Annotated in this window: 145 protein-coding genes; 84 read left to right on the forward strand and 61 right to left on the reverse strand. The window is 42.2% G+C overall.

Annotated features, from left to right (window positions below):
- A partial coding sequence (locus G561_RS0100810; RefSeq protein WP_028857845.1) for an IS5 family transposase occupies positions 1-265 on the forward strand: 265 nt, incomplete at its 5' end.
- Positions 266-420: 155 nt separating this feature from the next.
- On the opposite strand, the gene queG is transcribed toward G561_RS0100810, so the two are convergent.
- On the reverse strand, positions 421-1,581 hold the full coding sequence (gene queG / locus G561_RS0100815; RefSeq protein ID WP_028857846.1) for a tRNA epoxyqueuosine(34) reductase QueG: 1,161 nt from the start codon (positions 1,579-1,581) through the stop codon (positions 421-423).
- A 117-nt stretch (positions 1,582-1,698) separates the two neighbouring features.
- Here queG and G561_RS0100820 point away from each other — a divergent pair, with 117 nt between their 5' ends.
- Positions 1,699-3,360, forward strand: a complete 1,662-nt coding sequence (locus tag G561_RS0100820; RefSeq protein WP_028857847.1) for a bifunctional ADP-dependent NAD(P)H-hydrate dehydratase/NAD(P)H-hydrate epimerase — start codon at positions 1,699-1,701, stop codon at positions 3,358-3,360.
- 126 nt (positions 3,361-3,486) lie between these two features.
- On the opposite strand, the gene G561_RS0100825 is transcribed toward G561_RS0100820, so the two are convergent.
- Complete coding sequence (locus tag G561_RS0100825) at positions 3,487-4,056, reverse strand: hypothetical protein (RefSeq protein ID WP_147286704.1); 570 nt, start codon at positions 4,054-4,056, stop codon at positions 3,487-3,489.
- 59 nt (positions 4,057-4,115) lie between these two features.
- Positions 4,116-4,679, reverse strand: a complete 564-nt coding sequence (locus G561_RS0100830) for an NUDIX hydrolase (protein ID WP_028857849.1) — start codon at positions 4,677-4,679, stop codon at positions 4,116-4,118.
- Between the two features lie 195 nt (positions 4,680-4,874).
- On the opposite strand from G561_RS0100830, the gene G561_RS0100835 reads away from it, so the two are divergent.
- Complete coding sequence (locus G561_RS0100835; protein WP_081794331.1) at positions 4,875-5,687, forward strand: NUDIX hydrolase; 813 nt, start codon at positions 4,875-4,877, stop codon at positions 5,685-5,687.
- 76 nt (positions 5,688-5,763) lie between these two features.
- On the opposite strand, the gene G561_RS0100840 is transcribed toward G561_RS0100835, so the two are convergent.
- Positions 5,764-6,816, reverse strand: coding sequence for a biotin--[acetyl-CoA-carboxylase] ligase (locus G561_RS0100840; RefSeq protein ID WP_028857851.1), 1,053 nt, complete (start codon positions 6,814-6,816; stop codon positions 5,764-5,766).
- Positions 6,817-7,077: 261 nt separating this feature from the next.
- On the opposite strand from G561_RS0100840, the gene G561_RS0100845 reads away from it, so the two are divergent.
- Positions 7,078-7,890, forward strand: a complete 813-nt coding sequence (locus G561_RS0100845) for a sulfite exporter TauE/SafE family protein (RefSeq protein ID WP_028857852.1) — start codon at positions 7,078-7,080, stop codon at positions 7,888-7,890.
- Between the two features lie 116 nt (positions 7,891-8,006).
- On the opposite strand, the gene G561_RS0100850 is transcribed toward G561_RS0100845, so the two are convergent.
- Positions 8,007-8,306: a DUF4298 domain-containing protein gene (locus G561_RS0100850; RefSeq protein WP_028857853.1), complete on the reverse strand. Its 300-nt coding sequence runs from the start codon at positions 8,304-8,306 to the stop codon at positions 8,007-8,009.
- Between the two features lie 309 nt (positions 8,307-8,615).
- Here G561_RS0100850 and G561_RS0100855 point away from each other — a divergent pair, with 309 nt between their 5' ends.
- On the forward strand, positions 8,616-12,428 hold the full coding sequence (locus G561_RS0100855; RefSeq protein WP_028857854.1) for an AAA family ATPase: 3,813 nt from the start codon (positions 8,616-8,618) through the stop codon (positions 12,426-12,428).
- Positions 12,429-12,722: 294 nt separating this feature from the next.
- Positions 12,723-13,799, forward strand: coding sequence for a cell division protein ZipA C-terminal FtsZ-binding domain-containing protein (locus G561_RS0100860; RefSeq protein ID WP_028857855.1), 1,077 nt, complete (start codon positions 12,723-12,725; stop codon positions 13,797-13,799).
- 115 nt (positions 13,800-13,914) lie between these two features.
- Here the strand turns inward: G561_RS0100860 and G561_RS0100865 are convergent, their stop codons facing one another.
- The 4 genes from G561_RS0100865 to G561_RS0100880 form a co-directional block, all read right to left on the reverse strand.
- The gene (locus G561_RS0100865; RefSeq protein ID WP_028857856.1) at positions 13,915-14,793 is read right to left on the reverse strand and encodes an SDR family oxidoreductase; all 879 of its coding nucleotides are present in this window, start codon (positions 14,791-14,793) and stop codon (positions 13,915-13,917) included.
- 48 nt (positions 14,794-14,841) lie between these two features.
- On the reverse strand, positions 14,842-15,573 hold the full coding sequence (locus G561_RS0100870; protein WP_028857857.1) for a histidine phosphatase family protein: 732 nt from the start codon (positions 15,571-15,573) through the stop codon (positions 14,842-14,844).
- An 80-nt stretch (positions 15,574-15,653) separates the two neighbouring features.
- Entirely contained in the window at positions 15,654-16,853 is a 1,200-nt protein-coding gene (locus G561_RS0100875) for a phosphotransferase family protein (protein WP_028857858.1), read from the reverse strand.
- 57 nt (positions 16,854-16,910) lie between these two features.
- On the reverse strand, positions 16,911-18,155 hold the full coding sequence (locus G561_RS0100880; RefSeq protein ID WP_028857859.1) for an acyl-CoA dehydrogenase family protein: 1,245 nt from the start codon (positions 18,153-18,155) through the stop codon (positions 16,911-16,913).
- A 269-nt stretch (positions 18,156-18,424) separates the two neighbouring features.
- On the opposite strand from G561_RS0100880, the gene ligA reads away from it, so the two are divergent.
- The 3 genes from ligA (at position 18,425) to G561_RS0100895 (ending at position 22,519) form a co-directional block, all read left to right on the forward strand.
- A complete protein-coding gene (gene ligA, locus G561_RS0100885; RefSeq protein ID WP_115343032.1) occupies positions 18,425-20,473 on the forward strand; it encodes an NAD-dependent DNA ligase LigA in 2,049 nt (682 codons plus the stop codon).
- A gap of 362 nt (positions 20,474-20,835) precedes the next feature.
- On the forward strand, positions 20,836-22,101 hold the full coding sequence (locus G561_RS0100890; RefSeq protein ID WP_028857861.1) for an NAD(P)/FAD-dependent oxidoreductase: 1,266 nt from the start codon (positions 20,836-20,838) through the stop codon (positions 22,099-22,101).
- A 79-nt stretch (positions 22,102-22,180) separates the two neighbouring features.
- The gene (locus G561_RS0100895; protein WP_028857862.1) at positions 22,181-22,519 is read left to right on the forward strand and encodes a RidA family protein; all 339 of its coding nucleotides are present in this window, start codon (positions 22,181-22,183) and stop codon (positions 22,517-22,519) included.
- A 157-nt stretch (positions 22,520-22,676) separates the two neighbouring features.
- Here G561_RS0100895 and G561_RS13695 read toward each other — a convergent pair whose 3' ends face one another.
- Both G561_RS13695 and G561_RS0100905 read right to left on the reverse strand, forming a co-directional pair.
- Complete coding sequence (locus G561_RS13695) at positions 22,677-23,312, reverse strand: hypothetical protein (protein WP_115342977.1); 636 nt, start codon at positions 23,310-23,312, stop codon at positions 22,677-22,679.
- Between the two features lie 45 nt (positions 23,313-23,357).
- Complete coding sequence (locus G561_RS0100905; RefSeq protein WP_028857863.1) at positions 23,358-25,019, reverse strand: vWA domain-containing protein; 1,662 nt, start codon at positions 25,017-25,019, stop codon at positions 23,358-23,360.
- Between the two features lie 362 nt (positions 25,020-25,381).
- Between G561_RS0100905 and G561_RS0100910 the strand changes: the two genes are divergently transcribed.
- Complete coding sequence (locus tag G561_RS0100910) at positions 25,382-26,299, forward strand: DUF808 domain-containing protein (RefSeq protein WP_028857864.1); 918 nt, start codon at positions 25,382-25,384, stop codon at positions 26,297-26,299.
- A 246-nt stretch (positions 26,300-26,545) separates the two neighbouring features.
- On the opposite strand, the gene G561_RS0100915 is transcribed toward G561_RS0100910, so the two are convergent.
- Complete coding sequence (locus tag G561_RS0100915; RefSeq protein ID WP_028857865.1) at positions 26,546-30,553, reverse strand: Rne/Rng family ribonuclease; 4,008 nt, start codon at positions 30,551-30,553, stop codon at positions 26,546-26,548.
- Positions 30,554-31,748: 1,195 nt separating this feature from the next.
- Here G561_RS0100915 and G561_RS0100920 point away from each other — a divergent pair.
- The 4 genes from G561_RS0100920 to G561_RS0100935 all read left to right on the forward strand — a co-directional run bounded on the left by G561_RS0100920 (position 31,749) and on the right by G561_RS0100935 (position 35,377).
- Positions 31,749-32,843, forward strand: coding sequence for an RluA family pseudouridine synthase (locus tag G561_RS0100920; RefSeq protein WP_028857866.1), 1,095 nt, complete (start codon positions 31,749-31,751; stop codon positions 32,841-32,843).
- Between the two features lie 27 nt (positions 32,844-32,870).
- Positions 32,871-33,566: an HAD-IA family hydrolase gene (locus G561_RS0100925; RefSeq protein ID WP_028857867.1), complete on the forward strand. Its 696-nt coding sequence runs from the start codon at positions 32,871-32,873 to the stop codon at positions 33,564-33,566.
- A 173-nt stretch (positions 33,567-33,739) separates the two neighbouring features.
- Complete coding sequence (gene ubiA / locus G561_RS0100930) at positions 33,740-34,690, forward strand: 4-hydroxybenzoate octaprenyltransferase (protein WP_028857868.1); 951 nt, start codon at positions 33,740-33,742, stop codon at positions 34,688-34,690.
- Between the two features lie 150 nt (positions 34,691-34,840).
- Positions 34,841-35,377 (forward strand): DUF4112 domain-containing protein, encoded by a 537-nt coding sequence (locus G561_RS0100935; protein WP_227674082.1) that lies wholly within the window; start codon positions 34,841-34,843, stop codon positions 35,375-35,377.
- A gap of 70 nt (positions 35,378-35,447) precedes the next feature.
- Here G561_RS0100935 and G561_RS14895 read toward each other — a convergent pair whose 3' ends face one another.
- The 4 genes from G561_RS14895 to efp all read right to left on the reverse strand — a co-directional run bounded on the left by G561_RS14895 (position 35,448) and on the right by efp (position 38,847).
- Positions 35,448-36,095, reverse strand: coding sequence for a hypothetical protein (locus tag G561_RS14895; protein WP_051584286.1), 648 nt, complete (start codon positions 36,093-36,095; stop codon positions 35,448-35,450).
- A gap of 317 nt (positions 36,096-36,412) precedes the next feature.
- On the reverse strand, positions 36,413-36,838 hold the full coding sequence (locus G561_RS0100945) for a secondary thiamine-phosphate synthase enzyme YjbQ (protein WP_028857870.1): 426 nt from the start codon (positions 36,836-36,838) through the stop codon (positions 36,413-36,415).
- Positions 36,839-36,921: 83 nt separating this feature from the next.
- Positions 36,922-38,073, reverse strand: a complete 1,152-nt coding sequence (locus G561_RS0100950; protein WP_028857871.1) for a hypothetical protein — start codon at positions 38,071-38,073, stop codon at positions 36,922-36,924.
- 198 nt (positions 38,074-38,271) lie between these two features.
- Positions 38,272-38,847 (reverse strand): elongation factor P, encoded by a 576-nt coding sequence (efp, locus tag G561_RS0100955; protein WP_028857872.1) that lies wholly within the window; start codon positions 38,845-38,847, stop codon positions 38,272-38,274.
- Positions 38,848-38,904: 57 nt separating this feature from the next.
- Between efp and epmB the strand changes: the two genes are divergently transcribed.
- Both epmB and G561_RS0100965 read left to right on the forward strand, forming a co-directional pair.
- Positions 38,905-40,002, forward strand: coding sequence for an EF-P beta-lysylation protein EpmB (gene epmB / locus G561_RS0100960; protein ID WP_081794338.1), 1,098 nt, complete (start codon positions 38,905-38,907; stop codon positions 40,000-40,002).
- A gap of 125 nt (positions 40,003-40,127) precedes the next feature.
- Positions 40,128-40,640, forward strand: coding sequence for a c-type cytochrome (locus G561_RS0100965; RefSeq protein ID WP_081794333.1), 513 nt, complete (start codon positions 40,128-40,130; stop codon positions 40,638-40,640).
- Positions 40,641-40,662: 22 nt separating this feature from the next.
- Here G561_RS0100965 and G561_RS0100970 read toward each other — a convergent pair whose 3' ends face one another.
- The 3 genes from G561_RS0100970 to radC all read right to left on the reverse strand — a co-directional run bounded on the left by G561_RS0100970 (position 40,663) and on the right by radC (position 45,308).
- Positions 40,663-41,256 (reverse strand): M23 family metallopeptidase, encoded by a 594-nt coding sequence (locus tag G561_RS0100970; RefSeq protein WP_028857875.1) that lies wholly within the window; start codon positions 41,254-41,256, stop codon positions 40,663-40,665.
- A 163-nt stretch (positions 41,257-41,419) separates the two neighbouring features.
- Positions 41,420-44,197, reverse strand: coding sequence for an acyl-CoA dehydrogenase (locus tag G561_RS0100975; protein ID WP_028857876.1), 2,778 nt, complete (start codon positions 44,195-44,197; stop codon positions 41,420-41,422).
- A 430-nt stretch (positions 44,198-44,627) separates the two neighbouring features.
- Positions 44,628-45,308 (reverse strand): RadC family protein, encoded by a 681-nt coding sequence (radC, locus tag G561_RS0100980; RefSeq protein WP_028857877.1) that lies wholly within the window; start codon positions 45,306-45,308, stop codon positions 44,628-44,630.
- Positions 45,309-45,666: 358 nt separating this feature from the next.
- Between radC and coaBC the strand changes: the two genes are divergently transcribed.
- The 5 genes from coaBC to G561_RS0101005 all read left to right on the forward strand — a co-directional run bounded on the left by coaBC (position 45,667) and on the right by G561_RS0101005 (position 50,074).
- Complete coding sequence (gene coaBC / locus G561_RS0100985) at positions 45,667-46,914, forward strand: bifunctional phosphopantothenoylcysteine decarboxylase/phosphopantothenate--cysteine ligase CoaBC (protein ID WP_028857878.1); 1,248 nt, start codon at positions 45,667-45,669, stop codon at positions 46,912-46,914.
- Between the two features lie 63 nt (positions 46,915-46,977).
- Positions 46,978-47,805 carry an oxygen-insensitive NADPH nitroreductase gene (gene nfsA / locus G561_RS0100990; RefSeq protein ID WP_051584287.1) on the forward strand — a complete coding sequence of 276 codons (828 nt, stop codon included), beginning with the start codon at positions 46,978-46,980 and terminating at the stop codon, positions 47,803-47,805.
- Between the two features lie 48 nt (positions 47,806-47,853).
- Positions 47,854-48,621 carry a sulfite exporter TauE/SafE family protein gene (locus G561_RS0100995; protein ID WP_028857880.1) on the forward strand — a complete coding sequence of 256 codons (768 nt, stop codon included), beginning with the start codon at positions 47,854-47,856 and terminating at the stop codon, positions 48,619-48,621.
- A gap of 73 nt (positions 48,622-48,694) precedes the next feature.
- A complete protein-coding gene (locus tag G561_RS0101000) occupies positions 48,695-49,378 on the forward strand; it encodes a hypothetical protein (protein ID WP_051584288.1) in 684 nt (227 codons plus the stop codon).
- A 54-nt stretch (positions 49,379-49,432) separates the two neighbouring features.
- The gene (locus tag G561_RS0101005) at positions 49,433-50,074 is read left to right on the forward strand and encodes a DNA-3-methyladenine glycosylase family protein (protein ID WP_037031440.1); all 642 of its coding nucleotides are present in this window, start codon (positions 49,433-49,435) and stop codon (positions 50,072-50,074) included.
- Positions 50,075-50,158: 84 nt separating this feature from the next.
- Here G561_RS0101005 and rsmI read toward each other — a convergent pair whose 3' ends face one another.
- Positions 50,159-51,073 (reverse strand): 16S rRNA (cytidine(1402)-2'-O)-methyltransferase, encoded by a 915-nt coding sequence (gene rsmI, locus G561_RS0101010; RefSeq protein WP_081794334.1) that lies wholly within the window; start codon positions 51,071-51,073, stop codon positions 50,159-50,161.
- A 224-nt stretch (positions 51,074-51,297) separates the two neighbouring features.
- Here rsmI and G561_RS15755 point away from each other — a divergent pair, with 224 nt between their 5' ends.
- The 9 genes from G561_RS15755 (at position 51,298) to hisC (ending at position 59,394) form a co-directional block, all read left to right on the forward strand.
- Positions 51,298-51,531: a YraN family protein gene (locus tag G561_RS15755; protein WP_255210295.1), complete on the forward strand. Its 234-nt coding sequence runs from the start codon at positions 51,298-51,300 to the stop codon at positions 51,529-51,531.
- Positions 51,531-51,725 (forward strand): YraN family protein, encoded by a 195-nt coding sequence (locus G561_RS15760; protein WP_255210294.1) that lies wholly within the window; start codon positions 51,531-51,533, stop codon positions 51,723-51,725. The genes G561_RS15755 and G561_RS15760 overlap by 1 nt, the downstream gene beginning before the upstream one ends.
- A gap of 245 nt (positions 51,726-51,970) precedes the next feature.
- Complete coding sequence (locus G561_RS13710; RefSeq protein WP_028857884.1) at positions 51,971-52,846, forward strand: BON domain-containing protein; 876 nt, start codon at positions 51,971-51,973, stop codon at positions 52,844-52,846.
- Between the two features lie 19 nt (positions 52,847-52,865).
- Positions 52,866-53,789, forward strand: a complete 924-nt coding sequence (locus G561_RS13715; RefSeq protein WP_051584289.1) for an alpha/beta hydrolase — start codon at positions 52,866-52,868, stop codon at positions 53,787-53,789.
- A gap of 307 nt (positions 53,790-54,096) precedes the next feature.
- Positions 54,097-54,351, forward strand: coding sequence for a BolA family protein (locus G561_RS0101030; protein ID WP_037031441.1), 255 nt, complete (start codon positions 54,097-54,099; stop codon positions 54,349-54,351).
- Between the two features lie 121 nt (positions 54,352-54,472).
- Complete coding sequence (murA, locus tag G561_RS0101035) at positions 54,473-55,771, forward strand: UDP-N-acetylglucosamine 1-carboxyvinyltransferase (RefSeq protein ID WP_028857886.1); 1,299 nt, start codon at positions 54,473-54,475, stop codon at positions 55,769-55,771.
- A 125-nt stretch (positions 55,772-55,896) separates the two neighbouring features.
- On the forward strand, positions 55,897-56,568 hold the full coding sequence (gene hisG / locus G561_RS0101040; RefSeq protein ID WP_028857887.1) for an ATP phosphoribosyltransferase: 672 nt from the start codon (positions 55,897-55,899) through the stop codon (positions 56,566-56,568).
- Positions 56,569-56,827: 259 nt separating this feature from the next.
- Positions 56,828-58,126, forward strand: a complete 1,299-nt coding sequence (gene hisD / locus G561_RS0101045; RefSeq protein WP_028857888.1) for a histidinol dehydrogenase — start codon at positions 56,828-56,830, stop codon at positions 58,124-58,126.
- A 173-nt stretch (positions 58,127-58,299) separates the two neighbouring features.
- Positions 58,300-59,394 (forward strand): histidinol-phosphate transaminase, encoded by a 1,095-nt coding sequence (gene hisC, locus G561_RS0101050; RefSeq protein ID WP_037031442.1) that lies wholly within the window; start codon positions 58,300-58,302, stop codon positions 59,392-59,394.
- A gap of 67 nt (positions 59,395-59,461) precedes the next feature.
- Here the strand turns inward: hisC and G561_RS0101055 are convergent, their stop codons facing one another.
- Complete coding sequence (locus G561_RS0101055; protein WP_028857890.1) at positions 59,462-61,165, reverse strand: anthranilate synthase component I family protein; 1,704 nt, start codon at positions 61,163-61,165, stop codon at positions 59,462-59,464.
- A gap of 300 nt (positions 61,166-61,465) precedes the next feature.
- Here G561_RS0101055 and G561_RS0101060 point away from each other — a divergent pair, with 300 nt between their 5' ends.
- Together G561_RS0101060 and G561_RS0101065 are read left to right on the forward strand one after the other, a co-directional pair.
- Positions 61,466-62,731, forward strand: coding sequence for an EcsC family protein (locus G561_RS0101060; protein WP_028857891.1), 1,266 nt, complete (start codon positions 61,466-61,468; stop codon positions 62,729-62,731).
- 286 nt (positions 62,732-63,017) lie between these two features.
- Positions 63,018-63,296, forward strand: coding sequence for a type B 50S ribosomal protein L31 (locus G561_RS0101065; RefSeq protein ID WP_028857892.1), 279 nt, complete (start codon positions 63,018-63,020; stop codon positions 63,294-63,296).
- A 163-nt stretch (positions 63,297-63,459) separates the two neighbouring features.
- On the opposite strand, the gene murJ is transcribed toward G561_RS0101065, so the two are convergent.
- Positions 63,460-65,010, reverse strand: coding sequence for a murein biosynthesis integral membrane protein MurJ (murJ, locus tag G561_RS0101070; RefSeq protein ID WP_028857893.1), 1,551 nt, complete (start codon positions 65,008-65,010; stop codon positions 63,460-63,462).
- A 214-nt stretch (positions 65,011-65,224) separates the two neighbouring features.
- On the opposite strand from murJ, the gene G561_RS0101075 reads away from it, so the two are divergent.
- Entirely contained in the window at positions 65,225-66,160 is a 936-nt protein-coding gene (locus G561_RS0101075; RefSeq protein ID WP_081794335.1) for an HpcH/HpaI aldolase/citrate lyase family protein, read from the forward strand.
- A gap of 36 nt (positions 66,161-66,196) precedes the next feature.
- Here G561_RS0101075 and ampD read toward each other — a convergent pair whose 3' ends face one another.
- Positions 66,197-66,820: a 1,6-anhydro-N-acetylmuramyl-L-alanine amidase AmpD gene (gene ampD, locus G561_RS0101080; RefSeq protein WP_028857895.1), complete on the reverse strand. Its 624-nt coding sequence runs from the start codon at positions 66,818-66,820 to the stop codon at positions 66,197-66,199.
- Positions 66,821-67,013: 193 nt separating this feature from the next.
- Here ampD and G561_RS0101085 point away from each other — a divergent pair, with 193 nt between their 5' ends.
- On the forward strand, positions 67,014-69,038 hold the full coding sequence (locus tag G561_RS0101085) for an Lnb N-terminal periplasmic domain-containing protein (protein WP_028857896.1): 2,025 nt from the start codon (positions 67,014-67,016) through the stop codon (positions 69,036-69,038).
- An 87-nt stretch (positions 69,039-69,125) separates the two neighbouring features.
- The gene (locus tag G561_RS13720) at positions 69,126-70,427 is read left to right on the forward strand and encodes an alpha/beta hydrolase (RefSeq protein WP_051584290.1); all 1,302 of its coding nucleotides are present in this window, start codon (positions 69,126-69,128) and stop codon (positions 70,425-70,427) included.
- A gap of 37 nt (positions 70,428-70,464) precedes the next feature.
- Here the strand turns inward: G561_RS13720 and G561_RS0101095 are convergent, their stop codons facing one another.
- From G561_RS0101095 to G561_RS0101115, 5 genes are all read right to left on the reverse strand, one after another.
- Positions 70,465-71,013 carry a hypothetical protein gene (locus tag G561_RS0101095; protein ID WP_155954107.1) on the reverse strand — a complete coding sequence of 183 codons (549 nt, stop codon included), beginning with the start codon at positions 71,011-71,013 and terminating at the stop codon, positions 70,465-70,467.
- A 323-nt stretch (positions 71,014-71,336) separates the two neighbouring features.
- On the reverse strand, positions 71,337-72,134 hold the full coding sequence (locus tag G561_RS0101100) for a hypothetical protein (RefSeq protein ID WP_028857898.1): 798 nt from the start codon (positions 72,132-72,134) through the stop codon (positions 71,337-71,339).
- A 52-nt stretch (positions 72,135-72,186) separates the two neighbouring features.
- Positions 72,187-75,105: a hypothetical protein gene (locus tag G561_RS0101105; RefSeq protein WP_028857899.1), complete on the reverse strand. Its 2,919-nt coding sequence runs from the start codon at positions 75,103-75,105 to the stop codon at positions 72,187-72,189.
- A gap of 104 nt (positions 75,106-75,209) precedes the next feature.
- Entirely contained in the window at positions 75,210-75,803 is a 594-nt protein-coding gene (locus G561_RS0101110; RefSeq protein ID WP_028857900.1) for a fimbrial biogenesis chaperone, read from the reverse strand.
- 184 nt (positions 75,804-75,987) lie between these two features.
- Positions 75,988-76,623, reverse strand: coding sequence for a hypothetical protein (locus tag G561_RS0101115; protein WP_028857901.1), 636 nt, complete (start codon positions 76,621-76,623; stop codon positions 75,988-75,990).
- Positions 76,624-77,065: 442 nt separating this feature from the next.
- Between G561_RS0101115 and G561_RS0101120 the strand changes: the two genes are divergently transcribed.
- The 12 genes from G561_RS0101120 to lpxC all read left to right on the forward strand — a co-directional run bounded on the left by G561_RS0101120 (position 77,066) and on the right by lpxC (position 91,083).
- Positions 77,066-77,947, forward strand: a complete 882-nt coding sequence (locus G561_RS0101120) for an NAD-dependent epimerase/dehydratase family protein (RefSeq protein ID WP_028857902.1) — start codon at positions 77,066-77,068, stop codon at positions 77,945-77,947.
- A 122-nt stretch (positions 77,948-78,069) separates the two neighbouring features.
- Entirely contained in the window at positions 78,070-79,074 is a 1,005-nt protein-coding gene (locus G561_RS0101125; protein ID WP_028857903.1) for a hypothetical protein, read from the forward strand.
- A gap of 147 nt (positions 79,075-79,221) precedes the next feature.
- The gene (pyrE, locus tag G561_RS0101130) at positions 79,222-79,896 is read left to right on the forward strand and encodes an orotate phosphoribosyltransferase (RefSeq protein WP_028857904.1); all 675 of its coding nucleotides are present in this window, start codon (positions 79,222-79,224) and stop codon (positions 79,894-79,896) included.
- A 165-nt stretch (positions 79,897-80,061) separates the two neighbouring features.
- A complete protein-coding gene (gene gshB, locus G561_RS0101135) occupies positions 80,062-81,033 on the forward strand; it encodes a glutathione synthase (protein ID WP_028857905.1) in 972 nt (323 codons plus the stop codon).
- Positions 81,034-81,396: 363 nt separating this feature from the next.
- Positions 81,397-81,840 carry a DUF2147 domain-containing protein gene (locus G561_RS0101140; protein WP_028857906.1) on the forward strand — a complete coding sequence of 148 codons (444 nt, stop codon included), beginning with the start codon at positions 81,397-81,399 and terminating at the stop codon, positions 81,838-81,840.
- Between the two features lie 496 nt (positions 81,841-82,336).
- The gene (gene murG, locus G561_RS0101145; RefSeq protein WP_051584299.1) at positions 82,337-83,413 is read left to right on the forward strand and encodes an undecaprenyldiphospho-muramoylpentapeptide beta-N-acetylglucosaminyltransferase; all 1,077 of its coding nucleotides are present in this window, start codon (positions 82,337-82,339) and stop codon (positions 83,411-83,413) included.
- 101 nt (positions 83,414-83,514) lie between these two features.
- Positions 83,515-84,945: a UDP-N-acetylmuramate--L-alanine ligase gene (gene murC / locus G561_RS0101150; protein WP_028857908.1), complete on the forward strand. Its 1,431-nt coding sequence runs from the start codon at positions 83,515-83,517 to the stop codon at positions 84,943-84,945.
- A gap of 143 nt (positions 84,946-85,088) precedes the next feature.
- Positions 85,089-86,075 (forward strand): D-alanine--D-alanine ligase, encoded by a 987-nt coding sequence (locus tag G561_RS0101155; protein WP_028857909.1) that lies wholly within the window; start codon positions 85,089-85,091, stop codon positions 86,073-86,075.
- A gap of 237 nt (positions 86,076-86,312) precedes the next feature.
- On the forward strand, positions 86,313-87,122 hold the full coding sequence (locus G561_RS0101160) for a cell division protein FtsQ/DivIB (RefSeq protein WP_028857910.1): 810 nt from the start codon (positions 86,313-86,315) through the stop codon (positions 87,120-87,122).
- 252 nt (positions 87,123-87,374) lie between these two features.
- Entirely contained in the window at positions 87,375-88,667 is a 1,293-nt protein-coding gene (ftsA, locus tag G561_RS0101165) for a cell division protein FtsA (protein WP_028857911.1), read from the forward strand.
- Positions 88,668-88,762: 95 nt separating this feature from the next.
- Positions 88,763-89,950, forward strand: coding sequence for a cell division protein FtsZ (ftsZ, locus tag G561_RS0101170; protein ID WP_028857912.1), 1,188 nt, complete (start codon positions 88,763-88,765; stop codon positions 89,948-89,950).
- 239 nt (positions 89,951-90,189) lie between these two features.
- Positions 90,190-91,083: a UDP-3-O-acyl-N-acetylglucosamine deacetylase gene (lpxC, locus tag G561_RS0101175; RefSeq protein WP_028857913.1), complete on the forward strand. Its 894-nt coding sequence runs from the start codon at positions 90,190-90,192 to the stop codon at positions 91,081-91,083.
- 295 nt (positions 91,084-91,378) lie between these two features.
- On the opposite strand, the gene G561_RS0101180 is transcribed toward lpxC, so the two are convergent.
- On the reverse strand, positions 91,379-91,918 hold the full coding sequence (locus G561_RS0101180; RefSeq protein WP_028857914.1) for a DciA family protein: 540 nt from the start codon (positions 91,916-91,918) through the stop codon (positions 91,379-91,381).
- A 177-nt stretch (positions 91,919-92,095) separates the two neighbouring features.
- On the opposite strand from G561_RS0101180, the gene G561_RS0101185 reads away from it, so the two are divergent.
- A complete protein-coding gene (locus G561_RS0101185; protein WP_028857915.1) occupies positions 92,096-92,818 on the forward strand; it encodes a CHAP domain-containing protein in 723 nt (240 codons plus the stop codon).
- A 211-nt stretch (positions 92,819-93,029) separates the two neighbouring features.
- Here the strand turns inward: G561_RS0101185 and G561_RS0101190 are convergent, their stop codons facing one another.
- Positions 93,030-93,365 (reverse strand): YhbY family RNA-binding protein, encoded by a 336-nt coding sequence (locus G561_RS0101190; protein WP_037031443.1) that lies wholly within the window; start codon positions 93,363-93,365, stop codon positions 93,030-93,032.
- A 466-nt stretch (positions 93,366-93,831) separates the two neighbouring features.
- Between G561_RS0101190 and rlmE the strand changes: the two genes are divergently transcribed.
- The 10 genes from rlmE to pgsA all read left to right on the forward strand — a co-directional run bounded on the left by rlmE (position 93,832) and on the right by pgsA (position 103,610).
- The gene (gene rlmE, locus G561_RS0101195; protein WP_028857917.1) at positions 93,832-94,464 is read left to right on the forward strand and encodes a 23S rRNA (uridine(2552)-2'-O)-methyltransferase RlmE; all 633 of its coding nucleotides are present in this window, start codon (positions 93,832-93,834) and stop codon (positions 94,462-94,464) included.
- Between the two features lie 539 nt (positions 94,465-95,003).
- Positions 95,004-96,905 (forward strand): ATP-dependent zinc metalloprotease FtsH, encoded by a 1,902-nt coding sequence (ftsH, locus tag G561_RS0101200; protein WP_028857918.1) that lies wholly within the window; start codon positions 95,004-95,006, stop codon positions 96,903-96,905.
- A gap of 262 nt (positions 96,906-97,167) precedes the next feature.
- The gene (gene folP, locus G561_RS0101205; RefSeq protein ID WP_028857919.1) at positions 97,168-98,064 is read left to right on the forward strand and encodes a dihydropteroate synthase; all 897 of its coding nucleotides are present in this window, start codon (positions 97,168-97,170) and stop codon (positions 98,062-98,064) included.
- Between the two features lie 166 nt (positions 98,065-98,230).
- Complete coding sequence (locus G561_RS0101210) at positions 98,231-98,500, forward strand: FAD assembly factor SdhE (RefSeq protein WP_028857920.1); 270 nt, start codon at positions 98,231-98,233, stop codon at positions 98,498-98,500.
- Between the two features lie 73 nt (positions 98,501-98,573).
- Complete coding sequence (locus G561_RS14900) at positions 98,574-99,005, forward strand: protein YgfX (protein WP_051584291.1); 432 nt, start codon at positions 98,574-98,576, stop codon at positions 99,003-99,005.
- A 194-nt stretch (positions 99,006-99,199) separates the two neighbouring features.
- A complete protein-coding gene (locus G561_RS0101220) occupies positions 99,200-99,895 on the forward strand; it encodes a YidB family protein (RefSeq protein ID WP_028857921.1) in 696 nt (231 codons plus the stop codon).
- 286 nt (positions 99,896-100,181) lie between these two features.
- A complete protein-coding gene (tsaB, locus tag G561_RS0101225; RefSeq protein ID WP_028857922.1) occupies positions 100,182-100,859 on the forward strand; it encodes a tRNA (adenosine(37)-N6)-threonylcarbamoyltransferase complex dimerization subunit type 1 TsaB in 678 nt (225 codons plus the stop codon).
- A 93-nt stretch (positions 100,860-100,952) separates the two neighbouring features.
- A complete protein-coding gene (locus G561_RS0101230; protein ID WP_028857923.1) occupies positions 100,953-101,804 on the forward strand; it encodes an undecaprenyl-diphosphate phosphatase in 852 nt (283 codons plus the stop codon).
- Positions 101,805-101,856: 52 nt separating this feature from the next.
- The gene (locus G561_RS0101235) at positions 101,857-102,753 is read left to right on the forward strand and encodes a class I SAM-dependent methyltransferase (protein WP_028857924.1); all 897 of its coding nucleotides are present in this window, start codon (positions 101,857-101,859) and stop codon (positions 102,751-102,753) included.
- 194 nt (positions 102,754-102,947) lie between these two features.
- Positions 102,948-103,610 carry a CDP-diacylglycerol--glycerol-3-phosphate 3-phosphatidyltransferase gene (gene pgsA, locus G561_RS0101240; protein ID WP_028857925.1) on the forward strand — a complete coding sequence of 221 codons (663 nt, stop codon included), beginning with the start codon at positions 102,948-102,950 and terminating at the stop codon, positions 103,608-103,610.
- A 90-nt stretch (positions 103,611-103,700) separates the two neighbouring features.
- Here pgsA and G561_RS0101245 read toward each other — a convergent pair whose 3' ends face one another.
- On the reverse strand, positions 103,701-104,198 hold the full coding sequence (locus G561_RS0101245; protein ID WP_028857926.1) for a pyridoxamine 5'-phosphate oxidase family protein: 498 nt from the start codon (positions 104,196-104,198) through the stop codon (positions 103,701-103,703).
- Positions 104,199-104,700: 502 nt separating this feature from the next.
- Between G561_RS0101245 and purL the strand changes: the two genes are divergently transcribed.
- On the forward strand, positions 104,701-108,702 hold the full coding sequence (gene purL, locus G561_RS0101250) for a phosphoribosylformylglycinamidine synthase (protein WP_028857927.1): 4,002 nt from the start codon (positions 104,701-104,703) through the stop codon (positions 108,700-108,702).
- Positions 108,703-109,691: 989 nt separating this feature from the next.
- Here purL and G561_RS13730 read toward each other — a convergent pair.
- The 3 genes from G561_RS13730 to G561_RS0101265 all read right to left on the reverse strand — a co-directional run bounded on the left by G561_RS13730 (position 109,692) and on the right by G561_RS0101265 (position 114,377).
- Complete coding sequence (locus tag G561_RS13730; RefSeq protein WP_051584292.1) at positions 109,692-112,736, reverse strand: HD domain-containing protein; 3,045 nt, start codon at positions 112,734-112,736, stop codon at positions 109,692-109,694.
- 533 nt (positions 112,737-113,269) lie between these two features.
- Complete coding sequence (locus G561_RS15290; protein WP_155954108.1) at positions 113,270-113,440, reverse strand: hypothetical protein; 171 nt, start codon at positions 113,438-113,440, stop codon at positions 113,270-113,272.
- Between the two features lie 61 nt (positions 113,441-113,501).
- Positions 113,502-114,377, reverse strand: coding sequence for an N-acetylmuramoyl-L-alanine amidase (locus G561_RS0101265; RefSeq protein ID WP_028857928.1), 876 nt, complete (start codon positions 114,375-114,377; stop codon positions 113,502-113,504).
- 408 nt (positions 114,378-114,785) lie between these two features.
- Between G561_RS0101265 and G561_RS0101270 the strand changes: the two genes are divergently transcribed.
- A complete protein-coding gene (locus tag G561_RS0101270) occupies positions 114,786-115,235 on the forward strand; it encodes a DUF2147 domain-containing protein (RefSeq protein WP_028857929.1) in 450 nt (149 codons plus the stop codon).
- Between the two features lie 160 nt (positions 115,236-115,395).
- Here the strand turns inward: G561_RS0101270 and G561_RS0101275 are convergent, their stop codons facing one another.
- From G561_RS0101275 to map, 7 genes are all read right to left on the reverse strand, one after another.
- Positions 115,396-115,938 (reverse strand): DUF421 domain-containing protein, encoded by a 543-nt coding sequence (locus tag G561_RS0101275; RefSeq protein WP_028857930.1) that lies wholly within the window; start codon positions 115,936-115,938, stop codon positions 115,396-115,398.
- Positions 115,939-115,983: 45 nt separating this feature from the next.
- Positions 115,984-117,990 (reverse strand): D-alanyl-D-alanine carboxypeptidase/D-alanyl-D-alanine-endopeptidase, encoded by a 2,007-nt coding sequence (locus G561_RS0101280; protein WP_028857931.1) that lies wholly within the window; start codon positions 117,988-117,990, stop codon positions 115,984-115,986.
- Positions 117,991-118,169: 179 nt separating this feature from the next.
- Positions 118,170-118,775, reverse strand: a complete 606-nt coding sequence (locus tag G561_RS0101285; RefSeq protein ID WP_028857932.1) for a 3'-5' exonuclease — start codon at positions 118,773-118,775, stop codon at positions 118,170-118,172.
- A 16-nt stretch (positions 118,776-118,791) separates the two neighbouring features.
- Positions 118,792-120,792 (reverse strand): DUF294 nucleotidyltransferase-like domain-containing protein, encoded by a 2,001-nt coding sequence (locus G561_RS0101290; protein WP_028857933.1) that lies wholly within the window; start codon positions 120,790-120,792, stop codon positions 118,792-118,794.
- Positions 120,793-120,889: 97 nt separating this feature from the next.
- On the reverse strand, positions 120,890-122,113 hold the full coding sequence (dapC, locus tag G561_RS0101295) for a succinyldiaminopimelate transaminase (RefSeq protein ID WP_028857934.1): 1,224 nt from the start codon (positions 122,111-122,113) through the stop codon (positions 120,890-120,892).
- Positions 122,114-122,319: 206 nt separating this feature from the next.
- Positions 122,320-125,019 carry a [protein-PII] uridylyltransferase gene (gene glnD, locus G561_RS0101300; RefSeq protein WP_028857935.1) on the reverse strand — a complete coding sequence of 900 codons (2,700 nt, stop codon included), beginning with the start codon at positions 125,017-125,019 and terminating at the stop codon, positions 122,320-122,322.
- 271 nt (positions 125,020-125,290) lie between these two features.
- Positions 125,291-126,091: a type I methionyl aminopeptidase gene (map, locus tag G561_RS0101305; RefSeq protein ID WP_028857936.1), complete on the reverse strand. Its 801-nt coding sequence runs from the start codon at positions 126,089-126,091 to the stop codon at positions 125,291-125,293.
- 650 nt (positions 126,092-126,741) lie between these two features.
- On the opposite strand from map, the gene rpsB reads away from it, so the two are divergent.
- Positions 126,742-127,530, forward strand: coding sequence for a 30S ribosomal protein S2 (rpsB, locus tag G561_RS0101310; protein WP_037031444.1), 789 nt, complete (start codon positions 126,742-126,744; stop codon positions 127,528-127,530).
- A gap of 246 nt (positions 127,531-127,776) precedes the next feature.
- Positions 127,777-128,655, forward strand: coding sequence for a translation elongation factor Ts (gene tsf / locus G561_RS0101315; protein ID WP_028857938.1), 879 nt, complete (start codon positions 127,777-127,779; stop codon positions 128,653-128,655).
- A gap of 147 nt (positions 128,656-128,802) precedes the next feature.
- Here the strand turns inward: tsf and ppc are convergent, their stop codons facing one another.
- Together ppc and G561_RS0101325 are read right to left on the reverse strand one after the other, a co-directional pair.
- Positions 128,803-131,583 carry a phosphoenolpyruvate carboxylase gene (gene ppc, locus G561_RS0101320; RefSeq protein ID WP_028857939.1) on the reverse strand — a complete coding sequence of 927 codons (2,781 nt, stop codon included), beginning with the start codon at positions 131,581-131,583 and terminating at the stop codon, positions 128,803-128,805.
- Positions 131,584-131,809: 226 nt separating this feature from the next.
- The gene (locus G561_RS0101325) at positions 131,810-132,112 is read right to left on the reverse strand and encodes a monooxygenase (RefSeq protein ID WP_028857940.1); all 303 of its coding nucleotides are present in this window, start codon (positions 132,110-132,112) and stop codon (positions 131,810-131,812) included.
- Between the two features lie 108 nt (positions 132,113-132,220).
- On the opposite strand from G561_RS0101325, the gene G561_RS0101330 reads away from it, so the two are divergent.
- Entirely contained in the window at positions 132,221-133,231 is a 1,011-nt protein-coding gene (locus tag G561_RS0101330) for a DMT family transporter (RefSeq protein ID WP_037031446.1), read from the forward strand.
- A 79-nt stretch (positions 133,232-133,310) separates the two neighbouring features.
- Here G561_RS0101330 and G561_RS0101335 read toward each other — a convergent pair whose 3' ends face one another.
- On the reverse strand, positions 133,311-134,696 hold the full coding sequence (locus G561_RS0101335; RefSeq protein WP_028857942.1) for a solute carrier family 23 protein: 1,386 nt from the start codon (positions 134,694-134,696) through the stop codon (positions 133,311-133,313).
- A 317-nt stretch (positions 134,697-135,013) separates the two neighbouring features.
- Here G561_RS0101335 and G561_RS0101340 point away from each other — a divergent pair, with 317 nt between their 5' ends.
- Positions 135,014-136,297 (forward strand): oxygenase MpaB family protein, encoded by a 1,284-nt coding sequence (locus tag G561_RS0101340; protein ID WP_028857943.1) that lies wholly within the window; start codon positions 135,014-135,016, stop codon positions 136,295-136,297.
- A 39-nt stretch (positions 136,298-136,336) separates the two neighbouring features.
- Here the strand turns inward: G561_RS0101340 and G561_RS0101345 are convergent, their stop codons facing one another.
- Both G561_RS0101345 and G561_RS0101350 read right to left on the reverse strand, forming a co-directional pair.
- Complete coding sequence (locus G561_RS0101345) at positions 136,337-136,921, reverse strand: protein disulfide oxidoreductase (RefSeq protein WP_081794336.1); 585 nt, start codon at positions 136,919-136,921, stop codon at positions 136,337-136,339.
- 69 nt (positions 136,922-136,990) lie between these two features.
- Entirely contained in the window at positions 136,991-138,628 is a 1,638-nt protein-coding gene (locus tag G561_RS0101350) for a bifunctional GNAT family N-acetyltransferase/carbon-nitrogen hydrolase family protein (protein WP_028857945.1), read from the reverse strand.
- Positions 138,629-139,220: 592 nt separating this feature from the next.
- Here G561_RS0101350 and G561_RS0101355 point away from each other — a divergent pair.
- Entirely contained in the window at positions 139,221-139,865 is a 645-nt protein-coding gene (locus G561_RS0101355) for a BLUF domain-containing protein (protein WP_028857946.1), read from the forward strand.
- Between the two features lie 80 nt (positions 139,866-139,945).
- Here G561_RS0101355 and G561_RS0101360 read toward each other — a convergent pair whose 3' ends face one another.
- Complete coding sequence (locus G561_RS0101360) at positions 139,946-141,358, reverse strand: FAD-binding oxidoreductase (protein WP_051584301.1); 1,413 nt, start codon at positions 141,356-141,358, stop codon at positions 139,946-139,948.
- A 463-nt stretch (positions 141,359-141,821) separates the two neighbouring features.
- Between G561_RS0101360 and serA the strand changes: the two genes are divergently transcribed.
- The 3 genes from serA to G561_RS0101375 all read left to right on the forward strand — a co-directional run bounded on the left by serA (position 141,822) and on the right by G561_RS0101375 (position 144,859).
- The gene (gene serA, locus G561_RS0101365) at positions 141,822-143,048 is read left to right on the forward strand and encodes a phosphoglycerate dehydrogenase (RefSeq protein WP_028857948.1); all 1,227 of its coding nucleotides are present in this window, start codon (positions 141,822-141,824) and stop codon (positions 143,046-143,048) included.
- Between the two features lie 277 nt (positions 143,049-143,325).
- Positions 143,326-144,204 (forward strand): MBL fold metallo-hydrolase, encoded by an 879-nt coding sequence (locus G561_RS0101370; RefSeq protein WP_028857949.1) that lies wholly within the window; start codon positions 143,326-143,328, stop codon positions 144,202-144,204.
- Positions 144,205-144,496: 292 nt separating this feature from the next.
- A complete protein-coding gene (locus G561_RS0101375; RefSeq protein ID WP_028857950.1) occupies positions 144,497-144,859 on the forward strand; it encodes a hypothetical protein in 363 nt (120 codons plus the stop codon).
- Positions 144,860-144,983: 124 nt separating this feature from the next.
- On the opposite strand, the gene G561_RS0101380 is transcribed toward G561_RS0101375, so the two are convergent.
- The 6 genes from G561_RS0101380 to gmk form a co-directional block, all read right to left on the reverse strand.
- On the reverse strand, positions 144,984-146,042 hold the full coding sequence (locus tag G561_RS0101380; RefSeq protein ID WP_051584293.1) for a cation diffusion facilitator family transporter: 1,059 nt from the start codon (positions 146,040-146,042) through the stop codon (positions 144,984-144,986).
- A 64-nt stretch (positions 146,043-146,106) separates the two neighbouring features.
- Positions 146,107-148,437, reverse strand: a complete 2,331-nt coding sequence (locus tag G561_RS0101385; protein ID WP_028857952.1) for a primosomal protein N' — start codon at positions 148,435-148,437, stop codon at positions 146,107-146,109.
- Positions 148,438-148,548: 111 nt separating this feature from the next.
- Entirely contained in the window at positions 148,549-148,944 is a 396-nt protein-coding gene (locus G561_RS0101390) for a Rid family detoxifying hydrolase (RefSeq protein WP_028857953.1), read from the reverse strand.
- 73 nt (positions 148,945-149,017) lie between these two features.
- Positions 149,018-151,207: a RelA/SpoT family protein gene (locus tag G561_RS0101395; protein WP_028857954.1), complete on the reverse strand. Its 2,190-nt coding sequence runs from the start codon at positions 151,205-151,207 to the stop codon at positions 149,018-149,020.
- 706 nt (positions 151,208-151,913) lie between these two features.
- A complete protein-coding gene (gene rpoZ, locus G561_RS0101400) occupies positions 151,914-152,174 on the reverse strand; it encodes a DNA-directed RNA polymerase subunit omega (RefSeq protein WP_028857955.1) in 261 nt (86 codons plus the stop codon).
- A 157-nt stretch (positions 152,175-152,331) separates the two neighbouring features.
- Positions 152,332-152,946: a guanylate kinase gene (gmk, locus tag G561_RS0101405; RefSeq protein ID WP_028857956.1), complete on the reverse strand. Its 615-nt coding sequence runs from the start codon at positions 152,944-152,946 to the stop codon at positions 152,332-152,334.
- A gap of 269 nt (positions 152,947-153,215) precedes the next feature.
- Here gmk and ispH point away from each other — a divergent pair, with 269 nt between their 5' ends.
- The 3 genes from ispH (at position 153,216) to htpG (ending at position 157,434) form a co-directional block, all read left to right on the forward strand.
- Entirely contained in the window at positions 153,216-154,172 is a 957-nt protein-coding gene (gene ispH / locus G561_RS0101410) for a 4-hydroxy-3-methylbut-2-enyl diphosphate reductase (protein ID WP_028857957.1), read from the forward strand.
- Positions 154,173-154,329: 157 nt separating this feature from the next.
- Positions 154,330-155,142, forward strand: a complete 813-nt coding sequence (locus G561_RS0101415) for a thioesterase family protein (RefSeq protein ID WP_028857958.1) — start codon at positions 154,330-154,332, stop codon at positions 155,140-155,142.
- Positions 155,143-155,472: 330 nt separating this feature from the next.
- On the forward strand, positions 155,473-157,434 hold the full coding sequence (gene htpG, locus G561_RS0101420) for a molecular chaperone HtpG (RefSeq protein ID WP_028857959.1): 1,962 nt from the start codon (positions 155,473-155,475) through the stop codon (positions 157,432-157,434).
- Between the two features lie 558 nt (positions 157,435-157,992).
- On the opposite strand, the gene G561_RS0101425 is transcribed toward htpG, so the two are convergent.
- On the reverse strand, positions 157,993-158,328 hold the full coding sequence (locus G561_RS0101425) for a hypothetical protein (RefSeq protein WP_028857960.1): 336 nt from the start codon (positions 158,326-158,328) through the stop codon (positions 157,993-157,995).
- Positions 158,329-158,565: 237 nt separating this feature from the next.
- The gene (locus G561_RS0101430) at positions 158,566-158,928 is read right to left on the reverse strand and encodes a hypothetical protein (protein ID WP_028857961.1); all 363 of its coding nucleotides are present in this window, start codon (positions 158,926-158,928) and stop codon (positions 158,566-158,568) included.
- Between the two features lie 331 nt (positions 158,929-159,259).
- Here G561_RS0101430 and G561_RS0101435 point away from each other — a divergent pair, with 331 nt between their 5' ends.
- The 4 genes from G561_RS0101435 to G561_RS0101450 all read left to right on the forward strand — a co-directional run bounded on the left by G561_RS0101435 (position 159,260) and on the right by G561_RS0101450 (position 165,080).
- Positions 159,260-160,321, forward strand: a complete 1,062-nt coding sequence (locus tag G561_RS0101435; RefSeq protein ID WP_227674009.1) for a porin — start codon at positions 159,260-159,262, stop codon at positions 160,319-160,321.
- 267 nt (positions 160,322-160,588) lie between these two features.
- Complete coding sequence (gene pncB, locus G561_RS0101440) at positions 160,589-161,812, forward strand: nicotinate phosphoribosyltransferase (protein ID WP_028857963.1); 1,224 nt, start codon at positions 160,589-160,591, stop codon at positions 161,810-161,812.
- 449 nt (positions 161,813-162,261) lie between these two features.
- Positions 162,262-162,999: an aquaporin Z gene (aqpZ, locus tag G561_RS0101445; protein WP_028857964.1), complete on the forward strand. Its 738-nt coding sequence runs from the start codon at positions 162,262-162,264 to the stop codon at positions 162,997-162,999.
- A 341-nt stretch (positions 163,000-163,340) separates the two neighbouring features.
- Positions 163,341-165,080 carry an AMP-binding protein gene (locus tag G561_RS0101450; protein WP_028857965.1) on the forward strand — a complete coding sequence of 580 codons (1,740 nt, stop codon included), beginning with the start codon at positions 163,341-163,343 and terminating at the stop codon, positions 165,078-165,080.
- Positions 165,081-165,248: 168 nt separating this feature from the next.
- Here G561_RS0101450 and G561_RS0101455 read toward each other — a convergent pair whose 3' ends face one another.
- Positions 165,249-166,886: a purine-cytosine permease family protein gene (locus tag G561_RS0101455; RefSeq protein ID WP_037031447.1), complete on the reverse strand. Its 1,638-nt coding sequence runs from the start codon at positions 166,884-166,886 to the stop codon at positions 165,249-165,251.
- Positions 166,887-167,318: 432 nt separating this feature from the next.
- On the opposite strand from G561_RS0101455, the gene fghA reads away from it, so the two are divergent.
- From fghA to G561_RS0101480, 5 genes are all read left to right on the forward strand, one after another.
- Positions 167,319-168,179 carry an S-formylglutathione hydrolase gene (gene fghA, locus G561_RS0101460; RefSeq protein WP_028857967.1) on the forward strand — a complete coding sequence of 287 codons (861 nt, stop codon included), beginning with the start codon at positions 167,319-167,321 and terminating at the stop codon, positions 168,177-168,179.
- 98 nt (positions 168,180-168,277) lie between these two features.
- Positions 168,278-168,997: a ribulose-phosphate 3-epimerase gene (gene rpe, locus G561_RS0101465; protein ID WP_051584295.1), complete on the forward strand. Its 720-nt coding sequence runs from the start codon at positions 168,278-168,280 to the stop codon at positions 168,995-168,997.
- 82 nt (positions 168,998-169,079) lie between these two features.
- Positions 169,080-169,454: a hypothetical protein gene (locus G561_RS0101470; protein ID WP_028857969.1), complete on the forward strand. Its 375-nt coding sequence runs from the start codon at positions 169,080-169,082 to the stop codon at positions 169,452-169,454.
- Between the two features lie 67 nt (positions 169,455-169,521).
- Positions 169,522-169,833, forward strand: a complete 312-nt coding sequence (locus G561_RS0101475; RefSeq protein ID WP_037031448.1) for a hypothetical protein — start codon at positions 169,522-169,524, stop codon at positions 169,831-169,833.
- A 153-nt stretch (positions 169,834-169,986) separates the two neighbouring features.
- Positions 169,987-170,319, forward strand: coding sequence for a hypothetical protein (locus G561_RS0101480; RefSeq protein WP_037031449.1), 333 nt, complete (start codon positions 169,987-169,989; stop codon positions 170,317-170,319).
- A 169-nt stretch (positions 170,320-170,488) separates the two neighbouring features.
- Here the strand turns inward: G561_RS0101480 and rpmG are convergent, their stop codons facing one another.
- Both rpmG and rpmB read right to left on the reverse strand, forming a co-directional pair.
- Positions 170,489-170,644, reverse strand: a complete 156-nt coding sequence (gene rpmG, locus G561_RS0101485; RefSeq protein WP_007394061.1) for a 50S ribosomal protein L33 — start codon at positions 170,642-170,644, stop codon at positions 170,489-170,491.
- A gap of 67 nt (positions 170,645-170,711) precedes the next feature.
- Positions 170,712-170,948: a 50S ribosomal protein L28 gene (gene rpmB, locus G561_RS0101490; protein ID WP_007394060.1), complete on the reverse strand. Its 237-nt coding sequence runs from the start codon at positions 170,946-170,948 to the stop codon at positions 170,712-170,714.
- A 587-nt stretch (positions 170,949-171,535) separates the two neighbouring features.
- Here rpmB and G561_RS0101495 point away from each other — a divergent pair.
- Positions 171,536-173,002, forward strand: coding sequence for an MFS transporter (locus tag G561_RS0101495; RefSeq protein ID WP_028857972.1), 1,467 nt, complete (start codon positions 171,536-171,538; stop codon positions 173,000-173,002).
- Between the two features lie 116 nt (positions 173,003-173,118).
- On the opposite strand, the gene G561_RS0101500 is transcribed toward G561_RS0101495, so the two are convergent.
- Entirely contained in the window at positions 173,119-173,910 is a 792-nt protein-coding gene (locus G561_RS0101500) for a cytochrome C assembly family protein (RefSeq protein ID WP_028857973.1), read from the reverse strand.
- 443 nt (positions 173,911-174,353) lie between these two features.
- On the opposite strand from G561_RS0101500, the gene ffh reads away from it, so the two are divergent.
- Entirely contained in the window at positions 174,354-175,895 is a 1,542-nt protein-coding gene (ffh, locus tag G561_RS0101505) for a signal recognition particle protein (protein WP_028857974.1), read from the forward strand.
- 96 nt (positions 175,896-175,991) lie between these two features.
- Positions 175,992-176,156, forward strand: coding sequence for a DUF2256 domain-containing protein (locus tag G561_RS15100; RefSeq protein ID WP_081794337.1), 165 nt, complete (start codon positions 175,992-175,994; stop codon positions 176,154-176,156).
- A 35-nt stretch (positions 176,157-176,191) separates the two neighbouring features.
- On the opposite strand, the gene G561_RS0101510 is transcribed toward G561_RS15100, so the two are convergent.
- Complete coding sequence (locus G561_RS0101510; protein ID WP_227674010.1) at positions 176,192-177,451, reverse strand: MFS transporter; 1,260 nt, start codon at positions 177,449-177,451, stop codon at positions 176,192-176,194.
- Between the two features lie 306 nt (positions 177,452-177,757).
- On the reverse strand, positions 177,758-178,687 hold the full coding sequence (locus G561_RS0101515; protein ID WP_028857976.1) for a bile acid:sodium symporter family protein: 930 nt from the start codon (positions 178,685-178,687) through the stop codon (positions 177,758-177,760).
- 533 nt (positions 178,688-179,220) lie between these two features.
- On the opposite strand from G561_RS0101515, the gene G561_RS0101520 reads away from it, so the two are divergent.
- A partial coding sequence (locus G561_RS0101520; protein ID WP_028857977.1) for a transposase occupies positions 179,221-179,378 on the forward strand: 158 nt, incomplete at its 3' end.

The following is a 179,378-nucleotide window of genomic DNA, read 5'->3' on the forward strand; positions in this document are numbered from 1 at the left end:
AGCTGATAAAGGATACGATTCGCAGAAAATCAGAGATAAAGCGATAGAACATGGCATGAGAGCGGTTATTCCTAGAAGAAAAAATACGAAACAACCTAACCCAGAGTTTGACAGTTACCTTTATAAATTACGCCATCTAGTTGAAAATATGTTCGCTCGATTAAAGCATTTTCGCAGTATAGCAACACGCTATGAAAAGCTAGCACGCAATTTTAAATCTATGCTTTACCTAGCTTGTACTATTATTCACTGTAGGTTAAATTGAGGACACGCCCTAGTAAGTAACAGTTGTTAAATAAAATTTTAATATAAAAAGGCTTAATAACTGTTAGAAATTACTAGAATAAAAAGCACCTATCCAATCAGATAGGTGCTTTTTTTTAAGCTAATTTTATTGTGGTTTTAATTTTTATTGTAGTTTTAACTAGCTTTGGCCCGTTGTTCGGCGATCGCCCAATGAATGTGTTCATCTAAGACGTCACCAAGCGTGCCCAATCTTGATTCAAGGGCAATTATATTATCAGCAGTATAAGGGGCATTGCCAATACCTATGGCTAAGTTACGTAGGAAATTGACGTAGCCCGTTCGGCGTATAGGACTGCCTTGAGTTTTATCCAAGAAAGTTTGTTCTGACCACTGCCATAGCTCAATAAGCAAGCTATCATCTAACTTATGGCGCGCCAAAAAGTCATCGATGGGGCTAAGTTTGGCATAGCGATTCCAAGGGCAAATCAATTGACAGTCATCACAGCCAAAAACTCGATTGCCAATAGCCCTTCTATATTTTTTGTCAATAACGCCGTCATGCTCAATGGTCAAATAGGAGATACAAGCGTCTGCTTTGAGCTTATAGGGGCCAATAATGGCCTGAGTAGGGCAGATATCAATACAAGCACTGCAGCTGCCACAGTGAGCGCTTACTGGGCTATCATCTGGCAATGCCAAACTTAAAAACAGCTCTCCTAGCACAAAAAATGAGCCGGATTGTCTGTTAATCAATAGGGTGTGTTTGCCCGTCCAACCCAATCCTGCGGCATCAGCTAATGGACGTTCAAAAATAGGCGCTGAATCGCTAAAAGGTCGAAACACAAAGGGCTGGTCTGCATTGACATCTAGGTGCTGCCACTGCGGCAACATGGTCTCGATTTGTTGAGCCAGCTTCTTGAGCCGGGAGCGCATGGTTTTATGATAATCACGACCCCGAGCATAGCGGGCAATAATGGCATGATTGGGACGATGGTTGTCTTCTATACGCCGCGGTTTGGGAGCGGCCTCCAGATAGTCCATGCGTACCGAGACAATGGTGCGCGAGCCTTCTACCAATAGACCGGGATTGGCTCGTTTGTCATGGTTTAATTCCATAAAAGTGAGCTGACCATGATACCCTGCTGCCAGCCAGTCACGTAACCCCTGCATTTGCTGCTCGAAAACAGGGTGATTCACACCGATAAAACCGCAGTCAGCAAAGCCTAACGCCAATGCCTGCTCACGTATCCAGTTTTTGACATCTTGGGCATCATTAAAAGGGTTAGTGGCAAAGGACTGAGAGGGGGTTGAATCTGGAGGGGTAGAATCTGGCATAGACAGAGGACTCGAAGCTTATATAAAGGAGTATGATAAGCTATTATTAGACAAATATAAAACCTATGCTAAGGCACATCTTAGCTTGGTTGTACTCATAACAGGAGTAATCGAGAAATGCCACTACGTCATAATATCTTAAATCAACAAGATAGCCAGCAAGATAGAAAGCCCGTTGCTTTATATACCCCAAAACAAGTCTATGCCATAGAGAAAATGTGGTTTGATAAAGGCAATATGAGTTACTCATTAATGCAGCAAGCCGCTTGGCAGATTGCGTATTGGGTGAATCAGAATATTGTGGCCAAAGCGTATCCTCAGCTCGATGAGCAGGGTAGACCTGCTGTAGACACGACAGCATTATCTGCTTGTGTCTGGGTAGGTAGTGGTAATAATGGCGGTGATGGGTGGTTGGTGGCGTACTACTTAAATCAATTGGGAGCTAAAGTATCTGTTATTGAAGTAGGGCAAGCGTCAACGGTCGATGCCACCTCAGCAAAAAATCAAGCCATACAAAGCGGAGTGGCTGTTTACCCGTTTGCTGAAGGGCAGTATAAAGCCGATACAACTGACGCAGATTTATATATCGATGCTTTATTTGGTATTGGTTTAGACCGAGCGCCGGCCCATGATTATGCGGAGGCCATAGCCGTAATTAATGAGCATAAACGCCATCGTTCAGATAGATTAACGGTCATTAGTGTCGATATTCCAAGTGGAGTACTGGCTGGCACCGGGCAGGTGTTTGCAGGCTGTGCGGTTAAAGCCGATGTCACTCTGTGCTTAGTGGCCCGAAAACTGGGGTTACATATCAAAGATGCGGTGGATTATAGCGGTCAAGTAGTGGATATAGCGCTGATACCAAGTGTGCTAAATAAGAGCCCTGTGGCCTGGCTGCACTATCAAGCAATGCCTTTGGTGCAACGTGAAAACAACACTCATAAAGGCAGCTTCGGCCATGCTTTAATCATAGGCGGTAATCAAGTTGATGGCTCTCAAGGAATGGGGGGCGCTACTATCTTGTCAGCGATGACCGCTTTTGCTACAGGTGTGGGTAAGCTGACCGTAGCGTGTCATAGCGCCTTTCATAGTAGTCTGATTGCTGGCGTGCCTAATGCCATGAGTGTGGATTTACACCATACTCAAGCGGTAAAAGCGCTAATCGCACAAAGTGATGTTATCGCTATAGGCATGGGATTAGGACGAGATGATTTAAGTCTTCGCTTGTTTAAAGAGTATCTGCAGCACGCAGTAGAACAAGATAAAGACTTAATCATTGATGCTGATGGTTTGTATCATTTGGCGACACTGGCTGATGAAGCGCCACAGCTGATTGAACAATTGATAGCTCACGCTAAGCAGAATGAAGTTTGGTACACGCCGCACAGTGGTGAAGCTGCAAGACTGTTAAATACTGAGGCAAGCGAAGTTGAAGCAGATAGATTGACTGCCCTGTCTAGTTTGCAGCAGCAATATCAAGGCAGCTGGCTACTAAAAGGAGCAGGCTCTTTGGTGATGAGTGATCAGATAATCTATGTCTGCGCTGCAGGTAATCCCGGTATGGCGACCGCTGGCATGGGGGATGTGTTATCAGGTCTAGCGGCAGGCTTACTGGCACAGACTACTTTAGCCAAAAGCACTCGCAGCTTACAGCAAGCGGTGATGCTACACGCCATGGCAGGGGATAATTTACAGCGTACAAAAGGGACATGGGCAGTCCAAGCCAGCGATATGCCACAAAAGGTGGGTGAGGTATTTAAACAGCTGACCCTAGCCTAGCTGGCTTAGACGAACACTTGTCTTGATGGTTTCTTGGTGCGATTTATTAGAGTATTAGTTTTTATGAGGAGTTCTTTATTTTTTGATGGGGAGTGCTTTAGTCTTTTATGAGCAATGACGGCCCTATTAATTACAATATTGGGCCAATAGCTGTTGAGTCCTCTCTATCTTGACAGCTACTTGTGCTGGATCTAAATAACGGCGTACTCCCTCAGCTTTAGCCTCATAGATTTCACCGCCAGCTTGTAAGTTTGAAAGGTTGTTTTTGAGTTTTTGGCATTGAGAAGGAGTTGTTGTATTTGGGTCAGAGGGCTTCGATATGGTGGTGGTATGGTTGGTTGCAATGTTACTATTTGGATAGTTATTGGTTGCAATGTTATTGGCTAGATTTAAATTAACGCCATTTGGATCGGTAGTAGCCGGAGCAAAAAGTCCCGGCTGGCTTGGTCTGCCATCGCTGCGCATCTGAATGATTTCTGCTTTAGTATTGGTCTCAGGGGCAAATTGCGAGTATTTAACCTCGCCAAATTTACCAATACTTTTATAAATGGTTCTATGGTCAGTATTTTGTTGAGCCTGAGACAAACTGCTACTGGTTACAAAGAGGCCCGCAACCGCTACTACCTTCAACACGCTCAGTGCCCTATTGATTTTAGTAAGGTGGTGTACTAAGCAGTAACGTAGGGAGTTCGGCATGGGCCTTAGGTCCAGATAAGGTGACAAGAAGCTGCAATGAGCAATAAGAAGCGCTTAATTTAATAGCGCTTAATGCCCTTATCTTTAGGAATGGTCTCTTCATGAATTGGGAACTTTGCCGGATCATCAGTGGTTTTACGATCATTAAAATAATGCTTTAAGGTGCGTTTAACCGCTTCGAATGCAATGTCATCCCATGGGATATCTGCTTCTTCAAATAAAGCACACTCCAGACTTTCGGGACCGACATCATACTTGCCTTGTTGTAGCTCAGCCAGATACAGCACATAAATTTGGCCAATGTGAGGGATGTCATATAAGCAATAAAGATGGGTGTTGATGGCCACAGCATCGGCTTCTTCCACCGTTTCGCGTGCGGCACCTTGTGCCATGGTTTCACCAATTTCCATAAAGCCTGCAGGTAAGGTCCAATAGCCATATCTAGGCTCGATGGCACGGCGACAAAGCAGTACCTTGTCTTCGTGAATGACGATGGCACCACAGATTACTTTGGGGTTTTCATAGTGAATATAATGACAATTAGGGCAAACCAAGCGTGGTTTATTGTCTCCTTCAGGAATCTTATGCTCCGCTTGGTGGCCGCATTGTAAACAGTACGCCATAGGGCTGTCCTTATTATTGTATCTTGTGATTTTTTAATTTTAGTAAGAGAGCTATAGCCATATTATGATACGCTCGATATCATTAGTAATACAAAACAACTGAAACGTGCAAGTCATCAAGATAGCATACTTAAAGGCGATGCGTTAGTCTAACCTTAGTCTGTTAACTGTTTGAAAATTATTTAAAAAGGTCTTATGAAATCCTCCACGCAAATGACATCGGCAATAACAATAAAATACCAAAATAGCCATTCTCCTCGGTTTGAAGAGTTGGCTGTGGTGTTGCCGGAGTACATTACCCATCCTGAGCTAAGGCAAATGGCACAGCGAGTACAGCAGGCCATGTTTCAAGATGGCGTAGTGGATTGTCATACCCCTAACCAAGAGTTTAAAAATCAAGGGGAAATTGGTCGAGTCAAAGCCATACTAGATCATCTTATAACTACCCCAAATGCTGATGCGGCAGTGTTGGTACTTATTACCAATGAGCCACAGCCAAAGATACTGTTGACGCGGCGAGCAGCACACCTAAGCAGTCATGCCGGTGAAGTCTCTTTTGCAGGAGGAAAGCATGATGCAGAGGATGGTAATAATGTGGTTACCGCTTTGCGTGAAGCCTGTGAAGAAACCGCATTGCCCCCCAGTAAAGCACAAATTATTGGCCAGCTGCCCACTCAGATTTCCAAAAAGGGACTAGAGGTCAGACCGATTGTGGCCTTGGTAGAGCCGCCGGTGACTTATGTTCCGGAACTTGGTGAGATTGCCCGAATATTTTGGGGAGATTTTGAGAAGATAATTACTGAGCCGACTTGTGATTATGTGCTGCCTTACGCTATGGGAGGTCAAATCGTCCACATCAAGACGCCCTGCTGGAGGGTAGACGGGGAAGTGGTTTGGGGGCTTACGGGGAGGATATTAGCCAGCTTGCTAGAAGTTGGTTTTGATAGACAGATTGAGTGGTATTATCAACCAGTAGAGGAGCAGTCTCAATCAGCCAATAGCCAATAGAGCCTGCTATTACTTCACTACTTTAATGTAGGGTCTATGTTAATTGTTAGTTTATACTGATAACCTTTAACCTGTCTCAGATTATGCGAATGGTACCGGTATATATTTTTATTATCTGCTCATCAAAGCCAGTTTTGAGCTGTAAACTCCCATCTTCGTTTAGACCCATAACCTCTCCTTGTATAACCACCGGTTTTGCAGCCTCTAAAGCCGACTGATTGGCCTCTTTTAAGGGTTGCTGAGTGATTTGTACCTGACGACCTGCTAACACATTGACCGATTGATAGTCGCTAATGAAGCTAGGTAAGCTATAAGCTTGTTGTTTGAAGCTGATAAATTGATGAATAGCGCGTAAAATTGTAGCACTAACAGCTAGGTATAAATCTTCTGCTTTAGGGCGGGGAAGGGCTACGATAGATTGCCCAGCTTGGTAGTATGCAGTCTTATTTTGAGCCTGAGTATCTAGGGCACTATTGGCTTCTTGAGCGGCTTCTTGAGCGATGTGGGTTTGAAAGATATGAGACTGAGAAATGAGGGCTTGCTCAGTTTCATTAATGATTTGGGTTAAGCTGACGGCTTGATACTCCATGCCTTCTTTGGTGACTTCACATAATACCGGAGCGGTTTCAATGTTTATTCCCACGCCGACAACAACCCCAGTAATCTGATTATCCACCCATACCGGCTCAATCAAAATACCAGCCAACTTCCTAAAGTTATTATACTCAAGATCACTTTTGTCAGATGTCTCATCTGCAGCATAGTAACCAATATCATTGGCCCACTTAACCCCAATAGGGGGAAGGTTTACAGCACGACGCTGACGGTTTATCTGCTGGATAATGGGCAGGCGAGTGAGATGAAATCCGACAACCAAAGACAATAAGCCGGAGATTGGCACTGATAAGGGGTGGTATAACGACAGGTAGATATTGCCAATGGGGGATTGCCAAGTACGGGCTCTTTGACCTCGTCCTGCTGTTTGTTGGCTAGCAGTTAGTAAGTAAGGTTGGTTACTATCTATCTTCTGCTGCGCCAAGCTCTGAATCAGCTCATTGTTGGTCGAGCCACACACAGCTAAGTGGTGGTGGGTAATAGGCTGGGAGCTCTGAGGAGTATGGGTGTACATAGTGAAGCCTAGATTTAGCTTATAAAAAGGATAATTGCTAAACAAAATAAACTGGGATTTGAATAGCAGGGGAGCCCCGAGAGTATCTTCTATGGGCGCGTTGTCTGCTGCTTAATAAGCTGATTATACGCCTAATACAGCCAATAGCTAAAGACAGGGTAGATACGGTATGCCTATAGATTATTTAAATTTAGATAAATGCTTTTGCTATACTGTGAGTATTATTTTTTTAAACAGTTTAAATAGCAGAGAAGTGGCATTATGATGATAGTTTGGTTCTTGGCTGCAGGGGCTTTTGCAGGAATATGTGCCGGCTTATTTGGTGTCGGTGGTGGCATGATTATCGTTCCTGCTTTGGTCTGGATTTTCACCGCTTATGGTTACTCCCCAGAGATTGTTGCTCATTTAGCGGTTGGGACTTCTTTAGCGACTATCATTGTGACTTCAATTAGCTCCTTAACGGCCCATAATAAACGCGGTGGGGTGCGATGGGATATCTGGAGAAATATGGCAATCGGCCTAGTCGTTGGCAGTATATTAGGAGCTGCAGTTGCTGAGCAAATTCATGGCTTAATGCTACAGGCCTTAATTGGGGCTGGTGCATTACTGGTTGCTTTTAAAATGTTATTTTTACCCAATAAAGAAAACCTAGGTAAGCCGCTGCCCTCAGCACCGGTACAGGTGGGCGCTGGGTCTGGCATTGGTATGGCTTCGGCTATCTTCGGTATTGGTGGTGGCAGCTTAACGGTGCCATTCTTGACTTGGGCCGGCTTGCCTATGCGTCAAGCGGTAGGAACTTCGGCTGCTTGTGGGCTGCCTATTGCTTTAGCAGGGGCGGCTGGGTTTGCTTGGTTCGGTCAAAACGTGGCTCAATTACCGCCAGGTGCGGTTGGATTCGTTCACGTTATAGGCTTCGTCTGTATCTCGTTTGCCAGCTTTATTACCGCCAAACTTGGCGCTAAGTGGGCGCATCAGTTACCGGCAGCTACCTTAAAAAAAGGCTTTGGGGTGTTGTTATTAGTAGCGGGAAGTCAGTTGTTATGGTCTGGTTTATCGGGAATGAATATTCTGTAGTAGAACTATAAATCTTTAAACCCAACCGCTAAGCTTAATAGCTAAGCTTAACTGAAATGCTATTGTTAATAAGGTTTTACGCCTATTACGGCTATTTATTATCTAGTTATTAACGGCTATTTATTATCTAGGGCATCTAGACCTAGGCGCATCCATTGTATCGCTAACTCATTGCGATCGGATATCATATTCCACAGCGCGTCTTCACTAAAGATAGAGTGGGCAGCCCCAGAATATTGAAGCTGTAGATCAGCTTCACGGTCAGCCATCCACTGCGGGCTTTGGTAGTACTCTTGTAGTTCTGAATATAAAGCTTCTGCTTCTTTGAGGCGCTCCTGGGCTTGTAATTGTTCTTGGTATAACTCACTCCAACGCTCAAATTTTTGTTGTAATTGCTGCGGGTCGTATTGAGACATAAGGCCTTCTTGCGTTATTTGATTTAAATTAATTTAGTAGAACTGGATTTGGTTTAATTGGATTTGGGTTAGCTAGGTTTGGTTATAAAAGCTAAATAGGTTTTATTGGGTCCAATCTAGTTTGATAATCTAGTCTAACAATATAGGCACTTTGGGCAGTCAATTCAAACAAAGCTTATTTACGATTTGTATATCTAGGTTAACAACAGCTATGACTGTAAAATCGTTCAATTTCAGGTAAAATACGCCACTTTATTGCTTGCAATTATTTCTGCTAATCCCTGTAACCTTTAACTTCATGCGGCCTTCATGCGTCTAAAATCTCTTAAGATGGCAGGATTTAAGTCTTTTGCCAATCCTACTACTTTTACTTTTCGACATGGCATTACCGCCATTGTCGGTCCAAATGGCTGTGGGAAGTCCAATGTGATTGATGCCATCCGCTGGGTGCTTGGAGAGTCTTCTGCCAAGCAGCTCAGGGGCGGGGCAATGAGTGATGTGATTTTTGCAGGTACTCAAGATAAGGCCGCAAAAAGTGTTGCCAGTGTCGAGCTAACCTTTGAACACACCCAAGATGAGCAAACGGGTATCCGCCACGAATTAAACTTATACCATGAGTTGTCAGTGCGCCGTCAGATTAATGTTGAGGGCAAATCTGACTACTTCATCAACGGAACGCGTTGTCGTCGCCGTGATGTGGTGGATGTGTTCTTAGGAACTGGACTGGGCCCACGCAGTTACTCTGTGATTCAGCAAGGGATGATTGGGCGTATTGTTGACTCAAGCCCGCAGCAGCTGCGAGAGTTTATTGAAGAGGCCGCAGGCGTATCGCGTTATCAGGCACGCCGTGAAGAAACCCAAAAGAAGCTACAAAAAACTCAGGAAAACTTAGAGCGCCTCAATGATATTGAAGCTGAGCTAAGTCGTCAGAAAAAAAAGCTGGTGAAGCAAGCCGAAAGTGCCAATCAGTATCAGCAAATTCAAGAACAATTAGCGACAGTCAAAGAGCAGTTGGCAATCCATCAATTGTGCCAAGCTAAGTCTTTACAAATGCAGCATAAGTCTAGCGAAGCATCACTGACTAAGTCGGTGACCACTTTGCAGCAGCAATATAGCCAACTAAAAGCCAAGTTTAGCAAGTTAAGTGACCGCTTGGCCGAAGAGCAGTGGCTAAAAGATGAGGCCCGCGACAAACTGCACATACAAGATATGCAGCGTCAGCAAGTTGAGCATCAGTTACATACGCTGCAAGCCAATATCAACCAGCTTGATGGGCGTCAACAAGCCAATATAGAGCGTCAAAAAAGAACCGAAAACTCGCTGAGAGAGACAAAAAAAGAACAGCGGCAGCAGGCTGAGGTTATTCAGTCAATAACGCCTAAAATTACTGCTCTAGAACAGCGACAACAGCAAACCCAACAAGCATATGCACCGCTACAAGCCACTTGGAATGAGGTGAATGCTAAGGTCATAGAACTAGAAAAACAAAAACGCCACTTTGAGCAGCAGATGGCTCTCGATGAGCAGGCTGACGGCCGAGTGCAGCAAGACTTATCGAAGTGGCAATCACAGCAGCAGTTATGGCAGCAAGAAGCAGTCAAATGGGGATTGACCCCTTCAGACTCCAACTCTGATAAAGACAGTAATAGTTTGCAAGACAGTCCAGTACAAGCTTTGGCTGAGCTTAAAACCAAGCTATCAGGGCTGATGAAGCAGCAAGAAACGGTGACTGAAAGCTTAGAAACTGAGCAGCCAGCCCTAAATGAGTTGTCGCAGCAGCTGACTACGCAGCAAACTCAGTTGGCACAATTAGAAAAGCAACATGCCAGTTTAATAGCTGAGTATGAAACGCTACACAGCATAGTTCATCCAAAAAAGAGCAACACAAAAGATGATAAGTCTCAGCAGGGCAAAGCCAATACACAAGATACAAATGCCGCAGTGGCTGCCTTGGATAAACTACCAGCACTGCATCAGCAGATTCGATTGACCGCCGCTGGAGAGCAACATGCCTCTGTATTAGATCGTTGGTTAGCCTTCTGGCTAGACAGCCGAGTTATCGATATCACCTCGAATGAGGATAAGGCAAAAGTGGGTGAGTGGTACCAGCTTCTGTCTGGGTTGACCGCTGTAGATGCTGACTTAGTCGCTAACAAGGCTGACAATAAAGCTGCCAATAGTACTAATCGTCATAAAACCAAAACTTCTGTAGAGCAGCAAAACAGTGTGCTATTCGCTGGTGCGACAGTGGCAAGTCAACCTAAGAGTATTGGCTCCCAGCTAATTGCGTTATCAGAGTTGATTATCGCCCCTAAGCTAAGCTTATGGCAGCAGTGTTATCTTTATTCGCCCGATCTTTCACCGGACAGCTCTGAGCAAGAAGAATTACAAACGGCTGCGACCTTGATTGTCCAGCTGCCTCAGTCTGCGTTAATTATCACCGCATCAGGGTGGGTCATGGGGCATTTTGGTGCCATTCATTTATCTAAGCTTAGTAATGAGTCACAAAATACTCAGTTTTTGAGCGTGCGTTTGCAGCAGCAACAGCGCCTAGCTACCTTGGAAGATAAGTTAAATGAGCTCGAAGAGCAGATAGAGGTGGTTAGTAAAGCAGTCAAAGCCAGCCAACTAAAAAAAGAACAAAGCTCGGTTCTTGTAGAGGAGCTGACCGCGCAGCTATCGGCCTTAACTCATAACTTACATAATCTAAAGCAGCAGCAAGTTGAGCTACAGGCTAAGCATGACCGACAGCAAGGTGAACAGCTGCGACTCACTAAGCAGCGTGAGCAGTTAGATGAAGACTATCAACAGCTGCAACAACTGCAATCACAGCTCGCAGTCAGCATTAAGCAGGGCGATGAGGGATTACAAGCCATAGAGCCTAAGCTGGTTGCCGTAAAGGATAAACTGCAGCAGATAGAACAGCAACGTCAATCCATCAGCGAGCAAGAGCGGGAGGAGGCAAATACTTTACGTCAGCTGCAGTTGGAGCTAAATAAAGCAGAGCTTGCAGACAAACACAGTCAGCAGCAGTTGCAGCAGCTTTCAATAGAGCTAAAGCAGTTGCAACAGGCCCAGCAGAGACTACAACAAGAGCAGCAAAAGACGGAAAGTCAGCTGCCTAAACTGGAGTCTAGTCTAAAGCAGGCCAATGATAGTCATCATCAATTACAGACTGCATTGGAGGAGCGTAACGCCATTATTAATACGCTGCAAACTGAAGCCGACAGCTTAAAAGAGCAGCAGGATAAGGCGGAGCAGCAACTGCAACAACAGCAGCAGCAGTTAGCAGAGACAGTGACTCAAGTAGCCATTGCCAATGAGCGTATTAATGAGGCCGGAGAGCGACTGAAGCAGGTCAATAATGAGCTTAGTGCGGAGCGGGTGCTGACTGAGTATCTGACCCACGGTCGTACTTTGTCAGAAGCTAAAGTGCACAAACTGCAGACTGATGAGACTGAGCTGAGCTGCAAGCTGGATAATATGGGACCTGTAAACTTAGCAGCAGCAGCAGAGTTGGCCGCCGTTGATGAGCGTCTATTACCGCTTGAAAAGCAGATAGTAGATATTACATCAAGTATGGCGACCTTAACCGATGCCATTGCCTCTATCGATGCTAAGACCAAGACCTTATTCTTGCAAACTTTAGAAGCGGTCAATGAATCGCTAACCAATTTGTTCACTAAAGTATTCGGTGGTGGCCAAGCAAGTTTGACCTTGATTAAAGACGAAGGTTTGGCCCAAAATGAGCAGTGGCGGGCAGGTTTAGAGTTAATGGCTCAGCCTAAAGGTAAGAAAAACAGCCGATTGGCTGTATTGTCTGGGGGCGAGAAAACACTAACCGCACTAAGCTTGATATTTGCCATTTTTAAGCAACATCCTGCGCCGTTTTGTGTGCTAGATGAAGTGGATGCTCCACTCGATGATGCCAACGTCATGAGATTTACCAACCTAATTTCAGACTTAGCGGACGAGGTGCAGTTTATATTTATTAGTCACAACAAGCTAGCGATGCAAATTGCAGATGAATTAAAAGGAGTGACTATGCCGCAGCCAGGTATCTCTTCACTGGTGAGCGTCAGTTTGGAAGAAGCTGAGCATTACTTAGAGCCTTCCGCCTAATTAAATTGACTTATTACCGTACTAATTACTCTTTATGTGATATATGTTATAAGGCTTATGTAGTCTCTAGTTACATTGGCAAAATAGATTTATAAGCCCTTATCGCGTTACAATAAAAGACAGAGCTATGCTAAATAAATTGCTCAATATTTTTCAGACTTTGCTGTTTTTGTTACTAACGCTTATAGCATTAACTTAAATAGTTAACTATTGTCCATCGCTATTGATGACGAGCGACGGTAAGCGTGCTAGACTAATCTCGTTTTTCTATCTTACTTTTAGGACACGTACATCATGACCACCGTAGACTATATTTTAATAATCATTGCTGTTGTAATTATGGTGGTAGGTCTTTATATAATTATTCGCGGAATTTTGGCCCGCAAGGACAATAGTAACTCTCAAGCCATTATCCGAGACAAAAATGGTATTCCTATTATTCCTCGTCATGAACGTAACTTGGTCGAACAGTCAGATCCAGTACAGATAGAAGAAAGCGAAACCATCATTACGCCAGATCGCGAACAGCTTCAGCCAGTCATTCATGAAGACAATAGTGTGCCGGTAGCTAATGCAGCACAAACTTCTCAAGCAGCAACGATAGAAGATTACGAGCAACAAGCTCGGTATGAGCCGGATAATGGTTGTGATTCAGCTAGCACGGCCTCAAAAACAACGCCATTTAGCAACCCATTAAATACAGCTCCCACCCAAGATCCAGCTGCTGAAAAACAAATAACAGATATGGAATTGGCTGGATTGCAGATTGATGATAGCGAGGATGATGTATTCTCAACCTTAGCTTCTGCAACTGAGAAGCTGATGCCAGTGATTGAGACGGCTGAGGAAACGGAGTTTGCAGATAATAGCCCTATGCTAGATCATCATTTATTAGCAGAAGCTGATCAAGATCAAAACAGTCCGTTAAACCATGCTCAAGAAAACATTAATATTACTTTAATACCTAAGAATGAATATGAATTTATTGATGGTAAAACCATCCTATCTTTAGTATCGCAGTATGGACTAAAGTATGGGGCGATGAACATGTTTCATCGTTATGAAAACAAAGATGGTTCAGGTATTTTATGGTTTAGTATGATGGGCGTTGATCAAAATGGTGTGATTACCCCTTTTGACTTAAACCTATTGCCTACCTCTAGATATAGTGGTTTGGTGCTGTTTTTATCATTGCCACATCCAAAAGCCACTCAAGGTTTTGATACCATGATGAGTGTGGTAAATCTGATTTCTAATGATTTAAATGCCTTGATATTGGATGAAAATAACGAAATATTAACTCGTGAGCGTAGACAGCAGCTGCGTACGGAAGTACAAGAATATCAAGCAGCTATGCGTAATGAGCGTTAGAGACAAGCCTTACCATATATTTAGAATATACAGTATTTAGATTTACAGTAAATTTAGAATACAAAAAAAGCCGTAGCTTAATTATTAAGCTACGGCTTTTGTTATCAATCCAGTATTACCCCAGTTTATTAACTAAGTGTAGGGGCAAATGTTTCATAGCCTTACCCAGCAGCAACCAAGGTAGGGTAGGCACACAGGCTTCATCGACGCCTGATTCTATGGCAGCAACCAAAGCATTACTGCCGGTTGCTTCATCTACTTCAAAGGGTAATTTTGGTGCCCCTTCGTTGATCTCTGTGCGGATATAGCCCGGATAAATAGTAGTAATCTTAATGGGTAGATTGTCTGCAATCATCTCGGCACGAATGCCTTCGGCTAAATGGGCCAGACCAGCTTTACTTGCAGCATACACCGTAAGATGCTTCGGCATACCCCGCATGGCTGACATGCTTGAAATGACTACCAAATGGCCAGAGTTTTGTTCCCGAAAGATTTCCATAGCCGCTTCACATTGGGCCAATGCCGAAATGAAATTAATTTCAGCGGTACGTTGGTTGATATGAAAGCGACCGGTCCCGACGCGGCGACCTTCACCAACACCGGCATTGACAATAATGCGATCAATACAGTCGAATTGCTGCTGGAATGCCTTAAAAGTTGTGAATACGGCCTCATAGTCGCTGACATCAAGTTCGGCTAGCTCAATACGAATATCAGGATTCTCAGCCAGTATTTCAGTCTTTAAAGCTTGCAGGCGGTCAGTGCGCCGAGCACAAATGGCTAGGTTGTAGCCAAGCTTGGCAAAGGTGCGAGCCATACCGGCACCGATACCCGAGCTGGCTCCGGTTATCACAACGGTCTTATCTTTGCCTGTTTTGCCTTGTATTAGCTTGGTTAAGTCCTGGTTTTGTAGCACCGATTTGGTCTCGGCAAGTTTGGTTTGCACCCCATCAAGCAGTTCTTTTTGTAGGGTGTGAAATCGCGAGTTTTTCATAAATATCCTTATTAGCTGAAACAACACTTTGAGTAATCCTTATAGTAGTTAATGCCATGACACCAAGCTTTGGCCTTGATGATACAGATGAGTGTGCTCATTTAATGATAATAATCTGGGGCGGTCACCTCTTAGCACTATTGAGGTAACTCCAGTATTAATTAAGCTACGATTTATCTGGTAAGCAGTCATACTGGGGCTGTCACTGCCTTGATTGAGTAAGCTGGCAGTAATGGCGGCAATGACGCCCCCAGAAGTGAAGATCAGTACGTTCTTAGCTTGCTGCTGCTCAGCATAAGTCATCAATTTTTGTAAAGCTTGCTGTACTCGCAGATTAAACTGTGGCCAACTTTCTAAATAATCCTCATCATGCTGCCCTGAGTGCCAGCGAATCATGGCTTCATTGAATAGCTCAGCCAGACGTACTTTGGGCACAGGAGCTTGAGCCACAGCGTTCATTATGCCAGCCTCTGTGGCAAAGCTAGGATCCAGCTTTATAAACACATCTTTGTGATTGAACTCATTTAACTCTTCGATAATCTTAGGAGTAGAGGAGGTTAAAGTTGAAGCATCCTGAGTGTTATAAGCGTTTAAAAAATGAGTGGCAGAGTCCTGTTGGCGGACTAAGCTGCCAGTGACGATGGCATCAATCTTACGTTGGGTATGGGCATAGTGTTGTCCCAATAAAGTGGCTTGCTGAGCCCCAAGTGAAGACAACTTGTCATAGTTTTTTTGACCAAAAGAGGCTTGTCCATGCCTAGCAAATAGCAAAGTAGTCATAATGTCCTTTTATTATAAAAGAGGGCTAGTTGGGTTGATTGTTTAAGCTGGTTATCAACTTTGCTCAAAAGCAAAGCCGGCTAGTTTTTCACAAGACGCTTAGCAATAGAATGCACTGGCTTGGGCAGTTTACCGCTATCAACAACGCGTCCTGCCTCTTGCTGGGCAATAAGCTTTAAAGCACGAGCATGGAGCGCATGGGTGATAACCCAAAAGTTCTTAAACGCAGGATTATCGGTTTGCTTCTTATAATAGCGGTAGTAGATTTGTTGGGCGATACCGGCCAAACGGAATAAGCCGAATACTTCATAAAATGCCCAGTTGTCAGTGGTCATTCCCATTTTAGTGAGATAATAGTCCACCACTTGCTCACGAGTCATCATACCATCTAAATGAGTGGGTTGCCGGCGGGATTGACGCATGATGAAGTTGTCATCTTTTTGGACCCAGTAAGCAAGAGCGCTACCTAAATCCATCAAAGGATCGCCTAAGGTGGCCATTTCCCAATCCAGCACCCCAATAACCGAAGTTGGGTTTTGTGGGTCTAACACCACGTTATCAAAACGCCAGTCATTGTGTATGACACAAGTACGACTGTCTTTAGGCAAGTTGCGTTTTAGCCATTGACGCACCAGATAAAAGCTAGGGACGTTTGGTGTTTTGGCTTTTTTATAACGCTTCTCCCAGCCCATGACTTGGCGTTGGCAGTAACCTTCGCCTTTACCAATAGCGTTTAGGGCTGGGTTTCGTTGATAGTCCACTTGATGCAGCTCAATGAGAGCGTCTAATACATTGGTACATAATCGATGAACTTGTGAGCTATCGAGAGCTAACTGCTTGGGTAAATTGGCCCGAGGAATAATACCCACCAAACGCTGCATAACATAGAAGTCACAGCCGATGACAGAGTCATCCGTACACAGCGCTATCATATTAGGAACGTAAGGGTAGTCGTCTTTTAACGCTTGTTGAATATTAAATTCACGAACCATATCATGGGCTGATTTGGCCTTAGTGCCGGCGGGAGGGCGACGTAAGATTAAATCGATATTGTCATAGTGTAGGCAGTAGGTCCAGTTTGATGCCCCTCCAGAAAACTGAGTGACCTCGGGAGTGCCTTCAACGTCAATGTTTTGCGACAGCAGCCACTGGGTGACCGCTTGCGCATCTAAAGCTTCGCTCTCTCTGACCTGGGTAGGTTGGTCTATAATCGCACTGGTTTGGAGGCTGCTAGCGGAGCGGCCGCTAGCAGATTGTTTAGATTGGTGATGCTTGCTCATAAAAATCCCTTTTATAAAGCCAATATGAATGGGAGTAAAAAACGATTGCTGCGACCGTTATTTTTTTGATTTAGGACGGGTATAACCGTTTCTTTTTAGCTCAAGCTTAGCAATCATGCCTTTATGCACCTCATCTGGTCCATCTGCTAAGCGCAAGCTACGCGCTTGAGCATAAAATGCCGGCAGCACAGTATCTTGACTCACGCCCATGCCTCCATGTATTTGCATCGCCATATCTACTACTTCTTGCAGCACATTTGGGGCCACCACTTTAATCGCTGATATCTCTGTTAGGGCTTCCATCACACCTTGACTGTCCATTTTGTGAGCGGCATTTAAGGTAAGCAGGCGAGCCTGATCAATTTTTATACGAGCTTCAGCTATGCGCTCCAAATTGCCGCCCAGCATTAACAGTGATTTACCAAAGGCTCTGCGGCTCATACCGCGATGAATGGCTAACTCCAGTGCTTTTTCAGCGGCGCCAATACAACGCATACAGTGGTGAATTCGCCCTGGACCTAGGCGGCCTTGGGCAATCATAAAGCCCATACCAGGACCCCCGATAATATGACCCACAGGCACACGTACATTATCAAATATAACCTCACCATGACCATGAGGCGCATCGTAATCGCCGAATACCCGTAACATACGTTCGATTTTAATGCCTGGCGTATCGATAGGTACCAGAACCATCGAGTGCTGTTGATGACGGCCTAAGTTTTCATTTGGGGTGTGAGCCATGAAGATAATAAAGTCAACGTCTGGGTCGCCTAAGCCAGAAGACCACCATTTGCGGCCATTAAGCACAATCTCATTGCCATCAACAATGGCTGTTGCTTCCATATTGGTGGCATCACTTGAGGCAACACCTGGCTCCGTCATGCAAAATACTGAGCGGGTTTTACCGTCTAGTAAGGGCTGTAAAAAACGTTCTTTTTGTTCGGCATTACCAAAGCGCCATAACAGCTCCATATTACCGCTGTCGGGGGCGTTACAGTTGAAGATATTGGGAGCAATAAGGCTGCGACCGGTCAGCTCAGCAATGGGGGCGTAATCAGTAACCGATAAGCCTGCACCCAAAGTATCGTCAGGCAGGAACATATTCCATAGACCTGCGTCTTTCGCTTTTTGACGTAAGGTATAGTATTGTTCAGGCCACCGCCACTGAGTCCAGTCGCCATGATTGTTTGCTTGATGGCTTTGCTGGATAAGTTCAGATTCGATAGGTTCGATTTCGGTTTCGATGAAGTCTTTGGTGCGCTGATAAAATTCTTGGCCACGTTCACTGATATTGAACATAATAAAATCCTTTTTATTGAAGGGGTTAACTGAAATCCTTGGAATTAACTTTACCATTATTTTATGGCTTGCTTGTTATTTGCTTCTGACTCAACAGTATGTATTAGATTATCATTTCCTGCGTTGAATGCCAGTTAAATTACGTTTACTTAGGCATCTATATCTGAAAATTGTTATCATAATAACCCCAAATTTTTAAATCAGTATGTGCCTTGAATAAGACACTTTCTATGACAAAAATCACTTCTAATAAAAGTCAGGCTACTCAAATGAATGCCAATAAAAAACTTGATATAGAGCAACAAGAAATTGTCGCTAAGATGCGTGCTTTAATTACCGAAGTACGCAAACATAATAATGCTTATTATGTTATGGATGCGCCTACTATAAGCGATAATGAGTATGACCAATTGCGCTTGAGCCTTATTGAGCTTGAGGAGCGCTATCCGGATTTAACTCAATCGGACAGCCCTACCGCCAGCGTGGGCGATGATCCTTTACCGTCTTTTTCCCAAGTAAAGCACGATATACCTATGCTATCACTAGGCAACGTCTTTAATAAAGATGACTTGGCGGAATTTATGCGCCGGGTGAATGATAGGCTTAGTGATAAGGATAAGAATCCTAGCTATGAGGTGGAATTGAAGCTAGATGGTCTAGCGGTCTCACTGAAATATCATAACGGGCATTTTGTGAGAGGCGTTACTCGAGGGGATGGTCAGACTGGAGAAGACATTACCCAAAACGTGAGAACCATCAACAATATTCCTTTGGTATTAGAAGCGGCTTTTGATATTGATGTGCTGGAGGTTCGCGGTGAAGTGCTGATGCCTAAGGCTGGCTTTGAGCGTTTGAACCGAGAAGCAAAGCAATCCGAGGGTAAGGTTTTTGCTAATCCGCGTAACGCTGCTGCCGGCAGTTTACGTCAGCTTGATCCTGCGGTGGCGGCCAACCGTCCCTTAGCTTTTTATGCCTACTCAGTGAATCAAGGATTGCCTGAACACATTACTCAGCAATCTGCAGCTTTGGCTTGGTTAAAAGAGATTGGCTTTACCGTTAGTGCGGTAAAAGTAGTCAACAGTGTGGATCAAGTCCAATCGTATTATGAATCAGTGATTGAAACCCGCAGTAGCTTGCCGTTTGAGATTGATGGCATGGTCATCAAAGTGGATGATTTACAGTTACAAAGCCAGCTTGGTCATCTGTCTCGCGAGCCTCGCTGGGCTACAGCTTATAAATTCCCAGCAGAAACAGCCATTACCAAACTCAATGCTATTGAGTGGCAAGTGGGGCGTACCGGACAGATTACCCCTGTTGGCAAGCTTGAGCCGGTACAAGTGGGCGGGGTAACCGTCAGTAATGTCACCCTACATAATATCGGTGAGATTCAGCGTCTCGACGTGCGAGTTGGAGACACTGTCAGTGTGCATCGAGCTGGTGATGTGATTCCCAAAGTTACTCGGGTTTGGCATGAACTGCGCCCTGACGATACGGAAACCGTTACTTTGCCCGAGCATTGCCCAGTCTGTGACTCGCCAGTGGTATTACCTGAAGGGGAGGCTTTGGCACGTTGTACAGGTGAGCTATTCTGTCCGGCTCAGCAGCAAGAAGCCCTTATTCACTTTGTCTCGCGTAAAGCGATGGACATTGAAGGACTCGGAGAGCGCTGGTTGATTAGCTTCTTTGAGCAGGGCATTGTCAAAACTGTGGCTGATATTTACCATTTGCAGGAGCATAAAGCAGAGCTGGTTAACTTTGAAAAGTTGGGTGAAAAATCAGTTAATAATATGCTAACTGCCATTGAACAGAGTAAAAGCACCACTTTATCGCGTTTTATATACGCCATAGGCATTAAAGGGGTGGGAGAGACTACAGCGCAAAACTTGGCTCAACATTTTGGCGATTTAGCTCCGTTAATGGAAGCCAGTATTGAAGAGTTAGAGGCTGTACCAGACATTGGCACCATCACCGCGGAGCTGATTTATAACTTCTTCCGTGCTGAGCACAACGTGGAAGTTATTGAGGCCTTGCAGCAGGCAGGCGTGCATTGGGACAAGGTTGAGCAGGTGGCGTCTGATAATTTGCCGTTAGAGGGTCAAACTTGGGTGATTACCGGAACTTTGGTTGAAAGCGGTATGTCACGTGATGATGCCAAAGCTCAACTGCAAGCCTTAGGTGCTAAAGTTTCAGGCAGTGTTTCGGCCAAAACTTCAGCCCTATTGGCCGGAGAAAAAGCAGGGTCAAAGCTTGCCAAAGCCGAAAGCTTAGGGGTACGCGTGGTGTTAGAAGAGGAGTTCTTAGCTCTTATTAATGCTTAGTCCTTAGCATTGATTGATGCTTAGTTTTTAGCAGCTGTTTGTACTAGGTACACTAACTGTTTGTACTGAATGAACTTATTTTAGGACTGGACATTGGTTAGTAAAAAGCCATCACTTACTAGTGATGGCTTTTTTTATGATAATCGCTGATATGACTTTTTCTAATTAATATTTTGCAAAACAAAAAACTAAAATTGATTTAAAAACTCAATCAAATTAGTGCCACGTGGCATTAATAAAAGCGGTATCATAATACAGTGCACGACTCATAAATCAATTCTCATGGGGCGTGCTTTTTTATTGAATAATTTAACTTATTAGTCTCGCATTTTGTTTTATGGGTCTAACTTTAAGGAACTTTTATGCAATACGACGTTATTGTGATTGGCTCGGGCATGGTAGGAACCTCAATTGCATGGCACCTACAAAAGAACAACTCCAAAGTTTTAGTAATTGATAAAAAAGCCCCAGGTGAAGAAACCTCATATGGTAACGCAGGTTTAATTCAAAGAGAGGCGGTCTATCCAAAAGCTTTCCCACGTGAGATGGGTGAGATTTTTAGAGTGTTGCCTAACACCAGTACTGACATTCGTTATCGTTGGTCTGCTTTGTTTAACTATCAAAGTGCGCTATATCAATATTGGACCAACTCAGTGCCCAAAAAACTAACCAAAATTGAAGATGAATGGGCCACTTTAATTGAGCATTGCACCAGCGAGCATGACGTAATGATTCAAGCGTCAGGGGCCGATGACTTAGTACGCAAAGGCGGTTGGTTTGAGATTTACCGTACACAGAAAAAATACGATGAAGCCATTAAATTGGCTGAACGAGCCGCTACTAAAGGTGTTCAATACAAGCTGCTAACCCCTGAAGAGTTAAAAGAATTTGAGCCAAATGTGAATTTTGACCAATTCATCGGTGGTATTCACTGGCAGAACTCTTGGCAGGTAAAAAACCCAAGTCGCTTGGTAAAAACCTATGCCAAAAGCTTCGAAGCTATGCAGGGTGAAATCAAGCAAGCTGCTGTCAAAAACATTGAGCAAATGGAAGACAAAAGCTGGCAAGTAACCGTTGAAACTAGCGAGGGTGAGTTGGCTACTTATAACAGTACCCATGTGGTGATAGCCGCTGGTCCTTGGTCAACAGAGCTAACCGCTCCATTAGGCTATAACTTCCCACTATTCCCAATGCGTGGCTACCATCAGCATTTCAAAGTTGGCGAAGGCAACCGTATCGGCCACAGCTTGTTTGATGCTGAAAAAGGCTATCTGATGGGTCCGATGGAACAAGGCATTCGTATTACCACCGGTGCTGAAATGACCACTCTAAAAGCTCCAAAAAACTTCGGTCAGCTTGAAGCGGTATTGAAGATTGCCAAAAACGTGCTGCCATTAGAAGAAGCGGTAGAGTCAGAAGCTTGGTGTGGCTCTAGACCTTGTATGGCAGATATGAAGCCGGTTATTGGTCCTGCACCAAGACATGAAAAGCTGTGGTTTGCTTTTGGTCATGCGCATCAAGGCTTTACCTTAGGCCCAGCCACAGGACGCTTGGTAGAAGAGATGATCAATGATAAGCCGTTATACATTGATGCAACTCCATTTAGCGCTGAGCGTTTTGAGCGTTAATTACTCGATGACGTTGTACCAAAGCCAGTGGGGTTGATAAACCTCACTGGTCTTAAAATTCATAAAAAAGAGACGGAATATGCAAAAATTACACAGTGACCAGCGTATGAGTCAAATTGTCATCCACAATGAGACCATCTACCTAAGTGGTCAAGTGGGAAATGCTGATGAGGATATTTCGGCACAAACCTTAACCACTCTAGAAAAAATTAAAGCTTTACTAGAGGAGGTAGGTAGTGACAAATCAAAAATATTATCCGCCACAGTTTGGCTAAAAGATATGTCTGACTTTGCCGCTATGAATGCGGTATGGGATGAGTGGTTTAGCGACGTTGCTCCACCAGCTCGTGCTTGTGGTGAATCTGCCTTGGCCAGCCCTGATTTACTGGTTGAAATAACAGTTATTGCAGCGGCTTAATACTGAGTCTCGACTTTTATTTGAAGTGTAGTTTAAGCAAGAAAATAACCAAAAAAGACAGCCTATTATTAGCGCTGTCTTTTTTTGGTTCAATATTGTAGAGAGTGGGTAAGAGCTGTATGGGTTAATTAGTTAAGACAAACCCATTAGACCGCGCTTATTTAGTAGCGGGCTGAGTTGATTTTACCTCTTCAGCTTTAGGCTGTGGAATAATCTCGATAGGTAAGGTCAAGCCACGCGCAAACTCATGGGCAATGACATAGTCATGTTGGCTAGGTTTGACATTTGGGGTGGTATAAATGATTAACTTCGCCTCACTTTCAGAGAATTTATGGGACAAATAACTGTCACCCAATTGATCCAGTATTTTCTCCAGAGGCTCATTACTGGCCATGCCCACTGTCAAAGTGTGCTGCGCTTGCTCTGGGGTAATGGCTGAGAATTTGGCTTGTGACTTTACCGACTCACCCTCTAACTCAAAGGGATAGTTGAAGTCTTCGGGAGCAATTGGTTTTTGACCTGAATCGATACGGCTCCAATCAATAGATAAGGGCTGGTTGCGAGTAGAGACTTGCCCACTAGCTTCTGCTGCTTCAGTAGCATCAGTCAAATCAGTCAAATCAGTCTCAGCTTCAGATAGGGCTACTGACTCTGTGGATTGTATGGCTTCAGGCTCAGAATTAGAGTTACTACTCGTCTGCTCATTACAGCCAGAAAGCAATACTGTAGAAGCGATTGCCAGAGGTAATGCTAGGGTAGGTAATGGCTTTTTTAGCAGCTGCAGAGGGGACATTGTTTGGGTTTGCCTTTTTTGGATTTGCATAGGAGTCTCAATTATCTATTGTAAATCATTGGCCAATTCGACTAGCTTGATAAATTCAGCTCGGCTATTGGTTTTATCTAACGGGCTATTTAGCCCAGGTTTGGCCAATTGTGCCACTTGTTCATAGGTTAAGTCATTGACGTACTTACTGCCAGTTAGCAGTTGTCCATAGCCTGCGACAGCCATGGCAAATTTAGTCTCTACTGAGGCAGTAGTAACTTTGTTGTCAATAGGAAAGGTTAGTAGCTTTGAAGTCTCTGACTTAGGTGCTTTGTAGCGAATCTTTAAATAGCCAAGTTCGCTGTTATTTTTATTGGTCAATGCTGTCTTTTGATAGCGGCTGGCATCGAGTAGTCCTTTTTGACCTACTGGGGTCACTTCAAATAGAGCCACCACAGATTTACCAGCTCCCAATTCTCCAGCATCAACCTTATCGTTATTAAAGTCCTCTTTGGCCAGTAGTCTATTTTCATAGCCAATCAAGCGCCATTCAGAGACAGCGGCTGGATTAAATTCAAGTTGAATTTTAACGTCTTTTGCCACAGTATTAAAGGTAGAAGACATCTCATCAATCAATACTTTTTTTGCCTCTGATAGTGAGTCGATATAACTGTAGTTTCCATTGCCGTTATCTGCGACTTGCTCCATCATATGGTCGTTGTAATTACCTTGACCAAAACCTAAAGTGGATAAAGAAATACCTTTATCACGATTGCTACGGATAATCTGTAACATATCTTTGACGTTAGAGACCCCAACATTAAAGTCGCCATCGGTGAGCATTAAGATGCGGTTAATGCCGTTTTTCTTGAAGTTTGCTTCGGCTTGTTGATAAGCCAGCTTAATCGCCGCTTCACCATTGGTTGAGCCATGGGCACTTAAGTTATCTATGGCGTTGAGAATTTTTTGAGTTTGATTGCCGGGGGTTGCGGGTAATACCACTTCAGTATTCCCAGCGTAGGTAATCAGTGTGATGGTATCTTGCGCTCGCAGCTGTTTAGTCAGTATTTTAAGGCTAGATTTTGCTAGTGGCAGTTTATCACTGCTATTCATTGAACCAGATACATCCACCAAAAATACTAAATTGGCTGCTGGTTGATTTTGTTTGGCAGTGAGTACGTCTTCTGCCTTGATGCCTACTTTTACAATCCGATTGGTGGCATGCCAAGGTGATTTGACCACCTCTGTGCTGACTAAGAAGGGGGCATTACCCTGCTTTTTTGCATTTTTAAAATCATAATTGAAGTAGTTAATCAGCTCTTCGACTCTAACAGCATCAGTAGGAGGCAGGCGTCCATTATTTAAAAAACGGCGTACGTTGGCGTAGCTGCCAGTATCGGTATCAATGCTCAAAGTAGCAAAAGCTTGTTCGTGAGTGGCATTCACCGCATTGTGTTTAATTTCTGCATATTTCTCAGAGTTCTGCGTAGAAGATATGGTATAAGCAGAGCGAATATGAGTCGGCGCTGCCATTCGCTCATACGTTGCATCAGAGGCAACAACTACAATTGGTGCCGCTTCTACAACTTCTACAACTGGAGAATGAACCGTTGTCTTGCTAGGCTCATCGCTGTTGGTAATATCTTGCTGTGCGCTACATCCACCGAGTACAGATAAAGTTATGGCGGTCAACGAGGTTAGCAATAAAGGTCGCTTACATAATGATAATGATGTCATAGTCAATCCTTGTCTATTTTAATGCAATAGGTTTTGTTGTTATTAATCTAGAGATTATATAAAGCTTAAGATGAACTTCTATAACGCTTAAAGCCAACAGTCATATACTCTCATCATCTTTAGGTAAGGTAGAGGCAATTGCAATAAACTCATAAAAAACTTGTTCTGCTTACAATCGTAATATGATTTTAGTTAAATTACGAGATAAACTAATGGCATTGATTAAATAAATACTAAATTTTATATCATAGTTGGTTTACTGTGACTGTTTTTAGCTGTAGTTTTAACTATTGTTTTATTAGCGACTATTATTCACATTTTGTGAGACAGTAATCTAAGTTACGAATAACTAAGGAGATTTTATGGCAGGTGGTAGTCTATTAATGTTACTCGATGATATTAGTTTGATTATGGACGATGTAGCAACTATGACCAAAGTCGCCGCCAAAAAAACGGTTGGGGTATTGGGTGATGATCTAGCGCTAAATGCTGAACAGGTAAGTGGGGTTAAGCCCAGTCGTGAGCTGCCTGTGGTTTGGGCAGTGGCTAAAGGCTCTTTTGTAAATAAATTAATCCTCGTACCTGCCGCACTTGTAATTAGTTTTTTCGTGCCCTGGCTTATTACGCCATTACTTATGGTCGGAGGCTTATTTTTATCTTTTGAAGGGGCTGAAAAAGTGGTTCATAAGTTTTGGCCAAGACTTTTGCCCGATGATGAAGAGCAGCAAGCACGGGTAGCGGCAAATGCTGATGAAAGCGTTGACCTAGTTGCAATGGAAAAAGAAAAGGTAAAAGGAGCGATCCGTACCGATTTTATCTTATCTGCTGAAATTGTGGTTATTAGTTTAGGTACCATGACTGCCGCAAGTTTGGTAGATAAAAGTTTAGCACTTTCAGTTATTGCAATTGCAGTTACTATTGGTATTTATGGCCTAGTTGGTTTTATTGTTAAAATTGATGACATAGGCCTGCATATGATGCGCAAGCCAGGAGCCAGTAATACTACTCAAAAAATAGGCCAGTTTTTGCTATCTGCCGCGCCTAAGTTAATGAAAGTATTAACTATCGTAGGTACGCTAGCGATGTTCTTAGTAGGCGGTGGTATTATTGTTCATGGTGTGAATAGCTTAGAACATGCAGTAGAAGACCTTGCTGACTTAACTGGAGTATTTGAAGGCTTGTCTGCGAACCTATTAAATGGGGTTATCGGTTTTGCTATTGGTTTGGTTGTTTTATTTATTGTCACGATGATCAAAAAGATGCGTTCAAACGCTCATTAACACAGAAGGGTTCAGTCAGACTAGTTAAGACTGAGCCTAATATTTAGCACTATGTAATCAGAATGCTTATTAAATGTCATGAGCTCAACCTAACCAACATAACTGAGCAATAGCACTTCAATAAAAGACAATATAAAAAAAGGCCACTTATATATAAGTGGCCTTTTTATTGTTATTAACATTTACTATTTGCCATAGAAAAATCATTTATAGCAAATAGTACTTTAAGCAACGGTTCTAAAACAATTAACTCTCATTATTACTATCAGAGGTATTATCTGCCTGAACCTGCTTCTTTTGCTCTTCTTTAGTCTTACGACTACGTGCTTTTGGCACTTTAGGTGAAGTCAGGTTTAGTAGACCAGTTTGGGGTAGAAGCTGCTCAGAGATGTTTTCAATCATGCTCTTATAAGTCTCAATGCTGGTCTTATTTGAAGCAGTAGCTGAACTATCTTGAGCTTCAGACTTTGCATCTTGCAATACCTCAGAGCTCTCGTCACCAACTTCATCTGCCTGTGGTTCATCGACTAGAGCTGTGGCAGGCTGCTCTAAGCCTTGAGCGACTTGCTGCTTAGGAGTGCCAGAAGTCAGTCTTTGAGCTGCAGAGATTAGCAGATCTGAAGGCTGACTCATGGCTTTTAAGAAAGCGGCCTCTGTCTGACCAGACTGAATAATATCTAGACCCTCTTGTCCTAGCACTTGGTTAACAAAACCACCAACATTTAACGTCAGTAGGCTTGCCATTGATGCCTTAGAGGTTGAGCTGTCAGTCTTCTGTACTGCTTCTACTGCAGTTTTAGCTTCTGGAGCGGGCTCCTGATCTGCTTTTGTAGTAGCAGCCTTAGCCTCAGCTATGACGGCAGACTCTACTTCTACTTCAGTAGTGCTATCGGCTGCTGGTGCAGTATAGTCCGGGTGTTGACCACGAGGGTCATTCGACGCACGGGCACCAATAGGAGTTGGCTCTACTTCTGTCTTGCCTTGCTCGACATTATGAGCAGCTACAGCAGAGGTCATCTGGGCGAAGCGCTCTAAATAGCTAGGAGACAATGACTGATAGCCATAGTTTACAAAGCTAAAGGCTTGAGCCACATTAGCGCTATTTTTCTTAGCCGTCTTACGTTTAGCAGCAGGCTTAGAGTGACCTCCTGAGGTTTCTTTGTGCGCATTTAGGGCAGCTAAGAAACAGGTGATAACCCCGTCTTTGGCCAAACGCATACTGGGCTGTGCCAGATGAGTATGAATAAACTGACCAACGGTACCAGTAATAGCAGCTGCTGGTGTCGCTTGAGCTTGCTCAGTGTCAGCTACTTCTTCGCTCTGCTTCATTAAAGAGGCTTTGATTAAGCGAGGATCATTGCTGGCTTGACCAAACTTCTGTGCTGCCACATAACGATCCGCAAACAATTCACTTGTGTCGAAGCTTAAGCTACTGTTATCGCTTTCAGTCTCATTTTCTTGAGCGGGTTTCGTTGCGACTGGTTTGGTTTTTTGCTTAGCCGTTTCGACTTTCTCTTTTGCCGGTTCTTCAGCCACTTTTTCAGCTTTAGCAGCCGCGGTATCATCGGCCTGTTTCGTTTCAGTTTTAGCTGCTTTTTCAGTGACTTCTGACTTAGCCGGCTTTTGCTCTTCAGCTTTAGTTTGCTGTGCTTCAGCTTTGCTTTGCTGCATTTCAGCTTGATCAGCTTTTCCAGGATCTGATTCAGCTTTGGCTGCTACTTCTACATTTTTCTCTGCAGCAGTTTTTGGCTGTGCTTTGGCGGCAGCTTTCTCATCTGACTTAGCAGAAGCTGTAGCATCAGTTTTATCTGATTTGTCAGATTTAGCCTCACTAGCTTGGTCGGCTTTTGTATCGTCCAATGAGATGTGAACCACTTCTGGTTTCTTCAGCGTTATTTCAGCTTCGGTTACTCTTAAGTTCACTTCATTAGGATCTACCTGACGCTCATTTTGTGAACGGGCGCCGTTTTTATCAGAGCCTTTGTTTTTGTCCTCTTGCTTTGCGCGCTGGTCTTGATTGCTGCTAGAAGACTTGCTGTGTGGTTGCTTGGTCTCACCACGCTCAATTGGACCACGTGATTCACGTTTGCTGTTAGGCTCACGTTTTGGCAGTTCTTTAGCGCTAGTATCACTCTGTTGACTCGGGACAGAAGGTTGAGCATCAGATTTGTCTGTCTGCTGAGTCGACTTTTTGTCGTCTTTTTCAGGTTGGCGACGACGGCTTTCTGACTTAGCTCGTTTGTCGTATTTGTTACGACTTCTACTACTGCGTGAGCGACGACGATCTTTGTCATTATCACTTTCTGTACTGCTATCATCTTTACTTTCGGTCTCAGTCTGTGTAGCCGGCTCAGTTGCCACAGTAGCAGACTCAGGAGTAGGAGCAACAGGAGTTGTACTTACTTGACCAAAAGCACCGCGGCTTTGAGCGCCGGTATTGACGATGGCTTCAATGGCTTGAGCCGCATCGGCACTGCTGACAGTGGCTGACATTTGCGCTTGTGGGGTTGGCGCAAATAGGTTGGATAACCAAGCCACAGCGGCAGGTTTGGCCTGTTCTACTTGGGCTTGTTTTTGAGTTGCTGGCGCTTGTGCAGGGGTGGCTACTGGCTCAGTTGCAGCAGGCTTGCTAGCTGCTCTTTTGGTTTGATCCGAGCTGGGCTGGCGTGGCTGACGAGTAGGCTGCTGCTCAGGACGTTCTGCTTCAGCAGTTTGCCAGTCTACTTCATAGCCTAGGTTACTAGACTCTTGTTGCTGAGTATCGGTCACACGCTCGTAGCTTGCTGGAGCAAAGCCATGATGGTTAAAGTGTAGATTGAAGTTAGGCGACTCTAGATGCGCGTGCGGCAAAATAGTGATGCGGGTACCACTGTCTTGCTCTAGGTACACTAAGCTTTCGCGCTTTTCGTTCAACAAGAATGCAGCGATATCGGTTGGTACTTCAGCTTGTACTTCACCATGACGTTCTTTTAGCGCCGTTTGCTCAATTTGACGCATAATTGACAGAGACAGTGAGCGTAGGTCACGAATCATGCCATTACCATGACAGCGAGGGCAGATGTAACCCGTTGACTCTTCTAGTGAAGGACGCAGACGTTGACGGCTCATTTCCATCAAGCCAAAGCGCGAAATCTCACCAAATTGAACACGCGCACGGTCGTATTTGGTGGCTTCAACCAAGCGTTTTTCTACGTCCTTTTGATGCTTGCTATCGTTCATATCAATGAAATCGATAACAATCAGGCCACCCATGTCACGCAGGCGTAATTGACGCGCAATCTCATCGGCCGCCTCTAAGTTAGTATGGTAGGCGGTCTCGGCAACGTCAGCACCTTTGGTAGATTTGGCGGAGTTAATATCGATAGAAACCAAGGCTTCTGTTTGGTCAATAACAATTGAACCACCAGAGGGTAGGCGCACTTCACGTTGATAAGCGGTCTCAATTTGGCGCTCAACGTTGAAGCTTGAGAACATAGGCTCAAAGTCGGTATATTTGCGTAGCTTGTCGATTTGAGTCGGCATAACCGCTTTTATAAAGGTTTCAGCTTCAATAAAAGCTTCTTCATTATCAATCCAGATTTCGCTAATATCATCACGCAGATAGTCGCGCACAGCACGAGTCACCACCCCAGCTTCTTGATGCACTAGGCGAGGTGAGGCGTATTTTTTGTTTTGATCTTGAATGGCATTCCAGATGTTCAGCAGATGGTTTAAATCGTGTTGCAAGTCTTCTTGAGTCTTGCCAATACCAGCAGTACGTACAATAACGCTCATGCCTTTTGGTAGATCTAAATTGCCCAGCATACGCTTCATGTCTTCGCGTAATTTGCCAGAGATCTGACGTGAGATACCGCCGCCTTTAGGGTTGTTTGGCATTAATACCAAATAGCGGCCAGCCAAAGATACATAAGTGGATAGGGCTGCGCCTTTATTACCGCGCTCTTCTTTTTCGACTTGAACGATAAGCTCATCGCCTTCTTTGATTAGCTTACGGATATTCTCTTCACGAGGGTTGCCTGATAGGTATTCGCTGGCGATTTCGCGTACAGGCAAGAAGCCTTGACGCTTTGAGCCATACTCGACAAAGACTGCTTCTAAAGAGGGCTCGACGCGGGTAACGTGACCTTTATAGATATTGGCTTTTTTTTGTTCGCGGGTACGGTTCTCAAGATCGAAGTCATAAAGATGGTTGCCTTTACATAAGGCAACACGAACTTCTTCGTTGTGAGTGGCGTTAATAAGTATGCGTTTCATTGCTGTGTCCTAGTTAGGTCATGACACACAATGGCTGATACTTAGAAGGTAAGCTTGAGCATGAAGAGAGCTGAAATGTAAGCTTTCTATTTTAATAACGCATTTTTCTGATAAAACAGTAAAGCTGACGCTATGTTATGAGTAAGCAGACCAAGGATAAGAGCTTGTAAGCAAACTTTGTTTAGGTATTATTTATTTAAGCGTTACGCAGGTAGCAGTTAGTTTTAGCCTCCCGCTGTATTTAAGTTTGCAGCTTGTGATGGCTCCCAAGATATATAAAGCTAAAGGGCTCTTGAAAGGCACAATTCTTACTTGATGTCTGTCATCAGTATTCGCTGCTTTTTTCAGCTTCAGTTAATTAGAAACTGTCCTACGTTAATGCTTAAGGTTGAAAGTAGTCATAATTAAGGCGTTTCGAGCTGAACTATTTAATGCTGATAAGGAGAGGTGTAAGGTCATCCTTATGTCATGCTGGTGTGACTCACTAACTTATATTGTCATTAGTAAAGGGTCAGTGACCAGAAAGATCGTCTGTCTTAATTATATAAACTTAATCAATTAAATTTAAAAATCCTAAAGTTTTATCTCATTATCAATTTAGAGCTCAATTCGACGGGGCGTACTTGGCAAATAACGGCTTTTTCATTATGACAAAAAGCAAAATCTATTGAGTGTTCCATTACAGTTATTTGACCGTCAATTGGCAGAATTTGGTCTTAAATATTCATGCTTATTACCAGTAATTCTAAGGGGTAGCTTAGATTTATTCTGGGTAAGTTGTAAATTTACACAGTTTGACTAGCGGCTACGTTAGGCACTGGGCTTTCAATAATTAGCAGTGGCTTTGGGCCAAAGCTATTATATTTCTAAGATATTAGAACATTGTGTACATGTTAAATTTACATGGGGTGTGGTGCCAAGTCGGCAAAAGGAAGTTGTAAGCTCCTAAACCACCTACCCAAAATCATTGTTTATAAAAATAACGTTGTGGGCTGACTTTATATTCTCTACAGAATACTTAACAAGATACTCATTGCTATACAGTTATGCTGTTGCAAATACAGATCAAATAATGGTGTCATCGAGTGAAATTACAAAAGGGCCATAAAAATAGGCGTTTATTCATAACAATACACGAGACACAAAGTCAACGTGTTAGACTATACCAAATCTTTTGCCAAACACCTAACAAAATATGTCAAAATCAAATCGAAATTACGAGAAAACTGCAGAAAAAATGAACCATAAAAACCCAAAAATAGAGCAAGACCTAGACGGTCTAATGGCCAGTGTTGGCGTTGAACCTACCCAAGTTAGACGTCATTCCACCAAGGCTCGACCCCAAAGTGCTGATGAAGATATCAAGGATTTTGGCCAAGTGAATCACCTTGAAGTGACCCGTAATCAACATGGACAAAGAATAGATAACTTTTTATTAGCGCGTCTAAAAGGCATGCCACGTGCGCATATTTACAAAATGATTCGCTCCGATGAAGTGCGTATCAATAACAAGCGCTGCAAACCTTATGACAATCTTGAGCGGGGTGATGTGGTGCGCATTGCTCCTGTGAGATTGGCCACTCGAAAGAAACCTGTCATTAGTGCCGACTTCGCTAACAGCTTACTTGAGCGTGTGGTGTTTGAAGATGAAGGGCTGATGGTGCTTAATAAGCCGTCAGGCATGGCGGTACATGGTGGTAGCGGATTAGATTTCGGTGTGATTGAGGCCATGCGTGAGGCGACCAATAAAAAGTACTTAGAGCTGGTACATCGCATTGATAAAGATACTTCAGGCTTGCTGATGATTGCCAAGAAGCGCTCAACACTGAAAGCTTTGCAAGAGCGTCTGCGCGAAAAGACCATCCAGAAGCATTATCTATGTATAGTCAAAGGGCAACCGGCATTAAATGATATCAGTATTGATGCGCCTTTATTACGCTACACCCTTGCTAGTGGTGAGCGCCGAGTGAAAGTAGATAAAGGCAATCCGGATGCCAAATCTAGTCAAACAAGCTGTAAAGTCCTAGCCCGCTTTGAGATTAATGGCGAGCCAGTTAGCTTAATAGAGGCCATGCCGCATACGGGACGTACCCATCAAATTCGCGTTCATTTGGCTTATTTAGGTCACCCCATTTTAGGAGACGATAAATACCATATTGATGACAAATCTGCTGTGCGCCGCTTGTGTTTGCATGCCTGGAAATTAGATGTGCCTGACTATGAGGAGATCAAGGCACCGCTACCTGAAGACATGCAGTCGCTGTTGCCTGCAGATTTTAAGTTAGATTAAGTCTGGCTATTGAAGGGTTGGAGTACTATGAGTGAAGTTGCCACTAATGCTGAGCATGACTTAAAGCAAAAGTCGCTGATTATCTTTGATTGGGACGGCACCTTGATGGATTCGATTGGCTTGATTGTAAAATCTATGCATGTTGCTGGCGAGGCCAATGGGTTTTATACCACTGATGAAGAGGTTAAATCTATCATTGGCTTAAGCCTTATCCGCGGGATACAGATTTTGTATCCACAAGCTACTACAGAGCAGCACTTGGCGATTCAGCAAAGTTATGCCGATTATTATATTTATAACAGCACCTTACCTAATCAGCCACATTCGCAGCTTTTCGATGGTATAGAAGCCATGCTGCAGCAGCTCAAAGCACAGAACAAACAGCTGGCAGTAGCGACCGGTAAAAAGCGGGCAGGACTTGATAGGGTCATGGATTACTCACAAAGCCGTCACTATTTTGTCAGTAGCCGCTGTGCGGATGAGTCTGGCTCTAAGCCAAACCCACAGATGCTACAAGATATCCTGCAAGAGACGGGTTATCAGGTGAGTGATGCAGTCTTTATTGGCGATAGTATCCATGATATACAAATGGCAAACCAATTAAACATGACCTCTATTGCCGTAAATTATGGGGCGGCTAATCCGCAAGTGCTTGCCGCAGAGAATCCGACCTATCAGGTGGACAGCCCCTCGCAGTTAATCGAGTTGTTAACAGCGGATTAAGCTTTATTAAATTTACTGTTTTGTAGGGAGCTGATCCTGGTTACGGCTCCCGATTTATTTTTTCACGAACTTTTATGTGGTTTTTTACGAACCTTTATAACTCACCCTTATAACACACCTTTATAATAGGCCGAACTGCTTCGGTATAACTGATTTAGCTTTGCTGACTTGCTATGACTCACTCTAATTTTAAAAATAAACTTCAAGCCTATATTCATTTGACCCGCTTTGATAAGCCTGTGGGCATTGAGCTATTGTTATGGCCCACGCTTTGGGCAGTGTTCTTAGCTGCTTTTGGCGACGCTTTAATTAAGGCGCCTGCTAAGGTAACCGCATTGCCTAGTGTGTTACCTTCTTGGTCGGTACTGCTAATTTTTGGGTTGGGGGCTATATTGATGCGGGCAGCGGGCTGTGCCATCAATGATTTTGCAGATAGAAAAGTGGATGGTTCGGTCAGCCGCACTAAAGGACGGCCATTAGCTGAGGGCAGACTGTCAGCAAAAGAGGCGATGGCTGCCTTTTTGGTTCTGTGTCTTATCAGTGCTAGCCTGTTATTTTGGCTACCAATTGAGGTCTTTTACTGGTCTATAGGGGCGGTAATACTGGCTTTTATTTATCCCTTTATGAAGCGATTTACCCATTTGCCTCAGGTTTTCTTGGCTGCCGCATTTGGTTGGGCTATCCCTATGGCTTATGTCGCTGTGCAAGGCTATCCAGATATCTGGTGCTGGCTGCTGTTTATTGCTTATATGTGCTGGACGGTGGCTTACGACACTCAGTATGCTATGGCTGATCGTGAGGATGATCTAAAAATTGGGGTTAAGTCCACAGCGATATTATTTGGGCGCTATGATGTACTGATTATCTCTTTATTACAGACGGCATTCTTGGCTCTCATGGGTGTGGTTTTTTATCATTATTTTTCAGACACAAGCCTAGGCTTAGTTCCTGTTTATGCCTTGGGATTAGTCGCTATTCTGTTTGCTCAGCAAAATAGAGCTTGTGCTACGCGTGTGCCTATGGCTTGTTTTAAAGCCTTTTTGGCCAATGTCTGGGTAGGACGCTATGTATTTTTAGTGGTGGCTTTAAGTAGTTTTTGGATAGAGTTTAACGGCCTAACTTAACTTTTTTATTTATGAGATACGCTCATGGCGAAACCTTTTAAAACCACGCCTTTTAAGACCGCTTTAGACGACAAAACTTCACTAGAAGCAAAGCAGAGGTTTGAACAGAATCTGCTAAAAGAAGGGCTTACTCGGCAACAAGTAATCGAAATGGAACGCAGCTTAGCCAAATTCGCCAATGCTATGGATTCTCTGGTGCGTATTCCTTTTACTAAGCAAGGGGTGGGAGCAGATGCTGCCTTATCCACAGTGCCTATTGCCGGTGATGTGGCAGGACTGCTCTTGACCAGCTACGCCTTTATGTTAGGAAGAAAGCTGGGGGTGCCGGCCAAAAAACTAACGCCTGCGGTTAGACTGGCCTTAATTGACTTAGTGGTAGGCGTGGTTCCGGTTGCAGGCCCGGTTATGGATATCTTTTTGCGGCCCAGTCGCAAAACCTTGGAGATTGTACGAGAGCATATGCAACTAGAATATGGGATACAAGAAACTGCCCATATTGACCGTCCTTTTATGCACCAATCTCTACAAAAAAAGCAGCAACAGTCAAAGTTTTGGCGAAACCCAGTAGTATCTTGGTTTTACTTACATGTGCCCGATATTCTAGGCCTAATTGTATTGGTTTTATTGGCGGTAGCAATCTGGACTTTAGGGGTTTGGTTTATCGGCTTATTCACCACTAACCCCTAGCTAGGACCTGTCAGTTTTAACCCCCAATTTTTTGATAAATAGGCTTTGACTACTGTACTTAAGCTTTAAGCTACTGCGGTTTAAGGATTTCAGATTCTGTATTGACCGCATCAAATTTAGATCTTTGATTTTCATAAAACAAATCAATGCTAGAGCCGCCACCATGAGTAACCAACTCAATAGAGCCATCTGTGGAACGGTAAGTGGGATTGTTACCTTGTCCGGTGGGGGCGGTTAGTAGTACACGCTTACCAGAGGGTAATCTTAAGTCTGCTTGTAAGGTAGCGGTAGCAGAAGTTTGGAAAGTCACATGGATACTTCGTCCCTTGCTGTCTTGGTACTCAACATCTGTGACCTGAATTTCTGAAGCAGGGGGCACCTCTTTTGAGCTGCTTGTCTCTAAACTGCTTGACGAGGGTTCTGTCTGCGCCGACTCTTGCAGCTCAGACGCTTGGATAGGGTCGACCTCACTAAGCTCTGTTGTATTTTCTGCAGTTTGTCCTTCTATCACTGTTACTGACTGAGCGTTATTAGGGTCATTATCTAAGCCCGTAATGCTGGATGTTTCAACAGCGTTTGAGGCTTCAGCGGCCTGTTTGTTGACCTCATCCTGAGAGTCACTTGAGGGTTGGCAGGCCGTTAAACCCACTAGTCCTCCAAGCAAAAGAGCAGGTAGTAGCATTTTTGGATTAGTGTTAACAAACAAGGAGTGAGCCATATTTTACCTCTTTTTATAAAACCAGACTATGAAACCAGACAAATTCATAAAATAAAATAAGTCTGCCAAACCAACTAAAACCCGATATCAGTAATTTTATTAATAGTCTTTCAAATTGATGTTGTTAGTATTGACAGTACTTTGTTTATTAGGGATAACGGATTATGGATAACTTTATAAGTGTTCCTAAAGTTAACCACAGCCTAGCGCTAGACACAATTAACCTGGTTTAAGATGTGTATGAGTTATTTAGCTGTTTCTGTCTGAGTGTAGGCAAGAAGCTTGTTTTGTTAGGTTGTTTGGTTGTAGATATAGGTTTATATATTGACAGTTAACACCAAGCGGCGACCACCCGCATGATTGCGGTGCTCACACAAATAGATACCTTGCCAAGTGCCCAATCCGAGCTGACCGTCGATCAAAGGGATATTAAGGCTAACACCGAGCATCATGCTCTTAAAGTGTGCCGGTAGATCATCTGGTCCCTCTAATGTATGACGATATTGCGGCTGGTCCGCGGGGGCAATTTGATTTAACCAATCCTCTGTGTCTAGGCGAACATCGGGATCTGCATTTTCATTCAGGGTTAAACTGGCGGAAGTGTGCTGTAAAAATAAATTTACCATTCCTGCCTTTGCGCCCTGTGGCAGAAGTTCATTGAGCGCTTGCCGTATATGAGGGGTAATAATATGGATGCCACGAGCATAGGCAGGGAGGATTAAGGTAGTTTGATAAAAGGCCATAAGTAACCCCTGTAATAAATAATATGTGGTCTAAAAAAATTAGCCTAAAAATATTTTACAAAAAATATCAAGCTACTAAGACCTTATAATTTAAAAAAACCACTGTCTAATAAGTACTGTGCTTGAGAAAGTTTACTTTTTACGGTGCTGTTTACAGACTGGAGAGTATCTGCCGAAGTCGTTCCGCTTTGATACTGCTGGTTTGCTGCTTTCTCCAGTCGATCTAGACAGTCGTCTATTAGCTGCTGAACTCGAGCAATTTTTTGTTGTAATAAGGCTTGCTGGTGTGAAGAGATAACAGTTGTGGGCTCGTTTTTTTCCGTAGCACTACCGGTATTGGTCTGTACAGTACTACGCAATAGACTGGGTAGGGCCTTAGTCAATATCTGATCAAAGGCAGAGAGGTTTACCGCACTGGATAACAAAGCTTCACTATAGGCTATGGTACTCTCTGCAGCGAGGGTTAGCTGTCCCAATTGCATTATCAATTCTGTGCCAAAGTAATCGGCATGGTCTGCCAAAGATATTTCACTAGGGGCTATTAAGTCACAGTCGGCAAGGTAGTTGTGACCAAGCTCAGCCAATAATTCTGAGGTGGGTAGCTGCTTGAGCTCACTAAGCTCCATCTCAGGGGCTTTTAGATTGTGTAAGCTATCATTGCTCTGTGCTTCAGGGTGAAACTCACCATATACTGATTGCAAATAGCTACGGTTGGCTAAGATATTGCTAGCTACCTGCTGTTGCCCATCAGTTTGGACCCGCTGCATAAACTCAAGCATTGAAGTAAGTTGGCCATAGGTAATGTCTTGGCTGGTCAAATTATTCTGACTGTCTATAATGGTATTTTCAGCATAGTCTGAGTCTAAAGCTAGATAATCATCGATAATCTCACCGAGTCGAGAGCCGGCCAGCTTATCCACCGTAAAACGCTGGTCTGGGGCTAGTTTTACTGTTATGAGTGCCAGATACTGGCTGTGAATCTTACCCAGTAGCTGACGAAAGCTAATGGGCAGAGCAGGGTGGTTTCGGTATTGGTCGATATTATTAGCGATTTGTAGCTGCTCTACCGAAGCTTGGGCTGTCTGCTGATTTTTAGTCGTGCTATTATTGCCCAGATACTTAGGAGTGGGCTGACTATTACCTAGAAGCTTTTGTTTTGAGCGGCCACTGATGACAAATACCGTAGGCACAATAACAATTAGGCTTAAGATTAGGAGTAGTAGCGGATAGGACATAACAAGGATAACTTCTTTAAGTGGCTGTTTATGTGGCTGGGATAATAGCATTGAATTCAATGGCTAAAAAAATAGCCAGACTCGCAAGCTTTATTCTACCGCTACTGAATGTATAATAGTGATCCAGAGTAAGGCAGATAAAGCTTTTGAGACTGGCTAACGGTACTAAAGCCCTTACAGGGAATTAGTGGCCTATAATTACTGGCTTACGCGAGTTTGGTAATCACCAGTGCGTGTATCAACACGTACAATTTCGTTTTGCTGAACGAATAAAGGTACACGAACCACAGCCCCAGTTTCTAGACGAGCAGGTTTACCACCACCGCCTGAAGTATCACCACGTACGCCTGGATCTGTTTCAACAATCTCTAGCTCTACGAAGTTTGGTGCGGTTACTGATAAGGGCACACCGTTGAATAAAGTGATGGTACATAAATCGTTACCATTTTCTTTTAACCATTGCTTAGCATCGACCATTGCATTAGCATCAGCTTGTAATTGCTCAAAGGTCTCAGGGTGCATGAAATGCCAAAACTCACCATCGTTATATAGGTAGTTCATTTCGGTATCAACAACATCCGCAGCTTCCAAGCTTTCCCCTGATTTGAAGGTTTGCTCTAGTACTTTACCAGTACGCAAATTACGTAGTTTGACACGGTTAAAAGCCTGGCCTTTACCTGGCTTAACAAATTCGTTTTCGATAATGGCACAAGGATGGCCATCAAACATAACTTTTAGACCGGCTTTAAATTCGTTAGTTGAAAAACTTGCCACAATATTGCTCCTGATACATTTCAAATTAATGACAAAAAATCAAATATGTTGAGTCCCATGATAAACCATTTACCCAAACAAAAAAACAGGCAAATCCCTATTACACCAATAGTTACTGGCTCATCTGAGATTAACTCGAAGGAGAATTCTAAAGGTGGGGACAGTAATGAGGTTATAACTTGGCAAACACAAGTAGCAGATGTTATTACAGATATCGATCAGTTGCTAGTTATTTTGGAATTAACTCACATAAAGTCTGAGCTTTATATTCCTGAAGGCTTTGGTTTAAGGGTGCCTAGAGGCTTTGTTGCCAAGATGAAAAAGGGCGATGCTAATGACCCTTTATTACTTCAAGTATTACCCAATAAGCTGGAACAAGTCAAGGTTAGTGGCTATGTTGCTGACCCTTTAGCAGAAAATGAGCAAAATCCTACTCAAGGCTTATTACATAAATATCACTCTCGCGTCTTAGTGACAGTCACCGGTGCTTGCGCCATTCATTGCCGATATTGCTTTAGACAACACTTTGATTATCAAGCTAATTTACCAAAATCAGAACAACTTGATGTTATTAAGGCGTATATTAGTCAGCATCCTGAAGTTCGTGAAGTGCTGCTTAGTGGGGGGGACCCCTTAAGCGTTTCAAATCGACGGTTGTTTTTGTGGTTGGAGGCTTTAGAAGCTTTGCCTCAAATTAGCACCATTCGAATTCATACCCGTTTGCCTATTGTCATTCCTGAGAGATTAGACCCAGAGCTTCTATCGCGTTTGGAAGCCAGTCGCTGTCGTATTGTCATGGTGGTGCATACCAATCATGCCAATGAGATAGATGAAAATACCGCTCAGTACTTACTGCAAGCCAAACAAAAAGGCATAACTTTACTGAATCAAACGGTATTGCTGGCAGGTATAAATGATAGCGTGGCTGTCCAAGTTGCGCTTAATGAACGGCTGTTTGCAGCAGGGGTATTGCCTTATTATTTGCATCTATTGGATAAAGTAGAAGGGGCAGCCCATTTCGATATGGCCAAGCAGCAGGCGGTTGAGTTGTATTGGCAAATGCTAGAGCAGCTTCCAGGCTATTTAGTGCCAAAACTGGTGCAGGAGTTACCCAATAGACCCTTTAAGACCCCAGTTGATTTGTATCAGCACTAGATGGGAGATTAACAATTAATAGCTGGCTCTTAGCGCTTGATATGAAGACTGGGAGCCTAATATTTAATACTTACAATAATAATTTACCTGCAATTATAACCTCTATCTGAAAAAGTGAGTTGATAATGTTGAATTTTAATGGTGCAAAGATAAATGCTCCAAGCACGATTATTGCTACTTGTTTTGGCAAAAAACTAACTGGGCTGCTGTTGATATCGTTTTTAGCCGCGTTAAGTAGTGGCTGCACGCCGACCCCACCTGATCACCGAGCGCAGGTTACGGCTCCAATATATGAAGCGGGTGATGCCAGAAATGGGGAAAAGTTATATGAAGAGCTGTGTAGTCAATGCCATACTTTAAGGCCAGGCAGTAATAAAAAAGGCCCGCAGCTGGTTGGGGTATATATGGCGCCCTCAGCACAGCTGAAGGATTATAAATATAGTGAAGCTATGGAGCAGGCAAATTGGGTATGGGACGCCGATACCTTAGATTCTTATATTAAGGATCCAGAAGCGGTGCTAGCAGAAACAAAAATGTTGTCAGATCCAATTCCGAGTGCTGAAGACAGACAAGATATTATTGCGTATTTATCCACTCTAGGTCGTGATGCCCCACCTGTAGCTGAAGAAGAAAAATAAATAACAGTTGAGTTCTAAATAATTATTTCGCTAACAAAGGGTAGGGGTTGACTGCACCTGATTGGGTGTAAATGCCATAGTGTACATGAGGCGGGGTACCTTGGGCATTACCGCTGTCACCCACATAACCAATGATATCGCCAGCTTCGATCCAGTCCCCAGGCCTAATATCCGCAAAGTCTTGCAGATGAGCATAATAGTGGCTGACCCCGCCCGGGCCCAATACAGTCACTACATTGCCCCCTAACGAATTGTTACCGACTTTGCGGACTATACCTGGGGTGGTGCTATAAATAGGCGTATGGCGTGCAGCAAAAATATCTATCCCTTCATGACTGCGACCGCCACTTCTAGCCGCTCCCCAAGTATCCGTTAAATGTGCCCCTTTAATAGGGTTAGGCAAGCTATTGGGCGCAGGCGGCGCTTGCTGTATAAGCTTACTATATTTGATAGAGCTGGTGACATATCGTGTCAACTCTTGGCGAATATCGGCAGAATATAGATAGGCCAGATAGCCTACGCTCAGCAGTAGAGTTACTTTTATTAAGCGGGTAAAAAATCTGACAAAGCTATTGGGCTGTGACGGTTTTTTTGGATTGAAAGAAGGGGTGGGCATAAGCAGCAATCACCGTTAATGTCTAATATCATAAGGTTTCATATAAGGGTTAGGTTGGCCGATAACTTTGAGTAATAACAGAACTGACTATACAGCTGACTATAAATGAAAAAAAGACCGTGCCCTGAGCGACGGTCTTTTTTTTGACTTGATAATATAACAGCTATTTATTGTGACGGTGGCTATCAGCATGGTTTTGAGCCATACGTTGCTCTAAGGTTAGCTCAGCATCGCGAACACGAGGGTCGTCCTCATGAGCTTCGTCGAAATCAGTTTGGTCAACCTGCTCATCTACAGTCTGCTGTTCAGAAGCAGTCTTTACCTCACCTTCTGGTTGATAACCATGGGCGCTGTTGCTATCCCCTGTGTCTTCTGCTAACTCGGACTGCTCATTAGTTGAAGCACTAGAAGGGTTTTCAATCTCTTCAATCACATAAGGAGTTAAGTTACCGACTGCATTTTCTAGGGTATGTGGATTCTCGCGAGGTAGCGCATGAATCAAGTTTTCATCAAACACGTCGGTTAGTAGCGAATCAAAGCGAACCGCATTGTACTCAATAAGCTGCTCTGACTCAGCCTCAGTAATTACCCCATCTTTTAAAGCGGTTAATACATGATCTTCAAAGGTTAATCCTACGAACTTACCTTTATGTTCAGCTTTCTTGAACTTCTGCCATAAAGGTTCAACCTGTAGTAGCATTTGATAAGCGTTTTCCATGCGGCCAGTATTGTCTTCAGGATCAGTGGTGTAGTACACCATTGACTTCAACTGTTCACGGAATGGGTTATCCTCACCGTCAGCCATGATTAGATCACCCACTTGACGTTTTAGCTCATCACTAGGCTTCTCAGTAAAGTCACCGCCTGGGAAACAAACCAGTTTTACTAGACTTGCAGCCATGCGGTTAGGGAAGTTGTCATAGATTTCAAAGAAGGCTTCTTGAATTAAATACAAAGACTTCTCTAATGCCAAACGAGCATGTAAACGCTCAGACTCAGACTGGTTGCCTTGGGCATAAAATCTTAAAATAGCGGTCATGATAAATAAATGAGCGTGGATATCCGCTAAGCGCCCTGACAGCATTTCTCTACGTTTTAGGTCCCCAGCCAAGATACCCAATGCCATATCTGCGGTTAACGCAAAATTGGCACTTAAACGGTTGATCTTTTTGTAGTAAGGACGGGTAAAGCTATCAGCAAAACTAGGCAATTTGCCACTACCACCAAAATAGCCTGCTACAAAAGATTTTGCAGCTCTATTAAAGGTATAACCTAGATGCTTGAAGAACATATCATCAAACTTACGTTTGGCTTCTTTTTTATCTTCACTTTGAAGCAGTTGTAACTCTTCAAATAAGTAAGGGTGACAACGCATCGCTCCTTGGCCAAATATCATCAGTGAACGGGTCAGTATGTTCGCCCCTTCTACTGTGATAGAGACAGGAATGGCCTGATAAGGTAGGGCTAAGAAGTTACGGGGACCTAGCTGAATAGCACGACCACCCACAATATCCATGCCGTCATTCACTAAGTCGCGCATGGTTTCCGTGGCGTAGTACTTGGCCATTGCAGTCATTACAGAAGGGGTGCCGCCTTCATTTAGGCCACAAGTCACTAAATGACGGAAAGCTTCCAACATATAGGTGCTACTAGCTATGTTACTGCTGGCTTCTTGTACCCCTTCAAATTTACCAACCGGTATCTTGAACTGTTCACGTACTTTGGCAAAAGCACCCACAGTTAGATAAGTCATATCACCAGCTGAAGTAGATAGGGCAGGCAAGGAGATACCACGACCTACAGCCAGACATTCCATAAGCATCCGCCAACCTTTACCAGCGTTTTCGATACCACCGATGATAAAGTCTAGGGGAATAAAGACATCTTTACCCACTACGGTCCCGTTCATAAAGGGTGAACCAGGGTTGTGGCGCTCACCGGTATGAACCCCTTCATAGTCAGCAGGGATTAGCGCACAAGTGATGCCATAGTCAGTCTTATCTTTATCGCCCAATAAGCCTTCTGGATCATGTAGTTTAAACGCAAGACCAACGACTGTGGCAATGGGTGCCAAAGTAATCCAGCGCTTAGAGAAGTTCATGTTTAGGCCTAGTACCTTGCGGCCTTCATACATGCCGTAGCAGACCACCCCTGTGTCAGGAATAGCGCCAGCATCTGAACCAGCTTCTGGACCCGTTAAGCCAAAGCAAGGAATTTCGGTACCTTTGGCCAGGCCTGGTAGCCAACGCTGTTTTTGTTCTTCGGTACCATAGTGCATTAATAACTCACCTGGACCTAGGGAGTTTGGTACCATACAGCTGACAGCAGCGGTTAAACTTCTCGACGCAATCTTACTCATGATACGGCTTTGAGCATAGGGAGTAAACTCACGTCCTCCGTAGCTTTCAGGAATGATTAATCCCAAAAATCCGTTGTCTTTTATGTATTGCCAAGCTTCAGGAGATAAGTCTTTGTCATGATGATGAATTTGCCATTCATCTAACATCGCACAAAGCGTTTCCACTTCATTATCAATAAATGATTGCTCTTTCTCTGACAAAGTCGGATAGGTGTAGCTGGAAAACTTATCCCAGTCTGGGGCTCCCATAAACAGCTCTTTTTCCCACCAACTGGTACCGGCGTCTAGGGCTTCACGCTCAGTATCACTCATGCTAGGCATAGCGCCCGCTAGCATTTTATAGGCGGAATCACTAATCATAGACTTGCGTAGTGGGGTAATTAATACCAGTAGACTGCCTATAATTAAGGGGACACCAAGCAGCAGCGACCAGGGTGCGATAAATCCGGCGACAACCGCAATAATGATTAGTAATGCAGCACCGACAGTACGGCTTAAGCCATATAAAAAAACCAATAATAAAGCAAACAGCTGCAATAGTATGGCGAGGATAAAAAAGCCAACTAAGGTTAAAGTAGTCATAGTTTGCACCCTAAAAAATTAAAATAAATTAAAAGTTAAAATTAGAAGCTTGTATTTTATTATTTGCACTTCTTTATAAATACAATTGCTTTAGTTTAGGGTTAGAGCTCTCTGATTAGCAACAAATAAAAATCTTATTTAGCCTGCCATATAATCCACAGGATAACAGCCACTAATATAAAGGACACTAATTAAAGTAATTAAAGACAGTTATATCTATATTAGGTTACAGATTAAGCATGTAAAAGCAGATAATCAAGACTAGAATCTTTACAATTGGTTAATTTCGTAGGTATTTATTTTAAAGCCTTTAATGAATTCAGGGCTGATTTAGTTTTTATACCTATAACTGGACATGTTAATGGTAATGAATAGAGCTCTATGGTGTTAAAGAGGGGGTGGATGAGTCAGGCTATATGACAGACATTAATTAAAAAGGAGCAGTACCAGATTCTGCAAAAGAAAGTGTGTCATTGCGTCCGACTATTATATGATCGATTAGGCTTAAGTCGATGGTTTGGCAGGCTTGCTTTAAGGTTTCGGTTAAATGAATGTCTGCGGTAGAGGGGGTGGCGTTTTGGTTGGGGTGATTGTGTGCCACTATGAGCTGGCTGGCTCCTTGTTGCAGACCATGGCGTAGGACCTGCTTAATACAGACCGAGCAAGAGGTAATACCGCCGACAAAAAGTACTTTGAAATCTAACAAATTTAAACCATTATCAAGGCAAAGCACCGCAAACACTTCTTTGGTCTCACGGCGTAGCTGGGTGGTTATATAGTCTTTGACTACCTGTGATCGATTGAGATTATTCCCAGTCTTTAGCTCACTGCTCAAATAACGCTTACCCATCTCTAAGCTGGCCAACAGTTGAGCGTATTTTGCTGGGCCAATGCCGTGGCAGGCTAATACGGATGCCTTTGGTGCGGCTAATAGCTCTGCGATGCTGCCAAAGTGAATAATCAGACTGCGGGCAAGCTCTAATGCCGACTGCTTTTTGGTTCCGGTCCGTAAGAATATAGCCAGTATCTCAGCATCGGTTAAATGCTCAGGCCCGTGATTAAGGAGCTTTTCTCTTGGTCGATCGTCTTCGTGCCAGTCTTTTATTGCCATTGTTTTTTGTTGCTATTGTGAGGCCAAGGATAACAGGGTAAATAGAAGCATAAAGGCGGTGCTATGATAACTATGATAAATACGATCATGGCACTGCTTATTTTTATTATACCTATAAAATACAAAATTAGTTAAGTTTTTCTTAATGTATTAAAATCTAAATTTATTAAAATTTAGGTTTTTATTTTAGCTTTTACTCTTACTGTCGGCTTAGCCTATATCCAAAACCCACTGAAACTTGTTACCATAAGCACATTTTTTATTCAGCGCTTTTAATGCAGGCTTCAAGACTACGGATTACTTTATAGCCCATAGTCTTCATTTTTTTGCATATTATCCACTAAGGTAGTTCTCAAATATGAGTCAAATCTTTACGCCCGTTGTTCCTGTTGCCCCAAATATCTCCAAGGTTATCCTTGCCATAACCGGTGGCATTGCTGCTTACAAATCTGCTTTATTGGCCCGTTTATTGGTTAAAGAAGGCTTTGAGGTTCGAGTGATTATGACTCAAGGCGCACAGCAATTTATTACGCCCTTAACGCTTCAAGCCTTGACCGGTAATGAGGTGCATACTGAGCTGCTTGATACCGAAGCTGAAGCGGGTATGGGACATATTGAATTGGCAAAATGGGCTGATTTAATATTGATAGCTCCTGCTTCTGCCAATACCTTAGCTCGACTGGCAATGGGCATGGCAGATGATCTTTTGGCCACTGTTTGTCTGGCGACTAGCGCTCCAGTGATGGTCGCGCCGGCGATGAATCAACAAATGTGGGCGCATCCTGCGGTGCAGCTTAATGTGCAAACCCTAAGTGATATGGGTTATGAGATGATTGAGCCAGACAGTGGGGTTCAAGCTTGTGGTGATGTGGGTGCAGGGCGTTTGCCAGAACCAGAAATTCTGTTAAGACGAGTGCTTAACTTCAAGGCGAAGTTAATGGTTCCACAAAGCTTAACTGGTAAGAAAGTGACCATTACCGCAGGACCGACAGTAGAAGCCATTGACCCTGTCAGATTCTTATCCAATCACTCAACCGGCAAAATGGGCTTTGCTTTGGCCCGCGCTTGCCGTGATGCAGGAGCGGAGGTTACGTTGATTGCTGGAGGCAAGGTAGATTTAACCACACCGCTTGATGTACAGCGCGTTAATGTGTTATCCGCCAATGATATGTTGCAAGCCGCAAGTCAGTCGGCAGCAGCAGGCTGTGATATCTTTATTGCTACCGCAGCCGTCGCTGACTACCGTACCCGAGATGCCGCCCCACAAAAGATTAAAAAGACCCAAGAAGAGATGACTTTGGATTTGGTAAAAAACCCCGATATCTTGGCCACCATTTCGCACACTTATCCAGATATGTTCGTCGTGGGTTTTGCGGCTGAAACTCAAGATGTTGAAAAATACGCTCGAGGTAAGTTGGCTTCGAAGGACTTAGATATGATTGCTTGCAATGATGTGTCACGCAAAGACATTGGTTTTGCCAGTGATGAGAACGCGATGACGGTATTTTTCGCCGATAAGTATCAAAAGGAGCCTGAGGCTTTAGACAAGGCCAGTAAGGATGAGATTGCGCGTCAATTGGTGGCTCTTATTGGCAAGACTATTTAATTTACAGCTATTTAACTAAAAGCTATTTAAGGAATGTAAAACGGGTAAACCAAAGGGCAGTATATGACTAACTTAACCAAAGAGACCCAAGCTGAAATCAGTCAGGTCACTAATGCCACCATTAAAACCATGCTAGAGCACCGCTCTGTGCGTGACTTCACAGATGAGCCTATTAGTATAGAAATGCTTGAAGCTGTATTGGAAGCGGGACGGGCAGTGTCAACTTCTAACTACATGCAATCTGTCAGCGTGATACGAATTACTGATCGTCAGCAGCGGATTAAGTTTCATCAAATCTCAAATGGTATGAGCGAAGAGCAGTACAATAAAGCGATTGCAGAGGGCAAAAAGCTGGCTCATCCATATGTTTTAGAAGCCCCTGAGTATCTGGTGTTCTGCATGGATAATCATCGCCACAGTCAAATCGAGCCAACAGCACAACTTGATTGGATTGAGGTATTGATCATTGCTGCAGTGGATGTGGCTTTATATGCTCAGAACGTATTGGCTGCAGCAGAATCACTGGGCTTAGGCGGGGTCTATATCGGTAGTATGCGTAATGATATTGAGCGAGCAGGCGAGATTATCAAGGCACCAAAAAATGTAGTGCCACTATTTGGGATGTGCTTAGGACACCCTAGCGATTCGCCCAAGAATGCCACTACCAAACCGCGTTTACCGCTGTCGGTCTTGGTGTCTGAAAACCAATATCAGCCAGCGACTGAAGCACAGATTGAAGATTTTAACCAAGCTGTTATCAACTATTATGTAGAGCAGCGTGGAGAAGGTGAGCATCCGGATTGGAAGGATCAAGTGAAAAAGGTGTTTGGAGGCCCAGTGCGTCCGCATGTGATGAATTATCTAAATAAGCAAGGGTTTGCCAAACGTTAACCACTAACCAAGTGAGTTGACCTTTAGTTTATAGCCAGTGGATATCAAATGTTCAACTCCGAAAACCTATTATTAACCTTCATTTTTACCGTTGCCTCTTTGCTACATGGAATCAGTGGCATTGGGGTGACGCTGGTTTCTACCACAGCTTTGGCGAGCATGTATTCGTTACAGCACGCTATTATCCTAATTATCTTTCCTTCGTTATCGCTCAACTTGATGACTTGGCTTATCGGAGGCGGGCGCAGTATTGCTGAGAATTTCCGATATTACCTTAAGCATTATTGGTTGCTGGCTTTAATGAGTCTATTGGGCAGCTTACTTGGGGTGAAGTTGCTATTATGGGTGGACAGTAGCTATATTTTAGTATTACTCGCGGCAGTGATTGCCTTTTATGTCATTAGTAATGCTTTGGGTAAAAGAATAATTCTACCTGCCACAACCCCAGTATTGATTGTTACCGGCCTTATTGCAGGCATAATAGGCGGGTCTACCAATGCTATGTCGACCATATTACTGATGTACTTGCTAGGCAGTAGTGATGATAAAAATACCATCGCTAAGGTAGGTAATATGTGTTATTTATTGGGTAAGGTCGCCCAAATTATCGTATTACGTGAGTCTCTAATGGCCTTACCTAAAGCGGACTGGTTACTTATTGCTTTACTGACCACGGTTTCGCTAGCAAGCTTAATGATTGGTATTCGCTTGCGTCAATATCTATCTCAGGCCAGATTTCGGCAGTTGGTACTCATCATTTTGACCGTTCTAGGCTTAAGAGTTGGTTGGCAGGGCATAATTGGATTGGTAGGGTAAATTAATAGAGTAAACAGTTACGGGGCTATTTATCTTGAGTTAAGGAATTAAAGGAGAGAGCAAGGAGAGAGTTATGAGTATAGTTCATGGCGTTAATAAAAATCACTATGTTAATCAAGCTCTGGCTAAAACTGCTGTATTGATAAGCGTCATGGCGTTATCCGTCTCTGCCTTAGCCACAGTGGGCGGGGGGCAACGTATTGAGATATTGGGCTATGATAAAGCGGAGCAAAAAGTGTTTGTCTTGCGTCATTATGATGATGGACGTGGCCGCTTACCTCAGCTTTATTATTATGATTTGTCTAACAAAAACCCTGAAAAATTGGTCGAAGTGCGCTCGTTGTATATAAACCCTAAGACCAAAAAATATGATGAGTTTGAGGATAGTGGTGGTCGTTTTAGCAAGGAGCTGAAGCAGATTAAAAATAGAGTAGTTGCGCTCAAGCCTACCTATACCCAGGTTAGGGTCCAAGTCGAGTCATTACGACAACAAAAAAAGAGCAATCTACAGTCTTGGCTAGGGGAGATAGGTCAGGGTACCGAATATCAGTTTAATTATAAGTTGCATGCCGACGAGGCCAAGTATTCTAGCCCAGTGCATAGTGCCACTGCTTATTCAGTGTGTCTTACTAGCGATAATGTGATCTATAAAGTGCCCAATCAGCCTTATGCTTTAAGTACGGTCAAATATAAAGGTACCTTAATGGAAGGGGGCTATGATTATCAAGATGCGGTCCTCTTACAACAAACAAAATAATTGGTCCTGGTGAAATGCATCATTGAACGGGACCAATAATACAGCAGTGATATTATGAAAAATCATCCGATTCGGACCCTAGAGACTCCCGCTCAGTTACAGTCTGATATTGAAGAGCTAATAACAATAGAGCCTCGCTTTGAGAAGGTCTATCAGCAAGTGGGTGTGCCAGATTTAAGGCGTAATCCAGGGGGATTTGAGCAGCTGATGCGCGCCATGGTTGGTCAACAGTTGTCGGTTGCGGCCGCCACTAGTATCTGGAATAAGCTTGAGGTAGCAAGTTTAACCAGTCCTGATGCCATCATGCATGCTGAAGATGAAGCACTACGTCAACAAGGGTTATCACGCCAAAAGATTCGTTATCTACGCTCCTTGGTTGAGCACAATATTGATTTTGAGGCATTACAACATCTGCCGGATACAGAAGTAATCAAAAGCTTAACTGCGGTGACTGGTATTGGCAACTGGACCGCAGAGATGTATTTATTGTTTAGCTTAGGACGAGCCGATGTATTGGCTGTGGATGATTTGGCCATTAAGGTAGGCGCTATGGAGTTGTTACAGTTGGAAGCAAGGCCAACGCCAAAACAGCTTAAACTATTATCCGAGCCATGGTCGCCCTACCGGAGCGCGGCAAGTTTATTATTATGGTCACATTATGGTTGGCTCAAAGATCGTGATGCGATGCCGGTGTGACACCGCGGATGACTTATGAATTATTTAGCTTTGCAGGCTATTTTTACGGCCGGCTTTTGAGGGCTATTTTTTTACAGCTGGTCTTTAGGACTGTTGTTGTAAGTCAAGTAATCTTTGATATAAAGCATTCTTTTTAACCCCAGTAATATCAGAGGCCAAAGCGGCTGCTTTTTTTACCGACAAGTCCTCAAGTAAGCGCAGCAGTAAAGGGTCGTGCGCACTCAGGTCATCATTGACGTCATTAATGTTGCCGCCCACCACTAACACAATCTCCCCTTTTTGTTGATTACTGTCTGCTTCAACAAAGTTAAGAAGTTCACCGAGCGTTGATTTTTTAACGGTCTCAAAGGTCTTGGTAAGCTCACGACACAGCGTAGCTGGACGGCTCTCTCCAAATACTTCGACCATATCTTTTAAGCTGGCAATGATGCGATGCGGGGCTTCATAAAAAATTAAGGTTTCACTGCGCTCAGCATATTCTTGTAATTGCTTAACTCGGCCATGCGTTTTGGCAGGCAAGAAGCCAACAAAGCTGAACTTATCAGAGGGCAGTCCAGCCACACTCAAGGCGGCAATGGCGGCACTGGCCCCAACAATGGGGACAACAGCAACATTAGCGGCATGGGCGGCTTGAACCAACTGATAGCCTGGATCACTTATTAATGGGGTGCCTGCATCACTGATTAACGCCACGGAATGACCGCGCTGAATCATTTCAATGATTTTTGGGGTTTGAACTTCGCTGTTATGTTCATGGTAGGCCCAAGTTTGGGTGTCAATACCAAAGTTTGACAGCAGTTTGCCAGAAGTTCGGGTGTCTTCACAGGCAATAATATCTACCTTTTTTAGGGTATCGATGGCACGAGCGGTGATATCGCCCATATTACCAATAGGAGTGGCCACAATATACAGATAAGCTTTGGCTACTGAAGCCCCAGGTTGAGGTTGAAATTGAGGCTGAGGCTGCAAGGGTTGCTGAGTGGCATGTTGCACTGACATATAACACCTTAATTAAAATTTTAAAGAGACACATAGGTTACGTATTACCAGTTTACCATGATGTGCTAATATATCTTTGTTCGCTTATCTTTATCTTCAACAATATTGTCTTTAATACGCTTTAATACGCCGAGCGAATAGAGGGGCCTGACATACAGAAGTAGCACGGAATTCTAAATTCGATACCTTACTTAAACAGCTGTAAACTTAAACAGGTCAAATCTATGCCACCTAACCCCTCATTACTCAGCTCGCCAAAGCAGCGGCAAGGGGGGCGTTATGAAAAAATAGCCGCCGATTTCTTGCAGCAGCAAGGGCTATCAATAATAGCCACAAATTGGCAACAGCCCAAGGTTGGTGAAATAGACTTAATATTGTTGCAGCCGGGCCGAGCGTGGGACACCTTAGTCTTCGCTGAAGTGCGTAAGCGTAAAGTCTCCACTACGGAGATGCGGTAATGAGTATAACCTATGCCAAACAGCGTAAGCTCATTAAAACGGCTCGATTCTTTTTGCGACAAAATCCTAGCTATGCTCATCTTGACTGTCGATTTGATGTCGTCGCCTTTAATCAGGTGGGTAATACTAAGATTGCTCAAGACTTTTTGGAGCCTGAGTGGGTGCAAGGTGCTTTTATGGCCAATGCGTGGTAAAAGCTATTGTTAAGTCATCCCTTGCAAATTGTGTTAGGGTTTTGTTACCAAATAGGTAAGGTAGAACAGGCTGATATAGGTAAACTAGGCAGCATATTTTTTGAGATTATTTTTGAAGTTTTAAACACACATAAGTTTTAATTACAAATCATATAGTTATAAACCATCTTTTTAGCTTTTTGGATAAATATAACGTCGATAAAGCTAAAATAAGTTGGTAAGGCTATAAATAAGGACATTATAAAATGGCAGGTTCTTGGTTATCCGGTAATAAATCTATGAAACGTATCACCCTGAGTGTGGCATTAAGCGTTGGCTTATTGAGTGGCTGTGTTTCGCTGCAAGCCATCAAATCTCCTGAAGAGTCTTTTGGCGTAGCAGCAACAGATCGAACTTTGGCCCAACGCATCTTGGATAAAAGTATTGAAAATACTGCGAAGATTAATATTAGCCGTATTAGTCCTACCTTCTCTGAAACCAGCAGTGTCAGTGTTTATAGCTTTTATAGCACAGTATTGATTACCGGTGAAGTGCCCGATGAAGAGGCCAAAAAACAAGTAGAGGCGGTTGTGTCTTCTATGCCAGATATCAAGAAGCTGTATAATAAATTGACAGTGGCTAACATCAAAGGCGCCAGTTATACCGTTCACGATACTTATATTAGCTCAAAGATTAACGCCAAGATTTTAGCCAATAACGCCATTAAAGGTAGCCAAGTAAAAGTGGTGACTGATGACGGCATCGTTTATGTTATGGGTAAACTAACTCCATCCCAGCGCGAGCATTTAATCAATATCATTAATAGCACTGTGGGTATCAAAGAGTTGGTGTTGTTGACAGATCTTATCGATAATAATGGGGCGATAATTAATGAAGATGACATCATTCAAGAAACCAATCTTGAGCCTCCAGCGCCGCGTTATATTGAACAGCCGGTTGAAGGTGTGACTGTAGTAGATCAGTCTTATGTTGATCAGCAGGGGGCTATAAGTGATTATCAACCTCAACCTGCTACTGCAGTGGCCCCTAATGAGGGTGGTAACGATTTAAATAATCAGAGTGCTCCTGTGACACCGGCACAAAACTCAGGAAATATTTATCCTAGTCCTTACGTTGACTAACCCCTATATTGAATAAACTATGCAAAAATATAAAAGATGGACAGCTTCACTGGCAGTTACTGGCGTGGCGTTATGGTCACTACAAACAGTCGCTGCCAATGCTTCACCGGGATTAATGCTATTAAATATGGTTAGCCCTAAGGGTGAAATTAGTGTCACTAAAGACGTAAGTTATGGTAGTGAGCCGGATCAAGACTTAGATATTTATTATCCCCAGCCACTAACCAAAGCCATCCACAATAAGCAAAGTCCAAAAGCAGATTATCCGCTGGTTATCTTTGTCCATGGTGGATCGTGGGAGAGTGGCAATAAAGAGCAGTATGCTTTTGTTGGTCGCAGTTTGGCCAAAGCGGGCTATGTGACCGCTGTCATTAATTATCGTAAAGCCCCATCGTTTATTTATCCTGCCTTCGTAAAGGATACCGCCCAGGCGATTGCTTGGTCGTATCATAATGCCGATAAATTTTATGCCGATGCCAACAAGATAGCGGTAATAGGTCACTCAGCGGGGGCGTTTAATGCGGTTGCTGCTGTCTCTAATGCTGACTTTCTACAGCCTTATGGCTTACAGCCCAGTGATATCAAAGCAGTAGTGGGTATTGCTGGCCCTTACAGTTATGACTTTAGAAAGTTTTCTACAAGAAGTGTGTTTCCTGAAGCAGCAAGTCCAGAGCAGGTTATGCCTGATGGATTACTCAAGGCGGGAAGTAGTGGCAAGCAGCCTGACTATTTATTGATGACCGCAGAAAATGATAAGGTGGTTCACCTCAGTAATACCACAAAAATGACACAAGCTTTGAGTGAGGCGGGTGCTACTGTAGATACTGAAGAAATCAAAAAAGCCAATCATGCCACCAGTATTGCTGCTATGTCGACCTCATTAACTTGGATGAATTCAGTCCGGCCTCAACTTATTAATTATCTACAGCAAAAACTGCAGTAGATTGTGAACTTTGCGTGAACTAAAAGATATTAATAAACATCTATTAGGCAAATATCCATTACACTTGCTATAATCAAAAGCTTAATATGGGCTGTGTGGGCTTATTGTCCAAATAACACTTGCGTAGTTAACAACTGTAGCTTAGAAAATAATAGCTTAGACTATATAGAGTAAGTAGTTGCTTATAACTGTCCCTAAAAGCGCGGTTACTTTTTGCCAGTTTGTCCCTTTATTTATATTTATTTATTTTTCTCGTTTTTATTTTCTTGTTTTTATTTTATTTCAATACTAATTATAGGTAGTTTCCATGAGCATGAACGCTGATGATTTAATCGCATTTTTACAGCCACATTACCCAGACGCTTTTATTCAGGCTGCCAACCAAGGTAATAAGTTTGATGTGCGTGTGGTAGATGCCAGCTTTGAAGGCAAACGTTTGGTTCAGCGCCAGCAAGCGGTATATGCATTGGTGGGAGATATCATTGCCAGTGGTGATATTCATGCCCTGAATATTCAGGCTTTGACCCCGCAAGAGTGGGAACAGATGCAAGCCAATCAGTAATTTTGACTGAGTCAATCAACTAAAGTCAGCTAACTAAGACTAGCCATAATATAGTTATGTTAACAGTGAAGTCTTAGCCCTCATAAAATTTTAATCGTATTTCAGTTTAGGACACTATTCAATGGATCAATTTCTAATAACCGGCCGTAGTCGCATTGCAGGCGAAGTCACTATTTCAGGGGCAAAAAATGCAGCTCTGCCCCTTCTAGCAGCTATGATTTTGGCAGAAACACCAACCACATTGAATAACGTTCCTTCTTTGCAAGATGTACGTACTCTTATCAAGCTTATTGAAGGTTTAGGTATCACTATCGAGAAGGACGGCAATGTCGTAACTTGTGATACCAGCACCATCGAAAACTACTTTGCACCCTATGAGTTAGTGAAGACCATGCGGGCTTCTATTTTGGTATTGGGTCCATTGTTAGCACGCTTTGGTGAAGCTGAAGTGTCTTTACCAGGCGGCTGTGCTATTGGTTCTCGACCTGTAGATCAGCACTTAAAAGCTTTTGAAGCTATGGGCGCAGATATCAAAGTGGAAAATGGTTATGTCATCGCTAAAGCACCAGAAGGCGGTCGCCTAATTGGTTGTGAGTTTAGCTTTGATATGGTGACTGTGGGTGGCACTGAAAACGTTCTTATCGCCGCCACTTTAGCCAAAGGCACCACAGTATTAGAAAACTGTGCTCGTGAGCCAGAGGTTGTTGACTTAGCCAATATGCTAGTAGCTATGGGCGCTAAAATTGAGGGTATTGGCACTTCAACGCTGACCATTGAAGGGGTAGAAAGCCTAAAAGGCTGTGAGTATTCAGTGGTTGCTGACCGCATTGAGACCGGGTCTTACTTAGCGGGTGCCCTGATGACTGAAGGCGATGTAACTGCCAAAAATACCGATCCTTCACTGTTAATCCCTGTGTTACAGAAGTTTGAAGAAATGGGCGCTGTGGTTACTACAGGTGACGACTGGATTCGAGTTCAAATGACCGGTCGTCCTAAGCCTGTAGATATTCGCACGCAGCCTCACCCAGGCTTCCCAACAGATATGCAAGCGCAATTAATGGCGGTTTGTTGCTTGGCAGAGGGGACTAGTACCATTAGTGAAAACATCTTTGAAAACCGCTATATGCATGTGCCTGAGTTAAAGCGCATGGGGGCAGATATTCAGGTAGATGGTCATACCGCTATTATCCGCGGGGTGGATGCTTTTAATGCCGCCCCTGTGATGGCCACTGACCTACGTGCGTCTATGTCACTAGTTATGGCAGCTGCGGCGGCGGAAGGGGAGACCTTGATTGATCGCATTTATCACATTGATCGTGGTTATGAAAATGTGGAAGAAAAGCTGCGTGGTCTTGGGGTAAAAATCGAGCGAGTGAATCCTGTTACAGATAAGGCTGAGTCAGAAGCTAGTAATGACTAATGAAAGCCAGCTCTCTGTAGTAATGCTTGACCATATGGATAAATAGATATTGATAAATAGGCATCAGTCGATGCTACAATAATCGATACCATACATACTCTAATCAAATTAAGATAATCTTTACTATGACAGACACCAATGAATTACTGAACAAAGTTGATAGTGATTATAGCGGGTTAACTTTGGCACTATCTAAAGGGCGCATTCTAAAAGAAACACTGCCTTTGTTAAAAGCGGCTGGTATCGAGCTTCTAGAGGATCCAGATAAATCACGCAAACTGATTTTTCCGACTTCTAATGAGCAAGTACGCGTGTTGATTTTACGTGCCAGTGATGTACCCACTTATGTTGAACATGGGGCAGCGGATTTCGGTGTAGCAGGTAAAGATGTATTGTTAGAATATGGGGCGAAGCACGTTTATGAGCTTCTTGATCTGAAGATTGCCCAATGTAAGCTGATGACAGCAGGTATCAAAGGGGCAGAGCTGCCCAATCGCCGTTTACGTATTGCCACTAAATATGTCAACGTCGCCCGTGCCTATTTTGCCAGCCAAGGTCAGCAAGTCGACATTATTAAGCTTTATGGCTCAATGGAATTGGCACCACTAGTAGGTTTGGGCGACTTAATTGTTGACGTGGTAGATACTGGTAATACGTTACGTGCTAATGGCTTAGAGCCGCGAGAGCATATTTGTGATGTCTCATCACGATTGATTGTCAATCAGGTCAGTTATAAGCGTAAATACAGTTTACTACAGCCTATTTTAGACAGCTTTAAGCAAAGTGTCGGCGAATAACTGCTTCATCAAAGAACACCACGGTATGTGGTGTTTTTTTATGCAAGGCGCTAAAAAAAGTAAAAATCAAAATAACTTATATTTAACTTGTTGATTGATAAAATCGGTCGGTTTGCATGTTAAACTGGTAATATATCCTTTGACTTTAGGGTTAACTAACCTTCAATTTCTATCCAAGCTTTGCAGTCAATTACTTAATTTATATAAGACATAACACTCAATATTATATTTTATTACCGTTATTATCTCGAGGACATCCATGCGTATTTTGACCAGTGCCGACGCTAATTTTGATCAGCAACTAACAGATTTACTTGCTTTTGAAACTGTGAACGATAAAGGTTTGCTAGAGACTGTGGATGACATTATCCATCAGGTACGCCAAACCGGAGATAAAGCAGTGTTAGAGTTGACGCAAAAGTTTGATTCGCACCCTGCAGCCTCTATGCAAGACTTGATGCTGACTCAAAATGAGCTTAAGGCGGCTTATGATGCGCTACAAGACTCAATCAAATCTGCCTTAGATAAGGCAGCAGAGCGCATTAAAAGCTTTCACCAACGTCAAGTGCAACAAACTTGGGAATATACCGATGATTTAGGCAACCGTTTGGGTCAGAAGGTTACGCCATTAGATCGAGTTGGTATTTACGTCCCTGGCGGATTGGCTTCTTATCCTTCGTCAGTATTGATGAACGCCATTCCAGCCAAAGTTGCTGGAGTTACTGAAGTTATTATGGTGGTACCAGCGCCAAAAGGGGAGCTTAACTCATTGGTATTGGCAGCGGCTTACCTGTCAGGCGTGGATAAAGTATTCACTATTGGCGGCGCCCAAGCAGTGGCTGCTTTGGCTTATGGGACCGATACCATTCCGCAAGTAGATAAAATTACGGGCCCCGGCAACAAGTATGTGGCGGCGGCAAAAAGAGCGGTGTTTGGCCAAGTCGGTATTGATATGATTGCTGGGCCTTCTGAAGTCTTGGTCTATGCCGAGGGAGAAAAAGAAGATAATGCTGAGTGGTTGGCAATGGATTTATTGTCTCAAGCTGAGCATGACACGGTAGCACAGTCCATTTTTGTGACCACCAGCGAAGAGCAGCTACAAGCGGTTGAGCAGGCCATTGAAAAGGCGTTAGCACAATTGCCAAAAGCAGACATCGCCCGTCAATCGTTGCAAAATCGAGGCGCTTTAATCTTAGTAAAAGATCGTGCTGAGGGATTACAAGTGATTAATCGCGTGGCCCCTGAGCATTTAGAGTTGTCGTTGGATAATCCAGATGAGCTTATTGCCGATATTCGCCATGCGGGTGCTATCTTTATGGGTCGTCACACACCGGAGGCCATTGGTGACTACTGTGCTGGGCCTAACCATGTGTTACCCACGTCAGGTACAGCTCGATTCTCTTCACCATTAGGGGTCTATGATTTCCAGAAGAAATCTTCTTTAATTTATTGTACAAAAGAAGGTTCTAAACCCTTGGCACAAGTGGCCGATACGCTAGCGATGCAGGAAGACTTAGAAGCACACGCGCGTTCAGCCCGTTATCGCAGTGGAGACTGAAGTCAGTAGGCTCTTTGCTATGGATTACTATTGAATCTAAGCGACATCAGTTGACGTGTAAATATGACAACCTCGCTGTTTTGCAGTGAATGTTATCGTTTACTACACAGCAGCGTGATAAGATAAGTTGTTATATTACCCTACATTTATACCAATAATAAGTGATAAAGACTATGGAATTTAAATTAGATACCCGCTTGTGGTCTAACAAAGCCCGTAACTTAAACCCTTATGTACCAGGCGAGCAGCCCAAACACGATAATTTATGTAAGCTAAATACCAATGAAAACCCTTTTCCGCCTTCACCCAAAGTGGCGGAAGCGATTTCAGAGGCTTTGAGCAACCAAGCTGATCAATTGCGCTTATATCCAACTCCTGAATCTGATGACTTAAAGCAGGCCTTAGCTGAAGCTTATAAGTTAGATGTAAATCAAGTGTTTGTGGGTAATGGTTCTGATGAAGTATTGGCTTTGGTGTTTGCTAGTTTCTTTTTAAAAGAACGTCCTTTATTATCACCTGATATTAGCTATAGCTTTTATCCTGTCTATGCAGATACCTTTGGTGTGGAATTGGTGAGCATACCTTTGACAGAAGATTTTAGTATTGAGACTAATGATTACCGTCAGCCATGCTCAGGTATTATTATTGCCAACCCCAATGCGCCTACAGGTATCTTATTATCATTAGAAGCCATTGATAAATTGGCTACTGAGCATCCAAATGCTGTGGTGGTAATTGATGAAGCTTATATTGACTTTGCTGATCAAGCTCAGGTGTCAGCCATTAGCCTGATCGATAAGCATGATAACTTATTGGTCACTCAGACTTTCTCTAAATCTCGCTCTTTAGCAGGTCTGCGCGTGGGTATGGCGTTTGGTAATCCGTCGTTGATTGAAGCGCTAACCCGAATGAAAAACAGCTTTAATAGCTATCCTCTAGATCGTCTGGCTCAAGCTGGGGCGTTGGCTAGTGTGAAAGATGCGGCCTATTTTGAAGAGACTTGCCGTAAGGTCATTGAGCTTCGTCAGCAGCTGATTACTGATCTGTCTGACCTAGGATTTAGCGTGCTGCCGTCACAAGCGAACTTTGTGTTTGCCCGTCCAGAGCAGGGTAATGCCGGTGAGATTGCCCAAGCTTTACGTGAGCAAGGAGTGATTGTTCGTTATTTCAACCAGTCAAGAATCAGTGACTATTTACGTATCACAGTAGGTACGGCCGAACAAAATCAGCGCTTAATTGATGCGCTAAAACAACTAGTGACTGCTTAAGTTTTTTGCCAAAAAGATTAAACAAAAAGGTCAGAACTCATTCTGACCTTTTTTATGCCATTGTTAATCAGACTTTGGGGTCTAGGATAGCCAACAGATTGCCGACTTTATCGTGGCATTCTTGATATTCAGCAGCACAGTTTGAGCCGACAGTGATTCCGCCTCCTGCCCACAGCGAGACTTGACCTTCTGAGTCTGCTTGCAGCGAACGAATGAGTACGTTCCATTGGCCTGTACCATCGAAGTTGAAGAAACCTAAAGTACCGCAATAAGCCCCTCGGGGTGCAACCTCCAACTCACTAATAATCTCCACCGCTCTTTTCTTAGGAGTGCCGGTAATTGAACCTGCAGGTAAGCTATTAAAGAGAACGGTCAGTGGGTGATGCTCCTTTTTAATAACGGCAGTAATGGTGCTCACCATATGATGTACGTTACTAAAGCTTTCAATGGCAAATAATTTTGGCACTTTCACACTACCCACTTCCGCATATTTACCCAAGTCATTACGTAACAAATCGACAATCATCACATTTTCAGCTTTGTCTTTTTCGCTTTGAGCCAACTGCTGCTTCAGTTGTTCATCTTGTTCTTTAGTAGCACCCCGCGGTAAAGTGCCTTTAATGGGTTTGGTAATAATTTGCGGCTTGCTAGGCTGTGATGGATCACCGGATTCGGTTTTATTAAACAACACAAATAACTCTGGAGAGCAGCTTAGAAGCTCAAACCCAAGGTGGAACGAAGGGTCGCAGTTGGCTGCGAGGTTATAATTTACAGTATCATTGCCAGCAGTAGCATTGTTATTAGCGTCAGTATTTTTAACTAGTGGCTCAGTATTATTAGAGAGTGGCTTATGATGCAAGCTGTGAGTTAGGGCTAAATAGCCAGCAAAGGGTGCTTCGGTATTTTGATGTAAATCCGGCAGATAATCTACCAAAGAGGGGTTTTGGTCAAAGTTATCTGCTGATAGAGCACAGTCAGCTGAGGTCGCAAGTTTGCCTTGCCATTTTTGAGTAAGGTTAATTTGATAACTATCACCATGATACAAGTATTGCTGCGTTTGCTTGAAAGCTTGTGCGTATTGTTCTGCACTCCACAAGGCAGTTAACGGCAGAGCAGGGGCTGATACAGAGTGTTGTAATAAATCTAATAGTTGTTCGTCGAACTGCTGTAGGTAGAAGACGATAGTGTCTTTAACAGCTTGAGATGTCAGGCTTTCAGTGTGCAATTCCCATCCTTGTGTGGAGCAGGGTTTTAGATAAACGCCATAGTGCCCCAAAAAAGCACAAGGTTGGTTTGCCACTCCAATCTCTGGACTAGCCGCTAAGGCTCTAGCACCAATATCATAGCCAATAAACCCCATTAAACCACTGTGAAAGGCAGGACCTGAAGGGTAGCAAGCGAGGGGTGAATTAGAGGATTGTTGCTGCATCAGGTTCTGATTGCAGTAATGAGTCAACTCTTCAATCCAGCTTTGATAGTCAATGCCATAGCGATCATAGTGACTGTTCAGAGTGTCAGAGTCTTGACGAGAAGTCTTTAATATTTCAATATTTAAGTTAGAATGTTTTAAGGTAGTAGAAACTGGGTCTGAGCTGCTATAAGCGGTCCAAGAGGTTTTGGGCAAGAGGCCTATAACTTGCTGCCCATCGTTATTGAGCCAACAGGGATGCCAAGGTAAGTGCGATAAGCTACTTTGCTCGATGAAATCAATCAAATGGGGTAGAAGCTTATGAGCGGGCAAGTTATGGAAAGCAAAAGTATGGTAAATCATAAACGCTCGATATCTTTAGCGATAAACGTAAAGTTTATTTATTATAAAGACAATAAGGTAAGTTGAAGGGAATAATAGTAGACAAACAGTAGGCTATTTTACATTGTACTAAAACGCGATAACACTGTTTAAACTGATATATTGTTCGCCATTACATAAAATGAAAGACAGTATTGATATAACAGTTAATTTATCTTCAGGGTTTTTTATAATATTTAATATTGAAAAGATATTAATAAACTAACAAAGAAAAGAGTATTTAAACCCATTAATTCATTTAATTTTTAGGAAACAATTTTTATGGCTAACAAATCTAATAAGTCTAACACCAGTAAAAAAATTATTGACGGCGTTGATGCTGTAGGTCATGTGGCTCGCAGTGGTCTTGAGCGCTTTGGTGCAATGCTTGATAGTCTTAATGCTAAATCTGGTAAAGCCAGTCAGTTCAAAGCGGTCGATTTATCCGAATATAAAAAAGATAATGTTAGCAATTTATTGAGTCAACAGACTTTAAAAACCTCACAGCAGTTGCTAGGTACTCGTTTCAGTACTTACAGCAAGTATGCCAAAAAAGTGGTACCAGACAGTATTTTCCAAAAAGCTTCTGATGGCGTCTTTTCACAGGTGGCTAAATTAGCGGCCACATGGAGTGAAATTGATTTACCGCGTGAGCAACGTTTTAAAGGGATTCAAGGGTTAACAGATCAAGAGCGTAATGCCTTAGCGCGCGACATTGCTAACCAAAACCGAGCCCTAGCAACTATGGGCGGGGTAACGGGGTTAGCCGGTCTGCCAGGTATGTTGGCCGATACATTATGGTTATTATTGGTATCACTGCGTACGGTTTATCAGTTGGCTACGGTATATGACAAGCCGTTAACTGGTAAGCAGGGGGTTAGAATGGCCTATGCAGTATTAGGCAGTGCTGATCTTAGCAAGATGCAAGAAAAACAAACGATTTTAGCCGCCCTAGGTGTTGCTAAAGGCTTGGTGGACAGTGCGGATAATAATGGTCTACGCAGTGAATTAACCAAAGGCTTAGGCGTTGTTAATCCAAACGTGCAGTTTTATGCTCAGCAAGTGGATAAGCTAGCAGAGCAGTTTAACTTTGATATGGATAATATTAATCTAAGCTGGATCGGAAGAGTTTTACCTATAGTTTCAGTAGCCACTACAGTTCACTATAACAGTCACTTGATTGATCAGGTTATTGGCGTGGCAAAAGCAACCTTTGGCCCAGAACCTATTGTGGCCAAACAAGCGCTGACTAATGAGACTGGTGAAACTGAAAAACAAGATACCTCGGATAAAAACGATAAGTCTGATGAAAAAGCGGATAAAAATACCGAAAAAAATGAGAGTAATGACGTTAAAGAAAAGGAAGTAAGTGACGAAGTGGCTGATCAGTTCGGCGAAGAGCCTAAGGACCCTACCAAAGGTGCTGAAACTCAAGAGAGCTACGAATTTCACCAAAAAGAGGCTAACTCTTCAGAACAAAAGTCTGAGTCAAAACCTGAAGCCGACTCTAAACAAGAGCAACCTAACCAAGGTAATAAAGACAGCTAAATTAGTCTTAACTTAATAGGTTGGATTGTTTTTTAGTAAGTTAACTGGCATTGTACGTGAGGTTGGTAATCAGTGTGGTGATAAACATTAATTGATTATCGCCTTGCATCATGCTTGATAACTCTGTAAAATTACCGCCTTAACTTCCCGCTGAGGAAGGCTAGAATAGCAGGGGGTTGGTGTTATGTGCTGGAATGATCCAGTGATATGATGGCTAACCACTAATGCGTTTAGTGCCTCAGTTACGTACAGCACAGCTGTATATCGGACACAGAGAGAATTTATTATGCGTAAAGATATCCATCCAGAGTACAAAGAAGTATTATTCCACGACACTAACGCTGACGTGTTCTTCTTAACTCGTTCAACAGCTAAAACTAAAGCTACTCGTGAGTATGAAGGTAAAGAATATCCTTACTACCCACTAGATATTTCTAGCGCTTCACATCCTTTCTACACTGGCGAGCAACGTAAAACTTCTAACGAAGGTCGTGTTGCAAGCTTCAACAAACGCTTTGGCGCGTTTGGTGGCCGTAGCAAGGCTAAGAAAACTGACGCTGAATAATTTCTTTGATTATTTTGCTTTAAGTATTCCGCTTTAAGTTTAAGCAAAAAAACCACCGCACTCTTTACATGAGTTGCGGTGGTTTTTTTATGGCTAAAATATATAAAAAAACACCAGTTAAATTAAACTGGTGTTTTTTATTATGGCAGTAGTATCGTGTTGATTAGCCGTGTTTTAGCTGACGAGGACGGAAGCCTGATGCCAGTAATACCACGGCGTATACGATTGCGCCCGCAGCACAGATTAGCAGTAAAGCAAAGACGCGATGCCACTGAGTATCATGGGTCGGGAAGTAAGGAAGCATCATATATAACGCCGCGACCATGACTGCGCTAGATATACCAAATTGAGCGAATAGTTTTTTCCACTGCGGACCAAAGCGGAATAAGTCACGCTTGTGCAATAGGTAATATAATAACCCAGCGTTAACGAATGAAGCAGCAGTGGTTGCAAGAGCTAACCCACCATGTAGTGGTAGCTTAAAGTAGTAAAAAACACCCACAAAGATTAAGCTAAATACCATGTTGGCTATGACGGTAATAATACCTATTTTAACCGGGGTTTTGGTATCTTGGCGGGCAAAGAAGGCAGGAGCAAAAATCTTAATCAGCATAAAGCCCAAAATACCACCAGCCATACAACGTAGCGCAAAGCCACTCATGTTAGCGTCTTGAAGTGCGAACTCTCCACGCATAAACAAAGTCTGCATTAACACATCAGATAGCACAAATAGCGCACAAGCAGCGGGTATTCCCACAACAATAATCAATCTTGCCGCCCAGTCTAAAGTCTTGCGGAAGCTGATATCATCTTTTTTGGCCTCACTGGTCGATAGGCTAGGTAAGATGACGGTCCCGATTGCCACCCCAATTAAACCTAAAGGCAGTTCAGTTAAGCGCTCGGCTGCATATAACCAAGATACCGAGCCGGTCATCATTAATGAGGCCAAGACGGTATTTAGCAGCAAGTTAATCTGCGTCACTGATACCCCAAAAATTGCGGGTAACATCAGCTTTAGAATACGGCGTACCCCTTCGTGCTGAAAATCAATCTTCGGCTTAACCAGCAGTTTTTGCATATATAATTGGGGCAGCTGAATAAAGAACTGTAATAGACCTGCTATAGCAACGGCGTAACCCAGTGCCATAATAGGTTTATCAAACATAGGCGCAAAAACTAAAGCCCCAGCAATCATACTTAGGTTAAGCAGAACAGGAGCTACTGCAGGGGCGGCAAAACGACCATAACTTTGTAAAATACTGCCGGCAAAAGCAGTCATAGAGATGAATAGTAAGTAGGGGAAGGTTAACCGCAGCAGCTCAGTTGCTGTGTTAAACTTCTCAGGATCATCTGCAAATCCTGGTGCAAATAAGGTAATGACCCAAGGGGATGCTAACATAACCACAACCGTTAGCATCGATAAGATCATTAGCAGGGCACCTGAAGTGCGGCTAATTAAAATCTGTACTTCTTGCAGGGTAAAGCGCTCTTTGTACTCAGACAAGACAGGAACGAATGCTTGGCTAAAGGCCCCCTCAGCAAATAGGCGACGTAAGAAATTGGGGATCTTGAAGGCGACTAGGAAAGCATCCATCAGACCACCGGCACCAAACACACCCATCAACACCATATCACGCACAAGGCCTAATATACGTGAGAGCATGGTCATTGAGCTGACAATCATAGTTGAGCGAAACAGTTTACTTTTTGCCATGTAATCTCAATACCTGTGTATATTAAAATATTTTTAATGTGGTTTTTAAGGTTTCAAAAAAAACTGGCAAATTATAGCATTATCTAGATAAGATAACGGGACTGGCCAGTGAAATTGTGATGGAAAGTAGCACTTATTAGATGAATTGATAACCTGTATAAACAAGACTTAAGATACACTAAGTGCGAATGGCTTAATTATAAAGGAATGGGTAATGAGTGAGACGATCCCCTCAATAGTGACCGATAGACAAGATAAGACTTCTCTACTCCAGCCGAAGAGGCTGTGGGTGATGCCCCGTAGTTGGCTTTTTGTTCCCGCTACTAGACCAGAGCGCTTTGATAAAGCGGTTAATAGCGGGGCTGATGCCGTCATTATTGATTTAGAGGATGCGGTGGAGTCAGCAGCTAAGCCTGAAGCCCGAGAGCATATCGCACAGTATATTGCACGGTATAATAGGGTTAAGTCAGACCTTTGTGTTCAAGATGCAAAAGCAAAAGCAAGGGCTAGTGGTTTATGGCTGCGACTAAATAATGATGTGCATCTAGCTGAAGACGTGGCGTTGTGTGAGTCAGTGGCTGCTTATGATGTCATTCAAGGGATGTTATTGCCCAAAGTAACTGAGGCCTCACAAGTTGAGTCTGTATTTCAATCCTTAGGGCTGCCGGTAGTGGCTCAGATAGAGTCCGCTCTAGGGGTAAGTCGGTTAGACAGTATTGCCCAAAGTGAAGGGTTAATGGCGCTTAGTTATGGGCGGTTGGACATCAGTAATGAGCTTGATTTGACTGCAGGCTCAAAAGCGGAGCAAGATTTTTTTATACAACTGCGGATTCAGATGCGATTGATAAGTAAGATTTATAATCTTTCAGCGCCGATAGAAAGTATTTTTGCTGACTTTAAAAATACAGCCGCAATGGAAGCGACCGCAGGCTATGCCTCTGATTTGGGGTTTTCGGGGATGCTATGTATTCATCCACTTCAGGTAAATATTGCCAACCGTGGTTTTAAAGCCAGTGAAAGTCAGCTGGCTTTTGCCACAAAAGTGATCGAGCATTATCAACAAACCGGTGACAGTATTTTTGCCATTGATGGGGTGATGATCGATTTGCCAGTTATCTTGCAGTGTCAAAGACTATTGCAGCAAGCTTAAAGCCACCTGATTAATCTACCAAGCGCGGGGATAGTCTTAGTTTGTTAGACTAATTTGGCTTACTAAGTCACGTAACTTATCCCATTCAAAGAAGTCACCGGGATCTGTTTTTCGTCCTGGAGCAATATCGCTATGTCCAGTTAAATGGCGACGTGTCTTGGGATACGCTTGATAAATAGCAGCCACCGCACTCGCCAAGGCGGCATATTGCTGCTCAGTGAAGGACTGATGGTCGGAGCCTTCGAGCTCAATTCCGATACTATAGTCATTGCATTCAGGCTTGCCAAGATAACTTGATCGACCTGCATGCCAAGCTCTATCTTCAAAGTTCACTAACTGAGTGATCTCACCACTACGTTCAATAAATAGGTGAGCGGATACCTCCATGCCTTCAATAGTTTTGAAATAGGGATGCGCCTCCCAGTCCAAGGTATTGGTAAAAAAGGCTTTGACATAATGCAGCCCATTGGCATCTGTCATTTCGAACTCATCAGGAGGCAAGCTGATATTGTGAATCACGATAGCACTAATATCAGTATCTTCTGGACGATCATTGAAGTTAGGGGAGGCCAGCCAAGTGGCTTGGGTTAAGCGCCCTGATTGTATACTTAATGGTTCAGGATTGGGGGCTGGTTTAGATTTGAAAAGTGTTTTTTTCATAAGTCATTACTTTATCAAAAAAATGGAACAGCTATAGAGGCTGTTATAAATGGTATTAGGCTGTTTAATAGGTATCAAGCAGTTTAATATATGTCGTGACAATGGCTTTAAATGAGGGGCGTGGTATCATAAAGTTACTAGGCGACATTGGCTTGAGCCTGTTCATTATACGCAATTAATAATAGGGTAAATCATGTTATCTGACAAATCTGCTGTGATCCCAAAAAAAGCCTGTTATGGCTTGAGAAAGACGGCCAGTCATTTGGCCGTGGCTAGCGTCTTAGCTAGCTTAGGCTTAGGGGTATCTGCTTATGCTCAAGCGCCTAAAGCTGCACAGAATATAGACACTAACAGTAGCGCTCTTCAATCAAAGGCTAGTGCTAATACAGAGGTGTCGGCCAACTCTGATCAGGCTCAATTAAAACAGCAACTGATCGCCTTGGCAGCACAAAAACAACTGGCCACACACCCTAGTTGGCTACGGCTGCATTATTATCAACAAACAGATCATAAGCAAGACAAACAGGGTCAAAGCAAATCATCGGCCTATAAAAGTAAAATTACCAATCCAGATTTCTTTATTAGTAAGGAGGGGAGGAGCAATCCTCAAGCAGAGTTAGAGGCTTTTATCACGGCCACAATTGAGCAAGGTAAAGATGGTGATGACAGTGTGGCCTGCCGTTTTCCAGCCCGCACTTATTGGTTAAAGCAACAGCTAGGTTTAGAGCAAGTTGACTCAGATTGTCCTGATTTTGACACTTGGCTCCAAAAGCTTGATCCTAAAAAGTTGTCAGTAGTTTTCGCTGAAGAATATCCTGATCGACCTGTGTCAGCCTTTGGTCATACCCTAATGTTGATTGATTCGGCAGCAAGCCTTGCTGACCCCAAGGCCATTGATAAGGCTCATGCCCTTAATGACACTGTGGCTGGCAACCCAGATGACTCTTTTATTATGTATGCTGTTAATTCTGCATTTGGTGGCTACCCCAACGATATTACTATTGAGCCTTATCCACAGAAGTTGGCAGATTATCTACAACAAGACAACCGAGATGTTTGGACTTATGAGCTGAAGCTAACCGGTGCTGAAGTTGAGCAAATTATGCGTCATGTGTATGAGACCAAAGACTTAGAGTTGCCTTATTACTTTACGCTTGATAATTGTGCCTCGGAGATATTGCGTTATATTGATGTGGTGCGTCCTGAAGGTAACTTGCTCGATGAGTTTACATTCGCCGTGGTGCCCTCAGATGTGATTCGTCTGTTACAAAAAGAAGGCTTAATTAATCAACAGAATTATTTCCCTGCTGATGCCACTTTAGCCCAGGCTAAGCTAAATAATCCGCAACTGACGGACTTACCTAGTAGTAGTATTGATGCCAACCATCAATTGGTTCCCACTCAATTAACTCCAGTTGATAACAACCCCCTGAATGCTCATTCATTGCAGCGTATTATGGTGGGTGCAGGCGCGCAAGATGACACTGGCTATTTGAGCTTGGCTTATCGTGGGGGCTTTAATGGCCCATTAGATCGTCCCAGTGGCTATCCGCAGAACTTCCATCTAGAGGCAGGGGTCGTTGAAATAAGAGCTTATGGCGATGATGAAAAAGACAAAGGCAACCACAATCGACTTGAACTTCAAGAGTTGACCATACTCCGAGGACGTTCATTTAATCCCATAAATACCGCACGAAAAGGCGATTCGTTATTATCGAGTTGGGGAGTTAACTTACAGGCCATTCAAGTCAAAGACGGTTCACAGATGAACAATGATGCTCGTAATTCAGATCCAGACAGTAGCCACTTGGTAGGTAGCTTTGGCTATGAAAAAGGGATCTCAGCTGCTTTTGGCAGTCCTGAAGCAGGCTCAGGCCAGCTACCACCACATCTATGCTACGCTCTTGGTAATGGCCTGGCACAAGTAGGCAAGGGGCTAAGTAAGGGTTACCGAGTCGGTGCTGGCGTGAATTTAGGGTGTCGTTATCAGTTGAACCGTAACGCTCGATTAATAGGGGAGGTCCAAGTGCCTTATTGGTATCACGGCAGCTCCGCTAATGACCAACTAAAATCCAGCTATTGGCAACCAGTCTTGAGTTTGGGCGCTCAATATGACTTAGATAAAAACAAAGCCATTCGGATAAAGGGCAGTTATCAGCTTCAAGATCAAATTAATGGTCGTGAAGATGTGCAGCTGGCCTATGTGACCTACTTTTAGTGCGACGCCTCTATTCTAGGCATTCTTTTGTTTATTTTTTTAAAGGTAGGCATAGACTGTGACACGTAGTAGTATGGGTCTACCCATATGGAAGTGACTACTATGACCCAAACTACTGCCTCTGATTGTAAAGCTAAGAGTAATAATGAACCGCTAGTTTCAGAGACTCTTTCTGTCTATGATTTCTTGGCTGGGATAAGTCAGCTCAGCATAATTGGGGTGATAGAGACCACCGCCATTGTCGAGGCAATACACCGCGAAGTTGTCCTGCGTCCGATCGGACTGTTAAACCATAAATATGATCGCGTTTGGCGTCATAGTATTAGCAGTAGAGTCTATGGCATGGTCAGAGGCATCACCTTATTGGTTGGCCACGGCTTGGCTTTTGCTATGCATAAGTCCAAACATTTTCTGGGTCCTAAAAGCGCGCAGCCTTTGCCAAACAAATTACATCAAGTAGTTGATGTTCTTAACGGTGTTATGGGCGATCACTTAGAGAGCAAACAAAACCCGCTTGCCTTGCCAATGATGCTTTATAACAGTGAAGGCAGACCCATAGCCAAATCAAACCAGGCGAGCCAACCGCGAGGTTTGTCAGGAAAAGTGGTTATTGTTCTACATGGTCTATGCATGGGTTATATCAATTGGCAACCGACTAATGAGCAGGGTCTAGGTCAGAGAATTGTAAAAGCACTACCTGATACTAGCGTGCTTTATCTTAATTATAATACCGGAAGACGCATCTCAACCAATGGTCGTGAATTGTCAGCTTTATTACAGCAATTAAACGCTGCCCATCCAGACATTAGTGAAATTACTTTAATCGGTCATAGTATGGGCGGCTTGGTATCGCGTAGTGCGCTTTATTATGGAGAACAAGCCCAACAGCAGTGGGTAAAAAAAACCAAAAAGCTAATCACTTTGGGCGCACCACATCATGGTGCGGTACTTGAGCGCATTGGCAACACTGTTCAGCAAACCATTAGTAAGCTGCCTTTTGCAGGCTCACTGGGTAAGCTCGGTGATATACGCAGTACTGGTATTATAGATTTGCGTCATGGCAGTATCCGTGATGAAGATTGGCAATCGCTTGCAACACGCAGTGTGTTGCCAGACAGTGAGCGTCACTTCACCCCTTTACCTGAGCATATAGCAGCATATTTTTTGGCTGCAAGTTTGAGTGAAGAAGGAGATAACTCTAAAGTAAATTATATGCTAGGAGATGGACTGGTTAATATCCATTCGGCTTTAGGTGAGCATATAGGGGATCATAGCTTGGATGTGCCCAAATCGCGTAAGGTTGTGGTCTATGGTATTGGCCATCTGGCTTTGCTTAGCGATAAACGGGTTTTAGATCAAACGATCAAGTGGCTACAAGAAGAGCTGTAAAGTTAATAGACTCAATACTATATACAATAGATAGATATTAAGGGACACTGACGGCTACATCTAATAAGTGTTCACCAGCTCTATTGATATTTGTCGCATCATCTTTTATATCAATTTTGGTACCCACCGCTACCCAACAAAACTGCTTATTATATTGTCTGTCGGTGAAAAACTGACCCTGCTCCCCTGCATTTGAGTGATAAAAAGTAATATCGGCTTTAATAAAGCTATTACCATTTCGAATCTCAGCGTTTTTGATAATAGCCAAGTCATTACCAGTAGTGATGGCAGTGGCTAGCTTTGGCCCACTGCTACTGGAATAGGCGTTATTTGCTTGAAATATACTTGGATTACTACGTAAGTAGTTTCTAATAACATCATATTGTGAGGCACCTGTACACCTATCTGAAGTGCCTGGTGCGTTCACTCTGGTATAAAAGTTGAATAAAGCAGATTTATTATTCAAGCCACCCCCATTAGGAAAGTTAATTTTGGCTATGACTGGATTAAGATTCAACGGCGTTATACCTGGGCCTATTAAATTAATGGATCCTACTAATGGGCTTTTTTGTATTGCAGAGCCCATGGAAATTACTTTGTTTCCCCCTGGCAGCAACGAATTTGGTTGCAGGTTATATTGTAACTGACTAGGGGTAAAACCCTCTTGCTTACAGAAATAGATTGTCTTTCCATCTTGATCGTTAGTGGTATTAAGCCGTTCCACTTGGTTAGTAAAATAAACAGCAGGGCAAGCTAAGGCCTGTCCTGCTGTTAAACTGCAGAAAGACAGCAAAGCAGCTTTGACTAATAAATTATAACTGTGGTTGATTTTAAATATATTCATAAGTCTCTCATAAGCCACTGATTAATATTATCGCTATAAAAAGGATTTTCTAATCAGACGGTGTTTTATTGCGTATTAACCGCAAGGGTCAAATCGTAATTACCGGTATTGCTTAAATTCATATTCTTTAAATCCACTCTTGCACCAATGCCAAGCCAGCAGTATTTAGGCTGCAAAAAGCCAGTTTCAAAAAAAGCATCTGACACATTTTGACTGGCATGATATAAAGTAATATCTGCAATAATTTTTTGATTAGGGTTGTTTTTATTTATTAATTGAGCATTTTTAAATATAACAATATCTTGTGGAGAGTTATCTAATCTTTGTGGGACAGATGACTGCCCGATAAGAGTAAATATATTAGGATTGTCTCGTAAGTAGTTTTTTAATAAATCGTACTGGTTACCACCCCGAGGTGCAGATAAACAGCTACTAGCATAAGCGATTTTAGTATAAAAATTAAATAGACTAGGCGAGTTTTTATAGCCACCAGAGCTTGGGAATAAAGCAGATAGATTACCCGAATTTAAGTTGATGTTTAAGTTATTGGGTATGAAACCTTGTATTTGAATATTTTGTTGAATGGGTGAGGTTTGGGTTTTACTACCCATACTTATAACTTGACTACCACCGGGTAGTATCGTATTAGGGTTTGGACTGAAAGTTAGGTTAGCTGAAGCAAAGTTTTGTTTGCAGAAAAATACTGTTTCTGGATAGCTACCAGGAATATTCACTCTACCAACGTTATCTAAAGGGTCGCTAGAAATATCGGGACATGCCGCAAGCGCAGCTTGGCCGATAAAACTAGTGGTGGCTAAAATAGCTAGTCTTAATGACATTTTTTGGGCATATGCAATATTCATGACTTTCTCTTAATCGACTTATCTATATTAAGTCTATATAGCTTAGCCTTATTTAATCTGTTGGCTGTAACACAATTTGCATCACAAAATCATCATCAATCACAACTTGCTGTTCCTGATAACCTGGTGACTTTAAAGTGTATGTCGCAGAAGGTAGCCCAAACATTTGGAAGTAGCCAAAGCTACCTGAAGTAGTGGATTGTATTAATTGGTTGCCCTGATAAATGCCTATTTCGATATCTTGTTTGGCACTAGCCAGCTTACCTGATATCCCATACGTTTTTTGCAAATTAATTGGTACAGAAGTTGGCGAGTAGTTAGCTACACGGATACGCGGTGTGGGTAGCTCAACCGTACTGTATTCAAGTGGCAAGTCTTTGGCGTCCATGTTTAACGTGTATTCACCGGCTTTAATGTTACTAATTAAATACTGACTGCTAGTATCACTAGAGCCCAAAAGACTGGCATCTACCTTTTGATTGTCTAAAGTAAAGGTCATGGCTTCACTACCAATTTGTGGTTCTGCAGGGTGGGCAATATCAACAATAACACTGCCTAAGTTTTGGCGAGGATAGTTACCAAGTTTCAAGCCTTGTTTCGGTGCTTTAAACATATCAAAAGACAGTCTGGCATAGAGATAGTTATTCTGGGTCCATGCTGGCAGGGAGTTATCACGAATGAAGCCTCCCTCATCAATCAACAGGCCATCTAAACGGTCTGTCGATATAGAATCCACGTATTTATGCTTATACCCAAGGCTAAAGTTGACACTGTTTTGATGTATCAGCTGCCAGTCAGCTTGCCAGCCTACTTTATTGTCATACAGGCTATAACCCAGGCTAAGTATGCTACTAAGCTGTCTTAGTGGCGATGTGTTGTCGACACTTAATCCCATACCATTCATGCGATGATTAATGTCACCTTGGTATAGAAGATCACTTTGCCCATGACGGTAACTGATAGACTGACCTAAGCTGGTTTGATCACTGAACTGATGCCTTAGCGATACTGTGTCACTGTCGTTATCACCAGATAACCCTACCGTATTTCGGGTCAATCGATTGTCATCAGCCTTTCTGTTAATATCTTGCCATGACAAACGGTAATTATAACGATCACCGCGTGTATCCCAATTAAGCCCCCCGTTCATTGAGGGACTAAATTGATGGTTAACACCTGCATAGGCGTAGTAATTATCTGCATTTATGATATTTGCAATATCTTCATAATATTGATTTAAGGTAATGCTGGTGTTGCTTGATGGCTGGTAATTCAAAAATAATTGATGAAGTTGATCACGCTGTTTGCCCTGAGATGTAGTGCGAGTAGAATCATATTCTCTTAAATTATACTGATAATTGGCCCATAACTTTGCGAGATTGTATTGAATCTGAGCCTGCCATAGATTTTGAGAGGGCGTATTGGCATAGCTTAAATCAATATTACTGTAAGCGGAGGGGGTATAGTTCAGCCCAGTATGCCAAGAGATAGAGTCATCATCATCCTTGCTGTTTTGCAAGTTGGTATTGGCACCACCACGAATGGCCAAGCGATTGCTTAAACCATACTCAGCGTATATATGGGCAGCTGTATCATTATTATTGTCATTACTATTAAAAGCATTGCCTGCACGACCAAACCCTGCTTCAAGCAGTAGCTCGTTAGTAGCCGCATTGGTACGGCGTTTACCCAAGAAAACTGGTCGAACCTCTAATGGCTGACGGGCTAAAGGATAAGCAAATATAGCAATTTCTACTAGGTTATCAATTAGGTTGAGCTGATTAACATCTAGATTCAAAAACTCATAGCGCCCATCAAGGCCAATTTGGACTCTGGCAATAGTCCGCCCATCAATACGAAGTTCTGCAACTCCGCCAGGCTCACCAACGCCAATAATATGTTGATAATCTTGGTTGGTGTTTTGCAATAAACTACTGCTGTTGTCATCAAAGTAAGCCAAGTGCCGGTTAATATCACGATTACTGTAAGCTACTAAAGCACCGGTAAACTCTGAGCCTGAAGTTTGAGCACCTTGACCTAAGGCATTAGGCTGGCTAGTCCCAAGCCGGGTAGCAATATTTTTACCAGACTTTGCCCAGTATAAATTATCAATTTCCCAATCTGAGGGTAGCGTACTAAAACCGTCGATAGCGATATCAGTAAAATTATTATTGGATTTTTTTTCTGAATGATTTTCCATACCTACCGCTTTAGCGCCCCAGACTCCTCCCAAGCCATACCCAAAAGCACCAAGGTTTGCGTAAACACTTCGGCTGGTGGATTGAGGTTGATTCGGAGCTGTATTGTTTTCTGCAATACTGACCGAGCTATCAAAAGACAAGCCTAGAATTCCAGCTTTGCTGGGGTAGTAGTCGATGGGCCGCTTTTCAGATGCTTTTCTGGTAGGCGATGAGTCGTTTTTAATGTTTTCTGGTAGCCAGCCCATGTTGAGGCTGATGGCAAGATCAGCCTGATTATAATCAGCCGTAATGCCAAGCTTTTTTAGACTACTCAGGGCCAAATAGTTTTTATTATCTTTTTTTATAAAAGAGTTTTCTGCGATTTGTGCATCACCGATGGGAGTTTTTATCAAATACTGAGTAGACGAGACAGTTGCAGAGCTAGTCTCATTGGTTTGTGCAATAGGCTCAAATACCACCCCAGTCAAACGGCTTAAGTCGTCTATAGACACGAAGTAGTAGTGGTTAGTTTGAGTAGAACTACTAATCGTTTCGTTTACTGGAAGGTCGTTAACACGAGCATCATACAAAATATCAATGGCATCTACTTCTTGACCATTGACAACCACACCTACCAAACTTGGTTTTAGGCGTTGTGATGTAGTGATGTCGTTATTTACGCTATTATTAGAGGTAGAGGGCACTGCGGCAAAAGCAGCTAAGCTAAGGCTACCTATTGAGGGCATAGAAGCCAGAATCATTAAGCGTAAGGTGGTATGTTTCCTGATCATATCTGGCAAATGCTGCTCAAAAATATCTAATAAGTTAAGATAAGGAGTAGTAGTAATATAAAGTATCAATAGAAAAGAATGGAGTTTTACGTGGCTTAGACTGCTTACTCAACATTGATAAATACAGGCAAGCCATAGCGTGATCCGATTTCTAGCGTCACACCTTTGCCATCTGCATCATAAGTTAATGACTTATCTACTTGCTGTTCAATGGACAGCATTGCCCCATGTTTACCGGCTGGAAACTGTATTGGCAAGCGAATCGCCATACGTACCGTTTGATAGCCACCTGGTGCAATGGTGAATTCTGTTGGGTTAATTAGAGTCCAAGGTTTTAACGTGGTTTCACTGGGTTCAACAGGTTTGCCAGTGGCATCCATATCAATAAGATTTAAACGAATTTTTTTTGGCTTAGTACCATAGTTGTAGAGCGTTACAGACTGATTAAGCCTTGAGGTGTTTTTGTTTTGTTTTAGCGATATGGTTTCATCAATACGCGCAGGCGTAATGCCCAGCTGTGCCGGTGGCAAGTCTTTTTGCTTGTCTTGATTAACTACCATGCTGGTCAGACCGCTCGCGTCTTTTGAAGTATGGATAATCAGTTCTGCATGGGCAGAAGATGCAGTAAATAATGAAATAGTAATGAAAGATAAAGATAAAAAACTCTTTGATAGTTTGGAGGGAGTGGTGAGTTTCATAGAGGGGGCCTTACGTAGGATATTCTTTACGACTAGAATTTGTTTTATAACATTATATAAACTAATTCTAATTATCAATTTAGACTATAGCTAAAAAAATACCAGCATTATAATGCTGGTATTTTTATTAAATAAAATAGTTAATATAAGACTTTGATTGAGTCGGTATTAACAAGTTGTATTTTTAGTTACCAGATAAAGTAAGTAAGAATGTATCTGTTGTGGCTCCCGGTTGTGCAGCACCAGCAGAGCCGTGAGAGGTGTATTCACCAGAATGATTAGCTTGAGATAAATTAATACTAAAATTAATATCACCTAACACAGGAGTCCATCCTGATGGAATCTTAACTGTATTCGTACCTTGAGCAGTAACACTCTGGCTATCAGATTTCAAAGTTGCAGCAGAAACAGCTATTTTGGATGTATTATTAGTAATATTGGTAAGGGTATTATTTTTTGTCTCTACCTTTAGGGTAACAGGTGCCGAAGATAAGCTACGCACAGCCCAAGCATCTTTAAGAGTTACATTAACAGTATCATTACCTGCGCGCTGACTATTCGCATCTGTCTTAACTGCAGCTCCAGGAATTTCATAAGAAGACTGACCTATTGCAGTCGTTAATTCACGAGTAGCTGCATCGCCGGTAACATAGTTTACCTCATTGGTTAATTTCAAATGCGCATCATCCCAATGATAAAGAACTAGGATTTCAGGTAAAGTCACGCGAAAGTCAGTTGAACCACTAACAGATGCTGCTGAAGCAAAAGAAGCGATAGAGACGGTAGCGGTAGCTAATGCAATTTTAGAAAAAAGTTTCATATATTTAAATCCCTGGGTTAAGCCAGTTAAAAAATTTAGGGACCAGTGAGACTTCTTATGATTAAATCGAATCGTGACACAAAGTGATTTTACTGAATCAAGCGAGAGTGTTACTGGGATACTAGATAGAAAAAGATAAGGAGGGGTTGTTGGGATAAGCTAAGATAGAAGACTATCTTTGATATTCAGGATTGTAATGAGTGTTTAAAAAAAGGTCAACAACAGTTTAGCTGTTTGTTGTAATTTTTTTTGTAACTAACATACCTTAAACTGAATAATAGTGAATAAGTAACAGTCAAAATATGATGCTCTCTAATTGTGTTATCCTTGAATCTTAAATATAGTTAAAACCAAATATTAAAAAAGCAAGCCACTGTATTATTATAAAAGATTATAAAAGTAAGAGATAAAAAAAGATTTAAATGAAATAAGGATAAAAATAATGAGTCAGTTCTCATCAGTAAATTCTTCCAATCCTAAAAATCGCAAGTTTTTAATCATCGGACAAGGTGACATAGGACTTGCAGTGACCAACATTCTGGCAACAGGGCAAAAACAAGTAACTGGCTTGGCAAGGAGAGAGCGTCAGGAATATGATTTGGATGATCAAGCTCATTTTCTTCAAGCCGATGCGCTAAAGTTAACTGCAGAGCAGATTCAAGATTTTACTCATATTGCAATAATAGTTGCCCCTAACAATTATGACGCTGAGAATTATAAAAACACTTATTTAGGAATCGCACAGCACATTGCCGAATTACAAAGCCAATTACCGCAACTAACAAGGGTAGTGTTTATCTCATCAACTGGGGTCTATGGTCAAGATGAGGGACAGTGGATAGATGAAACCGTTGAGCCTCAACTGCCCAAACGGGAAGCTTCGCAATATATCCTCCAAGCGGAGCGGGTGTTACAACAAGCTTATGGTGATCGTGCCGTCATTATCCGTCCTAGTGGTATCTATGGCGAGCAGCGCTTGATGCGGGTGCGTAAAGCAAAAGAGCAGCAAAAAGAGCCTATGCCACTAAATGTCTGGACCAATCGAATTATGGACACTGATTTGATTAATATCATTGTGCAGGTGCTGCTAGAAGATACGGATGATGTAAAGCCGATGTATTTAGCCACAGATTATGCTCCTGTGACCTCCTTTGAAATAACCACTTGGTTGGCTGAGCAGCTAGACAGCACTGTGCCAGCTGTGGATTCTGATGCTAATAGCAGTAACCCTGGTGGTAAGCGTCTGCATAGCAATATCCCTCGTGACTGGCTGCAGTTTCCTGATTGGCAAAGCGGCTATAGTCATATTTTACAATCCAAATAGAGGGCGGTAAGATAGCTGCTTATTTTACTTGTGGACTTTAGGGGTGATAATTCTCAATATCCTATTGTCCAAAAAGCACGTATTATAGGTGGCAAATATACATAATATGTAAAGAGGGTAACTTGCGAACGGACAGTTTCAAAAATACTGATAACGAAGACTTAATCGCTCAGTCTTTATTACAAAATCAAATTGAGTATTCTGGAATGAGACATCCTAATTTTCATTCATCTACGGCTACTGTGAATCCTGATCGCCCTTTGACTGATATCCCCGAGCCTGCCCCTCGCTATCAACAAAGCTTGGGTAAGTTGTTGTCGATGTACAATGTTTCTGCTAAAGAAAAAAATGCAGATGAAGCTTCAATGTGGGCACTAATTGCTTCTCCTGAGCTTGCTTCGCATTTAGATTTATTGCAGTTGGGTGGTTTAATCAATCTGCCCAATCAGTTTTTTGAGCCTAAATCTAATAGCGAGGCAAAGATTTTAGCTCCTTTAACTCAGATGTCCTTATTGGACATGTCTGATATTTATCAGGTCTGTGTTAAATATCCAGCTTTGACTCGCTATGGCTTTAAGAGTAGCAGTGAGTCGCAACAATCAGTTGGTACCAAGCCGGCGATAACTGATAATAGTGCAAGTAGCTTGTCTGCAGCTATGCCAGAGATGATTAATGATTTATTTGCGCCTAGCTGGGAGGCCATCTTATATCCTGAGCGCTTTGACAATGAAGTTGATAGTCTAACTACTGATATATTGGCCTGTAGCGCCGCTGTACACATCTTAAAACAGTGCCAGCCACGTCAAAGTATTAATCGCAGCTTAACCGCAAAGCAGATATGCCAGCATATGCGCAGTTACGTTTTAAGCCAATGTAATGAGCACCCACAGTTTGAAAAACAGTATCGTCAAATTAGATTGTTCGAGGGTCATGTGGTGGTGGCTGCTAGCTATTTAGGTTTCGATGTAGTTCATGCCAGTAAGCATTCGTCAGCTTCAACTGTCAACAATAAGGGAGAGACTAGCGGCAATTTAGGCCAGGCAATCTATATCAATGTCTCCTCTCAATCGTCGTTATTTATTCGATATCCTAACCTGAGTAACTATTATATTAATGGTTGGTCATAGCCTCTTGATCTATACCTGCATTAATTCATTATAACCGCTATAATACCGTCGTTTATTTGACCGGTGTTGTGGTCAGGGCTTTTGGCTTAGCAATGCTTTATTGGGCTAAAAGTTAACATAAATTTTATTGGTTCTATAGGATTATTCATGGCAGTTCCTCCTTCAAATAGCACTTTTAGCAGTAGTGACTTTATTCAACTGGCTTTATCAAACGATGTTTTAAAGTTTGGTGAGTATGTTCTTAAGTCTGGTCGTATTAGCCCGTACTTCTTTAATGCTGGTCTATTAGCCACTGGTGAAACCTTATCTCTACTGGCTAACGGTTATGCCCAAGCGTTGGCAGAGCAAGTCAAAGAGTCTCAGAGTGATGAGTTGGTTATTTTTGGTGCTGCTTATAAAGGTATTCCTTTTGTGGCAGCAACTGCGCAAGCTCTGTGGAATAATCATGGTATCAATGCGCGTTGGGGTTATAACCGTAAAGAGGCAAAAGATCATGGTGAAGGCGGAAATCTAGTGGGCGCCGATGTCAGTGGCAAAGCTGTGTGGGTATTAGATGATGTGATCACTGCCGGTACAGCAATGCGAGAGGTGGTAGAAATTCTTACTGCAGCCGGAGCGACAGTAGCTGGTATTATTGTGGCATTGGATCGTAAAGAGCGCGGTCAAAATGAACAGTCTGCTATTCAAGAGTTGGCAGAAAGCTTACAGGTACCTGTTCAAGCGTTGGTAGATATCGATGACATCATTGATTATGTGGCAAAACATGGAGAGCCAAATCAGTTGGCCAAGATGCGTCATTACCGCGAACAATACGGCGTTTAAGACAGTAGTGAGTTAACTGCTGATAGCTTTGTATCGCTAGTATCATTTTTTGTCAATTTTTTATACTCAAGCTGTCAATCTTAGGTTGGCAGCTTTATTATAACTACCCTTATTATAACTATAAGTATCTATCTGTCAGAGGCAGTTTAAGCGGAGTAAATTATCATGAGTCAACAGTCAAATACTAAGCCACTTAATATTTTAGTGGTCATGGATCCCATTGAGAACGTTAATTATAAAAAGGATTCAACACTGGCTATGATGTGGTCTGCCAGTGATCGGGGTCATGATTTAGGTTACTGTCAAATTCATGATATGTGGTTAGATAGAGGTGAGCTGAAAGTTGACTCTCAGAAAGTAACGGTACGCCGTGATCCGCAAGATTTTTATAGTTTAGAACCAAAAACCACCCATCCAATTACCGATTATGATGTGATCTTAATGCGTAAAGATCCGCCATTTAATATGCGCTTTTTGTATAGCACCTATATGCTTGACCATGCAAAAGAGGCAGGCGTGTTAGTGGTAAACGATCCACAAGCCATTCGTGATTGTAATGAAAAGCTATTTGCCACTTGGTTTAGTGACTTGATGAGTCCAACCATTGTCACTAGCAAACAGTCTCATATTCGTGAGTTTATTGCTGAGCAACAAGACGTTATCGTTAAGCCATTAGATGGTATGGGGGGAACAGGCATCTTTAGATTAACAGCAGACAGCCCAAACATTGGTGCCACCCTTGAAATGCTAACAGAGCTTGAAACGTTGCCAATTATGGCTCAGCGTTATTTGCCTGAGATTAAAGAAGGTGATAAGCGTATTCTAATTGTCGATGGGGAGATTGTTCCATTTAGCTTGGCTCGTATTCCAACCAAAGGCGAGACTCGCGGCAACCTGGCTGCTGGAGGCCAAGGGGTGGCAATGCCAGTTACCGAACAAGAAATGGCTGTGGCAAAAAAAGTCGCGCCTATTGTCAAAGAAAAGGGACTAATGTTCGTTGGCCTAGATGTTATTGGTGGCAAAATAACTGAAATTAACGTTACTAGTCCCACTTGTATTCGTGAAATTAATGATCAGTGCGGTACTGATATTGCCACGGACTTAATCATAGCTATTGAAAATAAAATACAGTCATAGCTTATAGGTGAGATATTTCTGTTAAAAATTACTATAGAAAGAATATAGTAATATAAAGTTAAGCTTATATAACAATTAAATTAAAGATTTAGTGACAATCCCCTTAGTTTTTTGCTACAGTTCTCTATAACTGCTTTTATTATAAACTGCTAGTGACTTATAAATTTCTATTAAGTAGTAAGTTTCTATTGACTGGTAAATTTCTATTACAGGGCTAAGTATCTGCTAAATTATTTGGACTAGAAAAGCTTTCTTTCTGTTTTTAGCTTAGTGCCTTAGCCTTGTACAGCGCAGTTATAAATAGCAGTTTTATTGAGTTTAATTAAATTGATACAAGGAAGTATTATGAATACTGGAGCTACTATGAAAACTTTTACAAAATCTCTTTTATTAACGGCTGGCTTGGCTATTGGATTTAGTGCCAGTGCTGCAGACCAATTAAATAACACCAAGTGGACTACTTATAATGATAGTGGTAAGCCTGATGCAGTGATTCAGTTTAGTGAGAGTAATGGTAAGCTTTCTGCAAAAATCGTGGAAGTTCTTGATCCTCGTGCCGGCTCTAAGACTGTTTGTGATACCTGTAAGGGTAAGTTCAAAAACAAGCCTTTAACCGGAGCCACAGTACTTTGGGATCTTAAAGCAGATCCAAAAAACCCTAATAAATACGAAGGGGGTAAAGGTATTGAGCCAGAAACTGGCATGACCTTCTCAGGTAAAGCTGAGTTAAATGGTAATACCTTAAAGTTACGTGGCTATAAAGGGGTTTCTTTTATAGGTAAAACTAGGACTTTAAAACGCCGTTAGGATTGCTCTCGTCAGTGATTGAGGGGCTAGATAATAGCCTAGAAATTGATCGGTTTGTTCAGTAAAACGTTGCTATTAGTTTCAGAGTCAAATACAAAGCGATAGGTTGTTGTAGTATGTGTTTTTTTGCAGTAATGACTGAGCGAATAGTGAATATCAATATTACTGAAGATTGACCATAAATATTGGCCAAGCTACGACTCGTTCGTGGCTTGGTTTTTTATTTTTTATGCTATTTTTCTAAGGTTTAATGGGATTGAAATTGCGATGATATCTTTAGTAATAGCCTGGCTGTTTGTTGTACAATAAGCAGCCTTGTGAAAAGCACATCATCGCCTAAGTTTATTATTTATGCTATGATTTTTCTCAATTTTGTGTAGACCTATTTTATACCAAAAATCTAGGAGATTTTGCTGTGTCTGAGACCCCTGCTGTAAACAATACGCATCTAGATAGCGTGCCTACTAAGGGCGCAAATGTTGCACCAAACATATTGATGATGGCGGCAGGGACAGGAGGACATGTATTTCCAGCATTGGCGGTGGCAGAAGAGCTGACCAAACGAGGTGCTATCGTACACTGGCTTGGTACCCCGCAAGGTATGGAAAATGACTTAGTCCGTCCTGTCGGTTATATATTTCATACCATCGACATGCAGGGCTTGCGTGGTAAAGGGATTGGCAGAATATTGAAAATGCCTTTTACTTTGTCTCAAGCCATGTTAGCAAGTATCAGAATTATTAAAAGAAATAACATAGATGTGGTAGTGGGCTTTGGGGGTTATGTGAGTGCGCCAGGTGGATTGGCAGCAAGAGCAACTGGTACGCCGTTGATTATTCATGAGCAAAACGCCATTGCCGGTATGAGTAACCGTTACTTAGCGAAGTTAGCTGCTAAAGTACTTCAAGCTTTTCCTAATACTTTCGGTGATAGTAACAGCCCAGATAACCCCAAACTTGAAACTGTGGGTAACCCAGTGCGTGAAGCTATCTGTAATATAGCTGCACCAGAGGAGCGCTATGACCTTAACGATGATAGTCCTTTAAAGCTGTTAGTGGTTGGGGGCTCGCTAGGAGCCGAAGCCTTAAATACCACAGTACCTGCTGCTTTAGCACAGATAGATAAGCCAATTACAGTCTATCATCAGTGTGGTCGCAATAATTTAGCAAGCACCCAAAACAGTTATGGCCCTGTGGACAGAACGGTGCATAATGTTACGGTTAAACCTTTTATAGATAATATGGCCGATGCGTATTCTTGGGCCGATGTCATAGTGTGCCGAGCAGGGGCTTTGACCGTAACTGAAGTAGCAAACGTAGGCTTAGCCGCTATTTTCGTACCTTTACCTCATGCGGTAGATGACCATCAAACCGCTAATGCCCGTTCTCTGGCCATTGAAGATGCGGCTTATCTGATACCGCAGAGTAAATTAACACCAGAGTATTTAGCCCAGACCTTGTTGGATTTGGATCGAGAGAAGTGTAAGAAAATGGCTGAAAAAGGCAAAGCCTTAGCCAATCCCGCCTCTACGGTTATTACAGCTGATATCATCTGGAACCAAATTAGTAAATAAGCTGTTCCTTCTTAGGTTAAGGTTAGCCTAAAAAATTAAATGAATCTGCGCAAAGCTGCAGATCAAAATTTGTTTTATCTATTAGAAAAAAAGAGATATTTATGTCAAAACCACATCTGCGCAAAAGATTAATTGAAATCCCTGAAATGCGTCGTATTAAGTGTATTCATTTTATTGGCATTGGTGGAGCAGGGATGTGTGGTATCGCCGAGGTAATGAAAAACCAAGGCTATGAGGTAAGTGGCTCAGATATCAAAGAAAGTGCAGTCACAAAAAGATTACAGAGCTTAGGTATAAAAGTCTTTATTGGTCATGACTCTAAGAATATTGCACAGGCAGATGTCATCGTGGTGTCCTCTGCGATTGATCGTGAAAACCCTGAAATTCAAGCAGCTTTAAAAGCGCAGCTTCCTGTAGTACGTCGTGCAGATATGCTGGGTGAATTGATGCGTTATCGTCATGGTATTGCCGTTGCTGGTGCTCATGGTAAGACTACAACCACAAGCTTATTGACCATGATGATGACCGAAGCAGGTTTAGACCCCACTTATGTTATTGGCGGTAAACTTAATGCTTCTGGAAAGAACGCCTCTTTAGGGGAGAGCCGCTATTTAATTGCAGAAGCCGATGAGTCTGATGCTTCATTTTTGACGCTTCACCCAATGGCAGCTATTGTCACCAATATTGACCAAGATCATATGGAAACTTATGGCAATAGCTTTGATAAGCTGAAAGCTGCCTATATCCAGTTTTTACAAAACATGCCTTTTTATGGTCTGGCAGTGGTTTGCGGCGATGACAAAGAGTTGTATGCCATGATCGATGATATCGGTCGCCCTGTGTTGACTTTTGGGTTTGAGCCACACAATAATGTTCAAGCCACGGATGTGCGTGTGGAAGGCACTAAGACCCACTTTACTGTATTGCGTAAAGATCATGAGCCACTACAACTTACGTTGAATATTCCTGGTCAACATAACGTGCTAAATGCCTTAGCGGCGATTACGATGGCGACCGATGAAGGCGTTGATGATGAAGCCATTAAACGAGCATTGGCTAAATTTGCTGGAGTAGGTCGCCGTTTTGAGCAGCAAGCTTGTGTTAAAAAGGACGATGGCGATGTGCTGTTAATTGATGACTATGGTCATCACCCAGTAGAAGTTGCGGCCACTATTAAAGCTGCCCGTGAAAGCTATCCAGAGCGCCGCTTAGTTATGTTGTTCCAGCCGCATCGCTATACCCGTACTCGCGACTGCTATGATGATTTTGTGGCTGTGTTATCACAAGTAGATGAGCTGATGCTACTTGATGTTTATAGTGCTGGAGAGACGCCAATTGTTGGTGCGGATACAAAGTCGTTAGCTCGTAGTATTCGTTTGCGTGGTGAGGTAGAGCCAATGGTGATTGATAAAGAAGAGTTGGCACCAGCTATGCAGCGCGTGTTAAAGGCAGGTGACATATTAATCACTCAAGGGGCTGGTAATGTCGGTCAGCTTTGCCAAGAGTTGGCTGCCAACAACCTTTATATTTAATTTGTAACTATTATTATTAGGCTTTAAAGCTAATTTTACCTATACTATTGAAAACTGGGCTGTGTACGCTCTTTGTTGCAGTCTACAATGATTTTATTTGCCACAACCCTAATTGTTTTTTGCCCCAAATCTAACTGTTTAAGATGCCGATAACTATGACTCAATCTGTTACCAATTCAAATGTAAATAATGCTTCCTCTCAAGCCAATACAGCTACTAAGGACCCAAGTGTTTTTGGTAAAGTTGCTGTTGTCTATGGCGGTATCAGTAACGAGCGTGCTGTTTCGTTAGACAGTGGCAGAGCGGTATTAAAAGCTTTACAGTCACAAGGTGTGGATGCTACACATTTTGATCCAAAAGATCAGGACGTTACTGAGCTGAAGAACTATGATCGTGTCTTTAACGTCTTGCATGGCCGCGGCGGAGAGGATGGACAGCTTCAAGGACTACTTGATTGGTTGCAGATTCCACAAACAGGCTCAGGGGTGTTAGCTTCAGCCATTGGTATGGACAAAGTTCGTACTAAGCAGTTGTGGCAGGGCTGTGGTCTATCAACCGCCCCTTTTGCGGTGTTGAATAAAGACACTGATTGGCAGCAAGTAGTTAGTGCTTTAGGTTTACCTTTGATGGTTAAGCCGGTTCATGAAGGCTCAAGTATTGGTATGAGTAAAGTAAATACCTTAGATGAGTTGCCGAAAGCTTATCAATTGGCTTCAGAGTGTGGTGACGTGGTTATGGCTGAGAAATGGATTACAGGCCGTGAGTTCACTATCGTTATTATTGATGATGAAGCCTATCCAGTGATTCGTCTACAGCCTGCAGATGTTTCTAACTTCTATGATTATGAAGCTAAGTACAATCGCAATGATACGATGTATCATATTCCCTGTGGTCTATCAGAAGAAGAAGAAAAGCATTTACAAGAATTGAGCTTAGCCGCCTTTAAAGCAGTGAATGCTGAAGGATGGGGGCGAGTAGATGCGATGCAGGATGAAGAGGGCAACTTCTGGTTATTAGAAATCAATACTGTGCCTGGAATGACTAGCCACAGCTTGGTTCCTATGGCGGCAAAAGCACGGGGTATGGATTTTGAAGAACTTTGTTGGCACATCCTAGCTCAAACCTTATAGTTTGGAACAAGACAGAGAGAGCCGTGGGTAGTTGCTATTAATAACCGCTTGGTGCCTCTCTATCAGTAATACCGATTTTGAGCGATGTTTTCAGTCATTATGACGGCATCAGGCACTATTTTATGACTCATATAACTTGTTATGTCATATTTTGTCATAAATTGATACATGCTCACCAAACATAGCTGCTATCGCTGCTTGAGCAAATACGTTACAATTATGAGTTATTAGACAAAAATGGATACTACGGCTGCTTCTGTGAATAAAACTGCGCTGAACCCAAGTAAATACCTATCCGCTAAAACGTGGATTACTCTTACAGTAGTTTTATTTGTTGCTATTTTTTTTGTAGTATCAAATAGGATTTATCATTCGCAACCTGCAAAAGTGGTTGTGAATACCAAAAACCTAGATGCCGCTCAGTATGAAACCTTAAATAAGGTTATGGCAAAAAAAGAAGCTGGCAGCTTTTTTACAGCTGTATTACCAGAGCTTAAAGACAGTGCGATGCAGCAGGACTGGATCAGTCAAGTAGATATCGAGCGTAAATGGGGAGAAGGTATTGTTATCACAGCTTTGCCCCGAGAAGCAATCGCACGATTTGGTAGTGAGCATTTAATAGATTCACAAGGTAAAGTATATAAGCCTGTCAGTGAGTCTGAATTGTTGCAACCAGGACTGATCATGTTGCAAGGAGATGCCGATCAGTCAACTTTGATTATGCAGCAAATGCAGCAGGTTAATCAGTGGTTTGCGCCGTTAGACATGCAAGTAGAAGATTTGGTATTAACACCCCGTATGACTTGGGCCATCAAATTTAATAATGGGATGCGTATTATTGTAGATAATGAGCATACTTCCCAAAAACTTATGAACTTAAGCCAACTATTACAAAACCAGTTGGCAGATAAAAAAGAGAATATAGCTGCTGCTGACCTACGTTATAAAAATGGCTTTGTCATTGATTGGAAAGCGCAGGTAGAACAGACAACAACGGGAGCAGCAGCGCAGGAAGCAAGTGCTGAAGAAAGTGAGATACCACTTTAATTTAAAGCCGCCTCAAAGATGATTTGAAGCGGTTTTATTTAGTAATTTGAACTTGAAAAGTATTGGCAAAACTAGGCTAAAAATAGTAACAGCTATTGTTTATTAGACTTGGAATTTAGCCAATATATTGGATAGGCTCATAGTAATATTTAGACAGAAACCCCAATTTAACCTTACTGTTTTATTTAGGGTCGTTAGTATAGTTTTATACTAATTATTCCGCACAGTACACACATATATGTTTTAAACTTTATGAGTAAATCTGAAAATCTTCTCGCCGTCATTCATTTAAGCGCCACTGCAGTGTATGTTGTGGTTGGTAATGTTGTCTCTGCAACAGATATACGTATTAAGGGCGTTGGTGAGATACCTACTGAAGATTTTCAGCAAGGTCAGATTAAGCATTTTGATCGCCTAAAAAGCTCTATTCGTCAAGCCATCATCCAAGCTGAAGAAATGGCAAATTGTCGTATTCACAGTGTGTGGCTAACTTTATCAACGCCTGAGCTTCTAAGCCATAATGGCTTTGGGGCAGTAGATATAGAGCAAGGCGTGGTAGAAACTCAGCATATCGTTAAAGCTTTGAGTTTGGCCAAGGCTAGTGTTTTACCTAATACTCATTATCTTATGCATCACTGCCAGCAAGGTATCTTTTTAGACAATCAAGAGCAGATGGTAGATGATGCTATTGGCATGTATGCCAATAAAGTCACTGTCATGTATCACTTAATGATGATGCCAGTGGCCAGTCGACAGAATATCCAAAAGTTAATTCAGGCTTGTGATATAAGTATTGACCATATGTTGTTCGATGCGGTATCAAGTGCTGAATATAGCTTAATGCCTCAAGAGCGTGAGCAAGGGGTTTGTTTAATTGATATTGGAGCGAGTACCACAAGTATCTGCGTTTATCGTGAAAACAAGCTCATATTTACTCACTGTATTGCTGAGGGCGGCAATAAAGTAACAATGGATATATCTGCTGAGTTGAACCTCACTATGATGGAAGCTGAAAAGCTGAAAATTCAGAGAGGCACAGTAGATACTCGTGATGTAGATCCTACTAGGTTTGAGACTTTTGCCAGAGTAGGCATGGCTGATGAAGCAACCATCAGCATGTTACAGTTGGCTCAAATTATTGAAGCTCGCTATATCGAAATCTATCGGATTATTTTCCAAAAATTAGCTGATGAAGGCTTAATGGACTATCTGCAACGTGGTGTCATTCTAACGGGCGGTGGCAGTCAGATTCGTGGAATGGTACGTTTTTCAAAGCGTTTGCTTGAGATGCCTGTGGTTATGAGCAATACCCATGATGCTATTACCGCTTATACTCACTTTGGTGATGATGATAAGGTTAAAGAGCTTAATTTGCGGGTGAATCAGCGTGCCTTGCAAACCGCTTATGGTGCCTTGTTATACAGTCAAAGCGAACAGTTTAAGCACAGTGAAAAAAGTTCACCAGAAGCATTAGAGGTGAATAAGCCTAATAAATTTAGCACTTTCAAACACAATTTGAGTAATTTTTTCAAAAGCATAATATAATTTCTTTATCTATTAAATTTCATATTTCAAAGTCATTATTAGTTAGCACTTATGAGTAAGTAAACTGACTACATAGATGGCCTCAAGGAGTGATAATGTCTAAGTATACAATGGCTAGCAATGGCCACGATTTAAACAATGGTCAGGCTCGTTTTACAGTTTTCGGTGTAGGCGGCGGCGGTGGTAACGCAGTTGAGCATATGGTTCAACAAGGCGTTAAAGGAGTGACTTTTGTTTGTGCAAATACCGATAAACAAGCTTTAGACAGATTAACTGCTGAAAATAAGCTGCAACTTGGTGCACAGACTAACCGTGGTCTTGGTGCTGGAGCAAACCCTGAAGTGGGTCGTGAAGCTGCAGAACAAGATGAAGATGCCATCCGCGAACTGCTTGAGAACTCAGACATGGTGTTTATCACTGCGGGTATGGGTGGTGGTACCGGTACTGGTGCTGCGCCTGTGGTGGCTCGTATTGCTAAAGAAATGGAAATTTTAACTGTGGGTGTGGTTACCACTCCTTTTAAATTCGAGGGTGGTAAGCGTATTAAGGCAGCCAAAGCCGGTATCGATGCACTGTCTAACTTTGTAGACTCAATTATTACCATTCCTAATGACAAACTGCTTAAAGTTTATGGCAATATCTCTATGCAAGATGCCTTCAAAAAAGCAGATGACGTATTGATGCATGCGGTACAAGGTATCGCCCAAACCATTTCTAGTGAAGGTGTGATTAATATTGACTTTAACGATATTCGCACTGCAATGACCGCCAAAGGTCATGCGATGATGGGTATTGGTCGTGCCAGCGGTGAAGATCGCGCGCGTCAAGCAACTGAAAAAGCCATCCGTTCACCCCTACTAGATGACTTACTATTAGAAAATGCCAAAGGTCTAATCGTAAACGTTGTGTCATCTGAATCAGTAACGTTAGATGAGCTAAATGAGATAACTGAAGTTGTAAACGATATTACAGATATTGAAGAAGCGAATATTTTCATTGGTACTGTAATTGATGAAAAACTAGGCGAAGACCTACATGTGACAGTTATTGCTACTGGTTTGACTTTAGATGAGAGAGAAACTCCTGAGCCAATGCCTTCTGCAACTAGTACTCACACTGTTGATCGTGCAACACATACCAGTGCGTTTCATGCCCAGCAAAAATCACAGCCTCAGCCGCAGAGTCAGCCAGCTAGTCCTGCGAGCACTACCGCTACTTCACAGACTAGTGCTACGAAGACCAACAGTATTCAAGATTATTTAAAGCGTCAACAGAATCGTTAATCGCTTTAAGTTAGTTGATTTGAATAACATAAAAAAGCGGTAATAATAAAAAGCCAAGCTTAAGCTTGGCTTTTTTTATGTGTGATTATTATGGACTAAGGTAAATATGACCTTATATAAACTATCTTAACAAGTTACTGTGGTAAAATCCCCTCATTGAATTAGCAGTGCTGAGTACAGTAACTAATAATTAATAAATAATTGAGTAAAAATAGTTAAGTAATAAGAGTATTAACTTTATGAATCAACGCACTTTAAAGCAACCTATTAAAGTAGTCGGTGTGGGCCTACACAGTGGACAGGATGTCACCCTAATTTTGGAGCCTGCTGAGGTCGATAGTGGCATACACTTTTTGCGCACTGATATAGACAACGCACCTTTGATTGCCGCAGATGCCTTCTTAGTTACTGATACCGTCATGTCCTCTAATTTAGTGGTGGACGGGGTCAAAATTGGGACTGTAGAGCACTTATTAAGTGCTTTAGCAGGACTTGGAATAGATAACCTGCTCATTAAAGTTTCGGATGCAGAAATTCCTATCATGGATGGTAGTGCTGCAAATTATGTGGAATTAATACTACAGGCAGGGATTGAAGAGCAGTCAGCTCCCAAGAAATTCCTAAAAATATTAAAGACGGTTAGAGTGGAAGAGGGCGATAAGTCGGCTCAATTAGAGCCTTATTCAGGCTTTTGTTTAGATTTTCAAATTGAGTTTGAGCATCCGGGCATCCCTCAAGATACGCAGCATTACCAGTTTGAGTTCTCTACTAATAGCTATATTGCAAATGTAGGCAATGCCAGAACCTTTGGGTTTATGCGTGATATTGAATACCTCCAAAAAAACAACTTGGCTTTAGGAGGAAGTTTAGACAATGCCATTGTGCTAGATGATAAAGGTATCGTTAATAAAGAAGGACTTCGTCATAAAGAAGAGTTCGTACGCCATAAGATTTTGGATGCTATTGGCGACTTATATTTGGCAAAATATCCGCTAATTGGCAAGTTTTCAGCCTATAAATCAGGGCATGCGTTGAACAATAAATTGATTAGAGCGGTGTATAGTGACCCTGAAAACTTTGAAATTGTAACAATTTATGACACAAGTAATTTTGCAATTGACTATAAATTATAAAAATCAAGTAAAAATCAAAAATATTTCTGCCATTTTCTAAATTATTTTTCGGTTTAAAGCAACATTGTGGAAAGATAAAAAAAAGCGAAACTTCGGTTTCGCTTTTTTTTATCAAAAATTTATGGTTACTTGCACAATCCAAACATTTTCAATACTTAGAAGGGTTCAATCAATAAAAGTTAGTCATTGATTAAATAATAAATCTGGTTATTTTTACGGAGCTAGTTTTAAAAACCAAACATTGTCTACCAATAACACGACGATTGATTACATAATAAAACATTATAGAAGCCTTTTAGTTAGGTTTTGTTAGGCGTTTTAGTGATGCTTTAAGGCGTTCATCTTTAATGACATGCTCTAATGTGTGTGTTATAGTTCGTTTCGTTGTTTCGGTGAGGCCACGTTTGTTATGGCTTCCGCCCTTACTAAGAGTTAAATTCGATTGATTTGAGTGCAAGTTTGAGTAATTCTGATTTTCATTTAAGTGATCAATCGAAGCAGGGTAAGTAACGATTACATCTATATTGTTTAGTACGCTGAATGTAAGAGATTGTTCTTTTAGTATATTAATTAGGTTGTTTGACTGGTATCGAAGATGGTTTGCTGCAGTTTGAGACTGTACAGAAAGCACTAATTGACCTTCTTCATACTTGACTACCCACAGTGATTTTAGAATCTCATCTGGTAGTCCTCTCCCTATTAAAGCTTTCATCTCTTGGGTTAATTGGTTCAGCTCAGAGCATTTATCAGATAAAGACCTAGGCAAGGAAGACGCTGCAGACTTTTGATGATCAATACGCTTTGCTAAATGATTAGGTTTTAATGGGTTTTGCATGGCATACCTCAAACTTAATTTATAGATGAAGTTATCACTGAGTATATAGATAGCATAAACGGTTGCTAAGTCTAAATATAGGCTGTTTCGATAGGTCGTTTGTTTTTAAATGAATATCAATAGACTATTTGACAGGTAAGTTGAATAGTACATTGCAAAATTAATTCTAGGAATGTTATGAAAAAGTCACTTATTATTTTGTCGTTAATGGGGCTAAGTGCCATACAAGCAAATGCTACAGTTCAACAAACGTTTGAGCCAGCCACAAATTCTTCAGCAGTTAAAACGTATAAAGTAGTAAATAATTTCTCTAACATCACTTCTAATAACACTCGAAGTGTTCAGAATATTGAGTATTTAGACAGTCAAGCACAGCAAAAAAGTGATGAACTGGCCCAACTGGCTAGGCAACTAGAAAGCAAATACAGCAATTCAGTTTCTTTTGCTACTTCTGCAAATAACCCAACTTTCTCTTCTGGTCGTTTGACTAGCTCAGCGCCTCCTGCTTTGGCTGCTGCCCGTGCTGCCCGTGCTGCTCACTCTAGAACGATTGGACTATGTGCCCGTTATGTGCGTCAAGCTCTGGAATCTGCAGGCTATGAATTCACTCCTAATCCTTCAGCTTATCAATATGCCACTCGTGGTACTTTAGCACAGGCAGGCTTTGTTAAGCTTAGCAATGACAACTATCAGCCTCAAATTGGTGATGTTGCTGTATTCAACCGCTCATCAAAAAACCCACATGGCCACATTCAAATTTATGATGGTTCACAATGGGTATCAGATTTTAGACAGTCAAAATTCAGTCCATACAGCACCCACAATGGCTATAGCGTATGGCGTGATGGTCGCTACTTAGACGCAACAAGCCAAGGCACTTACTTAGCGATGAACGATTAGTAGTCAGGCTACTTTTATAAGCCTTAATCGCTAGCTATACCAAAAAATCTCATTTACATCTGAACTATTTGTTTTAGATAAATGAGATTTTTTTGATTGTTGAATCAATTAAGAATAGATAAAAATAATTGAGAGTCAATAACACAATAAAGGCCGCTAAATTAGCGGCCTTTATTTTAAACAACTGCTTTTGGACAGTTAACAAAAGCCATTAATCGCTATAACGACTTAAGTTAGATAGCTTAGGATTAGCATTAGGATTACGGCGTAATAATAGAGCCATGCGCCCAATACTATGAATAAGCTGAGCACCAGTCTTTTCAGCAAGATCACTACTAAATACTTCGCGCTCTTCTTTAGAGCCTGGTGGTGTCTTTATTTTAATAAGCTCATGATCATTTAAAGCGCGATCCAGCTCTTCTATTACTGACTCAGTTAAACCCTTGTTGCCGATAGTAACCACAGGCTTTAACTCATGACCGATGCCTTTAAGGCGGCGTAATTCAGTATTGTCCAATGCAGGACGGTTGTTTTTTGCAGTACTCATATTGTCTCAGTATTAATTATTAGGCCTAACTTAACCAGCCTTGAAAAGGGAAAATAAGATGGGCCAATATATGGCACCACCTAAAACAGAATCTTGACGCTTACACTCTATACAGTCATAGCTTTATTAACGCATATCGTTATTGAAGCATACAGTTGTTACAGCGAAGTAGATTCACAGGGGCATTATAAAGAAAGTTACTGCCCCTTGCATGATGAGTTTGTAATACTGACTAAATTTAATTGGCTTCTTTAAGTTAAGTCATGAAATTTTAAGTTAAGTTGTGATTAAACTTAAGCTTCATGTATTTAAATTCTATCTATTTTAAATCAGTGATTTAGTTAAGCCACAAAGTTTTACCAGGCCATAAGCTTAATAGTTTAAATAATGGTAGAATTTGCTTTAATTACTTTAATTAATAGTTATCACGTCTCTATTCTATATATACAGTTACAGTGAGGATATTTTGGCAACCCGTATTACTAACAAGACATTATCTAAAAGCAGTAAAGCTTGGATGAAAGAGCATTTGGATGACCATTATGTACAGCTGGCTCAAAAAGAGGGCTATCGTGCTCGTGCTGCCTATAAGCTATTAGAGATTAATGAAAAAACCGACCTCATTAAAAAAGGGATGACGGTTGTAGACTTGGGTAGTGCTCCTGGCAGTTGGTCACAGGTGGCTGGTAGATTGGTAGGCGATAGTGGCATATTGATTGCTTCTGATATTTTACCTATGGATGCGCTGGAGAACGTGACCTTCATTCAAGGTGATTTTAGAGAAGAAGAAGTATTTGATAAATTGATGAATGAGGTGGGCGATAGACAAGTAGATGTGGTGCTATCAGATATGGCGCCCAACACATCTGGTCACGCCGCAGTAGATCAGCCTCGTATGATATATCTATGTGAATTGGCGGTAGATTTTGCTCTAAGAGTGCTTCCGAAAGGTGGGTCATTAATAATGAAGGTATTCCAAGGGGAAGGGGAGCAGCAGTTACGCCAACAGTTACAGTCTCAGTTTTCTAAGGTGCGTACCATTAAGCCTGCCGCCTCTCGCCCTCGTTCAAAAGAGGTATTTTGGGTAGCCACCAAGTAACTTAAGCCATTTAGCAAACTCAATAAGCCTTAGCTGAATAGTCTTAGTTAGATATTAGTTAGTTATTTAGTTTTCTATCGATTCATATTTAAGCTTAGGATTATTGGTGACTCTTTTTTTATCAGCTCTCTATTTTTGTGAATAATCAGTCTACTTGTCCTTAGTGGTAAGGGACAGTGGCAGGTGACACAATACTCGACTTGAGCCAAGAAAGTGGCCTATTTAGTCGGTGGGATAAGTAAGTAAATCTATAATTTGGATATTATTATCTGCTTTATCCTTGATAAATAAGTAGAGTGACCTAATAAAGAGAAGTATCAGCAATGGTTCGTTAAAATCGTAGTTTTTTCATTAAGAGCATGGTTTTAAGGGCGTTAAGCTCTATTAGAAATATTATAAAAAATTAATGACAGAATAATCAATGCGTGTATTAACACGGTGACGAGCCATAATTGTTTTTTTGTCTCATGTTATAATGCAAGATTAGGCAGAATTTTGAATACATCAATAAGTAAGGGATGGTATAGCTTGTGAGCGACATGGTAAAAAATACCTTATTGTGGCTAGTTGTTATCGGCGTATTAGTGCTGGTATTTAGCAACTTTGATAGCAGTAATGAGCCGGATGCGCTCAATTACTCTGAGTTTGTAACTCAAGTCACTGAGGACCAAATTAAAAGCGTCAAAATCGATGGTGAACAAATCACCGGAGAAAAAGTTAACGGCTCGGAGTTTGAGACTATTGTCCCTGCCGTGGTTGACGATCAGTTAATGCCTACATTACGTAAGCATAACGTTGAGGTGCAGGGAGCAGCCCCTGAGCGCCAAAGCATTATGTTGCAGTTATTAATTGCAAGTTTCCCTGTTCTGCTTATTATCGGTATCTTCTTATTCTTCATGCGTAACATGCAGGGCGGCGCAGGTGGTAAGGCCGGCGGACCTATGAGCTTTGGTAAATCCAAAGCGAAGATGCTTGGTGAAGACCAAATTAAAGTTAACTTTAATGATGTGGCTGGGGCTGAAGAGGCTAAAGAAGAGGTTATCGAAGTTGTTGACTTCCTAAAGGATCCAGACAAATTTACTAAGCTTGGTGCAACCATTCCTCGCGGTATTTTAATGGTGGGTCCACCAGGTACGGGTAAGACGTTACTTGCTAAGGCCATTGCAGGTGAAGCAAAAGTACCTTTCTTCTCAATTTCAGGCTCTGACTTCGTAGAGATGTTCGTCGGTGTGGGTGCTTCTCGTGTCCGCGATATGTTTGAACAAGCTAAGAAAAATGCGCCTTGTATTATCTTCATTGATGAGATTGATGCCGTAGGTCGCAGCCGTGGTACCGGTATGGGCGGTGGTAATGACGAGCGTGAGCAAACGCTTAACCAGTTACTTGTTGAGATGGATGGTTTCGAAGGTAATGACGGTATTATCGTTATTGCGGCCACTAACCGTGCAGATGTGCTAGATAAAGCCTTATTGCGTCCAGGTCGTTTTGACCGTCAAGTGCACGTTGGCTTACCAGATATCAAAGGCCGTGAAGAGATCTTAAAAGTGCATTTACGTAAACTCCCTGCAACGGTTGGCGTTGATATCAATGCGTTAGCGCGTGGTACACCTGGCTTTAGTGGTGCCCAGCTGGCTAACTTGGTAAACGAAGCGGCTTTATTTGCGGCGCGTCGTAATAAGACCAGTGTTGATATGAATGACTTCGAAGATGCTAAAGACAAGCTATTTATGGGTCCTGAGCGTAAGTCTATGGTGCTGCGTGAAGAAGAGCGCCGTGCGACCGCTTATCATGAAGCTGGTCATGCGTTAGTAGCAGAAATGCTGCCAGGTACTGACCCTGTGCATAAAGTGACCATCATGCCGCGTGGCTGGGCATTGGGCGTAACTTGGCAATTACCTGAGTTTGACCAAACTAGCTTAGATAAGTCAAAAATGCTAAATGATATTGCTATCTTGTTTGGTGGCCGTATTGCAGAAGAAGTGTTTGTAAACCAGAAGACCACAGGGGCTTCAAATGACTTTGAGCGCGCCACCAAGATGGCACGTGCGATGGTTACCAAATATGGTATGTCTGATGCACTAGGTGTAATGGTTTATGAAGATGATGATGCGTCACAAGGCTACTTTGGGGGTATGACCCGAAGCATTTCTGAAGCTACACAGCAGAAAGTGGATGAAGAGATTCGTCGTATCCTAGAAGAGCAATATGATATTGCCCGTGAAATCATCGAAGCAAATAAAGACAAAATGCATGCGATGGTTGATGCCTTGATGAAGTGGGAAACCATTGATAGAGATCAGTTACAAGACATCTTAGCGGGTAATGAGCCTCGTGAACCTCGTAATTATCAACAAGAGAAGGATGTCACCCCTAAAAAAGAAGAGATAGACTCTACTGATTCACCTTCAGGGCCTACGCCTCCTCCATTACCAGCTATGTAGCACTTTAAATAGAGTAGGAAGTTCAAAACTTCATACTCTTAGGTTTGATAAAGAAGGCATCTTCAGTTGAAGGTGCCTTTTTTTGTGCTTGTTTCGGTAAGCAGTAGGTCTCTATTGCGCCACTATAATCCTCATATCTGCTAAAATAGGTAAGTTACAAAGACAGGAGCCATCATTATAAAAAGATTGCCAACTGACCTAACTATCAGCTTTTAACCTGCTATTAACTTTAAGCCTGAAGATCAGAAGAATAACTATTACTATGCAACTACACCCTTTTCCCAATACCGTAATTGAGACCAAAACGATAACCGCACAGTCTAAGCAGTTAGATTTGTCTCAGCCACACATTATGGGTATCTTAAATGTGACGCCAGACTCATTCTCCGATGGTGGCAAATTTAATAACATCAAGGCTGCTTTAACTCACTGTGAGCAGATGCTACAGCAAGGGGCAACTATTATTGATATTGGTGGGGAATCTACCCGCCCTAATGCTAGCCCTGTCACAGTAGAAGAAGAGTGCTCTCGTGTAGTGCCTGTGGTAGAAGCTATTCGTCAACAGTTCGGTGAAGAGATATGGCTTTCTATTGATACCAGTTCGCCAAAAGTTATAGAGCAAGCGGTACAAGCTGGGGCAGATATCTGGAATGATGTTAGAGCATTGAGCCGAGAGGGTGCGACTGAGATGGCTGCCAAATTAAATATACCGGTGGTATTAATGCATATGCGTGGCGAGCCGACCACCATGAATGCCAAAGCCAGCTATCAGGACGTGTTGCAAGAAGTTATAACTGAGCTAAAGCAGCGTATTGACTGTGCCGTACAAGCGGGGGTAGAGCTTAGTAATATTATTATTGACCCTGGGTTTGGCTTTGCCAAAAATTATGAACATCATAAAACCTTATTAAAACAACTTAGTGAGCTGCATCAATTACAGTTGCCTATTTTATTTGGCATCTCTCGTAAGCGCTTTTTGGGTGAGGTTCTGAACCGGACAGAGCTTCCTGCTTTTAGTGAGCATCAAGCTACTGATCGGGATGGAGTGGGCATGGCCGCGGCCTTACTGGCTTTTCAGCAAGGGGCTAGTATTGTACGCACTCATAATGTGGGCCTGACCATGCAGGGGCTGGCCTTATGGCGGCAGCTTAACTCCTAGTTCAGCACTTTGCAGAACCCTTGTTTGCTTTTATCTCAACAAGCTCTTTATTAGTGAGCTTTAAAGTTAGCAGGCATTAATAAACAGACACTAATAAAGAAGCCTTAAGGCCACATCGACCGAGTTTTTATCTTTAATTTATATTGTATCCAGGAGTGATTTAAAAATGACACAACCAGAACCCACCAATGAGCAGCGTAGAGTTATTTATCAAGCCCGTCGTGGTTTAAAAGAGCTGGATTTCTACATTGATCCTTATGTTAAGCAGCACTATTTGACTGCAGATGAAGAAGAACAAGCCACTTTTGCTAAGCTACTAACATATGAAGATCCAGATCTACTAAATTACTTTATGAATCAAGATACTCCAGATGATCCTAAGGTAGCTGAATTGGTTTTGAAATTAAAAACCTTACAACATGGTGATTTATCTTAAATCTGATTGCCGCCTCCGTTTTTTATAACTCAAAATTCGATCAGCAACAGCTGTGTATTACTAAACGATCGATATGAGTACCCAGCTGGTTATCGAGATTACCGCGGTCAGTCACTGGCAGCGACTATATAGCTGTGGTTTTTTGTTGCTGCTATTACTGATAGTCAGTGCCACAGACCTTCCTTTTTATAGGCTATTAGCAGTGGGTGTGGCTGGGTTGCTACTTTGTATTTTGCTCGAGATTACAAGAAGTGGGCAGCCTTTACACATTACGGGCTGCAATATTGACGAAGTTAACGCACATTGGCAGTTACTTATTCAGGGCCGTCATCAGCCCATACTTTGGCAAGCAAAATTGATATCTACCCAAAGTTTTAGTCACTGTGTGCAATTAATATTCGATACTGAGCAGCCTATACAGCGCCGCGAAACCGTCCTGATTTGGAAAGACCAAGTCGAGGCTGACACTTGGCGTGAGCTAAAAGTTCTGAGCCGATGGGGCTAATTTGAAGTAGAACGCACTAGATGAGCGTGGCCGATGATAGTTAGATAACAAATCACATAAAAATAGCTTGGGAAATAATACTAGGTTAGGTGGTAAGCTTGTTGACAATAATTTAAACCCAGACCCCAATAAGTACTTGTGGTTTGCTATTTTGGAACTATTTAAATTACTTTGAAGTTATTAAGGAGAATTTTATGAGTTTATTAGGGAATTTAGTTACTCAGGTAGCCCGTCAGGCACTGGAATCACAAGATACGAAGCGCAGCCCTAACCAGCGTACTCAATCTGCTTCTACGGGAGGATTAGGGGGCATCTTAGATAGTGTCCTAGGCGGTAGTACTTCCGCCCAAGCCAATACTCGAGCCCAAAGTAATGGTTTTGGTCTTGATGATATTATTGGTGGAATGCTAGGGGGTCAGATGGGTGGCCAATCAAGTGGTGCTGGCGGTTTGGGCAGCATCTTAGGCAGCGTATTAGGCGGAGGCCAAGCCAGTAGAGGGACTCAAGCAGGTAATAATAAAGCCATGTTGGTCGCTGCTCTGATGCCCATCGCCCTAAATTGGATTCAACGCAATGGGGGTCTATCTGGCGCATTGAATAAAGTTAAAGATATGGGATTTGGTAATCAAGCCCAGTCTTGGATGAGCACCCAGCAGCAAAACCAAAACCTAGACCCCAATCAAATTAACAAGTTATTTGATCAGCAAGAAATTGATCATGTGTGTCAGCAGACAGGAGCTGATGAGACAGAAGTACGCCAAGGCTTAGCTGAGCTGCTGCCAGAGATTGTTAATCAGCTTACTCCAAGTGGCGACTTAGCAAAAGAGCAACAAGCCAATAGTGAAATTAATGAGATTCTAAGTCAAATCTCAGCCTCTTTACCCAAGTAGCTTGGACTCAACTAAAGCCTAACTCATCGCTTATCGACAGTTAGCTTAGATGGGCTAAGCTCTATTCTCAAAGAAAAAACCGATAAATATCAGAGCCAGATTGCTTTTATTAGCAGGTCTGGCTTTTTTATTGTTATCGTTGTGTGAATTTTAAATGAGAATCAATGAAATGGCCTAACTACTGATTTATCAAAGGGATTGCTAGTGGTATGATAAGCTGTCTATTTTTTATACTTGCACCTCCGCATTAGATACACACTGCATTTTAGCTTTTAAAGAGGCCCTCATGTTTTTGGCAATCGATACCGTTTTTGACCAGTGTTCAGTAGCCGTAGTCAATACAGAACTAGAGATACTTAGTTGTCATACTGAGCCTGGCAAACGAGAACAGACTCAACTTATCTTGCCAATGATTGATGCTGCGTTAAATGAAGCAGGGCTTAAGCTTGCTGATATAACGGCTTTAATCTTTAATCGTGGCCCAGGTCCTTTTAGTGGGATTAGAATTAATACCGCTGTGGTGCAAGCCTTATCGGTAGCTCATGATCTACCTTGTGTCGGCGTATCAAGTTTGAGAGCAATTGCTCAAGCGGCCTTTGATCAGCAGGGGCTGCAGCAAGTTTATGCAGCGTTTGATGCGCGTATGAAGCAGGTTTATTTTGCTCAGTATCAGTTGGATTCCACCTCACAAGTAATGAGGCTAACTGAGGGTACAAATGAGCAGCTGCTAGACTATGACCAAAGCACTGAGCTTGATTGGCCCATAGTTGGCAATGGGGCTGAATTATTAACGGCTCAGCAAAATCAGCCCCTCTATGCTGACATTCAGCCCGATGCGGTTACGTTAGCTAAGTTGGGCATTGCTCATTATTTACAGCAAGGCGGTGTACCTGCAGAGCAGGCTCTACCCGTATATTTACGCAATGATGCTTGGAAAACCTTGAAAGAGCAGGGTAAAGCTTAAGTAAGTATTGGCAACTTGCTGTTTGCTGAGCGCTATATTAATTAAAACCATTTATTTTAATATTATTTAATCTTAATACAGAGAGACTTTACTTTGGATCTGTTACTCATTTTTAAAGCAATAATCATGGGTATTGTAGAGGGTATTACTGAGTTTTTGCCCATATCCAGTACCGGTTATTTAATTTTATCTGCAGACCTTATGGGTTTTTGGACCAAAGAAAAAGCAGACTTATTTATTGTGGTTATTCAGCTGGGCGCTATCTTGGCTGTGGTCTATGAATACTGGGGACGCCTGTGGCATGCCTTAATGGGCTTGATAACCGGTAAATCAGAAGGCCCAAACGCCCTAAAGAATCCTCGTCAGTTGGGATTGAGCCTTATTGTGGCTACCATCCCTGTGATGATTGTTGGCTTTACGATGGCGGATCAAATTAAGCAGTATTTGTTCAACCCCTATACGGTTGCCATTATGCTGATCTTGGGTGGTCTACTGATCTTCTATGTTGAGCGTAAGCCGATACCTATTGTGGCAGAAGAAGCAGAGGATGTGAGCTTTAAGCATGCGTTAATGATAGGATTGTTTCAGTGTTTGGCACTTATTCCAGGCACCTCACGCTCAGGATCAACCATCATCGGTGCGTTATGGTTAGGGGTGTCTCGTAAAGCGGCAGCTGAGTTTTCATTCTTTCTAGGTATTCCGGTCATCATCGGTGCTGGCTTGTTGGATCTAGCTAAGCACATAGATGTGTTATCCAGCTCCGAGGATTGGCTAGTATTGGCGGTGGGCATAGTAGTGTCATTTATCATTGCCCTGCTATGTATTCGTTGGTTGGTGGACTGGGTGAGTCGTCGTGACTTCACTATCTTTGCTTGGCTCAGAATTATCACTGGTATCATCGTGCTATTAGTGGCTTGGATTTTTGGCTATACCATCCAAGGCTAAAGCCAGTTAATACAGACTGTTATATTCGGTAGCAGTAGATAAGGTTACGATAATGAGTCATACACTGGATGTCGCTAATGTTAATGTTCCGATAGTCTATTCAGCAGCTGTGGAGGCTGAAGCCGTCCCTGTTATCCAAAGATTACAGCAGCTGATTGAAGTGGCCGACTTGTCGTTAACATTACAAGTGATTAGCATTGAGCAAAAGCTGAGCCAAAAAGTACGTCAGCAGCTCAGTGATCAATATCAGACTCCGCTATTTATTATTGATAATAAACTGCAGCTGTCACTGTTAACCCATCAGATTAGTGTGGCTCCAGATTGGAAAAGTTTACAGCGCCGAGTGGTGAGTGCAGGTCGAAAGTCAGAGATATTACTTCAGGCTTGTAAGCTCACCGATAAAAGCCAAGTGCTTGATGCCACCGCAGGCTTTGGTCATGACAGCTTAATCCTTGCCAGTACTGGGGCCCAAGTAACGCTGTTAGAGCGTAATCCTTTAATGGCGTTACTGCTGATGTATGAGCAGCAGCTGATGTCGCAGCAAGCCAATTGGCAAAAGTTAATGGCAAGATTAAAGGTCGAGTGTGCAGACTCTGCTAAGTTTATGGAAGCTTTGTCTGTAGCGGCTCAAGACGGGCAAGCGCTAAATACTTCAGCTTACGATGTGGTTTATTTAGACCCTATGTTCCCTGAGAATAGTTATGAAAACACGGCGACGGGTAAGGGAGCTAAAGTAGGTAAGCACATGCAGGCGCTGCATCACATTGCCGAGCCGCCAGATCTTGAGGAAGAACAGAAGCTATTAGACCTAGCTTTAAATACAGTTGTGCCAGGTGGCCGAGTGGTGGTGAAGAGACCGGCAGCTGCTCCGTTATTTGCTCAATCCAGCCCAGATGAAAGTTGGCACAATGATGTACTGCGATTTGATGCTTATTTTAATCTCACCTAAATCCAGAACGATAGTCAACATGTCACAGTAGTAACTTATAGTATTTAAAGTCTTATAAAGTCACTAAGCTGTAAACATTGTTGATAATGCAAACTAACTTATTAGGACTTACTAAAATTAGGTATAAATGATAAGCTAACTGAAATTAAACGCTCTTTATGAGTAACTCTGACATAAGTAACTTTGACTCGATCATGACTCAATCATCATTACAGCCGAATAAAGAAGCCAGTATTTTTAACCTACCAAACAATTTAACCATGGCTCGTATCGCTATGATTCCCTTGTTTGTAGCCATTGCCTACTGGCCCCCTGCGCTGGGCATTGGGGTTCCGATGATTTCGGACAATGCCATTGCTAACATCGGCATGAATATGGATGCTTTTAGCGATAGTATGTTTCGGCATCTATTGTTGACGTTGTTATTTGTTTTGGCTGCTATTACCGATTGGTTGGATGGTTATTTGGCCCGTAAGATGAATATTGTCTCTGCATTTGGTCGATTTTTGGATCCTGTTGCCGATAAGCTTATGGTCGCCGTCGCGTTAATTGTGTTGGTCCAATGGCATCCAAATATTATTATGTCAATCGCTGCCATTGTGATTATCTCACGTGAAATTGCGGTCTCTGCTTTACGAGAGTGGATGGCGGAATTAGGAGCTCGCACCAGTGTGGCTGTGTCTTATGTGGGTAAATTAAAAACCACTTTTCAGATGGTGGCCATCACCGTTTTATTATTGAATATTGAATCTTTAGAAACGATTGGCTATATCCTGATGGTTGCTGCTGTGGTACTGACTTTGTGGTCAATGATGATTTATATGAGAGCTGCTTGGCCTTACTTAAAACAGAGCTAATTTAACACAGTTGAATAGCCAATAAAAACGCCCTAACTTTGATAGTAGGGCGTTTTTTTATTGTGCTTTTAATTAATCAAATTTAACTAATTAATCAAATTCAACGGAGCCATTTTCGCCTAGACTGTCTGCCACTTTTCCATCTTGTAGGGCCGCAACTGCCAACTTTGCTGCATTCACTACACCGCTACCACTGCGCCAGAACTCAGCACCATTTGGCACGACTTTAATTAACTGCACATTTTCATCCTCTTTGCCATGCTCATAAAATGCATTATGAATAGGGGACCACAGCTCATCTAGTTTGGCCTGATCTTCAATTAATTCAGCCTCACCATTAATAGATACGTAATCCTTACTGTCTTGACTAACGTAAGAAAGGTTTACTTGAGCATTGTTTTTAATATTAGCAACTGCTTCAGTGCTTTTATCACCAATGAACCAGATTTCACGAGCTCCAAGACTGGTTTCGCTAGTGGTCATCGGGCAGGCATGCAAGTGACCCTCACTAGTGATGGTAGTCATCATAGCAAACTTAATGTCTTTAACGATTTCACGAATAGTGTCTATCTGCTGTTGTTTACTCATTTTTATTTCCCTTTAATGATTTGAATTTATTGTATGGATTGTTGTTGAAAGCATTTTTTATAGCCAACTTTCATAGTAAGTCGATGACAAATAAATGAACACATTGAAAATGTAAGAGATGAAGGGAGTTTGTAAGCAGTCAGCGGTTTTGGTTAATTCTAGTAAGTAAATCTTTTTGCAAAAGAGTGATTGAGATAAATAAGGAATTAATAGCCATAGATTTGGTAGTTACTTATAAAGTATGAATTATAAAAACTGCTACAAAATGATTTTAGTTAGCAAAAGCAAGCTAAAGATAGTGGTTCTATGCCACGTTTGAGCCAAGTTCTTGCTATAATAGCGGCTAATTAAATCGGCTTTTTGCTCGATTGGGTGGTTATCCCTCCAAAAGTAACCAAATAAGTGTGACACTGAGCATTTTTTGTCTCGTTTCACTTTCACATAATATCGAAGTTTATTTTTTATACTTTTCTTCCCACTTAGATACTGCGGAAATTGCCTTATGATGACCCTCGCTGGACACCGTTTTTTAACCGAGTTTAAAACCAATCAACTGATTGAGCAGTTAAATAGCCAAACGGCATTAAAAGTGACTGGCATTGACACTCAACAAGTGTATGTCTTGTCGCGTGACCTTAACGATGCAGAGCGTAAAAAGGCCTTAGATTTATTAAATCAAGGCGAGGAAGTAGACCAAATTACAGCGACACAAGGACAGTGCCAAGTCATTGTGAGCCCCAGATTTGGGACCATTTCGCCTTGGTCAAGTAAGGCAACAGATATCTTCAATAACTGCGAGCTTGATGTTGAGCGTGTTGAACGCGTTATCGTATTTACCTTAAGCGGTGATAATCTGCCTGCGAAGTTACCAAAAGAAGCTGAGCAAATTTTGCATGACCGCATGACTCAAAGCTTGGTTTATGACTTCAGTAAGCTAGAGCAATTATTTGATGATCACAGCCCAGCTCGTCTAAATCATATTGATGTGATTGGTGAAGGGCGTGCGGCATTAGAGGCGGCCAACCAAGAGTTTGGCTTTGCGCTATCTAGTGAAGATATCGATTATTTGATGGACGCCTACGTTGATGAATTAAAGCGTAACCCAACTGACGTAGAGCTGATGATGTTTGCTCAGGCCAACTCAGAGCATTGCCGTCACAAAATCTTCAATTCAGAGTGGACCATCGATGGTGAGGTACAGCCAAAATCATTGTTTAAAATGATTCGCAACACTCATGAGAAAAACCCGCAAGGTATCTTATCGGCTTATAAAGACAACGCTGCGGTAATGGAAGGCTTTGAAGCTCAGCGCTTTTATCCGCTACCTAAAGATGAGCTTGGCGATGATGCGTTATCGACTGAAATGCATCAGTATGACTTCCATAATGAGAACATCGACATCTTGATGAAAGTTGAGACTCATAACCACCCAACAGCGATTGCCCCATATGCTGGTGCGTCAACTGGTGCCGGTGGTGAAATTCGTGATGAAGGGGCAACGGGCCGTGGGGGTAAGCCGAAAGCAGGTCTAACTGGCTTTAACGTCTCGCATCTACATCTACCAGAACTGCCAGAGAAATGGGAGCAGTCCGGTAAAGTAAGCACCAAAGACTATGGCAAGCCAGATCGTATGGCCTCAAGTTTGGAGATTATGACAGAAGCGCCTTTAGGCTCTGCTAACTTCTCAAACGAGTTTGGTCGCCCTAACTTATGTGGTTACTTCCGCTCATTCCAATTGGACACCAGTAAAGAGCAAGATGGTAGCGAGATGCGCGGTTACCACAAGCCTATTATGATTGCCGGGGGCTACGGTAACATCAAGCGTAACTTAGTTGAGAAAAATGGCATCCAAGAAGGCGACTTACTAATCGTACTGGGTGGCCCAGCGATGCAAATTGGTCTTGGTGGTGGTGCAGCTTCCTCTGTAGATAGTGGTGAGCTTGACGAAGGCTTAGACTTCGCTTCTGTACAGCGTGATAACGCTGAAATGGAGCGTCGCTGTCAAGAAGTTATCGATCGCTGCTGGTCTTTAGCCGGTGATGATGTTGAAAGCAGCAACTCTGGCAAAGATGGCAACCCAATCGTATCTATCCATGACGTGGGTGCTGGCGGCTTATCAAACGCTATGCCTGAGCTGGTGGATGACCATGACATGGGTGCTCACCTAAACCTACGTCGTATTCCTTCATTGGAGGCGGGCATGTCGCCAATGGCCATTTGGTCGAATGAGGCGCAAGAGCGTTATGTATTGGCCATTCGTCCAGAAAGCGAAGAATTATTTGATGCCATCTGTAAACGTGAGCGTTGCCCGTACGCTATCTTGGGCACAGCAACAACCATCCGTCAGTTAAAAGTAGATGACGACCTATTGGACGACCAACCAGTAGATATGCCAATGCAGGTATTGCTTGGCGGTACACCACAAATGAAACGTTCATTTGAGCGTAGTGAGCCACAGCTGACAGCATTAGATTTATCAACCACTAAGCTAACAGAGGCTGTGCATGATGTATTACGTCACCCAACCGTAGCCAGTAAGTCTTTCTTAATCAGTATCGGTGACCGTTCTATTACCGGTATGGTCACCCAAGATCAGTATGTGGGCCGTTATCAAGTGCCTGTGGCAGACTGTGCTGTGACTAGCTCTGGCTTACTGTCAGATACTGGTGAGGCGATGAGTGTTGGTGAGCGTCCGCCTGTGGCTCTGATTAACCCAGCCGCTTCAGCGCGTTTGGCAGTGGCCGAAGCCATTACCAACATTGCTGGTGCTCGTATTGACAAGATTTCAGATATTACTTTGTCAGCAAACTGGATGGCAGCTTGTGGTGAGGACAAAGAAGATGAGGCTCTATTTGATGCGGTTTATGCCATCGGTGAAGAGTTATGTCCAGCTTTGGGTATAGCAATTCCAGTTGGTAAAGACTCATTGTCTATGCGTGCTGGTTGGACAGATGAAGACGGCGATAAGGCCGTAGTTAGCCCAATGAGCTTAGTGGTTACCGCTTTTGCTCCTGTGCAAGACGTGAACAAGACCTTAACCCCAGAGCTTAAAAATGCAGATTCAGCCTTATATCGCTTGGATCTATCAAAAGGTCAGTTCCGCTTAGGGGGTTCAATCCTAGCCCAGACTCAGAGCCAGCTAGGCGATGAGTGCCCAGACTTAGCCAGCCCACAAGACTTGATCAACTTCTTTAACTTTATCCAAGCGGGTAATGAGCAAGGCGTTATCAGTGCTTATCACGACATCGGTGATGGTGGCTTATTGGCGACTGTGGCAGAGATGCAGTTCACCAATCGTTTGGCAATTAACCTAAATCTAACCGATGACAATCTACTGGGTCAGTTATTCAGCGAGGAGCTGGGCGCAGTGATTCAGGTATTGCCTGAGCATGTGGAAGCTGTGATGGCATTGGCTGATGAGCATAATGTCGCTGATATGCTAAGCCTTGTGGGTCAAACCATTGAGACGCCAGTAGGCGGTGCCAACCAAGACAAGCTAACCATTATCACTCCATCACACCAAGGTGATAATGCGCTAGTATTTAACCGTAGCGATCTACAGCAAACTTGGACTAAAGTGAGTTATCAAATCGCTAAACGCCGTGATAACCCAGAATGTGTACAGCAAGAGTTTGACTTAATTGCCGATCCTAACCATCACGGTCTGATTGCTCAAGCCAACTTTGACTTAAACCAAAAAGTAGAAGAGCCATACTTACAGAGCCGTCCTACCAAGCCAAAAGTAGCTATCTTACGTGAGCAGGGCGTTAACGGTCAGTTAGAGATGGCAGCTGGATTTGAGCGTGCTGGCTTTGATGCGGTGGACGTTCACATGAGCGACTTACTTGAGGGCCGTATTGATTTACGCGACTTCAACGGTTTAGTAGCTTGTGGTGGCTTCAGTTATGGTGACGTATTGGGCGCAGGCTCTGGTTGGGCCAACTCAATCTTGTTCCATGACGAATTACGTATGCAGTTCGTGCGTTTCTTCGCCCGTCCAGACACCTTTAGTTTAGGGGTGTGTAACGGTTGTCAGATGATGGCACAGTTAAAAGACTTAATCCCAGGAGCGGAGAACTTCCCACGCTTCACTTATAACCAGTCAGCTCGTTTTGAAGCTCGTACTGTAAACGTGAAGATTGAGCGTACCAAGTCTATCTTATTAAAAGGTATGCAAGACAGCATCTTGCCGATTGCCGTAGCGCATGGTGAAGGTTTTGCGACCTTAAATGAGACGGATATTGAGGGTATGGCAAACCACGGTCAGGTTGCAATGCGCTATGTCGATAGCCAAGGCAATCCTACTGAGACGTACCCATTGAACCCGAACGGTTCTATCGGCGGGGTAACCGGTATTTGTAGTACTGACGGTCGTGTGACTCTTATGATGCCACACCCTGAGCGTAACTTACGCGCGATCAACCATAGCTGGAAGCCAGATGACTGGTCTGAGGACGGTGCGTGGATGCGTATGTTCCGTAATGCGAGAGCTTGGTTACGCTAAACCACCTTATCAGGTTGCAGGTAATACCTGTATGGTAAGGGGCGTCTTACGCACCAATGGATAAAATGTTTGTTGGTGCGTGGGACGCACCCTACTAAAGTGTTATTAAAAAAGGTGAGTCACTTAGTGGCTCACCTTTTTTTGTGGGTATGATTGTAGAGAAAAAGACAAAATCAAAAGCTTTAAAAGCATGGCCTCATTATTGCAGTTCCAATTAAGGGGAGAAATATGCGGGTCAAAAGTAGTTTTTCTTACAACACTATGTCCGTGCCTCGTCCCTCGGCGAAGAGCAGAAGCTTAATCCTACTATGAGTTATATTATTTAGTGGGCTGAAACAGAGGAGGGGCTTAATGCGATGTTAGTGTTTTAACTTACTAGCAGCGATAGAATGCTTGTTGGTGCGTGGGACGCACCCTACTAAAATTCTATTAAAAAGGGTGAGTCACCTAGTGTCTTTCGAAACCGTCAAGTTAAGCACTAATCCCTCTAATTTTAGCTAGTATTTTGTGATGGATCTCATCATTATCACAAATAGGATATCGACGTAAATGAGTATGTAATTGTGATACTTGTTTAAGTTCTTTTTCCACTTGTCTCTTTCTATCAGCAATTTGCTTACCTTGAAAACTAAACCACCTTATCAGGTCGCAGGTGAGACTTGTATGGTAGGGTGTCGCCTTGCGCACCAATGGATACAGTGCTTATCGGTGCGTGGGAGGCACCCTACTAAATAACTATTAAAAAAGGTGAGTCATTTAGTGGCTCACCTTTTTTTGTTTGGTCTTTTAGTGTTTTAAAACAGGAGAGCTAATCCTATTTTTGTACTTGTAGTTAGCGGTCTGTGTGGCGTAGTGCCTAAGCACAATGTCGTTTCTATTATCTCAATAATGTCTTTGTGCAAGGCGTTGTAAGCCACACACATACCATTAAGCTACCGCTTTAACTTGGGGCTAAGCCTCACCTTTGATACGATGTTTAAAACTTATATTTAAACTTCTAATGAGCTATTTTTAAAGAACTCTGCCCAAATTGGACTTTCCTTAGTTAAATCTTTGATTAGCTTAATCAAAGCGATATACCCTTTTTGAATAGTTTCCATTGGTAGATTAGGCTTAATACTCTTTTTACTAACATACGTATATAGTTTATCAAGATCATGAAGATGTATTTTTTTATTTTGGACATAAAAAGGAAATATAATACCAATTAGACTATTATCGTAATCAAAGCTATAAGTAACATAGTTGTGATTAACCTTTACGCTTAGAAAGCTAAAACTTTCAAACAAATAATAGTCTTTATAAAAATCATTAATTAATATTATGTTTTCTGAACTTAATCGACTATCTAAATGTAAAATTATGTCTGTAAAGAAGTCCGGGTCACTTTCAAATAGTGGTTGGTCTGATTGTTTTTTAGGAAGTTCAGTAACCTCAAAGTCTTTCAGTAGAGACTGAATGTCTATATTATTTGATTCATCAGGCTTTATAAATAGTAGTGTCTCATCATCAGTTATTCTCAGAGGATATTCTTGACTTTGTTTCGATACACGATAAACTTTAAAACTATGTTCTTTAAAAAATTTAATAGTAGCATCATAGTAAAAGTCGTTAATTTGAGGGTAGATATCAATATGTTTGAAAGTTAAGGCTTCTACTAGCTCTTGTCTTATCTCTTCATTGATATTTTTGCCACCAGTTAAAAATATCTTAGTAGTTAGCATCTCTTTAACTGAAGTTTCTTTATTGAAAAGAAAGTCACTAATGTCATCTATCTCAAAATTCTCTAATATAATACGTCTAATAATCTCAAAACCTAATTTTTTATTATATTCAAAGCCGTGAACAATCCTAGCTTTATTTTCTTCAGTTAAATCTTGTTTTAAGATGGTATTTTTAATATCAGATATGGTGGTTTGTATAGCAGAGTATTGCCAATCATTTCTATTAATGGTAACAAAATGCTTTGCCTCACCGTATACATCTAAATATATACTTACGTTATGTGAAATATACAAAGCATCCATCGTTTCTCTACTACTCGGTATATCTTGCCCTCTGAAACCGTTATATGAGTAATGGTTTTCATTTTTAGTACATATTGTATCGGGTACAAAAATTTCAACGGCGCAATAGCAGTCTTTAAACTTTAACCATGCTATATCTCTAATAGTATGTTTATCATAATTTTCATTAATACTATACTGGTATTGTTCTGACTTTTCTAAAATAGCTTCATTATAGACAATCTTGGGACTATTTCTGTTAAAAGTGTTATACGTTTCAACTAGTAAGTCACTAAGATCGTAGAGAGCTTCATCAACGAGGAAAGAGGATGCAATTACGTCAGTTTTAAAATAAAGTTCAGTTGTTGTACCGTAATTCAAGCTTAAATCAGGTTCTAATTGATTGATAAAGCAAAACCCATCATCCTTTCCAAGGGGCGAGTTTAATCTAACTTCTAACGTTGTATGGTCAAAAATATTTTTGGTAATAAACTTTAAGTGTTGATACTTAGAGGGTAGATTTTTATTTAATAGAAATGCACTGTGAAGACCGATACCAAAAGTTCCTGATGGTCGCATCCATATTGGCATATTTTTTATAACTTTACGTTTACGTAGATTTCTGTTTGAACCTCCCATATATTGCATATATTTTAAATCTTCTAAACTGATACCAGTTCCATCATCTTTAATGATAAGCTTCCATATATTTTCTAAACTATCAGTTGTTTTTATAAGTTCTAAATCTAGTTTTATAGAATAATCTTTAATTATGTCTATGACCTTACTATCGTAGGGACTACCTTTTTCTAATGCTAATATTTTTTCAGGGTATTGCTGGGCATCAATCCAGATTCTTATAAGAGTTGCATCAATAGCATTTTGTATAAGTTCTCTGAAAACATCAATTATTCCACTATATAGGTTATTGCCCTGTAATAATTCAATTACACTCTTCTCATCAAGCGAAAACTTCATAGGCTTGTCATTAAGCAATATCTTCGAGTCAGCCATTTCTACATCAAGCTTATTAATTGTTGGTAACAAACCGAATTCACGACTAGGCACAATATTTTTCCATTGTGACATTTGGTTTTGAATCTCTTCCTTGATCCAATCAAACCATCTACGACACTCGATATATGACATTTCTGTATTACAAATAGCAGTCACGCTAACCGTTTCATTGTCTAATTGGAATTCACGGATTGCTTGATGTTTGTGCTTATGCGTTTCGCTTAAAGAGGGCATATTACCGACTTGTCTCGCCATGACAGGACAAAAGCGGTTGTCGTCTATATCAAACAAATCTCCCAAACGTAGCATACAGGCGACAAATCGAGGGTGACAGTTTTCAGTACCCATACCTGTCTGTCTAAACGGCAATTCACTCATAACATAATTAAAGCTTTTACCATGCGATAAACAAATCTGTGCAAGATAGCTATATATACGCTGTGGTAAAAGCTCAGTACGCGGTGAGCTAATATTTAGTTTCTCAAAAGGCTTAAGAACGACTTGTTGCGAATTTTGAGGATGATCACGACGATACCATTCAGCAACCATTTGGCGGTACTTCTCGACACCTTTATAGGGGTTATCATAAGAAACAAGAGCGACTTCCCAGCCCTCGTTATGCCAAACTTTGGCAAATTCATGTAAGTCTTGTGCGTTGTTATTCGCTAGCTCTTCGACGTAATCTTTAAATTTCTCGTTATTTACGACTTCTTGGACGTCGTCTGCACTAAACAACATACCAATGTCATGCCAGTATGCAGCTTCTAACATCAGCCAAGTATCTGTTGCAGTTAGTTTGCTAATATTATCACCTAGCAGTCGTTCAATATTGACTAAGATTTGCTGAGAATGCGACTCGTTATGACTACTAAAGTGCGGATAGTAGCTACCAACGTTTTCAAGAGATTTGCCGACGAGCTTTTCATCAAATTCCCACTGCGACATTAATATCTTTGTATTTGGATCTTGTTCCGTCTTGTCTTTTAAATGTTTGATTAATCCTGCACTCATAAGTAGCCCTTAGTAAGTTATTTGCTATATTTAGAGTTTAGCACGACTAATTAAAATTTGACTTTGAAAACTAATGATTTGCGACATCCGGTGACGTTGTATTTGGGTTGCCGAGGGACGAGGTGCGTATCAGTCATTATAGAAACTCGGAGCCTGAAATCGCATATTTCGGAGGGTTATAAATGGTAGATAATGAGGCCATGCTTTTGCTTTTTTTCTTTTAGCTATTGCTCGTATTGACAGTTAAGCCAACCGACTTTTGACCTTATATGTTAAGTTTTCCTGCATCGTGGCACCGGCTAATAAGGTCGGGCAGTCGCTACAGAATTAATAGTGGTAAGGTTTTATCTCATAATTGAAAATTCAATTTAACCGATGCTGAAATTGCGGCTATTACAATGCGGGGCAAAAATCTTAACCAATTTAGTGTTTAGAGTAAGCTGTGTTTTGCGGTCAAGAATCCCATTAAGCCCGCTATATTGCGAGCTTAAAAGGTCGCTCTTTTTTAGGGTAACGAGGCAAAGGAGGCAGGACTATTTCTCTTTGTTTTGAGCCTGTTCAATGAGTTCTTTGACTCTTGCGCTTTCTTTTAAGACACAAGCTTCATAAGCTGACAACTCTTTGGCTTGTTGCTCTGCCTGTTTTTCCTGCTCTTCTTTTTGCTTGAAATACTCTTCTAGCTCTTGTGGTTGTGAATAACTCATTACCAGCTCCTTATGTTTCTTTATTTGGTGTAGATTTGGTTGTTTAATAAAGTGTTTATGGCTAACTGTAGCTAGAGCGACCGACATACTTTTTATTCAGTGCCCTTAAGATAGCGTAAGTCTCTAGATCCATCACTCCATTTATCTTCTGGGGCCGGAAGTGGAGCTGAAAAGCATAAATGACATCACGGCTAGGTTTATCCCATTCATTGCTGTCATTTATTTGATAACCATAGTCGCTAAATAGCTGTTTGATCTCGGGTATGCTGGCGCTCTTAAATGAGCCATCAGCCATAAACTGTTGTTTGTCACTTTCATCATACCAAGCGCCCACACCATATTGTCTATATAACTGCTCCCAAGGGAACTTAGCGCCTGGGTCAATTTTACGCGACGGTGCCATGTCTGAGTGGCCAATAATATTGGTAGGCTCAATCTCATAACGTGCGGCGATGTCTTGTACCAGATGAGCCACCTTCTGAATCTGCAACTCGGTGAAATCAACATAATGATGCGGTGGGTGATAGCCGTTATTTGCCTCTAATGCCATCTTGGCGTTTTGACCACGGAACTCTGGGGCGATACCCAAGTTTACAATCTCAATGCCAATAGAGGTGTCGTTTAATATCTGCCTGCCGTCAAATCCTCCTGCACCGGCATGCCAAGCCCGCTCATTTTCAGCAACCAATTGATATATTGTTTGGTTATTAGCCAGCGGCACCAAATAGTGGGCACTGACATTGCCTTTGGTGAGAATCTCTAATGAGGCGGCTTCGTTTTCGGCAGTGTAGTGTAAAACAATGAACCGAATGCGCTGGCTTTTACCTTGGGCCTGATGACTTTTATCAATGACATAATGGGGTGCTGAATGGACAGCACAGCCACTGAGTAAAGACAGGGCGAGACTTATGCCAACAACGGCTTTTATTTTCATCATAGAGTTACTTTTTAAAGATAATGGGCCAAATAGAATGGACCGAGCAATTAGTGTTTGGCTAACTAAACTAACTGATTTGGCTAACTAATTTGGTTAACTGATTTGGCTAAATAGGCAGCTTTATTATAGCGTGAATATTAGGGCCATACTGTGTAAGAGAGTTTCAGCTTAGATACAACCATACTGTAATGTTGCTAGAATTAAGGGTTTGAGGAGTTAAAGACTATATTAAGTAAAAATTCATGGCTTACTATCGACATACCAAAAATTAAATTGTATGATTGCGTTAATCTCATAAATAAAACGACAGTATATAGTTGTTATAAAAGGGATTGCTTCTAACTTTGTTTTGATACCATCAAAACGGATACCTTAAATGGATTTATTTATTGTTCGATAGGAGTCGATATGAAACGCTTAACTACATTACTTGCTACAGCAACCCTAACAGGTCTATTATCAACCACAGCTATGGCTGCTTCATTAAATGGCACGCAGTGGCAGTCTATTGATGATAAGACAAAAGAGAAAAAAGCGGTTATCAAAATGACCGAGTCAAACGGTGTTGTGACAGGGACAATCATCAAGCTAAATGATGCTTCACAAGCAAAAGAAGTTTGCTCAAAATGTGAAGGGTCATTAAAAAATAAACCGATTGTTGGTCTACCAATTTTAACCAAGCTTAAAGCTGATGGTAATAATAGCTGGTCTGGTGGTGACTTGGTCGATCCAGAAAGTGGCAAGGTTTATGGTGGTACTGTAAAGCTTTCTGAAGATGGTAAAACCCTGAAGCTTACCGGTAACGTGAAAGGAATGCCATTCTTGAAACGTAGCCAAACTTGGACTCGTGTTAAATAAATAGCTTTAACAGCCTAGCAGCTACCATAAAGGCTATAGGTATAATAAAGCTTAAAGATAAAAAAAGGTTAAAGGGCAGTGCTCTTTAACCTTTTTTTATGACTAAGTTTTGACAGTTATGCCTCACTATAATTATAACTCACCGTTGATGGCTCAAAGCTTATAAAAGAGCTTTTAAGGTATCAGAAGGCTTTATATCACCCTGCGCATCGAGCCTATCACTCTCATCTCGCTTTGGTACCACAGTTAATTTAGCATCGCTTTCAAAAATTACCGCCGCCACATCTTCATAATCATGAATGCCTTCACTGCGCATGGCACACTCAATTTCTTGACGAGTTAAACGCTCTTCGCGCATGGCTTCGGGTAAAAACTGACCTTGATAAAACACCACACGAGGCTCAGAGAGAATGGTTTTAGCAAACTCAGGAGACAAGGAGGCATATTTAGTCACTAGATATTGCAAAGTAAGTAAAGTGATTATCGAAGCCATTCCTTCAATGATAGGAACGTTTTTTAAAATGATTGTACTGGCTCCTATCGAGCCAATCATTACCGTCACCACCCAATCAAAGTTATTCAGCTGTGAGGTAGAACGTTTACCAGATACTTTATGCAACAATACAATGCTGATATAAACCACTACCGCTGAGATTACCATGCGTAGCAAGGTTTGTTGACTGTCAAAAAATAACATATCCATAATTTATCAGGTGTCCTTTAATCTATGACAAATTGGCTCATAGAATTATTGTTTAGCTGTCCAGTCTAGCATTGTATCTAGCACGTAACGAGCTTGGTAAGTATTGAAAGGCTGACCAGTCGCAGAGCCATTAATTATCCCAACTACCACATAATCCTGACCCGACTGACCACGAACATAGCCTGCCATTGAGGTAACATCATTTAAAGTACCGGTCTTAATCCAAGCTCGGCCTATGGCTGCAGAGCTTGGCAGTCTATCGGCATGTTCTGTGATAGTACCGCTCACGCCCGCGACACCTAAGGAGTTAACATAGGTATCAAAGTTTGGGTGATTGTAAGCAAAGCTAAGTAATTCTGCTAAATTCTCTGCCGTCACCGTACAGTCGCGACATAAGCCGGAGCCATTGGTCATGACTGGAGGTAAGGTGGTTAAATTGCTTTGCCACCACTGATTAATGGTAGCCAGTGACTTTAAATAATCAGAGTGCTGAGTCTGCCTAGACTTTATGACCTTAGTGATAGGCTTGGCGTCAGAGTCCTCAGACTTTTGCTGAACCTTAGTGTACAACGGCAAGGTTAAGGTCACTTGCTCGGTCATCACATTATTTGAATAGTGATTGATGTCATAAATTTGTTGTGACAGCGGTAATGAAGGGTAGCTGACAAACGGTAGTGGCGAGGACGGTAGCAATGGGAAAGACTGGGTCAGAGCAGAGCCTGCACTCATATCAAAATAGTTGCCAAACCGACCTATTATAGGACTTTCTGTATTAATCATTTCTCCTGAGACTGTGTTGCCAAGTCCTAGGAACTTAATATTACCCGATAAAGTATTACCTAGGTTTAGCCATTGGTTTTTTATCACGCGTTTGGCAAAGTCTTTGGCATCTGGATAAGCTATATAAAAAGTATGGGTGCCACAGCTTTCTGGTACTTTTTTATTGAACACCAGTCCTGAGTCTCGCCAAATAGGAGCCAGACTTGATCGAGCCGACGCACATCTTCCGCTAGAGGTATTCGCCAGTATGTCAGGCAGCTCGTAATCTGCCAATCGCGGCTTGTAATAAAGTTTGGAGAGGCCTTTTTGGCTATCATTTAATAAAGGAACCGCGGTTACCTCTACGGAGCTATAATTAACCAATAGGCCATCAGGGCTGGCGTTGTAAGGACGCAGAGGATCATTGTCAAATGCTGCAGGGTCTTTAGTTACCCCTTGGAATACTGAACTGTCTAAAATTATGTCGCCTTTGATGTGCTGAATGCCTGACTTTTGCACCTGCTCTAATAATTTATTTAAGCGCTGGGTGGTAAGTTTAGGGTCACCACTGCCTTTGATAATTAAGTCACCATATAGGGTATTGGCTGAGATAAATCCAGTGTGATATACCTGGGTAAACCAAACGAAGTCTGGGCCCAATAAATCCAAAGCGACAAAGGTAGGGATCAGCTTCATGGTGCTGGCAGGCGTTCGCGGTAGGTCGGCTAAGTGTCTGACTGGGAACTCTATGTTTGTAGCAGACTGTCCTACGAGGGCTGAGCCTGTTACCTCACTACTGGTAGTAGTGGCTTGAGAGGCAGTTTGATTTGGTAGCGAGCTGGCAGGCGTGGTCGTTGTGGCAGCAGTGCTTTGCTGAGTAGAGGCTTTAGACTCAGTAGTAGTAACCACAGACTTTAGCAGAGTGCTTGGGGTTTCGGGCGGTAGAGCATCTGGATCAGAAGGCTCCGGTTTCAATACTTTGGCCTGTTCGGGATTAATGGTTTTGGGTAATCTGCTTTTTTTTGGGGTAGATTGCGCATTGTTATTTGTCCCAGTATTTACCGGCATACCAGTATTCACCGGCATAATAATTAAGCTAATATCCTCGGTACTAATCTTAGCGCGATTTAATGCAGATTCTACAGGAGCAGGAAGCTGAGCTTGAGCCCATGGTGATAAACCCAGACACAAACTTAACGCGGCTGCTATTTTTTTGAAAGGCAGGCTGCTGGTCTGTTTATGAGAATGACAAGAAGTTGCTGCAGTACGGTGTTTGGGGTTAGACAGAGTCATAGTTTTACAATCAACGGTTGAGTTTAAGACAGCGAAAATTGGTTTAAATTCGTCATTATAACGGTTCGGGCAGTTAATAAATACAGGGATAAAGACAATTGTCAGCCAAAGACATTTTAAATCAAAGGTGGGCTAACAAGAGTCATAGGGCTTACAGCAGTATTATATAAGTAATTTGTTTATTTAAGATGCAAAAATGCCATAGCGGTCATTAAGGCATCATTGTAAGCGTCATGGGCCGCTAACTCCGGTAGCTGCAATTGCTGACTAATGGCACTTAGCTGCTGGGCTTGATGCGAGATGCCTTGAGTGCGGTTGCCACTGTATCGATTGTACAAGTCGCGTATATCGATAACGGTGTTCGGTAGGGCAGTGCCCATATAGGATTTGGTTATTTGATTCAAAAAACCTAAATCCAATTGAGGGCAGTAACCCACGATGGGCCTATTGCCGATAAAGGGCAATAAGCTCTGCAGCATCTGCTCATAACTTAAGCCGTTTTCCACGTCTAGCGGACGTAGGCCATGAATGACTATGGTGTCTTTTTTTGGCATGACAGGGGGACGGCAAATTAAGTGGAGGCCCTGACCGCTTTGTATTTGTGAGCCATTGATATGAATGGCGGCGATAGACAGCAGATGATCTTTTTTTGGATTCAATCCAGTCATTTCGCAATCAATGGCAACCCATTGGTTGGGCGGTGGTGGCTGAAACATGGCCTTAAGTTCAGGTCGAGTTAACTGCTTTAGATACCAAGCGGACTTTAGCTGCTGTACTAGGTTCATAATTCCCGCCCTTAGGTTAAGCAATATCTAATTGATAGCGTTGACGCAGTTCATTTTTGAAGCTTTTTACTACGTTGAGACACTCTTTTAATAAGTCTCTTTCTAGCGCAGATAACATGGCAGGGTCTACTTCTCGAGCCAGTTTGTTATCAGTAGCAAGTGCAATATCTAGCCGCCTCGCCATAAAGAACTCTAACGTCTCGTTTAAGGTTTCTGCCCGCTTATGAGTAATAACGCCTAGGCGAGCCAGTTGTTGCAGTCGAGCCTTGGTACTGGTGGCCTCAAAGATATCATTCTCTAAGGCTAAGGCACGAATACCGTGTACTAAAGGGAAGATCCCCGCTTTTTTTAGGTCAATGTCTTGTGGCATGGGTTTACCGATTAAAGGCACAAATTTTTTCCACCACTGATTAATCTCACCAAACTGCAAAGCGGCTTGGGCGAAGCTGCGCACAAACATAGGATCGGCACTGCGATGAGCGACTTGTAGATGTTTGCGCAGGCCCTCAAGCAGACGCTCATCACCGCAAACGTATGAGGCGTCTAATAATGATGAGAGCCAAATAGCATGCTCTGGCTCTTTTTGACTAAACCAGGTGGATACCTCAGATTTGAATCGGTTTAGGGGCTGTCGCCACAAGGGGTTGTTCATCATGATGTGACCCTCACACAGAGGATATCCCATGTCTGCTAGCGCTTGGTTAAAGGTCTGTGCATAGTCAGCAAGGTTAGGATCACTAAAGCCATTACGAATAATGAGCGCGTTATCTTGGTCTGTACGCATGATTTGTTCACCGCGACCCTCAGAGCCCATGACGATAATACAAGTATTTTCATAGACCATATCTGGCACGATTAAGCGCCATAGCTTGGCAAAAACGTGCGCATTTAACGCCTGTACAATGCGGCTAATCACCCCAATTTTGATGCCATTGTTGTGCTGGGTACGAATGTATTGACCGATAGATTCAACTGGCTGTTTTAGACCTTCGATACTATTGGCCTGCTCAATTTGTAACGACAAGAGCTGTGAGTGATGACTCAAAAAAGCCAATAAGTCACTTTGACCTAGCACTCCGATAACCTCCTCGTTTTCATCCAAAACGGGAAGACGGTGTACTCGGTAGCGAATCATGGTCAATAACGCTTCGCTAATATCTTGTTGATGAGAAATAGTGTGCAGTTTAAATTTGGCATAGTCTCGGCACAGCGTTGTGCTCATATCTACTTGCTCACTTACAGCACGGCAGATGTCTGCATCGGTTAATATACCGAGGTTGCTTTGATGGCTACGGGTAGGGTGACGCTCTACGGTAGGACTACGCTTTATCAACACATGCTTCAAGCCTGCCTTAGTCATGGTCATTGCCGCTTCAAACAAAGTGGCTGTCTCTGAGATGGTATGCACCTCCAGCATTCGAATGGCAGTGACCGGTTGCAGCATCAATTGCTGCGACTCAGCTTGGCTACCTGCCATAGAGCTGCTCAAGGAGTGATCAGGGTGGTGAGAAGCTGTACTGTTCAGGCTTCGCTCACTGTAAGCTTGCATGCGCTCAGCCAACTCGCCGCTCAGTAGCTTGCGGATATGACGGTTTTGTAGCGACAGCTTATCGATGGCCTCAGAGTCTACCTGTAGTAATAAACTGTCTTCTAGTGCGTGATAGCTATAAGTATTATGGGCTTGAGCTTGAGGTTGGGCTTGGGCTTGAAAGATGCTTGGAGAGGGGTCAGAGCTTGTCTGCTCGTTATCTGACATTAAGCCAAAATCGTTTGTTGGCTGCTTTCGAGCATCAAACCAGTCATTACTAAAGTTGGTAGCGGCAAAGTCATGTAGCTCATCTCCATTAAGCGTTTGTTGGATGCGTCCCTTTAAAACCACATAAAAGTAATTATGGTCCTCAGCAGTTAAGGCTTCGTTTTTGGCCAAATAGCGAATTTGAGTTTGCTTTTTGATAGTTTCACGTTCGCTTGAGCTTAAAACGTCAAAAGGAGGCTGGGTAAAGTCTAGCCTTGTCATAAACCACTCCCTGGTTATGTTTTTGTTTAGTTGTAATTGTAATCGTTTGGGTTTTAATTGTGCAGTAAATAGTTTTAGTAATATTCAAAGTAAAGGATTAGCTAAGCAGTGCCTTGATACGAGTTATGGCTTCCTGGCTTTCCTCGACACTGGCTACCAAAGCCAATCTGACGAAGCCTTTACCCGGATTGATACCATTAACTTCTCGCGATAAATAGCGACCGGCCAAAGCGTGAATGTTCACTTTTTCAAATAAAGCCTTCACAAAAGTCTCATCATCCGGCTCGCCTCGCTCATCTGTAAATTGCTCGGGGACTTGCACCCAAAAGTAAAAGCCAGCATCTGGTTTATTAAGCTTTAGAAGCTCTCCAAGCTCACTCATCCATAAGTCGAACTTTTGGGCATAAAGCTGTCGGTTGTTTTCAACATGAGCTTCATCTTGCCAAGCAGCAATAGAGGCCAGCTGATGGTGAATCGGCAGGGCGCAGCCTTGATAAGTACGGTATTGAAGGTAAGGTTTGAGTAGGTCAGCATCACCCGCCACAAAGCCGGAGCGTAGTCCTGGTAAGTTTGAGCGCTTCGATAATGAGTGAAAAACCACACAGTTTTTATAGTCGTGGCGACCGATATTGGCACAGGCCTGTAGCAGACCTATCGGCGCCGTATCAAAATACAGCTCGCTATAACACTCATCACTGGCAATGATAAAGTCATGCTGATCAGACAACTCAATTAATGCCTGCCAGTCAGCTTCACTAAATATGGCTCCAGTAGGATTGTTAGGACTACAGACGAAGACAATTTGGGTGCGTTGCCATATCTCACTGGGTACAGAGCGATAATCGCCTTTAAAATCATTGTCAGCATTACACGCGACGAAATAAGGTTCTGCCCCGGCTAATAAAGTGGCCCCCTCATAGATTTGATAAAAAGGATTGGGCATGACTACCAAAGGTTTGTCACTGCTGCTTGTTGCTTTAGAGTTATCAATAGCCGCTTGTACAAAGCTAAATAAAGCTTCACGAGTGCCCATAACTGGGATAATCTGTGAGTCGACATCAATGTTTGATAACTTAAAGCGGCGGCTTAACCACTGAGCAATGGCTTGACGCAGTTCAGGTAGCCCATTAGTACTAGGGTAATTCTGTACTCTGTTTAGATTCTCAGCCAGTACATCTAACACAAATGCAGGGGGCTGATGCTTTGGCTCACCGATACCTAACTTAATGGTCTCATACTCACTGGCAGGCGTTGAGTCAGCTAAAAGTGTGGCCATTTTGGCAAAAGGGTAAGGGTGTAGTAGCTCTAATTTGGGGTTCATGGTCAGCCTTTTATTAATGTCGTTACTTGAACAGCTATTTTAACTATCTAATTATTTTAACTATCTAATAAGATTATGTGAGCGCTCTAATAAGGTTATGTGAGCGCTATGGGTGGTGGACAGTGTCCAAGCTCAATAGTTTCAAGGTCAGAATTTACTACAATTTTCCACCTTGTTTTTAGCGCTTCTGTTTTATCTTTAACGCTTTAGTTATTTGGGGTTAGCGCTTCAATTAAAGCGTTTTTTAATCGTTGTAGCTTGGCCTCACTGAGCATGGCATCGCCAATATCACTGATGTAAAACATATCCTCAGCACGCTCTCCTAAGGTTGTAATTCGAGCAGCATGGACCTCGATACCTTCATTTAAGAAGATCTGTCCGATACGGGCCAGTAACCCAGGTTGATCAAGCGTGGTCAGGCTCATTACATGCTGGCGACTCGCTTCATTATAGTGAAAGTCAATAGTGGTAGGCACTTGGAAATTCTTTAGTCGGCGGGGTAGACGCTTTTGTACCAGCTTTGGACTCTCTGGATTTTTGAATGCTTCAATCAGGCGCCGGCTTAACTCTTTGCGCGACTCAGGATCGGTTAACAAAGTGCCATGACGGTCTAGTAAAACATAAGAATCTAAAGCAAAGTCACGAGTAGCAGTAATGATTCTAGCGTCTAATACATCCAAGTTCATCTGATCAAAGACAGCCATGGTTACCGCAAATAGATTGGCTTGATTTTGGGTATAAATAAAGATTTGTACCGCATCAAGCGCTAATTCTCTATGTTCACGAAGTACAATCAGTGGCTCACTGCTAGCATCTGAAGCTTTACCAATTGGCGGGTGATTCAAAATAGCTTCAGTATGCCACATGATGGCTTCAGGAATCTCTCGCAAGAAATACTCATCGCCTAGCTCATCCCATAGTGCCAACACCTCCTCTCTATTCATATGCTGATTGTCTACTTTATCTAGCATGGCTAATGCTTGCTGCCGGGTGGTGGCAATCATGTCTTGACGGTTGGTTGGGGCGTCTAAATCTGCGCGTAAAATTCGGCGGGTCTGGGTATAAAGCTGCTTCATTAGGCTGGCACGCCAACTGTTCCAAAGCTGAGGATTAGTCGCATTCATATCAGCGACCGTCAACACGTATAAGTGGTTTAAATGAGTAACGTTACCCACAGTATTGGCAAACTTAGTGACCACCTCAGGATCAGAGATGTCTTGCTTTTGGGCAGTCATCGACATCAATAAGTGATATCGGGTTAACCAACCGATTAGCTTGGCATCGGCCTCACTCATACCGTGATTTAAACAAAACTCAATGGCTTCAATCTCACCCAGTTCACTATGATCCCCGCCGCGACCTTTGGCAATATCATGAAAAATAGCGGCTAATATGATGATCTCTTTGCGCTCGATACGTTTATAAATTGAGCCCACTAAGCCAAAGTCGTCCTTATATTTAGGGTCGGTAAAGCGGTGCAGCATACGAACCAAAAGTAAGATGTGAGCATCTACCGTGTAACGATGAAATAAATCGTACTGCATTAATCCCACTAAGTTGGCGAACTGAGGTAAATAATTGGGTAATACCCCATAGCGTTTCATAATACGCAGACGCTGATACAAGTAGTTTTGCTCTTTGAGGTTGGCCAAAAACAGCTGTTTATGTAGCTCATTATCGCGGTAATTTTGATCAATACCTCGAGCAGCAATTTTTAATGCCCGTAGAGTGCGAGTGCGAATATTCTTAATGCCTTGCTGGCCCATCAATAAGAACATCTCTAAGATGGCTTCAGGATGCTGAGCAAAGACATGGTGATGAGCGATACCGATTTGATCGCCTACTTGATTAAAACGAGCATTTAACACAGTTTTTTTGGGACGCTCTGACTCAGGAAGACGGGCTTCAATCAGGGTTTCATAATAATGGGAGGTGAGCATTTCAGAGAGTGTTGAAATCTGCATCGCGCATCTATAATAGTCGCGCATGAAGCTTTCAACAGCGGCATTAGGCTCGTCTTCTGCAGTTTGTTCATAACCCATACGCTCGGCAATATCACGTTGATAATCAAACAGCAGTTTGTTTTCATTACGGCCGGTTAAGTGATGTAGATGATGACGGATAAGCCATAAGAAGTCTTCGGCAAACATCAGTTCATCAAATTCTCTTTCGGTTAAGAACTCTTGCGGTACTAAGTCATAAAGCTTGCCGATTCTAAAATAACGCTTGGTTATCCAGCCAATGGTATGGATATCACGTAGGCCACCGGGGGATTTTTTGATATCCGGTTCTAGGTTGTATTCAGTGCCGTTATGACGCAGATGACGGGCACGAGCTTCGGCCATTTTTGCGTCATAAAAGTCTTTTTGCGACCATAATTGTTGCACAATATCATTAGGAACATGACTTAGACTTTCATTGCCGGCCAACAGACGGGCTTCGAGCAGGTTAGTGGCAACGGTGATATCTGTGGCCACTTCTGCGCAGTCTTGTACGCTACGTACCGACAATCCCGGCTCAATACCTATGTCCCATAGTCTGGCTACAAAGGCATCTACTTTTTTATTGTCCTCATCATTTAAAGTGTCAGGAGACAGCAATAAAATATCCACATCTGAGTAGGGGGAAAGCTCGCCACGCCCATAGCCACCGACTGCAAACAATGCCAAATCAGTTTGTTGTAACTCATGCAGTTTGAACAGTTCAATAAGCAGGCTATCTATTGCTTCAGCACGTGCCTCAACCAAACTTCTTATATCCACTCCCTTAGCGAGTGCAGCTGAGATGTCCTCTTCAATCTGATTTAACCAGTCAGGTATGCCCAGGTTTCTAGCCTGGGTAGAGGAGACATTCGATAAGTCGGGTAACTCAGTAATTAAAGTGTCGATTGAGTCGGGAATAAACATGTTGGAATCCAAGCAAGGTCTGTGGGGTGGGGCTATTTACTTTACAAAACGGTTTAATTTATAAAATGGCTTACTTCATAAAGTGACTTATTTTATAAAGAGGTTTGGTTTATAAAACAGCTCAGTTTATATCCACCATTTATAGCATTATTGTTGTAAAAAGCAGGCCACAATTAAGAGCTACTTAATTTATACAGTATAGAGCCATGTTAATAAGATTTGCATCATTTTTGCCAAAAAAAAGACTGCCTAAGCAGTCTTCTTTATTAAATTAAGCGGTTAAAAAACTTAAGTCTTCTTCTGGACGGGTAGTGAATACTTCACAGCCATTGTCCGTCACCATTAAAGTATGCTCCCACTGTGCGGTTAACTTGCGGTCTTTGGTAATCGCTGTCCACTGATCGGGTAGGATTTTGGTTTTCCAAGTGCCTTGGTTAATCATTGGCTCAATGGTAAAGGTCATGCCAGTTTTCAGCTCCATGCCAGTACCTTTACGGCCATAGTGCATCACTTGTGGCTCATGGTGGAATTGGTTACTGATACCATGACCACAGAATTCACGCACAATACTAAAGCGCTCAGGCTCTACCACTTCTTGAATGGCCGCACCAATATCGCCTAGGTGAGCACCGTTCTTCACCACGCTCATACCGGCGTACAACGCTTTTTGTGCCACGTCACAGATACGCTGTGCCATGATTGAACCTTCACCGATAATCCACATTTTTGAAGTATCGCCATAATAGCCATCTTTAATTACCGTCACATCAATGTTGATGATGTCACCTTCTTTTAAGATTTTATTATCGCTAGGAATACCGTGACACACCACGTGATTTACCGAGGTACAAATTGATTTTGGGAAAGGAGGGTGGCCATAGTTTAAAGGAGCAGGAATGGCACCTTGCTCATTAACAATATAGTCATGAGCCAACTGGTTCAATGCTTCAGTAGTTACCCCTTCTTTGACATGATCATTAAGCATGACTAAGACATCGCTAGCAAGTTTACCAGCAATGCGCATTTTTTCGATGGCTTCTGGGCCAAGTATTAAATTGTCTGTTTTACTCATAATATTTTTGTTTTCAAATTGGTTTGGAGAAATAAAAGACGGCTGATATATCAGCGAGGCATAGCATTAGCCACACGCAGGGAGGATCAGAGGTCTGATAACGATAGCTGCCTACTTTGTACTTGCTGTGGTTTATCTTTTTTTATTGCAAAACTTATTAACTGCAAAATTGATAACAGCAAAGCTTTTATATATAAATAGCTCAGCGCCTCGGGCAAATGCTATCTTTGTAACAGGCCTATTATATCATAGCCTTCATGATCGTTTATTTATAGAAGTGTTATGCCACTGATTTCTAGACCAACTTTATAGACTGCCTGCAGCCACACAGAGCTGGTGTAAATTGCCATCAAATAGGGCTAGGACAAGGCTTCTATCTTTGCTTTATTTGTGGTAAAATATTGACCTTATTTTCTTTCTGTCTTATGGGCAACCAAAAGCTTCGTCTATAAGATGTATTTAAAGTAAATATAGATTCATTTATTTAACCAATGACACACACATTGCGTTTAAGAATTGCTGGGTGTTTGTCGGCTTGATTAATTTGTTTGGTTTTACGGCTTATGGCTGATTAATAAAACAAATGCGTGTCGATAAATCGGTAGTTTTTGCAGTGTGGAGGCATAACCCAATTTTACTAAGGAATTCACATGTCAAACAGTCCAACTAATATGCCAATGCGCGACCTTTTACAAGCGGGCGCTCACTTCGGTCACCAAACTCGTTTTTGGAACCCAAAAATGAACCAGTATATCTTTGGTGCTCGTAACAAAATTCATATCATCAACCTTGAGCACACTGTTAAAGCGTTCAACGAAGCATTGACTTACGTTAACGGTTTAGCGGCTAAGAACAACAAAATATTATTTGTTGGTACTAAGCGTGCAGCAAGTGGTGTAATCCGTGAGCAAGCTTTACGTGCTGGCATGCCATACGTTGACCATCGCTGGTTAGGTGGTATGTTGACTAACTGGAAAACTTTACGCCAGTCAATCAACCGCTTAAAAGAGCTAGAAAAACAAGCTGAAGACGGTACTTTCGCTAAGCTAACTAAGCGTGAAGCGTTAGAGCGTACTCGTGCAATGGAAAAACTAGAGCGCTCTTTAGGTGGTATTAAAGACATGGGTGGTCTACCTGACGCTATCTTCGTTGTAGACGTTGACCACGAAGCTATCGCTATTAAAGAAGCTAAAAACCTAGGTATCCCAGTTATCGGTATCGTTGATACTAACTCAAACCCAGACAACGTTGACTACGTTATCCCAGCTAACGACGATGCTATCCGTGCCGTAACTTTATACGTTACTCGTATGGCTGATGCTATCATCGCTGGTAAAGAATACGCTAAAACACAAGCTGGTGGTGCTGCTGAAACTCCTGCTGCTGAAGAAGTTCAAACTGAAGAAGCTGCAGCTCCTGAAGCTGACTCAGCTGAGTAATAGAAGTAACAAGCAGAAGAATTGAGTTAAGTAACATTTTTTAGACGGTGCTGTAACTCAGCTTAAGATAGCTGAATGATAACAACGGTATTGCTCTAATCCGTTACTTAATCTCATAAGTACTCTATGACTTATTGCGGCATGATGTGGAAACCCTCGTCATGCCCTTGTCATTTTAGAAACTTACACTGCGCAATTAATCAAATAATTTTCTACACCATAACTACTCAAAATAGAGGAAAAGATATGTCTAATATTTCTGCTAAATTAGTAAAAGAACTTCGCGACCGCACCGGTCTTGGCATGATGGAATGTAAAAAAGCACTAGAAGAAACTGGTGGTGACGTTGAACAGGCGATCGACAACCTACGTAAATCAGGTCAAGCTAAAGCTGCTAAAAAAGCAGGTAACATCGCAGCTGATGGCGCTATCGTTATCGCTGAAGAAGGCAATAAAGCTATCTTACTTGAAGTAAACTGCCAAACTGACTTCGTAGCAAAAGATGATAACTTCACAGCATTTGCTAACAAAGTAGCTGAATTAGCTTTAGCCAACAACACTACTGACGTGGCTACTATCTCTGAGCTTGACTATGAAGATGGTCAAACAGTTGAAGAAGCACGTGTAGCTTTAGTACAAAAAATCGGCGAAAACATCCAAGTACGTCGTGCACAAATCGTTGAAGGCGAAAACCTAGCTTCTTATCGCCATGGCCTACGTATCGGTGTTGTGGTATCAACTGAAGGTGCTAGCGAAGAAACTGGTAAGAGCTTAGCAATGCACATTGCTGCATTCAACCCAGTAGCTGCTAACGATACTGATGTACCAGCTGATATTCTAGCTCGTGAAAAAGACATCGCTGAAGCGAAAGCTCGTGAGTCTGGCAAGCCTGACAACATCGTTGAAAAAATGATCGAAGGTAGCTTACGTAAGTACCTAGACGAAGTAGTATTGGTTCGTCAAGCTTACGTAATGGACAACGACAAAAAAGTTGGCGATGTTCTAAAAGCTGAAGGCGTAACTGTTAAAAACTTCGTACGTTTCGAAGTTGGTGAAGGTATCGAAAAGAAACAAGAAGACTTCGCTGCTGAAGTTGCTGCTGCACAAGCCGCTGCTGCTAAGTAAGCTTAAAGTCAGTTTTATATAGTCTGTCTGAATTGGAGATTAAGAGCTTAGCCTCATATAGTCTGATATCACGACTGAACTAATGATACGAAAAAGCCCATCACATTGTGATGGGCTTTTTCGTATCTCAAAGTTTATTTATAGCCTCTAGCCAGTATTACGTAAGCCAGCGGCTAAAGCATTAATACTACGAATTAAGGGATCTTCCACATCTAAGCTATTGTGAGCCTCTTGTTGCACTTTATCAGAATGACGTAGACGCTTTAACAGCTCAATCTGGATGTAGTTCATAGGGTCTAAGTAAGCATTACGCCATTCCAGAGAGTTTGCCAGCTCCTGTTGCCCAGATAGCAAGGATTGCTGCTCAAGCAAAGAGTTTAGCCCTGACTGAGTCAACTCATGCTCCTTAATGACAGCCTGCATTACCGTTTCGCGTAAAGTCTCATCTTCGCACAACTGACTGTAAGCACGGGCAATATTCATCTCTGATTTGGTGAAAGCCATTTCAATATTACTGATAAAGGCTTTAAAGAATGGCCAGTTATCATTCATCTCTTTCATTAGCGCTTCATCTTGCTTAACGCTATCTAAAGCACTACCGACACCGTACCAAGCTGGTAAAGTAAAGCGAGCCAAAGACCAACCAAATACCCAAGGAATAGCGCGGATGGTTGATTTGCTAGGTAAGCCTTTTTTACGGTGAGCTGGGCGAGAGCCAATATTTAATAACGAAATCTCCTGAACAGGCGTTGCTTGAGAGTAAAACTCATAGAAGCCCTCAGTGTTATCGGTAAGCGCACGGTACTGCTGTTCCCCAGCTTCTGCTAAGCGCGCAAATAATGACTCATAGCTTGTCAGCTGCTCTGGTTGTTCAACGAAGCGAGACGAGCTGGCCTTTAAGGCACCGGTGATACCCATAGTCAACTCAAATACTGCTGTATCTGGATTGGCGTATTTGGCATACAGAACTTCACCTTGCTCAGTGAATTTGATTTGACCATTTAGAGTGCCTGCCGGCTGAGCAGCAATGGCTTGGTGAGTTGAGCCGCCACCACGGCTAACAGATCCGCCGCGGCCATGGAAAAGACGGGTATGAATGCCGTACTTTTTGGCAATCTCAGTGATGGTCTGCTGAGCACTGTATAGTTGCCAAGCTGAGGTAATAATACCGCCATCTTTTGACGAATCTGAATACCCAAGCATAATCTCTTGAATATTGTCTGAGCCTTGCAATAGTTGACGATACAGAGGATTGTCCAATACCGCAGGCATAATATGATCGATGTTCTTTAAGTCATCGATGGTCTCAAACAGAGGGGCTACAGGCAAGGCTGCAAATAAATTGCCCTCATCATCAACACCGGATAGGCCAGCAAAGCGCATTAATAATAAAACTTCCAACAGTTGGCTGGCATTGTTGGTCATCGAGATGATGTAGCTACCAAAGGTATCTTCACCAACCAGTTTTCTTAACTTGGCAATACAGTTCATTAAAGCCAGCTGTTCACGAGTTTGATCACTCAAGTTATCGCTATAAATTAGCGGCGTACCAGGCTGCTGCAGAAGGCGAGTTAACCACTGCTGACGCTCTTCTTCACTAAGGTTACGATAGTCGGGTAGGTTAGAGGCGCTGTCAAAGATATCTGCAATAACTTCACCATGATAAGCGGAATCTTGACGGATATCTAACGAGGCAAGGTGGAAGCCGCAAGTTTTAACCAAGCGAATCATATCAAGCAGCAACCCCTTTGAGTGTGCTTCATCATGGACGCTGACACTTTGTCTAATTAGACGTAAGTCATCTAGTAGCGCCTCAGGACTAGAGTAGGCATAAGCTGCGGCCTCTAAATCTTCCCCTCGGCTTTGAATGTATTGATTGGTTGCTGAAATTTTCTCAAGGATTAGAGACAGCAGCCTACGGTAAGGTTCATGGTTGTAGTCCTCTGGGTTGTAGTAAAACACCTTCTGGTCTAGATCACGGTACTCCTCAATACGCTGATAGATTTCAGGAGAAATATCAACGATGGTGTCACTGTGAATCAGTTCACGGCGTAACTTTTTTAGGACAACGCGGTAATGACGTAGCACAGTATTGGCATGCATTAACACCGCCATTTCTGTGGTTTCGTGAGTAACAAAAGGGTTGCCATCTCTATCACCGCCAATCCAAGAGCCAAAGCGTAAGAAGGCGGGTAACGGATAATCAGAGAGTTCAGGATAGATATCTACAATGGCATTTTTTATATTGCGATAGACCTGTGGAATGGCGGTAAATAAACTGGCATTAAAGTAATGTAGGCCGTTATTAATCTCATCAAAAACCAAGGGTTTGCGAGTGCGGACCTCATCCGATGACCACAGCAAATCAATGGCTTCAGCCGTTTTTTGTTTGGCCTCTTCATAAGCTGTGCTGCCTTCAGGTAACTCATTTAGGGTATTGCTATGAGCATAAAGGGTCTGCAAGATGTTCATCGTAGTACGGCGACGGGCTTCAGTCGGGTGCGCAGTAAATACCGGTATAAACTTTAGTTGATCAATCAACTCTTTGATTTGATCCGCTTCAATATTACGTTCTTTACACTCTAACAAAGTGTGGCGAAACGAGCCTTCCCAATAATGGTAAGAGTTCTCTTTTAGGGTACGCCGCTCTTGTTGTAAGAAGTTTTCTTCTGTGAGATTGGCTAAAAAGAAATAAATTGAAAAGCCACGAATAACATTTTGTAGCGTCTTATTGTCTAAAGAAGCAATCAGATCTATTAGTTTTTGCTTATTTTTTGGGTCAGGGGAGCGGCGCTCTTGAATGAAGCCTTTGCGTAATACTTCAATCGTTTCAACCGTCTCTTGTCCTGCTTGGCGAGCAATAGCTTCCCCTAAAAATGAGCCTAGTAACCTGACGCGCGAACGTAAAACATTATTTTTCGATGGCATTTATTTGTCCTTAAATTCACAGCTCACATGCAGTGCGCTGTGTTTTTCTGTAATGGTATGGCTTATTTAACTCACTCTATTCTGTATATTGCATACATAAAGAGTGGGTTGTTCCCTTGTAAAAACTTTATAGAAATTTTCTAATTAAAACAATACCTGGTAATTAAAAACAATGTCGGAAAGTTAAGGACGTATCATCTACTTAAGATTAAATAATAAATAACTACTACAATTTGGCGTGACAAATCGCACTTAATTCTTCATTGATTTTGAATACCTTGGCTTTAATGTCGCTAAACCCAAAAGAGTGTAGTCTTTGGGTATGCTTATCTAGGTAGCGATGGGCATCATTTAGATTGTCGAAGACATAAATGCCTCCGGCCTCTTGATTCTCTTCATTTTCGGTCCAAATTTTTGAAATAAGACCAGGTTCGGTAGCAATGTCTTCAGCCAAGTCCTTCATGGCTATAAAAAAATCATCACCAAAGGGACCTGAGTATGGAAAGTCAACTTGTAGTAAGTATTTCATAGTGGTTCCTAAACAATATTCTTCAAACAGTGTCTTCTATATCTAAGGTAAGGTTATACTTATCACTATTCAAGTTAATTTTTATAAGGGATAGTGTTAGGTCGATTTATGATACAGCAAAAGGACAACTCGCAGCTGCCAGCGATCGGGCTGATTATTGGGTGCATTATATTTGGGTTAGGCAGTCTCATTGTTGCCCATGTCGAGGTTGGAGGCTATGCCATGGCCTTTTGGCGACTGGCGATATCAGGCATAGTTTTTACTATTTTGGCCGCAGTATTCCGCCAAAAGATGCCCAATGTTGATGGTAATGAGCATAACCCTAATCCTAATCCTAACAGTAACAATGCTAGCAGTCGCCTAAATAATAACAAAGCACTTGTTTTTGCGTTGCTGTCTGGCGCCTTCTTGGGTTTGGACTTGGCATTATGGCATGAAAGCATTTATGCGGTAGGCCCAGGTATATCGACTTTACTTAATAGCTTACAGATATTCTTTTTGGCGGCTTTAGGTTTCTTAATATTTAAAGAGCGTCAGACCATATTGCAGTTGATAAGCTTGGTGATTGCCCTAATGGGAGTAGTATTTATTGCTAGTCCTGAGTTTGCTAATAACAATCATGCTGCCTATGGCTTTGTGACTGGGATAGTTTCAGCCAGTATGTTGGCGGCATCGATGACTTTCATTCGCTTGACCCACCAAGCTTCACCAACGCCAATTTTTTTATTGATGCAGCGCATTAGTATTGGGGGTAGCTTGGCCATGCTGATCCCAATGTTTTTGTTTGATCAAGGCCAAATACTGCCAAAGTCGCTGTCTGATTTGGGCTGGATTATCGTTTATGGCACGGTGATGCAGTGCTTGGCTTGGGGGTTGATTGCTTATTCAATTCCTAAACTATCGCTGGCATTAACCGGGTTATTGCTGTTAAGTGAGCCTGTTGCAGCCTTATTCATCGACTATTTTTGGTTAGACAAATCGATTAATATCTTACAGTGGACGGGTGCTGGATTAACCATGTTTGCTATTTATTTAGGCTCGTTAAAACCCAAGGCTTTGACTGAAACTGCCAAGTTGCGACGTTATCGTTTTTTTTCCAGGTTCTATCGCCGCAAATAAAAAAAGCCCACAGCGTAAACTGTGGGCTTTTGCGTACTTAGACACTGAATAGATTTAACCAATAATTGGGGTAACCAACCTAAGCCGCACGCTTATTGGCGATTTCGCGGTTGAATAAAGCGTTCAACACGATGGCGGCTAGAGTGGCGGTACCAATGCCGCCTAAGTCGAAGCCACCTAAATGCAGGCTAAAGTTACCGGCACCCATAATAACGGTTACAGCAGCAATAATAAGATTGCTGTTTTTGCTAAAGTCAATTTTATTATCAATCCAGATTTTTACACCGGCCACAGCAATTAAGCCAAATACCACAATGGAGGCCCCGCCCAGTAGAGCAGGGGGTATGCTTTGAATAATAGCGCCAAACTTCGGTGACAGGCCTAAGAAGATAGCCACAATACCAGCCATAACAAAAATGGTAGTACTGTAAACCTTGGTCACTGCCATAACCCCAATATTTTCTGCATAGGTGGTTACCCCGGTACCGCCAAAGCCTGCCGAGAAGGTTGTGGCTAAGCCATCCGCTAAGAAGCCACGTCCAATATAAGGGGTGACATGAGACTTAGTCATACCCTCTACCGCCTTGAAGTGACCTAGGTTTTCAGCGATTAGAATAAAAGCAATGGGTGCAATAAGGATAATGGCATCCAAGCTAAATTCAGGCTTATGGGTTGTAGGCAAGCCAAACCAAGCAGCTTGTTGAACGCCACTAAAGTCAATGGGGGTCCCAAACCCCATAACGTTGGTCACCAGATAGTAGATCACATAGGACAGAATTAAGCCTACCAGTAACAGTAGACGGCGCAACATACCGCGGGTAAATATAGCCACGCTACTGATTAATACCACGGTTAAGGTGGCCATCCAAGCATCGAATTGGTTGGCGGATACCCCTTGTATCGTCACAGGCGCAAGGTTTAGACCAATGATCATCACAATCGCACCGGTAACCACTGGGGGCATCAATTTTTCAATCCAGTTGGTACCGACCTTCATCACCAGCAGACCCACTAGGGCATAGAGGATACCACACACCATAATGGCGCCTAGCGCCACATTTAGATTGGTATTAGGACCACTACCGGCGTAAGCTGTGGCAGCGATAACCGGACCAATAAAAGCAAAACTAGAGCCTAGATAACTGGGCATACGTCCGCCAGTCATCAAGAAGAAAAGGATAGTACAGATACCTGACATCAAGATGGCAAGGTTAACATCAAAACCCATTAATAAGGGGGCGAGCACCGTTGCACCAAACATAGCAAACGTATGCTGCACTCCTAACATGACACTTTTGCCGGCAGGTAAGTACTCATTAATAGCGACAGAATGCTGATCTAAATCCCCTTGAAAAGGCTTCCAGGTCGGGAACCATTTGCCATTACTAAAGTCGGGATCATACTCATATAAGGGGGTAGGTTCTACATTGTGAGGTGTGGGGGTATCCACAGGGCGAGGGTCCATAGGTAGTCCTTAGTGTGGGGTTATATTGCTGTATTAATGACGTTAATATAGAAGTTGACAGTAGTATTGTAAGGAAATGTATTATAGACGAATTTAAGAGGTTATAAGTAGGGTGTTACCCTGACAAATTAAAATAAACAATGAAATAATAGGACTATTAATAAAGTTGAATCTGCAGCAGTCTACATATGCTAAGTAGTATTAAAGCAATATAAGTTATACTAAATTAATAATAGTTGAGTCAGATTATAAACCTATTTAAATTTAGATTTTTTAATGCCTGTTATCGTTTTCATATTCGGTAGGGCAAATCTAACATGAGTAACTCAATGATTCGAAAGCATGGTCGTACCACAGAGATAACTCAGCATGCTGAGTTACAGGTATTAAAGCGAATTCGCAAATTCTTATTACCTAAAGACTTCAAAGTATCCTCAGCACTGCTTGAAGAGATGGCAGAAGGCTATGATATCGGTGATCCGGTCGTCGATAGATTACTTGCAAATAATCAAAAGTTCGCCAAGCCATTGCAAGCTTACATTGTTGACAAGTATGTAGACGCTGTATCGCGTCAACCAAATATTAAATCCAATAATGATTCTAACACCTCATCAGCCATTGACTTGGATTTAAATAGCGACTTAATTGATAACCCTGATTTTCAGCAGCTGGCCACTCAATTCTCTACTCATCCAGAGTGGTTTGACCCAGACTTAGCCGAAATTGGTGCCATAGCCTATCGCCGCTATCCCTTAATGCTGATTTGGTTACTAAGGAATGTGTCCTTAATGGCAGGATACAGTATTCCTGCTTTGTCACTGCCATTAATACAGACCGGTGCTTTGGTTCACGAGGCATTGCCTAGATTAATGCGCACCTACTCGTATATTTTGGCAGTTTCAGAACATCCTCAACTTAATGACGCCCCAACGGTATTGGCCATCGGTAGTGAAGGCTGGCGTCAGAGCATCAACGTGCGTCAAATACATGCCATAGTGAGGCAAAAGCTGACTGAACAAGGTTGGGATAGCGATTACTGGGGTATCCCTATTAATCAAACCGACATGGTGGCTACTCATCTCCAGTTTTCACTGCTTATCATGCGTGGACTAAGAATACTAGGCGCAAGAATTAGCGCCGAGGAAGCCAAAGGTATCTTGCATCTATGGCACTTAGCGAGTTGGTGGATGGGTATTGATTTGAAGCGTTTGCCACAGAATGAGACTGATTGCTGGGCTTGGCTCTATACCTATTTGGCAACCCAACATTTAGATTTTGAAGTAGGTAAACCCTTGGCAGATGCTCTGCATAGATTACCTTCGCAAATTATGGGTGAGGACAATAGAAAAGGCAGGTTTGTAGAACTGGTCAACGCCAGCGTGACCCGTACCCTTGTCGGTGATGATATTAGTGATGGATTAGGATTACCCAAGTCTAGACTACGTCATGGGGTATTGGTCAGTGTGCCTATATTATTTGGGTTAGATACTTTAAGACGTCATAATAGTAAGGCGGCTATTAAGCTTGAAGACTTTAGAGCGAAACGGCAGAATAATATGAACTGGTGGCTGCGACAGAATGACAGCTACTATCAAAATTAACTGCTTGGAGGATAAAGAAAACTTGAGACGAGCGTTAATCTAAAATAACGAAGATAACCACAGTCTTAATCTAAGAGACCATTCAGGTTGAATTCCGGTCAAACCTTGCTTCATCTCCCCGTCTTTTAGGACCACATAAGAGGGGGTAACCTGTCCCTCCCAGTCATTAAAGATCTTGCCAGATTCGTCATTGATGGTGGTGAATGAGTAGTTATGCTCGGTCATAAACTGCTCAATATCTTGATTGCTACCCGATTGAACTGCAATGCTTACCACCGGATAGCTGCCCGACTGTGCTAAGGAGTTTATTTTTGGAGAGGTGGTGCTACAGATAGGACACCAAGTTCCCCAAAAATAAACTAAGACGGGAGACTCGTGGCTCAAAGCTTCGATATCAACGCTTTGTCCTTGATAATCTGTCAATTGCAGCTGAGGATCAGCCGGCATGACCGGTTGTCGCCACCAGTTAATCACAGTATAGATAACCGCAAAGATCACCAAGTATTTAAGCGCAGACCAACCCCAAGAGAGTAGTTTTGAGTTCGGCTTTGAAGCCGAACCCACTACTGAGGTCTCGTTGCTTTTAGGTTGATAGTCATCCACTGACTTTTTGTCCTGTGTCATAGTTATTCATATCTTTAATAAATGAGTGGGTTCTGAAGCCAGAGAAGTCTCAAGCCAAACAGCTTTTAATTAAAAAGGTTTGGTCGCTCTATCGTGCATAGGCACACCTTCGGTGACGCTATGAGAGTTTTGTTTTAACTCTTCTCGTGAGCTATTTTCCACAGACTTTTTGGCTTTTTTCTTCCATTTTAGGGTAAATAAGTCCTCACGGCGGTCTTTTAAGTTATTGACAGAACCTTCATTACGCACATGAATAAGCTTATCTAAGTCTAAGTCTGAGAAAAATACCATCTCCGTATTGGCTGTGGTTTCCGCCATGATTGAATCGTGTGGGAAAGCAAAGTCAGATGGAGAGAATACCGAAGATTGAGCGTACTGGATATCCAAGCTCTCAACTTGAGGTAGGTTACCTACAGAGCCACAAATCATGACATAACATTCGTTTTCGATGGCACGAGCTTGGGCACAGTGGCGAACTCGCAAATAGCCGTTTTTGGTGTCTGTCCAGAAAGGAACGAATAAGATGTCCATGTCCTCTAGTGCCAATAGACGGGCTAGCTCTGGGAACTCTACATCATAACAAATCAAAATACCAATACGACCAGCATCGGTGTCGAACACTTGTACTTTGTTGCCGCCTTCAATGACCCAGGCACTACGCTCATGCGGGGTGATGTGGATTTTGCGTTGTTCTTCCACAGTACCATCACGGCGGCATAGGTAGCTGACGTTATAAAGCACTTCTTCGTTTTCATCAAATAAAGGCATAGAGCCGGTAATAACGTTAACGTTATAGCTGACTGCTAAATTTGAGATCTCATTTTTAAACCACTCGGTATAGTCCGCTAAAAAGCGAATAGCAACGTTTTGATCGGTTGAATCACACAGTCCCATTAGTGGCGCATTAAAGAATTCTGGTAAGCAAGCAAAGTCAGCATTATAGTCGGCCATAATGTCAACGAAGAACTCAACTTGCTGCAATAACTCTTCAGGAGACTCCACCTCACGCATCTGCCACTGAATGCCACCAATACGCACATCTGTTTTGCGAGTGTTGGGCTTATATTCTTGTGGCTCATAATAGATGTTGGCCCATTCTAACAAAGTCGCAAAGCCTTTAGATTGCTTATCATCAGGCAGATAGCCGGTTAATATGCGTTTAACAATAAAGCCATTTGATAGCTGGAAGGATAGAGTAGGGTCGTATATCTCACGGTTCTCAACGGCATCAATATACTCACCTGGAGTCATGTCTTGGTAGCTGTGATATTTGGGGATACGGCCGCCTGCCAAAATGGCTCTGAAGTTCATCTGACGGCATAATTCTTTGCGTGCATCATAAAGACGGCGACCCAAACGATAGCCACGATAATCTGGATCGATTAGGGCATCGATACCATATAATGCATCGCCTTCAGGGTCATCTTTGATAATCTCACGTTGTCCCAGTAGGTCGTCATAAGTATGAGGGTTCGAGAATTTTTGATAATTGACCCGCATGGTTAATACCATGCCAATTAACTTATCATGGTCAAACAAGGCGATTTGTCCTTCAGGGAAGGAGTCAATCAGAGTATGGACAGTGTTTTTTGACCAAGCACCGCCTAAGTTAACGTAAACACGGTCCATTAAAGTTTTTAGTTGAGGGTAATCTTTTTTCTTGATTTCAGCTATTTTTAAGTGAAAGTCTTCAGTTTTTTGGGTCATGGAATTACTCGTCACGAGGATAAAAAAGTTTTCGATTTAAAGTAGGAAAGCTTTTTTAGATATAAAAGAATTTTGTAAATATAAAATCAAAGAGTCACCAACTTAGGTGGTGTCATCCGCAAATAAATAAGAAAATATTAATAATTTACAAATAGCCAAGAGAATACTGGCAATTAGCGCCAAGTATGCATTCATTAATAAGCGCTAAGTAGCAATTATTGAGCAGTCATTGCTAAGTGCTGGTTAGTAAGCATTTACGTATTGTAAAAAAACATATTATAAAGGCCAGGGTGTAGATGAAAACTGAAGAATTGTAACCTACCTACCTTTGTTGTGAATCAGTGTTAATACCCTTATTGCTTTCAGACTAAAAATCAAGTCAGTCTGCATAGATAACTGATCCGGGCTATAAAAAAAGAAAGTTTATGGCGTATATAGCTAAGCTAAAAATGCTTGAAATAACAAATATTTAATTTATCTGTTAATAAGTATATAAAAAACGTAATTTATTGTATTATTGACATTAAATTATGTATGCTCTATTTAATTCTACTTTGGATAACAAACTGTGGTGCATACTAAGGACTAAATTATGCCTCTCAACGAACACAGTACGGCCACGGCGTTAAGTAAAATAGAAGACAATGCTTTGGTTCGTTTGGTCTATGCTAGTAGTCTGACTTTCAAAAGCCGTTTTAAGCCCGCTATTTTTCAGACTGTAGAGCAAGATGCTCGTCAGTATAATCAACAGAACGGGATTACAGGAACACTTTGCTACGGAAACGGTCAGTTTTTGCAATGCTTGGAAGGGCAAAAAAAAGTACTATTGCCTTTGCTACAAGAGATTTTTGATGATACTCGGCACAAAGAGACAAAAATACTGATAGTACAACCTATTGAGCAGCGAGACTTTAGTAACTGGGGTATGCGCTTGATGTTTCTAGAGCGTTGGCTGTGGTCTCCTGAAACCAAAAAACAAGCCGATACCTTGTCTAGATTTCTTCCTTTTAAACCCAGTCAATGGAATAGGGAGGAAACGGAAGAGTTCCTACAGGCCATTCAAAAAATACAAACACCACCCCATATTCAGGAGTCAGGCATTAGTCTCAATGCGTTGGGGAATATGATTCACCACGTGGTTGGACCGCATCAGGCATTTATCCTGGTCCAAAGTGTACTGGCTATTTTGACCATTGTGGCCATAGTATTATTGGTAAAATGCCCTTTAGTTAGCTAAAGGGCATTTTTTTAAGAAAAATTATGATTTAAAAAGAAATAAAGTTTAAACAGTATTATGCGACATGGTATGAAGCTGACTTAAACATCAAAAATCTTGCCACGGTTCATAATACCTTTTGGATCAAATACCTGCTTCAATTCCTTTAAGTACTCAATCTCAGTTTCACTGCGGCTATAGCTTAGATAAGGCTTTTTGGTCATACCTACACCGTGTTCTGCTGATACCGAGCCGCCATATTTTTGCACGGTCTGAAACACTAAGTCGTTCACGCTTTGGCACTTTTCAAAGAATTCATCCTTAGATAAGTTCTCCGGCTTTAGGATGTTTAGATGTAGGTTTCCATCGCCAATATGACCAAACCAGCAAATCTCAAAGTCAGGATAATTAGTGTTTACTACGGCCTCGATGTCTTTAATAAATTCCGGCACATAACTAATCAGCACTGACACATCGTTTTTGTACGGAGTGAAGACAGAGATAGTTTCTGAGATATATTCACGCAGTTTCCACAGCTCAGCTGCCTGCGATAGGCTTTGACTCATTACCCCATCTACAATCCAGCCGTTCTCCATACACTGCTCAAACATGGCCATGGCTTTATCCATAATAGGCTCATATGGTGCTTCAAACTCTAGTAGTGCATAGTATTTGGTACGCGCTTCAAATGGCTGCTGAACATGTCCGGTGGCCATTAATTTATCAATTGCCACATCATCAAAGAATTCAAATGCGGTTAAATCTAACTGTGATTGGAAAGCAGACAACACATTCATCACGTGCTCAAACTCATCCATACCAAATACCATCACTGTTAAATCTTGCGGCGCCCGCTCAAGTTTCATCTGAGCTTTAGTGACGATACCTAGCGTTCCTTCAGCGCCGATAAACAAGTGGCGTAAGTCATAACCGGTGGCATTTTTAATCATACCGCGGTTCAGCTTAAGGATATCGCCTTTACCAGTAACCACAGTTAGGCCCAAAACCCAGTTACGGGTCATGCCATAACGAATCACTTTAATACCACCAGCATTGGTACCGATATTACCGCCAATTTGACTTGATCCTGCCGAAGCAAAGTCAACAGGGTAATACAAGCCTTTGTCTTCAGCAAATTGCTGTAATTGCTCAGTGATGACACCGGCTTCAATCTCAACCATTCTGTCGGCTGGATAAAACTCACCGATTCTATTCATTTTATCTAGGCTAATGACAATCTCACCATTGCTGGCCACAGCGCCTGCAGACAGACCGGTACGGCCACCGCTTGGTGTTACGACGATGTTGTGCTCATTGGCAAGCTTAATCACCGCTTGGACTTGTTCGGTTGATTTGGGGAAAACAATGGCACAAGGAGCAGGGGCAAAATGTTTGGTCCAGTCTTTACCCCAGTACTCTAAGCTCTCAGCGTCAGTTTTGATTTGGCTGTCGTCAAAGCCGTAAGCAGTGGTTAGGCTAGTGAGTAGAGCAGATAATGCTGCAGGGTCTGTTATTTGATCTTTTGAAAGCTCTGGAGCATCAACTAATGATTGATCTGAGCTGTGTGCCAGTTCATGAGCAGCGGAAGTATTACTTGAAATATTGGATGCAGTCATATTAGTCTCTACAGAAGTCTAGGATACAAAACATGTGAAAAACAAACAAAAGCCAGTTGCGATAAGCCGCATAACTGAAAGTTTATCATTATAGTCGTATTTGACAGGGCTTTATTCATAATTTAGTCTGCCAAAATAATAAAATATGTTATAAGATAGTTATATTATGACATAGTGCTAATGGAGGATGTAAGTCGCAGTTTGAGACGAGCGACTTTAGTTTAGGGTAGTCACCGAGATAGTGGCTCACTTTACGTCATATTATTCACTTTTAGGCTTGTTATGGCAAAGTGATACCAGATAAGGTTAGTAGTTAATAACCCATTGAAAATTAATAACCCATCAAAATAAGGGCAAAGACATGGCATTATCGCTTGAGAAAGATAAAATACGTTTTTTACTGCTAGAGGGCTTACACGAGAACTCACTGAAAGTTTTAAATGATGCGGGCTACACCAATATTGAATATCTAACGCATGCTTTAGATCCTGACGAATTAGCAGAAAAAATTAAAGATGTTCATTTTATCGGTATTCGCTCACGCACTCAGTTAACCCGTGACATTCTTGAGCAAGCAGAAAAACTTATTGCAATCGGTTGTTTCTGTATCGGTACCAACCAAGTAGACTTAGAAGCTGCTCGTGAGTTTGGTATTCCTGTATTTAATGCCCCTTATTCAAATACCCGTTCAGTAGCGGAGCTGGTATTGGCTGAAGCAATTATGCTTTACCGTGGCATCCCTGAGAAAAACGCTGTGGTACACCGTGGTGGTTGGGGTAAGTCCGCTAAGAACTCACATGAAGTTCGCGGTAAAGTGATGGGTATTGTGGGTTATGGCTCAATTGGCTCACAGTTATCAGTACTTGCCGAAAGCTTAGGTATGAAGGTTATTTATCATGACGTAATGACCAAGCTACCTCTAGGTAATGCGGTGCAAGTGGGTAGTTTAGAAGAGCTATTACAAAATGCAGATATCGTTACTCTGCATGTACCAGACCTACCAAGTACACGTTATATGATGAAAAAAGAGCAGTTTGATCTAATGAAAGACGGCAGCTACTTTATTAATGCGGCGCGTGGTACTTGTGTGGAAATTGATGACTTAGCCGCTGCTATAGAATCAGGTAAAATTTTAGGGGCTGCAGTAGACGTCTTCCCGAAAGAGCCAAAGTCAGCAGATGAAGAGTTTGAATCTCCACTGCGTAAGTTTGACAACGTTATCCTAACGCCGCACATTGGGGGCTCTACTCAAGAAGCACAAGCGAATATTGGTCTTGAAGTGGCAGAGAAGTTTGTTAAATACTCTGACGCTGGTGATACCACTACTTCTGTGAACTTCCCTGAAGTTAGTATCCCAGTTAAAGAAGGCTCACACCGCTTACTACATATCCACAAAAACGTACCAGGCGTACTGTCACAAATTAACAGCTCATTCGCTAGTGCCGGCATTAACGTCTTGGCACAAAGCTTAATGACTGAAGGCGATGTGGGTTATTTGGTTATGGATGTAGACAACCGTAACTCAAAAGAAGCCTTAGATAAGTTAAGAGATATCAAAGAGACTATTCGCGTTCGTGTTTTGTTCTAAGCAATTCAGTCGAAGCAAGTAAGTAAATTAAATAACTTGTTCTAAAAAAAGCTGGCTATGGCCAGCTTTTTTTATGGGTTTGATTTCAGGTAGCAAATGTTACAGTACTAACATTATGCAGCGAATGTTACGAGATTAGGCTGACATTTAACACAAAAACCAATACTACTATTACTATGCCTATATATATTACATATTTATATATATTATCATCTAGTAACTACAACCGTTTTCAGGCATTATAAAGTCAAACAGAATTTACAATAGAAGGAATCCTATGCAAATTAAATCGTTCTTACATGAGGATACAGAGACTTATACTCACGTATTAATTGATGAGGCCAATAAGCTGTGTGCCATTATTGACCCTGTATTGGATTATGATTTTAAATCAGGTTATACCAGTACCGAGTCGGCGGATGAGGTGATTAGTTATGTCAAAGAGCAAGATCTAACCGTAAAATACATTATCGAGACTCATGCTCATGCAGACCATCTTAGCTCAGCACCGCATATCAAGCAGCAGCTTGGTGGTGAGCTGGTAATAGGTAGGCACATCACTGAAGTTCAAAAGATATTCAAAGAGGTGTTTAATCTAGAAAACTACTTTAAGACAGATGCCAGTCAGTTTGATAAATTAACTGAAGAAGGTACTGAGTTTATGCTAGGGGATATCAAGCTTAGCGTAATGCATGTTCCAGGACATACCCCAGCAGATATGGCTTACGTGGCGCAAGATACGACCGATAGTGAGCGAGCGCTGGCCATCTTCGTTGGGGATACATTATTTGCTCCAGATGTGGGTACAGCTCGAGTGGATTTCCCAGGGGGAGATGTCGATGATTTGTATCACTCCATCCAAAAGATATTATCGCTACCTGGAGATACTGAAATTTATCTGTGTCATGACTATCCGCCAGAAGGGCGAGAGCACTGTCCAGTGACTACAGTCGCAGCAGAAAAAGCTGGCAATATTCATGTCAGAGACGGGATCAGCCAAGCTGAGTTTACCAAGATGCGCACTGAGCGCGATGCCACACTTGAGATGCCAAGACTCATCATTCCTTCGGTTCAAGTCAACATTCGTGCTGGCGAGATGCCAGAACCAGAAGATAATGGGGTTCGTTATTTAAAGGTACCAATCAATACTCTGTAATGATTGGCTGTCTTAAAAGGAGGGTTGAGACAATTTACAGGTATTCAAATTGAGGTGTGCTAAAGCTCAGGCTAGTAAAATAGCCTGAGCTTTTATTTAATCAGCCAAAACTTTATGATAATATAATAAACCATCATCGTGGGTTTAATGGATAGCTAAGTTATTGATAACTCTATCACTGCAACTTCCAGCACGATATAAAACAACTCTGGTAAAGCGCATGAACCTGTACTCCGACACGGTCCGTTGTGCCTTTTAAGATTCGTTTCAGTCGGAGTTCTAGGAGTCTATAATGTGTGAATTTCAAACCCTTGCTGCTACAGCAGCGGCTACTAATTCCTTCCAATATACCCCTCGATATAAGCCAAAGTGTCCACTGGCAGCATTGGCTGTGCAACAAATTATCTCACTTCAACTTCGATCGGCGGATATCGTAAAGTCGATGGGTTATCCTAAGAAGCACACATTTGCCGCCACGGATCGCCTGCGTTACGTTCTTTGTAGCAAAAACTTGGGCTTAGATGGCAGCTATATCGATCCCTTTTATAGTGCTGACGAATTTGTGATTGAGCTATTTGCTATTTTGCAAATAAAGCCTGATCAATATCAACAAGAGGTTAAGTCCATTCTTCATACGTTACAGCAACCAACATAAGCATGCCGTCGGTTAGAGTAGATGGCTGCTTAGATAGCTGAGACAACCTATGCAGACGTAGAGGCAGACATAGACAGGATTTCCGCATGGAGGCTGTCTATGTCCGTATGTGTTGCAAAGAGTATCAATGATGATGACCAATATGGCTGTGACCATTGTTAGGAGTGTCTATCTCATCTAAAGCACAAACTATGGCATCTAATCTATTATGTGGGTGCTCAATGGATTCGACTTGAATGGTAGTGTGGCTAATACCTAATTGTGCCAAGCTATGCTCAAGCTCGTGAATCAACTCACTGGCTTCTAAGATGCGTAAGTCTCCATCAACCACCACGTGACAAGATAGGGCATGGATACCACTGGTGATACTCCACACATGCAAGTCATGAACGGTAATAATATGCTCATGAGACTCAATGGTTTCTTTAACCTCATCCAAGCAAATCTCTTCTGGGGTGCCCTCCATCAAGATATGTGTCGAAGCTTTAACCACTCGATAGCCACTGATTAAAATCAAAATAGCCACCACAACTGATGCTACAGGGTCAGCCCACCACCAGCCCATCCACATCATTGCTAAAGCAGCAACAATGGCAGCCACCGACCCTAGTAGGTCTCCTAATACATGCAAATAGGCACTGTGCATATTAAGGTTTTGAGCTCCTGACTCAGGATCTTCATGGTCATGACTATGAGAGGCACCGCCACGGTGTAGCATATAGGCCACTATCAAGTTGACGGTTAAACCAATAGTAGCAATGATTAACATGCCCTTAGAAGCAATGTCTGGGGGAGAGGTGAAGCGCCCAATAGCCTCCCAAACAATCATCAAAGCAATAATAATTAGGGTTGCGCCATTGGCTCCCGCGACCAAAATTTCAAAACGTTTGTAGCCGTAAGTCTTCTCTTTATTGGCTTCTTTTTCACCAATTTTAAAGGCCAGTAAAGTGGCTCCCAAAGCAGCCGCATCAGACAGCATATGCCCGGCATCCGATAATAGAGCCAAACTGTTGGTTAGGACACCACCGACAGCTTCTACTAACATAAATACTGTGACTAGAACGAAGCTAAACAGCAAAGTACGACGCTGCTTACTCATATCTCGAGCGGTGGGCTCATCGTGAAAGTGCGGTGGCTCATGAGCATGAATAGGCTCATGATTATGATCACTATTTGAGGTCATAGCTGCTATTAATCTCCGAAAAGTTATGATTAGTAAGTCTATATTATAAATCAAATTTAGGTGGCTACCAGCCTACGGGATCAACATCCAAGGTCAGCTTAAGGTATTTGGCTGAAGGCAGCTGTAATACTTGGGGCCACCAAAAGTTTAATAGTTGGTGCAATGGTTGACGCTGTTTGGATAGTAATAAAAGCTGGCTGTGATAGCGACTGTTTTTCATTTTCATTGGGGCATCAATGGGGCCCAAGATTGCCAGGTCATGCGGGGGCATAAGGGCGATGGCCTCTTTTAAGACCTGAGTGGCCCGTTGTAAAGTTTTCGCTTCACAGCGAATTAAAGCCCCATGAGTATAAGGGGGCAGACCTAACATTTTGCGCTCTTTTAATAACTCAAGAGCAAAAGGCTGATAGCCATCACGCACCAGCTTGCGTAGTAAGGGGTTTTCAGGCTGTACAGTCTGGATTAATACCTTACCAGGCTTATTGCCTCTTCCTGAGCGGCCGGCAACTTGGATAATTAATTGTGCTGTGTGCTCTGGTGAGCGAAAGTCCGGGGACAAAAACCCGCGGTCGGCATTTGGTAAGCATACCAAAGTAACATTCGGGAAGTGATGTCCCTTAGCCACCATCTGGGTCCCCACTAAAATGGCAGGCTCGCCAGTATTAATACGCCGATATATGTCCTCCCAGCTGTCTTTTTTTCGAGTAGTGTCTCGGTCGATTTGAATGATGGGATAGGTTTTTTTGCTGGTTTGAGGGTTTGAAAAAAGAGCGTGTAAGCTTTCTGTCAATCGAGTTGTTCCCATACCCACAGCATTTAAGTTGACACTTGCACAGTCTGGGCAGGCCAGGGGGATAGAGGCTTGCCAGTCACAATGGTGACATTTTAGATAGCTGGGCTGATTGGTATTGAGCTGACTGTGATGCACTGTTAAATGGGCCTCACAGCGAACACAATCTGCTTGCCAACCACAGGCTTCACACAGCAAGATGGGGGCATAGCCACGACGATTTAGAAATACCAATACTTGATCACCAGCTTCCAAGGTGTCGCGTATAGCACTGATGGTATCCTCTGTCAGCCCTGTGTTTTGTGAGTGCTTTAAGTTTGGCAATAGGGAAGCTTGCTCGCTGGGAGTGGCTGGTAAGTTACTAAATTGAGTAGGCTTATCACGGGCATCGACTAATTGTAAGGTAGCCGCTTGGGCATTACCGGCACGCTGTGTGAGGACAAGCTCGGTCAATTTGCCATCTTGAACCAACTTTAAATGCTCTAAGGAGGGGGTTGCTGTGCCTAATACCACGGGGATCCCCAATTGATAGCCTCGATATAGCGCCACATCCGCCGCATGATAGCGCAAGGTGTCTTGCTGTTTATAAGACTGATCATGCGATTCATCAACGACTATTAGCCCTAAATTAGCAAAAGGATGCAAGATGGAGGAGCGGGTGCCGATAATAATTTGAGCACGTCCTTCACGGCAATCCTCCCAGCCATGCATACGCTGAGTATTATTAAGCCCAGAGTGTAGCAGTAGAATATTGGCTGCAAAGCGCTCTGCAAAGCGGGCTCTAGTTTGCGGCGTTAATCCAATCTCAGGAACCAATACCAGTACTTGCTTGCCAGCCTCCAGCACAGATTGCATTGCCTGCAAATAGACTTCAGTTTTACCACTGCCTGTCACTCCATTTAATAAATACCCGCAGTATTTATCTTCTTTGGCAGTTGCCACAATGCTATCCACGGCGTGTTTTTGTTGCTCATTAAGCGTCAGTTGCATCTTCGCCAAAGTGACCGGACTGGGCGCTGCTTTTGGTTGTAAGTAGCGTTCAATTAAACCTTTTTCTTCCAATAGCTTTAAGAAGGGGCGCTGCATCCCCTCTAACAGTAAAGTATCTTCGCTCGCACCATGTTCTCCATGTAATTTTAGCAGCGCAAATTGCTGTCTTTGCTTATGGGCGCTACTATGGAAATCATCGTCACTCACATTAGGCAGGATGCGCCAATGAGTAATCAATAAGTCGAGAGGTTTGCCTTGACGAATTAACGTTGGCAACATGACGGAGAGCACATCGCCTAAGGGATAGTGATAATAACTTGCCAACCAGCGGGCTAAAGACAGCATCTGCTGACTTAATAAGGGCTTAGTATCGATAACCTGTTTGATGGCTTTTAGTTTATTGACTGGGACATCACTAGAGCTGCTATCAATATGATCAACAACGATGCCGATTAAAGTTTGCCGGCCAAAGGAAACTTGCACTCTTCCTCCAATAGGGGGAAGGGCGGAAGCGTTGTCATCAGCAACACTTAGTTTATCTGAAGATTTATTTAAGGGGGGAAGATAGTCGAATTCACGATAAAGAGGAACCGGTAGGGCGACACGAATCAGCATCAGGTGGAAGCCTCCTTAAGAGAAAGGTTATAAACTAAAGCCTGTTTAGTTTATAACCTAGTTTATCAGCTAGAAGTAGCTAGAAGTAGCTAGACGCCAATAGTTGAGCCATTAGTCTTCGATAAATAAGATAGATTCAATCTCAACGACACCACCTTTAGGTAGAGCAGCTACTTGAACCGCAGCACGGGCAGGGAATGGTTCAGACAGGCGCTCAGAGAAGATAGCGTTTAACGCAGCAAAATCGTTTAAATCGGTTAATGATACGTTGAATTTCACCACATCACTTAGCTTACCACCAGCCGCTTCACAGATAGCTTCGATGTTGTCCATAACTTGAGCAGCTTGGGCATCAAAGCCGTCACGAAGCTCCATAGTTTCTGGATCAAAACCCAGCTGACCTGAGATATATACTAAGCTACCGCCAGCTGATGGAATTTTCACTGCTTGTGAGTAGGCGCCAACGGCTGCTGGGGCTTTATCGGTATGAATAATTTGACGGGCCATAATTATTTCCTTTTTTTATTGATTAAGATGGATAGTTTATTTGTTTATTTATAAGTTGAGGCAGAGTACACCGTTATAAGCGATATAGGCGGCGAATACTACCAAAGCCTACATGAGGGCGTAAAGCTTCAATACCTTCTAAGACATGGCTGCGACTGCGCACTATGACATGAATAATCGTTGAGTCAGAGCGAACGTCTATTTTTTCGATCCCAATATTTAGCTGTCTTAAAGTATACAGCACATGCGATACTTGCTCATCGGTTAAGGCCAAGTTGATCTTTAAATAAGCGGTGAAATGTGGGCGCTCACTGGGGTGCTCGATACTTTTTTCTATTTCTTCTTCACTGTACCAGTTGAGCTGGACCAATTCATACGGCTTCTCAACATATTTGTTGACAATAGAATAACAGCGATGACGGTGCAACACCAAGCCATGCATGGTTAAGTGACCAATAATAGGGTCGCCAAAGATAGGTCGGCAACAACCAGCGAAGTGTACTTCAACGCCGTTGGCGTTAGACAAAAGCTGATTGGGACGATCAAAGCCTTTTTGGCTAGCTTGTTGGTGCGTCTTGGTGACATCATCACTAAACAGCCTGGATACCACTAGCTGGGGGAGTAGAGCGCCTGCAGTCATACGCTCGTATAAGTCTTCTTTTTTATCGACATTTTGCCAGAGCAATAAGTCTTGCCAGTCCGCTTCGGTGACATCATCAAGAGACTTACCATAGGTTTGTAGCGCACGGTCTAAAGCTTGTTTACCATGCTGTTGTTGCTCTTCTATAGGTAGGCTGCTGAACCAGCGTTTCAATGAGCGCTGGGCCTTACTGGTTACCACAATGCCGAGCCACTCAGCCTTTGGTTTGGCATTGGGGTCAATTTCAATCTCTACAGTAGCACCAGGCTTTAAGGTAGAGCCGAGCTTGGCGTTTTCACCATTGATTTTGGCTCCAACTGCGATATTACCCACTTTAGGACCCACCGCATAAGCGAAGTCTAACGCTGTGGCACCACGGGGTAGCTCATAAGCACGACCTTTGGGACTGTAACACAGTATTTTTCGAGTATTTAAATAAGAGATAAGCTCATCAATGGTTTCCACCATTTCATCATAATCAGGATTGCCTTCTTTGCCTTTGCCCTCCGCGTCATAGTCGATGAGCTCTTTCATATTGCGTAAAGAGGCCTTGATGACAGAGCGGCTCAAGTCAGAGGCCTGCTCGGCGCCGATAACGCCTAGCCGAGAAACGGCTTCCATCTTACGAGTAAGCAGCGTCACTTTAATGGTGTCATTATCCCGTTTGTAGGTTAAGGTTAACGACTGGTTACCGCCTGGTAATGGATGGCGAATATTGTCTTCAACAAAGTCTTCAGAGATACGATATTTTTTGATTAGATACTCTGCTAATAAGTCACAATCCTCAATAGTATTGGTAACGATTTCAAAGGCATAGTGACGTAACAAATCATCGATTTCTCCGCGGTTACGGAAAAATTGACGGTACATAATAACCGTATTTTCTAAGGTACGTACATGGCCTGAGATATTGTGTCGATCTAACACATAATTGAGGTATTGCTGAATCGTCTCTTTTTGATATTTTCGGCCCAAACCATGCTGTAAAAGCTTGTCTGACATCTTGGTATACATAACGGGGTCTAAGTTACGGTAACACAAGATTTCCATGTAGTCGGCTATGTCATTCATCCCCATTAAACGGGCGAATGGCACATAGAACTCTAAGGTTTCAGAAGCGGTAGACTTTTGTTTTTCTCGGCGTACTGAGTCTAAAGTCGACATATTATGCAAGCGGTCAGCCAGCTTAATAATTAACACTCTAGGATCATCCAAAGTGGCAGACATAATCTTATGGAAGGTGGCTGCTTTGTTTTGTCTTTTATTATGACTGGACGACTTTAGCTTGGTAACCCCATCTACTAATCTTGCCACAGTATCACCAAAAAGCTCGGCAACTTCTTCTGAGGTTACTTCTGTATCTTCTACCGTATCATGCAATATTGCAGCGATAATACTGTCTCTATCGAGTCGAAAGCCCGCTAGTATCTCGGCAACGGCAATAGGATGAGTGATATACGGCTCACCAGATTTTCTTTTGTCTTTGATATGAGCCTTATCCCCGTAGGCACACGCATTTAGCACGTCTTGCTTCTCAGCATCATTTAAGTAGGCAACAGCACGCATTAAGTTGCGCTGAGCTTCATCTACCAAATGGTGGCTAAGCTTAGGTAGATTTTGCATATAAGAGGTTTGATTTAAATGCTCATCGTCATAGGAGTTAGGCAAGATGATATCTGGACTTATTGAGGTGTCCACAATGTTGTTTGAGTTGGCAATATTATTGATTACATTGCCATCAATATCAGTTTTTAGAGAATCAGTCATATTGGCTTCAGAGTCAGATAAGCTTGCATCAGGATTAGGAGTGTTTTTAATATTTGAGTGTAACATCATTTAATCATCCTTCAGCCAGACAACAGACAATAATAGGCAATCAATTTAGATTGTAAGTCTATAAGTTAGTTAATAATTCCCTGTTAAGACTTATTCAAGGGGTATTAAGTCTATCCCAGGTCAAATTATGAAAATAAAGCAATAAAAATAGTGTGGGAATAATAAAAATAAATAGCCCCTCAATCTCTTAATTAATCTTAAAAAAAGCTGCGTGTCAACCAATAAGCCAGCAATGTCTTAAAAAAAATAAAATAATTGTGCTTAAAGTCAACTAAGGCACAGCACAGACAGAGTTATAGGGCTTGTATTAGTTCAATAAAACACGGTTATTGACAAAAGTTAAAGGACTATTATTGCTCACAAACAATTAATTAGAATATAAAAAACCACGACTTGCTTAGTGCTTATCGTGGTTTTTATTTTTAAGGGCTTAAAGAAAAGTGAGTTGCTTCATAAATAACTTGCTCTTCTTTAGCATTTAGCCAATTAGTTACTAAAAACCTTGACCGCCGCTTAATGCTAAGTCTAATGAGTTGGTAGCAAAATGATGATCAGGTTGGTCTAAGATATCTTTAGTCACTAAACCTTCTGCGATTTCACGTAACGCTAATACCGTTGGTTTGTCATTATTGACTTCAACTAATGGCTCAGAGATGCCTTTGGCCAATTGATGGGCGCGCTTGCTGGCAACCAATACCAGCTCAAAGCGGTTATCTACTGCATGTAAGCAGTCTTCTACGGTTACACGTGCCATAAAGTCCTCTTGTTATCACTAGGTGATATATAAAAATTCGATAGTTAATCAGCTATTATAGCAAATTTACTGCATGAAGTGGGTAGCTTTATTTGATCAAGCCTCTAAAAGTTTTATCAATCAAATTAAAGGGATGCCTGATTGTAGTAATTTTGGGTTACTCACTGATCAGATCGCTAATAGTATCACCATAACGGGCTTGCTGGCGACTTAGCGTCTGACGTTTGGCTATAATAATAGATTTCAGCTCAGTCAAAGCGGCCTCAAACTGATCATTAATAACCACATAATCAAAATGAACGTACTGCTGCATTTCGGTCACTGCACCGGCCAGACGTTTTTCGATAACCTCTTGCGAGTCCTGACCACGGGAAGATAAACGTTGGCGCAAAGTAGCTTTGCTTGGTGGAAGAATGAAGATCATCGTCACATCGTCATACAACTCTTTAACTTGCAACGCGCCTTGCCAATCAATCTCTAGAATCACATCGATACCTGAATTTAATTGGTTATTCACGCTCTGTTTAGAGGTTCCATAATAGTTATCGAAGACTTGAGCGTGCTCAAGAAACTCCCCCGCTTCAATCCCTTTAGTAAAGGTTTCGGCATCAGTAAAGTGATAATGTTGGCCATCAATTTCACCTGGGCGCGGCTCACGGGTGGTATGAGAGACACTAACTGCCAAATCATTGGTAGTGGCGATAAGCTGCTTAACTAGGGAGGTTTTACCGGTGCCTGAAGCGGCAGTGACAATAAATAGTGAACCTTTCATAGAAGAAAATCTCTTAGGGTTGGGGTTTAAAATAATAAGTGCGGTGAATGGTAATAGTGAATAAGGATTATGAAAAATAGATGTTTATTACACCAAAATAGTAGCTTGTATGAGTGCTATTTTACTGGATATGTTAAAGTAGTCACAAAATAGTTTGCCCAAGCTGGTTAAAGGCCTACTAATTTGGTTAAAAGTTTGGCTAAAAGCCTAAAGTTTTAGCCGGCATTGGCTTACTTTATTTATCTGATTATCTATTGTGAAGGTCTGTTATGCAAATTTATCTTGCCAATCCTCGTGGTTTTTGTGCTGGTGTCGACCGTGCTATTGCTATTGTAAATGAGGCATTGACACGTTTTGAGCCACCTATCTATGTGCGTCATGAAGTGGTACATAATAAATTCGTGGTTTCTGACTTGGCCAATCGTGGGGCAGTTTTTGTTGAGGAGCTGCATGAAGTACCGGATGGGTCAATTGTTATTTTTTCAGCGCATGGGGTCTCTAAAGAGGTGGAGGATGAGGCTAAACGCCGTGATTTAACGGTATTTGATGCCACTTGTCCATTGGTTACTAAGGTTCATATCGAAGTGGCAAAATTTGCCCGTGATAATATGGATGCGATATTAATTGGTCACCAAGGTCATCCTGAAGTAGAAGGGACTATGGGCCGATTTAGCGCTAAATATGGTGGTGAGATCTATCTGGTAGAGAACGAAGAAGATGTGGCAAAGCTTGAGGTCAATAACCCTGATCACTTGGCATTTGTTACCCAAACTACCCTGTCTATGGATGATACAGCGAAAGTTATCGATGCTTTACGCGCAAAGTTCCCAAACATTCAAGGGCCACGCAAAGACGATATCTGTTATGCCACCCAAAACCGTCAAGATGCGGTTAAAGATTTGGCTGCACGCTGTGAGGTAGTATTGGTGGTTGGCTCGCCTAACTCTTCAAACTCAAACCGTCTGCGTGAGCTGGCTGAACGCATGAACTGCAAAGCCTACCTTATTGATAACGCTGGCGAAATGAAAAAAGAATGGTTTGAGGGTGTCAATGCGGTGGGGGTAACCGCTGGGGCTTCTGCTCCAGAGATTCTTATTCAAGAGGTGCTAAACCAGTTACAAGATTGGGGCGGTGACATGCCTGATGAATTGAAGGGCATTGAAGAAAATGTTACCTTTAGTCTGCCCAAAGAGTTACGTATCCCTGTAAAGCAGGTTACAGCGTAATCTAAAATAATAATATAAAAAGCTGTGGCTTATTGAAAAAATAGCCACAGTTTTTTTCAGTTTTAAAATTGTCTTTTTCAATCAATTTCCTTTTTTTAAACAAAGCTGTGGCATTGATTCCGATAATCAGTAGTCAATAAAAAGTTAAGGATGACTTATGGCTTCATATTACCAACTTCTAAAGCGAGAAACTCAGTCCGATAATAGTACAGTGGCGTACTATAAGCCGACACTACATGCTCAAGGCGCATGGAATGATCATGAGCAACACATGGCACCAGCGACAGGGGTTCTAGCCCGTGAGCTTGAGATTTTTTCTCCCCAATCAAACCTGCGCATAGCACGGATAAGCTTGGATATCTTAGGTCTCATTCCTCTACAAGAATTCACTATCACCACCCGCTGTATTCGTCCTGGCAAAACCATCGAGCTTATCGAAGCGGTAATGAGTAGTGGGGGACGGGATTGTATCATCGCCCGAGCCTGGCGCTTACTAACTCAAGATACGGCCGAAATTGCGGGTCTAGAAGACTCGTTAGCCAGCTCTCATCCAGAGAACTTGCCAGTATGGGATGAGATGAAGGGCTGGCCGGGCGGATTTATTGAAAGTATCAAACTGGCTTCAGACCCCGCTCGACGTCCTGGTAAAGGGTTGGTTTGGTTGACCACTGAGCTTGATATGGTGCAGGATGAGGTCACCTCAGACTTAGTACGTCTTATAGGTTTAGTGGATACTGCCAATGGGGTAGTGCCCCGAAATGGGCTAAGAATGTCTGAGATGCAGTGGGCTTTTCCCAACACTGATTTACAAATCCATATGCACCGACTGCCACAAGGTAAATGGCTAGGGATTGAAGCAGTGCAGCAGTATGGTGAGGATGGTATTGGCTTAACCAGTACTGTTTTGCACGATTTACAAGGGCCTTTTGGGCGTAGTGAACAGATTTTGACTATTCGTGCTATGGCTTAACTTACTGTTTAATATATTACTTTACTAATTCTAGCCAGGCTACTAGCAAGACACAACTTATAGAGTTGGACAATTAGACAAAATGCCGGTCAATTGGACTGGCGTTGTTTTTGCATAAATCTAGATAGTACTGCACTTTTTAGACAAGTCGTTACAGACTAAGAGAATAAAATTAATAACTACTTATTGCTTGAAAAATTCAGCACGCGCCCCTATAAGAGAGTTATCCCAAGCTAGCCTATAGGTCCGGCTGCTTAACTTTATATTCAGCAATAAGCGGCGGAGTATCTGTTAGCATAAAAATAATTATGGATAAACCAAGAGGATATTATGAGCGAAAATCAACAAGCCACCCAGCACGTCTTTGAGGCCGAAGTAGCGCAGCTGCTAAATTTAGTGACTCACTCACTGTATTCAAACTCTGATATTTTTGTGCGTGAGCTGGTCTCAAACGCCTCAGATGCTTGCGATAAGCTGCGCTTTGAAGCCACCAGTGATGATAGCCTTTATGAAGAAGACGCCGAATTAAAAGTTCGTATCGATATTGATGAAGAAGCCAAAACCATTACTTTCATCGATAATGGTATTGGTATGAATGAAGCTGATACTATCGAAAACTTAGGTACTATTGCCAAATCAGGCACCAAAGCTTTCTTAGAGCAGTTGTCTGAATCACAAAAGCAAGACGGCCAGCTAATTGGTCAATTCGGTGTGGGTTTCTACTCAGGTTTTATCGTTGCCGATAGCATCAGTGTTGAATCACGTAAAGCGGGCGAGCCTGCTGATCAAGGTGTGCGCTGGGTTTCTGACGGTACTGGTAAATTCACTACCGAAACCATCACCAAAGACAGCCGTGGTACTTCTATTACGCTACATCTAAAAGAGGAGTACACCGAGGGCGAAGATAATTATCTGGACCGCAATAAAATAAAACGTCTGGTGAATAAGTACTCAGATCACATTAGCTTGCCGATTCAAATGCGTAAAGAAGTTTGGCAAGAAGATGTGAGCGAAGACGTAGAAGGCGAAGTTGATGAATATGGCGCAGCCGTTAGCCCTAGCGGTGAGATGGTGGTTACTGATGAGTGGGAAACCATCAACAAAGCCAGTGCGCTTTGGACTCGCTCTAGCTCAGAGATTGAAGATGAAGAGTACATCGACTTCTATAAAAACATCAGTTACGACTTCCAAGATCCTTTAGCGTGGACTCACAACCGTGTAGAAGGCCGTGTGCAATATACACAGCTGTTATATATCCCTGCCAAAGCTCCGTTTGATCTTTATGCCCGTGAGCAGCAACATGGTCTTAAGCTGTACGTAAAACGCGTCTTTATCATGGACGATGCTGAGCAGTTATTGCCTATGTATTTGCGTTTTGTAAAAGGGGTTATTGATTCAGCAGACCTACCACTAAACGTCAGCCGTGAAATCCTACAAGAGTCACGTGATGTGAAGTCTATCCGTGATGGTAACGCGCGCCGTGTGTTAACTATGCTGGCGAGTCTTGCTAACAGTGAAGATGCGGACAAGCAAGAGAAGTTTAAGCAGTTCTATAGCGAATTTGGTGATGTGATCAAAGAAGGTCTTGGTGAGGACATGGCCAACCAAGCACGTATTGCCAAATTACTGCGTTATGCGACCAGCACTCATGAAGGTGTAGAGACTGGCTTTGAGGACTACAAAGCTCGCATGAAAGACGGTCAAAAAGCGATCTACTATCTAACCGCTGAAAACTTAGCCGCTGCGAAGAACAGCCCTCAGCTTGAGCTGTTTAAGAAAAAAGGTATTGAAGTTATCTTAATGACCAGTCGTGTTGACGAGTGGGCGATGAACTTCTTACATGAGTTTGATGGAACACCGCTACAAAATATTGCTAAAGGTGCGGTAGATTTAGGCGACCTGCAAGATGAAGCTGAAAAAGAAGAAGCTAAGAAAGCGGAAGAGAACCTAAAACCAGTAGTAGATAAGCTAAAAACAGCATTAGGCGGCCGTGCAAAAGACGTTCAGGTTTCAACCCGTCTGGTTGATAGCCCTGCTTGTTTGGTAGTGGGTGAGGGTGAACTGACTCCACAAATGGTACAAATGCTGAAGCAAATGGGTCAAGAAGTGCCTGATATCAAGCCTACGCTTGAGGTTAACCCAAACCATCCGCTGATTCAGAAGTTAGAAACTAGCGAGCAGTTTGACGACCTTGCACAAGTTATCTTTGACCAAGCGTTGCTTGCTGATGGTGGACAGCTAGATGATCCGGCGGCTTATTTGAAACGTGTTAATGAGCTGTTGTTGAAATAATTCTTAGGATTAACCTAGAGTAGGGTGCGCCCCGCGCACCAACAAACTAAAATAACTTATCGCAATATATTAAAAGGACTCATCTCTGAGTCCTTTTTTTTGTTGTGGTATTGATTAAGTAGGGTGGGTTAGCGACAGCGTAACCCACCAAAGATTATCAATATGCTACAAACCAAACAATATCAATAAAACGGTGAGTGACGTTTTTTCTACTGCACTGTCGGGTATCGTAAACTCCCAGCTAATCTACATTTTTCTTGTATTTGACAGCTAAGCGTAGGTTGTTGTCAAGGTGTGAGACCTAACTAATGAGGTAGATGGTTGATGGTAGGGTGCGCCTCGCGCACCATTGATGACATTCACATCGACAAAACCTGCATCACTTTTTGACGGTGCGTGGGACGCACCCTACGGTAAATTAATAATTAATTAAATCTAGATAAGCACTGTAGTGGTACATTAAAACTAGACAACTAACAAGAGGTTATACGAAATTTAAAATAGAGGATAAGATAGTCCTGTATTGATTTTATACTGTCAAATAATAATAGCGAGTCGTTAATGCCAAATGACATGGTTAAAGATCTCAAACTTTGGATTAGACTTTAAACATTGCACATTTGAAACATAGTAATAATCACCTCTATTTTCATACTTAACAATAACGCTATAGCGCTTATTGGCAAATTTATAAGAGTAGTCTTCAAATAATTTTATAGACAAGTCCGAGTGACTGGGTTCACCAAGAGTTTTAATAACTTTACTTCTATCAAGACCTATTAAGTTGCTATTTAAATTTAAACCATTAAACTCACAATTAATTTTCTTATTAAAACAACCAGTTATAAGAGATATTGATGATATTATTACAATAGTAGTTATTTTTTTAATCATATTTCAATCCTACGTGTTTTGGCTTGTCTATTACATAAGTCCCCATCGTAATTATTTTAAAAGCAATTCAGTGTAGGTTGTTGTCAAGGTGTGAGACCTAACTAATGAGGTAGATGGTTGATGGTAGGGTGCGCCTCGCGCACCATTGGTGACATTCACATCGACAAAACCTGCATCACTTTTTGACGGTGCGTGGGACGCACCCTACGGCGGTCAAGTGATGCACACTTTGTAGTCTCAAATATTAGCAATATTTACCCTTAACCTCTCAAAAAATTGCTCTGGGTCACAACCACAAGCCTGCAATTCCTCATCACTCATCACAATATTGATTGAATCCCCATCAACTATTACCACGCAAGGCATTTTATCAGCAATAACCTGTCGAATATCATCACCTATCTCATCTAAATGTAGAGTTTCTATAGGAATTGCAAAGCTCTCAACCTGCTCAAGCCATGTTGATTTGGCTTTATAAGACATGCCATGAGTAATATCACATAGCGCACAATGCTTGTTAAAGAAAACTTTATCAAAGACATATCTCATTTCACCTAATAGAGAGCCATTTGCGTTATAGATAGCGATAATTTTTTGCATTCATCCCACCATTCATTTTTTTAAAGTAGCTAATGTGTAAGCCAGCACAGCCTAATGATATCAATAATTAGATAAGTTTAGGTTAAGTGTAATTTAATAATTAATTAATATCTTGCTTAACCGTATTTATTTAGTTAATCTTAATTATTCGTTTATGGCTAGTTCAGAAGTTTTACAATAACAGATCCGGCCACTTAATCGAATAAATAGCTTAAGTTATCTTCATTTTCAGGCTTTAGTTTAAGCCTTGTTGGAAATTAACTTATTAAATAACGAAGGGAATCGGACTAGGATAGGGTGTTTACTTCTCATGTATATGTAGAAGATTTGCATGTCTATTTTCAAGTCAAATATTGAGAAAATTATGGATAATTTTAAAAAGGTAGGAATTGTACTGGCATCATTCGTTGCCTGCACGAGCGCTCAGGCAATTGATATAGTTACAACTGGAGACACAACCCTTAGTATAGGGGGTTATATTAAAGCAGAAGCTATCTCAAACATGCCTGAGAAAGGCGACTCTAGTATAGAGATGGCGGTGAACCAATCTCGTATCAACCTAAAAACCACTAAAATGATCGAAGGCCAAAAAGTAACTGGTTTCATCGAAGGTGACTTTTATGGAAATGGTACAGGTTTCGGCAGTAGAAGCAGACCAGAGTTACGTTTGCGTCATGCTTATGTGAAAGCAAATAAATTCACAATAGGTAAAACTTGGAATGGTCAATTTATAGGGGCTTATCCTTTACAAAATGAAATGTTGGATTTTTTTGGTACAGGGTTTGGCACAATAGTGGGAGCTAATAATATTCGTCCAGATTTAGTCATACGTTACACCAATAATGGATTAAATCTTACAGCACAAGACCCTGTCTATGATGATGCTAATATGCCGGATTTAGTGGCAAGTTATGGGGGTAAAGCGACATCAAATATAAGCTACCTTGTTGCTGCTACTGCACGTGATACCAAAAACGGAAATGACTCTGATATTGGTTTGGGTGCCTCACTTGCAGGTAAAATGGTTATAGGCGACGGATCATTACATGCCAGTGTCTTTACTGGTGAGGGCATGGGGGCATACTCTACATTATGTAGCTCTGGTGCTGATTGTGATGCTGAAAATGGTGATCTGGTTTCGCAAACTGGATTCAGTGTCGGTTACAATCACAACTTTACCGAAAAACTTCGTGGCAATGTGCGATATGGTGAAATCAATGTAGATGACAGTGCTGATACTTCACTACAACTTACCACTGCAAACTTGATTTATAGATATGCGCCTGAGATTGATTTTGGTATAGAGTGGAGAGAATATAGTAAAGATTATATCTCACCAAACCACAGACCAGAGGGTCAGCAGGTTGAAATAATGGCTAAATATACGTTCTAAACTGAAAAAATCCTTTAATGTTTAGTAAGTTTAAATCTTAAGTAGAAGAATCGAGTTGGGTGCATTTTTGTATCCAACTTTTTTGATGTTATGCGTTTAATGTTATGCGGTTTGAATTTTGCGTAGTTCTCTTTGAATCCATACTTTTAATTGTAGTCACTCGCAATAGTAATAGATAATAAAGTCAAAATAGCTTTAATTCGCTGAAACAGTCATAATATCAGCATGGATAAAAATAAATCGCCTACCAAATCATTGAGCAATAATATGACCCAGCCCATTATTACCTCTTTATTAGACAATGACTTGTATAAATTCACCATGTTACAAGCCATGCTACACCAGTTCCCACAGACGCATGGGGTATATCGCTTCCGCTGTCGTAACTATAAAGATACTGTCTATCCTCTGCCCGACATCAAAGAAGCTTTAGAGCAGCAGTTAGATTATCTATGTGAGCTTAGTTTTACTCAAGATGAACTAGAGTATTTAAGCAACTTGCGTTTTATTCGCTCAGATTTTGTGGATTATCTGGAACTGTTTAAGTTAAAGCGTCGTCATATTACGGTCAGCATTGATGAGAAAAACCGGCTAAATATTGATATCGAAGGCCCCATGATTCAAGCGATGTTCTTCGAAGTTTTTGTATTGGCGATTGTTAATGAGCTGTATTATCAGCAGTTAACCACTCCAGCAGTACTCGAAGAAGGTGAGCGTCGTCTGCAGCAAAAAGTAGTCACCTTACAAGATTATGCGCTAAAAGCTGACCGAGGGGAGCCTCCTTTTATTATTGCTGACTTTGGTACTCGCCGCCGCTTTAGCAAAGCTTGGCATACCCACGTGGTTGAAACGTTGCACAAAGCAGCACCGAGTATCGTTCGGGGTACTTCTAACGTTTACTTAGCTAAGAAGTTAAAGATTACGCCTATAGGCACTATGGCCCACGAATTTATGCAGGCGTTTCAGGCATTAGATGTGCGTCTACGCGATTCACAAAAAGCAGCGTTAGAGGCATGGGTACATGAATATAGAGGCGACTTGGGTATTGCTTTGACTGATGTGGTGGGAATGGACGCCTTCTTGCGTGATTTTGACTTGTATTTTGCTAAGTTATTTGATGGCTTGCGTCATGATAGTGGTGATCCGTATGAGTGGGGCGATAAAGCCATTGCTCATTATCAAAAGCTTAAAATTGACCCAAAAACTAAGATATTAACTTTTAGTGATGGCTTAGATATTGAAAAAGCTTGGGAGCTGCATCAATACTTTAAGCAGCGTACGCAGACCAGCTTCGGCATTGGTACCAACTTGACCAATGATATGGGACTTACTCAGCTTAATATTGTGTTAAAGCTGGTTGAGTGTAATGGTCAGCCTGTCGCTAAGCTATCAGATAGCCCAGGCAAGACTATGATTCACAATGATACCTATTTGGCTTATTTACGTCAGGTATTTGATATTGAAGAAGAGGGCACTTTTAAAGGCAAATAGTCGCTTTTTATAAGTTCTAAAGTTTTCATGATTTAAAATCCTCATAGACTACCTTGGTTTATGAGGATTTTATTTTATGGAGAGCCTCAGTCAGCGCCAAACTTTGTTCCTTTGACATTCATTAAAACTCTTTAAGATATCAAATTGCCCGCTCTCCAAACCCTTAATAATAGCTGGAGCTTAACTAGATAAATATTTATCACTATAAGTTAAATGTAATAATAACTATCAATAAGTAAGAATAACTGTACAATTTGTTATTTAATTTGTATTATCTTACTTTGAGTATAATTTAAAAAATTTATCGTTGCTCTGCTTTCAGTTATCTCATGTTTTAAGATTTGAATATAAATCTGTATTTAATATTCATTGCTTTCTAAATAGCTGTATACCAGTAGGACATAAAAATAATAGAAGACAAATCAGGTCTTACTTTACAGGAAAGCACTATGACAAAATCGAAAAAGCTTGCTGCCGAATTTTTAGGCACAATGTGGTTGGTACTAGGCGGTTGTGGCAGCGCAGTCTTTGCCGCGAACTTTGGTGGGGATGGAAATCCGTTGGGTATTGGATTTGTGGGTGTGGCCCTAGCATTCGGCTTAACTGTGTTAACTGGCGCATACGCTTTTGGTCATATTTCAGGCGGACATTTCAACCCAGCAGTCAGCATTGGTCTGATGGTAGGCAAACGTTTTCCAGCAGCTGAGCTACCCGGCTATATTATTGCTCAAGTATTGGGCGGGGTATTTGGGGCATTTATCATCTATCTTGTCGCTTCAGGGCAATCTGGTTTTGCGATAGATGCCAGTAGTGCTGGCGCTTTTGCGACCAATGGCTTTGGTGAGTTTTCACCAGGTGGATACAGTATGATGTCTGCTTTGATTGCAGAGATTGTACTAACCGCGGTTTTCTTGATTATTATAATGGGTTCTACCCATCACCGTGCCCCTGTTGGTTTTGCCCCAATCGCTATCGGTCTTGGTCTAACTTTAATCCATCTAATTAGTATTCCAATTACCAATACCTCGGTTAACCCTGCACGTTCAACGGCAGTTGCCTTATTCGTTGGTGGAGAGAGTATCTCTCAATTATGGTTGTTCTGGGTTGCGCCTATCATTGGTGCTGTGATTGGCGGTGGGGTTTATGCTTGGCTAGGCCATGAAGGTCCAGATATTATTGGTGAATAACTGATTATTAAGCGTATTAATCTTTACTAGGGAGACGCTATATCTATAGTGTCTCTTTTTTTATTCTAAAAAATCAGATTATAGTAAAAGCCGTTAGTTGGCTTTGATAGCAATAGGCTGTATTTATTGCGTAATTAAATTTCTTACATAATATTGAGTAAGCCAAACTTAATAGCTAGTTTTTATTAAATAAATACTTTCAATACTATGAAGTCTTTTTTAAAACGATAAAAACAGTTTCATTTTAAATGTATTTGTGCTTATATATTTAGTAAGGCATCGTATAGCTATCACAGGAAGTAGATAGCCACCCCCCTCAACATTTGACAAGGAGAGTTTCAATGTTAAGAGACCTGTTGCAGCAACGTTATCCTCAAGCAGCTTCCAGAAATGCCCCCTTAAAAATGAGCCATGATATCGGCCCCACAGACACTCCCTTAATTGAAGACACTATTGGCGATTATTTTGACAAAGTAGTGGCTCAATATCCCGATAAAGAAGCCCTGGTATCGCGTCATCAAAACATCCGTATGACTTATAAACAATTGCAGCAACAAGCCAATCAATTGGCGAGTAGCATGATTAATATGGGGTTAGAGAAAGGCGACCGTGTCGGTATCTGGTCACATAACAATGCACAGTGGCTACTGATGCAATTGGCTACTGCCAAAGCGGGTGTTATTTTAGTCAATATCAACCCTGCTTATCGTATCTCAGAGCTGCAATATGCGCTGAATAAAGTGGACTGCAAAGTATTGGTCTATATGCGCCACTTTAAGAGCAGTGACTATGTACAAATGGTGCAGGAAATGGCGCCAGAGATTTGCCATCAAAACTACCGCTATTTGGAGCTAACTACCTTACCCAATTTAAAACGTTTGATTTTGATTGACCAACCAGGCACTTGGGAAACCTTTGGCTATATGCAGAACTTCTCGGATTGGATAGCAGAGGGAGACCCCAATGACCCTAGATTGGCAGAACGACAAAAACAGCTAAATGCCAATGATGCGATCAATATCCAGTTTACCAGTGGCACCACAGGTACCCCAAAGGGGGCAACCTTAACTCATCGAAACTTATTAAATAACGCCTATCACTTAGCAGAATCACTGTGCTTATCTTCCGAGGATAAATTGTGCTTACCGCTGCCTCTATATCATTGTTTTGCGATGGTATTGGGTAATCTAACCATGTTATCCATAGGGGGTACGGTGGTCTATCCCAGTAGCAGCTTTGAGCCGTTAACTGTATTACAGGCAGTAAGTGAAGAGCGTTGTACTTTATTACATGGGGTGCCAAGCATGTTCTTGGCAATATTAAACCACCCCGAGTTCTCAACGTTTGATTTGAGTAGTTTGCGAGGGGGTTTATCGGGTGGTGCAAGTTGTCCAAGTGAATTAATGCAGCGCATCATCAATGACATGCATATGAAAGAGCTGAGCATCGCTTATGGCATGACTGAAACCAGTCCGAAGTCCACCCAGACATTGCCGACGACTGAGTTTGAAAAACGTATTTCGACAGTGGGTGTGGTTCAGCCGCATTTAGAAGTAAAAATTGTTGACACAGAGACGGGCGAAACGCTGCCTATTGGTGAAGTAGGCGAAGTATTGACCAAAGGCTATGCGGTAATGCAAGGCTACTGGAATGACAAAGTTAAAACCGACGAGGCAGTCGTTGATGGCTGGATGCACACCGGTGATTTAGGAAGTATGGATGAGCAAGGCTATATCTCAATTGTGGGGCGTAGCAAAGACATGATTATTCGTGGTGGGGAAAATATTTACCCCATTGAAGTTGAAAACTTCTTATATCGTCATCCCAAAATCTCTGACGTTCAAATAGTAGGCGTACCGGATAAACAGTTTGGTGAGGTTCTAGCCGCATGGATTATTCCTAGGGCAGGCGAAACCATCACTGAACAAGAGATACGTGACTTTTGTTATAATCAAATTGCTCACTTTAAGATTCCCACTTACATTCGCTTTGTTGAGCAGTACCCGATGACGGTAACTGGGAAAATTCAAAAATTTAAAATTATTGAGGCTATGAAAGAAGAATTAGGCATAGTGGCATAGGTCTAATTTTATGATTAATCTTTAATACGTAGTATATCTGTATACTCTTAGCTACTATAAAGCCCAGGCTGAATTGTCAGACTGGGCTTTTGGCTTAAGTATAAAGTTGTCATTCAGGTAGTTAACAGCGTCAGACGAGGTATAATGTGTGACGGCTGCTACTTGCTTCTAAGACGCTTTTTCTAACGTTTTGCAAAGTGAGCAAACAACGCCATTGTGTTGAAGTGAATACAATACATCAGGACGCTCATATTGCTGTTCACATTCTACACAGTGATACAAAGTAGCCACTGGTGTTCCTTCGCTATCGAAACGAGATTCTTCAATACCATCATTATTCTGCTTTAGATAGTATTTACCTTTGGTAATAATGGCCATTAAAGGGGTCAGTACAAAGCCGACTACCAAAGCGATAATAGGAGAGTATGGTGCTAGGAAGTCGCCTAGAACCCCAAAGAATGCCAAGATAGATAGCCCTGCTGCTACACCAAATGCCACCAAACCAACTGGGTTAAAGTCATATAACATACCGCGGCGGAATTCAGGCTCTTTCGGAGACAGTCCAAGTAGATACTTATTGATCGCAATATCAGTTGAGACCACCACAATCCAAGCAATCGCGAAGTTAGAATAGAAGCCTAGGATTTTACCTAGAGCTGAGAACATATCCATTTCCATTAATAACAAGGCGATAGACACGTTGAAAATAACGAAGATAATGCGACCTGGATAGTGTTTGGTTACTCGAGCATAGGCACTGGTCCAAGACAATGACCCAGAGTAAGCATTGGTAACGTTGATTTTAATTTGCGAAATAACTACTAAGATAACAGCCAAAGCAATGGCAAATCCACCGGGAATAATATTTTGGAATACTGATGTAAACTGTTGCACCGGCTCAGTAATGACATTGTCAGGTAGCATATTGGCCATTAAATAGAAGGCCAAGAAAGCACCTGTAATTTGTTTGATAGCGCCTAACACCACCCAACCTGGTCCTGCTGACAGCATGGCAATCCACCAAGACACTTTATTTTTTTCAGTTTTAGCAGGCATAAAGCGTAAGTAGTCAATCTGCTCACCGATTTGCATAATTAGTGCCAAACAGACGCCTGCACCCAACATAACTGCAGACATGTCGAGACCTGTATAGTCGCCATTACCGGAGAATGCGGCCCAGTCATTAACCATGCTTGGGTTTTGAAACACTAGGTACGCCACAGGTCCGACCATCAAAAACAACCATAATGGCGTAGTCCAGACTTGTAAGGTGCTTAGCGCTTTCATACCAAATATTACCAAGGGGATAACCATTACACTGGAAATAAGATAGCCTATCCATAACGGCACCCCGAGCCCCATTTTTAGGCCCTGCGCCATAATAGCACCCTCTAAGGCGAAGAAAATAAAGGTGAAGCTGGCAAAGATGACACTGGTAATTACTGTCCCATAATAGCCAAAACCTGCCCCTCGCGAGATTAAGTCTAAGTCAATATTATAGCGGGCTGCATAATATGAGACTGGGATACCGGTTAAAAAAATAACCACAGCGGCCAACAAAATAGCAGCCACTGCGTTGGTAGTGCCATAGGCTAAGCCAATACTGGCACCAATCGAAAAGTCAGCCAGATAAGCAATGCCACCCAGAGCGGTAATGGCCACCACTCCAGGGGTCCATTTACGAAAACTATGGGGCGCATAACGTAGAGTATAATCTTCTAAGGTTTCATTAACAGCAGAATGCTCAGGTCCAGTTGGGTTTAATGGCGCATCATTGATAATAGGGGCGGTCTCTTTAGAGTTCATAGTGCACACCTTATAGCTCGATTGATAAATAACTTAAACCTAGAGGAACAAGTGAGTTTGCAGGCTGCTACCCTGGTTAAGTTTAAGAATAAAAGTAGAGGGTTAACGGGTTAACTTATTAAAAAGGTTGCAACTTATATGCCACTTCAAAAATAAGTAAGTGACTGTCATTTGCACCTTATTAATACATTAGTGCGCCATAGTGGAGGGTGTATCGCCAGATAGTGCTTAAAATGAAGGATATAGCTGCTTTACGAGGGGTTACTTTCAAAAGTAGAGTGCTATGTTAGAATCGATAGACAGGAAGTTAGTTCTCATTTTGGCTCATGCCAAGGCAAGTAGTCGGGTTTAAAGGTGGTATGATAAACCGAGACTATTTACCAGAATTATTTATAAGTTATAAGTCATCTTATTAAAAAAAGGATGTGTCGTATGTCGGCGTTAACATTACAATCTAAAAATCGCTGTTTTAATGGCGAACAACGTTATTATAGCCATCAGTCTTCAGTGACTAATTCAGAGATGAGCTTTAGTATTTATCTACCCGATGAAGCCATTGCGGGTAAGACTTGCCCAGCGATGATGTATCTGTCAGGGCTCACTTGCAGCCCCGACAACGTTACTCACAAAGCTCACTTTCAACAGAAGTGTAGTGAGCTTGGAATGATCTTTATTGCGCCAGATACTTCCCCTAAAGGTGACAACATCGCTAATGATGAGCGCTATTTTGTGGGTCAGGGAGCAAGCTATTATGTAGATGCGACCGAACAGCCTTGGGCTGAGAACTTTAAGATGCACAGCTATATTGTAAGTGAGTTCTACGATTTAATTCGCAGCCAATTTTCTATTAGTAGTGTAGGTATTACCGGTCACTCTATGGGCGGTCATGGTGCGATTATGTTTGGCTTTAAATACCCAAGCAAATTTATCAGTGTCTCAGCCATTGCGCCTGTCTGTGTTGCCAGTGAATCAGATTGGGGTAAAGCGGCATTTAGCGAGTACTTTGGTGAGCAGACACAGCAGCAGATGCCTTGGTCGCAGTTCGATGCCGTAAACGTGGTGGAAGAAGCAGGCAAGCAATACCCTTCAATTTTGGTCGATCAAGGCGCTGCCGATGATTTTTATATCGACGGCTATTTACGTCCTGAAGCGTTGCAACAAGCCTGTCAAAAAGTTGAGCAGCCATTAACCCTTAGATATCATGCCGGCTTTGATCACAGTTATTACTTTATCCAAACCGTTATTGAAGATCATATTGAGCATCACTATAACGCCGCATTAAGTCATGGATAATTGCTATAATAGTAGGCTATAACAGTGCTGCTAAATCTAGCGGCACTTTTGTCCCAATATTCTATTTACTAAATTTGTAATCATCTTAGAGAAATACTATGAGCAGCACACAAGCCGCAGCCACCCAAGCCCGTCAGCGTGACTATCTTATCGCCCCCTCAATTCTTTCAGCGGACTTTGCTCGCTTAGGAGAAGAGGTGGAGAATGTCCTTAAGGCAGGCGCCGATGTCATTCATTTCGATGTGATGGACAATCACTATGTGCCAAATTTAACCTTTGGTAGCATGATCTGTAAGGCGTTGCGTGACTATGGTGTGGAAGCACCTATTGATGTGCATCTCATGGTTTCTCCAGTAGACAGTATGATTGAGCAGTTTTTGGATGCAGGGGCGAGTATTATTACCTTTCACCCTGAAGCGACCAATCATATCGACCGTTCATTACAGATGATTAAAGATGGTGGCGCTAAATGCGGTCTGGTACTAAACCCAGCCACGCCGATACATTATCTGGATTATGTGATGGATAAAGTCGATCAAATCTTGCTAATGAGTGTTAATCCAGGCTTTGGCGGTCAATCTTTTATTGACGGAACTTTAGATAAAATCAAACAAGTGCGTGAGCTTATTGATGCCAGTGGTCGTGATATCCGTTTAGAAGTAGATGGCGGGGTAAAGGCAAATAACATTAGAGCCATCGCTGAAGCAGGGGCTGATATGTTCGTTGCTGGATCAGCTATTTTTAATCAGCTAGATTACAAGCAAGCGATTGATGCAATGCGTCATGAGCTAAGTCTTGTAGGAACGGCGCAAGCTTAAGCCTTGGCTTTAAGCTTAATAGCGCAATTCACCAAGTTTCAACTCACAAAAAACACAACGTGGTCAACTTGATAGAGATACTATGACAAATAATAAGCCGATAGACCCTAACCTAAAGGATAGTGCTACTAACAGTAGTGGGAGAAACGCTACTTTTGAGGCTCCGCCTAGCTTGGTGCCTAAAGGATTTACTATCGGCTTAGCTATTTTTTCATTGATCCTTAGTTTGGCCGGTTATGTATTTCGCTTTATTGCCGGTGATCCTATTACAGATATTCTGCGTCATGCTGCAGTGTTGGTTCCTGCCTTCGTAATTGGTATCCCAGTACTTTTTTGGTTGGGTGCTCTAATTATGAATAAGATTAAGGGAATGCATATTCAGCGCCGTAATGCTTTTACTTTGGGTTGGCTGATCTCTTGTGTGACTATGCTGTGGCTGATGGGTACTTATAGTTAGCATTTTATTAGCCACTTTCTACTTAATTTAAAATAAGATTATATGAAACCTATAAAAAGGAATTCCTTTGTCAATTTTTGATCGCAATTCATTTTATTACCCTTATCCAGAGAATATACCAAAGGGACTGATTAAGGCCCTAATTATTGGTTGTCTACTTATGGGGCTAGCAGGACTGCGCCATGCAGAAGGCTGGCAAGGTTGGTTGGCGGTTTTTGAAAACTGGCTACTGATGTTAGTGATATTTCCCACTGCTACGGCCGTTGTTGCCCTTCCTTTTAAATATCGAGATCCCAGCTTTGAGCTAAAAAATGCTTATTATCTGGGTATGTTTGTGTCTTTGCTGTTTACTCTAGCTAAGCTGCGTTATTGGCGCTAATCCAAGCCTAGTGCTAGGTTAAGCTCAATAAAACCTTACAAACAGCCACAAATAATCACTTTAGACAGCTGTCACTACAATTAGCCCTTGAAATTTGGGTCATTAGCGTCCATTGTTAATAGATACACATATGCTATATGAGGTGAATAGGGCATGGTATTTGATTTTGAAAAAGACAACATTGATGTTGAAATTGACTCAGAGACAGGAGAGCGAAAGACTCGCCGTAACCAAGGCTTCGCTCAAGAGACGATACTGGAGCTGGTCGAAAACGAAAAGGGTCAAATCGTCCTACGTGACTCAGCAGAGTCTGAAGATCCTTTAGTAACCATTACTTTCTCAGATAAGATTAAAGATATGCTTGGCGTTGAGGCGCAGTATGTCGGTCATAAAATGATTCATGCAGCGGTACAGGCCGTTATGCATAAGCAAGTGAGTCAGTGGCATGCTAACGTCTATGATGAAGAGCCTGAGCATTATAGCTAAGCGAGTTAACTATCAATTATTTCAACTTTAACTGTTTTTCAGTAACTGTTTTGACTATTGCTAAGATGCACTTTTATTTATAAGCAATAAGTATTTATTACAACCAACACATAAAAAAAGCGGGTTATCATGAGATAACCCGCTTTTTTTATGCTATTAAATCAAAAAATTATTTGATTTTAGCTTCTTTGAAGATAACGTGCTGGCGTACTTTTGGATCAAACTTTTTGATTTCCATTTTGCCAGGCATAGTACGTTTGTTTTTGGTAGTGGTGTAGAAGTAACCAGTACCAGCGGTAGATACTAACTTAATCTTGTCTCTCATGATGTATTCCTATTAATTTGTAAAGTAAGAGGGCTTAAAAAAGCCTTCTAATTAGTCGTTTAACAGACTAAACTTTTTCACCTTTGGCACGTAAATCAGCAAGTACTTTATCAATACCGTGCTTATCGATGATACGCATGCCTTTAGTAGAAACACGAAGACGAACAAAACGGTTTTCAGATTCTACCCAAAAACGATGGTTATGTAGATTTGGCAAAAAGCGACGACGGGTTCTGTTAAGCGCATGCGAAACATTGTTACCCACCTGAGGGCGCTTTCCTGTCACTTGACATACTCGAGACATGACGGACTCCTAATAAAGTTGTAAGGCAACTGGGTGACATGTCAATCATGTCGAGATAGTTGGTTGCCTTAACTACTCAAGATAACGAATCACAATGCGGCTATGGACACATAGGACTGCAACTTGAATAAAATGTTAACAGAAAGATAGTGGTCTTTGCCCTTTAATCGCCACAACAAGTAAAGGTTGACCAGAATAAATTTTTAAGGGCGTATTTATACCACATATACCCAGTTTTTTCAAATTAAATGTTTATCTATTATCGCATAAATAACCCAAAACTTTAAGTCCCTAAGGATTAAGGCACTGTTTAACTACCTTAAACTCAAAGAGTTATATAAAATTTTCACCAGTAGCTGATAAATTCAGCTTAATAATTAAAGGTTAAAACTGCAAAACTTCAAACATAAATTTAAAATATGCGGATGTCACAGCAAGATGTATCAATGCCATGTTAAAACCGGCTATTATAGCAGATATTATGCAGCAGGTTAGCAAAGTATCTTTTTAATTTTATCCCTACAGTAACCCGCCTTGTTAAGATTTATCTTAGTATTAACCTCAGGCTTATAGGACTCTCTCATACGATGCAAAAGCCGTCTTCTTCAGTTGCCTCCGATCAAGATAAGCCCTCGGCTGATAAGTTTGATAACAATGTAGCCACTAATACCAATCAGTCGCCTTATGCTTTGATGCTAGTGCTATTGACTCTGTATTTCGCTCAAGGCTTGCCCTCAGGATTTATTACTCAGGCACTGCCAGCTATTTTGCGTGAGTATGAGGTATCACTGGAGATGATTGGGCTGTCTGGGCTGCTATTACTGCCTTGGGCCTTGAAGTTTCTGTGGGCACCTGTGGTTGATAAGTATTTTATTACTAAGTGGGGGCGTTCACGCAGTTGGATTTTACCACTGCAGCTTATCTCAGCAATTATTGTGGCCCTAGTCGGTTTATTCGATCCGCATCAGTTAAGCTCACCGCATACTCTTTGGGCCATTTATGCCCTGCTTTTTTTATTAAGCTTAATAGGAGCTACCCATGATGTGGCAGCAGATGGTTTAGCCACGCGCTCGTTAACGGGCTTGATACGCAATAATCCCCCTTTGCCTGCAGTGAAAAATCCTTATCAAGGCATGGGCAATGCGGCACAAGTGATAGGCTACCGTATGGGGCTTATTTTGGGAGGGGGCGTATTGCTGTTGGTGCTGGGGCAGTGGTCTTGGCGTTATAGTTTTTTTGCGATGGCAGCTTTAATTGTACTAAATACCATACCAATTTGGCGTTACCCCGAAAGCAAATATGCGGCCGCTGAGTCAAAGTTAACCGCTCAGCCAGTTACTCATCAAGTCTCTGGTGAACATCAAACTCATCCTAGTAACCGCAAGCTAACGTTGGCTTCCTTATTTGCCTATATTAAAAGTCAATATGGTTATTTTTGGCAAAATGAGCACATGCGGGCATGGTTAGCAGTGCTGTTAACTTTTAAAGTGGTAGATGGCATCTCTAGTGGTATGGTTAAGCCTATGATGGTGGATATGGGCATCCCGACTTCTAGTATTGGGTTATGGGCCAGTGTGCTAGGCTCTGCAGCTTCTTTGGTTGGGGCTGCTTTGGCGGCAGTGTTGTTAAAGCGAATGACTCATCATAATGCGTTACTAGCATTTAATGCGCTACAAGTGGCTACCACAGCGTTGTATGTGATTGTGGCTATTAGCTTTGAGCATCCAAGTTGGTTAGGGTTTGCCCTTGAGGATCAATCAGTGCCTTTTTGGTGGGCTTATGCAGCCAATGCGATTGAGCATTTGGCAGGGGCAATGGCGCTGGTTGCTATGCTAACTATGGTCATGCATTATGCCAGACACGATAAAGCGGGCAGTGACTTCACTACCCAGGTGTGCTTATTAACGGTATTTAGTGGTGGGGCGCACTTAATAAGTGGCTTTATTGCGGCTCAGGTAGGGTATAGCGTCCACTTTATAATCAGTGTGGCTTTGGGCTGCGTATGCTTATTACCCCTAATTTACTGGCGCGGTAAGTTTGTTAAACAGTTATAAAACGTGAAAGCACTAAGCTATCAATGCTTAAAAGCTATGGCTTGAAAGCTCTAGGGATTAAGTTGAGTACTCTAGGGGTTAAATAGGTGCTTTAAAAGCAGCAGCAGATACTGCTGTTATAGCAGTATCTCAAGTACAAACTTACTGCCAATAAAACCAATAGCCAATAACAAAAAGGCTAATATGGCCATGTTGGCTGCTCGGCGACCACGCCATCCATATTTCCAGTGTCCAAATAATAGCCAGCCAAATAACAGCCATGAGATAATACTAAATACGGTTTTATGGGCAATGTGTTGAGCCATTAAATCACTGATATAGACGAAGCCAATGGCCAAGGCGATAGTAAGTAGACTAAAGCCCACCAAGATCATGTCAAATAACAACGACTCCATACTTTGTAGCGAGGGAAGTTTGTTGACCCAAAATCGCTGTTTGGTCTTATGCTTTAGCTCGCGAATCTGAAAGCGTAAGATGACGGCTTGAACTGCGGCCATTAACAGCACGCAATAAGCGGCGATGGACAAAATAATATGGGCTTCTAGACCTTGGCTGACCTCTGTCAGTGGTGCATACGGAGCTACCCCAAAATACCCCAGGCTTAAGCCAATAATAGCGGTCGGTGCTGCAAAAAGTCCTAGGCTTAGAATAGGGCGATAAAAACAAAAAATCACATAAAATAATACAAAATAGAAGCTGGTCAAACTTGCGGTGTTAAACACATTAAAGTTAAGGCCATGCAAGGTAAATATGTTCGGGTATAAGGTAATCGCATGAGCTACCAAGGCGACCAGTAGCATGCCCAAAGTGAAGCCTTTAGCAACAGGCTTTAGACGTAGCAAAGCCCAAGCCAAATGACAGCTTACAAGGGTATAAATAATAAGGGCGATGACATAGGCAAGCAACACGGTGTTTGGGTCCTCAAAGAAATCGAGTTAACAAATTAGGTCTAACAATATTTGATATACTAGCTCTGGTCTTCTGTGCGTCAATATCTTTGTGCATCAGTATTACTGTAAGATAAAGGCTATAAATCATAGAGCAGAGTCATCACAAAGCAATCATACCCTAATTTAGCATAGAATGACTCTTATTTGCGATTGCTATACAGTTAACTTACGGCTTTTGCTAAAATTAATGGTTTAACAGAAACAATAAAAGAGTTTATAGATTAATTTTGCTAAACTTGCCAAATATTTGAGATTTTAAACGGTTTAATACTATTGAACCAAATAACAATTAAACCAAATAACAGTTACCCAATTATACGGCCCCTTTTATTAGGGGTTTAGTGCCCCATTTAAGATATTAATACCTCCTAACTTAACAGATGTTTTATTGAGAAAGCCTTATGTTTGATACTCTAACCGAACGACTCTCTGGCAGCCTGCGTAAGATTTCAGGCTCAGGACAGTTAACTGAAGATAATATTAAAGACACGCTGCGTGAAGTGCGCATGGCGTTACTAGAAGCCGATGTGGCTTTACCTATTACTCGTGATTTTGTAAAGCGTGTGAAAGAGAAGGCACTGGGTCAAGAAGTACTAAAAGAGCTGGCTCCTGGTCAGGCTTTCGTCAAGATTGTCTATGACGAACTAACTGAAATGATGGGCAGTGCCAATCAGCAGCTAGAGATGACAGGCAAGCCACCTGTGGTTTACTTACTAGCAGGTTTGCAAGGTGCGGGTAAAACTACCACAGCGGGTAAGCTGGCAAAATATCTACAAGAGCGCCATAAGAAAAAAGTCATGCTGGTGTCAGCTGACGTCTACCGTCCAGCAGCTATCAAGCAGTTAGAGCAAGTAGCAGGGCAGGTAAACGCTAAGTTTGTCAACTCAACCACCGATGAAAACCCGATTGATATTGCTAAGCGTGCTATCGAAGAGGCGAAGCTTCAGTATCAAGATATCTTGATTATCGATACCGCGGGTCGTTTACACATCGATGAAGCGATGATGGATGAGATTAAAGCGTTAACCGCTGCGGTTAATCCTTCAGAAACTCTATTCGTCGTTGACTCTATGACTGGTCAAGATGCGGCCAATACCGCCAAAGCATTTAACGATGCACTGCCACTCACAGGGGTTATCTTAACCAAGACCGATGGTGATGCCCGTGGTGGTGCCGCTCTTTCTGTGCGCGCTATTACCGGTAAGCCCATCAAGTTCTTGGGTCGTGGTGAGAAGTTAGATGCTTTAGAAGCCTTCCACCCAGAGCGTATTGCCCAGCGTATCCTAGGTATGGGTGACGTACTGAGTCTGGTAGAAGAAGTTGAGCAGAAGATTGACCGCGAAAAAGCGGAAAAAATGGCGAAGAAAATCCAAAAAGGTGGCGACTTCGACCTTGAGGATTTATTAACCCAGTTCCAACAAATGAAAAATATGGGCGGTATGGCAGGCTTCTTAGATAAGATGCCAGGTATGAGTGGCGCTGGTGTAAAAGAAGCCCTAGAAGAAGCTAAGCCAGAAGAAAAAGTAAAAGAAATGGAAGCGCTTATTAACTCAATGACCCCTTATGAGCGTAAGAACCCAGATAAGATTAACCCAAGCCGTAAGCGCCGTATTGCTGCTGGTTCTGGTAAGCAAATTCAGGACATCAACCGTCTGCTTAAGCAGCACAAGCAAATGGCTAAGATGATGAAAATGCTGTCAAAACCTGAAGGGCTAGGAAAAATGATGAAGGCGGTCCAAAGTCTAACCGGTATGGGCGGCGGTGCTTCTGGCGGCGGTGGTCCACTGTTTGGTGGTGGTGCTAGCAAGGGCGGCAATCCAGGTGCAGGCGGCATGCCTCCCTTTGGTTTAGACCCAAGTAATATGCCGAGCAAAGAAGAGATGGAACGCCAAATGAAAGATCTAGAGCAGAAACTTCCACCAGATTTCAAAAAGCGTTTTTAACATAAAATCTTAGAAGATAAGGTATGTTTTGATACCGATAAAGGCTAGGTCGTGTGACCTAGCCTTTTTATTTTTAATCAAGAGAGAACTGATCCAATGGCACATAAAAAGAAGAACGTCCGTAAAAAAGAATGTCCAGTTTGTGAGCGGGAGTTTAGTTGGTCCAAAAAGCTGGATAAAAACTGGGACAGTATGGTGTACTGTTCAGATAGATGTCGACGGGTTAAAACTTATGAGGGTGTAGAGAAGCCGCATCACTGATACAGCTTAATAGATAGATTGCTGCTACAACCTATCTATAAACTATACTTCTTCGTATTGCTAGAGCCTGTGTACAGCTGGCCAAAGGTCTCACGGTGATGTAGGTGTAAACCAATAATAAAGCAAAGAATACCAATGAAAGTCAGGTATAACGCAGGCGCAAAACTAATATATTGAGTCGAATAAAATAGAAATAAAGGAAGAGCTGCCCCAAGTATCGCGGCTATTACATTATAGATTACTGATACCGCGGTTAGGCGTATATTGGTTGGGAACACCTGCACAAATATCGCAATGCATAGCCCAATCATTCCGGTACAAAACCCTAGTAACCCATATAGTGGCATCGTAAAAACGTTATGTCCATTAGCAAGGTAAGCATAAAGCATCCAAACCTGCACAGTCAGTGCAATTGCCGCAATCATAAAGGTCTTACCGGTCCCAATCCTATCCGCTAGCATGCCATAAATGATACAGCCCAATATTTGCATAGCCAACGCTATCAAACTGACATTAACCAAGAAGCTAGGATCACTGTAGAATTTAAGCGCAATCAGTTTTGGCAATAGTAGCATGACCACCATAATTAAACTGTGTCTCACAAAGGATAAAGAGACTGACAGCATCATTGCTGAGGAACGGATAATATTTGGATTAAGGCTTAGAGTATGTGGTTTATCAGATGGGGTGCCTTTAGACTCTACATAAACGGGCGTTTCTTTGACATGACCCCACATTAATAAGGTTAGCGCACTTAATACGCCACCGATGATAGCAGGAATGCGCCAACCATAGTTTAGCATAGCTGCAGTATCGAACATCCCAGTTAATACTTTCGCGCATGTAATGGCCAGTACAGAACCAAAAATACCCCCTGCAACGGCCAAGCTACAATAGGTTGCCAAACGGTTCTTCGGAGCATGCTCAGCAACAAATACCCAGCTCAGCGGTGTATGCCCACCAAACGCCATGCCTTGTAATATACGAATAACAAGAAATAATATCGGTGCTAATATGCCCACTTGGGCATACGTGGGCAAAAAAGCAGTCAATAGGGTAGTCACTGCCAAGAAGCAGACACTGATAAGTAAAGCGGGTTTGCGTCCATGCTTATCGCCATAGCGACCTATCAACAGACCACCGAGTGGACGTGCTAAGTAACCGACACTTATCAGCCCAATAACTTTTAATTGTGTCAGTGAGGTACTGTCAGTGGTAGGGAAAAATATAGTGCTTATTATCTCTGCCAGTTTAACGTAGACAAGGAAGTCAAATGCTGCAAGCGCGTAACTCAAACAGATAAAGATTATCTGTTTTTGAGACGCCTTATCATTAATACAAAGCAGCTCCTTTATACCTGATTTGTTAACTACTATCTTGTTATTATAAATATTATTCTCCGAAACCTTTGAAATAAAACAATAAATCTTCTTACAATGTAACTGTATAATTGTACAGTTATTTACATAGTAATATATTGTAAATTTAAATTAATTTAAACAAAAGATATTTTTATAAGACAAGAAAAAAAGACACAAAGCGATAACTTTGTGTCTTTTTTACCCTAATATCAGGGAGGCTGAGTCAAATAGCTTTAGTAATTATGCCTTATCTTTATGCATAAAAAAGTTTGCAATCAGTGCGCCACTAACACTGTGCCAAACACTGAATAACGCACTAGGTAATCCTGCAATAGGATTAAAATAAGTGGCCGCAAGTGCAGCGCCCAGTCCTGAGTTTTGCATACCCACTTCAATCATAATGGCTCGGCGCTGTGCTTCACTAAAGCCACTAATTCGAGCAATCAGATACCCTAACGCATAACCAATACTGTTGTGTAGCATCACCACAATAAATACCAGCACACCACTGGTTAAAATGGTATCTCTAGAAACAGCAATCACCGCTGCGATAATAATAGAAATACCTATAATCGAGACGAGGGGTAGGATGTCGTTGGCAATATGTACCTTTTCCCCCATAATTCTGTGAAATATTAGGCCTAATGAAATAGGTAGTATTATGATTTTAGTAATAGACCACATCATGCTAGCAAGCTCAATTTCAATTAATTGCCCTGCAAACACTTTAAGTAGAATAGGGGTAAGTATTGGAGCAAGTAAGGTCGAAAGAGAAGTAATAGAGACGCTTAATGCCACATCACCTTTGGCCAAAAAGGTAATCACATTGCTAGAGGTACCGCCTGGGCAGCAACCCACTAAGATGACACCAAGGGCAATTAACGGATCTAACTTAAAAATAACGGTTAATATATAGGCAATTAATGGCATCAAGGTAAATTGAGCAATCAAGCCAATTATGACTAACTTTGGTCGCTTAATAACCTCAGCAAAGTCGTCTGTCTTAAGGGTTGTCCCCATGCCAAACATAATAACACCTAAAATAGGGACAATATATTTAGCCAATGAAGCAAAAAACTCTGGGAAAATAAAGCCTAAAATAGCACTAACGATTGCCCATATCGCAAAGGTTTTCCCTACCCAGTGCGAGGCTTTAGCGATTGCTTGCACAATATGATTCCTGTTAGTTAGATGATGAATTTAAAATGATAGATAAAACTATCATATAACTTAACCAAGAATCATAAAATTTAGTTATATAAGAGGTAAATTTTAACTGGTTACTGCTACAGATAAGCAGTTTTGACCAAATGCCTAATCAAATTGTTAAAATAAATTATCTTAGACAAAGGGTTTAATTTTTATAGGTCTTTCTCGAGACATAGATACGCTTTAATGACTTAAAATGTGACGTAGCTTTTAAAAATAAATACCTGCCCTTTTAAGGAGCAATATATAATTAATAATTAAATAGTTAAATAATGGTTAATAACAATAGTATTTAAGGACTATGAAAACTCTAAATATTGTTGGGGTTAAAAAAAACTAAATAAAAGTTTTTTACTGAGGTAAATCTATGTCAAAGAATCTTGTTAAATATGCATTAGCATCTACATTAACCTTATTATAATACTCCCGGAAAACTAGACCAAAAAATTGTAGCAAATAAGATAGAATAACCTTTAGAAAAAGAGGTCTATCTAATGACGAAAGTACGTAAGCGTCACAATGCTGAATTTAAAAGCAAAGTCGCCGTTGAAGCCATCAAAGAACACAAGACCCTCAACGAGTTAACCGCAGAATATGGGGTTCATGCAACCCAAATCAGCAACTGGAAAAAGCAGGCTTTGGCAGTTATCCC

This window comes from Psychrobacter phenylpyruvicus DSM 7000 = NBRC 102152 (genome assembly GCF_000685805.1).
Classification (GTDB): domain Bacteria; phylum Pseudomonadota; class Gammaproteobacteria; order Pseudomonadales; family Moraxellaceae; genus Psychrobacter; species Psychrobacter phenylpyruvicus.

Excerpts from the sequence above, each read along its gene's own strand:
- G561_RS15290 (WP_155954108.1), bottom strand. The coding sequence starts at position 113,440 with ATGAGTTATTCACAACCACAAGAGCTAGAAGAGTATTTCAAGCAAAAA.
- lpxC (WP_028857913.1), top strand. The coding sequence starts at position 90,190 with ATGAATCAACGCACTTTAAAGCAACCTATTAAAGTAGTCGGTGTGGGC.
- G561_RS0100865 (WP_028857856.1), bottom strand. The coding sequence starts at position 14,793 with ATGAAAAACTCGCGATTTCACACCCTACAAAAAGAACTGCTTGATGGG.
- G561_RS0101190 (WP_037031443.1), bottom strand. The coding sequence starts at position 93,365 with ATGAGTACTGCAAAAAACAACCGTCCTGCATTGGACAATACTGAATTA.
- G561_RS0100820 (WP_028857847.1), top strand. The coding sequence starts at position 1,699 with ATGCCACTACGTCATAATATCTTAAATCAACAAGATAGCCAGCAAGAT.
- murG (WP_051584299.1), top strand. The coding sequence starts at position 82,337 with ATGATGGCGGCAGGGACAGGAGGACATGTATTTCCAGCATTGGCGGTG.
- murA (WP_028857886.1), top strand. The coding sequence starts at position 54,473 with ATGGATCAATTTCTAATAACCGGCCGTAGTCGCATTGCAGGCGAAGTC.
- aqpZ (WP_028857964.1), top strand. The coding sequence starts at position 162,262 with ATGACAAAATCGAAAAAGCTTGCTGCCGAATTTTTAGGCACAATGTGG.
- G561_RS0100830 (WP_028857849.1), bottom strand. The coding sequence starts at position 4,679 with ATGGCGTACTGTTTACAATGCGGCCACCAAGCGGAGCATAAGATTCCT.
- ubiA (WP_028857868.1), top strand. The coding sequence starts at position 33,740 with ATGACTCACTCTAATTTTAAAAATAAACTTCAAGCCTATATTCATTTG.
- rpmG (WP_007394061.1), bottom strand. The coding sequence starts at position 170,644 with ATGAGAGACAAGATTAAGTTAGTATCTACCGCTGGTACTGGTTACTTC.
- G561_RS0101105 (WP_028857899.1), bottom strand. The coding sequence starts at position 75,105 with ATGATCAGGAAACATACCACCTTACGCTTAATGATTCTGGCTTCTATG.
- G561_RS0101345 (WP_081794336.1), bottom strand. The coding sequence starts at position 136,921 with ATGACACAGGACAAAAAGTCAGTGGATGACTATCAACCTAAAAGCAAC.
- G561_RS0100950 (WP_028857871.1), bottom strand. The coding sequence starts at position 38,073 with ATGTCCTATCCGCTACTACTCCTAATCTTAAGCCTAATTGTTATTGTG.
- rpe (WP_051584295.1), top strand. The coding sequence starts at position 168,278 with ATGAGCAGCACACAAGCCGCAGCCACCCAAGCCCGTCAGCGTGACTAT.
- htpG (WP_028857959.1), top strand. The coding sequence starts at position 155,473 with ATGAGCGAAAATCAACAAGCCACCCAGCACGTCTTTGAGGCCGAAGTA.
- G561_RS0101330 (WP_037031446.1), top strand. The coding sequence starts at position 132,221 with ATGATACAGCAAAAGGACAACTCGCAGCTGCCAGCGATCGGGCTGATT.
- hisD (WP_028857888.1), top strand. The coding sequence starts at position 56,828 with ATGCGTATTTTGACCAGTGCCGACGCTAATTTTGATCAGCAACTAACA.
- G561_RS0101115 (WP_028857901.1), bottom strand. The coding sequence starts at position 76,623 with ATGAAACTTTTTTCTAAAATTGCATTAGCTACCGCTACCGTCTCTATC.
- fghA (WP_028857967.1), top strand. The coding sequence starts at position 167,319 with ATGTCGGCGTTAACATTACAATCTAAAAATCGCTGTTTTAATGGCGAA.
- G561_RS0101275 (WP_028857930.1), bottom strand. The coding sequence starts at position 115,938 with ATGGATATGTTATTTTTTGACAGTCAACAAACCTTGCTACGCATGGTA.
- gshB (WP_028857905.1), top strand. The coding sequence starts at position 80,062 with ATGAGTCAACAGTCAAATACTAAGCCACTTAATATTTTAGTGGTCATG.
- G561_RS0101495 (WP_028857972.1), top strand. The coding sequence starts at position 171,536 with ATGCAAAAGCCGTCTTCTTCAGTTGCCTCCGATCAAGATAAGCCCTCG.
- G561_RS0101055 (WP_028857890.1), bottom strand. The coding sequence starts at position 61,165 with ATGATTTACCATACTTTTGCTTTCCATAACTTGCCCGCTCATAAGCTT.
- G561_RS0101185 (WP_028857915.1), top strand. The coding sequence starts at position 92,096 with ATGAAAAAGTCACTTATTATTTTGTCGTTAATGGGGCTAAGTGCCATA.
- tsf (WP_028857938.1), top strand. The coding sequence starts at position 127,777 with ATGTCTAATATTTCTGCTAAATTAGTAAAAGAACTTCGCGACCGCACC.
- murC (WP_028857908.1), top strand. The coding sequence starts at position 83,515 with ATGTCAAAACCACATCTGCGCAAAAGATTAATTGAAATCCCTGAAATG.
- G561_RS0100845 (WP_028857852.1), top strand. The coding sequence starts at position 7,078 with ATGATGATAGTTTGGTTCTTGGCTGCAGGGGCTTTTGCAGGAATATGT.
- G561_RS0100860 (WP_028857855.1), top strand. The coding sequence starts at position 12,723 with ATGACCACCGTAGACTATATTTTAATAATCATTGCTGTTGTAATTATG.
- G561_RS0101325 (WP_028857940.1), bottom strand. The coding sequence starts at position 132,112 with ATGAAATACTTACTACAAGTTGACTTTCCATACTCAGGTCCCTTTGGT.
- gmk (WP_028857956.1), bottom strand. The coding sequence starts at position 152,946 with ATGAAAGGTTCACTATTTATTGTCACTGCCGCTTCAGGCACCGGTAAA.
- G561_RS13730 (WP_051584292.1), bottom strand. The coding sequence starts at position 112,736 with ATGAGTGCAGGATTAATCAAACATTTAAAAGACAAGACGGAACAAGAT.
- G561_RS0101350 (WP_028857945.1), bottom strand. The coding sequence starts at position 138,628 with ATGACCCAAAAAACTGAAGACTTTCACTTAAAAATAGCTGAAATCAAG.
- G561_RS0101110 (WP_028857900.1), bottom strand. The coding sequence starts at position 75,803 with ATGAAACTCACCACTCCCTCCAAACTATCAAAGAGTTTTTTATCTTTA.
- G561_RS0101285 (WP_028857932.1), bottom strand. The coding sequence starts at position 118,775 with ATGAACCTAGTACAGCAGCTAAAGTCCGCTTGGTATCTAAAGCAGTTA.
- G561_RS15755 (WP_255210295.1), top strand. The coding sequence starts at position 51,298 with ATGCCACCTAACCCCTCATTACTCAGCTCGCCAAAGCAGCGGCAAGGG.
- G561_RS0101375 (WP_028857950.1), top strand. The coding sequence starts at position 144,497 with ATGTGTGAATTTCAAACCCTTGCTGCTACAGCAGCGGCTACTAATTCC.
- ftsA (WP_028857911.1), top strand. The coding sequence starts at position 87,375 with ATGAGTAAATCTGAAAATCTTCTCGCCGTCATTCATTTAAGCGCCACT.
- G561_RS0101095 (WP_155954107.1), bottom strand. The coding sequence starts at position 71,013 with ATGGGCTCTGCAATACAAAAAAGCCCATTAGTAGGATCCATTAATTTA.
- map (WP_028857936.1), bottom strand. The coding sequence starts at position 126,091 with ATGAGTAAAACAGACAATTTAATACTTGGCCCAGAAGCCATCGAAAAA.
- pncB (WP_028857963.1), top strand. The coding sequence starts at position 160,589 with ATGACCCAGCCCATTATTACCTCTTTATTAGACAATGACTTGTATAAA.
- G561_RS0101005 (WP_037031440.1), top strand. The coding sequence starts at position 49,433 with ATGAAAAATCATCCGATTCGGACCCTAGAGACTCCCGCTCAGTTACAG.
- G561_RS0101470 (WP_028857969.1), top strand. The coding sequence starts at position 169,080 with ATGACAAATAATAAGCCGATAGACCCTAACCTAAAGGATAGTGCTACT.
- G561_RS0100870 (WP_028857857.1), bottom strand. The coding sequence starts at position 15,573 with ATGACTACTTTGCTATTTGCTAGGCATGGACAAGCCTCTTTTGGTCAA.
- G561_RS0101480 (WP_037031449.1), top strand. The coding sequence starts at position 169,987 with ATGGTATTTGATTTTGAAAAAGACAACATTGATGTTGAAATTGACTCA.
- purL (WP_028857927.1), top strand. The coding sequence starts at position 104,701 with ATGATGACCCTCGCTGGACACCGTTTTTTAACCGAGTTTAAAACCAAT.
- ffh (WP_028857974.1), top strand. The coding sequence starts at position 174,354 with ATGTTTGATACTCTAACCGAACGACTCTCTGGCAGCCTGCGTAAGATT.
- rpoZ (WP_028857955.1), bottom strand. The coding sequence starts at position 152,174 with ATGGCACGTGTAACCGTAGAAGACTGCTTACATGCAGTAGATAACCGC.
- G561_RS15100 (WP_081794337.1), top strand. The coding sequence starts at position 175,992 with ATGGCACATAAAAAGAAGAACGTCCGTAAAAAAGAATGTCCAGTTTGT.
- G561_RS0100925 (WP_028857867.1), top strand. The coding sequence starts at position 32,871 with ATGAGTGAAGTTGCCACTAATGCTGAGCATGACTTAAAGCAAAAGTCG.
- coaBC (WP_028857878.1), top strand. The coding sequence starts at position 45,667 with ATGAGTCAAATCTTTACGCCCGTTGTTCCTGTTGCCCCAAATATCTCC.
- G561_RS0100935 (WP_227674082.1), top strand. The coding sequence starts at position 34,841 with ATGGAACGCAGCTTAGCCAAATTCGCCAATGCTATGGATTCTCTGGTG.
- G561_RS0100825 (WP_147286704.1), bottom strand. The coding sequence starts at position 4,056 with ATGCCGAACTCCCTACGTTACTGCTTAGTACACCACCTTACTAAAATC.
- G561_RS0100840 (WP_028857851.1), bottom strand. The coding sequence starts at position 6,816 with ATGTACACCCATACTCCTCAGAGCTCCCAGCCTATTACCCACCACCAC.
- G561_RS0100945 (WP_028857870.1), bottom strand. The coding sequence starts at position 36,838 with ATGGCCTTTTATCAAACTACCTTAATCCTCCCTGCCTATGCTCGTGGC.
- rpsB (WP_037031444.1), top strand. The coding sequence starts at position 126,742 with ATGTCAAACAGTCCAACTAATATGCCAATGCGCGACCTTTTACAAGCG.
- G561_RS0101430 (WP_028857961.1), bottom strand. The coding sequence starts at position 158,928 with ATGCAAAAAATTATCGCTATCTATAACGCAAATGGCTCTCTATTAGGT.
- G561_RS0100890 (WP_028857861.1), top strand. The coding sequence starts at position 20,836 with ATGCAATACGACGTTATTGTGATTGGCTCGGGCATGGTAGGAACCTCA.
- G561_RS0101370 (WP_028857949.1), top strand. The coding sequence starts at position 143,326 with ATGCAAATTAAATCGTTCTTACATGAGGATACAGAGACTTATACTCAC.
- G561_RS0101245 (WP_028857926.1), bottom strand. The coding sequence starts at position 104,198 with ATGAGTAAACAACAGCAGATAGACACTATTCGTGAAATCGTTAAAGAC.
- G561_RS0101140 (WP_028857906.1), top strand. The coding sequence starts at position 81,397 with ATGAAAACTTTTACAAAATCTCTTTTATTAACGGCTGGCTTGGCTATT.
- G561_RS0100835 (WP_081794331.1), top strand. The coding sequence starts at position 4,875 with ATGAAATCCTCCACGCAAATGACATCGGCAATAACAATAAAATACCAA.
- G561_RS0101155 (WP_028857909.1), top strand. The coding sequence starts at position 85,089 with ATGCCGATAACTATGACTCAATCTGTTACCAATTCAAATGTAAATAAT.
- ligA (WP_115343032.1), top strand. The coding sequence starts at position 18,425 with ATGAATGCCAATAAAAAACTTGATATAGAGCAACAAGAAATTGTCGCT.
- G561_RS0100905 (WP_028857863.1), bottom strand. The coding sequence starts at position 25,019 with ATGACATCATTATCATTATGTAAGCGACCTTTATTGCTAACCTCGTTG.
- G561_RS0101425 (WP_028857960.1), bottom strand. The coding sequence starts at position 158,328 with ATGATTAAAAAAATAACTACTATTGTAATAATATCATCAATATCTCTT.
- G561_RS0101455 (WP_037031447.1), bottom strand. The coding sequence starts at position 166,886 with ATGAACTCTAAAGAGACCGCCCCTATTATCAATGATGCGCCATTAAAC.
- ampD (WP_028857895.1), bottom strand. The coding sequence starts at position 66,820 with ATGAAAAAAACACTTTTCAAATCTAAACCAGCCCCCAATCCTGAACCA.
- G561_RS0100850 (WP_028857853.1), bottom strand. The coding sequence starts at position 8,306 with ATGTCTCAATACGACCCGCAGCAATTACAACAAAAATTTGAGCGTTGG.
- murJ (WP_028857893.1), bottom strand. The coding sequence starts at position 65,010 with ATGGCAAAAAGTAAACTGTTTCGCTCAACTATGATTGTCAGCTCAATG.
- G561_RS0101290 (WP_028857933.1), bottom strand. The coding sequence starts at position 120,792 with ATGACAAGGCTAGACTTTACCCAGCCTCCTTTTGACGTTTTAAGCTCA.
- G561_RS14895 (WP_051584286.1), bottom strand. The coding sequence starts at position 36,095 with ATGGCTCACTCCTTGTTTGTTAACACTAATCCAAAAATGCTACTACCT.
- G561_RS0101085 (WP_028857896.1), top strand. The coding sequence starts at position 67,014 with ATGTTATCTGACAAATCTGCTGTGATCCCAAAAAAAGCCTGTTATGGC.
- G561_RS0101335 (WP_028857942.1), bottom strand. The coding sequence starts at position 134,696 with ATGGACCCTCGCCCTGTGGATACCCCCACACCTCACAATGTAGAACCT.
- G561_RS13710 (WP_028857884.1), top strand. The coding sequence starts at position 51,971 with ATGGCAGGTTCTTGGTTATCCGGTAATAAATCTATGAAACGTATCACC.
- hisC (WP_037031442.1), top strand. The coding sequence starts at position 58,300 with ATGGAATTTAAATTAGATACCCGCTTGTGGTCTAACAAAGCCCGTAAC.
- G561_RS0101380 (WP_051584293.1), bottom strand. The coding sequence starts at position 146,042 with ATGACCTCAAATAGTGATCATAATCATGAGCCTATTCATGCTCATGAG.
- G561_RS0101030 (WP_037031441.1), top strand. The coding sequence starts at position 54,097 with ATGAGCATGAACGCTGATGATTTAATCGCATTTTTACAGCCACATTAC.
- G561_RS0101075 (WP_081794335.1), top strand. The coding sequence starts at position 65,225 with ATGAGTGAGACGATCCCCTCAATAGTGACCGATAGACAAGATAAGACT.
- G561_RS0101120 (WP_028857902.1), top strand. The coding sequence starts at position 77,066 with ATGAGTCAGTTCTCATCAGTAAATTCTTCCAATCCTAAAAATCGCAAG.
- hisG (WP_028857887.1), top strand. The coding sequence starts at position 55,897 with ATGACAGACACCAATGAATTACTGAACAAAGTTGATAGTGATTATAGC.
- glnD (WP_028857935.1), bottom strand. The coding sequence starts at position 125,019 with ATGTTTATTCCCGACTCAATCGACACTTTAATTACTGAGTTACCCGAC.
- nfsA (WP_051584287.1), top strand. The coding sequence starts at position 46,978 with ATGACTAACTTAACCAAAGAGACCCAAGCTGAAATCAGTCAGGTCACT.
- G561_RS0101000 (WP_051584288.1), top strand. The coding sequence starts at position 48,695 with ATGAGTATAGTTCATGGCGTTAATAAAAATCACTATGTTAATCAAGCT.
- G561_RS13720 (WP_051584290.1), top strand. The coding sequence starts at position 69,126 with ATGGAAGTGACTACTATGACCCAAACTACTGCCTCTGATTGTAAAGCT.
- G561_RS0100895 (WP_028857862.1), top strand. The coding sequence starts at position 22,181 with ATGCAAAAATTACACAGTGACCAGCGTATGAGTCAAATTGTCATCCAC.
- G561_RS0101180 (WP_028857914.1), bottom strand. The coding sequence starts at position 91,918 with ATGCAAAACCCATTAAAACCTAATCATTTAGCAAAGCGTATTGATCAT.
- epmB (WP_081794338.1), top strand. The coding sequence starts at position 38,905 with ATGATAAACCATTTACCCAAACAAAAAAACAGGCAAATCCCTATTACA.
- rpmB (WP_007394060.1), bottom strand. The coding sequence starts at position 170,948 with ATGTCTCGAGTATGTCAAGTGACAGGAAAGCGCCCTCAGGTGGGTAAC.
- G561_RS0101270 (WP_028857929.1), top strand. The coding sequence starts at position 114,786 with ATGAAACGCTTAACTACATTACTTGCTACAGCAACCCTAACAGGTCTA.
- G561_RS0101340 (WP_028857943.1), top strand. The coding sequence starts at position 135,014 with ATGAGTAACTCAATGATTCGAAAGCATGGTCGTACCACAGAGATAACT.
- G561_RS0100920 (WP_028857866.1), top strand. The coding sequence starts at position 31,749 with ATGTCAAAATCAAATCGAAATTACGAGAAAACTGCAGAAAAAATGAAC.
- G561_RS0101385 (WP_028857952.1), bottom strand. The coding sequence starts at position 148,437 with ATGCTGATTCGTGTCGCCCTACCGGTTCCTCTTTATCGTGAATTCGAC.
- G561_RS0100965 (WP_081794333.1), top strand. The coding sequence starts at position 40,128 with ATGTTGAATTTTAATGGTGCAAAGATAAATGCTCCAAGCACGATTATT.
- G561_RS0100875 (WP_028857858.1), bottom strand. The coding sequence starts at position 16,853 with ATGAGCAAGCATCACCAATCTAAACAATCTGCTAGCGGCCGCTCCGCT.
- G561_RS0101210 (WP_028857920.1), top strand. The coding sequence starts at position 98,231 with ATGACACAACCAGAACCCACCAATGAGCAGCGTAGAGTTATTTATCAA.
- G561_RS0100855 (WP_028857854.1), top strand. The coding sequence starts at position 8,616 with ATGCGTCTAAAATCTCTTAAGATGGCAGGATTTAAGTCTTTTGCCAAT.
- G561_RS0100995 (WP_028857880.1), top strand. The coding sequence starts at position 47,854 with ATGTTCAACTCCGAAAACCTATTATTAACCTTCATTTTTACCGTTGCC.
- rsmI (WP_081794334.1), bottom strand. The coding sequence starts at position 51,073 with ATGTCAGTGCAACATGCCACTCAGCAACCCTTGCAGCCTCAGCCTCAA.
- G561_RS0101235 (WP_028857924.1), top strand. The coding sequence starts at position 101,857 with ATGAGTCATACACTGGATGTCGCTAATGTTAATGTTCCGATAGTCTAT.
- queG (WP_028857846.1), bottom strand. The coding sequence starts at position 1,581 with ATGCCAGATTCTACCCCTCCAGATTCAACCCCCTCTCAGTCCTTTGCC.
- pyrE (WP_028857904.1), top strand. The coding sequence starts at position 79,222 with ATGGCAGTTCCTCCTTCAAATAGCACTTTTAGCAGTAGTGACTTTATT.
- G561_RS14900 (WP_051584291.1), top strand. The coding sequence starts at position 98,574 with ATGAGTACCCAGCTGGTTATCGAGATTACCGCGGTCAGTCACTGGCAG.
- radC (WP_028857877.1), bottom strand. The coding sequence starts at position 45,308 with ATGGCAATAAAAGACTGGCACGAAGACGATCGACCAAGAGAAAAGCTC.
- G561_RS0101100 (WP_028857898.1), bottom strand. The coding sequence starts at position 72,134 with ATGAATATTGCATATGCCCAAAAAATGTCATTAAGACTAGCTATTTTA.
- G561_RS0100970 (WP_028857875.1), bottom strand. The coding sequence starts at position 41,256 with ATGCCCACCCCTTCTTTCAATCCAAAAAAACCGTCACAGCCCAATAGC.
- G561_RS0101220 (WP_028857921.1), top strand. The coding sequence starts at position 99,200 with ATGAGTTTATTAGGGAATTTAGTTACTCAGGTAGCCCGTCAGGCACTG.
- G561_RS0101395 (WP_028857954.1), bottom strand. The coding sequence starts at position 151,207 with ATGCAAAATCTACCTAAGCTTAGCCACCATTTGGTAGATGAAGCTCAG.
- G561_RS0101450 (WP_028857965.1), top strand. The coding sequence starts at position 163,341 with ATGTTAAGAGACCTGTTGCAGCAACGTTATCCTCAAGCAGCTTCCAGA.
- ftsZ (WP_028857912.1), top strand. The coding sequence starts at position 88,763 with ATGTCTAAGTATACAATGGCTAGCAATGGCCACGATTTAAACAATGGT.
- G561_RS0100975 (WP_028857876.1), bottom strand. The coding sequence starts at position 44,197 with ATGACTACTTTAACCTTAGTTGGCTTTTTTATCCTCGCCATACTATTG.
- ppc (WP_028857939.1), bottom strand. The coding sequence starts at position 131,583 with ATGCCATCGAAAAATAATGTTTTACGTTCGCGCGTCAGGTTACTAGGC.
- ftsH (WP_028857918.1), top strand. The coding sequence starts at position 95,004 with ATGGTAAAAAATACCTTATTGTGGCTAGTTGTTATCGGCGTATTAGTG.
- serA (WP_028857948.1), top strand. The coding sequence starts at position 141,822 with ATGGCATTATCGCTTGAGAAAGATAAAATACGTTTTTTACTGCTAGAG.
- G561_RS0101160 (WP_028857910.1), top strand. The coding sequence starts at position 86,313 with ATGGATACTACGGCTGCTTCTGTGAATAAAACTGCGCTGAACCCAAGT.
- pgsA (WP_028857925.1), top strand. The coding sequence starts at position 102,948 with ATGACTCAATCATCATTACAGCCGAATAAAGAAGCCAGTATTTTTAAC.
- G561_RS0100880 (WP_028857859.1), bottom strand. The coding sequence starts at position 18,155 with ATGTTCAATATCAGTGAACGTGGCCAAGAATTTTATCAGCGCACCAAA.
- G561_RS13695 (WP_115342977.1), bottom strand. The coding sequence starts at position 23,312 with ATGTCCCCTCTGCAGCTGCTAAAAAAGCCATTACCTACCCTAGCATTA.
- ispH (WP_028857957.1), top strand. The coding sequence starts at position 153,216 with ATGCAAATTTATCTTGCCAATCCTCGTGGTTTTTGTGCTGGTGTCGAC.
- G561_RS13715 (WP_051584289.1), top strand. The coding sequence starts at position 52,866 with ATGCAAAAATATAAAAGATGGACAGCTTCACTGGCAGTTACTGGCGTG.
- G561_RS0101280 (WP_028857931.1), bottom strand. The coding sequence starts at position 117,990 with ATGACTCTGTCTAACCCCAAACACCGTACTGCAGCAACTTCTTGTCAT.
- G561_RS0101065 (WP_028857892.1), top strand. The coding sequence starts at position 63,018 with ATGCGTAAAGATATCCATCCAGAGTACAAAGAAGTATTATTCCACGAC.
- tsaB (WP_028857922.1), top strand. The coding sequence starts at position 100,182 with ATGTTTTTGGCAATCGATACCGTTTTTGACCAGTGTTCAGTAGCCGTA.
- G561_RS0101435 (WP_227674009.1), top strand. The coding sequence starts at position 159,260 with ATGTCTATTTTCAAGTCAAATATTGAGAAAATTATGGATAATTTTAAA.
- dapC (WP_028857934.1), bottom strand. The coding sequence starts at position 122,113 with ATGAACCCCAAATTAGAGCTACTACACCCTTACCCTTTTGCCAAAATG.
- G561_RS0101390 (WP_028857953.1), bottom strand. The coding sequence starts at position 148,944 with ATGGCCCGTCAAATTATTCATACCGATAAAGCCCCAGCAGCCGTTGGC.
- G561_RS0101355 (WP_028857946.1), top strand. The coding sequence starts at position 139,221 with ATGCCTCTCAACGAACACAGTACGGCCACGGCGTTAAGTAAAATAGAA.
- G561_RS0101060 (WP_028857891.1), top strand. The coding sequence starts at position 61,466 with ATGGCTAACAAATCTAATAAGTCTAACACCAGTAAAAAAATTATTGAC.
- G561_RS0100910 (WP_028857864.1), top strand. The coding sequence starts at position 25,382 with ATGGCAGGTGGTAGTCTATTAATGTTACTCGATGATATTAGTTTGATT.
- G561_RS15760 (WP_255210294.1), top strand. The coding sequence starts at position 51,531 with ATGAGTATAACCTATGCCAAACAGCGTAAGCTCATTAAAACGGCTCGA.
- G561_RS0101415 (WP_028857958.1), top strand. The coding sequence starts at position 154,330 with ATGGCTTCATATTACCAACTTCTAAAGCGAGAAACTCAGTCCGATAAT.
- folP (WP_028857919.1), top strand. The coding sequence starts at position 97,168 with ATGCAACTACACCCTTTTCCCAATACCGTAATTGAGACCAAAACGATA.
- G561_RS0100915 (WP_028857865.1), bottom strand. The coding sequence starts at position 30,553 with ATGAAACGCATACTTATTAACGCCACTCACAACGAAGAAGTTCGTGTT.
- G561_RS0101265 (WP_028857928.1), bottom strand. The coding sequence starts at position 114,377 with ATGATGAAAATAAAAGCCGTTGTTGGCATAAGTCTCGCCCTGTCTTTA.